We start from the raw sequence: 230,686 nt of genomic DNA on the forward strand, positions 1-230,686 counted from the left end.
ACTCTTCACTTGACCGCATCCGCGACGCGATTCAGCGCATCTCTGATATGAATATTCAGATTGCTTCAGCAGCTGAAGAGCAGAGTTTAGTAGCGGAAGAGATCAACAACAACACAGTTAAGATCAAAGACCTTTCAACACAGGTATCGAACGCAGCTCAAGACGCAAACACAGCAATGCAAGTTCAAACTGACAATGTTCGCCAACAAGACGAACTATTAAACAAGTTTACGGTTTAACCGCCTTAGCGTTTAGCTAACTAACACCTTGTTTAACTAACACCCTGTTTAGTAAGCAATAAACAGCTTTATATAAAAAACCCCGCTTACTGGTAATCAGTAAGCGGGGTTTTCTTTTCAAGGTTTTCTTTGCAAAATTTGCTTTCTAACTCGTAACAGGCTCGAGCTAGTTGGTCGTCAGCATCATGCACTGGTTGGATTCAACCTTAATAGTTAAGTCCTTACCAACACATTCGAACACTTCGCCAGACAACAGATCCGTCACAGCGCCTGTCCAATTTAATGAGGCCGTCTTGCTTCGTTTCGATTTATTAATCACCACAATGCCTTTGTCGCCACGAACAAACACCAACAAGTCATCATTGGCTTCAACCACCTGCATCGCTTCGCCATGAACATGGTTATGGAATTGAATCATGTTTTTCATATAAGGCGCTTGCCAGTCGTTAAGCCAACGAGGTTGGCCACTCTTGTCCAGAATACCGCTGGTGCTGAGCTCACTGTAAACAAGCGGCACACCGCCATCTCGTCCAAGAATAAAGGCGTGAGCTAATTGCTCGTCGACTTCATCCATCACATGTTCCAAAAACACCTCGTTATTTGGAATGTCATGAGTGACAGCAAAAGTGATCGCTCGCATGTTCGACAGAGCTTGACCAAAACAGTATGGGTTGATCAGAGACTTAAAACTGCCCTGCTCTTCAAAAGCTTTGAAGATGGTATTGAATAGCGGAAAATCATACGCCCCTAAACGAGTGTGTTTAAGGTAAGGCTCGAGGAACAGTTCGTACTCTTCTTTGGTTGCACCACCGTCAGTAATGATCTCGCCAAAGATATGCATTTCTTCACAGATATCATCAGTCCAAACCTTACGTAGATGTGACAGTGTCATGTGTTTCGCTGCGTCGATGCGAAACCCTTTCACACCAATCACTTTCAAGGCTTTTAGGTAAGCTCGCTGCTGTGTAACCACATTGTCGTTGTCTAACAGCGTTGGCAGGCCTGGATCGCTTGCTCCACCAGTAATACGTCCGTTTTGCACCTCCCAAGTGTCTTTCCAGTTCTTGATACCAAACGCTTCGACAAAGTCGTTCTCATCAAACAAAGGTTTAGAAAGATCACCAAACAAACGAACGGATTCGTAATACTCAGAATCTTGTTGGTAAGACGCCATGTCTTGTTGATTTGGATACGTCAAATCACCGCGAATACTCGACTCGTTAGCCATGTGGTTAAACACAACGTCCACATAGGTACGAAGCCCATGTTGCTTTAACGTGTTCACCATTGCAGTGAAGTCTTGCGTATCACCAAGCTGATTATCGATCACACGATAATCTTGGGGTTGATAGCGCTGCCACCATTGGGTACCTGTATCTCGATCACAGCCTTTAGGCCCTCGTAACGACTTCATTGCCGGCGAGACTAAAACAGATTTATAACCCAACTCTTGAATCAGAGGGGCGTTCTTCATTACGTCAGCGTAGCACCAGTCAAAAGCATGCAATATAACATCTGTCGCTGGGGTGCTTAACATAGCTGAACTCTCCATGTTGTTCTCCTACCAAACTCGTTTACAGCTTTCTAGATAAATACAAAGGCTAAAAGGCAAAGCTGCATAAATTTCCTTAAGAATGGTATTTATTATATGAGTTACTCATTAAAACCCCTCCTCCTCCCACCGATTAGTCAAGGTGGATAGTTAAGGGCGTAGCGCCAATTATCGCATAACGTCCGGGATGAACACTCAGCCATAATGTTTTTAAATGCGCCCAAAAATGACAAAAAAGGAGCGTATCTACGCTCCTTTTATTCAATCTAACACATATCAATGACTAAGTTCGGTAAAGAACCTTCACTACGTGCCAGCCAAATTTTGTTTTTACCAGATGTGGTACAAGTGTCTCGCCAGAGAAACAAATCTTATCAAACTGAGGCACCATTTGACCTTTTTTGAACTCGCCTAGGTCGCCGCCCTTTTTACCTGATGGACAGGTTGAATGCTTCTTCGCTAGCGTTTGAAATTTAGCGCCCTTTTTAAGCTGCGTCATGATGTCTTCTGCTAATTCTTTATGCTTCACCAAAATATGAAGCGCTGCTGCTGTTCTTGCCATGATAATTCTCAGTTTGTTGCTGTCAGTTGATTTGCGATGATTACGTAGAATTCATCAACGTACTGACTGTTGTAATTCTGCTTACGGCTAACGACTTGTCGACAAAAGTCCATCAAACGCCTGCGTTTAGCGTGATTTTAACCCAAGAATCGTCATTCTTCACTCTATAACCGAAAACAACCCCCTTAAAGATCTTTAAAAACCGCATAGTGACTTGCTGCGAATGCCATTTCCCTTTAAATTAATCCTTATAGATTAAGCGCGTATTAAGTAGGAGCCACTTATGGCCAAACCGATAAGTAAAGCGAGTCAGTCACAGGGAATGCTGATGTTCAAGTTATCCCTCACTCAAAGTTTTGCGATAGGCACGCTTAAGGTCAGAGAAATCGTTCCTTTCCAGCCAATGACCCAAATCCCTTACTCTCATCACCACGTGATTGGTACCGTCACTATTCGCGAACTTACGGTTCCAGTTATTGATATGTCTGCGGCTATTGGGTTTCGACCGATCACACCGACTGAATACCAAGACTGTGTGCTCATCGTGACAGATTGCTTAAGAACCGTTGTAGCATTCTTGGTTCGTTCGATTGATAAAATCATTGAATGTGACTGGAAGAGTATTGAGTCGCCACCCGCAAGTGTAGGAACCAATGTGTTTGTTACCGGCATTACACGTTTTGAAGATCGTATCGTGCAGATGCTCGACGTAGAGTTATTACTTTCTAAGATTTACCCTGCTTATGAAAACGCACATATTCCGATGCTGACTGATGTCGAAAGAGAACGCCTAAAAGCGCTGAATATTCTACTGGTTGATGACTCTTTGATCGCACGAAAACAGCTGTCTGATGCCTTAGACAGCATCAACATCCCTTACAGCATTTGTAATAACGGCTTAGATGCGATTGACCTGATGCGAGGTGAGGCTGCAAAAGGTACAGCAATTGATCTTCTCGTGAGTGATATCGAGATGCCCGGGTTAGATGGTTATGAACTTGCATTTGAAGTACAAAACGACAGCGCACTCAGTCATGCCTACTGTATTTTACATACTTCACTATCCAGTGAGATATGTGTTGACCGAGCCAATCAGGTGGGAGCACATGAAGCGCTAGAGAAATTCAATGCAGGCGAATTAATCGAAGCCATGTTGCGCGGAGCGAAAGTCCTAAACGACGCGGCTATGACTGCTTAGACACAAAAAAGCCCTCACATTAGAGGGCTCCTAAAGTAATCCGTTAAACGAGCTTACTCGTTAGACACTTTTTTGTGACCTTCTTGCAGGTGAACGAAATCCACTAAGTCGTCGCCAGATACTTGGTATGCCTGACCGAAACCTTTTACGAACAGGCCATTCTCTGCTTTAAGGTTGAATAGAGAAAAATCTTGAAGTTGGCTTAAACCATCAATGATCTCGCCGAAACGCTCTTGCATCTGGCCGATCACTTGAGTCCAAAGCTCCGTTTCACGCTCTACAACACTTGCCTGAGCATCAAACGTTAAACGCTTACGTGCATAAAGCTGCTTCGAGCTCTCTTCGTCTTCAATCATCATCAAAGAGACTTGAGGGTTTGCTTTCAAGTTACGAGCATGACGAGCAATATCAGAAATTAGAACAAAATAACCTTCTTGGTTCTGAACGAAAGGGGCGTAACTTACGTTCGGGCGACCTTCTTCATCAACCGTTGCAAGTTGAAGGGTACGGCGCTCTTGGCGAAACTCTTTGATTTCTGGACCTAGGCGACCTTGTAGGCGTTCTTGTTTTACTTGTTGTTCCATCGATAATTCCTTTCTTCACTTTCTCTTATTTATTATTTTTACCCGAGGTTGAGCGTTCATTAGTAAACTAAGTGGACCTCGAGCATTCATATTTTCTTTAAGCTAGCTGGCAATCTTATTTAAGCTTGATGTTGACTGTACTTAAGCTCGTTCTTTTAGTGCTTTGAAGCGTTCAACTTGGTCGACAATCAGCTCTCGCTTTTCATTGCGACCTAGGTAAATCTTAAAGATGTTCTCGCCTGTTTCACTGAAGAAACCGAAGTAATGACTTTCACGCCCCATGAACGCCTTGCTCACCAAACCAATATGTTTGATGTTATCCAGTTTTAAGTGGCCATGCAGCTCGCCTTCTTTACCCATCAGATTGTAGTAACCACGCGCTACTTTGCCTTTAGGGAACGGCGCCTTTACTTCGAAGATTGAGCCAAATGAATGGATAATTGTGGTCACTGGGCCCCAACCAACCAAACCTTCTAGAATATCTTGAGCACGGCTGCCATCTAACATCACCGCCATGTCTCCAGGAAAAGCAGCGACAACTTCAACCTCTGAAACACCTAGCTTCTCAGCAATCGCTGTAGGAAGCAGTTTTGATTCTTCTTCTAGAATGCGTGCGACACGTTGTTCTAAAGTTTCTGTCATTGCGAATGTTGTATCTGTCATTGAATAAGTTTCCGTATAAACGAGTGATTTACGTAAGTTATAAACTAAAAATTCGAGATTAAGCGTGCTTCAAACTTGCATGCGGGTGAGCACCCAAGCCAGAGGCAGTTGGTGCTGGGTGCAAGGTCTGATACTCAGTGTTAAGCACTTGAATCACACTCTGTGCAAGACTTACCGCCCAGAAGCTGCCAGCTATAGTCAGGCTCAGGTAATCTTCCGAAAGATCAACTAGGCCATTCTTTTCCCAATGTGAAAACAGAGGCTTCAGGTAGTCAAACGTGTCTTGCCCCATAAAACTCGGCAACGTACTTCTTCTTACAACACCAGAATCAAAACCGGCTTTCAATGAAGAGAAGATTGGCTCTAGTGAGCTTTGCTTGGTCATCATGGCTATTGGCAATTGACCTTGCTTTATAGACTCCATGTAGCTGTCTAAAGTTCGATGTTGCATCACACCATGACCACCGATGTTGCCACCAGCGCCACAACCAATGGGTAGAACTTCGGCATAAGTTTTCGCTAAGCTGTTGTAAATGCTGCGTTCGCGGTTATCACGAGTCCAGTGATTCACGCTCAGTTGCTTAACCTTGTGCTTTGCCATGAACTCAACGCCCGCCAAGTACATACTCGCCTTATCTGGCGTATTAGCAGGTGGTGGGATTTTTCCTTTCTCAACAAGATTAAGCATAGGCGCGTTGCCCGAAACAATCAGTTGGTAGAGGTCAATACCGTGTGCGCCAGTCGACATGTAGTCTTCTAAATCTTGTTGAAATACTTCCATAGACTGGTGTGGCAACCCGTATAGCAAATCAAGAACGATAGGCGCTTGTTCAGTGCGACTCAGTGAACTGATACGTTCCAACACAACTTCTCGGTCATCCAAGCGCTTAGCACTGCGTCGAACTTGAGTATTGAAACTTTGAATCCCGAATGAGAAACGATTGAAGCCACCTTCCAGCGAACGAGCAAACATCTCGTCGCCAAATCGATTAATCCGCCCTTCTAAGGTCATTTCCACATCGTTCGCTAATGGGAAGTGTTGACGAATAGCCTTACCTAACAGCTCAACTTGTAGAGGAGATAAATCGGTGGGTGTTCCACCACCAATATAGACGGCGTGAAATAGTCCAGACTGAGCCCAAGAGGTTTTGGCTTTTTGCATTAGCTCAACCATCAGTGCATCAAAATACTCATCCACTAATTTACGGCTTGCGGCATTTTGGAAGAAATTGCAGAACGTACAACGCACGCGACAAAAAGGAATATGGATATACAAACAACGTTTATCCTGTTTCTTTCCTTCACTCAGCATCAATTCATCAAAGATTTCCAATTTCTTGCTCGGGTCGACCGGGATTGAGCTTCCCCCAGCATGTGCAGATTGCTTTTTGGCAAATGCAAAACGAAGTGGGTCTGGGCTAGAAATGCCCAGAATTGATTCATCAAACTTATGTATATCAACGCTCATATAATCTCTCTAAACACTTATATAGCAAAGCCTGGAAGACTGTTTGCTAAAACTGAGAGAATCATAAATAGACGCAAATGATAATGCAATTGATAATTGATCTTATTTAGATTCTAAGCAATAATCCGATACATATTTTAGATTTGGTGAAGGATTGAATGTGAACGTACCTAGATATGTTATTGCAGGCGGTGCATCGTTAGTGATTCATGCGGCGATGTTATTTGTCGCTCAAGAATCCAAAGTCTTTGCAATGCCTGCAGGTAGCCAATCGAACACGGTATCGATCAACTTCACTCCAAAGAGCGCTCCCTCACAAGATCAGAAAAAAACCGTTACAGAGCCAGTTGAGCCTGAGCCAATCAAGGAAACGGTCTCACACCCAGAACCTAAACCTGTCGAACCGAAAGCAGTAGAGCCAAAGCAAGCTAAACCTGCACCAAAGAAAAAAGCGATCACCAATAAACCTCAGCCCAAGAAAGTAGAGAAAAAGGTTGTGGAGAAGACAGCCGAGAAAAAGCCGATTCAAAAAAAACCGGTGACTCAACCAGAAAAGCTGGCCGACAAAAAAGTCGATAAAAATATGGACGAGTCCGCCAACCAACCTCGACAAGTTAATCAAGGCGTATCTAACCAAGAGCCGGTGTTAATCACTAGGCCCTCTTTTTCAGCTCGTCCAACACCACCAAGCTACCCACGCCAAGCAAGGCGCCGAGGCGTTGAAGGTGTCGCAACTTATGAGATCTGGTTAGATGCTGAAGGAAAACAAATTAAACAGGCATTAGTCAACTCATCAGGCGCACTAATGCTCGACAACGCTGCCTTGAAAGCCATTAAGAAATGGAAGTTCTCACCTCATACTGTAAATGGTCGAGCAATTGCTCACCGTGTGCAAATACCTGTTCGTTTTAAGTTGGATTAACCATGCAACAAATCAGTTACTTACAAGATCAACTTGGCCTAATGACATGGCCTCTTCTAATCTGTTCAGCATTAACAGCAATGATCATCGCAGAGCGTATCTTCCAAGTCATGCTAAGCATTGGGGTTGGCAAACGCGCTATTCGTCATGAACTCAATCAGATTTCACCAACCAATAGCAAAGAAATCGAAGCATTAGCACAATCTATTTCTGGTAAACGACCTCTGCTGTACAAGGGCGTGTCGATGCTGCTTGCTCACCACTCTTTCTCAAAAGGTTTACGTGAAGATGCAGCAGGGATTTGGCTACAAGAGAAACGCCACCAGCTTCATGCTGGTTTAAGACTGCTTGGCTTGATCGGCGTCATCAGTCCGCTAATTGGCCTGCTTGGCACAGTACTTGGGCTTATTGAGATGTTTAAAGGCGTTGCCGCTACAACAGGCAGCATCACACCTAATGATTTGGCAGACGGCCTTGGATTAGCAATGAGAACCACTGCTGCGGGTTTGATGATTGCGCTTCCTGCGATTTCAGGAGCACAACTACTCGGGCTATGGGCCGATCGAGTGCTAGCTCAGTTAGAACACACTCTGAATTATGTGAATGTTTGGCTAGAAGGCATGTCAATTCAAACCAGTCAGTCTGGCGACACTCAAGCTACTCCTGTCAGCAAAGCCTCTATCGGTGATGTGAGCCAAGCATGATTAAAACGCCACACTCATCTCAAACACAGAGCTTAGTTCCGGATTTAACACCCTTACTGGACATTATATTTATCGTGATGGTTTTCCTTTTGCTGACAGCATCAGTGAAGTTGGAGTCATTAGAAGTGGAGCTTCCGAGTTCTGATATTAAAAACGTTTCTGAAGTTCATAAAGATTCAATTAGCGTCAATATCTTAGATCACGAACCTTACTGGGCGATCAACGGCCAAGAGTACATCGACTGGGAAAATTTTAAGATCGCACTGTTAGAAGAAACGGGCACATCGGATAAGAAGCCAATCATCATTGGCGCCGATAAAGCAGCTAACGTAGAGAACTTAGTGAAGTTGTTGTCGTTCTTACAAGAAAACGGCATTCCAGCAACCCAACTACTCACGGAGGAAGGCTAGAACGACTCTTAAATTTTCATGAGACCTAGCACCTTTTATGAGATTGGACTCTTGATTGATAAGACCAAATAACCAAAGCCAGCTCTCTATCAATTCAAACTCAACATGCGGACAGGCTGTTCACAAAGCATCTTCGCGATTACGTTCCATCAAAAGAAAGTACAAATAAATTATTATGAAAGACTTAAAAGTGCTCAATAAATTAAAGAACAACAAACATTTACTCGCAATAGCGGCGATGGGGTTGGTACTTGCTGCGCCTATCGCCAACGCTGACGACGTAAAACAACTTAGAATCATCAGTGCTGGCAGTGCCGTTACCGAATTAGTTCTTGCTCTGGGTGCTGAAGAGCAGTTGATTGCAATTGATGTGACCAGTCGCTTACCTCAATCAAAAAAGCTGCCAAAGATTGGTTATCACAGAAACCTTTCTGCAGAAGGATTGATTGCCTTATCGCCAACCACACTGATTGGCTCAGATGAGATGGGGCCAGACAATGCCATTTCTCAATTAAAATCTGTGGGTATCGATGTCGAGATCGTTAACACCGAAGCAAACGTTGAAGGGCTACTAAAGCGAATCGACCAAATAGCTAAGATAACGCATACCGAAGATCACTCACAGCAAGTGAAAGCCGAAGTGAATCAAAAAATCGCAGCACTGAAAGCGAATCAAGTACCAAACAACGAAGCGAAGAAAGTTCTGTTCCTATTACTGCATGAAGGCCGTCCTGCAAATGTTGCTGGCGGTGAAACATCACCCAACGCGATCATTGAACTGGCTGGCGGTGTTAACCCTGCGGCTCAAAGCCTAACGTCATACAAGCCATTATCGATGGAATCACTGGTAGAAATGCAACCAGATGTGATTTTAGTCAGTGGCCGTAGCTACCAGAAAATGGGCGGCGCTGATGCCATTCTTAAATCGTTACCTATGCTAGCGGCAACGCCAGCAGGCATGAACAAGCAAATCATTACCGTAAAGGGCAGCGCTCTAGTTGGAGGGCTTGGTCTTGAAAGCCTTTCTGAAGCGAAGCGATTAAACGCACTTATCTACCCGTTATAGCTTATCTACCCGCTATAGCTTATCTACCCGCTATAGCTCAACCACCCTATTTTTACTGTTGCTTGCTCAATGCTCATCACCGCCTCGCTTTTCGCAGAGTCGTGATGAGCATTGAAGCGGATGATAGACATTGAGGCCCCTTATGTTGCTACGATCCGTCCCACTGAAAACATCGATGTTAGGCCTAGGTGCAACCCTAGTCTTCGTTGCACTGTTCTCCATTACTGTAGGGCCAATGAACATTAGTTTAGCTGACAGCGCAGCCAGCCTATTCCAACCCAGCAATGACTTAGCTCCCCACATCAATTTAGTGATTCAAGAGATCCGTTTACCGAGAACCATCTTATGTATGCTAATAGGCGCGATTCTCGCATTATGTGGTGCCGTCATGCAGGGGCTGTTTCGAAACCCGCTTGCGGAACCTGGGGTCATAGGCGTCTCTGCCGGAGCTGCATTAGGCGCGGCGTTGGCTATTGTTCTTTTCTCTGAACTTTCATTGCAATACCCTGCTTTCATGAACTTTGCGGCCGTACCTGTATTTGCCTTTTTAGGTGGCGCTTTAACCACCCTGCTAGTTTATAAGCTAGGTACGGGAAAATTCGGTACCTCGGTGACCATCATGTTATTAGCGGGTGTTGCGATCAGTGCATTGTCAGGCGCAGGTATTGGCTTCTTGAATTTCATTGCTGATGACCAAATGCTGCGTGATCTTTCGTTGTGGTCGATGGGGTCTTTGGCGGGGGCTAAGTGGTCCGGCATTTTACTTGCTGCTGTCACGCTCGTTGGGTTGTTTGTTGTTTTCTACCGCCAAGCAATGTCACTGAATGCTCTATTACTGGGCGAGTCAGAAGCGCAACACCTTGGCATCCCAGTACAGAAACTCAAGCGAAAGCTCATTCTACTGACTGCCGCAGGCGTTGGTATCACGGTTAGCTTGTCTGGCATGATTGGCTTCATCGGACTGGTTATTCCTCATTTAGGCCGCATGTTAGCGGGCCCAGATCATCGAGTCCTACTCCCATTGTCTGCGGTATTAGGCGCGTTACTATTAACAGCTGCAGACATGTTCTCTCGCGTGGCACTGGCACCAGCTGAGTTGCCAGTTGGCATTGTCACTGCAATCATCGGTGCTCCATTTTTCTTGTATCTACTATTTCAACAGAAAGGGAGAATCCTTTAATGTTTCCTGCAGCGTTAAAAGCAACCGACATCGAAGTGAAGTTTGGCAACAAAGTGATTTTAGACCGCGTTTCTATTGAGATTGAAGCAGGAAAGGTAACCACACTACTTGGACCAAACGGCGCAGGAAAAAGTACGCTGCTGAAAGCTTTATGTCAGGAGATATCGAGCACTGGTGATATTCAGTATTTTGGACACACCAAAGATAAGTGGCCTTCGCAGAAGTTGGCGAAACATTTAGCGATGCTTCCTCAACACAGTACCTTGACCTTCCCCTTTCTGGCACATGAAGTTGTTGAGCTTGGTGGTATCCCGTTGCAAGAGTCCAACAAGAAGCTCACTAGCATAGCTAGCCAGAAAATGGATGTTGCCGATGTGTCTCACCTAAGTAAAAGACTCTACCCTTCTCTATCTGGCGGTGAAAAACAGCGTGTTCACTTGGCTCGAGTACTAACCCAACTTCACTATTCTGGTGACCAATGTATCTTGATGCTTGATGAACCCACATCAGCACTGGATCTTGCCCATCAGCACAACACGTTAAAGATCGCGAGAGAGTTAGCCGACAACCACAACGCAGCGGTTATCGTAGTTTTGCATGACTTAAACCTAGCCGCTCAATACTCAGATCGATTGGTAGTTTTGAAAGAGGGAAACTTAGTTTGCGATGGCAGCCCTTGGGAAGCACTTAAGCCTTCGATGATTGAAGATGTGTACGGCTACACAAGTATTGTCGAAAAGCACCCAACCATGAACTTCCCCCAGGTTCATCCCGCACAATAAGTTCGATTAAGAACAGGTTCGTTTTGAGTATTCGCTTTCTCTAACAACCACACCATTCACCGCCTCGATTTCTTCGAGGCTTTTTATTGTCTCACAGTCCCTCTCTCGCCTTAAAATCAATTTTATTAGTTACCATGGCAATACCCCTTAAAACGGCTCACCTTGAGCGTTTGAGGCTCTAGAAATAAACACCATCAGTTAATGTTAGTAAGCTTTTAGTTACTCAGAAAGATGTAGGCGAAACCCTAAACATCTAAAAAGAAAAGAAATAACTTTATTCGGCACAAAGACAGCATAACGACAACGGTGTGAAAGCTAGAGAAAAAAGGAAGAAAAGTGAAACTACAGGTACAAAAAAAGCCCCCTCAGGAGCTTTTTTATTGCGTGTTGATTATTGGCTCATATGAATCAATGATTTACCAATCAACCACTCTAATTCTTTACCACTAGCATCACCAAACTGAGTTTCAGTTAGCTTGTACAAGCGGTCGATACCGTTTGCCGCGAACTCATGTGCATTCTCAGCAGTAACGATATGATGGAAAAGTAAACGTAAGATCGCTAGGAACTCAGCATCTTCAAGTGCAGCAACCCAGCTAGCCGAAAATGCATCAAGGCCATTTTCAAAGTCAATGTGTTCCATGAACATCTTGAAAATACGACCGTCTAGAGCAGCAGTAAAATCCGTTTTCTTTGGAAAGTGATGACTTATACCTGTACGAGAAACGCCTGTTTGTTGACTCAACGTCGTGTATGACATTTTGTCGTAACCCAATCTCAATAACTGGTCTACAACGGCATCCATGATCTTCTGGATCGTGATTTCTGTATCTTCTTTACTACGCTTTGGCATATTCAGGTTCTTCTCTTTGTAAATCCATCTAACTCAACCGAATGAAGTCAGAATGAAAATCGTTATCAGCATTATGTGAGCAAGGTATTTTTTCGCAAGTATTTCCATTAAATACCCACAAATACTTTGTACGAACAATTTTACAGTGTTGCCTCTTTGGGCACTTTGTTTAATTATTCTTCGAAAATCACCTTACAATCCTAAGTCGATAAGTTTAAATAACTACTTAGAATATGAAATACCCAACGAAAAATTCATTGTATAAATAACTGTCAAGCGATAGATACTCTTATAAAATCAATCCTGGCGCAACTAAGTGAATGATATTCTGACAAATAAATAACGTACCTCTTCAGGAAAACGTGATATTAATCACATACATATTTATCGTCGCGAATATACATATTCATTAAATATCCTATCAAACAGCATAGCATACTAGTAAAAATTAGTTCAAAGATTTTGATTTTTGTAGATACAGTTCAAATTGCTCGCTAGAATAACCGCAGACTTTGTAAGAGGATTATTTATGAGCCAAGATATTGGTAACAATGATGTATGTGAGGCTTGCGGCTGCGCAGGTGAAATCGGGTTTATCATTAAAGAAGGCGACGATGTTGCCGAAGTAACGGTTTACGGTAACTCTAAAGCACTCATTGAAACTGAGTTTGCTAAGTACGTTGAGCTTGCTAAACAAGTGTCTAGCAACGTTGAGTTTGAAGCATCAGAACTGACAGAAGAAAGCACAGAATTAAATGCTCGCTTTAAGTTTGAAGTCAGCGCTGAGAAGATTATTTTCGAACTTAAGACTCGCTCTCTAGCTCGTTAATATAAGCACCAACACTCATACCAATGAAAGACGAGTTTATTTCTCGTCTTTTTTTATAATCTCAATCCAGCCTAGAGCACCATTGGTCTCAAAATCATTTTCGGCAGCACATCGAATCAACACTCCTGAAACTTCAACGACCGCACCTAGGCTATAGGCCTTATCATCATAATAACAAACTCGTTGCTGTGAACCACTCTGAGTGACGACGACTGCAGCCTTAGCGGGCGTTGATATTATTTTATTGGCATTCGCTGATACTGAACAAAATACAGAAGTTACAATCACAAAGCCTTTTAGAATTTGACGCTTTATTTCAATCACAGATTCGCCTTTCATTGTGTTCTATTCTTTTTTACCGACCAACAAATGAGTAAAACACTATGCGAGAATAATTTTTTCATTATAGTGTTAACGTCTATCGTAATAAGAAGCTTGTTATGCTCCGAATAATTGTACTTATTATTGGTTCTTTAACCATAACAAATGTGACTGCAGAACCACTCGATCAGTATCAAATATTGAACCATCTGGATAATTACGGAAACTTATATTTACGAAATAAGCCCTATACATCGCTACCGACAGGATTGGTCGTCGATGGCAATTTAAATATAGAAAACACCGCAATCACTCGCCTTCCGAAAGGGTTAGAAGTTAACGGAAGCCTTAAAGGCGGTAACAGCCTACTAGCCAGAGTTCCATCGGGCGTAAAAATAAAAGGCTACGCCGACTTGATAGGAAGTAAGATTACCCGTTGGCCAAAAGGTGTGAGAGTGGGTGGATTCATCAACCTCACAGATACCCCCCTAATACGGCTTCCCAACGGCTTTAGAGTGAAAGGAGACCTAAGCGTGATCCGTACTCCTTTAACCGAGCTGCCAAACGGGATAGTGGTTGATGGCGATTTATATATTGGCGGATCTGCAATTACTGCATTCCCCGATACCATGACGGTCAAAGGCAATATCTATCTAGGTGGTAACACGATTACCACGTGGCCAACCAATTTAGATCTTGGTGGCGCGGTTGCTCGCTAATCTTCATTTCGATTAATTGATTATTTGGTTGATTGTTTTTTTAGCTTTGGCTTTGGCTTTGGCTTTGGCTTTTAGAGAAAAACACAGGCACGCCGATACAAAAAAGGAGCCTAAGGCTCCTTTTTCAATTCAATCAACGAACTTGTTTGCTAACGCTCGTTAACCAATATTCTTCACTGGGTTCGCATAGCTATCGATCAAGTACTGGCGAGCACCTTGTGGCAAACTCGATAGTTTATCTTCAAACTCTTGCTTCACCGCAGCGGTAATCGACTCGTCTTCTTTTTCTGCAGCCAATAAGTTCACAGGAAATAGTTTGTAGTTGTCGTGGATCTGGCGGTCAATCTCTTGAGCAAGTGCTTCAGGTGTATCGAAATCTTGGTCAATAACCTGACCAAAACCAACATGAACACGCCCTTTATTACCGATGATGCCTTGAATGATACTTTCGATATCTTCAAACTCACCCTTTTCGTAACTGCCGTTTACGTCTTTTTCAAAAAGCTCTATTGCTTTCGCTGTGTCACATGGATCGTTTTCGTATGAAATAGCCACAGGAACGATCTTCAATGATTTCACGTACTCAGGAAATACGATTTTTTGCTTACGCCCTTCAACATGGAACATCTTCAGAATTGCTGGCTCTGTGAAGTCATTGCCGTCTTTTGCACGACCTTCTTTCTGAGCGATCCAAATAGAGTTACCTGTTTCTAGAGAGTGCTTAATATACGAAGACAATTGTCCAAGCGCTTTCATCATTTCACGTGGCCCTTTTAGAGAACGCTTTACGATGAAGCTTTTGTTCAGACGCATCAATTCAGTCGCACATGGCTTCTTTAGTAGGTTATCACCAATGGCAATACGGCAAGTTTGATGATTTTTCAGATGCAAAGCGTAATTAACTAACGCTGGATCCATAGCAATGTCACGATGGTTTGATACAAACAGGTACGCTTGGTTCGCATCCAGTGACTCTAAACCCGTGTATGTCACCCCTTTGGTGGTTTTAGCGAGCGTATCGCGTAAGTACTTTTTCACTTCGATCTGAATGGATTCAACGCTAGTCAGCTTGCTCCATTTCATTTTCAAGTACACTCGCAAGATCGGGCTCATTAACGCTTTGAACCAAGACGCATGGTTTGAAAAACGATAGTGCAAGATCGCACTGATAAATTCTTCATCATTAATAAGACGGTTTAGTGCCGCTGGAATTTCATCATCGCCGTAAGGACGAATATCAACATATGGATCGGTTGGAGAGGTCATTTTTTCATTCATATAATAAAAAGCTGGCTCATTCTACGCGTTGTTTTGACTTATCGCAGCTACAGAGCCCATACTTTTGACAAGGTCAGACCAGAAACATCGAAAATGCCCTGTTATTATTGGCATTCTTTAAGATTAACGGTAATCTTGACGCCCCAAGACTAAGGTACTATCTATGAACTTCGCTATTGAATATACATCGGCTTACTTTTCACACCTGGTGATTACACCACGCAAAAAAGTACTTAAGCATAGCCTTGTATCGGTTCAAAGTGGTTTGGTTTTGATTAAGCTGGGCAAACAAGAGTATGCCGTCGAGCCAGGTCAGAGCGTCTGGGTTCCATATGACTGCCTAACATCACTGACCTACTTTCCAAACACACAGGTCAATCGTGTCGACTTTTCTGTGCGCTTGACGGATTCATTCCCAAGACAAGCGGGATACGTCACGCAAACGAACCTCTCTTCTGCGTTGCTAGAAAAGCTAGAACTTACTAAGTCTCGTAGTGTAAAAACGAATAATACTGAGCAAGCGTTTAAAGATATGCTTTCTGTATTGAAGCAAGAGGTGTTGGCGTTTAAGCCACTGCTTTGTGAAAGTGCTCTGTCTCAGCGATTCAATCAATGGAATGTTGATGACTCGAACTTACCGCAAGAGCACACATTGGTGATGGTAATGCGCGAGGCGAAGAAACGCATGCAATCAGGTCAGAAACGTACTCTTGTGATTGATGACCTGTTCTCAGGTAAAGAAGAAGAGTTCGAGCAACTGTGCATGCTCGTGTTTGGTGAAGATTTATAACCTGGCGATCGGTGACATTAAAAGCAACAGACTAGATACTAAAAAGCCGCAAAAACTCAGTTTTTGCGGCTTTTTTAATTCTTAGCACTTAGACAGAAAAGAATGAACTACCTGTCTAGAATGGCAGCTCAACCTGCATCATTAAGTCTGCATCACTAGAGTCATGCCAACGGTAATCAAAACGCATACGCGGCTGCCCTTCAACTTTATCACCAAAACCGATGCTCAGCTGAAGACCATGGTTCATCAACCACTCTTCTGTCGACATATTATACTGTTCATCTTCCAGCTCTTCTGGAAACCACATACCGAGACCAACATAGTTAGACTCAAGGCTCTGAGTTAACAAAGGCGCATCTTTGCTTTGAATAACCCAATCAGACCAGTAATCAGGCTTAGTTTGAGGTTCTGGTTCGCTTAACCCACTAAGCTCCAACATACTTTGGCCGAAAGCTTCAAGGCTCGTAGAAAAGTCTAAACAGCTATTTTCGTCATCAGAAGTCAGCATTACCGAATCTAGGCTAAAAAAATCACACTCAGCATATGCAGGTAAACTGCATGCTGCAATGATCATCGTCGCTGGTATCGCGCGCTTTAGCATAGTCATCAGACCTCTTGAGTGAGTGAATCTACATTATTGTATACAGTCCACTATCTTGCAATATCTTTGTAACTGACTTTGTACTCAGTTTTGCAACATCGCTTCCACTTATCAGCGCATTGCGGATATCAGTACTACGAATTTTCACTTTTTCAGGGCAAGCCATTACAGACCACTGCTCAGTAATCTCATCTGATTTATAAAAAGATGAGAACTTAAAGAAGTTGTCAGGACCTATAACGAACGTGAGTTCCGCATCACGATGTAACTTCTGAAGTGCGCTGAGCACCGCATAAGTCGTTACGCTTTCACCTGGAGTAAATAGGCTCTTTTCGACCAAAGAAAGCTCCACTTGCTCCAATGAAAGATCGCTAATAAATGCGTTAACTAACTGACATCTCGTATCAAAGTCTAGCATCTCTTTTCCCCAAGCATGGGCAATACTTGGAACGAGCAGGATTTTGTCAAAGTGAGCCAATGAATCAATCACACTTTTATGCCCTAAACTCGGTGGATTAAACGCACTACCGAAAATGGCTATTTTTTCCATTACTTATTACTGCCTTCTCTTTCTAAGCTTGTGCAAAGAGGTTTTTAAATCGGATGATTTAGGTATGATAACACTAGATTTTTAATTTGCTTGCAGGAAAGGAATACGAATGGAACAGTTAATTCGTGACGAAATGCGCGTACTACCTTCAATTGACCCTCACTTCGAAGTGACTCGTCGTGTGGAGTTTATCAAAACGAAACTTCAACAGTCAGGATGCAAATCACTGATCCTTGGTATCAGTGGTGGTGTCGACTCAACAACCTGTGGCCGCTTGGCACAGATGACCGTTGATAGCCTAAATGAAAGCGCTGGTAGCGACGAGTACCAATTCATCGCGGTTCGTCTACCTTACGGTGAACAAAAAGATGAAGACGAAGCACAGCTTGCTCTCTCTTTCATTCAGCCTTCTCAATCTGTTTCTGTCAACATTAAAGCGGGTGTTGACGGGCTTCACGCAGCCTCTCACGTTGCTCTTGAAGGCACAGGTCTACTACCAACAGATTCAGCAAAAATCGACTTTGTGAAAGGCAACGTGAAAGCTCGTGCTCGCATGATCGCACAATACGAAATTGCTGGTTACGTTGGCGGTCTGGTGATTGGTACTGACCACTCAGCGGAAAACATCACTGGTTTCTACACTAAGCACGGTGACGGCGCATGTGATTTAGCACCACTATTTGGTTTGAACAAACGCCAAGTTCGTGAGCTTGCAGCAACGTTGGGCGCTCCAGAGCAACTTGTTAAGAAAGTACCCACTGCTGATCTAGAAGAGCTTGATCCACAGAAAGCCGATGAAGCAGCATTGAACCTTTCTTACGATCAAATCGATGATTTCCTTGAAGGTAAAACAGTACCTCAAGACGTATCCGATCGCTTAGTTGGCATCTACAAAGCAACACAGCACAAGCGTCAACCAATCCCAACGATCTACGATTAATCTTTGAATTAGCTCAGAATCAAAAAGGCCGGAAGCTCATTTACGAACTTCCGGCCTTTTCTATTTAGTGTTCTTTAATGCGTTTTTCGTAATGATCTAACGAGTCGTTAATCTACAACTTCGATATCGGTTTGAGGCACGCTACAACACGCCAAGATCTGCCCCATATTACGTTCATGATCTTGCAATGCAGGGACATCCGGTTGATGAACTTGTCCGGACTCAAGCGTCACTTTACAAGCACCGCAGAAACCCGCACGACAACTTGAAGCAATAGACACCCCCGCCGACTCCGCTTGCTCTAGCAAGGTTGATTGATTATTACCTTCGAACAGGTAGCCGTTCACACTTAACTGTAGCTGCTTCACCGCTTCCTCGGTCGATTGAGCCACACCAAACGCTTCTTGATGGTAATGCTGAGGGTTGAGCCCCATTTGAATCAGCAGTTTCTTTGCATTATCCATAAAGCCGTCAGGGCCACACACGAACGCTTGGCGCTTGTGTAACTCTTCAATTTTAGCGATATGCGACACGCTCAAACGGCCAGATAAACCATCCCACTCTTTGGTTGGTTGGCTTAATGAATAAATAACACGAAGACCCGCGTGCTCACTGGCGATCTTATCAATCTCAGCTTGGTAAGGGATGTCTTCTTCGCTGCTGCATTGATGATAGAAAACCACATCATCAATTTGGCCATGATCGGCCAAATAACGAAGCATCGACAACATTGGCGTAATGCCGCTGCCTGCAGACAAAAGCAGTAACGGGTGAGTTGGATTCGCTTCTAAGTAGAACGCACCATCTGGATTTTGAGCAACCAAAGTATCACCCACTTGAAAGTGATCATTTAACCAGTTAGAGATTTGGCCATCGTCCACTCGCTTCACTGAAATCGCTAAACGACCCGCTCGTGAAGGGCTAGAAGATAACGTGTAACGACGAGAAACCTTCTCGCCATTAATCACCATCTCAATCGGCAGATGTTGCCCAGGCTGATAACTTGGTAGTGAGTGGTTCTCTTTGGCAGGCTCTAACCAAAAGGTCGTAAAGTCACGAGCGATCTCTTCACGCTCAACACACGTTAAATGTAACGACTCAACCCAAGTGTCTTCATAGTGTTCTTTCTCTTTGGTTTCGAGTACTTCAACCACATCACCCGCTTTAACCAAACCTTCATTTTTAGCCACAAGATTCTGACCAAAGAAAACGCCACCACGCTCGTTAGCTCTGAATGTAGAGAAGGTATTAAGAGGCTCTTTTGTTGCTCTAAATTCGCCACGCTCAACATCAACTGTCGTTAGGATACAACGCTCACAAGGCTTCACCGCTTCGAACTCAACCTCACCGATACGGATACGCTTCCAACCATCTTCAGCAAAGGCTTCGGTATTCGAAACAACAAAGTTGGTGCGGAACTGATCCATCGAGTGAACTTCAGGGCTGCGGCGATTAAGCTCATCTAGAGAGGCTTGGCTGATCACTAACATTGGATAGCCGTCAGCGAAACTGACATTATGGCCAAGCTTTTCACGAACACGATTCGATTGCTCGCCAGAAAACAGTAGCTCAACGCGCACGCCCAACACATCACTGAACCAATCATCGGCTTCATCACATGTCGTGTATGCCGTGAAGCTGTCTTTCCACACCGTTGCTGGCGCTTCTTGCATCTTGAAATTTGCATACTTTAGACGCAAAGGCTCTTTGCCTTCATAAGTGAAGATCAAACCGTCAGGCTGCAAGCTTGAAGATACCTTGACCATTTTAGGGTACTTACGCGCCGTCACCATTGAGCCGTCAGCCAACGCCAACATAAAACGTCTGTCGAAGGTAAGGCCCTGTTTTTCGACCCAAGCAGAAGAGAGTGCAATCCCACCTACTGATTTAACCGGAAACACATTGATTTGAGATAAAGAGAGAGCTTGATCTAAAGGTGACTGCGACATAACGATTCCAATGTTTTGTTGTTTGTCTCAATGCTAACAAATGGTTATAAATAGATAAACTGGCAGGCATTAAACACTTGATACTAAGCTAATATCTTGAAATGTTTAAATCACTGCCTTGTATACATTAAGACAGCAATGCATTAACACTCTCTATACGTTCTATAATATGAACACGGTTATCGCATTGAACTTTCATTGAATAAAAAGGATTTATCATGAACAAACTCGTCATTATCATTTTATGTGTATTGCTTCCGCCCGTTGGTGTGTTCTTCGCTCGCGGTGCAGGTAAAGATTTGCTGATTAACATCGTCCTGACCTTCTTCTTCTGGGTTCCAGGAATGATCCATGGTCTGTGGGTAGCCACCCGCTAACCCTTATTAACAAATAGATACCGAATAAAATATCCATAAAAACAAGCTCCTAACCCTGAAGAGTTAAAAATAGGATGAAATGAAAGTGCTTTTCCACTATCATCCTGTCGCCTAAACGTAAGCGATTGCTTTCACAGATTTCGCTGAGTTTAGGCTCCAACTACATAACACTTCAAATGGTGGGAGCCTTCAATGACACAACTCATTGTTGGTTAAACCTCCCTTTCTACCGAACAGATCCCCTAGCCTTACGATTTTTACAGATACCTCTTTAATGAGCCTGTAAGCGTTCGTATAGCCGATTCCTACATTCTTGATAACTTCGATCAAGCCATTGCTTTCAAAGGCTTTAAGGGCACTCTGTACGCTTCTACGGCTACACTTGCAAAACTTCGCTATTCTATTGATGTGCTGCCAGAAATAAGGCGTATCAGGAGAGCAGAAATGATTATCAAGCCACTGTAACTGCTTGAATATCTTATCTTGAGTTGGTGTGAGTTTTAGTGTGTTCATTCTTCATCAGGCATAGAAAAGCCCGTAGATACTACTAACGCATCACTAGCCCCTTTATGGCTGTCCCTACGCCTTGCGGCTTCTGGGTTCTTCTCGTTAATAGCACCTACGGGCGCAACTATAATCAAATTGTGAGCCTGTAAACAGGCGAAAGGTTTAGGGTGTTAATAGTACGCTATACTACGTTTTAAGTCTATGTTTACCATCATTATTTTAAATAAAAACTTACCCACAGGTATATAAAATAAAAGAGAGCGAGGAACTATATTTTTGTGTTTTGAGGTTTGATCTTTAAGGGGTGCAAAACGGGTGAAGCGGGGGTGAATTAGGAGTGTAACCATCAGATCAAAACACAAGTAATACAGAGTTAATAACACACTTATCCACAGGGCGAGGTAAGTTATCTTTCTTTAGATAAAACAAAACCCGCACGTGGCGGGTTTCTAGTTACATAAAGTGCTTAACGATGTCTAACATGGTTAGTACTAACTGTAACTGTACCAGTGTAAGAACTAGCGGACTTTCCATCCGTCATTCCTTTAACTGCGTAGCCTAGTTATATATTAGATTGGCTACTTGTGATTAATGATGCTGAAGGGCGAACCTATCAAAGCACTCGAACGGTTCATTGCAGACCGAACATAACCACTCACTCTATCACTGTAAGGCATAGCCTCAATGCCACATATAGTATCACTGCGCATCAAAATACACAACATGCACACTGTACTTATAACCAATATGCATTGTAACTGGGCGTACTTCACACTAAATCATACTTTTCTAGTACCTGAATTTTGGTAAGTTATAGGCATCAAATAAACATGGTGTGAATATGAAAATACGAGATGAATTACAGGCGTTAATTGCCTTTATTAAGTGCGAACACCCTACACTGTCTGACTTTGTAGGTTATGTTTCTTCTGAGTTGGAAAACGTGACGGATGAACAACTAGAGTACTACGTTGATAATGACCTTGATTTGTGGGGAATACTGAACTTGTTGGTGATGAATTCGATTGAACTAAACATCGAGTACAACACAGCATTTTTAGAACAGGTTTTGTTTATTGCTAGGCGAGACTATCTGAAAAAGGAAAGTGAAACAGCCCACTAAGAGGCTGTTACTTTAGATAGGTATCAGTTAGTGATTGTTGATGATAGTTCTACTGCTTTGAAGTAGTCGTCACGAGTCCATAAGCCTCGATCACCAGTTTTACAATCTCTCTTGACGTCGAGCAATAGATTTTTAATGTTAGTAACTTCATCCGCAACCTGCTGTTGATCTCTTTGTCTTGAAGGGTTGTTTATATACGATCTTTCTTGCTCTTCAAGAACTCTCAAACCATCCTTTAGACAAAGAGATTTCCGTAACCCTGAACTTTTGAATTCATTGGCAAAGTCCCAACTGAATATATACTTTGATTTTATCTTATATAAATCATCTGCCTTCTCAGTAACTTCTTCTAAATTTTGCGAAAATATAGAGAAAATGAAGTCCATCAAGTTTTGAACGTTATTGGGGTATTTTTCTTTTAATTCTTTCGGAATGTTAAAGTGTAATCCTTTAGATTTCTTGCGTTCATCGTAACAAATTCGAAACTCGCCACTATCGTACTCGGCTATAAGTTGCATTAGTAAACGATGATCTAAGTAACGGTTTTCTGTGTCTAATTCATACAAAACACATGATTCAAACTTCCTAAAAACTTGTTCCATTCGTCGTAGTGAAAGGTTGTACATAACGCTAACTTGATGCAATGTATTACTAATAAAATCATCATTATCAGAATCACAACCAAAGATAGTTATCTCCACCTTACGTTCATCTAGTAATGTGTCCTTTACAAGTAACTTAGCAAATAGACCTTTGTTTGGTTCTGGTAACGCTGCACTTCTATTGAAGAATCGCGATAAGTATTCAGTACCATCAAAGTTTGAACCATAAACAGCGTTGATAGAATGACTTAGTTGGTCTGTGTCCGTTGCAACAACAAAGATGTAATTGTCCAAAGAAAAGAAGTGCTTAATTGTTTCAAGCATTTCAATAGCGTAGGTCGGGCGACACCTATCAAGTTCATCGACTAGAACAAAAACCTTTCGTTTATCTTTAGCAAAGTAATCAAGGTAATGACCTAGAACTTGCTTTGTATCTTCAATTGCACTTAGTTGGGCTTTGTAATTATCTGTAAGGTTTCGACCTATCTGTACAGCGTCCGTATCACTAAAAGTTAGTGTCTTTGCCGCTTCGACCATAGCACCGTTGTCCATCTTTCCTGATAGATACGTACCTACACCAATCGCTGACATATTCCACATTTTTTTAGAGAACTTAGCGATAACCTTGAGCATCTTCTCTTCTTTGTCAGCCGCATCAATCACATAGTTAAGACATTGGAATTGTTCGATGAACTCACTGATAAGAACAAGTAAAGGGTCATTGCTAAAATCAGACCTCCAAGCATCAATATAGATAACAGGATATTCATGCTTAAATCGTAGATCGGAATACATCTGTTTTAAGAAGTGGGTCTTACCTGTTCCCCAAGAACCATTTAGGTTCAAAACAAGCGGTTTCTTCTGACTTCTTAGATATGAAGATAGATAGTTCCCATACTCTTCATTATTTAATTCACACTCTTTGAATGAATACTTTTGTTGCCAACTATCATACCTATTTGATTTCTTAGCCACTAGACAACCTCTTGTTATAAAGTCGATTCACCCAAGAAAGAACCAAGAGGAAGCGACTTAATAAGTAATTATATTTGTTATAAAAAAAACAGCCCGTTAAGGGCTGTCTACTTCAAATCTAAGATACAACTTTAGTCAAGAATTCCATAATTGCAGTTGGTAACTGAAAGTCATCCGCAACTAAGAAGTTAATAACTGTCAATACGGACTCTATGAAATCCAACAAGCCAGTGAGTTTATGAAACATAAATAGCGTTCCTTTGTGTATATTTGGCACATTGTTTTTCGCGTAGACTTTGATATGATTCGACTTGCAACTAGTTATCATAATCGTAGCCAAAAAGTTTAAATTCTTTGTAGGAGAAGACTTTTAACTTTGCGTAAACGTGAATGGTACAGGTAAATTAGCCTACCTCGTGTAGGCTAATTTCATTTCTTCAATATCTTCATACAACCTCCTATTATCCTAGTATTCAACCACTTACGATTTGAACTCAATTTTACAAGACTTAGTATTTTCATACAAACTAGTGTCGGATGGTGCTTATTTAGGGGCTAATCATGAGGGACGCGGATTATACTCAGCCGCCTCACACTGTAAACTTTTCAGGTAATCCTAGAGCCAATTATTTGACAGCCATCACACAAAGTTTAAAGTCTCATTTCCTAGTCAATTTTTACCGATTTAAAACAGAGAAACTTTTCATCTAATTAATCCCAAAAATGAGACTGCCATCACAAAAAATACGCAAAACCATGCGTGATCGTTGATGAACACCCCCTTTACAAAAAAACAAGCAAACACAATATATAGACCTAAAGTAAACGAAGACCACCACATAGTGCGCTTAAATGTTCTCCAACACTCTTTTCGCCTTTCATTTAAAAAGATTCAGTAACTTTATGTATTGATTTGAATCAACTGGAACAAACGGTTCACTCTTAACATATCAGTTAAATTAAAAATCGCTTAAAAATAGAGATGAGATGCCTCCTTAATCATTACAGACCTTTATTGAGGCAAAAAAAAGACCGCCATAGGGCAGTCTTAAATTAAAAAAAAACAGTAAGTTAAACCGCTTGAACACCTACACGTAATGCGGTGTTGTCCAGTGGTGTTCCTGAATAACGGATTGATGAATAAAGTTGAGTAATACCCTTTATGTTTACATCGTTATCGTTAGATACAGTAGAACCCTCAAGAGGAACAAAGCGGTAAGCGTTAGACATAGAACCAACTAGAATTGCATCGATTGGAAGTTGATCGACTAGAACAACTTTATAGCCCATCCACGTTTGAGGAGTTACGTTATAGTTAATAACGTTTCCGGTTACGTCTTCAACGAAATTGAATTCATCGAACCATGTAGCGCGGTTCATATAGATAGCAAAATCATCACTCGCGTGGTAACGGCTAGGAACTGAGGCAATCAGAGAACCAAGGAATTGAACCTTAGCAGTTGTATCTGTACCCCATGAACCGCTAACACCTGACTTAGAAACACTGAAAATATCATCGTCACGTGTTGCGTCTGGAACTAGACCTTTAGCAAAGGAATTAGCACGATCAATACAGTAACTAGCGATACCGAAATCAGCATCGTTAACTAGGTTCTGTGAAATCTTGATCGCTGTCATTTTGCCGACCTGTTCAAAAGTCGAATTGATTAGATCAATCTTTGCGTCTTTTAGAACATCGTGAGTCAGTTCAACTAGTGATTCCACTTTCTTAAATGTTGGTTCTTGCGAAACCCAAACACTTTTAGAAGACGGTACAGGGTTAACACCCTGCGCACCATTCTGAACACTTACGTATTCTTTTAGAACTGGAATCTTATGCTTAGAACTTTTAGCAGGTTTCATACCAACAGAGGATAGAATTACTTCGTTTTCTACTGCTTTAGCGGTGTACTTATCAACTAGGTTTTCTTGTGTTAACTCAGTTTGTGATTGCAGTGCTTTACGGAGAATTGTCATACTTAAACCCTCCCTTATACTGCCGCCACTACAACACGTACCGCGTCGTTCTCGTGAAGCATAGAGAAGAAACGAACATCAGCGTACAAACCACGAACACCTTTTGCTGTTACTTCGTCAACGATCAGGTGCTCAGAACCTGTGATCAAACCAAATTCAATTGTCTTTTCAAGATCACCGTAGAACATAGCAACTTCGTTTCCTGTGCCTACTAGTTCGTCTAGTTGATCGACAACGATAACAGGCTTACCAAGTAGCATCATTTCTGTGTTACCTGAGCCGTCAAACGATCCAAAGTCCATCGTGATCAGTGGGCGTTGATCGGTGCCGTCTGTTGATACTTTCATTTTGCGAAGTGTTTTAAGAACTTTCTTTGAAACATACCAAACTGCATTCTGTTGGTATTCAAAGTTAATATCTTGTTGAACGTCAACTAGCAGATCAAGGATTGCTGTCTCGTCTGAACCAAGTTCACCCGCTACACCTGTTTTGATTACTTTCAGGAATTCTTGATCGCGTAGGTCGTCTTCTTTTAGTGCTTCCGTGTAAGTGTTAGCAGAATCGATACGTGAAGTTAATAGACCTCGTAGGTTGTTATCTGTACCGTCACCGAATAGCAATTGTGAGATAAAGTGAAAACCACGTTCTTCAGAGATAAGGCGTAAACAATCGCCCTCTACATCACGAACTGAGTCAAGCAGTGCTTCGTGTGTGAAAGACGGGAAAGACATAGACTTACTAAAGTTCGCTGAAGTCTCTACGTAAGACTGAGTATCTGTAAAATTGATAACGTCAGCGTTAACGTTTTCTAGTGCTTCTAGAATGTTAGGGCGGTTTTTAATCTTAGGTAAAGTGTAAGCCGATCCGTCTGGTAGTACTCCAGAGCGAACTTTTTGCAAAACAATTTGGTTCTTGATTGCTAGTTCTGACAATTCACGTGAGATTGTAGCCTCGATCACGTCACCCGCGTCTGGTGTTGCAAATGCCTTTGATGAATAGTCACCAAGAGATTGACCTTTGTTGCCTTTTAGCAGTGCGTTCTTAATAGAATCTTTTTCTACTTTCTGTTTGAACTCACCTTTAATACGGCTAGTGTTTGCTTTCGCTTTAGAATTATCATCAGCAAGTTGTGACAATTTTTCTTGTTGTTCTTGAATCTCTTGTTCTTGTGAAACAATCTTTTTGCGGTGCATTTCTAACACCTGCTTTACGCCCTCAATTGAGCATACGTCTTTTATGTTTTTATTCATTCGTACTCCGAAATATTAATCAATTGCAAAGAAAATTCTTTGCGTTCAGAGTATTTATTGAATAATTTAAAGTACTATTTTCAGGATTGATAAATACATGTGTAGTTCAGAGGGAAGTTATTCTTTTTGTTCTACGTAACACACAACAAAAAGGAAAATATATTATGAATACAAAAAATATTAATAATACTTTTTCTCGCATTGTTTTCTTCTAACTTTAATTAATAATCAATTAAACACACGTAGCGTTTGCTACATATTTAAGAAATTAATAATTTAATAATTTAATAAAGGGTTAGCCCTAGAGTTAGCAGTTATCAATATTGATTGTGTCGTTATTACCAATGAATTAACCGTTTCGGTGTTCAAAGGTATACAATTTTATACCTCCGCTAGAGGTAAACTATTTTGAAAGATAAACCAAGATACGACATGTAAAAAGTGAATTAGTATAGATTATTGGTCTTCTCTATATTTCTGAAGTGCTTAAACAGTGGGATGCTGTTTTCTTCAATCATTATTTGTCCATTACTTAATTGTTTTCTAATCATTTTCAATTGAGTTATTCTTTAAAAATCGTTCTCTCCATGACGATTTAAACCCCTGTTAGATTATTTCTAGCAGGGGTTTTTTTATGGTTCTAGGTCGTACGCTTTGCACAGTTCAGGATAATTAAAATCATCTTTACAGAACTTTCTAATATAATTCTGAATACGTTTGTAATCCGCTGTTACCTTGTCCTTTCCTTTATCCTTTCGTGCTTGTGCCTCTTTCTTTGCTTGTTCCTGTAGTTTTTCTAACTTGGTCATTATTGTTCCCCCATCTCACCGCTGACTAATCTATCAAATATCATTTTCTCTTTCTTTAATTGTATATCCTTTAATTTGTTCAACTGCTGTGAAAGTGTCGCTTGCGTTTTCTGCAAGTGAACTAATAAAGGGTTTGCCTTTGGAACTGTATTATTGTGCGTGTCCTTTTTCATTATTACTACACCATCTTTTTGTATCTCTTTCTCGAATTCTTGAACTTGACATTTAAGCGAGGCGATCAGGGTAATACATTCCACATCAATATAGTCTGGTTCTAATAGGTCGTTGTATAACTGCTTGTAAATTCGTTTGCCTTTGGTTGTCAGTGTGCTAGGTATTTTATGTTCCATTGTTCTTCCTTGAATATATATGCAGTTAATCTGCATAATCTAAAAATAAATCCTCAGATTTCAGAGTGTTGTTGTCGTGTAAACAACTTTCACGGGGCACTCACCCCAATGCGAATGGTTCTTATTAATACCCCCCCCCACAAGAAAAACACGATTAAAAAACAATTACTTACGTGCGTGTGTTATTTTATCAGGGTGTGTGCCATGTATGCGCTATTAGTGAATACAGAATACAATCATTGTATTCTTATGCATATTGGTGCTTGCTTATATAGGTGGGTGTTATTTGCGGGGTGCGTGTAGTACGCCATTAGCATCAGGTGTCTGTCCTGAACATAGGTAAGATATAGAGATCAGTAGTTCCTTGATAGCCTTTGCTCGTAGATTCTCACTTAGTGATGTGCTGTTGATTTCGTCTAGGCTATTGTCTAACTCTGCTAGTCTTGATTGAGTTCGTTTTAATTCCTTTCCCCATGTATCTAGGTCTGATTGTGTATTGGCACTTTCAATACATGCCTTAATAGTAGGTACTGGATAGAATCCCGCTTTGTCCTTTATCATTGTTTCTCCTTTGTGGTTATTAGTTAGTTATTAGTTATTAGTTACCGCCTTGAATGATGTATATCCCTTTTCGCCTTTGTTGTACTTGATACGTGTTCCATCGGGGAATTGAATAATAAAGTCGCTATAAAATACGTTGTTCTTCTTTTTTGATTCTCTCATCTTAATAAGAACACCTAATAGATAATCTCTTTCGTTCTCTTTAAGTCTATTAGTTTTTACGTCTGGTGCTGTTTTAAACACTTCTGAACTGTTCAGGTATATTACTATTTCCTGCATTCGCTTTCCTCAGTCTGAAATATAAACGCTTGCTTTGTTTCTGATTTCTCATAATTCCCCTTTGAATAAATACATGTATCAATGCATTTTTGGATCACTTGTATTGATTCCTTTTCGCCCTGCTTTTAATTAAGCGGGGTTTTTTCGTTCTAGTGGTTCACTTTTATTACACTAAATACAATTAGAATAAAAGATGTGCTAATCTAAATCTATTCCAATGTTAAGCCCTGTTTGTTTTTGAATTGCCTGTTCAAAATCAACAGGGTTTTTCTGTTCCTTGGTGTATAACCCATCGTGTAATAGTAAACAATCTTGCTTCTCATCTAGAATACTTTGCATTGCTTTTAGTGCTTGTACTTCGTACCCTTGATAAAACCACGCTGTATACTTGCCTCTGTAGTGTCCGTGTTTCTGTTTATATTCTTGAAGTGTGGTTTTCTGATGTTCATCTAGTTCGAACTTGTCTGTGATTTCCGTTCGTAACTTACCTAATTCTTTAATAAAAGCGACTGTGAACTTGTGCGCTTTTATCTTCTTTATTAGGTCATTTGGAACGTTTACTTTAGTATTGTATTTCTGGATCTTTGAAACTGTAATAGAAGAACCAAAGCCAAGTGCTGTAATGCATTCCTTTACGTGGTCAACCGTTGCGCCTGTATCGTTTGCTATCTGCTTTCTGTGTGTGGTGCGGTCTTCTGTGTACGCTTTAATTGTAGGATACTTGTCTGGGTTCTTACATAGCCCTATAAGGATGCTGTAAGCGGCTGCGTTCATATCAAAACAAGTGTATCCCTTTAATACTTGCTGTCGCATATCCTTTGTTAGTGATTGTAAGCCGTATACACCTTTCGTGTATAATCTTCCTGAACTCGCTTTGTTATAGTATTGTGTTAATGTTCCTGATTGCTTCTGTGATGCCTCGCCAATAGCCCACATATACAACTTTTCACGAATATTAAACGTGTTCAATTGTAGTGCCTCTTCTATTCCCTCTTTACTAGGTTCAACACTTGTTTTGTCGTCGTACGTTTCCGGTGGTATTACTTGAAGTACATCTGTAAATGAATAACTTCTATTGAATTGAAAGTGCTTGTCTAGATCACGCGTGAACCAATCACTAAAATCATAAGCCGCGCAATATACACCATGTAACCCTTCGTGCGTTCTAATAAGCGGCTGTGATAGCAATCCGTTATAGAAGTCGAAAGATAACAGGTTTCCGCTGTCTGTCTGTGTTCGCTTCATCATTAACTTGGTGTCTCTGCCTATTGAATACCCCTTCTTTTGAGGGTGCTTTAATTCGCCACAAATACAAGCCGCGATAATATCAGCGAATACCTTTTGTTTGTTTCGCTTCCACGCGGTCAGGTGTCGTTTTTCCAATCGCGGGGACAGGTGTTGGCTTATCTCTAATAACCCGCTCTGTTGTAGATAACAACTAATTATCTCTTTAATCATTTTAATTCCTTATTGAGAACAACAACCCTAAAGGCTTGTGTTCACAAATATCGAAATATCAGCAATACTACGTATTACCTCTATTTCTTCTATTTGGTCTTTTTAAGCACACATAATACTTTTTAATGTATTATCATATAGTGTGTCGTTTTTTATTTACGCTGCTTGTCGATTAATTTCTGCTGTTCTTCTTTGCTTAGTTTCCAAAATTCATCGGCTGTAATCATTAGTATGTCCCCTCTTTGATTTTGTAATAAACTGTTTGAGATATTTTAAAGTGTTCCATAATGGAACGTACTGTATAACCCTGATCAATAGCATCTTGAACGTCTTTGATTTTATCTCTATGTACTGGTGGTCTACCTGCTGTTTTCTTTTTTAGCATTTTGATTCCTCTTTAGTTTGTAGTTGTATTTATAATTTTACCTGTATCTGTATTTATATTATGACTCACTTATTTTGTTATATCTAAGTTATAATACAAAATACGGTATCAAGTCAAAAAACAAGGGGTATTAGCCCCTAATTATTGTACTAGTATTATGTGTATGCTATTTTTCTAAAGCGGGTGTCAGTTCAATGAACTTCCATTCATTAGAAGTGTTTTTATTCTTTATAATTTGTCTTCTTAGCCCATTCTTGAAATTAACTATAATTATATTAGTTTTATCACGCTTATATAGTTCCACACGTGAAACGATACCATTAATTAGAGTGTGTAATTCAGCCCTTAAATCTTCCTTTTCTACATCAAGTGCTGAATAGGACATCTCAACAATTTTGTTATAGTTAGATTTAATCACTGAATCACTAAAGTTGTTGATAGATAACAACTTTTCTTCTAGTTCTTTTTTTCTTTTATTCCTCTGTGCTATTCCTTTAAAGATGGAGATATCATCGTACTCACTTACCATTCCATGCATTTCTGATAGTTCACTTTCAACTACAGATAACTGAGAACGTATAGATTGTTCTTCATTACTTGATTGGTTTTGTAGTAAGTCTTGAACTTGAATTCTATCAACGATCATACCTAAGAAAGCACTTTCGAATTCGTGGTTTGTATATCCACAATCACAATCACGTTCTTTTGATGTTGCTTTATTTCTGCTTGAACACTTCATACGAACATCAATAAAACCGCTAGGTCTTTTTCGTCTGTCAGTGTGCATTCGTTCACCACACATATAACAGTAAGAGAATCCCGCGAATAGAGATTTGATAGTACCTAATCTGTTTTTAGTGGTTATCTTTCTTTTACCTGCTAATTCGACTGCCTTATGAAAAGTAGCATCGTCTACCACTGCGGGATAAAGATTAATTTCAGTATCGTGATTCTTTAATTTAATCCAACCAATTACACGCCTGTTAACCATTAAAGTGTTAACTTTGCTTAACGTCCACTTAGCACTACTTTCTAGAGATTCGCCTTTACCACCATCACTACGTTCACGGCTTGCGGTCGGTATTTTCAGTTCGTTTAACCTGTTGGCTACTTGTGTCGGTGTGAGTCCCTTGATTAGAAATTCAAATGTCTTTCTAATTACACTAGCCCACTTGTCTGATAGTTCATATCCACCATCAGGGATTTTAGTTAACCAGTAAGGACACTTACCAAAATCTAGTGCTTTACCATGATTGATAGCGGCTAAGGTCGATCTGTCTTGAGCATCACGAACACGTTTAGATAACTTCTTGCTGTAGTCGTGAGCACCATAGATTTTTAGTAACAGTAAAATATTCGAACCAATATCAGACCCGTTACCTTTCCTACTGAATAACTGATAATTACAGCCTGACGGTTCAACTACACAAATATCCACATAGCGCATCAATCGTAATAGTAGTTCTTGTCCATCATCTGGTTCTAATCTTGTTAGTCGGTCTATCTCTTCAACAACCAACAGGGGTAGAATTTTATCATTAGCAAATACTAACAATTTCTTTTCTAGTTTATGTAAGAAACCACCTAGGGCACTTTCTTCTAGAACGTGTTCGCCCTTGAATGCAGACTTACCTTGATCATCCATCGAAAGGTCTTTTCTAGGCGTTGCACCTGTTGATTTTATAAACCTCTCAAAGACATCTTGTTGTCTGTCTAAACTAGCCCCATCAGACTGTTTATCTGAACTGAATCTTGCGTACGGTATAGCCTCTCTTCCAAGTAAATCGGACACGGTTCTACCTCATTGTAATCGTTTGCTGTATCATAACATTTATACGCTTCTAGGGGGGGTAAATCGGCTGTTGCGAGCGGGTTTTCATCAACTAAACCCTCTCTATTATTTGGCTCTAACTCTGGGAGGTTTGCTTCACAATGACACAACTTACGATTACTCGTCCTGACGACTGGCACGTTCATCTACGCGATGGCGAAGTATTAAAAGATACAGTCCGCGATATCAGCCGCTACAATGGTCGAGCGTTAATCATGCCAAACACCATCCCACCGGTAACCGATACCGAAATGGCTCTAGCTTACCGTGAACGCATCATGGCAGAGCAGCCAAGTGAACAGTTCCAGCCTCTAATGGCACTTTACCTAACAGACAACACAACACCTGACGAAATTCGCAAAGCGAAAGAATCTGGCGCTGTTGTAGCGGCGAAGCTATACCCTGCTGGCGCGACGACAAACTCGGATTCAGGCGTAACTTCAGCTCAAAAGATTTACCACGTGTTAGAAGCGATGCAAGAAGTGGGTATGTTGCTGCTTGTACACGGTGAAGTAACGGCTCACGATGTTGATATCTTCGACCGTGAAAAAGAGTTCCTAGACACAGTTCTAGCGCCGATTGTTAATGACTTCCCTAACCTGAAAATCGTTCTAGAGCACATCACGACGGCAGATGCAGCGACTTTCGTTAAGAACGCTAACGAGAACGTAGCGGCAACCATCACAGCTCACCACTTGCTTTACAACCGCAACCACATGCTGGTTGGCGGCATTAAGCCACATTTCTACTGCCTACCTATCCTTAAGCGTAACACACACCAGTTAGCACTTATCGAAGCGGCAACAAGCGGTAGCAAGAAGTTCTTCTTGGGTACCGATTCTGCGCCACACGCTAAAGGTGCTAAAGAGTCAGCATGTGGTTGTGCAGGTTCTTACACAGCGCACGCTGCAGTTGAACTGTACGCTGAAGTGTTCGATTTAGAAGGCAAGATAGAGAACCTAGAAGCGTTCGCGAGCCACAATGGTCCGGATTTCTACGGCATGCCACGTAATGCAGACACCATCACTCTTGTTAAAGAAGAATGGAATGTTGCTGAAACCATGCCTTTCGGTTCAGACATTGTTGTGCCAATCCGTGGCGGCGAGACGATTGCTTGGTCTGTAAAATAAGCGCTTGGGCTGTTAAATAAACGCCCTCCATTTAACGAAAAGGGTCACCATAATAATTATGGTGACCTTTTTTTTCGATGAAAGACTGTCTTATTATAATAAATAATGAACGATTACTTACCGCGCATTTTTCCAATCGCAGTCCAAACAGCAACGACAATCAAGCCAGCTAAAATCCCAATCACACCGTTTAATAACGTCGGTACCACCGCTGTCGCAATCGTATGTCCACTAAAATCCATAATAATCGGTTCAATTAAATGATGAATCGCAGGGACGTTGTGCACCACAATACCGCCACCAACCAAGAACATCGCAGCCGTACCGACCACAGCAAGCATCTTCATCAGCTTTGGTGCAAAGGCGACTAACCCATCACCCAAACGGGTTTTAATGGTACTGCCATTCGACGTGCGCTGGAGATAGAAACCTAAATCATCCAACTTAACGATCCCTGCCACTAAGCCATAAACACCAATCGTCATCACAACGGCTATCAAACTCACGACAAGAATCTGAGTAAGGATACTTGTACCCGTTACGGTACCTAGCGCAATCACAATGATTTCCGCAGATAATATGAAGTCGGTACGAATCGCGCCTGAGACCTTTCTCTTCTCATGTTCCTCTATGGATTCGCCAGTACTCGTATCCTCTTCCTTCTCGTCATGTTGATGAGTATGAGGAAAGAGCTTCTCTAAGATTTTCTCCGCCCCTTCAAAACAAAGAAACAGGCCACCAATCACGAGTAGTGGCATGATCAACCAAGGGATGAACGCACTGATCAATAATGCCGCCGGAACCAAAATCAGCTTATTTTTAAATGAGCCTTTTGCGACCGCCCATACCACTGGAATTTCTCTTTCAGCAGAAACACCGGATACCTGCTGAGCGTTAAGGGCTAAATCGTCACCCAATACGCCTGCGGTTTTTTTAGCTGCCACCTTAGACATCAGTGCGACATCATCCAACACGGTTGCAATGTCATCTAGCAGTGTTAATAAACTTGCTCCAGCCATTTTATTGTCTCTTTATAAAAGATTGAACCATCGATGAAATGTAACATCATCAATTCACTCATCAAAGTTATGAGTCTGTAAAAAATAAAGTCACAAGTTGTGTTTTCTATTGCTGTCTCTGTTAGACAGGAATAATCTGTCTTAATCTTTCACGAACATAAAAGAAAAAGTATAGATGAAAAGTGAATCTACCTACCCAATTGGTAAGCCAGGACAAAAATGGCAACAAGCAGAACGTGAAGCATGGTTAGCTCAAAGAACGGTTAAGCGTGAATACCAACAAGAAGTTGTGCCAAAGATTAAAGCACTTGCAGACCGTTTTGACATCGAACAATACGGCGCACTGAGCTACGACGAAGCTCGCTTCCCACTTTTCGCAATTAAGAGCAAAAACAGGGACGAGTCAAAGCCGACCATTCTCGTTACAGGTGGCGTTCACGGTTACGAAACCAGTGGTGTGCATGGCGCTATCAAATTTGCAGCGACCCAAGCAGAGAAATACGCAGCGCACTTCAACATTGTAGTAGCACCTTGTGTAAGCCCTTGGGGTTACGAAGTGATCAACCGCTGGAACCCAAATGCTGTTGATCCAAACCGTTCTTTCTATGACGATACGCCAGCAGAAGAATCAGCAAACCTACGAGCTTTAGTGGCCTCTTTGCCAGAAGTATTGGTTCACGTTGACCTGCATGAGACGACAGACTCTGATGAAACTGAATTCCGCCCAGCACTTGCTGCTCGTGATGGCATTGAGTACATCGAAGGTATGATCCCAGATGGTTTCTACACGGTTGGCGATACAGAAAATCCGCAACCAGAATTCCAAGCGGCAGTAATTGCTTCAGTAGAAAAAGTAACGCACATTGCGCCTGCGGATGACGAAGGCAAGATCATTGGTTCAGACGTCACTCAACACGGTGTGATCAACTACCCAATGAAGAAGCTTGGCCTATGTGGCGGCGTGACCGACTGTAAGTACGGAACAACCACAGAGGTTTACCCAGACAGCGACAAAGTGACTGACGAAGAGTGTAATGACGCTCAAGTTGCTGCTGTAGTCGGTGCTTTGGATTACGTAATTCAACATGAATTGAACGCGTAAGCTATTAGCTAAAGCTGCTCCCTAAAACTAAAAAGAGCCACAAGTGACAATCCGCTTGTGGCTCTTTTTTTGTCTTTTCTCTTACCTTTGATTTCTTCTTGGGCATAAAAAAGCTCCCTTGCACACAGCACAAGAGAGCTTTGAAATAACGCTGAATAAGGAGTAATTAGCGAACTATATACTCCCCATACTCGATTACTTTATTTAGCGGTTTCACTAACGTTTTCTTGTCCTTTATCTACTTCAGTCAGTAGACCTTTCAACAAGCTAAAACAGCCAATCAGAAGAATGATCGTAAACGGCAGTGCAGCAATGATCGTGATCGATTGCAGAGCTTGGATAGATTGAGTACCACCAATCCACAGCATTACCATTGCGATAGCACCTGAGATAACCGCCCAAACCACTTTCTGTTTAACAGGAACTTCAAGCTTACCACCCGCTGTCATGCCATCGATAACGATAGAGCCTGAGTCTAGCGTTGTAACGAAGAACACAATGATCAGTGCGACTGCGAGAACTGACAGAATGCTACCGAACGAGTAAGCATCTAGCATGTAGAACAAGCTTAGAGATACGTCTGTAATGCCTTGGTCGAGGCCAAGTTGTCCCACATGGTTAATTACTTGCTCGATAGCCACGCCACCGAAGATCGACATCCAAGCCGACGTTACCAATGTTGGGATAATCAGTACGCAAAGTAGGAACTCACGAACCGTACGGCCCTTAGAAATGCGCGCTACGAACATACCGAAGAATGGTGCATACGCAACCCACCATGCCCAGTAGAACACAGTCCAACCATGCAGCCATGTTGTGTCTTCACGACCCGCACTTTGGCTCAAAGCTACGATGTTTTTCACATAGCCCGTTGCCGCAGTCGCCACAGAATCAAGCACTGTCGTAAAGTTCAATACAGCGATAAGACCAAGGAATACGAACGCTATAACCATGTTCAGGTTACTTAGGAACTTAACACCACCGTCCATGCCACGCATAACAGAGATGATCGCCAAACCCATAATCAAAACGATAATAGATTGCTGAAGGTAGATGTTGTTTTCCAAGCCAAACACGTGGCTAATACCACTTGCTGCTTGCGTACCACCTAGGCCCAATGAAGTCGCAAGGCCAAACAGAGTAACCAGTACCGTTAGTACGTCGATCACATCACCTGTTTTACCCCAAACTCGTTCACCCAGTATTGGGTAAAACACAGAACGCATTGATAGCGGTAAGCCTTTGTTGTAAACAAAGTACGCTAGACAAAGCGCCGTCATGCCATAGATAGCCCATGCATGAAAGCCCCAGTGGAATACGGTTGCACCAAGTGCCAGTTCACGGCCTGCTTCTGTAAAAGGTTCCGCATCTAATGGTGTTCCGAACCAGTTCGTGAAGAACGCGGTTGGCTCAGCAACACCCCAGAAAATAAGCCCGATACCCATACCGGCTGCGAATAACATCGCAATCCAAGATGACATCGAATAGTCCGCCGTCGCATCTTCGCCACCTAGACGAATCTTGCCCAACGGTGAAAATGCTAGAACAACAGCAAACGCTAGCATGATGTTAGCTCCCCACATAAACAGGAAGTCAAACTTTGATAAAACAGCACCCTTAATAGAATCAATAGCAGCTTTAGCGTCTGCTGGAGGAAGAGCAAGAAGAGTGATGATGAAGAGAAGAGATAAGCCTACTGAGGCTATGAAAACGGTGTTGTGGACATCCATGCCCCATTTACTGACGTTATCTTGACCAACTTGATAGTCAGTAGAATCGATACTGTATTTTTTTGATTTAAAACTCATAAATTATGATGTTCACATATCCGAATCAACGAATATAAGGACGCTCTCCATATCCAATTACTACTTGATTGGCTCGCCGCACCACCTAAATAGAGGCGATAAAAATCACAATGGTTGGTGATAAATGGACTTACTGGCTCAATCCCAAGGCGCGCATTATAGCACAGGTCGAAGCATTTTGACTGAGTTTTAGCTCAATAGTTACCCAGACTACCATTGATAGTGATAGTTAACCCAATAAAAGCAGAATAAAACAAACAGAAAAAAACATTAAAATACAACACGTTAAATTAAAATGACGCACCGTAAAATCTCATGCAAACTTTCTACAGATAATATTAACAATAGCCTGATTTATTTATAGCTCTAATAAAAAAGCCCCGCTATAGGGGCGGGGAAATTACCAAAGGTAAAAGAGAAATCAGTATTTAAATGTCAGTGCTATGTCTTGCTACGCTTCTCGCCACAGAACTGCACATTTCAAAGGCAGTACATTAAATCGCGAAGCAAAAGCCTAGGTTGTAATCTTCGCCATTCTTTTCAGTGAACTCTTTATCTTCACTCGAGGCGCTTGGTCGGCCGCTTTCATCACCCTTCACTAAGCTAACCCAGTGGCGAATACCAGAAGAGAGGTTCGCTTCAGTTTGGCCAAACGTGGTGCATGTCTCTAATTGAATGTCTTCGATGTTCACCAACTCTAAATTACCAGTTCCTTTGCGAGCACCTATCGTCACTTCAACATGGGTACCGCTCTCGTCTCGAAATAGAATTGACGATGGTTTAGATTTATCACCCGCATAAGCGACAAAGTGCTTCGCTCTTTTCAAGCCGGTGTGCTCGCCGTTTTTGAAGTAAACCTGAACATGTCGATAATCAATCTCGTAGCTCACTGCATCTTCGTGTGAACCCGCCTCTAAAGGGAATAGAGTATCAAGCAACTGTTTCGCCATTTTTTGTTTTTCGAGTTGCTTGTCTGCTTTCACCATTTCTACGGCAAAGACAGCTTCAGCAATAAATGTTGAATGGTTTCTGTGAAGTTCTGTTTTGTCTAGTGTCAGCATATTCATAATCTTTCCCTCTTACGGCTTTGAATTTCATGTAGGTCAAAAATCCTGATTGACCCTTTTCAAATGTGTTCTTTACTGTGTCGCTTCCATGTATTTCATACTACTTGTATTTTTTAAACAATTTCACAACAAAAATTTCACAGTGTGAATTTTACTAAATTGATTTTTTACACAAACCGGAATTTCCGCCCCCAGCCCTTTATCTAATTGGGCTGAGAGCTCATTAGACACACTTTTACGTGTTGTTTGATTTTGTGTAATAACCGACCCCAACCAATTTATTGTCGATCACTCGATAGTAGGTGTGCTTGGTTTCGACTTTGCTCGACAGGGGATTTAGCCATCGATAGGTGTAAACACCACGGCCATTTTCTTTGGCGAGATTTAACATCTCAGTGAGAATTGGCTTATCGTCAGGGCTTAGAATTTCGTTGTGTGAACGTCCAACAAGCTCAGGGGATACACCATGTGCAAGCAGCTTTCCAGAGCTCATGTCCATCACAAACACATATAAGTCTCCTTCAACAAAGCTACCCTCAGCGTCATTGAACTCAGTCAGGCTCTCTTGTTCTGACTCCACTATCGCTGTCATGGCTCTCGCCAATAGATTCTTTGCCTCAGCAGCACTTGAACGTTCTGGGTAATAACCCACCGCCACGATCACATCGCCCACTCGCTCAAAGAAGGTGGTTTTAGGCTCCCCCATGCGATCAGTTGGGTTGGTCCAGTGATACTTCACTTCACCGAAGCCGTTGTGTACCGCTTTCGTGATCATTTCTCGGAAAAATGGATTACCGTAAACGTCCTGAGTGTCTAAAACACTGTCGCCCACCAACACCATTGAAGAACCGCCACTGGCAAGGAATTGACCATCAATCCCCAAAGCGAATACATACAACTCACCATCTATGTATTCAGCATCGCTCATAAAGTCTTGAACGCTTTCATCGCCTTCTTTTTGTACATGGACAACCGCTTTAGCAAGCAGGGTTTTGGCTCTTCTTTCCGCGTCACTGACCACATGTGGCTCTGAAATATCGAGCACATTGACTGGCTCGTTTTCTTTCGCTGTTTCTGAATGTTCAGCACGCAATCCAATGCCACTGATCACTGCAAATACGGCACAACCAATAAGGATAATTCTTGATATATTCATAGTGACTTCTCCTAATAGCCCACTAAGGACGGTAGCCAAAGCGTAATTTGTGGGAAGAAAGCGATAACGAACACGCCGACTACCGATGCAAGAACAAAGGGATGGATCTTCGCGGTGATCTGCTCGACCGTGGCTCCGCCTATCCCCGAGGCGACAAAGATATTTTCACCGAGCGGCGGTGTAGCAAAACCTATCGATAACGTACACACCACCACAATACCTACGTGGGTTGGATCCGCGCCTAGCATGTACATGATTGGCAGCAGCACTGGCACGATAATCATGATCGCGGCTAACGTTTCCATGAACATACCGACGAAAAGCAATAGCACAATAGTCAGTGCCCACACCATGTACATGTTGTCAGTGAAACCTAGCAATGACTCAGCCACTACGACCGGAATTTTTTGTTCGATTAACAAGCGACCAAATACCGTTGCAGCGAATAGAATCAGCAACACACGCCCGGTAATCCATGTGGTTGTCGATAATGATTTGATGGTGCTTTTGAACGATAACTCTCGGTGAATAAACACACCCACAAACAGCGAATAGAAGATAGCCACAACCGCTGACTCTGTTGGTGTGAACATACCACTATAGATACCTCCGAGAATCAAAAATGGAGCCAGTATCGACCATATGCCACGGCGCAAAGCGTGTCTTACTTCGCCAAAGGACCAATTCTCAGACAGCCCTTTATAGCCTTCTCGCTTGGCAATGAAGTAGTTGGTGACGACGAGTGTAGATGCCATGATGAAGCCAGGAACAACGCCTGCAACAAACAATTTAGGAATAGATAAAGAAGCAAATTGCCCGTGTTGAGCGATGGCTTCAGGCGGTGCCATTAATCCCATTGCTGAGATGCCGAAAATAACTAACGGGATGGATGGCGGAATGATAATCCCCAAGCCCCCTGATGCGGCCGTTACTGCCGATGCGTAACTCTTATCATAATCTCGCTTAACCATTGCAGGCACCATTAGCATGCCTACCGCAGCTGTGGTTGCAGGGCCTGAACCTGAAATAGCACCAAAAAACAAACACGCCATGACCGTTGCAGCGCCAAGGCCACCCGTCACGGGTCCGGCTAAGCTCTCTGCAATATCCACCAGACGTTTGGAGATACCCGCCGCCTCCATTAATGCGCCAGCAAGAACAAAGGCTGGTAGTGCCATTAACGGGAAGTTACCCACCGAGGTAAACGCGATTTGTACTAAAGCGATGGGATTTTTATCGAGCAACATATAGGCCGCCATTGAAGCGCCGGCCAGTGATACTGTGATTGGTGCACCCAGAATTAACAGGGTTAAGAAGCCACCAAATAAAATTAGAGTTAAATAGGATTCCATTATTACATCTCTCTATTACGGCTATTCTCTGTGACGACTACTGTGATGACTTTTGTGCCGTCATTTTGCGCAGTTCTTTGACTTCAGGATCTTCGTTCTTAGCGCCCTTAAATAAGCGCTCGTAGTTGTTCCAGATAATGCGCAGCATCATTAGAGAAAATGCGATTGGCAAAATCATATAGAAGTATTTCATTGGGATGCCTGTCGTCTGAGACTTCCAGAACAAATTCATTTTGTTGAACACGAAATCGTAGCTGAGATAAACAAAGTAGCCGTTAAACAACAACCATAAGAAGTCAGCGATGGTTTCACAGACGGTCTGAACAATCGGGGGGAAGAACTTGAAGTGAAAACTGACTCGGTTATGCGCCGACATCTTGGCCGCAACAACAGCTCCTAGATAGGCAAACCAAACAAACATGTAAGTAGCGACTTCATCACCCCAAGGTATGGAGTAATCGAAAAGCTGACGAGTAAGGATTTGTGTGAACAGCAATAGGACAAAGCTTGCTAGCAACAAACAACATGTATATTCCTCAATGTTGTTAAGGTGCTTTTTTATTGTTTTAGCGACTGACATATAACCTCCAATGTTGATTTCCACATGACAACCAGTCGCTCGCGGTACTAAAAAGATCAGGTACTGGACAGATCAACGAGTAAAGCCATGTAAATGCCCTATCTAACCGTTCTATCGCTAGGTGATTAAGTAGCGAAGAACAGCAGATAGGGCGAATCTAATCGTTACTTTCTACCTAGTAACTCAAGAACGTCGTCTAGCTTGTCTTTGCCTCCAATGCTTGAATAGAACTTAGGCCAAACTGACTTAGTGACTTTGCTGATCCACTCTTGCTCGTTGTCTGCTGGGTCAGTGAAGACCATGCCTTTTGCTTGCAGTTCTTCACGGATCTTGTTTTCAGTATTTTCTAAGTATGCAAAGCTGTGCTCTGTCGCTTCCTGACCCGCTTCAAGAATGATCTTTTGCATTTCAGGCGTTTGTTGTTGGAAGACAGTTTCACTGACGATTAGCGGCTCAAGAGAGAAGATGTAGCGAAGGTTTGTGACGTACTTTTGTACTTCATTGAACTTCATCGCATGCACAGTGATGTATGGGTTGTCTTGACCATCAACCACGCCTTGCTGTAGGCCAGTAAATGTTTCTGACCATGCCATTGGTGTTGGGTTTACGCCCCATGCTTGGTAAGAAGCAATCATGATTTCGTTACGAGGAACACGAATCACTAGTCCTTTTAGATCCTCTGGTGAAGCCACTGACTTTTTAGAGTTAGTCAGAACTCTAAAACCAGAATAAGCCCAACCAACGATACGAACGCCTGCATCACGAATGGTGTTATCGACAAGGTCTTGACCCACTTGGCCTTGAGTTAATAGCACCGCTTCTTCTGCACTTTGAATAACATAAGGCATGGTCAATAGACCAACCGTTGGAGAGAAAGGCGTCACGTTGTTGATCGCCAATACTGAGAAGTCGAGAAGGCCGATTGCCGCGTCGTTGACGGTGTCTTGCTCGTTGCCCAATTGACCATTCGGGAACAGGTCGATTTTGACTTTACCGTCTGTTTTTTGCTCCATCAATTCAGAAAATGATGTCGCTAATTCCCACTGCGTACCACCAGCAGCATCGCCGATAGCCATTTTAAAATTTGCTGCTGCCGCGGTATGAGATAGCATCGCTGTTGCTACAATTGTGACGCCAGCAATAATTTTATTTTTAATCAATTTCATAGTCTTAACCTTTCATATCATACAGACGTCCTGCCTGTACTTTGCTCACAAGGTGACCTGGTACAACTTTCCTGGTCGTAGTTCTATTTCCCTATTTTGGAAACAATGTTCGAGTAGCTAAAGCACTTCATCCTTTAACGAATACCACTGATAAAGGAACTGTTGCCCTACTCTACGAAATGGTGCAAACATCTCAGATTCCACCACTTCCCTCACGTTGGGGAACGGAAGTTTTGATTCAAATATTGGCAAGTCAAGCTTATGACCTTCACCGGCGATCCACTGGGCAAGGCGCTTGCCTGCTTGAGCGGAGTACATCACACCATTGCCGCCATACCCTAGTGCGTAGAATATGGATTGCTTTGGATTCGGCTGATAGATTCTTGGCATCATGTCGTGGCTAACATCCACCCAACCCCACCATGAATAATCGATTTTGATCTGATCGAGAGAAGGGAATTTTCGGGTTAAATCCGCTCTCAACATATCTTCGTATTTCTTTTCAGGTGCATTCTTGCCACTGATGGCACTGCGTGTACCAATTTGCACTCGGTTATCCGGTAACAAACGGTAGTAATGACGCAGAATTCTGGTATCAGTAATCACCTGATTGGTTTTAAAGTTACACGCGGCGATTTCGTCTTGAGTTAACGGACGCGTCACCATCGAGTTAGAAAGTACGGGTAATAGGCGATTCTTAAGCTCTGAATGCAAACCTTGGCTTGTGTATCCGCCGGTACAAACACCGACAGAACGAGCCTTAACCACACCACCTGGCGTTTTCAGGTAATGCACACCGTTACGTGTTTCCCAACCCATCACAGGGCTTGCTGGGTGAACTTTTACACCGAGTGCTCTCGCCTTTCTTAGATAACCAAACGCCAATTTCCCAGCATGGATACCAATACCTTCTGGCTCATGCATTGCGCCTGCCGCTTCTTGATCACCAACGTAATCACGTTTTACGGTTTCCGCATCTAAGATCTGCGCATCGTAATCGAACGTGTCACGCAGCAACTTGGCTTCTTTCTCGAGTGTTGCCATCACTTTTGGACGGTGAGCAACGTATAAGTGGCCACCCGGCTGCGGGTCACAATCAATGTCTTTGATTAGAGATTTAAATGTGTTCATGCCATCGACGCATTCGCGGTGCATTTTTAGCGCGGTTTCGAGTCCCCAGCGTTCAATCCACTGAGAACGCTTCAAACGTCCTGACGCACACTGAGCCTGACCACCATTTCGGGTACTGCAGCCCCAACTCATACGGTTAGCTTCAATCACAGTCGCTTTAATGCCGTACATTTCAGCAAGGTGTATCGCGGTACTTAGGCCTGTGTAGCCTGAACCGATTATCGCCACATCGACATCCATATCCGATGTAATTGGGCCATCATCTTCAGGTGGTGCACCTGCGGTATCTACCCAATAAGTCGGGGCGTATTCCTTACCGTGACCGGGGCTCTTGTCTTTAAGTGGATCGTATTTTGGATCGTATTTATCTTGTGCTTGGGTGCTTTCTTTTGCTTGGGTGCTTGTCACCTTTGGCGGCACATCGGCTGCCGGTTGTTCCATTACTAAACTCATAATTCGACTCTCCTAGTCATAACACGTGAACGGGGTGCGATTTCGTGTCTAGCTCTTGGGAGTATTGCTGGGAGTCAAAAGAGGTCGTGTTTTACGGAAGGCATTTTTTACGCTGATTTTTCCCTCTTTCAGGGTAAACACATCAACCATACGAGCTTCGATGACAGTGCCATCAGGGTTAGTTGCAGAGAACGTTGATTCACTCACTGCGCGGTCACCACACACAAAGTGGACAGGGTCGCTCCAGGCTGCATCTGGAAAGTTCTGCCAAACCAATTCAAAGCTATTGCGAACGGCTTCGTACCCTTCGATAGTGTTTCCAAGTTCGCCTTCTCCTGCCACGGTGTGGAAGACACAGTCTTCGGTCATAAACGACATTAGCGCTTCAATATCATGGTTATTCCATGCATCACTAAAAGACTGTAAAAAGGCGGTGTCGACTTGGTTTTCCAGCACGAATGTCGCTGCATTGGTTTGCATATTCATATTCCAGAATCCTTTATGTTTTCGTTATTGGTTTAAATTTCAGTAGCTTTGCGCCACTTTTTTATTAGAGTGTTTAAACTAGATCTGTGAAATTTAACAACTTGATAACAAGCTTCGCCACTCTAACTTCGAGTTACTTTATAAACAATCTTTAAGCTCACAGATTTCATCTTTTTATAAATTAATTAGTGTTCTAATTTTATTTACACAGTCACTCACTAGATTTATACGAGGTCTAAATAAAATAATTATAAATATTAGACTTTAGTCGAAGTCAAAATCTTGATGGTACTTTCTGCCATACTGTTCAAGCTGGCGATCATGAGTATTAACTTGTAATTCGATATTACCCTCACCTTTATTAATTGCTTGATTGTTATCTACATGGGCTTCATTTTTCAAATCAGCCAGTTTCTCTTCAATATATTCTGTCGGTTCATTTAAAACATTCATGGAGGTTAATTCCTTTATCAGGTTTACTTTCGCTGATGGAAGAATATGAACGGACACTAGACCGTTTGAATATTCTTTCTCATCGTACAAAGGCTGAATGGCATCATTGCCACCTTCCTTAAATGGGTGAATGGAATACCACTTGTCCTTGCGTGGCTCTTGCTGATCACAATCAGCCACATTGAATATCTGAGTCTTATTGAAGTCACAGGGTGAGTTAAAAACACTAACCTTATGATAATCAATGGCTTTAATAATATTGATACAGTCTTTGCTTTGGCTATGACACACAGACCACAACGCATTTACCAGGTTATCTGTCCACTCAAGTAAACGGGTTGGAAACCCCTGTTTCTTGGCTAAACACATCAATAACCAATCGTTTATCTCGTGTGCATTCAACGAATGCCCGCCATAAATTCTCACGGTCGAGAGAAGCTCTTGTTCGACACGGCGAATATTCTTTCGATTTGAGCGACCTAAGCTTGGCATCAGGTTATTATTTTCATAATCACACACGTTATAAATTAAACCACGATGTCCACTACACTCAGCAATTAGCGAATCGATTATTTCATACAGTTCTTCTATTGAACTTATATAACGTTTATTTTTAACAACATGCATACTACGATTCACTTAATTTAAATCCGGAAAAATCCAAATATCAACAACCCTATCAATCGATGATAAAAACCAACCAATAATAACGATTGATCAATAGTCAACGAGTGTCGTTATTGTATTTTTCTAAAATGATAATAGGTATATATATTCATAAACAAGTATCAGTAATAGAACCATTCGCTAAGGCGCTATGAGTTAATGGTCGATTAATAATAGCGAGTAACAAAGTTTATATAGCTAGAACCACCTATGTACCGACGGAACATTTAATTAGTGTTCTAATGTTTAAGTAGAAATTATTGAACTAAGCGTTTACGTTCTTCACTTAAGCACTTTGCCAATACCCGTTAATATTGCCCGACCACGCTCTTTATAATGCGGTGGCCGGACAAACTTCCTATGACTTATACGTAATCTTTGTATTTATCTAGGAAACGAACCGGTGTTGATAGTGCATCTCGGCGGAACGGGTCGCCCAATTCCTGAGTACACATGATTTCAATGATGGTTGTTTTGCCTTCGTTCATCTGCATGTCGATGGCTTTTTGCAAGGTTGGACCTACATCTTCTAGCTTATCAACCGTGATACCTTCAGCACCCATTGCTCGTGCAATCTCTGCAAAGCTTTGGTTTTCAAGTTCACCGGCAACAAAGCGTCGGTTGTAGAAGTCGACTTGGTTCTTCTTCTCTGCACCCCATTGACGGTTGTGGAATACCACAGCTGTCACTGGAATGTTATGGCGAACACATGTCATGGTTTCCATCAGGCTCATGCCCCACGCACCGTCGCCTGCATATGAAATAGCGGGACGATGAGGTGCCGCAGCTTTCGCACCAATGATGGTCGGGAATGCGTAACCACAGTTACCGAAACTCATTGCAGCAAAGAAGCTGCGTGGTTTTTCAAAGCGTAAGTAGCTGTTTGCCACTGAGTTGATGTTACCGATATCCGTCGAGACCATAACGTCTTCAGGCATCGCTTTTTCTAGCTCACGCAGTACTTGGCGTGGGTGTAGGTATTCACCACCAGAGAACGGAGTCTCGTGTGAGTTTTCCTCAATCATATCTAAGCTGAACGAGTCACGTTCGTGTGTCCACTCATCAAGCTCTTTTTCCCAAAGTGCTTTTTCTGTAGCGACGGTATCTTGGCGAGCGCCTTTGTTGTCATCACACAACAGTGCACGACCTTCCAACCTTTCAGATAGAGCAACCGCTGCTGCTTTTGCATCACCACAGATACCAACCGAAATCTTCTTAACCAGACCAAGCATCTTGTTGTCTGCATCAATCTGAATGATTTTCGCGTTCTTCGGCCAGTAGTCCATGCCATGTTGAGGCAAGGTACCAAATGGACCAAGACGTGTACCCAAAGCGATAACCACATCCGCTTGAGCCATCAATTTCATTGCTGCTTTCGAACCTTGGTAGCCTAAAGGACCACACCATAATGGGTGACTCGCAGGGAAAGAGTCATTGTGTAGGTAGCTGTTCACTACAGGTGCACCTAGTCTTTCTGCTAATGCCGCACACTCTTGAACTGCCTCAGCCATTACCACACCGCCACCGGAAATGATGACTGGGAATTTCGCTTCAGCTATCAAGTCTGCTGCTTCATTCAGAGATTTCTCACCACCAGGACCACGGTCTAAACGCGCTGGTTTAGGGATTTCAGTTTGAGTTTCACCGTAGAAGTAGTCACGAGGAATATTTAGCTGAGTTGGACCCATTTCGCTCATCGCACGGTCGAAGCATCGGCCTGTGTATTCCGCCATACGATCTGGGTGCGTTACGTGTCCTTGATACTTAGTGAACTCTTGGAACATTGGAAGCTGGTTACATTCTTGGAAACCACCTAAGCCCATTGTTTTAGTGCCTGTCTCTGGCGTCACAATTACGACCGGGCTATGTGCCCAGAACGCAGCTGCAATTGCTGTTACACAGTTACTGATACCCGGGCCATTTTGCCCGATGACTACACCGTGGCGACCCGATACACGGGAGTAACCATCTGCCATGTGGGCAGCGCCTTGCTCGTGTACTACTGGGACCAATCGAATGCCAGCAGGAGCAAAGATATCCATTGCGTCCATAAATGCCGACCCCATGATGCCGAACATATCGGTAACATCATTAGCAACCATAGTTTCAACGAACGCTTCTGATGGTGTCATTGTTACTGTGCCGGAAACAACCGTACGTTTTTCTTGCTCGCTCATTCTTCCATTCTCCTTGAGTTAACCAAAATTTCATTTTTCGGAATGAATTGTCTCTTTTTCGAATTCATTTTCACCTTAGTAGTAGAATTTTTGCGCGTCAACTTTTTATATTAAATTGGAACAATTCATTCTAATTAATAAAACTGGATCACATTATTGGTAGTTTTTCGTACAAAAAGTGCTGTTAACTTAACTGGAGCTGTTAATAATCGATGACATATCGCGATAGCAGCGACAAGTGATGAGCTATATAGAGGGAAATATGATGAAAGAGGCGGAATTGGTACCAACGCAGCCGGTAAGCGTGAGAGAACGCTTTGGCATCGACAGTAACCTAACGGTGATGGCATTTGAACATCCGGGTGAATATGTGCCGAGAGTCGATCCTAATTACTGTTTTGACCCCGAAGTGACGCTGGCTATATTGGCAGGGTTCACCTCCAATCGTCGCACATTGATACAAGGCACGCACGGAACGGGCAAGTCTTCTCACATAGAGCAAATTGCCGCGAGATTGAATTGGCCGTGTTTGAGGATCAACCTAGACGGACACCTGAGTCGATTGGATTTCATAGGTAAAGACAGCATCGTCATTAAAGACGGAATGCAGGTAACAGAGTTTAAAGAAGGCATTCTTCCTCAGAGCATTCAACAACCCATCGCACTGGTGTTAGATGAGTACGACGCTGGTCGCCCTGACGTGATGTTTGTGATTCAGCAGTTATTGGAGCAAGACGGGAAATACACCTCTTTAGAACAAAACCGAGTGATCACACCTAACCCTTCTTTTCGCCTGTTTGCTACCTGCAACACGCTTGGCTTGGGTAACTTTTCAGGTTTGTATTCGGGTACTCAAGTGCTTAACCACAGTCAATTAGATAGATGGAACATCATCGCTACGCTCAACTATTTAGACCCACAACATGAAACCAAGATCGTGTTATCCAAGCTTCCAAATCTGAATAATGAAAGTGGCCGACAACTGGTTGAGAAAATGATCGCCACCGCAGGATTAACGCGTAACGGGTTTCGGGCTGGCGACCTTTCAACGGTGATGTCTCCGCGAACGGTGCTCACTTGGGCTGAAAATATCCAAATATTCGACGATGTTGCGACGGCATTTAGGCTTTCATTCTTAAATCGCTGTGAAGACGAAGAAAAAGAACTGGTTAGCGAATACTATTTCCGTTGCTTTGGTGAAGATTTAGAAACGCCTACTCAAAACTATTCCCACTCGGAGTCGTAAACCATGGCCAATGTTTCTTCCCAGCAGAAAAAGATCCTCGATCTTGGCGTGTCTGTCGCCAGAGCAATCAGTGGCGAACTCAATCTGAACTATCGGGGAGAACGTCTCTATAAAGGCAATAAGCCCTGTTATTACCAGTCCGCACATACTAACGATCTCACCTTTGTGTCTCGCCACGAGCTAAAAAGCAGCAAGCTATCGATGCAAGGTAAGATCGATTCATCGGCACTGCGACTATTGCTTTCAGACGCTGACCTCCATTATTCATTGCGCCCTCAAAACGAAATAGAACGTCTGCTTTACGACTTCTGCGAACAGGTCCGAATTGAATCTCAAGTCCCGCCTTATCTAAAAGGCGTGACCACCAGTATCCAATTCAACTTTGCGTATTGGAGCGACCAATATCATCAAAATGGCTTTACCGAATCACGAATAGGCATGTTGCTGTTTACACTGATGCAAGTCATCCACACCCGCTTAACTGGCGTTCCGGTGTCTGAGCCTATCGCTGAGACCATTGAATCGACTCGCGCAGGCATCGTGCCTACTTTCGGGTACAACCTTAAGCGCTTAAAGCAACATAGAACCGACCAACAACAGTTTGCTCACTGCGCCAATGAGCTTGCTGCCCTTGCACAAGAGCTCATCAACCAAGAGCAAGAGAGCGATAGCTCGGCTACGCCAACGGTTGAAGAAGACATAAAAATCCTTGCGCAGCTTGCCCTTATCGTTGATGGAGACATTCAAGATCAAGACGTCGATACTGACATCACGGGCAGTAGCAAGGTATTCGAGTTGTCGGGTGCGAATTATCAGGTCTTTAATTCAGAATTTGATCAAATTGTCGCCGCAGATAAACTCGTCAGGCGCGCCCTATTACTCGAACTGAGGCAGAAACTCACCGATGACATCATGGCGAGACAAGTAAACACTCGCCGTTTAGCCGCTATGCTTACTAGCTTTGTTGCCACACCACAGAGGAACCGACGTCAGGACCATTTAGAAGAAGGCATTGTTAACGCCCCCACCATCACCAAGCTCATCACGTCGCCATTGGATCGCACTGTCTTTTATCAACCTGATATCGGTGTATCTCATCAATGTGCTATCACGTTTTTGATGGACTGCTCAGGCTCAATGCAAAAGCACAGTCACAAGCTAAGTCTGCTGATGGACACCATTCTCAAATCCGTAGGATTGGCTGATATCCCATTTGAGATCATTGGCTTCACTACCAACAACTGGAACGGTGGCAAGGTTTATCGGCAGTGGCTTAAACAAGGCCAACCAAAACACCCAGGCCGCTTGAACGAAGTTCGGCACATCGTGTTTAAGGGTTTTGATACGCATTGGAGACGATCTCGCCTTGGCATTGCGAGTCTTCGTAAAGCAGACGTCTTTAAAGAGGGGATTGATGGCGAAGCGGTGCAGTTCGCTAGCCAGCGGTTGCAACAGCACACTGCTCAAAGAAAGGTTTTGATCGTGTTCTCAGACGGCTGCCCAATGGATACCGCCACCAGCACTGCCAACGATCAGTTCTATTTGGATAACCACCTCAAACAAGTCATTGAACGTGAGTCGACCAAAAACGGAATTGAGATTCATGGCGTGGGGATGGGAGTGGATTTGAGCCCGTACTACCGCAACAACATTACCTTGGACGTACAAGAGAGCTGCTTGTTCGGGCTATGTAGGAACATCTTTGAGATGCTAAAGCGCTGACGTGTCAGTGAGGAGGGTGACGTCAAGCATTAAACGAGAATCAAGCCCTCCTCCTTCAAAGATAATTTTGATAAAGAAAACGTTCTAAGCCAAAAACAACGACCATGCAGAGACCGCCATCAAGTACCCACCAATCAACATCAACACAATAAACACTAACTTTCTGAGTTGATCATTAGACAACGGCGGTGGGAAACGTCGAGCAAACATCGTGACAAGCGCCACCAAGGGAACAGCAATAGCAGATAACCACAGTATGCTCTGTTCCATGTCGCCTGCAGCGTAGACATTGACAGTACGCGACATCGACGTACAAGCGAACACCATCAGCAGTGTGCTTCGCACCAGATCGAGCGTAAAAGGCTGCCGATAAAGATGATAAACAATCGGTGGACCTGCCATCCCAAACAACCCACCCGCTAAGCCAGAACTAAAACCAGACAACAAAAACGATACAGTTGCCGAACGATCCTTTCTGGTTTTAGGTTTGAACATAAAACTCAAACCTGCGAATAGCACCATGGCACCCAATAGTCCTCGGAGAATATGCGTGGCCGATTCGCTTAACTCGTCCAGCAAGTACACCCCCATCGAAACGCCGGGAATAATACCGATGACCAACACCACCAGAATCTTGAGTTCCCCAAGCAGTGGCTTACCCATCAATGCGACCAAGCAATTGAACAAGGTCACAATACTGACCACAGCGGCTATAACGGGTAAGGAAACCAGATTAAGGCTAACCGTTAAACCAATCACGATGATACCGAGGCCAAATCCGGTGACAGTTTGAAAATAGGTACCCACCGCGATGGTGGCAAGAATAGCGAGTAAAACAGGTAACTCCATCAGCAGTCCTAGTTAGGTTGTTTTTGGGGGTTGATTTGAATGTGAGTATCAGCTTCAGGAGCTAGATTTTAGTATCTAAAATCAAATGTCGATTCATCTCTTTTTTCAGAATCAGCCGCCACGTCAGTCTTTGAATTTGCTGTTTTTCCTTGCTGTGCTTGTACCGCGGTCACCGCGATCACATTAAAGATGTCTTGTGCGTTACACCCTCTTGATAAGTCATTCGCAGGTTGATTCAACCCTTGTAATAGTGGACCAATCGCAACTGCCCCACCTAACCTTTCCGCAAGCTTATAACCAATATTACCGGCTTCTAAATTGGGAAATATCAACACGTTCGATTGACCTTTCACCTCTGAATCTGGCAGCTTTTTCGCGGCAATCTCAGTCACAATCGCGGCATCGAGTTGAACATCCTGATCGACGGCGATTCCGGGACAACGTTGTTTCACTAACTGAGCCGCGTTACGAACCTTATCGACCGATTCATGCTTGGCACTACCGTTGGTCGAAAACGATAGCATTGCGACTTTAGGTTCTTCCATCAGTAGCGTTTGAGCACTGCTTGATGCGGCCACTGCAATCGATGCTAGCTCGGTTTCATTAGGGTTAATCACCAACCCACAGTCACTGAAAATCATGCCGCCTTTAAGATTATGGAAAGGCTCACACAACATCATCAGAAAAAAACTGGACACCAATTCACTGTCTGGCGCGGGGCCGATAATCTGAAGCGCAGCTCGTACCACATCAGACGTGGTATAAACCGCACCATTAACTGTGCCATCCACCAGCCCCTCTCTGACCATCAAATTGGCAAAAACGAGTGGGTCTAGAACCAGCTCTAGCGCATCATCGTAAGTCATACCTTTCGCTTTTCTTAATGTATACAACCGCTCAGCGAGGACTTCTTTGAGTGATGACGCTTGTGGGGAAACAATGTGAATGCCTACAAGATCAATGTGATGTAATTCTGCAGCAGCGATGATCGCTGGTTCATCCCCTACTAGGGTGATGTGAGCGAGCTGTTTGTCTATCGCCATTCTTGCGGCTGCTAGTACTCGCGGGTCCTCAGCTTCACTCAAAACCACTCGCTTACGATCTAAGTGAGCCTTATCAATAATCCGTTCAATCGCCTTCATCTTAAATTCCATTTATTGAGATTAATTGTTCCATAATTTATATTTATATTATTGGAATAATAAAAAAGGTCAAATTTTATTCAGATAATTGAAGAATAATGATTTGGTATGTACACTCTTAGGCATAGACATATCGCAAGGATGGATCATTATATGCAAACAGAAACACCACCAGTTCAAGGGGATACACCGACTCTCCGACTTTTTGCACTATTAGAGGTGATAGCGCAAAAAGACGAGTTTATTTCTCTTCAAGGATTAGTCGAAGAAACTGGACTGCCAAAACCTACGCTGCACCGAATGCTTCAGCAGTTAGAAGCGGCAGGCATCATTCAAAGAGACGGCGATGAGAAGCACTACAGCTCAGGTATTCGACTCAGAAAGCTTGCCGAAAACCTATTGTTGAATAGCACCATGCACAGTGCCCGACGCACTATTCTTGAAAACCTGAGAGCAGAAGTTGGCGAAAGCTGTAACCTAACGGCGCTATCAAGTGGCGAGATCATCTATCTTGATCGTGCAGAAACTGAAGCACCCCTTCGTTTTCATCTACACCCAGGTTCTCGCGTCCCAGTACATTGCTCAGCAAGCGGAAAACTGTTTTTGGCGCACATGTCTAAGTCACAGCGCAGACGATTAATTGAAAATGTGCCACTGACTCAGTACACAGTGAACACTATTACAGACTATTCGATGTTAGAGAAAGACATCGAAGAAGCGAAAATCCAAGGCTTTGCGATTGATGACGAAGAGTTTTTGCCGGGCTTAGTCTGTATCGCGGTACTGATCCCGTCATCTACGGGTCAATCAAACCTCGGCCTAGCGATACAAGCGCCTGTAATTCGAGTCAAACCTGATGAAGCGATCAAGTACCTACCCGCTCTTCAAAAAGCAGCAAAAGCGCTCGCTAAGATAGAGTCTGATAATTGGAGTCAACAATAGGTCATTTTCTTAGACCGCTTCGAGTGGCTATCGCTTCGAAAGCAACAACTTAAGCACGGACGAACTAACGAGCTAACGAGCTAACGAGCTAACGACCACTATCTTCGACCAATCAACGGTTGGTCGAAGTCATTTGAACACTCGCCAACCCGCATATAAGCAACACGTCTAAAGTAATCACAACAAAGGAATCACGATGCTAAACATTAAGAACCAGCACTTACTCTCTTTTATGGTGACAGAAGCGAACAACGCAGTTGCAGTCACAAACCCAGCAACGGGTGAGCTTATTGGGCATGCGCCAATTTCATCCGAGGCGGAGTTAGAGAGCGCTATCGAACGTGCTCATGTTGCGCAGAAAGAGTGGGCAAAAATTCCTGCTAAATCCCGTGCTGCATTGCTAAGTGGTTGGCATCAACTGATCCTTGAAAACAAAGAAGATCTTGCTCGCCTAATGACCATTGAACAAGGTAAGCCGCTAGCAGAAGCAACAGGCGAAGTGGTTTATGGTGCAAGCTTTATTGAATGGTTCGCCGAAGAAGCGAAGCGCACTTATGGTGATTCAATTCCTAGCACCGTCGCAGACAAACGCTTGGTAACCATCAAACAACCTATCGGAGTCGCATGTGCCATTACGCCATGGAACTTTCCAATTGCGATGATCACTCGTAAGGCAGCTCCTGCCCTTGCTGCTGGCTGTAGTTTTATTGTGAAGCCCTCAGACGAGACGCCCCTTTCTGCATTTGCTGTAGTTGAACTGGCTTACCAAGCAGGTATCCCGAAAGATCTATTACAAGTGGTGCTTGGCGACAGCCCTGAGCAAGTTGGCACCCTATTCACTTCTCATCCACTGATCAAAAAAATCTCTTTCACAGGCTCGACTCGAGTGGGCAGTATCTTGATGGCTCAAGCGGCAAAAGGCATCAAGCGCACCTCAATGGAGCTCGGTGGCAACGCACCTTTTATTGTGTTTGACGATGCAGACATCGACGCGGCCGTTCAAGGCGCAATGGCGTCGAAATTCCGTAATGCGGGACAAACATGTGTCTGTGCAAACCGTTTCTATGTTCACAGTAAAGTATACGATGAGTTCGTGGCTAAATTCGATCAAGCGGTTCAGCAGCTTAAGATTGGTAACGGCTTAGATGAAAGTGTCACCATTGGTCCTGTTGTCAGTCAGAATGCGAAGAACAACATCCAAGCATTAATAGACAGAGCGGTAGAACAAGGCGCGACACCTGTGACGCCAACTCAAGAGCTTGATGGGCTTTTCCTTCAGCCTGTCATTCTTAAAAATGTGAAACACAGCATGGACATTGTTCAGCAAGAGATCTTTGGTCCTGTCGCCCCTGTGATGCAATTCGAGACAGACGAAGAGCTTATTGAGATGGCAAACGACACCATTTATGGATTAGCGTCGTACTTCTACAGTCAGAACATTCATCGAGTATGGAACATTGCAGAGGCACTTGAGTACGGTATGGTCGGTATTAATGATGGCCTCATCTCAACCGAGGTCGCGCCGTTCGGCGGTGTTAAGCAATCAGGTATTGGCCGTGAAGGCGCAAAAGAAGGCATCGATGAATACATGGACATAAAGTATCTTTGCTTTGGCGGAAAATAAGGTTGGTAGCAACTAGGTTTCGGCAGTGATTAGGGCTCAGAAATAATTAAGTCTTAGTGATCACTAACCTACCCCACTCCCCACCTTTCTCACCACAAAAATGAATCAAAAAAAGCCGCGCTATAAAAGCGCGGCACCTTGGGCTCGGTTAAAGGGGGTTTCTTTTTTTTTAGTATTTTACATTCTCTGTTTTTGTTATTGGGTTGCTTCTCTATCCCTGCGCTTTCAGTTTTAGACGCATAGCATGCAGCACTGGCTCGGTGTAACCACTAGGTTGAGCGCAGCCTTCGAATACCAACTGACACGCTGCTGAAAATGCGATGCTGTTTTCAAAGTCAGGTGCCATATTACGGTAGCTCGGGTCGCTAGCGTTTTGCTCGTCAACCACTGCCGCCATACGTTTCATGGTTTTCATTACTTGTGCTTCATCGCAAATGCCGTGGCGTAACCAGTTGGCAATATGTTGACTCGAAATACGCAATGTCGCTCGGTCTTCCATTAACCCTACATCGTTAATATCTGGCACTTTCGAACACCCGACGCCTTGGTCAATCCAACGCACTACGTAACCAAGAATACCTTGTGTGTTGTTATCCAATTCATTTTGGATATCTTTAGCAGTCAGCTTTTGGTTGCCTAGTAGCGGGATAGTAAGAATATCATCAACATTGGCTCTCACTCGCTCTCGAAGCTCTTTCTGACGGCTTGGTACACTTACCTTGTGATAGTGCAGCGCGTGCAAAGTCGCGGCGGTTGGCGAAGGAACCCAAGCAGTATTAGCGCCCGCTTGTGGGTGTCCGATTTTCGCATCCATCATCTTCGCCATGTTGTCCGGCTCTGGCCACATACCTTTACCGATTTGGGCCTTACCTTGCAGGCCACAAGCTAAGCCAAGATCAACGTTCTGGTCTTCGTATGCGCCAATCCAAGTCATGGTTTTCAGCTGTGTTTTAGGAGCAAATGGGCCCGCTTCCATACTGGTGTGAATTTCATCACCCGTTCGGTCTAAGAAACCTGTGTTGATGAACACAACACGATCTTTAGCCGCGCGGATACATTCTTTAAGATTGACTGAAGTACGACGCTCTTCGTCCATGATGCCGACTTTGATCGTGAATCGGTCTAAGCCTAATGCATCTTCAATGCGACCAAACAGTTCATTGGTAAAGGCGACTTCTTCAGGGCCATGCATCTTAGGTTTAACAATATTGATGCTGTTCGCGGTCGAGTTTTGGTACGCGCTGTTGCCTTTTAAATCATGCATCGCGATTAGTGAAGTGATCATGCCATCCATAATACCTTCAGGTACTTCATTACCGTCAGCATCAATAATGGCAGGGTTGGTCATTAGATGGCCCACATTGCGGATAAACAACATGCTGCGGCCTTTCAGCGAGATCTCGCCTCCCGTCACGCTGGTGTATTGACGATCTGGGTTGAGGTTACGAACGATGGTCTTGCCATTTTTCTCTAGTGACTCTTGTAAGTCACCTTTCATCAAGCCTAACCAGTTACGGTAAGCCAGTGCTTTGTCTTCACCATCAACCGCTGCTACCGAATCTTCGCAATCCATAATGGTAGTGAGAGCCGATTCCACCAGCACATCTTTAATACCAGCCACATCAACGCTGCCAATTGGCGCGCTCGGGTCGATTTGAATTTCAATATGTAGATTGTTGTGCTTAAGCAGAATACTTGAAGGCGCACTTGCATCACCTTGGTAACCAATGAACTGGTTGCGATCGATTAGAGTGACTTCTTCGCCATTGTCTAAGGTCGCTGTCAGTGTATTGCCAATACTGACATTGCTGATGCTGTATTTGGTGACGTCTTTATGAGATACACCGTTTAACGGTGCAGCGTCATCAAGGAAACCTCGAGCGTAGCTCACGACTTTAGCGCCACGTGCAGGGTTAAAGCTGCCACCTTTTTCTGCACCATCACTTTCACTGATGACATCGGTTCCGTAGAGCGCATCGTATAAACTTCCCCAACGCGCATTAGCCGCGTTAAGTGCAAAACGTGCATTCATAATAGGTACAACAAGCTGCGGACCCGCTTGTGTTGCAATTTCAGGCTCAACGCTGGTAGTCGTTACTTGAAAGTCATCACCCTCAGGAACTAAGTAGCCAATCTGCTGTAAGAACTGTTTGTACTCGGCCGCATCTAGCGTTTGTCCGGCACGCTCTTGGTGCCAAACGTCAATTTGATGTTGAAGATCTTCACGCTTGATAAGCAGTGCGCGGTTCTTGGGAGCCAAGTCTTCAAGGATAGTTGCAAATGATTGCCAAAAGTCTTCAGCGACAATGCCTGTTCCAGGAATGACCTGCTCATTAATTAATTGGTAGAGGGTGCTATCAATGTTCAAGCTTCCCTGTTGAATACGACTGCTCATAAAATCTCTCTCAAACTAACTGATGACTACTCATTAAATCTACGTAACTGGCTTAAATTCACGTTACTAGCTCAAATTTACTTTACTAACTTAAACTTACGCAACGGACATAAATTTAGCTAATTTATGCCAGTTATACTGGATATTCATATAAAAAATACCCTACAAACTGTGTTATTCCGTCACACCACTCTCTATTTCATTGGCGACACTTTTAATCAATCGGCGCATCCACTGATGGTCTGGATTAGTTTGTAACAATGGACTCCACGCCATCTTCACCTCAAAGGGTTCAATCGCAAATGGCGCAGGTTTGATTAACAACCGAGGGTTGTTGCGCTGCAATTGTGCTGCTTTGGTTGGAATGGTCAGGATCAGGTTCTTCTGTTGAGCGAAGAGAATCGCCGACAGGTAGTGTCGTGTGAACACCGTGATATTACGCGTTTTGCCGATGCGCATTAATGCTTCATCTATCCAACCAAGCTTTTGCGCTTCGCTTGGGTTAATCCCAACGCCGGTGCCCATACCCGTCTTACTTACCCAGATATGTTGCGCCTTTAGATAAGACAAAATATCGAAGTTGTCCGCTATCGGGTTATCACAACTAAATAGGCAAGAGAACCCGTCGTGCCAAAGGCTCATCTGATGGAACGACTGTGGAATATCGTCAAAACGGTTGATGATAATATCAACAGTGCCTTGCTCCACATCCTGATAACTCACGTCACTTGGCGTCATAATATCTAAGCGTATTTTCGGTGCTATCTCGCTCAACTTTTTTAATAGCGGCTGAATAATGGTCGACTCAGCATAGTCACTCGCCATGATACGAAACACACGTTCACTGTCTTCTGCATTAAATTCCGTGGTCGGCTGCAATGTCTTTTCTACATTCGCCAAGATGTTTCTAATCAATGGCTGCAGTTTATGTGCTCGCTCGGTCGGTATCATCCCTTCACTGGTTCTCACCAACAGCGGGTCTTCAAATAGATCACGTAATCGACGCAGGCCATTACTCATGGCTGGCTGAGTGATTCCTAACTGATTTGCTGCTCGTGTTACGTTTCTTTCACGTAGCAACATGTCTAAATACACAAGTAAATTAAGGTCTATACGAGCAATATTCATAAGAAAAATACCGAATATAATAACTATAAATTAACAAAATTATCACATGCATGGTTATTCTTTGTCCATGGTTAGATTTAATCCAAATCGAATGACCTCGCCAAATTGGCCAACATGTCCACGTGAAACTAAGGAATAGTTATGTCGCAAATTACACAAGATATCGAAAAGATTGAAGTTGCAAAAAGCGCTGCTGGTGCTCCATGGGATGCAATCAACCCTGAATCTGCAGCTCGTATGCGAGCTCAAAACAAATTCAAAACAGGTCTGGATATTGCGCAATACACGGCAGATATTATGCGTGCAGACATGGCGGCTTACGACGAAGACAGCTCTCAATACACTCAATCACTGGGTTGCTGGCATGGTTTCATCGGCCAACAAAAGCTGATTTCTATTAAGAAGCACTTTGATGGCAAGACAGACCGTCGTTACCTATACCTTTCAGGTTGGATGGTAGCAGCACTTCGCTCTGACTTCGGTCCACTTCCAGACCAATCTATGCATGAAAAAACGTCGGTTGCTGGCCTAGTAGAAGAGCTATACACCTTCCTACGCCAAGCGGATGCTCGTGAACTAGGTGGCTTGTTCCGTCAGCTAGACGCAGCACGTGAAGCGGGTGATGTGAATCTACAAGACCAAATCCAAGACAAAATCGACAACCACGTAACACACGTAGTACCAATCATTGCGGATATCGATGCAGGTTTCGGTAACGCAGAAGCGACTTACCTAATGGCTAAGCAAATGATTGAAGCGGGTGCATGTTGTCTACAAATCGAAAACCAAGTAGCCGATGAGAAGCAATGTGGTCACCAAGACGGCAAAGTAACGGTTCCTCATGCTGACTTCCACGCAAAACTTCGCGCACTTCGTTACGCTTTCCTTGAACTAGGCATCGACAACGGCATCATTGTTGCTCGTACCGATTCACAAGGTGCTGGCCTAACAAAAGAAATCGCGGTAGTGAAAGAACCTGGCGACCAAGGTGATATCTACAACTCATACCTAGATGTTGAAGAGATTGATGTTGCAGATATGGCTGAAGGTGATGTTTGCTTCAATCGTGACGGCAAGCTAGTTCGTCCTAAGCGTCTGCCTTCAGGCTTATACCAATTCCGCGAAGGTACGGGTGAAGACCGCTGTGTATTCGACTGTATTGAAGCAATCAACGCGGGTGCTGACCTTCTTTGGATTGAGACTGAGAAACCACACATCGGTCAAATCAAAGAGATGATGGACGGCGTACGTGAAGTTCACCCTAATGCGAAACTGGTTTACAACAACTCTCCATCATTCAACTGGACATTAAACTTCCGCCAACAAGCATACGATGCAATGGCAGCAGAAGGTAAAGATGTATCAGCTTACGACCGTGCAAGCCTAATGAGTGCGGAATACGATGAAACTGAACTGTCTGCAAGCGCTGACGAGAAGATTCGTACATTCCAAGCGGACGCATCTCGCGAAGCGGGTATCTTCCACCACTTGATTACTCTGCCGACTTACCACACAGCAGCACTGTCTACCGACAACCTTGCAAAAGAATACTTCGGTGACCAAGGCATGTTGGGCTACGTTGCTAATGTTCAACGTAAAGAGATTCGCCAAGGTATCGCATGTGTTAAACACCAAAACATGTCTGGTTCAGACATGGGTGATGACCACAAAGAATACTTTGCTGGTGAAAATGCACTAAAAGCAGCGGGTGAAGCGAATACGTCTAATCAATTTGATTAATCGCTAACGCTAAAGCCTCCCCCGCCCTTCTCTCTTACTTAGGTAAGATCCGGGGGAAGGCTTTGAGATAAAGCTACTACTGCCAGCTTTATCTCAAAGCCTCAGATTTGTGTTCCACACCACGGTTAACCGAACAACTTCTGTTTAAGCTAACTGTATACATATTTGTTCAGATTCCTATTTGTTGAGATTCTTATTTTTTGAGAGTGCCTATGACTTCAATACCGACACACCTACAAGATGCAAAAACACTGTTATCAGAAAATGGTTTCGCAACGGGTGATACTTGGTATCACGGCACATCTTCAGCTTTACTCGCGTCTATTCAAGGTCAAGGGCTAAAGCGCTCTGGAGACAAAGCGCTCAATGAAGCCGCTTCAAAAACCATGGCAACGATTGGCAATAATTACACAGAATCCGTTGAGCCCGTCTTCTTAACACAGAGTAAAGAACTGGCCTACTACTGGGCTCAGCAAACCGTTCGTGAGCGAGGTGTTCGCTTCGAAGGTGAAGAACAGCCTATCGTGTTAGCGGTAAACCTATCGGAAAAGCAACGTGCCAAAGTAAGGCCGGACGTGGGCGCAATGAGCCTATTGATGATGAGTGTGGGTGAGCAATTCATGTCTCACCTCACTGAAATTTATCAAACCAACAACATTGCAGGCCCCGACATCGAGCTTCGCACTGCGGATCGTATGGACTATCTGAATAAACTTGGGATGGCCTACATTGATGAAGACATCAGCCGAGCTTGTGTTCAAGAGTTATCGGAACCCGCATTGGCAAACTAATAACGTTTAAAAACGCCTCTAAGTAGAATAAAAATGGCTCCTAATTAGGAGCCATTTTTTATGTGCGAAGTTATTTACATGCTAGTTAATCAATAGACCAGTTGATCTATGGACACAGACGACCTTGCTGTGCAGGTTGCGTCATTTCAATGTCACCTTGTAGTGAGCGATACACAACGGTATTCCACACTTCACCATTATCCATTTCAAACTCAATAGCGTAATTCAAACCCGCGACAACCTGAGTTCGCACACTCAGAATCTGCTTTAGCTCAGCTGAAGTGTTCATTTGGCCAAGAACTGCATTTAAAGCTTGCTTAGCTTGTGGTGTGATAGCGCTTTGCGACCAACCACCTGTCAGGTTTTTAGTGCTACAGATCGGATTCGTATTCTCTTGTGATTGAACTGGAACCTCAGATTTCTGACTGCATCCTGCTAACACAGCGACACTAAACAAGGTTGCTACTCCAAGTAATGATGTTAATCGTACTTTCTTCATAAATTCTCTCTACCTCTGTCATTCACGAGGCGTTACCCGCAATGATGTTTCATATGCAGACAAGCTTAAACCTCGAATGTCATCACTTCATCAGAAATTATGTTGTAACTAATCTGTAAATACAGAGCACTGTCAGAAAACCAAAGCCGGACAATAAGCAGACAAGTAAGTATTTGAGAATACACTAATTTAGGGGTTCATGAATTGATTGAAAAATGGCGAAACCATGTTGTTTAGGATTAGTACAAGTAGTAAACTCCCACTTTAAATGCAGCTTGTTTTTGAGAAACTAAACGCACAAAAAGCTAGGACAACTTTATAAAGTAACTACTCTCAAACATCAGCCATAGATACATCTCTCATAAACGGGTACAAGTCACATAAAAATAATTAGATAAACTTAGGCGGTTCACTACATGGAATTAATGTCGTCTTTAGGTTCACTGTTGGCTAGCAGCCTGCCTATCGAAAAAAAACAACACGCACTGGTTGAACTCGTACTCCACACTTATCAACCACAAGAGCGCACAGCCGTTTTCAAAACCGTGACAGAATATCGTCGAAACCAATTAGAATTGCTTTTCCCTGAACATCAAGCAAAAAGCGACTCAGTAATGTTTGAAGTGATGGACTACCGCGATCTGATTCAGCGCTATCCAAATACCTTATCCACAGAGGTTGCTCTCTTAGAGGAAGCGGTTGGGCAATGTTATATACATTGGTTGGACTTTTGGTGTGAATGTGAAATTTCCGCAATCAAAGCAAAATTACCATTAAGCACCCATGCCCTTTATCCTATGGATCTACCCATTAAAGATAGTGCTTACTATGGTGTGATCATTGACCAAATAGAAAATAGTCAACTCATAGTACAAACGCCAACTCGCCCTCAAGGACTACCAATCAGCGATGCTATTGCTTTAAGCAACCTTGAGGTTTTTATTAAAGGTGAGAAGTGGTATGAGATGCTACCTTTACTCCACTTATCACAAACAGGTAAGCACTTTATTCTACTCAAACACCCAACAGATGAAGCCTTTCCAACCCTAGTCTCTTCAGCCCTAATTCAAGATTGGTCAAAATATGAAACTTGGCTAAGCTACGCCCCCCCTTTCTGTAACGACAAATGGAAGTACAGTTTATCCAGACGTGGCTATGAGGGACTGGCAGAGCTACATATTTTTACTCCGCCGGCCCTATCAAAGTGTGACTCTATTCCAGAGTTCGATAATAAGTTCCAATTACAATTAGCCGAAATGCAAGCTGTATGTGAAATTCTACGCCTAACCGTGAGTGGAAATATTCAACAAAAAGTCTACTTCCTTTATCTTGCACAAAAAGAGATGCTCAACTTGTTACATCAAGCGGGCTATAAGATTGGTTTCACCATTATAGATCAACCTTTGATACTCGATTTTTACAAGGCTATCGAACCACAAGCATACTTGCCGCTAGGGTCTTGTGACTTGAACGAAACGAACTTACTGACTTACCGCGGGTTATGGAATATTGAACTGATGTTGAAGGCATTCAATCATGTCAACTTTCGAGACTATAGACGGTGCCTCCGTGAAAATAAAAATACAGCGTGGCAAATAATATGAAGACGTTTGATCTTGGGCTAGAGGCGATATTCTATGCTAAAGCCATCACTCTGCTTGCAACGGTCGCTGTTGTTGTAATGTGGCTGTTCTACTATTGTTATCGCCTTAAACAAAAGAACGAAGCGATAGTGGGGACACACCATGTACCTTACATCGCATATTCCATCTGTATCATTACGTGGATCAGCAGTAATGCCTACTTCCACACCGGCTTGTTGCCAGGACTTGGCACCACAGCAGCCATATTTGCAGCAAAGTTGGCCAACCTCAGCTCTTTCCTTGCTTTTGCCTTTGCGTATTACTTCTCGTGTCAGCTCGCAGCCGAAAACCGCAGTGGTAAAATCCATAGGTGGCAAAAAACCATTCTCGCGAGCATAACGGGCTACTCTTTCTATATCAATTTGACCCCAGGATTAACGGTAGAAGATGTCACCATTACGGCTCCAAGCCAATTCGTGATCGAGTTTGGCCCGCATACACCCTACTTTTTCATTGGGGTTATCAGCTTGATTGCCCTTACACTGACTAATCTAGTGACCATGCGTGCCAATAGCAGCAAACTAACATTAGCCAAAACCAACTACATGATTACAGGCATCTTGGTATTCATGCTATCTACAGCAACGATTCACATTGGCGTTGCCTATTTCCTACGTGATTTCTCGCTCACTTGGCTCCCCCCAGCGTTGTCGCTCAGTGAGATGTTGTTTGTAGGCTATGCTCTGCTGACCTCTCGCTTCTACAGTTTTAAATACCTTACATACATAAGCCTTAATGTGCTGCTGGTGTGTGCAATTTTAGTGATACCTTTTTGTACGGTATTTATTCCCCTAACTGACGGTAACCAATGGCTATTAGCGATACCCATCTGCGCGATTATCGGCATTACATGGAGTCCAATCTACAAACGTGTAAGTCCTTACTCCTCATTGCTTGTCTATAGAAACAAAAAGACACCGGTACAACAGATACTCGCATTAGAAGAAGGCTTTAAGTTGTCGATTGACGATGCCATGCGTCGTTTAGGTCGCCAACTGCAAATCCCAGAAGATAAGCTTCGACTAGTTAACAATAATTACAACGAAACCTTCTACGAAGATTACCTATCTAGCAAAGAGTCCGTTCTAGTGTTCGATGAGCTTTCTGAAGAGCTAGATGATACTGCGCTCGCTAAACGGTCGCTAAAAGCACTTTATGACAAGATGAGTTCGAACAACACCGCGTTGGTAATGCCACTATTCGGACACAAAAAATCAGTCACACACTTGCTAGTATCATCGCACAAAAGCAACAATCGTATGTTCTCTAATGAAGAAATCTCTGCACTGCAAACCTTGTTAACGCGTGTACAAAGCACCATCGAAGCCGATAGACGAATTCGCCAAAGTCGTGCTCTTGCTAACTCGATCGCTCATGAGATGCGTAACCCACTCGCTCAAGTGCAACTGCATTTTGAGGTGTTAAAGCAGCACATTGATAATCAAGCACCAACTCAACAAATCTTGACTGACATTGAGAATGGCCAAGCAGCGATTCAACGCGGGCGGCAACTGATTGATATCATCTTACGAGAAGTCAGTGACAGCTCGCCTGAGCATGGACCAATCACCATGACATCTATCCACAAGGCCGTGGACCAAGCCGTCAGCCACTATGGCTTTGAGAACGAGAAGATCATTGAGCGAATTCGTTTACCACAACACGCTGATTTTGTGGCAAAACTAAATGAAACTCTATTCAACTTCGTCATTTTCAATCTGATACGCAATGCAATCTATTACTTTGATTCTTACCCAGACAGCCAAATTGAGATCAGCACCAAAACAGGATCTTACGAGAACGTTCTCACATTTCGTGATACCGGCCCCGGCATTGACGAAGCCATTGTTCATAAGGTCTTTGATGACTTTTTCTCTTTCCAAAAAAGCGGTGGTAGCGGCTTAGGACTGGGTTATTGCCAACGAGTGATGCGCTCATTTGGTGGCAGAGTGGAATGCCATTCCAAACTTGGTGAATTTACTGAGTTTCACCTGTACTTCCCTATTGTACCCAATGCTCCAAAAGCGGAGACGCTGCGTACGCCTTATTTCAACGGTTGGAAACACAACCAATCGACGGAAGATAAAGCCGAAGCTGATGTAAAACCAGAGAGCCAAACTCCAAGCGGTGATATAGAACCTGAACCGGCAAGTACGCTAACAGAAAGTAAGCAAACAGAACGCACGCAAGCAGAAAATCAACCAGCATCAAGCCATCTTGCACCGACGGTACTTATTGTTGATGACAAAGAAGTGCAACGCACGCTTGTTCAGATGTACCTGAGCCGACTTGGCGTAAATAGCTTGCAAGCTAAAAACGGGGAAAATGCTGTCGAGCTGTTCAGATCACACAAAGTTGATTTGATCTTAATGGATGTACAAATGCCGATAATGAATGGCTTTGACGCAAGCCAGATCATCAAGGCGCGCTCACCTCAAACACCAATTATTGCTTTGTCTGGTGAATCAGGACAACGAGAGCTAGACATGATCAGAAAACTGATGGACGGTCGCCTAGAGAAGCCAACCTCTTTGAACGCACTGCAACACCTACTGGACAACTGGCTAGAGAAAGGCTGGGCGCCAAACGCTTCTAAAGAAACAGAAAATGAATAGCTGACTACGGTTAAGTGAATCAATGAAAAAAAACGATTAGAACTCACTGATGGTTGGCCTCAATCATCGCTGTTTCGATCAAATCCAGTAACCACTTGTATTTGGCAGAATGTTGGTTTTTCTTATGAAGATAGGCAAATACCTCCATTTTCTCTGCATCTTCTTCTAATCCTTCAATCACAATCGAGCGCAATACTCCCTTGTGCTGTTCGATCACCGGAGGCATGCAGGGTGCGATCATGTTGGAATGCTTAATCGTTTCTATTAACCCAACAACTGACGTCGTTCGAAGCGCCATATTAATCGATTTACCTTGGCTTAAAACTTCTTCTTCCAATCGCGAGTGTTTGTTTTGATCGAAGTAAGCAAGGTCAACATGCGCAAATGGAAAGGACAACAAATCATCAATCTGTGCTACATCCTCTTTAAAAGGATGGTCGACTCTTACTGCCAATACAAATTTTAGGGTCACGAGAGGCACAGCAATGATCTCGGCGGGCAGGTTTTCAGCTTCAAAGTGAATAACAAAATCAATCTCGTCACTCTTAAGTCTTTCCAGTGAATCTTGGGAGCTAGTATGACTAATCAACCTCGAAAGTGGACTTTCATCTGAGAGTTGATGAAACAGAGAGGGTGTTAACCAAGGCAAAAGGTGCGGGTTCGCCTCTATCTTAAAATCTTCGCTTAGTTCGGCAGGAGTAAACTGTTTACCCTCTTCTATCGCCGTGACCAACCCGTCCAATAGTGGAAATACACGTCGATACAGTTCATCAGAATAAGGCGTCGGGAGAAACTGCTTATTGGACAAAACAAATAGCTCTTCACCTAATGATTCCTTAAGCTTTTTGACGCTTTGGCTTACCGCTGGTGTCGAGACAAACAGCTTTTCAGCTGCTTTGCGCAAGCTTTTTTCCTGATACACCACCACAAACACTTTCAATAAGTTCAAATCGACGTTATTCAGTTTCATATCCAAACCATAAACCAATACTTAACGAATGGTTAAGTTTATATGAATTAACTTAACGATGTCCACTTTGTATAGTTACCTCACCTTCACGCAGTACACGGATGTAGTGAGATAAATTTATGAGGCATCTATGTTATTACAACGTTCAATCCTTTCTCTAACTCCTTTGTTTCTGGCAAGTGTCGCGTTCGCGGAAGAAGCCGAAATTCAAGATATGTCAGACCCGTTAGCCGTCTATACACAAGGTGGCTTCGGTTACACAGACAAAGGCTTAAACCTGAAAATCGGGCAAACCTATGACACTGGTAGCGATACGACCATGGGTATGAATGTCTTCGAAGTCAAAGGCATCGCTGGTGAAGCCATTGGTTGGAATGACCGAGGCGCAGATGACAGTATCGATTCGATTCGTTTCAGAAACTTCGGCGTAGACTTAACCAATGGTCGAGGCACACAAGTCGATATGTCTTGGGATTTCGATAGTAATCAAGGTAGTGCGTCATACAGCTTTATACAGGCTCTTCCACAAATGGGCATGTTTAATTTCTATCCGCTTGCGGGTGTCGGTGTTGCTGCAGGTGAGGAGTTGGTTGAAGGCTCTGGAGGCAACCTCGACGCGGATCAACTTCGTGATCGCTACAACATGCACGGCACTTTCTACGTGGCGGGTATGTACGCAAAAATGCAACTTACCGACAAGATTTGGTTGAACTATAACCCTATGTATTTAGGCACGATGTCTGGTTCATCAACGTTCAAAGATTATGGATTCGAGGGCAGTGATTCTGTACTCGCACATGAGTTTGCTGCGAGCTACCAGATTAACCCAAGGGCGAACGTTCGTTATTTTGCAAATTGGACAGAAAACACCAGTATCGAAGACGGTGATCACCGCATCGAATTTAACTATCAGTTTTAAGCAGTCACTTTCTGCTTGGATGAGCTCTTTCAGTTTGAACCAATGATTTCTGTTCCACGAGCCATTCCCGTTTTGACGAATAATTTTGAGTTTTGAGGACACATTATGAATATGATATCTAAAGCCTTTGTTGGTAGTTTCACTTGCCCATTACGCTCAGCTGCCATGCTAGTTTCTGTAACAGCCTTGTTTTCAGCCACAGCGATAGCAGGCAACGGTGATGCGACAGAAACGATCCAAACGCGTGCAGGTGACTTTACTTTCGAAACCGACTTTCTTCATGGCATTCCAACACAAGAAAGCTCTGCAAAACTGTTTGAACTGATGGACTATCAACGCGCGTCACAAGCTTACATTTGGTCCGTGCCTTTGGTGTCAAACTACGCATGGAAACAAGCCTATGCCGACATGGGGGCAGAGGATGGTCAAATTACTTATGTTGAGTCTCATGAATCTAAGCTAGGAGGTTTAACTTACAATACCTCTACGCCTTACGCGATTACTTGGTTTAACGTAGAGAAAGAGCCCGTTGTTATAGAAATACCCACAAATGAACTGCGTGGCGCGGTACACACCATGTGGCAAATCGGTATTTCTCAGATGACTGAGCCGGGCGTCTACGTGGTAAAAGCGAAAGGTTCTGAAACGCCGAGTAACCTGCCAAAAGGCGCAAAAGTATTTGAGTCTGATACCAATAATGTTTTCTTGGGTGTTCGCTTAATGGCTAAGTCAGATCAGCAACGTATGAAAGACTTAGAAGCATTAAAAATTACTGACCTTAACGGCAAGCCGCTCAGTAGCAAAGGCGTGAACTTCCCTGAACGTGGTGACGATGCTAAGCACCCACGTGGTATGGCATTTTGGGAGACCTTGAATGAAGCGATCCAAGCCGAACCTGTAGCAGAGCGCGACCGCATGATGCACGACATGTTACGCCCACTAGGTATTGAAAAAGGCAAAGCATTTACTCCATCAGCTCAGCAGCGTGACATCTTAGAACAAGCTGTAATCATGGGTGAAGCTATGGTTAAAAACATCGATTTCAACAAGACTGAACGTCTACCACACGCGGCTTATGGCAAAGAAGGGAATTCGTGGGAAATCGCAACGGCTTCAACACCAAACCAAGACCGTCACTATGGTATGGACCTCGATGGACGTGCAGCTTGGTTTTATGAAGCCGTCACTAACGACATTGCAATGCATGGATTTGAGAACGGCGGTTGGGGACAGATCTACCTAGACAACTACCGTGACGACAATGGCAAAGGGCTAAATGGCAGTAACCACTATACTTTGACGCTAGATGGAGATGTAAATTTCGCCGATTTATTCTGGACCATCACTGTCTACAACGTCGAGAACCGCGCCATCATCGACAACGAAATTGAGCGTGCCGACGTGGGTTCTAACATTGAAGGGACAGTTAAAGATTCGCAAGGCAATTACACCTTCCACTTCTCGCCAACTAAGCCTGCTGGTGTAAATGAAGCGAATTGGGTGCAAACCCGAGAAGATGAAAACTGGTTTGTTTACTTCCGCGCTTACTCACCAAGTAAAGCATTTGTAGCGCAACAGCCAGAAACCTTATTGCCTAACTTTAAGCGCGTGGACTAGCCGTTAAGTCTATGTACTAACGATAAAGTTCACTGCGGCCTACGATAAAAGAGGAGCCTCAGCGCTCCTCTTTTTATTCCATCTAGCCTTCAAAGGCGCTGCGAAATAAACTCAACTAGTTGTTTTTCTGATTCTTGAAACAATTCCATGATTTAAAAGAGTAAAAGGGTTATACATAATGATGTGTTATCTAAATTACTGAAATTATCATGACGCCCAAAGAGATCCTTAAAATTCCCAATGTCCGCTACTTCTTGATGTTTCGAAGCAGCTACTTTGCGCGTTTTTACTACCCTATATTCACCCTACTTTATTTAGATTACGGGCTAACCCTATCTCAATTCGCGATGCTCAATGTAGTGTGGGCTGCCACCATTGTGCTTGCTGAAGTACCGTCTGGCGCGTTCGCCGATACCTTAGGGCGCAAAAAGCTTGTGGTGCTCTCTTCAATTGTGATGTTCATTGAGATCGCCATGATTGCTCTTGTTCCGACTGGAGATGCCAATCTAGTCTTCATTGTGTTTCTGGTTAACCGGATATTAAGCGGCTTAGCGATGGCACTGGCCAGCGGTGCTGACGAGGCATTGGCTTACGACACCTTAAAAGAACAAGGCAATGAAGAGTTGTGGCCGCGAGTGCTGCAAATTCAGCTTCGTGTCGCCTCAACGGTCGGTATCTTTGTCACACTAATTGGCGCGGCGATGTACGACGTGAACTTTATGGCGAACATCTTTCATTTCCTTGGACTATCTGAACCAGAAAGCACTAAAGATCTGATGCGTATTCCTGTGTTCGCCACCCTATTTGTAGCGATGATCGCCATCTATGCCGCGATTAATATGCGCGAAGAGAAAAAGGTAATGCCAAGCGACCAAACCAAATTGGCAACCACCATCGCCAGCCTTAAATTAACAGCTGACACAGGTAAGTGGGTACTTGCTACGCCTTACGTGCTGTTCATGTTGTTGTATTACAGCCTGTTCGAACACACCTCAAGAATGTTCCTAACCATGAACAGCCAATATTATCTCGCCATCGATATTCCTATTATCTACTTCGGTTTTATTGGCGCGGGGATCAGTTTGCTTAAAATCATATTGGCGGGGCAAAGCCGTAGGCTAGCAGAAAGCATGGAGCCTAAAACCTTCATTGTGGTTATGGGTTTAGCAAGCATGGCGACTTATTATTGGATCAGTTTAGGTTGGACGATTTACGGGGTTATTCCAGCACTAGTACTGATTTTTATTATCATGACGATGAACATTTTCATTAGCTACCACCTGAATAAAAAAACCGAATCACACAACCGAGCCACTGTCCTCAGCTTTAAAGGCCTGATGTTTAATCTCGGATATGGGCTGATCGGCATTTTGTACGCTTACTACTATAAACTGGTGTCTCAGGGCTACACCGAACAAGAAATAGAACAGAACCTCGCTTTCTTAGCTTCACTGTCTTCGTTTTTCTATTACTTCACCTTATTGTTCGTTTTGATTAGCGCGTTGCTCTATTTCAAAAACAAAAAACAGCCGATCTTTTGAGGCGGCTAGCTATATTGTGTTGAAGTTCAATGAGCTGTCCCTTCAAAGGTTAGCTCGCACAAAGTTCTGATTTCCCCAAATAGACTATCGCCTGAAAATAGACGCTCAATAAACAAACAAGCCCCTTCTTCTATTGGTTAAATTTGTTAATATAATCATAATTTTATATAACACACGGAAGCGTCATGTCATTTAGTTGGATAGCCTTTACTCTTCTCGCAGCCTTCAGCCAATCTTGGCGCAATGCCTTTCAAAGCAAGTTAAGTGGCACCATGAGTGTTGCTGGTGTGACGCTGGCGCGTTTTATCTGGGCAGGCCCAATCGCCTTAATTTATCTGTGCGCCCTCTATCAATGGAAGCCAGTATCCACACCTGATTTTTCGGGTGAGTTTGTTTTCTACATTATTGCAGCAGCCATTATGCAGATCCTCGCGACGGGCTTAATGGTGATGTTATTTAAGCTCGAAAACTATGCGATAGGAGCAGGCTTAGCCAAGTGTGAAGCCCCCGTATCTGCTGTGTTATCCGTATTGTTTTTTGGAACTGCTTTAACATTAACAGGTTGGATTGGCGTGCTTATTGGCACGTTAGGCGTACTAATCATGAGTAGTTCTTCTGGTTGGCGAAGCTTGTCTCCGAAAGTGTTCTTACTAGGTATGGCGTGTAGTACCGCTTTTGCTTTAACGTCTCTTTGGGTACGTGAAGCAAGCTTGAGCATAGGGCTGCCCTTCCCTCATAGCGCTGCTTGGGTGCTGTTTTTGGTGATAACTCTTCAGACATGCATTATCTGTACGTATCTCTTTTTCAGAGAGCGCGACACGCTGCGCCAGATATTCAAGAAATCTAAACTGGTCATCATGACAAGCTTAGCGAGTGTTATCGGTTCTCTGGGTTGGTTTAGCGCGATGTCGCTTCAAGCCGTGCCGTACGTAAAGACACTCGGGCAAGTCGAAGTGATCTTCATGGTGTTGATATCCTATTTCTGGTTAGGGCAAAGCATCGCGCGCAAAGACATTCTTGCGCTCGTTTTGCTTTCTATCGCAGCGGTATTGGTAATGTGGCAGTGAGCTAATAATGTGACTGTAAATTGAATCGTTCGACAGCCTATATATCCAGCAACTCTATGCCTTTCAGCTCTACCGCGCCTCGTTATGGAGCACTCGTTACTTGGTTGAATGGCGACTGTCTGGCATTATGCGCCCAAGAAATCTGTGGTTATTACACAGCAAAGAATGAACGAAGGTAATCAGTGGTAGAAAACAGCCAACAATTAAGTGACCGTTACGACGAACATGGTTACTTTGTTATCAGAAATTATTTCGATGAAGCTCAAATTGCATCGCTTAGAAAAGTCGTGCTGAAATTCCATGAATCATGGAAAGCAGACAACGAAGAATTCTATAAAGAAGAAGCATTTAACTCGTCTTTAATTACGGGAAGCGAATATTTGCTCGCCGACGATAGAAGCGTGCTTTTCGACTTCATCAGCTCGAAGCAAGTGATGAACGTGGTTGATGCGGTGATTCCGAACAAACCAGCATTCATGAATACACAGCTGTTCTTCAACCCGGTAAATCCGCAACAAAAAGACTTCTGGCATCGTGACTGTCAATACGACTACGACGTTGATGACCAAATGAAAGTCATCATGGAAACCCAGGTATTGCATCTGCGAGTGCCCCTTTTTGATGAGCCCGGTATGGAGCTTATCCCCGGCACGCACAAACGTTGGGATAACGAAGAAGAGTACAATGTTCGCCAAGAAGAAAACGGCAAAGTGAGCAGCGATGACATCTCTGGTGGTAAGCAGATACCATTAGCCGCCGGTGACTTATTGGTTTTTTCAGCGGATATGATCCACCGAGGCCGATATGGCTTGGATCGTTTGGCTTTGGATATTTTGATCTTTGATTCGGCGGCAGACTATGTCGACTACGTTGATGATGACTGTTTACCAACACCAGCCATGTTGAGCAATATTACCGATCCAAGATTGTTTATGAACACGCTGCATTTGAAATCGATGTTGTGCTCGTAAACGATGAAAGCAGTTACATCAAAAGTCACATGACTTGAAAATAATAACAAATATGTTCACATTTATTTCATAGCGCTCGCAATAAGATAGCTTCATATTCAATATTCGAGATAAGCAATATGAAAAAATTAATTACTAGCATGTCACTACTTACAGCACTTGTTTCGGGTGCTGCTTTAGCCGAAGTGAATGGTGAAGATTTTAACGAATTCCCTAAGCAAGATGCGGCTCACTGTTTTGGTTGGGCGGCAGGCTTAGATAAAGACCAAGATTACGCTAAGTTTATTGTCGAGCTATCGAAAGATCGCACAGTGAGTGTCAAAGAAGATCCTTATATAATGGAAGAGTTCGGCACTGCAATGGGTTATTCAGAAGCGATGTTAGAATTTGCTGGGAAAGAAGCTGCGGATGCTAAATATAAACTAGTCTGCGATCCAATCAAACAAAGCTATGGCTTTTGATCGCGGGGTTTCAACGCTACGTCAAAAACTTGATGCAAAGGCTCCACATGGAGCCTTTAAAGTGTACTGACTCAGTCAGGCATTCCGAATAGTAAAACTTATTTATGAGCCTTCGCGATTTTCATTCCATGTATCCAGAACAAATTTTAATTGAACCAGGCAACAACTCGTTCTTTCAAGCTCGCATTCTTTCTCCAAATCCAATACAAGCCTTCCTCTAGCTCTTCAACGCTCATACGACTTGGCTGATAAACCGGATGGCTACCATCGTACTTGGACCAATCTTTAGTAAGAAGTCGTCCTTCTCGCTCTAGCTGACTAAAAGACTCCGAACCGGGAAACGGAATCATGTAGTGCGGGATCACCTTATCAACCTTGATATCTTCGACGAACTTCTGCGTTTGTTTGAAGATAGAAGTGTCATGTTCATCAAAACCGAACAAAAAATCTCCCCATACTTCAATACCATGAGATCTTATCTCAGCGATGTACTCTTTCATTTTAGATGGTTTCACAAAGCCTTTTTTCTGAGCCTTTAAAGCCTCTTCAGATGGCGTTTCTATGCCTAATAATACAGCTTTGAACCCTGACTTCACCGCAGCACTAAGCAATTCGGTGTCACGAGCAATCAAGACTGTCGTTTCCCCATAGAAGCTCATGTTAAGCGGCTCAATGGCCTTAAATAGTGCCAAAGCATATTCACGGTCATGAGTGAGATTGTCGGAGTGTAACTCAACCCACTCAATACCTAATGTCTTGAGATCCGCTAACTCGCTGACGATATTTTCGATTGGCCTTTTCTGGAACTTATCAAAGAACCTTGGCACTAAACAGAAGTTACATTTAAATGGGCAACCTCTTGTCACAACTACTGACCATGTATAATTGTACGCTTCAGGATTGATGATATTTGTTGGGTATGGATTGAGCATACTGAGATCGACAGGCTCGGAGCTTTCATAAATAGGCTGTAGCGAACCAAACTCAGCGTCACGGAGTAACTGAACCCAGTAGTTCTCAACTTCTCCCATCGCCAAACAATCCGCATATACTGCCGCTTCTAAAGAGTTAAACTGAGTATGTAACCCCCCGAGTATGACTGTTTTGCCTTTTTTCTTATATTTAGAAGCTAGCTCATAAGCCCGATAAGCATCTGGAGTCGACATAAATATCACCACCAAATCAGCATCATTATAAAGGTCGGCTTTTGCACCTATGGTCTCATCAACCATATCTAACTTGTACCACTTTGGTGTCGCAGCAGCGGCGGCAAAGATGTTTTGTGGAGGTCCCCCCGTAGAGGCTTTGTATTTTGAGTAATCGCTGCCAGCAGACGCTTTAATTAAATAGATTTTCATAACGTATCCTAATTATTAAATTTTGCTTTGCTACAAAGAGCTAAAAAACTCAAAGACTCTATTGTCCATATAGAAATATACCCCTCCCATCACAAACCAACTGATGATGATTAAGGTAAACAAAACTGGATGTTCTTTTAGCTCAATACGTTCAACAAAGAAGGCTTCTTTTGCGCGAAGATTTTCCCATCCCCAAAACCAGCAAAATAACCCCCAAATCAGAAGTAGATGAAACTTAAGAGCAAACAAGGCCATGGTCAGAGCCAGCAATGTTTTCCACTTAGACATTACTTCAGGCACGTTCATCTTTCTTAACTCCCAGTTATTAAACTAGGAATCATTGTAAATAGGTGTTGGTCAACTTTTGGTTAACTAATTTCAATTTAAACAATCGATTGCCAACAACATCGATGTTAAGCAATATTAGCGACCCAAGATTGTTTATGAACACGCTACACTTAAAATCAATGCAGTACTCATAATCCATAAAGGTGCCCTAACTATGACTGACACTAAGCAAAATACCCGAATTAGCCAGTTCCGTTTCGGTCAGCCAAAAGAATCTCTCAAGTTAGAACATGTCGCTTTAGGGGCGCTAGACAAAGATAAAGTTCGCGTACAAATTGAAGCGACTAACATCAACCCTAGTGATCTGTTGTCGATTTATGGTGTGGGCCAATACAAACATAGCCACCAGCCGCCGAGAGTACCGGGATTTGAAGCGGTAGGAAGAGTTGTAGAGTCCAGTCATACTGAGTTTGCGGTAAATCAGCGAGTGCTCGTAGCAACCAGTGGAACATGGCAGACCTATGTCGATGTATCACCTGATGACCTGTTCCAAATTCCTCAGCATCTAGAAAATGGCTACGCCTGTCAGTTGTACATTAATGCGCTAACTGCATGGGTGTTGACGACAGAAGTGGCTAAGCTGACCCAAGAAGATGTGTTGATCATCAACGCGGGCAGTTCAGCCATCGGTAAGATCTTCTCCCAGTTATCAGCATCACTCGGCTTCAAAATCATTGTCGTTACATCACAGCCGACACAATACCCAATCACTTCCAGTTGGGTGTTAGATGCAAACGACGATTTAGCTTCTCAAATTAAGGCTTTAGGCTTGCCGATGCCAACCGTTGCCTTTGATGCAATTGGCGGCTCACCCGGAACCGATCTTATTCACACCCTTGGCAACAACGGGCGCTTTATCAACTATGGGACGCTGTCTCTGGATTTTTACGAACCACGCTTCTTTGAGTACGCGAAAAGCCAACACATCGATTTCAGCACCTTCTTCTTACGTTATTGGGAGGAAGCGGAAGGTAAAGATGTTCGCCGTGATACGTTCACGACCATGCTAGATCACTTCATCACAAACGACATACAGCTCGACGTCGACCGCTACCTGCCATTCGATGAAGTGCAAACCGCGATTGATCTTATTGAATCGAAAACCACACGATTAGATGGCAAGATCATATTGCTTCCTTAGTACATCGTTGATCGCGATAACTTGCGCTCGTGTTAGGTAACCCTCCTAACACTGCGTTAAACGGGGGAGTTTAAAAAGACGTAATCACTTCAAATAAATAACGTTTGTATGTTTCGGTTTGCTCAACCCAGTTTCAAGTTTTTTCGACAGCGTTTCCGCACACATAGGTTTGGCTAAGAGATAACCTTGTCCGTAGTCACAGTCCGATTGCGCTAAGAAGCTTGACTGGACAGTTGTTTCAATTCCTTCAGCAACGACCTTAATACCTAGCTGGTGAGCCATTGAAACAACTGCCGCACATAAAGCTCGGTCATTCATATCGTACTCAAGATCATTGACAAAGCTTCGGTCAATTTTCAAACCATCAATATTGAACTCTCGTAAGAACCCTAGTGAAGAGTATCCGGTGCCAAAATCATCTAACCAAACTTTGATCCCCATACTCCTAAGGTCGTCCAACGTTTTCTTTGCGCTTACCTTATCAAACATTAGGGCCGTTTCGGTTACTTCTATATGTAACCTTGTAACTTCAACTTGATGTTTTTGTGTTTGATATTGGAATGTTCGGAGTGCCTTATCGCCATAGAGCTGCTTTGGAGACAGGTTTATCGCAACATAAAATTCGGGAGGAAGGTGATGTCTTAAATCCCACTCCTGAATATCTCTGCAGGCTTGCATTACTATCCAATCACCAAGTGTATGAATAATATCCGTAGCTTCAGCAATAGGAATGAACTCAATAGGAGAAATATTGCCTTTTGTAGGATGCTGCCAACGTATCAGGGCTTCAACTCCAACGACATGCCCTGCTTTCAGGTCAAACTTTGGTTGATATAAGAGCCTAAACTGAGAGAAGTCATCGATAGCGGCTCTAAGCTCCTTTTCTATGACTCCCCTTGCTAGTATCTTCTGCTCGATTTTTTGGTTGAAGAAACAGTACCTACCTTTGCCGTTTTCTTTGGCGCTGTACATTGCCATATCTGCACTTTTAACCAAGTCTTCAGAGGCGTCTCCCGAATCAGGAAATAATGCAACACCAACACTCGCACCAACCACTACCGATTCACCTACGGAATTGAGGTAAATAGGCTGTTTTAGTGAGTACACAATATCAGAGGCAAACTTAGATACTGTCTCCTTTGTCTTAACTCCTGATAAGCGGAGTAAGAACTCATCCCCTCCAACTCTTGCGATCATGCATTGAGACTCTTCCTTTGTGGTCATTTGCCCCATTTTTTTTAATGAGTTAGTTAACGTCTTAGCCACTTCACTTAACAGCTCATCTCCAGCTTGGTGCCCAAGGTTGTCATTGACTCGTTTAAACTCGTCCAAATCGATAAAAAAAACCGCAAACACCTCTTTTGACTGTTTGCATCGATGAATACACCGTTCAAGACATTTAATAAACTGAGAGCGATTCGGTAACTTAGTCAGTGGATCGTTATAAGCTAAAAACTCAACTTCCTCATTCCGCTGCTTGAGGCTTGAATCCATACTATCAAACGCCTGAGCAAGTTCTCCGAGTTCATCACTGCGCTGAATGTTGTTTGGTACTTGGAAAATCCCTTTACTGATGCGTTTCGAATGTTGTAGGAGTTGATTAATCGGACGAATCATCGTCTTAGCTAATAACATGGAAAAGAGTAAGCTGACCAGACACATGAACATCGTCAAGGTTATGCTCAACACCGCGCTATAGCTTCGACTTGACTCAGTAATATCCTTGATAATGGTGTTATTTTTCTCGATGTCGTCTTTCACAGCCTTTAAGGAGTAGCTCATCACTATGCCACCTAACCGAGTCTTATTCATCGTGATTGGCCGCGCAACAATCAGTGCTGATGAATTGATTTCTGTGTAAGCTTCTTGCTTATTCAAGACATTTTCTTGCACCCTTGGCATATCCAAGTTGGAGCCATAACCGAGTACTACATCTTCTCCTGTATGAACTATCAGACCATTAGCATCAAAAACCTTTATGAATATGACATCTTTATTTTCAAAGGCAGGCTCTAAAATAGAGTTAATATTATCGATATCATAAAAATACATCGGATCAAAAAGTGCATCTGAGAGGTACTCAACCGTTTGTTCTGCTTGACTCTGAGCTTGGGAAGTAAAGTTCTCTGCAATATTCGTTGCCGTTTCTTCTAGAATTTCATCACTATAGTATGAAGATATCAGCCACTGAGACAAGGAAAGGCAGCCCATAGTCAAAACGACCATAAGCATGTTTCCGAGAACCAATTTACCTTTTAACTTCATGAGCAATAACTTCTCTAGTTAACGGGAGATGTATTCATCAACCAGTCGTTTTTGCGCTTCCGCCCAAGAAATGCTTTCTACAATCTCTGGTGTGATAGCATCAAACTTTTTCGTCTTCTTATAGGCTTTCAAAGCCAGTTTACCTTCCTCACTTTCATGAGCCGCAAGCAATACTAAGAGCATGTTTTGCTTAAGTTCGGAGGAGAGATCAGGGCGTATTAGTACTAGTGAGCGGGGAATCGCTTGAGAAGTATGGATTACCTGTAACTGTTGTTTTACCTGCTCGGGAATTTCTTTCTCCCAATCGAGATTACTAAATGCAGCTGACGCAACAATATTACGATGAACCCAGCTCATCATGTTAGATTCTCCTCCAGACTTTGAATATTCATCGGAGAAAAAATAACCCACCTTGTCTTTCGGTGGATATTCTCTAGGGGAGCTTAGCTCATAGAGCTTATATCCTTGCCCAAGCAGTATCGCCGCAGGGACAAGAAATGCACTAGTAGAACCGACATCCTCAAAGACAACCGTTTTGCCTCGCAGATCACCTAGGGAGTCTACCCCGTTATCGCGTTTGGAAAAGAAGATTGAATGATATTCCGCCACACCGCTTTTCCATCGTCTTGCTAAAAGTTCAGCACCCGAATATTGCATTAATTCCTGTGCTGCAAACACCGTTTCAGAAACCAGATCTACCTGACCGCTTTTTATCCAACGAGCCATTTGACGAGAGTCGCGGGCGACAACAACTTGGCCTGTTTTGATACCATAGTTAGATAGGTTTTCAGCTAAGTAATCAGCAAAAGGCTGTGCACGTTTGAATGCTTTTTTGGGGTTAGAGCTAATAACCCCTATGATTATTGTTTCTTCACGCAAGGTGCTTTTCGTGTCTGCACTAACGGATACAGTGAAAAGCGAACAAACGATTACTGCTAGCAGTATAGCGAACTGTTTACAAATGGACTGACAACTAAACATGCACGCACCAAAATGTGATATTTATCCCAATATTAAAACTATAATATTCGAAAATAATAGAATCTGCCATCTTGTATTAGCGATTAGTGGTGTAAGTACACAATCGCGAATAAATTAATCTCATTACGTTAACAACAAGTTGTTATTGCGTCTTCTTACGTGAAAATTTAGAGCAAATAGTCTTTACTCTAAGATCATAAACGTGGTCACGAACCATCTAACAACAAATTCGAAAACATCTTTGATGGCTTAAACATTCCCACCAACATCTGTATTCTCCCTCGCACTGATCTATTTCCCTCTTATCGAAGTACAAGTTAATTAATAATTCGATATAAATCGCTCTATTGTTTGAGATTATTGTCTACAGTTTTATAGAGCTTGTCGCTTCGGTAATAGCCACAAGTAACGACACCTTTTGATGGTTAGTTTTGGTTATAAGGAAAGGAAATGGAAAGCCCTATTGTCACACTCACACAGGCCAGCAAAAGCTTTGTTGATGGTAAAGACACTCATAGCGTGTTGGACAATTTCGATTTCGCTTTGGCGACAGGGGCAAGCGTGGCTTTGACAGGGGCGAGTGGCAGTGGGAAAAGTACTCTGCTGAATATCATTGCGGGGTTTGAACCTCTATCCGGTGGCGAACTATCTGGTGGAGAATTGTGGCTCGATGGCGAGAACACATCAGATTGGAAAGATCCACAGTGGAGCCGATTCCGCCATCAAAAACTAGGCGTTATCTTTCAACAGTTCAACTTATTAACGCCACTCAACGTAAAACAAAACATCGCGTTTCCTCTCCATTTAAATCAACAGAAATGGAGCGACTGGTGCGATTATTTAGTTGATGCATTGGGCATCAGTGAGCTACTCGAAAGACACGTATCCGCACTCTCTGGCGGTCAGCAACAACGAGTCGCAATAGCGCGTGCGCTAGCCCATAAACCTAAGCTATTGCTTGCCGACGAACCCACAGGCAACCTCGACCACAAGGCAGGCATTGAGGTGATGAAGTTGCTGAGTGAAATCACCACACAAGGCAACACTGCCGTACTTTTGGTTACGCACAGCCCAGAATGTGCCAGCTTTATGCAGACAAAATTGGTGTTAGATGATGGTTGTTTAAGGAACGCGGAGCTAACCCAAAGAGTAGCAACGTTGTGAGTAATCCAATGAAACAAACTGGCTTCGCACAGAACCAGCCCACCCATACCAAACTGACTCTGAATCTATTCGCGGCACACTACCGCCAGTCGCCACTGCAAGCCGCAGCGATTCTGATCGGCATTGTGCTGGCGGTCACCTTGTTTGTCGCGGTGCAAGCCATCAACCTCAATGCCAAGCGCAGTTATGCAGAATCGACCGAGCAACTTAGCGCCCAAGCGCAGAACCTTATCATTCCACCAGCAGGGCAAAACTATTTGCCGGAATCGCTCTACTTCACCTTAAGACAAAGTGGATTAAGCGCAGCGCTGCCCGTGATTGAAGGGCGAATCAGAGACGAACAAGGCCGACGCTGGTCAGTTCAAGGCAGTGAGTTGATCGCCGCCCTCACTTCAAGATCTCGTCACGCTCGTGTCGACGAACAAAGCAACACTCAAACCAAAGAGCCAAACATTTCCCTGTTCGACAAGGCCTTACCTTTGCCGCAACTCTTAGCGGGTGAACCCATTGTGATGATGAGCCAATCTCAGCACCAGAGTTTGGACGAAGTGGACACGCTCACTTTGGATGAAGTACTCACCAAGGTTGTGGTACTGCCAGATGAATGGCAGCTCGGTAGCCGAATGTTGATGGACATTGGGTTCGCTCAGCAACTGCTGAACAAGCAAGGGGAACTGAGCTATATCGCTATTTTTGACACTAAGAGCGACACTAACAGCAATACTCAGGATAAGTGGCAAAGCCTTATCGACAAACAGGGGCAATGGATTTCCAACAACCAAAGTACGGATCTCGGTTCAATTACCGATAGTTTTCACCTCAATCTTACCGCCATGAGTTTGTTGGCGTTTTTGGTTGGTTTGTTCATCGCTTACAACGGCGTAAAATACAGCTTGCTCAAGCGTAATCGGCTGTTGGTACAAATTCAACAAGCTGGAGTTGCGCCAAGCATCGTGTTTTCTGCTCTGCTAATCGAGCTCACGGTTTTAGTCACACTAGGCGCATCACTTGGTTTCATTCTCGGCATTCAACTCAGCCATTGGCTGCATCCCACCGTCGCGATAACGCTTGAGCAACTTTATGGTGCGACACTGCTTCCCGGCACATGGCAGTGGCAATGGTTAGTGCAGGCACTGCTACTCACGCTGGCCGCAACGCTTGTCGCGTGTTGGCAGCACTTTAAACAGCGAGTGCGACAACCCCTCTCTTCCCATGGCGGTTTCTATCAAGCGCCGGAAGCGTCTAACGAAAATCAGCTGTTTGTTATAGGGTCAGTATTAACCATTGTCGCGTTAGCAGGGTTATGGCTGAGCGAACATCATCGCTTCACCATGGCATGGCTCGGTGTGTTAGTGGTGTCGATTCCTTTGTATTTGCCCAAAACACTCAGCGTGCTAGCGAACTGGAGCGAAAAACGTACCCAATCGGGGTTAATACAATATCTGTTCGCTGAGCTGCGTGAACTTATCTCCCCTCTCTCCCTCGCCATGATGGCGTTGCTTCTCGCTGTCACCGCAAATGTGGGAATGAATACCTTAGTCGGCAGCTTTGAATCCACGTTGAAGCAATGGCTTGAACAGCGATTACATGCCGATATTTACGTTAGCCCTGCCCAAGGTGAAATCGCGAATGTGGAACGTGCGTTAGAGCAGTTTGAAAATGTTGAAACCGTTTATAAGCAATACTATGTCAACGATAACTTACAGGGCTTGCCGACTTTGCTCGGTACCAAAGACAGAGACACACTTGAGCAAACCATGGTATTTCAATCCCACCTTGATGATTTCTGGACGCGCTTTTACCAAGGTGAATTCGTGGCGATCAGCGAACCCACTGCGGTGAAGCTCGGGTTGTCCCTTGGAAGCCAACTCAAGCTCGACTCGATCCAAAACAAAACACTCATCGTCGGGGCGATTTTCCACGATTATGGCTCACCGAATGGTGAAGTGTTGCTTGCACCTAATTTATGGCTCGAAAGCGGGTTTACTGACTTACCCACCAGCTTGGGAATCAAAGCCTCTGGCGACCCACAAGTGGTGTACGAACAGCTACGCCAACAACTCAATTTGCACCCTAGCCAGCTTTACGATCAAGCACAGATAAAATCGATCGCTTTAGATATCTTCTCACAAACTTTTGCCATCACTCGGGCGCTTAATGGCGTCACTTTAATGGTGGCGGTGATAGGGTTGTTCTGCGCCTGTTTCATGTTGCTCGATGCACGCAAAGCCGCGATTGCAAGGTTGTATGCGCTCGGTGTTAGTCAGAAAAAATTGATGGCGATGGTGGTCGGACAAATCGTTGTTCTGGTCGCCTTCACTCTGGTTATCGCCTTACCACTCGGCGCTATGGTCGGTTATGTGTTGACGGACATCGTTACCCTGCGCGCCTTTGGTTGGAGCTTAAATTACGTATGGAATTGGAGTGACGCACTCAGCATCGCAGCCATCACCATTCTAGTGGCTGTGTTTGCGACCTTGATTCCACTGTGGCGTTTGGTCAGTAAACCCGTGGTATCCAGTTTACAGAGCGAGGTGTTGTGATGAATCGAACAATGAGAGTTTTCGTTCTCACACTTGGCATCTTGCTCCTTTTAGGGTATGAGGAGTCAACTCAACCATCAGCTCAAAATATGGGTTCGATACTTGGCGCAGAAACACAAACCGAGAATGAAACGGCAATCGATCAAGCGCAATTTTCTCCGGTAGTAAAAGGTATCGAGATCACCTTCCCTGCCGACCATCAAGCACACCCTAATTTTCGTCATGAATGGTGGTACTTAACCGCAAACTTAATTGATGAAGACGGCAATGCGTTAGGCGTGCAGTGGACACAATTCCGCTTCGCGGCTGCACCACTGGAAAGTGGCAATAGCACTAAGAAAACTACGTGGCAAAGTCAGCAAATCTACATGGCACACAGCGCAGTCACCACTAAAGATAAGCACTACGCCGATGAAAAGTGGTCACGTGACCAAGCTGAACTGGCGGGTGTCAGCACTTCCCCATTTCGTGTCTATCTTGATGACTGGCAATGGAACTCTTCAAGCGATGATCTATTCCCCGCAACCTTGGACGCTAATTCAGATCAGTTTGGCTACTCGCTTAAGTTAACCAGCAACGCGCCTTATCAAAAGCAAGGCGTACAAGGCTACAGCACTAAAAGTAGCGATGGCAAAGTGGCTTCCTACTACTACAGTCAACCATTCATTAATGTATCGGGCGAGGTAACTATTGATGGAGTAACCCATCTGGTTTCTGGCAAAGGTTGGATAGACAGAGAATGGAGCTCTCAGTTTTTACTCGACTCGCAACAAGGTTGGGATTGGTTTGCGCTAAGGCTGAGTGATGAAACCAGCTTGGTGGTATTTCAACTTCGAAACTCAACAACAGGCAAAGCCAGTTATTCCCATGCAAGGCTGATGAAACAAAATGGCTCTGGCATCGCGATTAAGCAGCAAGACATCCGCTTAACCGCTATCAAGCAAACAGAAATCGACGGACGCGATTATCCAACAGAATGGCAAGTTTCGATTCCAACTCAACAAATCGAACTGACCGTCTCGGCACTCAATCCAGAAGCAAAAATGCCACTGTCTGTACCCTATTGGGAAGGGCCAATCGTTATTGAAGGAACACACTCTGGTACGGGCTATATGGAGTTAACTGGGTACTAAGCCAAAGGCATGATACAAACCAATTTAATATGCAATCAGTTTATTTAAGAAAAATAAATGGTACAAAAAATAGCCGAACGCATTTATTCTCCTGCATTCGGCTATGACTTATTTAATCAGATGAGAGCTTAAACCCGGTAGCAAGCCTATTTAGTCAAATCGGCTTTGATCTGATCAACTTGATTCGCCAAAGAAGTATCTTGGAAATATTCACTGTGTGTTTTTCCTAAGTACAATTTCTTATTTGCTACTCGTTGATCCAACTTGTCTTTAACAATAGTGCCTTGTGCCAACTTATTGTTTAACTCAAGCGCAATTGCGGAGCTGTCTGAGACTATACTTCCTTTTGTATCGTAGTAACGAACTTGGCTGATATTCGCATCAAATGGGTCACAGTAAGCCGCTCCCAAATCACCATTTTCAATAATGCTGCTGTATTGTGCTTCGCTAATAGGCGTCTCTTTGTTTAGTACGAACTGGCTCCCTCGTACACACCAATTAATTCTTGTTCCAACACCAGGGAAGTATGCCGAAATCAAGTTAACTGCATAGTATGTATCTGGGGCTGACTGGTTTAATTTTGCATATCTATCAATCACCTTACCGCCAACAACTTGGAACTCAACTTCGCCATTGTCATAAGACTCAAAGAAATAGCTATTTCTAAACATCTTGCTGAAATTGACGTTATCAACAAAGCGCCCATTGTCGGATGTGAAGCTTTTCAGTTGCTGCTTGTGTTGAATGCTACCTGTTGTAATGTTGGTCACTAAACCAACCACTGTGTTTTTCGCAGCGTCGCTTTGCCAAGCCGTATAGTTACTTATATCTTGTTGAGGTGTGTTTGTCGTAGCATCGGCATCTACACTGTACTTGTAGCTAAGCTCGGTAATGTCTTGGCCTACTTTATTGACCTTGGCATATGACTTGTAACGACGCGCTTCACAATCTTGAAAATTTGCATCGTAGTAGAAATAACTGATCCAATCTTTAGCTTCGATAGCTTCGGTGGTGTGGGCAGAGTAATCGACAATTCCGTTTGCGCCATAAACACCATAAAAACCTTTGAGATCTTTTTGCTGCTTAGATGAAAGCTCTTCATTAAATTCATCGTCCCAACCAATACTATAAATATTAAATAGGTTTAGAGACTTGATACACTCTTTGATATCAGTACTACCTATAGCATTAGCTGTATACATGACGGGACTACTATAAGAGTTTTTTGCAACGTCATCTTTTGGATCTGCAACACTTCCTGATGCCGGGGTTATGGACATTTGAGGAACTACGGTTTTAGTCTTTTTAGGTGGTGGCGCAGCGCTATCGCTACCACCACCGCATGCAGAAAGTGTTACAGCTAATACTGATATCGTTGGGATAATAAATTTCAAATTTTTCCTCGGCATTTTGAGCAAGTGATTATATAAATGATCACTCAAATACGATCAAAAAACTAAATGCTTATATAACCAAATTCAAACCATTGACGAAACAGACGTGTACGTCCGCTATCAACACCGAATTTAATCTTTTAATAACAAAAACTTAAATATAAAAAGGGAAACATCAATTATTAATACATCGGATGAAAGAAACCAATCACAACAAACGGTTCTTATACTGTTCTGGCGTCTGGTTCGCGTAACGTTTGAACATTGTGATAAATGGGCTGGCTTGGTTATAGCCCAATGTAAGAGCCACCTCTTTGACCGATTGGCCGTTTCTTAACAAGTCCATCGAGTACAGATAGCGCACTCGCAGTCGCCACTCGGTAAAGCTCATTCCAAGCTCCGTCTGGCAGTGGCGAGAAAGGGTTCTTTCCGTAGTGTGGACACGTTCAGCCCAATCTTTCAGCGTCACTTCATCGGTTGGGTTCTCTTCAACAGAAGCTAATATAGGCGCTAGATACTTATTGTCAGTTGAAGGCAAGAAGTGGTGTTCAACCTCACGCTGCGCAAGTTGGTCAAGCAGTACCTGAACGAGCCTTTGATCTTGCTCTGTTTCCGCAACATTGATTCCACGCTCGCGAAAGTCATCGATAATAGAAGACACAATCGGCGTGATCTTTATAAGGCTGGTTTTATCTGGCAGATGTTGCGTGAGTTCTGGGGCAATATTTAGCGAGCAGTAGTCCAAAGGCTTACGGTTATAACTGCAATGCATCACCCCGGCTGGTACCCAAATCGCTAAATGTGGCGGCGCTAGAAATCGGGTGCTTTCCGCTTCCATCTCTAATATACCGCCACTGATCAATTGAACCTGTCCCCATGAGTGGCTATGAACTCGGGTTTCAGTGTTCGAAAGAAACGCTTCAAAATTCATAAATACGTTGGATGGTGCCTTATCAATTGATAAGGATGGGTGAAGGTTTCTGGAGTGTTTTTTCAAACTTGTCTTCCTATCGCGCCTGATGTCTTTCTAAAGATACTTGTAAGTATAACGACCTGTCAAACTAGCCACATCAACTCATTTGCGACGGAACTCACATGCATTATCTCTTACCATTTTTTACAGTCTGTATCTGGGGCGCCAATGCAATCGTCAACAAGCTTGCTGCAAGCACTATAGAACCTAGTGCGATGAGTTTTTACCGTTGGTTTTTTGCGATGTTAATTCTCACGCCTTTCTGTATTCGCCCAGTAATGAAACAGTGGGCTGTCATTAAACCAAACCTATCAAAATTAGCGTTCCTCGGCTTTTTGGGCATGGTGTTGAACCAATCTCTAGGTTATTACGCGGGCTTAACCACAACCGCTTCTAACATGGCACTGATCACTTCTTTGGTTCCATTGATCAGTGTGTTTTTAAGCGTCCCTCTGTTGCACAAGTCGATTTCTAGTTTGAGTATTGTTGGCGGTGTGTTGTCACTGTCAGGCTTAGCTCTGATGTTAGGTAAAGGCGACCCGTTATTCTTCATGCATCAAGAATTGACTCAAGGCGATGGCTATATGTTAATTGCGGCCTTTGTTTATGCTTCTTACTGTGTGTTATTGAAACGCTGGAAAATGCCAATCAGTAGCTGGGTGGTGATTTACATTCAGGGTCTATTTGCTGTCGCGATGCTTACGCCACTTTGGCTTACCAGCGAACAGCTTTTACCACCGCAACAAGCGATACCATTGATAGCTTACGCCGCGGTGGCCGCTTCAATTTTAGCGCCTTGGATGTGGGTGAAAGCGATTGATACCATTGGCGCGGATTCAAGCGCGATGTTTATGAATTTGATGCCAGTTATCGCGATCGTATTGGCTTCCACCTGGCTGGGTGAAAAGATTAACCAGTTCCACATTATTGGTGGTGCAATGGTGATTTCAGGCGTCATCCTCACGCAAATCAAAAGAAAACCAAGGCTTGAGGCTCCCCAACCTCAGCAAAACTAACCCCACTTAACCTGCGACAATGCCCCATTCCATTTTCCACTCAGTACCTGCCTCGTTAGCAGGTACTGTTGTTTATTGTCGATTTCTCGATTCATGCTCTCTGATTTTATTTTTCGTTCATGAAGCTTTTAAGTACGCTTAATAATGGTGTTACTATTGCAATATCTCAGCAACTTCCATTTAATGCACTAAGTACGGTTTAAGTGTTCAAAGCGTTAGAATAACTCTCCAGAAAGCAGGTAACTGTTGATCTAATCGCTCTCCTATGGTCACACGACTCATGTAACCCAGATCATTATGAGCCATTGAGAAAAGTTATAGCAACAAAAGAACCGTCTAGTTACTTTGGTTTATACAAAAGTGAATACTTTAAAATTGATGCCAATTTAGTTTTAACACCTTAATTTCCCGATAAATACAGATTATTACTGCAAAATGCATTAAAAGAGTTTTCTGGCAATAATACGAAAGGAAATATCCACGCGAAGGTTCTATACTTTTCGAACAGAAAGTGAGCTTATAAGAAAACAATCAAAACTATCGTTTTGGGATTAATTAAGATACCATCACTTTAACTAAACCAGATAAGCGACGGTTAGTTGGCTAACTCAAAAAGGTACCGATATGAGTACCACACGGCTTAGAAACACCTAGCATTCCGCTAGGTGTTTTTTTTTGCAATCGACCCTTCGGCCAACTTGCTCGATAGAGTACTCCTCTGTTGGAGCGTCACGTACACCTCCTTTAAACATCAATAGTCATCAGCTCGCCATCTGTTTGAAAAAATAGTCTTGTTAGTGAGATTATCCGCTTTAATTTATGTCATCTTAAGTATATTGTTATTAGCAAGTAACGAGCATGTTATTCAGAACGATAATAATGAAGGAAGATAGATGAGCAGTCACAATAGCCGACAAGATGGTAAACGAGACGTTACTCTGCGTTTTTTAGCTGAACCCGGGGATGTGAACTTTGGTGGTAAAGTTCATGGTGGTGCAGTAATGAAATGGGTCGATTTAGCGGCTTATGCTTGTTCTGCTGGATGGAGTGGTAAGTACTGTATTACCGCTTACGCTGGTGGTATTCGATTCGTTGCTCCTATCCATGTCGGAAACCTTGTTGAAGTAAGTGCGAAGGTCATTTATACGGGTTCATCTTCTATGCACATCGCTATCGACGTTCAAGCTAGTGACCCTAAAGAACTCAACAACCGCCTAACGACTCACTGTATCGTTATTATGGTCGCTGTTGATGAGAATGGTAACCCGACTAAGGTGCCAGAATGGGTGCCAGAAACGCCAGAAGACATTGAATTAAGAGATTCGGCTATTCGCCTAATGAACATGCGAAAGCAGATAGGTGAAGAGATGGAAGCGCACGTGAAGTATCTTAAATAGGCGCCACTAGCAGATCTAACCTACAAAACCTTATTACGATGCCAGGCAGTACTTGCTTGGCATTTTCAACTCCTTCTCTATACCCAAGTAAATCCGTTACACACCTAATGCTGACTATAAAGCGTGATACCCAGTCAAAAGTTAAAATGATCCGATACTTGTTCACGGATTTATTTTGACTGTAATAAAGTCGTCATTTTGCTCTGTTTAAATACCGCCAATCATAATGGATGTATTTAAATTTCTTGGAGCCACTTTTGAGCACGACATTTCCCACCCTTTGCGAATCTACACTGACGAACTTGAAAGCAGTTGAGTATCAATGGGTTAGAAGTTTGTACGTCGAAGGCTACGACACGAATGAAATTAACCACTATATCCAAGCTTGTTTTGGCGGTGATCAGACGTTTGCGGATCTGTTTCGTCGCGTAGCTCTTTATCAAGACAGCATCTATGTTTTACTTCAGCATTTAGGTTGCGCACCTTCTAGCAAAGAGTTTTAGTCTCACATCACCTCTTCCTTTTCTTCTTCCATCTTGGAAATATTTACCACCAAATCAATAACTACCGAGAACACCCACCACAAAACATTAACACGAGCCTGCCTTTATAGGCACTTTCTGTGTAATCGACCGATCCGTTGCATCCAAATTATTGAAGTATCACGCATGGAAATATTACTCATATATCAATAGAGCTGCGGCCCCCTATACTGAGTGTCTGATTTGTGAGACTCGTTGATGTCTTCAATTAGAGAGATGAAACCGGAAAAATTCAGGAAAGAGGTACTTCAGTATTTAATGACTGAAAGAAACCAAAAAGACTGAGATAGAGACTGAGATAGAGATAGAGATAGAGATAAAAGTAGCGGGCATAAAAAAACCCAAGTAAGTACCTGGGTTAGAGTTACAAAAACCACTAATCATTAATAGCGTAAGGAACCTGATTAGTAGCCAGCTATGCGTAACCTGAGGGTTATTTTTATTACTGATCGGCGGCCAAACCAAATGATGTAATAAAAATGCCAATATAGAGCGACCTAACGGTCGCTCTTTTGTCTTTCTTATAAGGACAGCTTATCCTTTTACACCACCCGACGTCAAACCGCCAACTAACCAACGCTGAGCCAGTAAGAACACGATAGTAATCGGAAGTGCGGAAAGTACCGCTGCTGCCGCAAAGTCGCCCCATAAGTAGTTCTGAGGATATAGGTACTGCTGCATACCTACCGCTAGCGTGTAAGAGTTCACGTCCGATAATAGGATGGAAGCAACTGGTACCTCACCAACAACACCAATGAAAGATAAAATGAATACAACCGCTAGGATGGGTACTGACAGTGGTAATAGAACCAATCTGAACGCTTGCCAAGGTGTTGCGCCATCTAATGCTGCAGCTTCTTCCAAAGAGTTATCAATCGTCTCAAAGTAGCCCTTAATCGTCCAAACGTGTAATGCAATACCGCCCAAGTACGAGAAGATCAGACCGCCATGCGTATTCAAGCCTAAGAATGGGATGTATTGCCCTAATTTGTCGAACAGTGCGTAGATAGCCACTAGAGCCAATACCGCAGGGAACATTTGAAAAATCATCATCGCTTTCAGGATAGTTTCTTTACCTTTAAAGCGCATACGAGCAAATGCGTAAGCCGATGTTGTCGACAGTGTAACAATAAGAATTGACGTAATACCCGCTACTTTTATTGAGTTCCACAGCCAAGTCAGTACTGGGAATGGAGGCGGAGTAACTGAGCCATCAGCATTCGTCACTGACATACCCAGAGCCAATTTCCAGTGTTCCAAAGATGGGTTGTCTGGAATCAAGCTACCGGTTGCAAAGTTACCTTCGCGGAATGAGATAGCAATAATCATCAGTAGTGGGAAAATAATTAGCGCTAAGAAGCACCACAGCGCAATATGCGTTGCCCATACTCGGTATTTAAGGCTCTTACCTTGTACCATAGCCATTGTCGTGCTCCTTAATCTTGAGTCAATTTAGTGAAACGAAGGTTTAGTAACGCTAGGGCACCAACCAATAGGAAGATAAGCGTTGCGATTGCACTTGCTAGACCAAAGTCTTGACCACCACCGCCTTCGAATGCAATTCGGTACGTGTAGCTTACAAGCAAGTCTGTGTAACCCGCTGGCTCAGAAGTACCAATCATGTTCGGGCCACCGTTCGTCAATAGTTGAATCATGACAAAGTTATTGAAGTTAAAGGCAAACGCTGCAATCAATAGCGGTGTTAACGGTTTTATCATCAATGGAAAAGTGATTCGCTTGAAGTTATCAAGGAAGTTAGCACCATCGATTGCTGACGCTTCGTACAAATCTTCAGGAATCGCTTTTAGTAGACCCATACATAGAATCATCATGTAAGGGAAGCCTAGCCAAGTGTTAACAATCAACACCATGGTTTTCGCTAAGATCGGGTCGGAGAACCAGTTTGGGCTTAAACCAAAGATACTCTCAAGCACCATGTTAATCTCACCAAAGCTCTGGTTGAATAGGCCCTTAAAGATAAGAATCGAGATAAATGCTGGTACGGCGTAAGGCAAAATTAGTAGAACACGATACACAGCACGGCCTTTCAGCTCTTCCCACTGCACAACGTTTGCCAGAACCAAACCAATTGCAAGTGTGAAGGCTACCGTACAAATGGAGAATACAACCGTCCAAATAAAGATACTGATAAACGGTTCTTTGATGCCGTCATCTTTCCAAACACGTTCAAAGTTGGCTGTACCAATGTCTACAACAAATCCTGGAGAAATGGTGTTACCGATAAACTCACCTTTCTCGTCAACCGGTTGGTAGAAACCCACTTCCATGTTTGGTTTCAATATTTCACCAGATTCATTGTTGTATAACGTTTCCCCGTCATCTTGAAGAGTGTAAAGCGGTGCAACGGCAGCAAATTTACGTAAGCCGCTCATGCGGATGTCATCACCATTTGGCAGATGGAAATCGACACCACTGATCACAGAGCGATTTTGGATGATCGCTTTGATCTTCTCTTTTTCACCTTGTACAGAGTCAATTGCAGATAGGTCCATCTCTGTTGATGTCATGCCTTCCAGAGAAAATACATCAGTTGCTAACAGCTGGTCGCCATCTTTCACAACGATCTGGTGACCGTTATCTGTTTTGTACAAAGTAAATGGGTAGCTTTCACCGCTTTGGAATGAACGGTCTAAAAGAACGGTTTGAGTACGCTCTAGAGAGAGCTGGTTTTTTGCGCTGTAGTTAGTAAACGCAAGCCCTACGGTATATGCCAGTGGGAAAAGAATGAATAAGATCATTCCGGCAATACCGGGGTAAATATAACGGTGGGCGTAAGTTTTCTTACTACCAAAAATGTAAAGAGCCAAAGCCGTTAAAATCACAGTAAGCAGCGCAAATGCGAGCTCACCGCGAGAATACATTAAAATTGTAGCGTAGCCATTAATTAAGCCAACACTACCAAGCAACCCCCATTTGATGAAGACGCTTTTACTGCCTGGAAGGCTTGATGGTGCCGGGATCGCATCTGAACCTTGAACTGACTGCATAGAGGAACCTGCTAACGAGATATAAAAATAGAAAAGTAAGGAGAGGTTGCCCCCTCCTTAAAAGGTAGTGCTTGGTTGTTACTTAGTCATTCGAGCTTCAGCACCTTTTAGTGCTTGCTCTACTGATTGACGGCTATCAACTACGTTGCCAATAGCTTCTTCCATGCTGTACCAGAATGTTGTGAACTGAGGGATGTTAGGCATGATTTCGCCGTTCATCGCGTTATCCATTGTTGCTGCAATACGAGTGTCGCTGTCTAGTTGACGTTGGAAAGAGTTAAGAGCAACAGCGCCTAGTGGCTTGTCGTCGTTCAAGCTCTTCATACCTTCATCAGTTAGTAGGTAGTTTTCCATAAACTCAACGGCTAGATCACGGTTTGGAGAAGCGGTGCTGATACCACCAGCCCATACACCAACGAATGGCTTAGACGCTTTACCGTTGAACTTAGGCAATGTTGCTACGCCGTAATCTACGCCAGCTTTCTCGATGTTTGCCCAGCCCCAAGGACCGTTAATTGTCATTGCAACGTTACCCGCTACGAATTCAGACTCAGCAACTGAGTAATCCATATCCGCAGAAATAACTTTGTCTTTTACCATCTTCTCAATGAAACCTAGAGACTTCTGAACACCGTCAGTCGCTACGCCTGCATCTTTAATGTCGTAACCTTCCGCTGTTTGCTTGAACGCGTAACCGCCGTCAGCTGCAAGTAGAGGCCATGTGAAGTAAGCGCCACCACGTAGAGGCCACATGATTGCTTTCTTGCCATCTTTTTGAAGCTTAGCGTTTAGTGCAGGGATCTCTTCCCAAGACTTAGGTGGATTGGGAACAAGTGCTTTGTTGTAGATAAGAGAAACTGACTCAACTGCAACTGGGTAAGCGATTGTTTTACCGTCGTAAGAAACAGCATCCCATGCGAAGTCTACGATACCTTCTTTAGTTTCCTTAGAAGGTTTGATATCAACAAGAAGACCTGCTTCTGCAAAACCACCAAAACGGTCGTGTGCGTAGAAAATCATGTCTGGGCCATCGCCAGCTGCTGCAACCTGAGAGAATTTCTCTTCTAGTTTGTCAGGGAAAGCGACGGTTACTTTAACACCAGTATCTTCTTCAAAGCGTTTACCTACTTCAGCCATTCCTTCATAAGCTTTGTCGCCACCAACCCAAATAGTTAGTTGACCTTCTTCGATAGCAGCGTTTGCACCAAAAGAACCCAGAGCAACGATTGTGCCTAGAGCTACAGCGCTTAGAGCGTTTTTCATGTCAATATCCTTTTTATATTTATACGTAGGGCGCATTCAATTAAGACGAGCCAGTTTTCGGAGGCTATGATCTGAGAAAATCAATGACAGCTCATCATCCTAGCCACTACGCCCTAGCTATTATGGCCTAATTTCGTGATCGTCATCCGGTAAGATTGGCGAGCGAAGTCACAAAGTAGATACTCATCGTGATCCACATCACCGTTATGCGGTGGATTTATTTGAACTGGATCGCCAGTTATAGATAACCCCCTTTATCTACTCCTCCCCTCCTACTCCCCCTAGTTAATTTTCTATTGGGAGGATGTACCATTACGCGAATTCACCGAAACTGCATTCATCCAAGAGTGGATAGTAAGAACCCTTTACCAGCGAATGTTATGCGTTGACGCATTCTTCATTTAGTTGGCTTCACTGCCCGCTGTTGTCTTTATTAAGCATCGAGCTAAATCTGTGATTGAATCACGGGGGAGATTTAGCTGGATGTGGGGGAAATAGGCACCAGTTTGGCTATGACGGGTGGGCTTGGTTAAAGAATCCAAGTCCCACCCACTTTTTTCTTACTCACTCAATACTTACCAATTCCTACAGTTACTGCTGACCCAAAAATTCCTTATAATGATAAGCAGTAAAACTTAAAATTTGATCGATCGAGGACAAGCTAGATGGCGAGTGTCACGTTAAAAAACGTTTATAAATCATATGGTGATGTACAGATTTCTAAGGACGTAACCTTAGACATCAACGAAGGTGAGTTCGTAGTATTCGTTGGACCATCAGGTTGTGGTAAATCGACGCTATTACGCTGTATCGCGGGTCTAGAAGATATTACGTCTGGTGATTTGTACATTGGTGATCAACGCATGAACGATGTTGAGCCATCAAAACGTGGTGTGGGTATGGTATTCCAATCTTACGCGCTCTACCCGCACCTAAATCTCTACGACAACATGTCTTTTGGTCTTAAACTGGCAAACGCCGATAAAGCTGAAATTGACAAGCGTGTAGAACATGCTGCAGAAATCCTTCAGCTTGGTCACCTTCTTGAACGTCAACCTAAAGCATTGTCTGGTGGTCAACGTCAACGTGTTGCTATCGGTCGTACTCTGGTTTCTCAACCAAACGTATTCCTACTTGATGAACCTCTATCTAACCTGGATGCAGCACTGCGTGTTCAAATGCGTTCACAAATCACGAAGCTACAGCGTCAACTGGGCTGTACCATGATTTATGTAACACACGACCAAGTTGAAGCGATGACAATGGCGGATAAAATCGTTGTGCTTGATGGTGGTTTTGTTTCTCAAGTGGGTAAACCTCTTGATCTTTACCACTATCCTCAAAACCGTTTCGTTGCTGGCTTTATTGGCTCACCAAAAATGAACTTTATGTCGGTTCACATCGAACAAGCTGAAGCAGAACGCGTATTGGTACAACTTTCAAACGGTATGACTTTCTGGATCCCAGTTGATGGCACGACTGTCAACGCTGGTGACCGTATGTCTCTAGGAGTTCGTCCTGAGCACTTGTTGTCTGCTGAAACAGGTGATGCGACGATTGAAGCTGATGTGTTGATGGTCGAGAAGCTCGGTAACGAAACACAAGTTTACCTAAACCTCGACAGTGCCGATGCTGACGTTATCTATCGCCAGCCAGACACGTTGACGATTGAGTCTGGTGACAAGCTAGCGATTGGTATTCCTGCACACCGTTGTCACTTGTTCCATAGCGATGGTAGAGCATGTCGTCGCTTGTACAAAGAGTACGGCACCGACTAATCAATTCGTCGTTTTAGGATATAACTTGCCCGTATCGAATCCCTCTTACCTTGTAAGGGGGATTTCTCATTTTCTGACAACGAGTTTTACTTTCATTAAATAGATCGCGCTTTGTCTGTTGTCTGTTGTCTGTTGTCTGTTGTCTGTTGTCTGTTGTCTGTTGTCTGTTCAGTATAAAAACAAAAAAGGCCTAGCGAATGCTAGACCTTTATCTGTTTGAGCTAAAAGCCATCCTATCTAAACGATAAAGATATAGGCTTGCTCAACTTTAATACCAATCGTAGTAAATAACTTAGTGAATTGGCGTATCACTTGTTTTATTGAACTGGCCAAAATGCTGTTCTAACACTTCAGGTGTCAGTTTGCCTTCCGCTTCTAGTCGCTTAAATTCAGCAACGATCGCTTTTTGCTCTTCAAGTGATGGAAGTTTCACTTCAGGCTCATCGCCCATCTCTTGAGTCATCTGCTCTAGTTCTTTTTCAAAATCGCTCATGATACTTACCTAAATATTAAACCTAGCGAGATTTTACTCATTTACGCTCTATGATGCTAGGGCGATTAGGTGCAAAGCCCGAAACCAGATCAAGTGAACATCAGCTTAAATGCAGAACTGCGGTCTGAATGGCGACGTTCAACGTAAAAAGCTATACCAAACGTAACAATTAGCATCAGACGTAAAAGCCACACCAAACATAAACTGCCTAGCAAACGTAAAGTGCCGTATCAAACGTAAAGTGCCGTATCAAACGAACAAGCATATCAGACGTAAAAAAGCCGGGGTCACGTGAAATGAATCCGGCTCCAATGTAAGTGTTGCAAGTTTATCCGCTATTAAAGCTTAAACGAGCCAACCATCTTATCTAGACGAGAAGAAAGCTGTTGAAGTTCTTGGCTCGCTTCAGCAAGCTGCTCTGCGGTTCCAGTCGTCACTTCGTTAATCGCGTTGATTTCTTCAATATTCTGGTTGATGGTATGAACTACGGTTGATTGCTCTTCCGTTGCCGTTGCCACTTGAGTGTTACGATCAGTGATATCAACGATACGGTCTGAAATACCACCCAGTACGTCCACCGCTTCATCCGACGCCGATACGCCTTCAAGTGTAATCACTTTGCCTGCACTCATCGCCGTTACGGCATCTTTAGCATCACTTTGCAGTTGGTTGATCATCTTCTGAATCTCTTCAGTAGAATCTGCGGTACGGCTTGCTAGGTTACGAACCTCATCGGCTACAACGGCAAAGCCGCGACCTTGTTCACCCGCACGCGCAGCTTCAATAGCAGCGTTCAGAGCTAGTAGGTTGGTTTGTTCAGAGATGTCACGAATTACACCCAAAATAGAGCCAATGTCTTGAGTCGTTGAAGCTAACTGCTCTACCACTTGACCTGTACTTTCGATGTCTTGCGCTAAACGGCTGATCGCGTCTTTTGCTTTGTTTACCACAGATCGGCCTACTTCAGTATTGCCTGAAGCCTGTGTTGCCGTTTCCGCAGCCGTTGCCGCATTCGATGCAATCTCGCTGATTGTCATGCCCATCTGGTTAATGGCTGCAACTACCTGAAGAGTTTGATCTCGTTGTTCTTGGCTATTGTCGTGGGTGATGTGCGCTTTGTTAGAAACACTCTCAGCGGCGACTTGAAGTGCTTGGCTTGTAGAAAACACCTCTTTCATCGACTCGTGAATCTTTTCGATGAATCCATTAAAGCCCTTTGAAAGCTGTGCAATTTCATCGTTGCCTTTCACTTCGATACGCTGAGCAAGGTCACCGTCACCTTCGCCAAGGTCACCGAATCGCTTAGCCAAAAGTTTAATCGGTTGAGTAATACTGTTTGCTAGCACCACGCCCATCAGAATAAAGATTAACGCTACAACAGCGGTCATGATCAGCATCTGTTTAGCCGTTGCATCAAGCTCAGCAAAAACTTCGCTCGTCGGAACTTCACCAACAACGAACCAATCCATTGACGGCACATACAAACTCGCGACAAACAACTCTTGTCCTTTATGTTCCGTTGTAATCAGGTTAAATCCTGACTTGCTTAACAACTGACTAGATTGAGGACCGTAAAGTTGTTGAAGTGATGAATCACTAAGCGAACGTTCGCGATGAATTTGAACATCACCTTGGCTATTCGTTAAGAAAACAAAACCGGTATCTTCGATCTTAAAACTATTGAGTAGACTTACCATGTCACCCATCGATTTCGATAAGCCAGACATCGCTAAACCAGAAGGTTGTTGGTAGTTAGCGAACATTTTCACTTCACCTGTCGCTTCTTGGAACATACTGACCATTGTCTGCTGGCCAGATTGCGTAAAGCCAAAGAACCAACCATCTTGCTGTTGATTGAGTTGACGCAAGAAGCCATCTTGGTTCCAGTAGTAGGCCGTTTGACGGTTCGCTACTGAGGCATCATTTAGCTGGTATTGGTTACGAACATTGTTCAATTGCTTTACTAGCTTGTTCTCTAAGACGGCATCACGATCGGTCGATTCGATAGCGTCAGAAATGAATTCATTCGAAGCAATTTGTTCTGCAGCTAACAATAGCTGAGAGACTTCACGGTCAATTTCACCATTAATTCGCTCTAACATTCCCGGAAGCTCAATATCGACTAATCGATGACTCAAAACATCTCTTGCTTGCTTTTGTGCCATCGCACCGACAATCACCGTTGATGCAAGAACTGCGAAGGTAATTCCAAGTACAACTTTTTGTTTAATACTCAGAGAGTTAGTTTTCAACATATTTGGACCTTTAAAAAGAATCGCTCGTTATTTATACATCCTGAACAGGATTTTTTTTGGTGCACTTAAACCAGTAGTGCACTCTCTCCACCATATATCGGCTAACCCCCATCAAACTAGAGAGGTATTTCGCAAAAATTTGTAAGCATGGTGAAACAAAGCAACCATTCTTCTATAGAGAAAACCATCAGCAAGACTAATGCAGTGAGACGTAACCATTCATTTTAATTATCTGGACAATGAGATTCCCCGAAGCTCACTGAACGACAGGCCTCTGAAGCTTTGATATATAAAAAGCGATTGATATGGTACAAACCATGGCTTAGTGGTTTTTTCTCGTTAACCGCTTGTAAATAATTCCAATTTTGAAAAAATAAATTCCACAAACGTACTGGAACTTTTTCCTAGTAATCAGTGACCAATACTCAAAATAAAAATCAAATGGATACCCAGAGAGTCCAAAATGCACAAAACAAATTTCGAAGTCCTTCAAAACTATTTAGAGTCTCAAATCATTGGTCAAAAAGAGCTTGTTAAGCAGCTGATGATAGCCCTTTTGGCCGATGGTCATATCCTCGTTGAAGGGCCTCCCGGGCTAGCAAAAACTCGCGCAGTAAAATCATTGGCTGACTGTGTCGAGGGAGACTTCCACCGCATTCAATTCACGCCAGATTTGTTACCTGCTGATTTAACGGGTACCGATATATTTCGTCCAGAAACGGGAGAATTCACCTTCCAATCGGGCCCGATTTTCAACTCGCTTATTCTGGCGGATGAGATCAACCGTGCTCCGGCGAAAGTGCAAGCCGCAATGCTAGAAGCGATGGCTGAGAAGCAGGTGACGGCGGGACGAAAAACCTATGCCTTACCCGATTTGTTTTTGGTAATGGCAACGCAAAACCCAATTGAGCAAGAAGGCACTTACCCGCTACCAGAAGCTCAATTAGACCGTTTCTTGCTGCATTTAGAAGTGGCTTATCCAGACATGGAAAGTGAGCTGGAGATTTTGCGCCTAAACAGAGGCGAAGCTCAAGGCAACGAATCTGTTCAGCCACAAGAGATATCTCAGCAAACGATCTTTGAAGCCCGCCAAGAAGTACTCAACATTCATATGGCAGACACCATTGAGCAGTACATCATCAGACTGGTAATGGCGACGCGCCAACCTAAGCAATACAGCGACCAGCTTGATCAATGGTTAGACATGGGTGTTAGCCCGCGTGCAACCATCGCGTTAGACCGTTGTGCCCGCGCTCACGCTTGGCTTGCTGGCCGCGACTATGTTACTCCACAAGATGTTCAAGCGATGGCATTCCCTGTACTGCGTCACCGCCTGCTTCGTAGCTACCACGCACAAGCCGAAGGGGTCACTGCAAACCAAGTGATCGCACACCTTCTCTCGTTGGTTGGTAGCGCATAGGGATACGCGCATGAAGAATCAATTACCCAACCATAGTGACGGTGTCACGTTAAGCCTGGACGAACTGCTGCAATACAAAGCGCAGTCTGTTCGCTGGTTGCCTCCAGCCAAGAGCCTGTGGTCGCAACTTAACGGCCAGCACGAAAGCAATCGTAAAGGTCGCGGGATGAATTTCTCTGAGGTTCGTCAATATCAGGCGGGCGACGATATCCGCAGCATTGATTGGCGCGTCACGGCGAGAACAGGCAAGGCGCACACCAAACTGTTTTCTGAAGAAAGAGAACAGCCTGTGATTTTGTTCTTAGATCTGTCGAGCAGTATGATTTTCGGCTCAACCTTGTTGCTTAAATCGGTTCAACTCGCACACTTTGCCAGCCAACTTTGCTGGTTAACCGTCGCTCAAAAAGACCGTATTGGTGCAGTGATCGATACTGGCCAAGAGATCATTGAGATTAAACCCAGTGCTAGCAACCACGCTCCGCTGCGTATTTTACAAAAAGTCATAGAAATCAATAACGCAGCGCTGACTAACCCAAACAATCACAGCAACACAACCTTAGAGCATGGGCTGAAGTCTCTTCATCAGCTTTGCCCGAAAGGCAGCGATATCATTATGCTCAGTGATTTTGTTCGTTATAGCGAAAGTAATTACTCACTTATCAATCAAATACGTCGACATAATCGGGTTCGCTTGGTGCATTTTTACGATCCATTAGAGCAAGGTGTCACTGCTTTCAAAGGTTCAAAACAGATCACCGACGGCAATAAAACGCAATGGTTTAACTTTTCATCAAGCAAGGAAAAGGAAAAGCTCAGTCACGCATTTGATCAGAAGCAACAACAGCTTATGCAAATGAGCCTTTCTTTGGCGATCCCATACAGTTCATTGTCTTGTGCGCAATCGTTAATGAGCCAAGTATCAGGAGTTCAGTCATGAATCAACCTCTCGACTTGAGCCCTATTATTACGCCAAGCGCACCGTCATGGTGGCCTTTGGCATGGGGTTGGTGGTTAATCATTATCACGGCCATTGTTCTGATCGCCTTAGTATTTTTCATTGTAAACAAAAGACAAAAGAACCAATACGCGAAGAACGAAGCACTTGCTTGCTTTCGTGATAGTCAGCCTTCAAATACCTTGTCTCCGAGTGCAGCTCAAGACATCGTTCGTCAGGCAGCACTAAGCTATTTCCCACGCGAAAAAGTGGCAGGCTTATCTGGTGATGATTGGTTGACGTTCTTAGATGCGCAATTGGCAAAACCTTTGTTCGCCGCAAAACAATCGCAATGGCAACAAGCGCTCTACCAAGATGCAACCTTAATGACCGACGAACAGAAAAAGGCTCAACAGCAATTGGTTAACGACTGCGAAATCTGGCTTCGTAAAGCCCTTCCTCCAAAGCGAGGTCGTTATGAATGATTTTCTAAATATGGGTTTACTCGATGTGGAGTTTGTTTGGTGGTGGATGTTTATCCTAGTACCACTGCCGCTCCTTATTTACCTATTCTCACCAAAATCAGAATCAAGCAGCGCTCTAAGGCTTCCGTTTTTGCCCGAGGACAGCAATACCAAAACACCGAGCAGTCGCTTACCCAAGGCGTTATCGGTCATCATCTGGCTTTTATTGGTAACGGCCATGGCACGCCCTGTTTGGTACGGTGAACCGGTTGAGTTTCAGCCGAAACACCGTGATTTGATGTTGGTTGTCGACCTCTCCTACTCAATGAGCCAAGAAGACATGCAGTTTAATGGCGAATACATTGACCGCTTATCTGCGGTGAAACATGTATTGAGTGACTTTATTGAGCGACGAAAAGGCGACCGAGTTGGATTGGTGCTATTTGCTGATCACGCCTACTTGCAGACGCCACTGACGTTAGATAGAGACACGCTTTCACAACAGCTCAATCAAGCAGTGCTAAAGCTGATTGGTACTCAAACTGCGATCGGTGATGGTATCGGCCTTGCCACCAAAACCTTTGTCGACAGCGACGCTCCTCAGCGTGTAATGATTCTACTCAGTGACGGCAGTAATACCGCGGGCGTATTAGATCCACTTGAAGCGGCGGATATTGCAAAGAAATACAACGCCACAATTTACACCGTGGGTGTCGGTGCGGGTGAAATGATGGTCAAAGAGTTCTTCATGACTCGTAAGGTCAATACTGCTCAAGACTTGGATGAACGTACTCTAATGGAAATCGCCAAACGTACTGGCGGTCAGTACTTCCGAGCGCGAGACAGCAAAGAGCTGGCAACGATTTACGACACCATCAACCAGTTAGAGCCCGTGACGAATGCCACTAAGATCTGGCGACCACAACAAGAGTGGTTTGTCTGGCCTCTGTCTGCGGCCATGTTCTTTGCATTTATGCTGTTAGCCATTAGGAGAAACAATGTCTAACTTTACTTTTATCTACCCATATTGGTTCTTGGCTCTTGCCGTGCTGCCCGCAATTTGGTGGCTTAGCAAGAGACAATCCAAGCAAGGGTTATTAGCGTCACACATCGCCCGTTATTTGGCTCCTGAATCGAACAAACCCTCGAAAAACCGCAGCACTTATTTCGGTGTTTGGTGGTTGGTCGGTGTCATCGCATTGGCCGGTCCAAGCTTTGAAAAAAATGAACAACCAAGCTTTGAAAAAACACAGGCGCGAGTTGTGATCATGGATATGTCGATGTCTATGTATGCCACTGATATTAAGCCGAACCGTTTAACACAGGCGCGATACAAGGCTTTGGATCTACTATCACTCTGGAAAGAAGGCCTAACGGGAATGGTGGCATACGCCGGAGATGCTTACACCATCAGTCCGCTAACGTCTGACATCAACACCATCAAGAACCTCGTACCCAACCTATCACCAGATATCATGCCCTTCCAAGGCGGCAATGCAGCATCGGCAGTTAAGCTTGCGATTGAGATGATGACTCATGCTCATATCTACCAAGGCGATCTAGTACTGATTGCTGATGATATTGATGGTCAAGAGAAGAAAGATATCGACTCGCTACTCTCTGGTAGTAATTGGACGTTATCAGTCTTGGCTGTAGGTACGGAAAGCGGCGCGCCGATCTCGTTACCTACCGGTTCGATGTTACAGACCGACTCAGGACAAACCGTGGTTGCGAAAACCAACGTAGACAATATGCGCGACCTGACTCGTCGCTCTGGCGGCACATTCACTGAATTGCAATTGGATAACTCAGACGTTGAACACATCGCAAGTTACCTCGACCGAGTTGCGACAACATCAGAAGTGACTAAAACCAATAACTCACTCAACACCAGAGTGAACAACGGTTTCTGGTTATTGCCGTTTCTGTTACTTCCTGCACTTGGGCTATTTCGAAAAGGGGTCATTTGGTGTGGTCTAGCTGTATTTGTCTCGTTCAGCCAACCGAATACTGCGTTTGCAAATCCTTGGAAAACCGATGACCAAGTGGGTTATCAGTTGTATCAAGATGAGGACTTTCAACAAGCCGCAGAACAGTTCGAACAACAAGAATGGAAAGGCATCGCGCAATACAAAGCCGGTGATTTCGAAGCGGCCGAACAGACGCTACAAGGTCTTTCTGGCGAAGATGCTCGCTACAACCTCGCCAATGCACAAGCAAAGCAAGGTAAGTACGACCAAGCGATAAAAGAGTATCAACGTATTCTCGAAAGTAACCCAGAACATGCTTACGCGAAGAAGAATCTAGAGATTGTCGAACAGGCTCGGAAGCAACAGCAACAGCAACAGCAACAGCAACAGCAACAGCAACAGCAACAGCAACAGCAACAGCAAGACGATTCTAAGTCCAAAGACCAAAACGAACAAGACCAGCAAGGTCAGCAAGGTCAGCAAGGTCAGCAAGGTCAGCAAGGTCAGCAAGACGATTCTTCGCAAAGCTCGCAGGATCAACAACAAAGCTCAGCTGACAATGGGAAGTCGCAAAGTCAAAGTGGTAGCCAAGATCAAAGCAACAAACAAGATCAAAGTGAAAACCAAGATCAGAATACTGACCAAAGCCAAGCTGATGATAGCCGCTCTGATTCCAAGACGGATGAAGAAAGCGACAAGCAAGCTGTGCAACAAAACAAAGCGGATCAAGCAGATAAACACTCACAGGACAAAGGTGACTTAGCATCTCAAACTGCCCAAGCACAAGAGGCTGCTAAGGAAGACAGTGATAACAACACTCAACCAGCTGCAGCACAAGCATCAGGTCAACCTATGTCGAGCGATCCGGATATGCGAAAGCTTGAGCAAGTAGAAAGCGCCCGTGACCCGAGCCAACTGCTTAAAGCGCAAATGATTCTACAAGCACGCCAAAAAAGTACTCCTAACAACCAAAACAAAAAGTGGTAACCATGCGATCTTTAAACAAGCCATTTTTATCAATGCTACTGACACTGCTAATCGGTGTTTTCTCGTCACACTCTGTATTCGCAGCGACCGCTGTGGCGAGTGTTTCGCAAAACAGTGTTACCAAAGATGAAGTCTTCCTACTTAGAGTGGCGACCGATGAAAAAGTATCGTCCGGTGCTTTAGATCTAACCTTCCTTCAGAAGAATTTCTACGTCGGCACCCCAAGCTTTGGGTCATCAATGCGAATCATCAATGGTAGCCGCACTGTGTCTAGCGAGTGGAATATTACCCTTGCCCCACTTCGATTAGGCCGATTAGAGATTCCTAGCTTTGATATTGAAGGCGCTAAAACTAAGCCGATCACCATCAACGTTTCGGTTAATAAAGCAGCTCCAAAGCAGAGTGATATGGCCGAGTTTCAACTTAATCTGAGTAAAGACTCGCTATACCCTCAAGAGGTCGCGGAACTTGATGTAAAACTCATCATCAAAGCGGATCCAAGAAGATTACAAGATCCCCAAATCTCTCTACCAAACTCATCAAATTTGGACGTGGAACCCATCGGTGAGTCGAAACAGTTCCAAGATGTTATCAACGGACAAGAAGTCACCGTTGTTCAGCAATCTTTCCATATATCCTCACAACAAGCAGGACAATTTCAGCTTCAAGGGCCAAAGTTAACCGGTGCTGTTGTTTACTCAACCAACAACTCAAGCACAACGCGCCTTTTCCAACTCGACACGCCCGTTGAAACCTTAGATGTCACAGTGAATCCTGTACCAAAAGGCTATCAAGGTGAGTGGTTACCAACATCGAACTTCAAGTTGATTCAGAAATGGTCAGATAGCCAAGGCAACGAGCTGACAGGTAGCAATGCTTTAGGTGGCGACAAGCAGAATATTGAAATGGAAGCCGGCGATTCGTTAACTCGTACCATCACAATGACAGCCAGCAACTTGACCCAACACCAGTTACCAAAACTGAACATCACCTACCCTAAATCGGTGCGCGTGTATGAAGAGAAACCGCAATTTGGCACAACCCAGTCTGGTGATGCTGTGGTCGTTTATAAGCAAATATTGATTCCGAAAGAGGCCGGAAATATCTCGCTTCCTGATGTGTCTCAAGCTTGGTTCAACACCGATACGCAATCGGAACAAACCACTAAAGCGCTTGGCTTAAAATTGTCGGTACAAGCTAGTGAGCGAGCAACATCAAGTATGCCTCCTCCAGCGATTGAAGCACCGGCACAACAAGCCAGCCCGACGATTGTTACCGTTGAAAACCCAGGAATGTGGCCTTATCTAACAGCGCTGTTTGCAGCATTATGGTTAATCAGCTCGGCGTTTGCTTTCTACTTCTGGTCACGCCGCGCTACAGCAGTAAGATCAAAGCAAAAAGATGAACGTCAATCCGATACGGCAGAAGCGCTGATTGCAGCTCTGAAAATGAAAGACGGTGTGAAGACGAGAACCTTGTTCGAACAGTGGAAAACAGAAAACCCAGACTTGAGTGATGAGACGTTAGAAACAATCGAAGCTGAGCTCACCAAGCTAAATCAGAGCCTCTATGCTGAAGATGACTCACTAAGTCAGCCATGGGAGCCTACTGAGGCAATCAAAGCGGTTAAGAAACCAAAACGCATCTCGAACAAAGCACACAAGAGCACATTAGAAAGGCTTTAATTAACCGGTGTTCTAAGTAAGCAGAAAGCTAATTAGGCAGAAAATCTAAGTAAAAAAAAGAACGAAGCCGTGATGACCACATTGTGAACATCATGGCTTCAGTCGTTTTTGAGAACGGGAAAAACAGATACCGCACTAAGTCAGTGTAGCCGCAACCTTTCTTCGCTTTAGAGCGGAGACAATTCTATTTCGCCCTGAATCTTTCGCCTTATACAAAGCCTTATCTGCCTTGCCATACAACAAATCAAAATCGAACTGGCGCTGATCCGAAGTTATCGATGCATAACCCACAGACGCGGTTAAATATTGGCTAGTGCTACTTTTACAATGGAGAATTTTTGCATCTTCAATACTTTGTCGAATCGACTCTGCACGATGCTTTGTTGTTGTGTGATTGGTGCCGATCATCAACAACATAAACTCCTCACCGCCGATACGGCAGAAGGTTTCTTGATCACCGTAAACATGAGTGCTCAGTATCTTGCCAATGGCACGTAAAGCGACATCCCCCTCAGTATGGCCATAGACACTGTTGTACAAACCAAAATGGTCAAGATCGACAAGAATTAACCCAAAGGTGACCTCATTCTGCGTAGCAAATGCACCTTGTTCTTCACAATTCAGATCATCTAAAACTTGTGACAGCATACGGCGGTTACCAAGACGAGTCAGCGGGTCGAGTTTAGAAATCACATCGAGCTGTTCATTGGCATTTTCAAGCTCTTGAGTTCGCTTGCTAACCTCTTGTTCTAGGGTTTCATTGAGCTTTTTGATCTCCTCTTGCGCCATGGTTCTTTGCAATACTTCAGCAAGGCTAGAGGCGAAGATACGTATAACTTCACGCAGTTGTGAAGTTAAAGGGCTTCGTGTTAGCAAATTATCCGCAGCGATAAACGCAATCGGAACGCCTGTATTTGTGGTGAGCATTGTCATTGCCGTCCAGCCAACCCCGACAATATTGTAATCATGATAAATAGGGACCGATTCTTCAAAAGCGACTTGGTTAGGGTAAGTACGAGCTGCAGACACAATGTCACGCTCTACCAGCTCGGAGCGATAATAAGACTCATCGACAATATCGCCTTTTATATCGGTACCCCAAGTACCTTGCATGTAACTGCAATTTTTATCGGTAAGGAAAACGGCTAATCGATCAATGCCTAAATGCTGAATAGCAAAACTGACGGCAGACTTACATACAGCACTGACGCTATCGCAGCGAGACAACTCAACCATACTCGAATGCAGCATTCGGATGTTCAGTTCTTGGCGTTTACGAATGTATATCTGAGACAGCAGAGAGCCGAACGATTCAAGCATCTGCTTTTGGTAATTGGTAATTGGCGAGCGGTGAATGTAGTTGTCCATAGCAATCCAACCTACGGGTTTATCCCCTTCACGCAAGATAAGCATGCCATTCCACCCTTGCCCTACAACCTTACCTTCAGTGTAGAGTGGAGCATGTTCAATAACGACCAAGTTAGTGTGGTTGTCAGACAATGCCTCGATATATTCCGATTCAAGCTGATGCAGGTCATATTGAGTGTGATGTTCGCTGTTGGTTTTTCCTAGTTCATCGGTGCCGTAGGTGCCACTAAAGCAACGCTTTTTCATATCAAGCAACATAAATATGGCGCGATCAAAACCAAGTCTATCGCGTACCGCCTCTACCGATGCTTTGTAGAGTGCATCCAATGATTCAGGGTTCGAGAGCTCTAACGCCACCTGATGAACCAATTTCATATTCTCGACAAACAACTCTCGAAGCTTAATTTCATCAAGATATTGCGCTTCACGTGTATCCCTATGCTTAATCTCGATAGCTGCATTTTTTTCTGCGCGAATACACTGCCAGCGAGCCGCCGCTAATTGAAGGCCATCCAGCCCTTGGTCAAAGGTTTGATTAACTTTTTCTGCGATGCAATTTTGAATAATTAAATAAGTTCTACAGGCTGGGGCGTTGTCGAGCATCATGATGAACGACTCTCCACCAAGCGTTTTACTGTGATCCCACTTGCACGTATTGAGCGACATCGGTAACACACCGTCTGCAGTGTCGAACTGTGAAACCCATGGCCAAAATGTTGAAGGGTAATGATCAAGAGAGGTTAATTCACCGTAGGAAAACAACGGTAACGAGTCGCTTTCTGGTATTGGCTCTGAAAATATTCCGATCCCTTGGGGACCAAGCATTTTAATCAGGTAGTCAAACAGAGACTCAGCCAATAAACGGTGGTCACGCGTAGCAGATATCTGTTTTGCAAAGGCTTTAACATGCACGGCGTTGATCCATTGGCTAATAAGAATAACGCAAAAATACAGAAGCCTTGATATGCAATCAATGTAACTAAAAATGAGATGTTAAGTGGGTCGCAATTTGACCTTTTGCATTATCACAAGCATGAGAAGGACTACAAAAATGGGATTTCCTGCCCAAAATTTCGTCGACATGTGATGCTTTTTAACAGCATAAAAAAGCCCCACCTAAAGTGGGGCAAAACTTCCATCGCTTATAGTTATAGTGATAATTTTGTAAATCGTATCGATTATCTAACCTGCGTTTCAGTTAGTGGTATTGACCACGTTATCGATTAAGCAATTAACCAAAGTCACCGTTTACATAACCTTTAGTGCGATCATCTTTTGGTTCGCTGAAGATAACGCTGGTTTCGTTGTGCTCTACAAGCTCCCCCATTAGGAAGAAAGCCGTACGGTCGGAGATACGACGAGCTTGCTGCATTGAGTGCGTTACGATAACGATAGTGAAGTTTTTCTTCAGATCTTCCATCAACTCTTCTATTTTATGAGTCGCAATTGGATCAAGTGCTGAAGTAGGTTCATCCATCAAAATTACGTCAGGTTGCATTGCGATGGTGCGAGCAATACACAGGCGCTGCTGCTGACCACCAGACAAACCGAATGCGTGTGCTTTCAAACGATCTTTCACTTCATCCCAAAGCGCCGCGCCGCGAAGTGAACTTTCAACCACTTCATCAATGTGCTTTTTGTCTTTGATCCCTTGAGCACGTAGTCCGTATGCCACGTTTTCATAGATGCTCATTGGGAATGGGTTTGGCTTTTGAAAAACCATGCCGACTTTAATACGTAGATCAGCCACATCGATATTGCCGTAGATGTTATCGCCATCCATCTCAAGAAGGCCGGTGATTTTTACACCTTCAATAAGATCGTTCATTCGGTTCAAGCAACGTAATAGCGTTGATTTACCACAACCCGACGGGCCAATCAAAGCGGTCACTTGGCGCTCTGGCACGGGTAGGTTGATTGATTTAAGCGCTTGGTTTTCGCCGTAAAAAAGGTCTAGGTCTTTAATATTAAATTTGTTCATATTCGTAATCTCGTAATTCGTCAAAGTCTGTACTGTTTTTGTTTTAGGAGCTCATTTGGCTCTAGAAAACCCTGCTTAGTAAGTTGCAGTATTAAAACGTCTTGCGATCAACTTCGTGAGTGTGTTGATCAGCAGTACAAGAACAATCAGTACTGTTGCTGTGCCGTATGCTTGATTCCATTCTTCAATGGTAAATAGCTCAGTCGTTAACTTATATAAGTGAACGGTTAATGTACGGCCAGAATCCAATAGTGAATCTGGGATACGAGCAACCATACCTGCGGTCAAGAATACTGGCGCTGATTCACCAATAACACGACCAATACTCAGAATAACTGAAGTGATAATACCCGGCATTGCACTTGGTAGAATCAAACGCCAGATTGTGTAGATTTTAGAAGCACCTAAACCATACGATCCTTCGCGATAAGTTTGAGATACCGCCATCAATGCTTCTTCAGTAGTACGTATAATCACTGGAAGAATCAAGATACTCAGTGTCAACGCGCCCGATAGGATAGAGAAACCTAAACCTAAAATAGCCACGAAAAATGTCATACCAAACAAACCGAAGATGATTGACGGAATACCTGCTAATGACTCGGTACAAAATCGAATGATCTTAACTAAGCGACTGCCTACTTTTGCGTATTCAGTCAGGTAGATTGCCGTCATGATACCCAATGGCGCCGCAACCGCAATCGAAGCAATAACCATGTAGATGGTCGAGATGATCATCGGAAAAATGCCGTGCTCATCGCCCGTTCGCGTGTAGTCATCCGTGATGAAATTCCAATCAACGTGCTGTAAGCCGTTTGAGAGGATGTACCACATAATCCAGAACAAGAAGCCCACCGTTAACGCGGCAGCAGCCCATATAAAACCACTCAGAACGGCGTCTTTACGTGCGCGGGCTTTCTTTAACGCGATTTTATTCATCGTCTTACCTTGCGAATTCGTAGGGTTAGCTTGAGGTGCTACGTTATTTTCTAAAGACATTATGTTACCTCGCCTTCTCACGGTTCAAGTAAAGGAGAATTGCATTCAGAGACATGATGAAAACAAGGAGAACAACACCCGTCGCATAGAGCGCACTTGCGTGAATACCACTCGCGTAAGACATTTCAATCGCAATGTTCGCGGTTAGTGTACGCGCTGAATCTAGAATACCTTCAGGCATTGCTGGCGCATTACCCATCACCATAATGATTGCCATCGTTTCACCAAGAGCACGGCCAATACCCAAAATTACGCCCGTCATGATGCCTGAGCGAGCAGCCGGAACGAGCAACTTAAAGATGGTAAAGATCTTTGAAGCACCTAACGCTAAAGAGCCTTCTTTGTACGTTCTTGGTACAGCACGGATTGAGGTTTCAGAAACCGTAATTACCGTCGGAAGGATCATCACACCCAGAACAATAATACCCGCCAAAATCGTGTTACCTGCAGGCACTTGAAATACGTTTTGAATCAGGGGAACGATAATAACGAGTCCGAAGAAGCCGTAAACTACCGAAGGTATACCCGCTAGCAATTCGACAGCAGGACGAATGATGTCCGCCAGACGCTTTGGCGCGATTTCAGCAATAAAGATTGCCGTTAACACACCAATCGGCACACCGACCACTACTGCACCTAATGTCGATACGACAGATGCCACAATCATGGTAGCAACACCGTAAAGTGCTGGTGGTAGCCAGTTCTGTCCTAGCACGATGCCCGATAGGCCCGCTTCCTGGAACGCAGGGATACTTTCTCTAACGATGAAAAAAGCAATAACAGCAAGGGATACGATGCCGATGATTGCGCTAGTAAGAAATAAGCCGTGAAAAATACGCTCTTTCCAATCTACACGCTTCTTTTTACGTAAGCCGCGTTTCAGTTGAGTCGCTTCGCTATTCATAAGCTGTTCACTATTCGTTGCGATGGTCATAACAAGTCTCACATATCGAAATCCTTAACACGCTGTATAAGCGTACGGATTAACTCGAAGTGGGATAGAAAAGGCTCAGCCTGAAAAGGTAGGCTGAGCAATATTTAATTAATTGAGATATAGATTAGTTAACTGAGATGTAGCCTTTGTTCTCAACAAGAGATTGAGCTTCGTCAGTTAGCATCCAATCTAGGAACTTTTGAGTTTCAGAAGAAGGCTTACCTTCTTTGTAAAGTACTAGGAAAGGACGAGCTACTTTGTAAGAACCGTTCTTAACGTTGTCTACAGATGCTTCAGTACCGTCAATTGCAAGCGCGTTTACTGAGTTATCTACTGTACCTAAAGAGATATAGCCGATTGCGTAAGGGTTAGATGCAACCATTGTTTTTAGTGCACCGTTACCGTTAGCAACTTGAGCACGTTGAGAGATTGCTGATACTTTCGTGCCAGAAATCTTCATTTTAAGAGACATGATGTCTTCGAATGCACCGCGAGTACCAGATGCTGTATCACGAGTGATTGCTACGATTGGCTTGTCCGCACCACCAACGTCTTTCCAGTTTGTTACTTCACCTTTGTAGATAGCCGTTACTTGCTCAGCCGTTAGACCGTCAAGACCATTCTTAGGGTTAACCACGACTGCGATGCCGTCACGAGCAACCACTTCTTCAACTAGTGTTGTTTCTTTCTCGCTATCTTTAAGGTTACGAGAAGACATACCTAAATCTGCACTGCCGTTCTTCGCCGCTTTAACACCAGCAGACGAACCAGGGCCTTGTACTTCGATAAATACGTTTGAATTCGTTTTCATGTATGTTTCAGAGAAAACTTCCATCAGTGGCGTCACGCTGCTTGAACCAACTGCTGAAATAGTTTCTTTAGCTGAAGCTGGAGTCACTGTTAGTGCACCTAAAAGAGCGATTGCACCGATAACTGTCTTTTTCATCACAAATTTCCTTAAGTGGCGTTATTGCCGTTGTGTTTAACTTGAACGGTGCCCACTTTAGAATCTGAATGTGACAGTTGTGTTTCATTAAATTGAAGCCTATATGACAGCTGACATTTATTTTCGTCTTTTTTCGTGTCAAATAACCTTGAAGCAATAAGTTTAAATAACTCATAAACGTTAAACATTTATTTCAATCTATTTAACCCAAATCGTTCAACATTCCACCAACTCCGAATATTACCAATTACCGCACAGCCACCCGAAACGGGTAAACCATAGAGAAATAAAGAAAAACGCTCATTTTGCACAATAAATGACCGTAATTTATCAATTACCTATCGCATATATCTAAATCGAATGTATTACTGATTGAATTGTCATTCTCAGTAGTTAGAATCACGGGATAATTATAATAAAAGCAATTGCATCGGCTCATTTACTTATTTATAGAGGGACAATTCATGCGCCAACTTCTCAGTGGCTTATCAATTAAAATACAAATTCTTATTCCAGTACTCTTTTCCGTCGTATTACTTTTGACGGGTGTCATCATCGGTGGTGACAAGCTGGAAAACGCATTTAAAGATGTATCAACAGCAACAGATCAACTCATTCTACATAAAGAAGAACTCAGCGAAATCGTCGACAATAGTTACGGCATGCGCATCAAAGCAATCTATAGCTTGTTCAACCCTGATGATGTAAACACACTCGTTGAAACGCTTAATCAAAAACGCGATCAAAACTCACGCCTACTGAGCTCATTAGACACAGTGCCAGGTATGCAAGATGAAGTCGCAGCAATGAGCAAAGCGATGGACCACTACGTTAACTTTTCACGCAATACCATGCTTCCCCTGTTAAAGGCAAAACACGGTAATTCAGTGCTAACTTCTGACTTTGATACTCGTTACCAAACGGCAATTGACCAATACCGCCATGCTGGTAATGAAATGGTAAAAGCAATCGACAGTCTTTCTAAAAAGCTAAACTTGCTTGCGACTCAACAAGTCCATACCAATGGTCAGCAACACACTAGCACCCTAAATACTGCAACTATTGGGCTTCTAGTGATTCTATCTATTGCTCTTGTTATTAGCTGGACACTGGCTGGCATCATTGTTAAACCAATCAACAATATTCAGGCAACCATGCGCGAAGTAGCAAAAGGTAACCTGCTAGTAAAAGCCGAAGAACATGGAGACAATGAGATCTCACGTCTTGCGCAAGACGTAAACAAATCCGTTGAGCAATTGCGTGACACGGTAAGTTCACTGTCTCGAATCAGCATAGAAGTTGCGTCAGCGTCGACTGAACTAGCTGCTGTAATGACACAATCAAGTGCGAACTCAGACCAAGAGAAGCAAGAAGTGGAACAAGTTGCTTCTGCCGTGAATCAACTTGAGAGCACAGCAGCAAACGTCAACGAAAATGCAGTACAAGCCGACTCCGCGTCTAAGCAAGCTGACGAAATGGCGACACACAGCATGAGCTTGTTTAATGAAAGTAACCAAGCAAACGAGCAAATGGCGATTCAGCTTAGCGAAGCTGCGAACGTTGTTGGCACGCTAAAAGAGCACTCAGAGAAGATTGGTAATGTCATTGAGGTTATTCAAAGCATCTCAGAGCAAACTAACCTTCTTGCGCTTAACGCTGCCATTGAAGCCGCTCGTGCAGGTGAAAGCGGACGTGGTTTTGCGGTTGTAGCTGATGAAGTGAGAATGCTAGCAGCACGTACACAAGATTCGACCAAAGAAATCCAAACCATCATTGAAGGCTTGCAGGTTCAATCTGGAAACGCGAATGAGAGTATGAGCAGTTCGCTGTCTATGTTGGAACATAACCAGACGCTTTCGGGTGAGGTAAGCTCTGCACTTTCAGGCATTGCGAACTCAGTAACGGATATCACGGAGATCAACACTCAGGTCGCCGCTGCTGCAGAAGAGCAAAGCCAAGTGACTTCAGACATTAACCGTAATATCTCAAATATCTACAGCTTAGTAAGCCAAAATGTAACAGGCATTACCCAAGCTGCAGCAGCAAGCCACGAGCTATCAAACCTCGCTGAACAACAAAAGCAGCAGTTGGGCTTCTTTAAGGTTTAAGGGTTAAGGGCGAATAAGCTTTAAGGTTCAGCTGTAACGGCTTATGGTATAGGCTCTAGGATACAAAATTTAAGCCTTAAACTGTAAGCACTTACTTACCATGTATAGATTGCAGTAACCGACCTTCATTATTAAGCCAACTATTGAGTCATCAGTAGTTGGCTTTTTTAATTGCTGGAGATTACTGACCGCTCTCAGCGGATCTGATTCTTTCAATCGCTTCGACTCTTCGACGTTGTTCTGGCTGAAAATGCGTAGTCCGAAGTTGTGCGATAGTCTCTTGTTGCTCAATTTCAGAGAGTTCGGAGTCATTCAAAATGTCATTTCGTTCAACAAAGTAAATTTCTAAAGCTCCATCAAAGTCCGCCCTTTGTTGATCAAGCGCTTCGAGCCTCTGTGTCGCTTCTTCTCCGACCAGTTCGCTTCTTTTCAAGTATTTACCTTGTTCGTCTAGACCTTCTGAACTGGATAGCTGTGGGAGTAATACCTGATTCTGATGGCTCGTTTGAACGTAATCTGGCTGTTCAGATAGATAAGACTCAAGCCTTTGCTGATATTCTAACTCGTCTAGCCCTTCTTGTTTCAGAAGTAACTTTTCTAAAGCGATTTCCCTCATTCTGTTGTCATGGGTAAACAAAATACTTATCTCACTCTCACTGAAAAACTGCGCTTGAAGATCGAGGAGAGCTTGATTCAGTGCGCGTAGGTCCTCTGCGGATATTGAGTTGGTATCAAATTGGACATCTAATGATGTCAGTGCCGACTTGTACTCAAGATAATTGGCAAACAGTGCCTCATCAACGATCGCGACCTGTGATTGCTCATGATGTTTTGCCACGTTGTCACGAATATCTTCGAGGGTTAATTCTGTATTGCCTGACACGAAATATTCCATCATGTCTTTGGCTGATGCGTTATCGATTTCAGTATCTTGTTGAGAAGCGACCTTCAATAAAAAAGCGCTTTGTTTGCCGTCACGGTGTGAATTTGGGTCTTCCTTTTGTAAATACAAAAAGACCGCCGCTGTGCTCATCAGGGCTATCGTGGTTATCGACAAAATGGCGGTCTTTTTCATCATACTTTCCTTGTTCTCTTTATGAATGGGCAGTGCAACCTAAAGGCCAGCCAACTTCAATCGATTGGCATGCTGACGATATAAGGTCACTGGATCGGTCTCAAAAAGATGGTGGATACCCAATAGTCCATTGATCTCGTCTAGGTGATTCATTTTGTAATCATCACCAATCACTTTGCCCAAATGCGCGCTACATGCTCCCACTAACCCGTCATTAGGTTCATTAAAAGCTAAACCAAGGATTGTCATCGCTCCGTCGGTAGGATCAAGAAGGTTGGTAAAAGTGGAAGAGCCTGTCCATGAATAGTAATAGACACCGTTGTTTGCTTGCCATTCACCATCACCACACTCAGACGTTGGCACGCCTTCAGGGTAAAACTGATTGAATGCAAGCGAACCTTTAGTGGTCAACGCTTCAAGAGACGCAAGGCCATCTTGGTCAAGATCCGTTCCACCAGATAACAGGTTGATCAGCGCCGTCAATCCACCAGCCAATTTAACCGCGATACCTTCTGAAACTGACCCTTCAGATACCGTCCCGCGAACAAGGTCTGCCACTTTAGATCCTTTATGAACACCACCAATACTTGTCACTGAGGCTACCAGATCAGGACGAACTGATGCCACATAGCGCGCTGTTGGTCCGCCGTGGCTGTGACCGACAAGGTTCACCTTACTCGCCCCTGTCGCGGCTAACAGCGTCTCAACTTGAGCGAGTAACTGTTCACCACGAACTTCGGAACTGTTGGTAGCAGAAACCTGAGCAACGTATACGCTCGCACCATCTTTAGTTAGAGACTCCGGTACGCCATAGAAGTAATCCACGCCTGCTAATGTATCGAAACCAAACAAGCCGTGCACCAGCATAATAGGGTATTTCGTTGCAGTGTATCCGCTGGTTTCTAATGCTGATGCGCTTGTTCCGGCATAGACGCCAAAACTGGATAGGCACGCTATCGTCCAAATTAATATCTTTTTCAATGCTCTTTCCTTAAACAGATTAGACCTCTGACGAGTAAAGAAACCGTAGATGATGATTTTATAAAACAAAAAGTGAAAACTTGATATTTGTGATATTGAACTTGAATTAAACAATTGTGATGAACATTAGAATTGCAACTTCGCTTGACATTACCAACGGGTAAGCTATTGATTAAATTATAATTTACCTCACACCCTTCTGATCACGTTTTCATTTAAGCATTCAATAGACAAATCATCCCGTGCCGGTCAATGACGACGTGTTGCCTGCGATAGTTCGTTAAAATCAAATGTTAGATATTAGCCATTTCACTTCGAAACCATTGTTTTTCAATCAAAAAGTGGTTGAAACTTTGACACTGATGCCAGTTATAAGCCGCTAACAAACTGAATGTATTGACGAGAGCTATTGATCTTGGATATAGGTCATACCAGTTATTTGCAATTTAGTTATTAAAACAGTCACAAGCAACAACGTTTTGTTTGGCTCACTAAATATAAAAGAGAATACAGTGATGAAAAATACGGCTTTTATACTCGCGTTAACCCTGCCTTTTGGCGCTTATGCTGCTGAAGATTCAATACCGACACCTGAATCCATTACATCCGCACAAGTATTTAGTACACAAGGTTCAGAAACCTATTCTTATGTTCGATGCTGGTATCGAACCGATGCCTCACATGACTCTCCAGCTACCGACTGGAAATGGGCAAAAAAGGAAAATGGTGATTACTACACGATCAATGGATACTGGTGGTCTTCTGTATCCTTCAAGAACATGTTCTACAGTGACGCTCCTCAATCTGAAATCAAGCAGCGTTGTGAACAGACGCTCGACATCCAACATGACGCCGCAGACATCACTTACTTTGCAGCAGACAATCGCTTCTCTTATAACCACTCGATTTGGACAAATGACAACGTTGTCCAAGCGAACACCATCAACCGTATCGTCACCTTCGGTGATAGTCTTTCTGACACCGGTAACCTATTTAACGGTTCTCAATGGGTTTTCCCGAACGCAAACTCATGGTTTTTAGGGCACTTTTCAAACGGTTTAGTCTGGACAGAGTATTTAGCCAAGGCGAAAGATGTGCCTCTTTATAACTGGGCAGTAGGTGGGGCTGCTGGCACCAATCAATACGTCGCATTAACCGGAGTATATGACCAAGTCACCTCTTACTTAACCTATATGAAAGTCGCCAAAAACTACCGCCCAGAAAACTCGTTGTTTACTTTAGAGTTTGGCCTTAATGACTTTATGAACTACAACCGCGAAGTGGCCGATGTAAAGGCCGATTTCAGCAGCGCTTTGATCCGCTTAACGGAATCTGGTGCAAACAATATCCTGCTGTTCACCTTGCCCGATGCAACCAAAGCACCTCAATTCAAATACTCAACTGAACAAGAGATTGTTAAAGTTCGTGGCAAGATTTTAGAGTTCAACCAATTCATCAAGACGCAGGCCGAGTATTACCAAAGTATGGGTAAAAACGTGGTGTTGTTTGATGCGAGTGCGTTGTTCGCCAGCATTACCGATAATCCAGAGCAACATGGCTTTCGAAACGCGAGTGATGCTTGCCTTAATATCAATAGAAGCTCAGCAGCCGACTACCTAAAAAGTCACAGCTTAACCAATGATTGCGCAGCGTACGGATCAGACAGTTATGTCTTCTGGGGGGTGACACACCCAACCACCGCCACTCACAAATACATTGCCGACCATATTTTGGCGTATTCATTCTCAACCTTTGATTTCTAATGCTTTTCGAATGACTCTGTAACCTGAGACAACACCTTTCAGGAGCAGAAACCAGATACAAAAAAACCGCCCTTCATAGGCGGTTTTTATTTACGCTAGCTTGTATAAAGATCTGTATTTATAAACATAATCTTTTAGCTCACGCGAGTTGATTACTCGTCGTCAGTTTTTGGCGCAACTTTCTTCTTAGGGATAAATACTGTATCACCCACTGCCACATTCTTGTGGAAGCTCTTATCGCGCTTAACCGGTTTTTTCGGCGTTTTCTTAGCTTGAGTGTTGGTTTTCTTCTTCGCAGGACCGCCTTTAGCAAAAGCAGGTTTACGCGGCTTAATACCTTTGAATTTACCTTTTAGACCTTCAAGTACAGAGAAAGTAAGATCTTGTTGAAGGTAAAGCTCAACACGCTTAAAGCTATCCCAGTCTTTTGGACCAACCAAAGAGATTGCATCACCTTTGTTACCCGCACGACCAGTACGACCGACGCGGTGCACGTACTCTTCTGTATGCTTAGGCATATCAAAGTTGATAACGTGGCTTACGTTTGGAATATCGATACCACGTGAAGCAACGTCTGTTGTTACCAAGATCTTGTAAACCGCACGCTCGAACTGGCTCATGATTGCATTACGTTGCGTTTGGTTTAGGTTACCGCTCAATGCCACCGCTTTAAGCTTCTTCTCGTTTAACTTCTCGGTTAGGCGATCAGTATCAGCACGAGTTGCCGTGAAGATCATCACCTGACGGTATTCAGCTTCTTCAATAACACGATCCAGAATTGCTTCTTTATGATCTAGATGGTCACACAGGTAAAACTTCTGAGTGATATCAAGGTGCTGTTCGTTAGAAACACCCACTGAGATGCGTTTAGGCGAATCTAGCATTTCATTTGCAATGTCGTTCACTTCCGCGTGATCAAGTGTCGCAGAGAACATCAACGTTTGACGGCGACGGTGTTTAGCTGCATTCGCGATACGACGCAATTCAGGTGCGAAACCTAAATCTAGCATCCGGTCAGCTTCATCAAGGATCAGCGTTTCAACACCATCTAAAAACAGTGAGCGGTGCTCAAGGTGATCCGCAAGACGGCCTGGAGTCGCAACAATAAAGCGAGGGTACTTACGCAGAGCCTTAACTTGGTCGTTAAAGTTTTCACCACCCAAAATAAGTGTCGCTTCGTAAGACAGACCACCAAGCATGCTACGCAGCTCGCCATAAACTTGTTTTGCTAGCTCACGAGTAGGAGCCAAAATTACACCACGAGGATCTTTAGCAGAAAACGCTTTTGTTTTTAATGCTTTATGAATCATTGGCAACACAAACGCCAATGTTTTTCCTGATCCCGTTTTTGATGAAGCCAATAGATCCTTACCAGCAATAGCAACAGGGATCGCTTTTGATTGGATCTCTGTCGCCTTCTTGAAGTCGTAATGTTTTAAGTTCTTCAGTAAGCGGTTATCTAAGCCTAAATCTTTAAAGTGCAAAGGACTCTCCAGTCATGATGGTATTGAATAAAATTAATTTAACGTGACATGATACCGCGAAAGTACTTTATAAGGATAGAGATCACAGAAAATTTATCCCTTTATCTCTCGTTTGCTAGAACATTGTATGCATTGCTCGCAAAGAAATAACTCTCCAAAACACATCAAAACCGGCTCTCACCCCTCCATCTCATAAACGAGACATAACGTGACGCTCAGCTAATTACCTCAAAAATTTAGTAATTTCTCTAGTTATTGTTTTTGCAGTTAAAAAATTAGTCGCTACAATCATTAATGAAGCGACTATATGATAAAGAATGTATAGCGCATCTTTTGATGATAAATAAGCAAGGAGTTCTTATGAATAAGACGTTAATCGCAGCTGCAGCCTCAGTTTTCATTTTAGCTGGTTGTTCTTCTGAGCCAGAAGAAGCTGCAATGTCACAAATGGATCAATTGACTAACCAAGTTGCTGAGCTAACCAGTGAAGTTGAAGCACTTAAAGGCGATAAAGCGGCAGCTGAAATGAAAGCTCAAGAAGCAGCTGCAGCCGCTATGGCAGCAAAAGAAGAAGCGGATCGTGCTAACGACCGTATCGACAACATCGCAGAGTCTTACACTAAATAGTGTGAGAGCTCAGTGCGATTAAGCTGTAGATTAAATCAGTCGCAAAATGCAGTAAATAGACAGCACCACCTCTTAACGGATGTGGTGCTTTTTTTGGGCGTTACTAATTCGAATAGAAGGCATTAATTCGAGTAGAAGGTATCAATTCAAGTAGACAAAAATAAACGCCCCTTGTTACAGAAGAGGCAATCAAATTAGAACTCAATCACAGGTGGTGCTATCTCAACAGGCACGCCATTTTGAGCAAATATCACCGCTTTCGCTTTTGAATTTGGTAGATCTGCATCTTCAAGCCACCATTTTAATTCAACGGGGATTTGCAATAATTTCTTAGAGCCGTCGCTTCGCGTCAATGGTTCGTGAGCTTCAACAAACACGCTCCTATCTGGCTCTAAAGATACTTTGATAGGCTCATCGATTATTGTGACTTGCTCACCACGACTAACCTGTTCAAAAAGCCACTCAATATCTTTAGGTTCCATGCGGATACAGCCGGAGCTGACTCGCAAGCCTATCCCAAAGTCTTTATTGGTGCCGTGTATCAGATAATCACCTGCACCATAAGCAAGTCGTAATGCATACTCGCCAAGAGGGTTTTCCGGCCCAGCAGGAACCACTTTTGGTAGCTCAATCCCTTTCTCTAGATACTCTTTACGAATTGAGTTTGGAGGCGTCCAAGTCGGATTGGGTCTTTTTTGGCTTATCTTAGTGATCATCTCTGGGGTATCTCGCCCCACTCGACCGATGCCAACAGGAAATACGTGCACCTGATTTTTCTCAGGTTCAAAGAAGTACAACCTTAACTCGGCAAGGTTAATCACAATGCCTTTTCTCGGCGTATCCGGCAGAATCAAACGGCTAGGGATACTTAACACATAACCTTCAGCAGGAAGAAAAGGATCAACGCCTTTGTTTGCCGCCATTAAAGAGAGAAAACCAATATCGTATTGCTTAGCAATGATAGCCAACGTTTCGCCAGCAGCCACTTCGTGTTGCTGTATTCTGCCGACGATACGGCTTTCAGCCGGAGGCAGTACAAAGGTCGCCGCAGACACACACGACGAAGCCATCGCTGCCACAAGCATGGTGACCCTCACTAGAGGTAAAGCTACCTTACGTATCTGTGTTCTCATTGAGTGCAAAGGCGTCGAGTTAGCGCAGTACGACATACAATTCCTTGGTTGGTCTTTCTATCAAAGTTTAGATTATCGCTGATCAAACGTCGCGACAACGTATTGTTGCTCCAAGCTGATATGCAACAGGCCTTTATTTGTCGTTTTTCTTCTGGACATAGCGTAATTTAACCACACAAAATCGATTGCCTCTAAACTTTCAACATATTTGGTTATCTATATGAATAATACTTTAAAGGTAGAGCAAATTTGTGACAAACATCTCACGGAGCCTCGCTTTAACTCGCTAATATTGCCTCAACAAAACGAATTCAATTCAACAGAATCGGTAATTAATAAAACCCTGTTCCTATAATTACCGTTAAAACTTTGGAGAACGACCATGGCTACACCTCATATTAATGCTCAAGCTGGTGATTTCGCAGAAACTGTACTTATGCCAGGCGACCCGCTTCGCGCAAAATACATTGCAGAAACATTCCTTGATGACGTGAAGCAAGTTTGTGACGTTCGCAACATGTTTGGTTACACAGGCACTTACAAAGGTAAGAAAGTTTCTGTAATGGGCCACGGTATGGGTATTCCATCGTGCTGCATCTATGTACATGAGCTAATTGCTGAGTACGGCGTAAAGAACGTTATTCGCGTAGGTAGCTGTGGTGCGGTACGTGATGACGTTAAACTAATGGACGTTGTTATCGGTATGGGTGCATCGACTGACTCAAAAGTAAACCGCATTCGTTTCAACAACCATGACTTCGCGGCAATCGCTGATTTCGGTCTTCTAGAAGAAGCCGTAAACCAAGCACGTGCACAAGAAGTTCCAGTTAAAGTTGGTAACGTATTCTCTGCAGACCTTTTCTACACTCCAGAAGCTGACCTTTTCGAAAAAATGGAAAAGCTAGGCATCCTTGGTGTTGATATGGAAGCAGCTGGTATCTACGGTGTTGCTGCGGATCTTGGTGCTAAAGCTCTAACTATCCTAACAGTATCTGACCACATCATCCGTGGTGAGAAACTAAGCTCTGAAGATCGTCAAAAATCTTTCAACGACATGATGAAAGTTGCTCTAGAGACTGCAATCAACATCTAACGAATTGATAAGATACATTGAAAAGCGTTACCCCGCAGCCAAGCTCACTTGGCTGCTCAAATAATCCCGAGGGGGAGATCGTGTCTAACGACAAGCTGCCAAAAGATGCGGATGGTTTGCAACTCAACTTTTGTAAAACATTGGCGTGTGACAACTTTGGCTTGAGCGATGCAAAACGGTATGTTTTGCAACACGCAAACCCTAAGCGTCCAGCGATGGTTTGTCGTGAATGTGGAGCTTTCCCCCCCTTACTTAACAATCGTGAAGTGTTAAGCGAACTTCATCGCCTAAGACAACTTCACAGCGACGGGCTCCCTGCTTGTCGTAATGATGATTGCGATAACTTTGGTTTATCGGTTCATACCCACAAACATCTTTATCATGCCTTCGGCTACAGTGGCGATAGGCAGCGTTACAGATGCAAAGACTGCCAATCAACCTTCGTTGATAAGTGGTCAGGATCCAACAAAAAACTTCAGTTTCAAGAGAACCTCATGGGCTTATTGTTCATGGGGTATTCAGTACGTGAAATTTGTAGAAAGTTAGAGATCAATCCAAAGACTTTCTATGATCATGTTGACCATATCGCCAGTCGCTGTCGTCGCAAGTTAGCGATGATCGATGCTCGTTGGGTCAACCATGCTAAAGATTACGAATTCGCTTCTCACTACCAACGCCTGCAACCGAAAAGCAACAATGGTGTGGTATGGATAGCGACTGGCGAGGCACACTCTGGCTACATCCTTTGCCAACACGTCAATTACTCTCAAAATGAAGAACCATCTGGAAGTGCTGATCACAACCCTTATGATGACGTTGCACGCTTTGTGTCTAAAGAGCACTCTTCAGAAGCGAATCTCGAACTTCCTCAGCCGTCTGACAAACTGAAAGAGCGCATTGAACAGCAATATCAAGTAATTCTTGCGAGAGGTAATGTAGAGGACCCAATGGGGAACCTTACGACATTCAGTTACCCTTCGAAGGGCGCGCTAATTCGACCGCCTTATACTTCCTATGCTCACTTCCTACACGTGCTTGATATGTGTGATGAGAATAAGCATGTCACGATCTATATGCCACAAGATCCATTACTAAGATCTGCCGCTCTAAGCGTTTGCTTGCCGCGTATTCAGAGTCAAAATGTTGACCTTATGTATGTAGAGGAAGACTCAGGTTGGCAAGATGACCAAAATTTTGAAAAGATCGACATCGTTCATATGAGTTGGTGGCGCGATCGTTGGGCTATCGCGAGTCAAGGTGACAGTCAAAAAGGTATCTGCTACCTAACGGGTAATAATCCAGAACCAAAACAGTGGCTTAATACAGCTTCAATTCAGCAAACAAAGTTCTATCAACAACGTTTTCAGTTGTTATTTGATAGCTTCATCAATGAGCCAAGACGTAAACTTCGTCCTGGGGGCATTCTTCCATTACTCGACATATTTAGATCTTGGCACAATCTGTGCTACCAAGATAAGCAAGGGTTGACGGCAGCACAACGCTTAGGTGTGACAGAGCAGCCATTAACTCTTAAGCAATTGCTTTCATAGAAATTTACCATCTAGACAAGCGCTCTAGAACTCATTGATTTCAAAGCAAAAGCATGAGATAACACCCAAAATTGGAAAAGATACGTGTCCCCTTTATGCTCAGCGAGAGATAATTGATGCTTATCATCAATCACACTCCTATAATGATTGTGTTATCAATATGTTCGATAATTATGGATCTAAGCCTTGGACAAAAATCAGTACCTTCTTGAAACCGAACTAGAACAACTCAAAACTCGCGTTGATTCTGAGCCATTGGTGATCCTAGAGATTGCACAACAATGCCTAGTCAGATCAGAGCAAGTTCTGTTTGAAGAGGGCGCTATCCAGTCATTCATGTTAATGGCGAGATGTTGTTGGAACCTTATGGATTACCAGAAAGGTTTAAAATACATCAAGGAAGCCTACAAACGCCAAAGCCGATTAGATACCGATCATTTTCTCCCTGAAATTCTCCACTTACACGCTCTCCAATTCTGGGGACAAGCCAAGTATTACTCCGCCCAACAGTTCTGGATCAATGCATTAGAACAATCTGCACTGGTTGATGAAGTGGAGATTCAAATTGAATGCCTCATTGGCCTTGGCAACATTTGGCGAATGACTCACGAATATAAACTTGCACGCTCTACCCACCAGCTCGCTGTAAAAGTAGCGAATAACAGCCGCATTGGTTGGTTAGAAGGCAAAGCAAGAATACTTCTCGCATGGGATTACTACCTGCTCAACAACTATGTTGAAATGCTATCGGTGCTCGACGGTGCAGAAGAAGCACTAAAAGAATATAAAGATAATACTTGGCACGCTGAAGTATGGGATTTTCGAGGCCTTGCCCTACTTGGCCTTGAACGTTTGGATGATGCAGAACGAGCCACAGCCAAAGCGCACAAGCTAGCAGTAGAGCACAACCTTGTATGGATGAAAGCGCATTCCTACATCAGTCGAGCTAGACTGGAGCTCTTAAGAAAGAGGCCAGAACAAGCCGCCGAGTTGCTAAGGCTGGCAGAAGAGTCAGCAAACGAATTCGATAATGGCGAACTGCTTAGCCAAATTTGTTATCAACAGTCTTTAGTCGCAGAAGAAAATCAAGATTTTGAAGCCGCATTGATCGCTTTTAAGAAGTATCGTCAATATTCTACCGGCATGCTTAAAGAACAAACAAATCGTGTCGGTTTAGACAAAGCGCGCAGTTCAAAACGCCAGCTTGAACAGAGAGCTCGTAAGCTAATTAACCGCATTCGAGGTCAACACGAACACGACCCGGAAAAGCACCTCTCTTATGTCGTTTCCGAAACCTTCTGGTGGGAAAAACTGGTACTATTTAAGACGGAGCTTAAACGCTCTAATCACTGCATCATCATGTTCCATCACATCGATACCGATTACTTAGATGTCTGTACCGAGATAGCACATACCTTGTGTAATCAGAACGACTTCATTGCAAGGCTAAGTTCGGAACGTGTGGCTCTTATGCTTTCCGAAAAAGACGAAGCTGCTGACCAGATCTTCAAAACTCTGACCACCATGCTAGATATCTATCCATGGCACAGAAAAGGATTAAAAGGTTCGAGACCGACCGTCAGCCTCAACGATATTTTGACGTTCCCGTTCACTCTTGAACAACTAGAAGAAGACGATGCTGAGGTAACAGAATGATGGAAACCCTATTAAGCAAGATTACAGATGCAGGTCTAGATCCTTCATCGGTATCGGGTGAAGAGGCGATCATATTCTGGAATCATATTCGCCAACACGTTTCGACTACACAAACAGAACAAGCACACTGTTACATCATCAGCTCTGAGTACCGCGCCGAGTTACGACAAAATCAAACCAGTATTGATGAGTTAAAACTGGCACTCGACCTACTCCACCTTCCTACAGATATAGAAGATATTCTTACTGTAAAGACCAGCTTAAGTAATCGCTTGGTTGAAATTGGTGATTACACGTCGGCACTGAATGAATTCGTCAGCTCATCGACAATCGCCGTTGAGCACGGACATATCGATGAATATGTAATGGCTATCTTAGGTATGGGGAACCTGTGTGACGCTTACGGAGACCACAGCAGAGCTCTTCGCTACTACCAAAAAATCAATAGCATAGATCACGCGATAAGCAGTCGATCACTTCGTCTGAAATTCAAGCTTTATATGGTAGCAAGTCTGCTACTGCTCAACCGAATAACGGCGGCCAGCGACTTACTGAACGAATGCGAAGAACTGAGCATTTTAGTGAGTGATAAGCTACTCACAGCTCAGATACTGTTGTATCAAGCAAAAGTGCTCCGTGCTAAGAAAAAGCACCATGAAGCGCTTCGTTGTCTGTCAAAAATTCAATATCCAGCCAACAGTACTCAAGCAAGTTGGCTCGCGACCATGACTCGTCTAGAGTTAGCACATTGCTTGAGTGCGACCGGAAAGCAAGACTATGCAAGTATGATCTTGTCGAGCACCCACAAACGTGTGAAGCCCGGCTCGTCGCCTGTGCTTGCGAAGCACTTCTATGATTCTCTAAGTGATGTATGTTTGAATCAAGGTCGTTTTGAAGAAGCGCTGAGCTACGAGAAGAAAGGCTACCGAATTGAAACGGATCTGATGAAGCAGATCCCGATCAGCGAACTTGGTGCAAGCCAACTGCGCCGTCTATCACGGTTTGAATTACAACTTAAACTCATTCTCTCCGAACAAGAGAACAAAGAGCTAAAAGAGACAACAGAGCAACATAAAAATACAGTTGCTCAGCTACAACAAGATGTTTTCACCGATCCACTGACCGGGTTACACAACCGTCGCTGGTTAGATGTGAAACTGAAAGATCTACTGCTACACGAAACGCCTTTCGCATTAATGGTTATCGATATCGACCACTTTAAGTCAATCAATGATGAACTGAGCCACTTAGTGGGTGATAAAGCGATCGTCAGCGTTTCTCAAGAACTGCGTTCATACTTTAAGTTTAGAGGCGCGTCATGTGTCAGGTTTGGCGGAGAAGAGTTCCTTGTCATCCTTGAGAATACTGACCTTGCGAAAGCAGAAATGCACTCTGAAAATTATCGAGAGCGTATCTTCCAATTTGGGTGGCATGAAATACTCGGCGAGCGCGGTTTAACCGTTAGTATCGGTATCACTTTGCATCGCGATGGAGAAAATACTCAGCGTACCTTCTATCGTGCAGACAAAGCCCTATACCGAGCTAAAGCCAACGGCCGTAATCAAGTGTGTACAGAGTAGTAACACGTCTGTCTGTGGGTCTTTAGTTCTGTAGGTCTGTAGCTTTGTAGCTAAGCCCGCCTCTTATTGATAAAAGAACAAAGAGATTCCACCTAATGCGGCAAGTGTCCCGATGATACTTTGCTTTGACACCTTCTCTCCTCTAATCGCATAAATCACCAAAATAAAGACCGGGCTGGTCGCTATTAATGTTTGAGCAATCGCAGGGTTAGCATTTTTCAGCGCCACTTGCTGAAGCCATAGAGCGAGAAACGTCCCGACAAAGATTGCCCCTAATAACCAAAGTTTATCGAGCTTGGTCATTGCCCATAAATCTCTTTTTATCGACGAGTACGGCTTCTTTTCAACGAAAGGGATAATCAGCATTACGGCAAACACGCCAATCGTCAGGCGAATCAAAGCACCTAACAATGGTGGAATGTCACCCGCCACCAATGCGTAGTGGGAAATCACCACACCCGACGCCTGACAAACACTTGCCATAAGCCCATATCCAATGCCACCCCACAGTGCTTTGTCATTAGAAATATCATTACCGTTCGCTGATTTCGACGGCTGAAAGACCACAAAGGTCACCGCTAAGGTTGTTATCACAACACCGAGCCAACTTTGCAAAGTGAGTGCCGCGCCAAGAAACATTAATGCCAAAACACCAGAAAGAGGTGGAGCCAGAGATTCCAGCAACAAGGTCTTATTGGCACCAATTCTTTTTAATGCCGCAAAATAAGCACTGTCACCAACTGCGATACCAATGACTCCCGAGATCGCCAAGATCCCAAAATGGTTAGCACTCAGTTCGAATTCAGGCATTGGTATTAACGGCATGACCAACAGCATCATGCCAGAGGCTACAACCCCCTTAACAATGTTCAACTGCATCGCAGAGAAGCGATGTCCAAATTGCCCATAGATCCATGTCGCACATGCCCACACCATCGCAGCGCCAATGGCCGCTAATTCACCTATATACATCCGCATTTATCCTTTATTTATTGTTGTTATGATTATGGCTATGCGCATCGTTTGAATCAGAACTGTCATCTTGTCAGCAAGAAATCCGAAATAACCTATTCAAGTTCAATTGGGTTTTATAAGATCCATCAGTGATTTTATTCTCATTATTAGCAGCAACATATTATTTTCAGATTGGTAAATCATTTTTATAACAATTACTTGGATGATAGCGTAGTATATTTGTAACTAACATCTAACATTACAAGGATCTGTTATGTTTTTAGACTACTTTGCACTCGGTCTACTGATTTTCGTAGCATTAGTTATCTTTTACGGCATCATCGTTATTCACGATATTCCCTATGAAATTGCGAAAGAACGCAATCACCCTCATCAAGATGCTATTCATGTCTCAGGCTGGGTTAGCCTATTCACTTTACACACTATTTGGCCGTTCCTTTGGATTTGGGCTACGTTGTGGCGCAAAGATCGTGGCTGGGGCTTCGCTAAGCTTGAAGAAGAACAACATGATATTCATCACCGAGTCGACACTCTCATCGACCAAGTGAGTGCACTTCAGAACGAAATCGCACAGCTAAAGCAAGCGGGCACTGAGCAAAACAGCACAGAGAAACAGACAAACAACGTTCAAGATCAGGAGGCTAAGTAATGGATTTACTGCTGATAATGACCTACGCGGCGCTTTGTATTACGATTTTCAAAGTATTCAAAATCCCACTAAACAAATGGACTGTCCCAACAGCCGTACTGGGTGGTGTTGTCCTCATCGGTACTTTGATTCTATTAATGAACTACAACCACCCTTTCACACAAATCGGTAATCAAGTTTACTCAACGACACCGATTGTTTCAGGGGTTCGAGGCAAAGTCATCGAGGTTCCGGTTGAAGCAAATAAGCCTCTCAAGCAAGGGGATATCCTTTTCAAAATAGACCCGATTCCTTTTGAAGCTGAAGTTGCTAAGCTGCAAGCCAAAGTAAAAGAAGCGAGTCAAGGAGCCTTAGGTCTAGAGTCGCAAGTTGGAGAAGCTGAAGCTGCCAAAATAAAAGCCATTGCAGAAAGAGATAAAGCACAACGTGAATTCTCTCGATACAAGCGAGGCTTCGAAAGTGGCGCATTTACAGAGCAACAGCTCGATACTCGTCGACAGGCATACAAAGCCACAGAAGCAGCTGTGAAAGTAGCCGAAGCAAACCAACAACAAGCTCAGATCGCACTTAACTCTGAGATTGGCGGTGAGAATACAGCGGTTGCAGGCTTACTTGCTGATTTACGTAAAGCTGAATTCAATCTTGACCAAACGGTAGTAAGAGCACCAACCGATGGCTACGTAACTCAACTCGCTCTTCGTCCTGGTGTAATGGCTGTACCACTACCATTAGCGCCGGTGATGACCTTTGTTCACACTGAGGCGCAATTCTATACCGCAGCCTTTAGACAAAACTCACTACAACGACTGCAACCTGGCTACGAAGCTGAGTTTCTATTTAGAGCACTACCAGGAAAAGTGTTTAAAGGACGCATTGATGAAGTGATCCCAGCCATTGGTGAAAGCCAATTTCAAGCTCGAGGCACACTTCTAGGTACTGACGCACTGCGCACTAGCGGCCGTGTATTTGTTAAGCTGACCATCACTGATGATCTGTCTGAGTACCATTTGCCTATGGGTACTGCCGTCGAAGTGGCCGTTTATTCTGACAGCTTCACTCACGTATCTATCATGCGTAAAGTGCTTATTCGCATGAAGAGTTGGCAAAACTATCTATATCTAGACCACTAAACGGTCGTAGATATACGACAACCACGCTTAACACATTGTTAATATGAATCAAAAAGCCAGACTCGTTCTGGCTTTTTTGTTGCTTGATTAACCATAAAATTGCGCTTATTACGTGATATTAATGCGTCTAGATGGAATTTTAGACATCTAGACACTTACCTTCCCTTATGGAAGGGTTCTACTGTATAATGCGCGCCTTATTTTTTATATTTGCCCAAAAAACGTTCTCATTGAGACGCATATTAATAATGGCGAATATTATGCTTTATTTTCAGTATTCGAGGTTATCTATGAACTTTTCAGCTAAAACAGTCGTCGTTATTGCTATTGGCGCGGCACTGTACGGCATTGGTGGTTTACCTATGTTTGGTGTCCCAGTGTTTGCTAACACGACATTGAAACCAGCAATGGCAGTCCTAGCACTGTTTTCTGTTTTGTTTGGCCCTATTGTTGGCTTCTTGGTTGGCTTTATCGGTCACTGGGTAACGGATTTGTTCGCAGGTTGGGGGGTATGGTTAACTTGGGTATTAGGCTCAGGTATTGTCGGTATGGTTATCGGCTTATTCCCAATGATGACTAAGAATCGCCTTCAACAAGGCGAACTGCCAATGAAAGATTTTGCACTGTTCGTGGTACTTGCCCTTGCGGGTAACGTTGTGGGTTATGGTAGCTCTGCGTTCCTAGATACCATCCTATACGCAGAACCCTTTACTAAAGTCTTCACTCAACTGTCTATCATCGCTGCGGGCAACACTATTCTTATCGCAGTGGTAGGCTTCCTGATCCTAAAATCAGTCGCTAAACGTAACAAACAAAGCCGTAACCTGACCGAGGCATAAACGCTAATGACTATAGCATTTTCGAACTTCTCTTTTAGATATGAGTCGCTGGATAAACCGACGCTAAAACATATCAATCTAAGGATAGAGAAAGGAGAGAAAATCGTCATTATTGGACCAAGTGGTAGTGGTAAATCTACGCTAGGTCAGTGTCTCAATGGTCTGATACCTCATGCAATTAAAGGTGAGGTATCTGGTTCTTTAGAGATCAACGGCAAGAATGTCTCTGAGTTTTCAATGCACGACTATACCGAGCAAGTCGGCACAGTATTACAAGATACTGACAGCCAATTTGTGGGGTTAAGTATCGGTGAAGATATCGCGTTCGCATTAGAAAACCAGTTGATGTCGAACATTGATATGTACCCGTTAGTTAAATCGACTGCAAAAATGGTCGACCTAGCGGATATGCTTGAGCGCTCTCCTCATGACCTTTCGGGTGGTCAAAAGCAACGAGTATCGTTAGCGGGTATTTTAGTCGATGATGTCGATATCTTGCTGTTCGATGAGCCTCTAGCAAGCCTTGACCCTAAAACGGGTAAAGCAACGATTGAGATCATCGACCAACTTCATAAAGAAACCAACAAGACTATCGTGATTATCGAGCATCGCCTTGAGGATGTTCTGCATCGCGATATCGATCGTGTGATCTTAATGGAGCGCGGTGAAATAGTCGCGGATATGACTCCGGATGACCTCTTAGCGTCCAAGTTACTTGATACGCACGGTATTCGTGAACCTCTCTACTTATCTGCACTTAAAGCAGCGAAAGCCCCTCTGACTAACGAAGATAAACTTTCAAACCTCAAAGCTTTGGATTACAAAAGATTCCGCCCAGCAGTTCAAGCTTGGTTTGCTGAGCGCCCGGCACCGGTAGCAGAGAAACAGTACCAGCCTTTGCTCGAAGTTCATGGCTTAACTTATTCTTACGACGGCGAAAAAAATGCACTCGAAGATGTGAGTTTCAAAATTGGTAAGGGTGAGTTTGTCTCGATTTTGGGCAAGAACGGTTCGGGTAAATCCACTATCACCAAACTCATCATGGGTGTGATAGATGCTGATTCAGGTTCTTCCTATCTAAATGGTCAAGACTTATCTGAACTTTCCATCTTTGAAAGAAGCCAGAAAGTCGGTGTGGTGATGCAAAACCCGAATCATATGATCTCACATCATATGATTTTTGATGAGATTGCTTTTGGTCTTCGTAACCGCGGTATGGCAGAACAGCTGGTCACAGAAAAAGTCGAGAACGTTCTTGAGCTTTGCGGGTTAAGTAAGTTCCGCCACTGGCCCATTGAAGCTCTGAGCTATGGTCAGAAAAAGCGTGTAACGATCGCGTCTATCTTAGTGTTGGAGCCTGAACTCCTCATTTTAGATGAGCCAACAGCAGGCCAAGACTACCGTAACTACACATCGATGCTGGCATTCATCCAAAAGCTTAACCGAGATTTGGGCATTACTGTTGTGATCATCTCACACGACATGCACTTGGTTCTAGAATACACCACACGTTCGATCGTAATCGCAGACAGTAAGTTAATTGCTAATGCAGCCATGACGGAAGTGTTTAGTCAGCCATCGCTTTTAGAACGTGCGAACCTTTGCACCACCAGCATTTATGAACTTGCGACTATGATGAAAATCGACGACACCAACGCTTTTATGCAGTACTTCATCGACGACGAGAGAAGCTCGCTATGAATGCATCAAAAGTAAAATTTGGCATCAATTACATTGATACTAAATCACCGTTACACGCACTGAACGGCATCACTAAATTTGTACTTTTTCTCGCTTGGGTCACTGTGGTTTTAACTACGTTCGACCTGAGATTGATTGCGTTGCTTATTGTGACTGGTTTATTTCTTCTAAAGCTCACCAATGTGCCTGTGCGCATTTATAAGCCTTTGTTATTGGGAACGGTGAGTGTATTAAGCCTAAATGCTTTGTTCATGTATCTGCTTGCTCCACAGCAAGGTACAGAGCTCATCGGCAGCGAGACCCTATTGCTGACACTGCCGGGTAACTACTCGTTGAGCCAAGAGACTCTGTTTTATTTAATCACTGTCACGCTCAAATACATGAGTATGTTCCCGATAGCGTTAATATTCGTCTTTACCACGCACCCGACCGAGTTTGCAGCAAGCCTCAACCGTATTGGCGTTCCATACAAAATCGCCTACGCGGTCAGCTTAACACTGCGTTATTTACCTGAAGTTAAAAAAGACTTCATCAATATCATGCACGCGCAACAGGCTCGTGGCGTTGAACTATCGAAAAAAGCACCTTTACTCACTCGTATCAAAAACGTAGCTAAGGTTCTAGGTCCGCTCATTTTTTCTAGTTTGGACCGTGCAGACGAGATTTCAAACGCAATGACGTTACGAGGTTTTGGCAGACATAAGTCACGGACTTGGTATAGCTATGCGCCTTTGAAACGTATCGATTACGTTTGGCTAATGGTTATCGCCTTTATCGTTGTGTTAGCGATCGTAAAACGTGTTTTAGAACCACAATTATTCTGGTATCCATTTTAGGTTTCTCATTGAAAGCGACGCTTAAAGAACGTGCTGCTTGATGTTCTACTTAACGAAATTCAAGCCGTTTTAGAGTGAAAATCGAAACAAAAAAAGGGAGCCTCAGGGCTCCCTTTGTCGTCTTTGTGATCACTGACTTACTGTGATTGTTATTAGTTTAATTTGTAAAACACCGTTGAAAGTGGTGGTAAACGAAGCTCAATCGACGTCTCCAAACCTTCGCTTGCTACTGATTCAACCTGAGCAACCTGCTTCACTTCAAAACCGCTGCCTGCGTAATCAGCCGAGTCAGTATTCAGCAATAGCGAGTACTGGCCTTGGGCTGGAACACCTAAACGGAAGCGCTCATGAGGAACAGGCGTAAAGTTAGAAACAACCAATACTCGTTCACCTGACTCACTAATACGTTCATGAGCTAAGATACTTGCTTCAGCAGAATCTTGTAGACGCCATTCAAAACCTTTCGGGTCGAAATCAAGATCGTGCATTGCCGCCTCAGAGCGGTATAGATTGTTCAAATCTTTCGTTAAGCGTTGAACACCTTGGTGGCGTTCATATTCCAACAAGAACCACTGCAGCTGATCATCATGATTCCATTCAGCCGTTTGACCGAATTCAGCGCCCATGAAGTTCAGCTTTTTACCCGGTTGTGCATACATGTACCCCATGTAAGCACGTAGGTTAGCCGTTTGCTGCCACTCATCACCCGGCATCTTGTTGTGGATAGAGCCTTTACCGTAAACCACCTCATCATGAGACAGAGACAATACGTAGTTTTCGCTGTGAGCATAAACCAACGGGAAGGTAATCGTATCGTGGTGATATTTACGGTTGATTGGATCTTCTTGAATGTAAGACAAGCTATCGTGCATCCAACCCATGTTCCACTTAAAACCGAAACCTAAACCGCCCATAAAGGTTGGTGCTGAAACACCCGGGAAAGCCGTCGATTCTTCAGCAATTGTCATCGCGTTAGGGAAGTGTTTATAAACTTCTTCGTTCATCCACTTAAGGGTCGCGATGGCGTCGTAATTTTCATTGCCGCCGTCTACATTCGGAATCCATTGATCATGGCTACGCGAGTAATCGAGGTACAACATCGAAGCAACCGCATCAACACGAATGCCATCGATATGGAATTGTTCGAACCAGTACAATGCATTTGCTACTAAGAAGCGACGAACATGCTCTTTACCTAAGTCGTAAATGTACGAGTTCCAATCTTGGTGCCAACCACGGCGTGGATCTGGATCATGGAACAAAGGCGTTCCATCAAAGTTAGCTAAACCGTGATCATCACTTGGAAAGTGTGCAGGAACCCAGTCCAGAACAACGCCTAAACCGGCTTGGTGACATTGGTCGACGAAGAATTTGAAATCATCTGGAGACCCAAAACGACTTGTTGGCGCAAACAAGCCTATTGGCTGATAACCCCAAGAGCCGTAAAACGGGTGCTCTGAAACCGGCATCAACTCTACGTGTGTGTAACCGAGATCCGTTAGATATGGGATTAGCTCTGCCGCTAGCTCACGGTAGTTTAGGAATTCACCTTCAGCATTGCGCTTCCAAGAGCCGGCATGCAATTCATAGAATGAAAGGGCTTCTTTGCGCTTTTGCGTGACCGGGCGATTCTGCCATTGAGAATCTTGCCACTGGTAGCGAGCGTGATCGTAAGTCACAGATGAAAAAGATGGGTACTGCTCAGAGTAGAAACCCCATGGGTCAGCTTTATGTGGCAAGCCTTCGCCATCGGGTCCTTTTAATTCAAACTTGTATTGTGCGCCTTCTTCCAGATCAGGAATAAATAAGCCCCACATACCATAATCTAGACGCTGCATTGGGTGGCGACGACCATCCCAAGCGTTGAAGTTACCCACCAAGCTAGCCGCTGTTGCATGCGGTGCGTACACCAAGAAACGCGTGCCTGAAATCGTCTGTCCATCACGCTCTAGCGTAATAAACTGAGCTCCCATGTGATGATACATATCTTTAGGTGTATGAAGATCCTCATAACTCGCGTACAGATCATGGTATTGGTATGGATCATCGATGATCTGCTCTACTCCATTCCAATCAACCGCAAGCTTGTAGTGAGTAAAACGTAAGTCTCTTTCTTGCTTAAGAATGAAACCACTTTCACCCTCTCGCGCTAACTTAATACGAGGTTCCTTTCCAACAATCAACTCGACTTTATCTGCCCCAGGAATCCACACTCGTAATGAACCTTGTTCAGAAGGTAAGTATGGCCCTAAAAACGCAAATGGGTCTGTGAAGCAAGCCTGTGATAGTTGGGTATATATTTGTTTTTGCTTTGAAATCGAACTTAGTTCCAAAACGCTTCTCCCTAACCAAACATCCAAAAAACATAATACAAAAATGCCCGCTATTAGTGCGGGCAATATAACGACGGTTTATTCTACCAGATGAGCATTCAATATTGAGTGACCGAGGTTGTAGTTTCGTACGGCGTAAGCAAAAAACCACCTCTTTTCAAGCCACTCGATTCCATTATTTAGCTGCTTTTTCTCGTACGTCAGTTAGCTTAGAGGCGATACGATTCACGCCTTCATGAGCGAAGATTTCGTCCAAGTTCATTGATAGTTTACGACGCCAGTTAGGGTACTCATCGACCGTACCAGGGATGTTAACGGGCTTATCCATCTCTAGCCAATCTTCCAACTGAACACTCAGGAGTGTTGAGCCACCAGCCGCAACGTGCAACTGAAGCGCTTCAGCAAGATAAGAATCCATCGGTACTTGACTTGCATCACGCCCAACACCTTCTGGTAGGAAGCCGTGCCATGCCACTGAGTCTAAGATACCTTGCTTGCACTCCAAGCGGTTATCGAACAAAGTTTCTAGCTGTTGTGCGTCTGGGTATAAACCAATCTCTTGACCCATTTTCAAGTCATCACAGTGCCAGAAGCCGCGAAGCGTTGGCATATCGTGAGTACACAGTGCTGCCATCGATTGTGACGCGTAGTGCTTCGGAGAAATAAAACCACCGTCATTTTCTGATGTTTCGAAGAAGAATACTTTGTAAGAATGCACGCCAGCATCAGCAAGGATGTCTACGATTTCATCCGGTACCGTCCCTAAGTCTTCACCGATAACGCTGCATTGGTAACGATGAGATTCAAGCGCCAGAATCGACAGCATGTCTTGTACTGGGTAGTAGATGTACGCGCCCTTGGTTGCGTTTTCACCTTTTGGAATCCACCATAAGCGCAGTAGACCTAAAACATGATCAATACGCAATGCACCACAGTGCTTCATGTTGGCACGAAGCAATTTGATGTAAGCGTCGTAGCTGGTTTCTTGAAGCACTTCTGGGTTAAGTGGCGGTAAGCCCCAGTTTTGGCCTAGAGGACCAAGAATATCCGGTGGAGCACCAATGCTCGCATCCATCACTAGGTTGCCTTCATCAGCCCATGTCTCGCTGCCAGAATCTGCAACGCCTACCGCTAAGTCACGGTACAGTCCAACCGCCATGCCTTTCTCTTCAGCCAGAGACTGTGCATCGTTGATTTGGCAATCGGCTAACCATTGCAGGTACATGTAGAGATGCACTTGATCTAGGTTATCTTTGATGTATTTCTGGGTCGCAGGGCTTTCAAATGTACGGAATTTCTCTGGGAATACAGGCCAGCCCCACATACCTGAATCTTCAGCATGCAGTTCACCGTGCAGCGCATCAAACGCGGCTTGATGCATCAGGCTTTCACCACCCTCTTCAACGAACGCTAAGAACGCTTGTGCGCGGTCGCTGTTTTTGTCTAGATGACGAGTCTTAAATTCTGCAAATAGCAGAGGTAAGATGCTCATCTTCAGCTCAGATACTTCAGTGTAATTCACCCAGTGCGCTTCACGAGCTTTCTGTAGGCGCTGCTGGAACTCGGCGCTGCCTACCGTTTGTTGCGCTTCCGCGCTTAATGCGAACTCAGGAACTGAACTCACATCAATGTATAAGACGTTCAACCAACGACGTGAAGACGGGCTGTATGGGCTCGCACCTTCCGGGTTCGCAGGGAACAGTGAGTGAATTGGGTTTAGACCAACAAAGTCACCACCGCGAGACGCGATATCCGAAACAAGCTGTTTTAGGTCACCGAAATCACCAATACCCCAGTTGTGCTGAGTTCTTAGCGTGTACAGTTGAACACTTGGTCCCCAAAGCTTTTTGCCTTGCTCAATGGGTGACTGCTTGAAGCACGCTTTTGGCGTAATAATCAACGTCATCTCGTAAGGTTTCTTACGGCGCTTACGACTCACAATGAGCTTGTGATAACCCCATGCCAAATCACTTGGCAATGCAAACACTAAAGGGCCACCCTCGGCACGCTCGTCACGAACGACTTGAGATTGAAGATAGCCTTCAAGTACCTCTCCTTGCTCGGTTTCTAAGCGCCAGCTGAACTCACTTTCACGAGCACTCACACCCAGATTGAGTGTCACTTCTACTGGCTCACCGTCACGCAAGACAAGAACCGGGTCTAGTACATCTTTTCTGTGCTTTCTTTCTGCAGATTTAAGCAGTGCATCATCGCTGCTTGTATCGTAGCCCAATGAAGCCAATAGAGACGTAATCGTCTCTTCTGATACTTGTGCTTCATCGCCCCACGCACTAACGTAACTATCGGCAATATTTGCCATTTCTGCGACTTGTTTTAATACGGTCTGTTCTTTCATCGCTCTCTCCGAAAACGTTCTGACGCTTTCAATTTTTGTAGGGTTGTCTATTTAATTTTTACTAATCAATTAGCTTGTGACAATCAGTTTGTAAGCATTGCTATCTGAATAAGCCGTCTATTTGCTCACAAGCTAATTGAGCCAAGGCAGAAACTGCCTTGGCTACTTTGCAACTATTAACGGTTAACCGCTTCAAGTTTCCAAATATTGTTCACGTAGTCGCGAATAGAGCGGTCTGATGTGAACTTACCAACCAATGCTGTGTTAAGAATTGCTTTCTTAGCCCAGCCTGCTTGGTCTTTGTATTGCGTACCCATGTCTTCGTGCGCTTTCACATAAGATGCGAAGTCAGCAAGACATAGGTAAGGGTCACCACCGTCTAGTAGGCTATCAAACGTTGCACGTAGAAGACCTGGTTGACCTGGAGTGAACTCATCGCCAGTCAGTAGATCTAGAGATGCTTTCAATAGTGGGTCTGCATTGTAGTAATCGTATGGGTTGTAACCCTGAGCTTTCAGTGCAACAACACCGTCAACTTCTAGGCCGAAGATGTATATGTTTTCATCACCAACTTCTTCACGAATCTCAACGTTTGCACCATCCATAGTACCGATAGTTAGAGCGCCGTTTAGAGCCATCTTCATGTTGCCCGTACCTGAAGCTTCTTTACCAGCTAATGAGATTTGCTGAGAAACGTCTGCCGCAGGGATGATGATTTCAGCCATGCTTACACGGTAGTCAGGAATGAATACCACTTTCAGCTTGTTACCGATGCGCGGATCGTTGTTGATCTTCTCTGCAATCTTGTTAACCGCGAAGATGATTTCTTTTGCTAGGTGGTAACCCGGTGCTGCTTTCGCTGCGAAGAAACATACGCGTGGCTCACACTCGAAACCAGGTTCGTTAAGAATACGGTGGTACAGAGACAGAATGTGTAGCAAATCTAGGTGCTGACGCTTGTATTCGTGCAGACGCTTAATTTGAACGTCGAAGATAGCGTTAGTATCTAGCTCGATACCCATATTCTCTTGAACCCAATCCGCAAGACGCTGTTTGTTTTCTTTCTTAACAGCCATAAATTCTTTTTGGAATTTCGCGTCTGTTGCAAACTTAGCGATGCCTTCTAGCTGCTCAAGTTTTGCTGGCCACTCAGAGCCAATCTTACCTGTGATTAGATTAGATAGACCTGGGTTACAGAACTTCAACCAACGACGTGGCGTGATGCCGTTCGTTACGTTAGTCAGTTTACCTGGGAAGATTTCGTTGAACTCTGGGAACAAGTCTTTCTTAACAAGTTGAGAGTGAAGTGCAGCTACACCATTTACTTTGTAAGAACCAATCACACATAGGTTTGCCATGCGAACCATGCGGTGGAAACCTTCTTGGATGATAGAAAGCTTCGCTTGTTTCTCACCGTCACCAGGCCACATCTTGCGAACTTCTTGCATGAAGCGGTGGTTGATTTCAAAAATGATTTCCATGTGACGTGGAAGAAGACGGTTGATCAGCGATTCAGACCAAGTCTCTAGCGCTTCTGGAAGTAGTGTGTGGTTCGTGTAAGCGAACGTATGTGCACTGATTTCCCATGCTTGATCCCAAGATAGACCTTTCTCGTCGATTAGGATGCGCATTAGCTCAGGAATCGCAATCGTTGGGTGCGTATCGTTCAGCTGAATCGTTTCTTGCTTAGGCAGATCTTCTAGAGAGAAACCTGCGGCTTCGTGGCGGCGTAGAATATCGCGAACTGACGCTGCTGAGTGGAAGTACTGCTGCATTAGACGCAGTGTCTTACCTTTTTCGTGGTTGTCGTTCGGGTAAAGTACTTTAGTGATGTTACCTGCATCGATTAGCGAGTGTTGCGCTTCGAAGTAATCACCGTTGTTAAAGCTTGCTAGTGAGAATGGTGCAATTGCCTGACATTCCCAAAGACGCAATGGGTAAACCGTGTTTGACTCGTAACCTACGATTGGTAGATCCCAAGGCATTGCTTTTACTTCCATACCTGGAACCCAAGTACGAACTTCTTTACCGTCGATGAATTCAACTTCTACATGACCGTAAAAACCAATGTGTTGTGCTAGCTCTGGACGAGCGACTTCCCATGGGTAACCTTCAACACCACGCCATGCGTCTGGTGCTTCTTGTTGACGACCATCTTGGAAAGACTGTTTGAATAGGCCGTATTCGTAGTGAAGACCGTAGCCTACTGTTGGGTACTCTTGTGCAGCACAAGAATCCATAAAACAAGCAGCAAGACGACCAAGACCACCATTACCTAGCGATGGGTCGCGTTCTTCTTCTAGAAGGTCAGTTAGGTTTTGGCCTAGCTCTTCCATTGCATGAGTAATCTGTTCGTACAGACCCATGCTGATCAGGTTGTTACCTGTTAGACGACCAATCAAAAACTCTAATGAAAGGTAGTTAACGCTCTTCGCGTTTTTGATTTTTTCATCATTTTCAGTTTCTAGCAGATCAAATGTTGTCAATTCTGCTAGCGCACGCCCCATTGCTAGGTACCATGCGCGGCTATCTGCGTTTTCAATCGTTGTTGCGTAAGTTGCAGATAAATGCTTTTTAACGCTTTCTTGGAACGACACTTTATCGAAAGTTTTTTGCTGAGTTGGTTTCATTTCAGAAATCTCGCTTTTAATAGTTCTAATTCATCTGTGACATATCGTGCATGGTCACCATTAACTAAACATCCTCCCGTTAATACGACTAACTAGGAGTAGATGAGAGGGCGTAGGGGGCGTACCGATGTAAGGTTAGTGATCTGACTCTCATGTTCTAACTTCGAACAAAAAGTTGGAGTGACTAAGATCACAAGCTCCCGTTCGATAACTTAACGTTAATTGATGTGAGTTTTATTTAACCGGAATAAACTGATTAGCAAATCTGAGTTTGAGATCACGAAATTATTTTCCATATCTCATCTTTTGCATAAATCTCAGTGTAAGACCGAACAAAGTCACATTCACAAACCACCACGCAACGTGAGCAAAGTCCCAAATTAAGGGCGTAGAAAGCCAAAAACATGCAAGACCGCAAGGTTTCTGAGGAGAATCATAGTCGGTGCCATTTTTCTTCACGTAACATAAGCACAGACTTAAGTAATTAGGCAGATGTGATTGGGCAACTCTTTTACGGTTTTAGAATCCCCAAAACATACGCCACGGAATAGGTGAAAAACTTCGACATGTGGATCCCTTCGAAACTGACTCGTCCCGGCCGCTTACATAATGCAATCCTACGACCTAGGGTTCTCGATCTGCTCCAGAACGCAGATTGCTATAAGCTTGTATTGTTCCGTTCTCCTGCGGGCTATGGCAAGACCACCATGGCTGCACAGTGGCTGTTAGATAAGCCGAATGTGGGTTGGTACAGCATCGATGATAGTGACAACGATGCCTTCCGTTTTATCAACTACCTACTCCAATCACTCAATAAAGCGACTCAAAATTCCTGTCCCAATGCCCAAAAACTGGCAGAGAAACGACAGTTTTCATCGCTGCATTCTTTATTGAGCGAAGTATTCGCCGAGATGTCGGACTATCATCATGAATGTTTTCTTGTTTTAGACGACTACCATTTAGTCAACAATGATGACATTCAAGAAGCAATGCGCTTTTTCCTCAAACACATGCCCGACAATCTCACGCTAGTTGTAACCAGTCGGGGTACACCCCCCCTAGGTACGGCAAACCTTCGCGTTCGAGACTTAATGATCGAATTAGGTAATGACTCGCTGGCTTTTGATACCGAAGAGACGACGCGCTTTTTTAATCAGCGTGTTGCCGATGGTATTGATGACACAACGGCAGACAGTATTTGTACCTATGTAGAGGGTTGGCCTTCTGCACTTCAACTTATTGCGCTGCAAGCCCAACATCAAAAACGCACGCTGGCGCAGTCTGCTGAGTCCTTCTCCCACTTTAATCAAGCCCATCTTTGGGACTACTTGGTTGAAGAGGTTTTCGACCTGTTAGACAAAGAAACTCGACAGTTCTTGATGCAGTGTTCAGTGCTTGACCACTTCAACGACGAACTGGTTTGTGCGCTAACACAACGTGAAGACGCACTGGGTATGATCGAATCATTAAATCGATTCGGTTTATTCATCTACCCGCTTGAAGGCGAAAAGAACTGGTATCGTTTCCATAACCTCTTTGCTGAATTTTTGGCACATGAGCGTCAAGCTCGAATCCCTCAACAAGAAGCAGAGTTGCACCGAAGTGCCGCGAAGGCGTGGATTAAACAAGACACCCCACACCAAGCACTACGCCATGCACAGCGCGCTGAAGACCCAGAGCTGATCATTCAAATACTGACAGACCACGGCTGGCCGATGTTCAACCAAGGCGAACTTTCCTCGTTAGAGATGGCGATCAAGCAACTGACTACGGATCAACTTTACAGCGACCCTAAACTGTCCATGTTACGAGCTTGGCTAGCACAAAGTCAGCACCGCTACGAACAAGTAGGGACATTATTGGAAGAGGCTGAAACACAATATCAAGCTCGAAATATTGAACTCGACACTCAACAGCAAGGGCAATACAACGCCCTACGCGCGCAAGTTGCGATCAACAGTAATGAACCTGAAAAAGCCTTGGAATTGGCAGAGCTTTCGCTAAGTCAGCTGAACACCACCGTTTATCGTAGCCGAATTGTCGCCACGTCTGTTGTTGGTGAAGTCAATCACGTAATGGGCAACTTGAGCCGTGCACTGCCAATGATGCAGCAAACAGAAAAACTTGCACGCCAGTACCAAGTTTACCACCAAGCGCTTTGGGCGATTCTACAACAGAGCGAGATCTTAATTGCACAGGGTTACGTTCAAGCGGCATTCGAGCTGCAAGACAGTGCGTTCAAATTGATCGAAGAACACCAGCTAAAATACGTGCCTCTGCATGAATTCTTACTGCGTGTTAGAGCTCAAATATTCTGGTGTTGGAACCGATTAGATGAAGCGGAAGAGTGCTGTTACAAAGGCTTGGATATCCTTGGTCACCATTCGCCAAGTAAGCACCTTCACAGTTATTCAATGTTGGCTCGTATTTCACTGAGTCGCGGTGAAATTGATAAAGCATCTAAGTTTATCGACCAAATTCAGCACCTTTTGCGTCAATCGACTTACCACGTGGACTGGACGGCGAACGCTTCTCTTTCTTTGATTCTTTTTTGGCAAGTAAAAGGCAATAAAGAGGCGATACGTGATTGGTTGAATGTGGCTGTTCGACCTGAATCGGCAAGCAACCACTTCTGCCAACTGCAATGGAGAAACATCGTTCGCGCTCACATCATTCTTGAGCAGTATGAAGAAGCGGAAGAAGCACTGACGTTCCTTAAGAGTGAAGCCCAGCGTTCACACCTGATTACAGACACCAACCGAAACTTGATCGTTGAAGCCGTGTTACGTACACAAATTAACGATGAAGACAGCGCACGCGTGCTACTTGAAGAAGCGCTTCATATGACTAACCAAACCGGTATGGTCGGCAACTTCTTAGTAGACGGCGGGACTATCGGACATATCTTGGATAAGTTGAGCAACAAGCCTGGCTTAGGTGACTTAGAACGCCATCGCGCTCAACAGATCATGAAAGATATCTCGACCACCCAACGCAGCCGCTCGGTTCACTTTGATGAAGACTTTGTTGAAAACTTAGTCAATCACCCAAACATTCCTGAACTTGTGCGCACAAGCCCACTCACCCAGCGTGAATGGCAAGTACTTGGTTTGATTTATTCAGGGTTCAGTAACGAGCAGATAGCTCAAGAACTCGATGTAGCAGGTACCACCATCAAGACTCACATCCGTAACCTTTACCAAAAGCTAAACATTGCTAACCGCAAAGAAGCGATCAGCACAGCGGAGAATTTACTGCAGTTGATGGGGTACTAAACGATTCGAGATTAATTCGAGAAAAGCTTAAGCTAGTTACCTATGGTGACTGGCTTTTTTTTCGTTTGGAGCATGGGGTTAATAGCAGATAGCTGATCATAAAGAGCCAAACGACAGACAAAAAAATAGCCAACCGCAATAATCGCGATTGGCTCTATATATTTGTGAACAAATCATAAGTTCACTAACAACGTCAGTTGGCTAGGTGACCCTCGGCTTAAGAAGGGTCAATGTATATAATGCAGTTAGCGTGCCAACTTTAATTCAGCCGTTTTATAAGCCCTACATCGCATAAAAACCTCTAATTCATGATGCGAATTGCAAAGTGCATTTGCATAATGCAACCAAGATGCAATATCGATAGAAAACAGGTTTCACTGCCGCCGATAATAATAAGACACCAAGCAGTTGTATTTTAAATGTAAGGCAGATGTTCACATCAACGTATTGCCTTACAATTAAAGAGGTAATAAAAGCACCTCGCCAAAGGCATATTCATACTTTTTTGACACTAAAGTTTGTATACTGCACAAAATCACCCTCAACTCTATGAAGCAATGAACTACTTAAGTACTTTTTTCAAAGGCATGGCAATGGGCGCAGCCGACGTTGTCCCTGGCGTGTCGGGCGGAACCATCGCATTCATCACTGGTATCTACGATACGCTACTAGAAAGCATTCGAAGAATTAACCCTAGCGTACTTGGACTATGGAAGCGTGAAGGTTTCAAAGCCGCGTTTAGCCACATCAATGGTTTTTTCCTAATTTCTCTGTTCGCTGGCGTATTCACGAGCATTGCGACATTTGCAAAACTGATTTCTTGGTTATTAGTCACCCACCCGGTTCCACTATGGTCTTTCTTCTTTGGCCTTATCTTGGTGTCGGTTTTCCATATTCTTAAACAAGTAGAAAAGCGCGATATGATTCGATTCGTATTTTTGCTGCTTGGTGTCGCCTTCGCTTACAGCATTACCGTGCTTAAGCCGCTGCAAATGGAACCTACCAGTATCAATATTCTCATTGCAGGTGCGATTGCGATCTGTGCGATGATTTTGCCAGGTATCTCAGGGAGCTTCATTCTGCTATTAATTGGAATGTACGGCCCGGTACTTGGTGCCGTTAAAGAATTTCAGGTTGATGTACTTGCCCTATTCCTTGGTGGCTGTGTGGTTGGCCTGCTGACTTTCTCTCACGTACTTTCTTGGTTATTGCGCTCATTCCGCGACTTCACATTAGTATTCTTGACTGGTTTGATGATCGGTACACTGCCGAAGATTTGGCCGTGGAAAGAAACGATCAGCTGGCGTACAAACTCTAAAGGCGAGCAAGTTCCTCTGATTCAAGAAAACTTGTCACCGTTTGATTTTGAAGCCATCACTTCTCAACCTTCACAGCTAGTAATGGCAATTGTGATGATGCTTGTAGCGATTGCTCTGGTCCTTGGGTTAGAGAAATTTGCAGAGCGCAACGCTGACTAATCATTCAGCCAACTTCTGGAAAGCGTTTAGAACGGATAATGCTTAGAAAGACTAAGCTCACGCCCCTATGACACAGACAAAAGCGAAGCCAATGGCTTCGCTTTTTTAGTTCTACCATACGCACAAAATTACTTTTTGATACAAGCACATATTGAGGGATATGATAACATCGCCGCTCTTATAAAATTAGATGAGAACACGACATGCACTCTGCATTAAAGGTTGCTGCTCTTGGGATCGCTCTCGTGGCAGGCTTTTATGGGCCGCAAGCAATTCAGCAATTTGAATCAGCGATGGAGCGAGCCTCTGCTGAGGTTAACTTAGATGATTACTGCATGCTTTCCACCACATCGTGTGAGCAAAATACAGTTACGATGACACTTGATCGCGAGACAGCTCAACCTCTGGCTCCCACCAAAATCAAAGTAGTGTGGGAAGGCGCAGCCTCTGACACATTAATGCTGTCGCTTACAGGTTTAGAGATGGAAATGGGCTCGGCACGTTTTCAATTAAAAAACATTGGCAATAATACCTATGAAGGTGATGTAATTTTACCTGTATGTACTTTAGACAAGATGACATGGATCGGTGAGCTCACTGATGGTGTCGATACTGTAAATCCGGCAATAAGGATGGCAAGATGAGTAGAAATTGGTCGTTAGCATTGGTTGTCGCTTTTGTCCTTGGCTTTGGCGTTAAAAGTTATCTTGATGGGCAAAACGAAGCTCAAAAACAACACGCGGCAAAACAACAATTCTCCGCGACAACCCTTTTCGGCAAAGATAACCAGCCAACGGAAATCTTTGACCAAACCGATGACAGAGTTCGTATCGTTTACTTTGGTTTCACACGTTGCCCAGATGTGTGCCCTACTTCTCTAGCAATGTTAGCCGGAGCACTTAACCAGATTTCTGATGAAGCAAAAGCCAAGATTCGCCCGATGTTTGTTTCTCTCGATCCAGAACGTGATGCCGCTGAAGCCTCATACGAATACGCACAATACTTCCACCCAATGATGGAAGGATTAAGTGGCCCGTTAGATGTGACAACAACGCTTGCACACAACTACGGTGTTATTTTTAGAAAGACCGAGCTTGAAGGTTCAGAGTTGGAATACACCCTAGACCACAGCTCATATTTCTATTTTTTAAAACCCGATGGCACGCTGATTACCAAAGTGCCGCATACGTTAACGCCAGCGCCAATTGTTGAAGCTATTAACACATTAACGCGCTAACGTACCAAGTCATCAGCGACGAGAAACAACGTGTACAAAAATAAAGAACTTAACGAATAAAGTTCGAACAAAAAGTCAGGTCCCAGACCAAAACAAAAAATTAAGGACAACAACATGAAGTTAAAAGCACTTGCTCTAGCAGGCTTATTGCTCACTCCTCTTGCTCAAGCGAATAACGACATTATGGTTCATGACGCGTACGCGCGCGCAACCCCGCCTTCAGCAGTGAACAGCGCGGTATTCACGACTCTGATGAACCATAGCGATAAAGATCGCGCTATTGTTTCAGCAACAACACCAGCAGCAGGAAAGGTTGAACTTCATGATGTTATCGTTGATGGCGACGTAATGAAGATGCGTCAAGTTCAAGCGATCACCATCCCTGCAAATGGTAAAGCGGTACTTAAACCAGGTAGCTTACACATCATGTTGTTTGACTTAAAAAGTAGCCTAAAAGAAGGTGAACAAATCAAAATGACACTGACCTTCGCAAACGGTGAAACACAGACCTTTGATGCGCCAGTGAAGAAAGTGATGAGCGGCATGAAAAAGATGAATCACGATCATCATTAATCAAATTCACAATCGATGAAATAATTTAAGCCACCATGACTTCTCGCCATCGTGGCTTTTTGCTAAACTGAGCTCGCTTTTTATTCAAAGCCCGACCACATTTATAACCAAGGAGAATAGAAGATGATTGTAATGAAGACACTAAGACTGGCAGTAAAAGTAGCGCGTTAATTTGTTTGGTTAATCCAACTTAAATACCGATCCACCAACACATCGTCACCCGTGACGACCGCACACTTTTACCCGGTTTACTGTTGATCGTAAGTGATCAATATCTGCATGCCTGTAGCGCATGGCTCAATCCGGGGTCCTATCTATTTGAATTCGACCCAAACTAAAAACATTTTTGACGCTCGACGCTTTTAATCTCAGCAACTCTTTTTGGTCTCATTAACTCTTTTGATCTCATCAACAATAAGAGAGCTCACAAGAAGTTAATGCTCTCACAAGAAAAGAAAGCTCGCACGTCTGGGTAAATAGACATGAATTCACAAAACGCATTTTCTCATCCAATGTCACTTCAACAACTTGGATGGCAACCTGTATTCCAACAACAACTGACACTCGAAGACTATGACCAATCCGTCATTGCTCGTATTACCGCGCACCATCGCAGCGGCTATACACTAGCGTCAGAACAAGGCGAAATCGTTCTCCCTATCCATCAAAACCAACCCGCAATGACGGTTGGCGACTGGGTAATCTTGAACTCTGAACTGCAATTCGGCCGTTTATTAGACCGTCAATCACTCTTCAGCCGTAAAGCTGCAGGTAGCCGTGTCGCCGAACAATATATCTCAGCTAATATCGACACGGTTTTTATCGTGGTTTCGTTAAATAACGACTTTAATCTAAGCCGTATTGAACGCTACCTAGCGCTCGCCAATGAAGCACAGGTTGAAGCCGTTATCGTACTCACCAAGAAAGACTTGTGTGATGACTACGAAGACAAAGTACAACAAGTGCAAAGCTTAGATTCTATGCTGATGATCGAAGCGGTGAATAGCCTAGACCAAGACTCAACTCAAGTTTTGTCGCCTTGGTGTAAAACGGGCAAGACTGTGGCTTTAATGGGTTCATCCGGTGTGGGTAAATCCACCTTAGTCAACTCATTACTTGGTGAGGCTGAACAAGCCACAGGTGGCATTCGTGAAGACGATAGCAAAGGCCGACACACAACCACATCACGATCGCTCCACTTGCTAACATCGGGCGGCTTACTGCTCGATACTCCAGGAATGCGAGAGCTACAACTTGCTGACTGCGCTGAAGGCGTGAGTGAAACCTTTTCTGATGTGGAAGAGTTAGCCATGCATTGCCGATTCTCTGATTGTCATCATGAATCAGAACCGGGTTGCAAGATACGCAAGGCGATTGAAAGTGGAGAATTGTCTGAGCGACGATTTGCTAACTATCGAAAGTTATTGCGAGAACAAGCCCGAAATGGCGCCTCGTTAGCGGAACAACGCGCCAGCAATAAGCAGCTTTCCAAGATGTACAAAACCGTACAATCAGAAGGCCGCAATCTTAAAAAAGCGTCTGACTAAGGTTTAAGGTTAACGGCTATAAGCTGTATTTAAGATAACCTAACTTAAGATAACTTTAATTTAAGACAATGAGCCCCATCGTGTTAATCACGTGGGGCTTTTGTTTCAATTTGATAATGGTGTGGTTATTTATGCACACAATGTTCTTTCCTATAGCCGTTTACATTTCTACATTTGCAGTGTTTTGAATCTATCAAATGAGAATCAGCAGATTTATAGCTCAATCAAAATACATTTATTTAACATTTAGCTCTAAAAACACCACATAGCGCAAACAATAACCCTAAAAGTAAACTATCCCTAGACACCCTCTTAGATCCCGCTAATATGACCGCCAATTCCGCTAGTGTATAGTTGGATTTGGTACAACTTCATAAAAAGATACATCACTATAATAAATTAACAATTGCAGGTATTTTATGCAAAATCACAACATGCTCGCCCGCATCGCTCGTGGAAATCTCGTTCTACAGATCCTTGCTGGTATTGTTTTCGGTGTCGTTCTCGCCATGGTTTCTCCTTCAGCAGCTCAAGATGCAGGCCTATTAGGTAGCCTGTTTGTTGGTGCTCTGAAAGCTGTTGCCCCAATTTTAGTATTCATTCTTGTTGCAGCTTCTATCGCAAACCAAAAGAAAGGTCAGCATACCCATATGCGTCCAATCATTGTGCTTTACCTGATTGGTACGTTCTCTGCTGCACTGACTGCTGTAGTACTGAGCTTCATGTTCCCAACCACTTTGACACTGGTTGCTGGCGCTGAAGGTGCTAACCCTCCTCAAGGTATTGCAGAAGTTCTTCATACGCTTCTATTCAAGCTTGTAGACAACCCAGTTAGCGCACTAATGAACGCGAACTACATCGGTATTCTTGCTTGGGCAATCGGTCTTGGTCTTGCTCTGCACCACGCATCTGCAACAACCAAAGCGGTTTTCGAAGACCTAAGCCACAGTGTTTCACACATTGTTCGCTTCATTATTCGTCTTGCGCCATTCGGTATCTTCGGTCTTGTTTCTGCTACATTCGCAACAACAGGCTTCGATGCACTGGCAAGCTACGGTCAACTTCTAGCAGTACTACTAAGCTCAATGCTGATCATCGCACTTGTAGTTAACCCACTGCTTGTATTTATTAAAACAAAACAAAACCCATACCCACTCGTACTGCAATGTATTCGTGAATCTGGTGTAACGGCATTCTTCACTCGTTCAAGCGCTGCAAACATCCCAGTGAACATGAACCTTTGTAAGAAGCTAAAACTAGACGAAGATACTTACTCTGTATCGATTCCTCTAGGCGCAACGATCAACATGGCAGGCGCTGCAATCACCATCACTGTGTTAACGCTTGCTGCTGTACACACTATGGGTATTGAGATTGATATCTTCACTGCGATTCTACTAAGCCTTGTTGCTGCTGTATCAGCATGTGGCGCATCGGGTGTTGCTGGCGGTTCGCTACTACTTATCCCTCTAGCGTGTGGCCTATTCGGTATTTCGAACGATGTAGCAATGCAGGTTGTAGCGGTTGGTTTCATTATCGGTGTGATTCAAGATTCAGCTGAAACAGCGCTTAACAGCTCAACAGACGTAGTGTTCACTGCTGCTGTATGTAAAGCCGAGCAAAACAAAGAGCAATAAGCCTTTAGCTGCTCTGAACCTAAACAGTTCTGAGCTCTAAGCCTAAGCTCTAAGCTCTAAGCTCTAAGCTCTAAGCTCTAAGCTCTAAAAAGCAAATCGTACATAAACAAAAAGGGAAGCAGATGCTTCCCTTTTTTTTTGTTTGAGTGCTTTACCCGCCGCAGTCAATAATACCTACCGTATGACTTAACGGCTTAATACAGTCAGTTATAACATCTACACTCATATAACATCGTTGGATTTTTTAAATTGTAGAACTACTCGTTTCAGTCATGTTCAGAATACAGGTAATAACTCATAAACACGGTTTATTAATTGCTCTTCCAGTTAGACTCGACTGCCGGTTGGCTAAAGTCCAAAGAACCGCTATTAGAGTTAGCTTGCTTATCTTGTGATGCTCGATTCGCGCTTGCCTTGTCACCATCATGGTTTTCAGCCGCCTGTTGGTGATTGTTGCCATTTAAACCTTGAGCACTTGAAGCTTGAGCATTTGAGGCTTCAGTATCCAAATCCGCCTTATCGACACCTAACTCATCACCCTCTTCGTCAGAGGCTTCTTTCACTTTCTTATGTACTGGGATATCGCGTTTGTAGAGCTTGTTGAGCGCTTTAACGATAGAGTGCTTGGTGATTGCTTCTTGCGTCAACTTGGTCATTATTGGCTTAGTCAGAGCCTGTAACCCCACAACGGCATCAACACCAAGATCCCCACCAACTTTATCTCTCAAATACCTCGCATCCGCATAGCCAAAATGAGCCGATAAGAATAACCAGATATACGCGATAGCATTGCCGTGCTCACCATGGTCAATCCACGCCTCACCGGCTTTAAACATCGCTTCTGCACAGTTTTTTTCAGCTGCCGTTTCAAACCAGTAAACCGCTTCACGATGATTAGCGACAACACCAACACCGTTCAAATAGCTCATACCCAATTTGATTTTTCCGTCTAGGCTATTCTTTTCAGCCGCTTTTCTGTACCACATGAAAGAGCTTTCTGGAGAATAATCTGGGTTCTCTCTATCTAAGCACCAATCCCCCATAAAAAGCATCGCTTCAGTGTTACCACTAGCTGCAGACTCTTCAATATAGGCGCTGCCTTTCGGAAGGTTTTTCTCAACTCCGCGACCAAACACGAGTGCTTTACCCACCTCGAATTTTGCAAGCGGATCATTATCCAGTGCTGATATCGCTAACTGCCAAAAATTGGCCTTTTCTCTTAAAATTAGGTCTTCTTTGCACTTCATACTCAGACGCACAATGCCGTACATGCCGTTGACATTGTCTAAATGGGCAGCTTTGTCGTACCAATATAGAGCTTCCTTAAGATTGACTCGTTCGGCTTCTTTCGCCAAATACAGAATCGACGGTACATGCCCAGTTTCAGCCTTAAATTGACGATCTTTTTGCTCTTGGATACGTGCTTTTTCAATCGCTTTTCGGTAAGCGACGGCGCGAGCTTTACGTTCTTGTTCCAAGCGCTTTTTTCTTAGCGACAAAGAGACCAACCAAACAGCAATAAGTATTAACGAAAGAGCGGTCGCACCAATTGCGATTCCCATTGTACTCATAAAATATTTTATCCTAACTCGGCTAATAGCACCCTACACAGGAAAGCAATCAACCTATAGCGAGCAGTATGTTTGAATGACAGGGAAAAGCGCAGTTATTAAAACGTTCCGCCCTAAAATGAATTTTGTTCAGTATCTCAGGAATACATAATGATAAAAAGCCTACGAGTATCTATCCGTCAGCACTCCATTAATGCTGTGATCCCGCTCGCTTTTTATCTATAAGTCTTGGGGCGTTACTTATTCTATCTTATCTATCTTATCTATCTTATCTATCTTATCTATCAGCTTATGGTCTAGCGACATAATTAACCTTGCTGCATCTTTTCCCAAATGGTCGGAGAGCCAATATAGTCTTGAACCGTAGTAATGAACTCTTTGACCAATTTGGTCTGCTTACGATGCGGATACACAGCATAAATAGCCGTATCAACCGTCGAGATTGCATAATCAGGAAGTAACGTAACCAAGCCCAGTTCTTTCATTGAGGCATACAAGTTTGATTGGTCAAGGAAGCCATAACCTAAGCCATCTTTCACGCAAGACACCATGGTGCGAACATCACTCACCTTATAGTTACCGCGAATCGTTAGGCTTTGGAAAGTGTTGCCATGCGGCTCTTCACTGATCCGCAGGTGATCAACCGTCATATCGCCATTGGTATAAATCACCGCAGGTAAATAGAGCAAATCTTGTGGCGTCTTTGGCTCACCGTGCTCTTTCACAAAGTCGTTCGATGCAACCAGCATGAAGTTACTGTCGGCAATCTTCTTGGCAATCAAATTGGATTCAACAAGCTTACTGAAGCGAAACGCGATATCAAACTGCCCTGCAATAATATTCGCGATCTTGTCGTCTAGTGACAGCACAATCTGAACATCCGGATACTTTCTCATGAACTGAGTAATAATAGGTTGTAAGTATTGCTGACCAAAATAGATCGGCGACGTAATTCGTAACACACCTTTGGGTTCAGATTGGTACGAGTCGGCAATGCCTTGAATCTGATTAATAGTATCTTTCAGTACATAGGTTTGCGCGAGAATATCTTCCCCTGCCGACGTCAACGAGAACGAACGCGTAGAACGGTTGAGTAACTGAACACCTAAATCTTGCTCCAGCTTTTTGATCTGTTTAGAGAGCGATGAGTTGTCCATATCGTGTAAGGTTGCCGCTTTGGTAAACGACCCTTGTTGAACCACATCTAAGAACAATAACAACTGATTAGTATTTGGCACTGCGCCTCTCCTGAAATAAAACTCGACTAACGTTCATCTTTGGGGGTGTCCATCACAACCATAGTCGTAATCGATTGCACCTGAGCACATTCCCCAAGCACATCGGCATGAAACTTCTTATAGCCCGGTAGATCTTTGGTTTCTACCCTTAGCAAGTACTCGTTGGCACCAGTAATGTTGTGGCACTCCACCACCTCTTTTTCCATACTGACGTGCTGTTCAAATTCTAGCTGAGCCGCTTTGCTGTGGCTCGACAAGCCAATCGAAACATAAGCTATAAAGCCAACGCCCATCAGGCCATTATCCAGAACCGCACGGTAACCTTGAATGATCCCTTTACGCTCGAGGTCCTGTACTCGCCTTAAGGTCGCTGAAGCCGACAATCCTATACGTTCTGAAAGCTCAATGTTGGAGATTCTGCCGTCCAATTTAAGCTCTTGCAATATCCTTTCGTCAAATCTATCCATAAGTACTTATTATTGTGCATTAAGTGATAATTGAGGAAATAAAAGCACATAATTGCCTCACTTTCCACCTACTATGCTTCTGAACACGTGAAAGTCATGACCGGTCAGTCACTTCGTTCATTTTACTGCTGGAGAATCACAATGCCTTTAGAACAACTTAGCGCACTTGCCTTGTTTGCGTTTGTCTCGACCTTCACACCAGGTCCAAATAACATCATGCTCATGACATCAGGAGCCAATGTTGGCTTTGCTCGTACCATTCCGCACATGCTTGGCATTGCTCTGGGGTTTGCAGCCATGTTGCTATTGGTTGGCTTCGGCTTAATGGGGATTTTTAACGCCTATCCGGTCTCTCACCAAATCTTGAAATACCTGAGTCTTGCTTACCTTGTGTACCTTGCGATTAAGATAGCATTGAGTGGCAAAGCCAAAAGTACTAAGGCTTTTAAACCCATGACCTTCATTGGCGCAGCCAGTTTTCAGTGGGTGAACCCGAAAGGTTGGTCAATGGCGCTGACGGCTATTTCAGTGTATAGCAGTGGCAGTTCATGGTGGGAGCTCGCGATCATCGCCAGTATCTTCACACTAGCCAACTTGCCTTCTGTGACATTCTGGACAGCGGCAGGCAAACAACTGCAACACTGGTTAACAACACCAGTACGCATCAAGAGCTTCAACTACGGTATGGCAGGCTTACTTCTAGCCTCAACGATTCCGATGATCTAATCGACTTACTTTATCTATTGATGGTTAGTACACCGGTGCTAACCATCCGTTTCTTTAAAAGAGCTTAATAATCTCGCTTAGCCATTGACCAAATGTCGCCTGCCCACTCGGCGTTAACGTCCAGACAAAAGCCACAATATTAAGTGACACCGTCACGAAAAATGCAAATCTAAATGGTTGCTTCTGCGTTTTATGACGCAGTTTATCTTGAGCAATTAACGCCCCTAACCAACCACCAGCAACAGAAAAAATATGCAGAGTTTTCTCTGGTACACGCCAATTACCATTGATTGCCGCTCTCTTGTCCTTCGCGTACACAAAAAACGTCACTATTCCGATAACTAAATACCACACCAAGAGCGCTTTTGAACTTTCTGAAAACAACGCAGATACCGCTACCAATACCAGATAAGTAATAGCGATTTGAATAGATGAAGACAACATCAACTCCTTTGGATAATGAACAACATAGCGTCACCATTCCACATTAAAGACTCACTAAGGCTATTTGAGGCGAATGAGTACAAACTTTTTTTGATAGGAAAAACAACCTACGAGTGAAGTGCCACTAAGCTCACATAAATAAGGCGTAGTTATCACCCCTAGCGACTACTCCTATCTTCTACGCCTATGGCTAACCAACTGTATTTTATGAGCTATTGAACCAATAAAAAAGCGCGTTAACCACCACAATCCGTGATATCGACACTAGGTTTCCTATTTTTACGGATTAAAAATAACTTAATACATAAGCGTCACAAATAGTGGAGCATCGTTAAGCCTAGGATATTCATCTTCGTAAAAAATATGGATATCAAAACGTGAACGAAATAAATACCAATAAACACGAGATTCTACAAAGTACCTTGAAGATTGCAAAAACAAAGAGCTTCAATATTGCGCAAACAAACAACTTCAAACGTTCAGCTTTAGCCAAGGCGATATTGCCTCTCGTCACCGCGACCTTGGTAGCAGGCTGTGGAAGCGACACTAGCAAAACAAACTCTGACAGCAATAGTCTATATAAAGCCGCTGAAAACGAAGTTGTTATTTATTACAAACGAGATGTTGCAGCGGCTCGCGCTTCTGGCTCGACCTACGACGGCTGGGGGCTTCACCTTTGGAATGGTGAAGGTTGTACGAGCACTGACTTAGTCGGCATGGGATTAGGTAACAATGGGACTGACTGGGATGTACCTTATGAATTCAAGGGCATCAATGATACCTATGGCGCCTACTACGTGTTGAACGTCGACCCAGATGCATCCGACCCTCATAAGTGCATGAACTTCATCTTGCATAATGGCGGCGATAAGGCGTTTGGCAGCGCCAACTCGAAAATTGATCTCACCAAACTGAGTCAATCTCAATCTGTATTCGGTTTCCATGGCAGCAGCGCGCTGTACTACGAACCGATTTCAGAACGCCCAGTTAAGATTGATGGCCAGAAGGCACATTGGTTGGACTCAAACACAATCGCTTGGGAAGCTGCAGACGGTGCCGATTCTCTCAAGTTGTTTTACGCACTCGATAACAGCATCACGATAAACGATGATAAGGCGATCGTCGGTGGGCAGGCCGTTGAACTCAAAAAAGATGGCAAGCTATCCTCTGCATTAAAAGAACGCTTCCGTCATCTAGCAAGCCTACCCGCTTTATCAATTGATGTTGACGACAGCACGCTGCGCACCATCTTGAAATCTCAGATCATTGTTGTTGCGTATAATGCGAATGGCGACGTTATCTCTTCAACTGAAGTTCAAAAGCCCGGCGTACTTGATGCTGTATTTGCCAACGAAGAGGCCGGTAACGCAATCGGAGAAACACTGGGGGCGATTGTGGAAGGCAGCACGACGACCTTCAAGCTTTGGGCCCCTACTGCGCAAGATGTTGAACTCGTCCTCTACAGCGAAGACCGACAAAGTTCTAAAGTGCTCCCAATGACAGAAAGCTTGGAAACAGGCATTTGGGCAACGGATTCAATTTCTAACGCCGTGAATAGTTATTACCGTTACCAAGTGAAGGTTTATCACCCAACCACTGGTAATATCGAAACTCGCCTTGTGACCGACCCATACTCACTCGGCTTGTCGAAGAATTCAGCATACTCTCAAGTGATTGACCTTGATGAAGCAGCACTGATGCCACAAGGTTGGGCTGGATATAAGCGCCCAACGGTTAAGAAAGACGAAGACCACGTACTGTACGAATCACACCTTCGTGACTTTAGCTTCAGTGATAAGTTAGGTACAGCAAGCTTAAACGGCAAGTACCTAGCGCTAACAGAAGCCGATCGTGAGTCAGTAAAACACTTGAAAGCTCTGAAAGATGCCGGTTTAACTACGCTTCATATCTTACCTGCATTCGATATCGCTACCATCAATGAAGATGATGCGAACCGCGTGGATATCACCGACACCGTTAGCAAACTCTGTAACGTAAAACCAACAGCGACTTTATGCGGCACCGAAGATGAAAACAAAACCATCGAAGCCGTACTCAACAGCTATAACTCTTCAACAGGCGATGCCCAAGCTCTAATGAACGATCTGCGTATGTTAGATAGTTTCAACTGGGGCTACGACCCATTCCATTACACCGTTCCAGAGGGAAGTTACGCGACAGATCCTAACGGTTCAAAACGTATTCTAGAATTCCGTCAAATGGTTAAAGCTGCGCACGACATGGATCTTAAACTGATCATGGACGTGGTTTATAACCATACCAATGCGTCTGGCGTGAACGATAAGTCCGTACTGGATAAGATCGTCCCTGGGTATTATCACCGCCTGAATGTGAACACTGGTGGCGTGGAAAGCTCAACGTGTTGTGATAACACCGCAACTGAAAACCTAATGATGGGTAAGTTGATGGTCGACTCACTCAAGGTATGGGCTGACGACTATAAGGTTGATGGTTTTCGTTTTGACTTAATGGGCCACCAGCCAAAAAGCGTAATGGTTGAAGCATTGAAAGAAGTGCGCAAGATCGACCCAAATACCCTGTTCTATGGCGAAGGTTGGGACTTTGGCGAAGTAGCAAACAACGCTCGCTTCGAACAAGCCAACCAGATCAATATGGCAGGCACCGAAATTGGCACCTTCTCTGACCGTTTGCGTGATGCAGTACGCGGCGGTAGCCCATTTGATGGTGGTGTCGATTCTGAAGGTAAGCACCCACTTCGATTTAACCAAGGCTTCGGTAACGCCGCGTTTGCCAACGAAGAAACCAAAGTTGATCAAGATTCAGTCAACGGTCGTTTACACAACCAAGATCTTGTGCGTTTAGGCATGGCCGGTAACTTAGCCGAATACGTATTACTGGATTACAAAGGCGATACCAAACTGGGCAAAAACGTCGACTACAACGGCGCACCTGCCGGCTACACCAAAATGCCGTCAGAGAACATCTCTTACGTTTCCAAGCACGATAACCAAACTCTTTGGGATAACAACGCTTACAAAATCGCCGAAGGTACAAGCTCTGCAGAACGTGCTCGTATGCAGTCGGTATCGCTCTCGACCGTCATGTTGGGTCAAGGCATCCCGTTCATACACATGGGTTCTGAACTGTTACGTTCTAAATCGATGCAGCGTGATTCTTACGACTCTGGCGATTGGTACAACCGTGTGATGTTTGATGGTACTGGCAATAACTGGAATGTTGGCTTACCTCGTGAAGACAAAGATGGTGCCAACTGGGAACTCATCAAAACCATCATTGCCGACAGCACAGCTAAACCAGTAAAAGAAGACATTGACCTCACCAAGCAGCAATTCCTAGAGCTGTTAAAAATCCGCAGCTCAAGTGAACTGTTCCGCTTAGACACAGCAGAAGAAGTCATGAAGCGTGTCGACTTCCGCAATGTGGGCAAAGATCAAATCGAAGGCCTGATCGTGATGTCTATTGATGACGGAATCTCCACAGGCAAAGACCTAGATCCAACCGCTGATGCCATTGTGGTTGTCATAAACTCAACGAGTAAATCTCAATCATTCAAGATCACGGGAGCGACGGGCTTTACACTCCATACCATTCAGCAGAACTCTGCCGATGACATCGTGAAAGGCGCCACCTTTTCCGCTGAGACCTTCACCGTTCCGCCATTGACCACCGCGGTATTTGTGCAAACTCAAGGCGCATCACAAGGTGCTGGGTTATCGGTTGATAACTCACAAAAGGACGTATCTAAGATTCCGCCATATGGCAAAACGACCGTCTATGTACGTGGTGCAATGAACGGATGGAACCCGACGGACGCTTGGGCGATGAGCTTCGTTGGTAACGGCGTTTACTCTGTCAGTGGCGCTTTGGCTGTGGGTGAATATGGCTTCAAGTTTGGCGGTTCTACTTGGGGTATCTTGGATATTGGCTGTCACTCCGTCGACTTAGCTAAAGGCTCGATCAACATTGGCAGCGAAGGCGACTGTAAGTTGAATGTAACCGAAGCCGGCAACTACACATTCACACTGAATGCGATTCATCAACTCAATGACAGCGCAGAAAAAGCCGTGGTATCTGTGACGAAACAATAAGCTTCACATTCACATAATCATCACAGACGAGCCTGTTTTTTTGGGGAAGAGCGAGGGGAGGTATTAACCTCCCCTTTTTTTGAGCAGCCGCTCACATACCACAGCAACTACGCCCCGATTTTCTTACCCAAGGAGGATAAAGCCGCATTCTGATTAAGCTAGCCTCCTAACGATAACTTCTATATCAAATATAACGTCTATATCAAACATAACGTCTAGCACAGTTTCAACGACAAAGCCCTACAGCTCCACTTCTCGAGATGGAATATAAGTATGTACAACAAGAAACATTCAATCTATCAAGTTTTTACCCGTTTGTTCGGCAATCAGAATACACGGAACACACCTTGGGGAACCATTGAACAAAATGGCGTGGGCAAGTTCAGTGACTTCACCAATAAAGCGCTGACAGAAATTAGAGAACTCGGCATCACTCATATTTGGTACACCGGAGTACCACATCATGCTGTGATCAACGACTACAAGCACATCGGCATCTCAGACGATCATCCAAGCGTTGTAAAAGGACGGGCTGGCTCACCTTATGCCGTCAAAGATTACTACTCCGTAAACCCAGATCTTGCTGACAACCCAGCGCAGCGTTTACAGGAATTCGAAGCCTTGATCAAAAGAAGCCATGAAAATGGTTTGAACGTCATCATTGATATCGTCCCTAACCACATTGCCCGTAATTACCAAGGCTTGAATAACCCAGAAGGCGTACGTGACTTTGGCGATCAAGATGACACGACGGTTGAGTATCATCGCAACAATAACTTCTATTACATTCCTGACAGCGCATTTGAACTGCCCGAGATCGAACCTGCGTTCATTCCTCTTGGTGGCGAACAACACCCGAATTTAGCCTCACCGTTTCTTGAATCCCCAGCCAAATGGACAGGCAACGGATCGCGCTTGAGCAAACCTAACTTCGACGATTGGTATGAAACCGTAAAAATTAACTATGGCGTGCGACCAGACGGTTCGAAAGACTTCCCTGAACTACCGGATGATTACGCGATGCGTGATCACCTCGCCCACTACCATTTCTGGCAGCAAGTTGATGTGCCGGATTCATGGATTAAGTTTCGAGACATCGCCTTATATTGGTTAGAAAAAGGCGTCGATGGATTTCGCTACGATATGGCAGAAATGGTACCGGTCGAATTCTGGAGCTATCTCAATTCATCAATCAAAGTAAAGAATCAAGACGCCTTTTTGATGGCGGAAGTGTATCAACCGGATCTTTATCGTGATTACATTCGCTTGGGTAAAATGGACTACCTGTATGACAAAGTCGATCTTTACGACGGCCTAAAAGCAATCATGCAAGGTAAGGCTTCAACGGCAATCATCCCTGAGATCCAGCATCAAATGATGGACATCGAACACCACATGATGCACTTCTTAGACAACCACGATGAGCAGCGTGTCGCGTCTCCTGAGTTTGTTGGTAACCCACACATAGCCAAACCAGCCATGTTAGTCAGTGCGCTATTAAGTAGCTCTCCCACCATGATTTACTTCGGGCAAGAAGTCGGCGAACCGGGTGCGGAGAATGCAGGTTTTGGACAACCTTCTCGCACGTCTATATTTGACTACATCGGTGTTCCTCAACATCAAAAATGGATGAACGGAGGAAAGTTCGATGGCGGGCAGCTCAACGATGACGAAAAGCAGCTCAGACTCTTCTACCAACAAGTGATGACGTTTTCATTGAACCATTCATCGATGACCGGAGCGTACCAAGACTTACACCAATCCAATCAGCTAAGTGATTCTGTTTATGCTTTCTTGCGTTTTGATAACCAAGAACTGGTTATCGCCGCGGCTAACTTCAGCCAAAGAAAAACAGACCACATTCAGTTGAAGGTGACGGCAGAGGTTATTCAAAAACTAGGCATCGCTGACGGAAGCTATACGCTCCAAGAACATATTGAAGGCGTCCAACAACAGACGCTGTATGTGGAAAATGGTGTCGGTTACTTCAGTGCAGAATTCCCCCCCCTAGCCGCTTTCGCTTGGGTGTTACCCCTTTAATCAATCGTTCTAAAAGTAACTGGTGATGACGGCGTTAAATCAGAGGAAACGGTACTTAACGTCGTCTTCGGATAAGTAAAATTCAGACGGTCGTTGGTTTTCAAAGCACGTTCTAAGCAGCTATGGCGGGTAGCTGTAACTTGTTTTTGCCCCAAAGCTTGTTGGCCCTTTTCAATAAGAAAACTGCGAGCTTGATTTATCCCTATCTAAGCTAATGATTCTCTAGAGTTGCTTATCCTGTTTCATACCTGCTTATGGTTTTACACAACCTTTTGATATAGGAGATGGTGATATGTTGAATGTTTCAACATATCACACAGAACTAACAAAAAAATCCCCGTATATTCAATTGATTATACGGATGTGCTTTGGATATAGTTGATGTAATAAGCAGCCAACATCAATATGTAAAGCTGTTAGCCCTTTTCCCTAAATTGTAAGAGGATCAATAATAAATGGTGGGAGGTACTTCAAATGGTACAGTTTATGCTCATGCTTGGTTTGCTGCATCAGCAAAAAGAGCCCTAGAAGCTGAAAATTTTGGTGATACTTGTGCGGGAATTACAGTAGTAACGTTAACTGCATTCATGGTTGAAAGTTATTTTAACTACATTTGCTCAAGATTATTAAACAAGAGCGAGTTAATTGAAGCTGTGCTTGATTCCGACTTATCACTAGATGTTGTAGCGAAACTTGATGATTGCGGAAAGAAATTAGGCTTCGAAGAAAGAGTTGCAAAAGCATATGGTATTGATGAGCGGTATGAGTTACTCGCTAATAATCTGATCAAATTTTCACATGGGCAAAAATCTAAACAATTAGCAAAGTGCTTCGAAGAGAGCGGAAAGGATGGCGCTGATTTTACAGAAATAGATAACAAATTCAGAATTCCACCTATTGTAAAATGTAAGGCAATCTTAGATACGGTATCCCGTGACGAGCGAAAAAATAATGAATTTGTAAATATAGTTGTTCGCTTGTTCTCGGCGAGAAATTCACTTGCTCATGGTAAAACTGAAAGTGTAAGCAATACCTTTACCATAGATGATGAAGAAGTATCGCCAGAAAGTTGTCCTTCAGTCATAGCTTCTTGGCAGGAGTCGTGTTCTTTGGAAAAAGCACAGAGTTACTATGGAACTTGTACTGAATTAGTGAACTATATTGGTAAGTTAGCATTAGATGAAGAGCACCCATTGTTAACATTGTCATCTCAGGTGTCAGGATTACAGGGCCATACAAAGCATTTAAGAGAAGCTTAGATGAAGAAAATTTTCAAATTAAAGCAATGGTTAAGCATCGATGATGTTGCTAGAAGATTATCTTATATCTGTGAAGAAGATGTATCAGATAAAGATATAGTTCAACTATGCATTGATGGAGAACTTGATATCTGTTGGCTTGTGAGACATGGCTGGGCTCGAGAAGCTGCAATGTATACAAGTCTTATTGGAGGATGGTTTTTAGAAAATATAACCCAAGATGTGACACATAAATCAATATTGGATTACACACTTGATGAATTAATGACCAATTACGTTTGTGGACCAAAGGCCATTAGCCTTTCTATTGGTTCATTATCAGATCCTTTCCGCATTGAAGGCCCTCTCAAGATACAGTTGAATACTGGCATTTTTAAAGATCATTTATTGTCCTTTATTACAGGGACAGATTCGGAGTTAGTTAACCTTGAAGGGTGCTTATTATTAGATTCAGAAGGACGGTATGTTCAGCCTGTCGACTTTTTAACTACTAATGATGGGGAGGCAGTATTCGATCGACTCGCTGAAAGAGCTTATCCCACGGATGATTTACCGGAATTTAATGAGTTAGTTGTACTACGTAAGGACTTGGAAGTCCTTGAGCAAAAGATAACAGAGCCAGAAAAAAGACTATTGAGAACACCTGAAGATACTTTAGTTTCTAGTTTAGGTTTAATGGCGTTAATGCTAAGTGAACAATCTTCAAAGTATAAAAAAGGAACAACGGCAAACTGTAGTCAAATTGCTCAAGATATCAGTAAATTGGCAGCTAGGCATGGTGTGGAGCTAGACATGGTGTGGAGCTAGACAAGGCATCAAACCTAAACAGAGATATTTCAGCTGCATTAAAATCACTTAAAAAATGGCAGCCATAAATAATTTCGGCTAACCACCAAAAAGCCACATGAGTTCTGCACTATTGGGTTACTTAGCAAGAAGGAGTAACCTAATGAAAGTAAACTGGAAATCGACACTCATCTACATTCTTATATCAGTAGAACTTTATGTAGAAATTCGTTTTGATGACATGATTTTTATATTTGGTACGAGTATTACGAAATAATTCAGTTATCAAAGCAATCAAAGTGATGCATTACACTCGGCGGTTTTGGTACGGGGTTCAGTGTGCTTTGCTAGTACGGTGGGGCACACCTTATTACAGGCGTTACCTTCCATACCAAACCTAATCAATAACATTCTAATTTAGTAATATAACTGACTCACTTTTGTCCAAAACCGTTCCAGCACGATCTCAGTTACCTCATCCATTTCTAAGATAAACCGCTCCCGATTACATTCCACTGGTTTACTATTTTTCCATTCGCTTTTTATGGTTAAAATGCCTTATGGTACAAACAATCGAATTATAGATACTTGCGGGCTTTGCCGCAGGTATTCCTCATTTACACGAAAAGACTGATTATGAATTTTGATATCAATGCACTGAAACACCACCAACTGGTCGAAGATGGTCAACTAGAAGGGTGTTACCTTCATCAACCAGCACAGGGCAGCCAGCAAGACGATGACGCTGTTTTAGCAGAGCGCCAAGCGCTAGAAAAATTGGGGTATAAGGTAGTACAGGTACAAGCCAAAGGTGGGGCAACAACCTTTGCTGAAGCGATGCAAAAGTTTGCGAAGAAAACAGGTCACCAGACCAAAGAGTAAGCGAATGGGTGTAGAGGGGCTTTCTATTACGGCTGATAACCTTTGGATTTTAAAGCGAACACATCATAAAGCTTTTTAACAACAGCCGCTTAACTCGAATTAAAACACACCCCGTAAGTCACTAAACGGGGTTATAAGTACATGAGCTAAATCTCTGCTATAACTTTATTTATGTATGATGCAATAATCAACGAGAGCCATTGATATGTCTTGTTTTTGCCTTAATAAGACTAGGCCTGTAACCGTGCCATTATTCACCTCATAAAACAGCCTAAAACCCGATTTTTTGAACTCTCTGATACTAGTGACCCCCAACCCTACAAGCTCAGAACATCTAGAGTACATGTTAGGGTTATGGCTCACATTTTCTTCAAAGGCATCTAAAAGACTCTCAATCCCTTCAATGACTGATTTTTCATCATTCCATTGAGTTAGGTGATCAATCGAATCATTTAGCGAATTTTCAAATGTTTCCGTGTATTGAATTTCTACTTTATGAGTCATATTTACCTTTGTTACTTACGGGCAGCTAATCGACTTCTTAAATCTCTAGACGAAGTTACACGATCTTGAACAACATCATTTTTTGCAAAGCTAACCAGTTTCATTAGCGCAATGGCATCTTGACGTTTTTTATGGTCTTCATACGACTCAACTACATACGTAGGTTTTCCATTTTGCGTGATCGTTAGTGGTTCACTTAAAGGCAAGTTAGCCGCATTTTTTTTTAAGAAACTGACGGTTTCTACATTTGCTGTGTCCATAATCACTCACCCTGTTTGTATTTGTTGCTTTAGTTAGTTGAATGTCATCACTCATTCAATAGCTATATTGTACTACCCGATCACTACTAGTTCAAATTTAGACTTTATTTAAACTGCTCTGCACAACCAAGATTGGACGCTTACCCAAACGAGTTTCGTATTTCATGCAATGCTTAATCAAAGTTGGCTTTTTGTAAGATCTCAATGAACGTCTTGATCTTGAGGTCTTCCGCTCCCTGTTTCGCGTAGAGGCCAACGTTTCCTAGCTTAGAGTCATCAATCAGTAAGGTTTCGAAGCCTTTGTCTTTCATCCAATCGCACATTTTATGACTGTATGGCATGACAGCATCAGACATTCTTAACATATCTAAGCTCGCAAAAAGAGAGTCAACGTCATAGACATCTCGCCCAACCACCTCGGTATCACGCCCACCAGGCTGTGAATTTACGTGGTCAGACAGTACAGAGTTATGTCGAGAATGATCGGGGGTCACTTGGAGTATTGGAAACGCTAATGTCTCACGCCTTAACAAACTCGGATCTAAGTGTTTCTTCGTTAGCAACGGATGGTTGGCTCGAACAAACACCGCTTCTTTGTCTTGAAAGAGTGGGTAAAACGTTACTTTGCATCGCTCATGCAGCCCATAGATTTCATGGCCAACAAACAAGTCGATATCGCCTTGAACCAAGTGGTGCATCAAAGACAAGTTGTTACCGAACTCTAAATGTAGCGAGCCCATTTTTTCTTGTTGCTTGTATTCCTCAACCGCCTTGCAAACAAATTGTTCCCACCAAGCTTCCCCGGTGCCGAGTTTCAATTTACCGGATTGGCGCTGCTGCATGTCGGTAAAGCGGTGCATCAAAGACAGATGCTTTTCTTGCTGTTCTTGTGCAAACTCCCGAAACAACACCCCGTACTCAGTAAGCTCAACGCCTTTTGACTTACGAGTAAAAATAGCCACACCAACATCACTCTCTAATTTCTTGATCGCAGCGGTCAAGGAGGGTTGGCTAATATTCAGCTTTTCTGCGGCACCTTTAATACTGCCAGTATGCGCAACCATCAGAAAGTATCGGTATAGCTTGTTCATAGGATTCTCTTAGTTTGCATTCGATCACAAAATGCGAGGTTAGAAATTCAACAAATTAAACCACTGAACACAGTGCGCAGCGGATAAAGCTCATGATATAGGATTTTTCTATAGAGAGCATTAGTAATGCTATTTCCCAGTGTAAGATGAAATCACTATAGTAAGGTCAATTAACTTATTAAGTGGACATTGAGATGGAACAGAAATGGTGGCATGACGCAGTGGTCTACCAAATTTACCCGCGTAGCTTTTTAGACTCGAATAATGACGGTATCGGTGACCTAAATGGAATCATCAGCAAACTCGATTACCTCAAAGAACTAGGCATTAATGTCATTTGGCTCTCCCCTGTTTATCAATCTCCAATGGACGATAACGGCTACGACATCTCCGACTACCAAGCGATTGCTGAAGAGTTTGGCACGATGGAAGAGATGAAACGACTGATGGATGAAGCGAAGGAACGTGACATTAAGATTGTTATGGATTTAGTGGTAAACCATACGTCAGATGAGCACCGTTGGTTCGAGCAAGCACGCTCTTCAAAAGACAATCCGTATCGAGACTATTACATTTGGCGCGATGCAAAACAGGATGGCAGCGCACCGGATGACCAAGGTTCGATCTTTGGCGGAAGTGCTTGGCAGTGGGATGAACTCACACAACAATATTACTTCCATCTATTCTCGAAACGTCAGCCAGATTTGAACTGGGAAAACCCGAAGGTTCAAGAAGAAGTTCATACTATGATGAACTGGTGGATTGACCTTGGCATCGGCGGCTTCCGCTTAGATGTGATTGATCTTATTGGTAAAGAGATCGATAAAGGAATCACTGGTAACGGACCAAGGCTGCACAAGCTATTACAACAAATGAATCAGGCGACCTTTGGTAACAAGGATTTGTTAACCGTTGGAGAAACTTGGGGCGCGACTCCAGAAATAGCCAAGCTATACAGCGGACAAGATAGAAATGAACTTTCTATGGTGTTCCAATTTGAGCACATTACCCTGACATGGGAGAACGGTGACAAATGGAACCCTATTCCGCTTGATCTTCGAGAGTTCAAAAATGTGCTGACCAAGTGGCAGCTAGAGCTGGCCGATGGTGGTTGGAATTCCCTTTTTTGGAACAACCACGATTTGCCACGTTTGGTTTCAAAATACGGTGATGACAAACATTTCCGAGTTGAGTCAGCAAAAATGCTGGCGACGTGTTTGCACTTCTTGAAAGGCACACCTTACATCTATCAAGGTGAAGAGATTGGCATGACCAATGTCGCTTTTGACAATCTAGACCAATATAAAGATATTGAAACGCACAATTTCTATAAAGTAAAAACGGAATCGGGTGTCACTCATGAACACATGATGGACGCCATTCACGAGAACAGCCGTGACAACGCTAGAACACCCATGCATTGGAACAACCAACCAAATGCAGGCTTCTCTGACGGAACACCTTGGATTGAGCTGAATCCAAACTACCCAGAGATCAACGTCGAAAGTGCGTTGGCTGATCCAAGTTCCATATTTTATCACTACAAGACATTGATAGAGTTACGAAAAGTTCACCCAGCGATTGTCTACGGTTCATTCATCCCTGTTTTTGAAGAACACGACAAGGTTTTCGCCTACGTACGTGAGTTGGATGGTGAAATGCTGTTTGTAGTTTGTAACTTCTCAAACGACAACCTGACACTGGATATGCCTGAACAATACCAAACTCAGACGCTTGATTGTCTGATCAATAACTATCAAACGGTCACTGAGTTGTCAGCCAAGCTTGAACTGGCACCGTATGAATCATTTGCTGTAAAACTGTAATCATACGTTAAATGCAACACACCAAAGGCAAGGTTCTCCTTGCCTTTTTTATTGCCCAAAGCCATCGATTCTCTCCAACATTTCACATCTTAACCTAAGCAACCTAGCGCTTAGTTTTGGATGGCTTTCATCACCCAAAAATAGTTTGAGCCCGCCTTCACATTTCTCCATACGCGCCACTTCACAAAACTATGGCGATCGCCTGTAAAACAGCACTGTATCGGCATTGCTATAGCTTTTTACTATATCAAAGGTGCGTTTACCTATTTCTCAAAGGCTAAATTAGTCGATATTATTTTCAGCAGATAATAAGAACTGATAGAAGTGATTATCGTTATGGATAACCTTCTGAATATGGAATGAAACTATGAAACCTCTATTGAAAACACTGTCTATTTGTACCCTTGCTGCTCTTTTCAATGCACCGGCTTTTGCTATGGAAGAAGGTGAAATCACAATCTGGATCAATGGCGATAAAAGTTATGCCGGTCTTGCTGAAATTGGTAAACAATTCGAAGAAGATACTGGTGTAAAAATTAACGTTCAGTACCCAGACTCACTGGAAGCTAAATTCCAACAACACGCAGCAACAGGCGGCGGCCCTGACATCATTTTCTGGGCACACGACCGTTTTGGTGGCTACGCAGAATCAGGGCTACTTCACGAACTTAATCCAAGTAAAGAATTCAAAGAAAAGCTTGTCGACTTCAGTTGGGATGCGGTGACAGTCAACGGTAAAGTTGTGGGCTACCCTCTAGCAATCGAAGCACCTTCTCTAATCTACAACAAAGACCTACTTCCAAACCCACCAAAAACATGGGAAGAGCTTGCTGACATTCAGAAAGAGATGGCTAAGCAAAACAAAAAAGCCATCATGTGGGATGTGAAAAATGCGTACTTCACGTGGCCGATGATCTCTGCTGGTGGTGCCTTTGCGTTTGAAAAAACAGCAACAGGCTATGACGCTAAAAGCACAGGTGTTAACAATGCAGCGGGTGTTCGCGGCCTTCAATTCTTAGTTGACATGGTAAACCAAGGGGTAGTTAACCCGAATATGGATTACTCAGTCGCAGAAGCAGAGTTCACCAACGGCAATGTGGCAATGACCATTAATGGCCCTTGGTCTTGGGGTAACTTAGACAAGCTTGGTGTTAATTATGGCGTTGCGGAGCTGCCGACATTAAATGGCGGTAAAGGTAACCCATTTGTTGGAATCCTAAGTGCGGGTATCAATGCTGCGAGTCCAAATACTGATCTTGCTGTCGAGTTCTTAGAGAACTACCTATTCCAAGACGACGCTCTGAAAACCATGAATGATGACAAGCCTCTTGGCGCGGTGACACTAAAATCATTCCAAAAAATTCTTGAGAGCGATGATCGCATCAAATCAACCATGACGAATGCTGAAAACGGCGAAATTATGCCAAACATCCCGCAAATGACGGCTTACTGGTTCGCTGAAGGTGCGGCTATCGATAACGCAATGCAGGGCAAGCAAACCGTTAGAGAAGCACTAGACACAGCAGCGAAACAAATCACCAAATAACCTTTCTTTTTATTAATATCCTATTGTCCTTTGGCACAGCGCATGCTGTGCCTTTTTTGTTTTGGAAATCAACTCGCTATGCAAATCCCTACTCTTTACCTAAAAGGTACGTTCAATGGCTGGGGGTTAGACACCCCATTGTTCAAAGAGCAAGACGGCTCTTACAGAGCAAACTTATGCTTATCTACCGACCTTTATCGCTTCAAAATTTCGGATTCAGATGGCACCAAGCAATGGACGCTTTCAGGGCATGAAAGTGAAGCCACACTCTGCGAATTAGAACAAGCGATGCCTCTTATCAACACACAAGGTATTGGCAATGATCTGCTGCTCTCTCCCGCTGTCGCTGGTCAATACTCCTTGAAGGTGCAATTTGGATCTTCGACGCCAACGATCACCGTAACCAAGGGGGTATACAATGATCTATCAACACCTCAACGTGAGCCTATTGATACTCACCTGATTGAGGCTGATATTGAGGTTGAGGAGTCGCAGCCTCACTGGCAACACCCTGATTTTGCGATTCCACATGACCAACTATTCCAGCAGCTCACCATCTCAGAGACACAGTCATTTCCGTTTGTGTTCGGGGATAATGTCGATGGTTACTATCATGGAGCAACCTATAGCTATGTAAACGGTGGCAAATATCGTCACCACCAAGGTTGGATACTGGGAACCTTCGCTAGCTATATCGACGGCAAGTTCAATAATAAGTTAGAAGCTGAACGTGCCAGCCTGACGCCTTATGGTATTGAACATCATTATGATCATAGCCGAGAGTCGTTGAGCCTGGTTCAAGGTTCCAGACTTGTATCACTCACTGTGTCGTCAAACAAACCGAGTGCTTTAAGCCTAATTCCAGAACTCAACATACCGACCACTCACTCTAAAGTTCATACTTCAGACTCAAATATCGTCATAGAACTCAGCCCTCAAGTTTGCCCAGACGGCTGCCCAAGGTTTGTCGCCATCGCAAGCAATCATGCTGTACATGCACGAGAGATCTCGCTAGACGCTCACCCTGAACTTCGCGACCTAGTTCAGCTCTCAGAGAGCAACGCAAAACTCATGCTCACGACGTCAGATAACCAAACTGAACTCATCGTCTACCTCGGCTTTGCTGAAACCCTTAAAGCCGCTAGTTCATTGGTGAATCAAGCGGTCAAAAATAACGAACACGTTCTTCACCAACAGCGGATTTATGAGTTCTTAACCAATAATTATTTGTGGACCAACGACCTTGAATACAACCAAGCGGTTATGTGGTCGCGCCTTGCAAGCCGAACCTTTGTTAGCCATGAATTTGGCACGGGCATTTGGGCTGGATTACCTTGGTTCAAGGACTGTTGGGGCCGTGACACCTTTATCGCTTTGTCGGGCACAAGCTTGGTTAATGGGCTGTTTAGTGAAGCAAAAGAGATCATTGAAAACTTTGCGTCCATGCAGATGCTCGACGAAAATTCCACAAATTACGGCCGAATCCCGAATCGAGTGACGAGTAAAACGAACATCATTTATAACACCACCGATGGTACTCCTTGGATGATTCGTGAAGCCCTTGAGTACATCAACTACTCTGGCGATGTGGCGTTCGCTAAGGCCATTTATCCCACTCTCAAGCGTTTCATCACGGGTGTCGAAAAACATTACTTGAATAAAGATAGCTTGAGTAAAGATGGCTTGAATGAAGATTATTCGAATAAAGACAGTCTGATGGCACATCGCCACCCTGATACGTGGATGGATGCAAAAATTGATGGGATGACACCTTGGTCTCCTCGCGGGCCTAAAGCCAATGACATCCAAGCTTTGTGGTTTGAAAGCTTAAACTGCGCTATTCAACTCGCTATTCTGGTGGGCGACTCTGAATCAGAAAAGAGCTGGACAATCCAAGCAGGAAAAGTGAAAGAGAGTTTCGCCACTAAATTTTGGGATGATAAAAACCATCGCCTAGCCGACCATTTATCGCAAGGTGATGTGCCTGATTATAGCGTGCGTCCGAATCAGTTGATGACGATTTCAATTCCTCAGAAAAGTCCGCTGAATCAGAATGAAAGAGAGCAATACATCGTCAAGAACGCGGTAGAAACGCTATTGTTCCCATGGGGGATCTGCTCCTTACAACAAGAGCATGTCGATTTTCATCCTTATCACGACAATCAAGCTATGTACCACAAGGACGCGGCTTATCACAACGGGACGATCTGGGGGTGGAATGCGGGCTTTACTATTACGGCGCTCAACAAGTTTAAGCAGCAAGATCTCAGTTACCAGCTATCCAAAAACTTGGCAAAACAGATCCTTACACAAGGCTGTAGAGGGACAATGAGTGAAAATTTGGATGCTTTCCAAGAAAGTGACCGCGACCTTGTAGAATCAGGAACGTTTGCTCAAGCCTGGTCTGTTTCAGAATACGCTCGTAACGCGCAACAGGACTATTTGGGATATTGCCCACGCTTATTGGACAATCAGATACACCTAACACCAAATTTCCCAAGTTGTTGGAGCGAATTAGTGGCTTCGTTGCCTTTTGGTCAAGGAAACCAGCTACGACTGTCATTTGAATCTAAAAATGGGATTTCTCATTACAAGATTCAGTCAAATCTAGAAGATACGGTAAGTCCCGAAATCACATTGGTGCTTACGCTAGACATAAACCATGAGTCTGTTGCCGTAATCTCGACACCATTAACACAATCGTTGGAGATCATGATCGACAGTCACCAACAACAGGTCACGGTCAACGACAAACAAGCGCAGTTTGAGATTCAACCAAAGCCAAATAACGCCATCTTATGCGACTTACAATTTGCCAAGCCCGACTTTGCAAGGCAACACAACAGTTTGATGAGCAAGGACTACTTGTTGAACAAGCGCAATAAGCAAAAATTGTCAGCAGCCAAGGACTAGCTTTGCTGATACTAAGCCTATCGCTTTATAGACGTATAAAGTGATACGGTTATAAAGCGATAAAAAAGCAGGCCTAATACACCGTTTACGAAGACAAAACGGAGTTAGGCCTTCTTTTATTGTCTAAAAATAAAGTCGATAAAATTCGGGAATCGCAACGACCAAGCCAGTTCATTGTGTTGATGACCTTGTCCTTCTTGATAAAACAGCGTCACGTTCGGCTTTTGAGTGAGTAACGTGTTCATTGCCCTTGAACCACTCAGATAAACGTCAGCAAAATCTACGCTTGCCTCTTCACGAGCTTCATTCGTTCCCATATCCATATATATTTTCATTGGAGACAGAAAGTTAAACTCTTTCATATACTCGAAGTATGAGGATTTATTGAACCAAAACGCTGGAGAGAAGACCCCAAGCACGCCAAAAGTATTCTGGTACAGTGAGCCACCATATAAGCTAATTAGCCCGCCCATTGAACTGCCAGCAAGGTACGTAAACTCTCGGTTCGGCTTTGTTCTGTATGTTTGGTCGATATAAGGCTTCAATGTATGACAGATAAACGCTATATACTCGTCCCCTTCACCACCAAATTTAAGTAGCTCATCACCAACTCCCAACTCTTTTATCTCTTGGTTAGCGCGCCAAGGCGAATACTCATTGTAACGCTCCATGCCATCAAGCTCATGACTGCTGTCGATAGCGACAACAATTAACCCGGATAACTTACCGAGCCTTTGCATCTCATCGAGTGTCGTTTGTGCATCCCAACACATCCCATACGTCGCTGTAGACTTCTCAAAGACATTCTGCCCATCATGCATGTATAAGACAGGATAAGCGTGCTCTGCTTGGTGATACCCCGCAGGAAGGTAAATGCGGAGCGTTCGAGTTCGATTCAACTGTGGAATAAAGAACTCATCGATAATAATCAATTCAGATTGCATAACGACCTCTAAACTTGAAGTGTCTATAAATTCAGATATAAAAAACGCCCCTTTAAAGGAGCGTTCTATCTCTATTTCTATCTCTAAGCGACTAAGATACTGGGCTGCTAAGCCATTAAGCCTACTAATCTATTAAGTTATTAAGTTATTAAGCTAACTAATAAGCTAATAAGCTATTTTGCGTTGACGGCTCGCACAAAAGCTTCTTGTGCACCTTCAACATTAAGCGCCTTCGCTTCATCTAACAAACCTAAAGCTTTCGGTACATCACCTGACTTCACCGCATTTTGTATAGCAGACAAATAGAAGTCTTTTGTCTCTTGCTGCACACGTATCTGCGTGTCTGCTTTCTTCGGTACAACAGCTGTTGCAGTCGCTGCCATAGCGGCAGGGGCAGCAACGACTGGCGCTACGGCAGGTTTAGCACGGTAAGGGCGAAGTTTTAAAGTTTTAATTTCTAACTCTAAACGACCACCTAATTGATTGGTGTATACCGGATCGGTGACCATAGGCATCACCTCACCAAATTCTTTTGCTCGCACCTTTGCTGGGTGATCAACTTTCACCTTATTGCCAAGCTCATCAGCAGGCGTGTAGATAACAATATAAGGTGTCTTACTCGCATCAATACGCAAGCGCTCAATGTAACTCGTGCGAGTAAAAGCGTCGGATGCCTGAACCTTAAAGTCTTCAAACTTCAATGTTTGCACTGGCTTAAAGTTTTCATCTAGAAGCATGGCTTCTGGAGCAAAAACTGAATCATCGATCATTAAGCTCGATAGCTTAACGACCATCTCCCCTGAGCGCTCGCTGAACTTGAACGCTGCAAAGTGGCTATTACCTGTTGTAAATGTACCGACAGGTGATCCCAAGTCGATATCAAACTTTAAATCTTCATTATCATTCAATTGTGCGTATGGGTACTGCGAAAAATCGCTGCAGCATACTTCTGCATTAGTGGGTGCATCGAGTTTAGTTTGAACCTGAGCATCGGAAGCACAACCGCTTAGCAAGGCACCTAGTACCACGGCTAACATAGAGCTTTTATTTGTCATTGTAATCTCTCTCACTATTGGTTGTTGTTGGGGGAAACGGAAAAAGGCAGCCAATGGCTGCCTTATACTTTAAACGGTTTAGAACCAAATTTCAGTGTGTACACCGAATACAAATTCGTCTTTACCGTTATCGATACCAATTTGTTTAGCACTTGCTTCATCATCAGCTTTAATGTAGCTAATGTAAGGCTTAACTTGTGGACGACCGAAGTAGTCAGAGTTCGCTGTAAATGCAGTTGCAATTTCTAGGTTAAGAATATCGCTCTCTACAGCATCACCAGTACGATTCCAGTAACCTTCATCACCTTCTTCATGTGCATAAGAAGCCGTAGCTTCTAAGCGAATGTTGTCGTTCAGTTTGTAAGAAGGACGAGCAGCAACCATGTAACGAGTCAAACCGTCAGCACCAAACAATTGGTCAAGAGCTGTAAAGTACACTGCTTCCGTACCTAACTGCCATTTTTCAGAGATGTTAAGCACACCGTAAGAAGTCAAGAATAGTGATTCTTCTTTATCACCGCCACCAGACCAACCACCGAAGTTAACACCACGGTTTTTCATTACGCCAGAGCCGTAAGCAATTACGTTTTGAGTCCAACCGTCTAGGCCATAGTAACTTGTATTAAGCGTTACAGCTGCACCGATACCGTCTTCGTTCTCACCGCCATTAATGTTTTGCTGACCATATTTAAAGTCAAAGTCTAGGCTGCCGATACCCGCATCCACGCCGTAGTAGTACAAGTCAATAGAAGAGAGTGTCTGTCTTTCTTTTGCACCATCTTTCTTCACTTTACATTCATTCGGGTTTGTCGATGTAGTACCATCTTTTTGCTTACAGTCTATCGCGTAAGAATCTGCAGAACCTGCATCAGGATCAGCCATCACATAAGCGATACCAGCAGTATGTCCTGCAAGCTTAGTTTGAATACCTGCACCAATACCAGATGATTGTTTCCAAAACTCACCAGATAAAAGGCCAGCTGCACGGTTTAGGTAACGTTGACCACCCCAAATAGAAGTGTCTTCACCTAAAATGCCGCCGAGCTCAACAAAAGCTTCTTTTACTTCGAACTGAGAATCATCATTCTTCTTTTGTCCGCCTTCAGAAGAATAAGCGTATGAGTTACCGTTACCATATTCAGTACGAAGAACGTAGTCGGCCCACACACCATTTTGGTACTCAGAGTGCTTCTTAATTACAAATTCAACTTGGTTAGTACTCTTACCGTGAGTACCCGCTGTTTTGTAATCTGGCTTACCGAATTCAGTGTCTACTGTTTTACCATCTACAACACGAACGTTAGAAGACATGTAACCGTGAACTTCCCAGCCGTCAGTGATAACGTCAGTAGGGTTTTTCACCTCTACTTCCATTGAAGAGTCACCACTTGTTACATCAAGTGCAACGTCATTTTCTGCGAACGCTGAACCAGCGACAAGTGCAGAAGCCACTGCAGCAGCAATCAAACTTACTTTTTTCATTCTTAACTCCATTAAGGACGATTTATTTTAGGTTTTATATTTTTGCTCTCTTGCGACAACCAAAGGCAGTAATGGCGGGCGTAAGATAGAGAGGTTTAGGGTTTCCCCTGATTCGTTTCAACGGAGCCAATATTAAGAGGGGATGACAAGTTTGACTTCCTCCACCCCGAACTAAATTAAGGGGGATGAGAAGGGAGTAGAGTTTATACAGAATGGTATTTTAAAGGGTTGGATCACTTAATCTAGGAGGAGTAGACAGCACACAGATCTAATTATTCAGCATAAGTGAGATCTACTTCAAATATATAATTTGAACTTCATCGATGAATTATTTTTCAACAAAATTTATTCTATGAAGTTGCTTGACCTTAATGGGACAAAGCCTTTTACTAATAGTTCACTGATGTTGATAAACGAACAAGAAATCAAGCAATGACTAGAACGCTCGCTCGCCCTTATCCACTAGGCGCAACGCTAGGTAACACTGGCTGTAACTTCTCAATTTATTCCCCTGACTGTAAATCCCTTTCTCTCGCTCTTTTTGACGAGAACGATGAGTTCACCACTTATAAATTGGAAAATGAATACGCTGATATCAGATATGTATTTGTTGATGGTATTAAAGCGGGACAAAAATACGGTTTCATTGCTGAAACTGATAATGGCCCGATCTTACTTTCCGACCCTTACGCTAAAGCAATAAGCGAACCGCTCGATTACGCAACGCCATATACCAATGAAAAAAGCTTTTCGATGGCGAAGTGTCTCGTAGTTGATGACACGTTCGATTGGCAAGATGTCGAAAAGCCGCGTATTAGCCGCGAAGAGACCGTTCTTTTCGAAACCCATGTTAAAGGCCTATCTCAACTTCACCCAGAAGTCGCGACCAATACAAAAGGCCGTTATTTGGGGTTAGTTAGTCCCGAAATGCTTGCATTCTATAAACAGCAAAACATCAATTCTCTACAACTTTTACCCATTGCTGCATGTATGCATGAACCCCACCTATTGGATATGGGGAAAGTGAATTACTGGGGTTACAATCCATATTTGTTTATGGTGCCAGACCCACGCTACGCAGAGAAAGACGCCGTAAGTGAACTCAAAACCGCGATTCGAGAACTGCACCGCAACGGTATCGAAGTCATTCTTGATGTCGTCTACAACCACACTGCAGAAGGCGGTGAAGGTGGTACAACCTTCAACCTAAAAGCACTGGATAGCCGCTACTACATTAAGCATGGCTGTCATTACGCGAACTTCACCGGTTGTGGCAATACGGTCGACCTCACCCACCAACCAGCACTGAACTTAGTCATGGATACACTGCGCTACTGGGTTAGTGAGTTCCAAGTCGACGGCTTCCGTTTTGATTTGGCAGCAACACTGGGGCGCGAAGGCGATAACTACAATCCTGAGGCTGCTTTCTTCAAAGCCGTTGCCCAAGATCCGGTATTGAAAGAAACCAAGTTAATAGCAGAACCATGGGACATCGGGCCAAATGGCTACCAAGTTGGCAATTTTCCGTTGGGGTGGAATGAGTGTAACGATAAGCTGCGAGATATCACTCGTAGCTTCTGGCGTGGCGACCAAGGCTACTTGAAAGAGTTTGCGACTCGCTTAATGGGCTCTCGTGACATCTACAGTGCCGCACACTGGCCGTACAAATTAACCGTCAACTACATCACTTATCATGATGGTTTCACCATGCAAGATCTTGTTTCTTATAAACATAAGCACAATGAAGAAAATGGTGAGAGCAACCGCGATGGACACGGTGATAATCGCTCTGAAAACTATGGTGTTGAAGGCAACACAGAAAACCTTTTAGTTATCGCAACACGTGAAAAGCAAAAACGTAACTTCATGGCAAGCCTGTTATTTGCATTCGGTATTCCGCATATTTTGACGGCCGATGTGTTATCTCATACTCAAAAGGGTAACAACAACGCGTACTGCCAAGACGGGGTCACCAGCTGGCTCAACTGGGAAGATTCCGAGCGTAAGACTTACTTCAAGGCTTGGTTATCTGAGATGATCTCCGCACGTCAGCAATACATGGTGCCGTTTATCAAAGCGTTCAGTGGCGATAAACGTAACTCTAACCGTATATTCTGGAGCCGTGTTGATGGCACAATCATGGAACATGATGATTGGAACCGTTTAAGCTCCGTAGCCTTGCATTTAGGCATCGGCAAAGATGGCGACGAGTTGATTTATCTGATCAACCAAACCAACGCTCCTGCTCGATTTTCTTTACCGAGTGACCGTCAGCAAGACTGGGTCACCATCTGTGATACCAACTTGCGAAACGTGAAACCGGGTCATGCCGAAGGTGAAATGCTGTTATCTCCCGTTTCAATGGCAATTTTGCACTATTCGCCAAACAAGACTGATTCGGTTTAGGTTTAGGTTTAGGTTAAAAGCCAGACCAGCTTAATAGAACGCGCGAAGCCATAGAAGCCAGTTATATTTATGACTGGCTTTTTTATTAGCTGAACGTCACAAACTCAATTTTTTATATGGAACATTTTGCATTGATGTGATTACGAAAACTGTTTAGTATGGCCGTACTATAAAAATGAATCTATAACGTCTTTGGATATCATGGCTTTACCTAAAACATTAATTCGGCTTTTTAAACCATGCATTATTTTATTAACTGGAGGGATGCTCTATCTTGCTGCAGCTCAACTTGAAAAAGTAGAAACGACAGCAAAAGAACAATCACTATCAAATATTCGTATCGCAAGTTCCATCATCAATTCCAACATCGAAGCCACATTCGGCAAACTCTATTTTTTGGAAACCAGTTTAAGCTTATCTACATCAGGCCCCGTCGGTGAACAAAAATTCAGGGACATCAGTGACAATATTCTTAAGAGAACACCTAACTTCTCCGATATTGTTCAATACCAGCCTCAATCCCAACAATATATTTCAACTCGTGGCCTGCCTCTTTCTAATGAGCAGATCAATGCCATCCAGTGGAATCCAATTGATAGTGTTGTAGAAGGTTTTTACATCTCTTCTATCTATCAAAAACCCGATGGTCGTTGGGTTTTCGCGATCAAACACACGACGGAAAAGTTGAACAAAGAAATATGGATTGAGTTTGACCTTTTGCATACCACACAAGGCCTGAGAGACTTAAAGACATTAGACCGTGGCTATGTATTTGTGGTTGATAGAGCAACCGAACGACTGGTTTTCCATCCTGACCCGAAACGCATTGGCTCCAAATCCATCAGCTATCATGCCGGCATCAGCCACCAACTCTCTCAAGGTGAGACCGTCGGCCAACACGAATACTACTATCAAGATAATTTCAAAATAACGGTATTTGATGCTGACAACAGCTTAAACTGGGTATTCGTCTCGGGCACTGATCGTCACGACATACTCACCAGCTCACACCAATTTACGCTAACTGGCGTGGTACTCGGGTCACTGCTTCTATTATGGATTGGCGCACACTACCTAGCTCACCGCTTGAACATGTCGTTATCTCAACTGAATAAAGTTGATGATCTCGCCAGCTTTAAACGAGAGTTAAAAGCCATATTCAATAGCTTTACCTATCAAAAAGGCATTCAATTCTGCCTTTATCAAGCAGAGAGCCATTCATTCAGTACCATCGATTATCATGGAAACAAATCAACGCTACATACTGACAAAGCCCTTGCTGAGCGATTTGCTCCCGAGACCATGGCTTATCGAAGCAGCAAATACGCAGATCCATTGGCACGTAAACTCAAAATACTCCAACGCCACTACTGTATCCCTTTGCACTCTCGTAACCAGCTAATCGCGGTGATTTACGTCAATGCGCCCTTGCCGATCAGTCAAAGTATTTTACGCATGATCAAAGATTACACGGAAGTCTCGTTGTCTAACTTACTGCTCCACCATCAATTGAGCAGTAAAGATCTCATGACTCAGTTAGACAACAAAAGTAGTTTTAACATCGCGATCGACAACTACGCATGCGAACCCGATACCTATGTAGCTCTGCTCGATATCGATAACTTTGACCACGTAAATCGAGCTTACGGTGAAGCGATTGGCGACAAGATGATAAAGCTTGCCGGAGAAGCGATGCGTTCTTACTTTCCTAAGCCAAAAGGGCTTTGCCTTGCTCGAGTCGGGGACAAGGAGTTCGCCGTTTTATTCAAAGCGAATGATGCGAAGGATGCCAAGCACCAATTGGAACAATGTCGAGTCAGCATCGCCGAGAAAACCATAGTCACTCCGGATATCACATTGTCACTCAGTATCAGCGTCGGGTTTTCGCAAATAGACGGCGAAACAGACTCTGCTTTAGCCCTTGCGGAACAAGCAAAGCTTATCGCACTACAACTTGGAAAGAATCGAGTAGAAGGTCACATTAGAGGCGTAGCCAAAGCGTCGTAGACATTAGCTAACACGCTCGTATCACACCGATTGGTACGATACCGATAACAAAAAAGCACCTAGGATTAATCCCCTAGGTGCTTTTGTTTTTATGGAAAGTCTTTACAATGCGCGTTCGATACAACAATACCCTTTTTTAACGATACGAGCCTTATGAAGCTAAGTAACCGACTGCAAACTCTCCACTCCCTTGTCAGTAATGACTACCAACATATTTGGGACTGTTGTTGTGATCACGGCTTCTTGGGTGTTCAGCTATTATCTGACCACAAAGCACCGCAGATTCATTTTGTCGATATTGTCCCTTCTCTGATGAATGAACTGGAGGGCAAGCTAACGCGTTACTTTCCCCAAGATAATTCAGACCAACAAGCGATGACCAGCCAATGGCAAGTCTACTGCTTGGATGTCGCAGCGATTCCATTGGAAAAGCACACAGGCAGACATCTGGTCATTATTGCGGGTGTGGGAGGCGATCTAACACAAAAGCTCGTCGACGATATTCATTGCAAGCATCCAGACAAAGCGATCGATTTTTTACTTTGCCCGGTTCATCAGCAGTTCGAGCTAAGAAATCATTTAAAGGCGCTCAATTTCGGCCTAATTGATGAAGTGTTAATTGAAGAGAACCGTCGTTACTACGAGATTTTATTGGTCAGCAATAACCAAGGTGAAAGCGACAAAAATCTAGATGAAAGTGGCAATAACCGAACGGTAACTGAGATATCAAGCGTCGGCGACAAGATCTGGACTCCGAACTGTGAACAACAGAAGCAAGTATCACAGCAATACAAAGCCAAAACATTGCAGCACTACTTGCGCATCCATCAAGGACAAGAGAAGCAAGGCAAAACCAGTGAGGTTAAGCACATCATTGAGGCTTACCAAGCGATTTAACTTCCTCACTCTTTGACCATCCTTGTTTTAGCGCTTTAAAACATAGTGAGCGCTGACTGCACTGTTTGAGTAGACAAAGTCCAATCAATAAAAAAGCCGACAGTTCAATGAACTATCGGCTTTTTTGATGCTATCGATTTGGTATGAGCTTACTGTTCTTGTTTCTTATAAGCCACATCAGATTCATCAGTCGTTTCAACCTCACAGGGCGTATCAACCCCATAAACCGTATCAAGATAGTCGTCTTTCTCTTTCCACGTATTATTCAACCAACTGTGGAAACGACGTTTAAACGCTTTATCTTCAAAATAATTACCGTTCACGTTCTCATCCATTGGGTGCAGTTTAATACGCACCACCACCTTGGTCATTTTACCCTTCAGCATGTCTTCAAATGGAGAAGCCTGATTTTCTGGATAAGCCAGAGTGACATCCACAATACCATCCAAGATTGGGCCCATTGCCGATAGAGCGAACGCCACACCGCCGGTTTTTGGCTTGAGTAGATGTCGATAAGGTGTTTTCGCTGTCGCCAGTTTCTCGTGGTTTGCACGAGTCCCTTCCACAAAATTCACCAAGGTTGTCGGTGCCCATTTGAACTTAGTACATGCCTTATTAATTGCCTCGAAATCATCATTGCGACGCTCAGGGTTACGAATCAAAAACTCACGTGAGTGACGTCTCATGAAAGGCATATCCAAGCCCCAACAAGCCAAACCAACAAAAGGAACGTACAGCAATTCATGCTTAAGGAAGAACTTAGTCATTGGCATCTTGTCTTTCAAGATCGAAGACAAGATCACGATATCCGCCCAACTGAGGTGATTCGACATCATCAAGTACCATTGCTTAGTCGAGATGTCTTCCCCGCCCTCAACTTGCCACTCGATATCGTTATTCACATTCAACATCCAAAGGTTAAGCGAAGCCCAACACCAAAATGTGAAATTCGCTAAGCGAGTACATGACTTTTGAACAATAGAGATTGGAAGAATCAGTTTGATGAGGCCAAAAAAGCTCACGGTAAACGCAGTCATTGCGGTATTGATGGTCACGAACAACACGTTCAAGGCCATACGAAGATTATCAAGCATAAAACACGGCTATATTGAGATCGAAAGCCGCCATTATACTCATCTATAAAATATTCTCTTTAGTTATTGGTGAATACATTAAGGGTCAAACCACGGAACTAATTTTGGTCTGTGCCCATAGAGCAACTCATCGTTCTTAATCACAAGGAATCACATCAAAAAACAACAAAGATGTCATTTAGACACAGCAGTACGAAGTCTATTTGACATCATTCAAGTTAATTTTTACCGAACAACTAGTATTGATAAGCATTCTCACTAATGGCATGGTACATGCAACTCCAAAGTGTAAATAGTTGAGTATCCTTAATGAGATAACTTCTCTAAATAAAGGTGATGATATGACAGATATTCCTCATGGCTTAGTAACCGGAAAAGTCGTACACAAGACCGAATGGACAGAGCAACTGTTCTCGCTGCAAGTCAGTGCGCCAGTCTCGCCCTACCAAGCGGGGCAGTTCACTAAGCTGGGGCTACGTAACAGTGAAGGCGAGTTTGTCAGACGTGCTTATTCCATGGTGAATGCGCCAGAGCACGAACAAGGTCATCAACATCTGGAATTTTTGATTATTAAGGATCAGAACGGGCAGCTTTCACCTCAACTTCATGAGTTGAAGGTAGGCGATGACATATTTGTCGGCAAAGACCCAAGTGGGTTCATGACATTAGAGGAGATCCCAGAGATCGCCGACGATCTATGGATGCTTTCAACCGGAACCGCCGTTGGGCCTTTTATCTCAATGCTCGAAAGCATGCAGATACAGCAGCATAACGGCTCTGAATCTGAAAAAGTCACCTCGTTCAAAAACCTTGTACTGGTTCATGCCGTAAGAACAGAGCAAGACCTCACGTATCAAGATCGAATCAATCAACTCGTTAATCACTTCCAAGGGAAACTACAATATGTGCCAATTATTTCTAGAGAATCAGTCACCGGAACTTTGCGCGGACGAATCCCAAGCTTGTTACTTGGAGGCGACCTTGAGCAAACCACGTCTGTCGCTTTCAATCAAACCCGCAGTTTTTTCTACCTTTGTGGCAATCCGCAAATGGTTCGCGACACAAGTGAAGCACTAACCAGCTTCGGTTTCGAGAAGCACTTACGCCGAAAACCCGGCCAATTCAGCAGTGAAAACTACTGGTAATCACAGTCACCAATTCCATCAAAGCTAAAGCTTGTATTCAAAATACAGACAGATAAGAGGTTTTATATGAGTCATTTACGTATTCCGTCACACTGGAAAATTCAACGTTCAACGCCATTTTTCACCAAAGACAACATACCGGCTGCATTGCTTAATCACCATAACACCGCAGAAGGCGTATTCGGCCAGATCTGCGTAATGGAAGGCACCGTCACCTTCTACGGTTTTGCCGATGCAGAAGCGACAGAACCAGAAAGTGTAATCACAATCGAAGCTGGGCAATTTGCCACAAGCCCGCCTCAATATTGGCATCGAGTAGAGCTTAGCGACGACGCACAATTCAACATTAACTTCTGGTCTGAGAAAGAGACCAAGAAGATGTTCAACACCCGAAAGTAAGATCCATTCAATATTGATGAACTTATAAGCAAGCTACTTCGTAGTGTGATTTCCGATGTTCAAAAAGTGATGATAGAAGATCAAATAACCATAGTAATTACAGTGACTAATGGTGATAGACAAGACAAAAAAACTCTAGCACACTGGACAAAGTTATTAGTTTTAATCCCGTTTCAGAGAATGAATCAGTGGGTTATTTATATTTTAGGTAAGAGAGGAAGCCATGCTCAACATTGCTTTTTTTAGCTCAAAATCATACGACGAAAAATCATTTGAACTTGCAAAAGGCGAACTCAGCGCCGAGTTCCATTTTCACGATTTTCGACTCACTACAACAACAGCAAAAATGGCACACGACAACGAAGTGGTTTGTGCGTTTGTAAACGATGACCTATCGCGAGACGTGTTAGAGATTCTTGCTCAAGGCGGCACCAAGCTGATCGCGATGCGCTGCGCGGGCTTTGATAAAGTCGACTTAGACGCAGCCAAAGAGTTTGGTCTGCAAGTGGTTCGCGTTCCTGCTTATTCACCAGAATCGGTAGCAGAACACACGGTCGGCATGATGATGTGTTTGAACCGTAAACTACACAAGGCATACCAACGTACTCGTGATGCGAACTTCTCTCTTGAGGGACTAGTTGGCTTCAACTTCCACGGTAAAACCGTTGGTGTAATTGGTTCAGGAAAGATTGGCTTAGCGACGATGCGTATTCTGAAAGGTTTAGGCATGAACATCTTGTGCTACGACCCGTACCCAAACCCATTGGCAAAAGAACTGGGTGCTAAATACGTAGAACTCGACGAGCTTTACCAAGAATCTGACGTGATTTCTTTGCATTGCCCAATGAGTAAAGAGAACTACCACCTGTTGGATGCAACGGCATTTGGCAAAATGAAAGATGGCGTGATGATCGTCAACACCAGTCGTGGTGAACTGCTGGATTCAACTGCTGCAATTGAAGCACTCAAACAAAACAAAATCGGCGCGCTTGGTCTTGATGTTTACGACAATGAGAAAGAGTTGTTCTTCCAAGACAAATCTAACGACGTGATTGTCGATGACGTATTCCGTCGCCTATCCGCTTGTCACAACGTATTGTTCACTGGTCACCAAGCCTTCTTGACTAAAGATGCTTTGTTCAACATCGCCAATACAACGCTCACCAGTGTTGATGCCTTCTTTACTGGGAACACCAGCGGCAACGAACTCGTTTAATAGCAGATTGAGTTAATCGCAGACTGAGTTAAAAACAAACTAGCTCTACAAATACAAAGCCACGCTATTCTGAAGTGAACAGCGTGGCTTTTTCGTTTATCTAGTATTCTAAAAACGTTCCTAGACGCAGAAATGACAATCCTCGGTATCCAAACCATAAACGCCTTTGCGAATGGCCAGATGCTCTGCACCTGCCTTCACGCCCATATGATAACCTGCGTCCAGAACAGTTTGATCCATGGTTAATCGCTTAACCGCGAACGCTTCTGGCGGCGCAATCACCTTGATGGTCGCATCTTTTGGAGGGTTACGAATGAACTCCAAAGATTGGTTATAGTTTTCGGCACGCACCGCCATCGACTCTGCAATATTAGGAAATTTCTTTAGCAGCTTTTTCAGCATCCACTGATACTTCTGCGGCTTCATTCGGTAACTCAAAGGATGAGAAAGAATCACGGTAATGTCTCGTGCGCCGCGACGATAGGCTTCACGAACCGGAATTGAATCGGCTACACCACCATCGGTATAACAACCACCAGAGAAGCACGGCGTTTCACGATAAGCGATAGGTAAAGCGGTTGTCGCTTCCACCACGTTAGAGAGGTTTTCTGGCTTGATATGGTAGTAGTCTGCACTGCCTGTATCGACGTTTGTTACAGCTGCAATGAGTGGGATACTTGAAAACAGCTCACCACAATCGAGTGGGTAACGTTGGTTAGACTCATCCCACAACCACTTCACGTCCACCAAGTTACCGCCTTTAGCAAAGCGAGTTGGATTAAAGAAGGTTTTGTCGGTCGCCATGGTAGTAATCACGTTATAACTGCGCTTTGGCGCTTGAGATAAGTAACCAACGAGGTTCGACACACCTGCAGATACGCCGATGGCAAAGTCATAAGGACGGAAATCGTCTTGCATAAAGGCGTCCAACACTCCGGCAGCGAAGATGCCTCTCATTGCCCCACCTTCAACAATTAATGCGCTTTTACTCATCTCAAACTCTATTACTTTATAAACTGATAGCCGTAGGATAATCCCGTCCATCTTATAAAGATAATGGGATATATTTATCAATTCGATAGGTAAAAACTATCAGTAGAAATGGTACTGAACTTCAGGGAATTCGCACTACTCACATGGATCGCGAATAGAGGCCAACTAATACTCGCATGATCAATAAAGGCCGCTGAGTGATTAACTCAGCGGCCTTCTGACTATTTAAACGAGTTTATTGATTACGACTTGAATTCGCTCACATCGATTTCAAGCAATTTACCAATGCCTTCACCGTAAGCTGGATCGGCTTTGTAACAGTGTCTTAGGTGACGCAATTGAATCTCTTTTGGTACGCCGCCTAGGTTACGAGCAGTGTTATCAAACAGAATCGCTTGCTTCTCTGGTGTCATTAGGCGGAACAAGTCACCCGGTTGCGAGAAGTAATCTTCATCTTCACGGTGATCCCAGTGTGCCGCTGCGCCATCTAGATTCAATGCTGGTTCAGCGAAATCAGGTTGCTCTGCCCATTGACCTTCGTTGTTTGGCTCATAACCCAATGTGCTACCAAAGTTACCATCAACACGCATCGCACCATCACGGTGGTAGCTGTGTACAGGGCAACGAGGTGCGTTCACTGGGATATGCTGATGGTTAACACCCAAACGGTAACGCTGCGCATCACCATAAGCAAACAAACGACCTTGCAGCATCTTGTCTGGTGAGAAGCTGATACCCGGAACCACGTTGGCAGGGTTGAATGCCGACTGTTCAACTTCAGCGAAGAAGTTTTGCGGGTTACGGTTCAATTCAAACTCACCCACCTCAATTAACGGGTAATCCGCGTGTGGCCAAATCTTAGTAAGATCGAACGGGTTGTATGGCACTGTCGCTGCATCCGCTTCTGGCATCACTTGCACTTTCAACGTCCATTTAGGGAAGTCTTGGTTGTCGATACTGTCTAACAAGTCGCGTTGGTGGCTTTCGCGATCATTACCGATTAATTGTCCGGCTTCTGCATCAGAAAGGTTCTTAATGCCTTGCTGAGATTTGAAGTGGAATTTAACCCAGAAACGTTCGTTGTCTGCATTAATAAAGCTGAATGTATGGCTACCAAAACCATGCATATGACGGTAAGTCGCAGGAATACCACGGTCACTCATTACGATGGTGATTTGGTGAAGCGCTTCAGGTAGAGAGGTCCAGAAATCCCAGTTGTTTTTCGCACTGCGCATGTTGGTGCGCGGGTCACGCTTAACCGCATGGTTTAGATCTGGGAACTTGAGAGGATCACGAAGGAAGAATACTGGCGTGTTGTTACCCACCATGTCCCAGTTGCCTTCTTCAGTATAAAACTTCAATGCAAAGCCACGGATATCACGCTCAGCATCGGCAGCGCCACGCTCACCCGCCACCGTTGTAAAACGTGCAAACAGGTCGGTCTTTTTGCCTATTTCAGAAAACAGTTTTGCCTTGGTGTATTTGGTAATGTCATGCGTAACAGTAAATGTACCGTAAGCGCCTGAACCTTTCGCGTGCATACGACGCTCTGGAATGACTTCGCGGTCAAAATGCGCCATCTTTTCTAAAAACCAAACATCTTGAAGAAGTTGAGGACCGCGCTTACCCGCAGTTTGAACATTCTGGTTATGAGCAACAGGACAACCCGCAGCTGTAGTTAGTTTTTTACTCATGATCTATTCCTTAAGGTCCAAAGGTGCAGCAATAGTGAGTGCACCTTGATATTTATACTGGCTTCCTTTCAAAAGCCCCTAAAATATTATGGATATAGAATAGACCTCTAATGGTATAAAATATAATCGTTTCTATTTATCGTTGCTATCTATAAAACCTATCGAACCATGATGTTAAGTAACCAATTGTCAAACCTCACTTTATTTCAAGATCGCATGGCCTACTTTCAGAGTCGCAGCGATATTTCTCGCCGTTCTGGTAAGGTTTAGTTCGGCTTCTAGCAGAACTTGGTCAAGTGACTGAGGAGAACGAACCGTACCAAACAAGCTGTTCATTTCACCATAAAGTGCTTCTACTTCTGTTCCCAGTGAGCCAGCAATGCCTATGATCGGAATGCCTTGTAAGCTCGCTCGTTTAGCAATGCCATAAGGCGTTTTCCCTTGCAGAGTTTGGTTGTCCATCTGCCCTTCGCCAGTAATCACCAAGTCGGCACCTTTCAATAGATCATCAACTTGCAAAACATCGAGCACCATCTCAATGCCGGGTTTAATTTGGATATTGAATAACAAACCAAGCCCCATCGGCGTGCCACCAGCTGCGCCATAACCCACGCGCTTGTAAACAGGCTCATCGCCACCGGCATAACCTTGCGTTTCTGCAACTTGAGCAAAATTCTCAAGCGCCTTATCAAGCATTAAGACTTGTTCAGGTGTCGCTCCTTTTTGCGGACCAAATATATAGCTGGCACCGTTATCACCACACAATGGATTATCCACATCGCACGCCACAATCAACTCAATATCGGAGCAACGAGAATCGACGCCTGTAAGATCAATTGAAGCCAAATCCGCTAGCGCAGCGCCACCTCGGCTGAGCTCTTGCCCTGCACGATCAAGCAATTTACCACCTAACGCTTGTACAATGCCTGCACCACCATCATTGGTCGCACTGCCACCCAAGCCAAGAATAATCGTTTGAGCGCCCTGCTCTATCGCTTCCAAAATCAGCTGCCCTGTTCCAAAAGACGAAGCAATCAAAGGATCACGCTGTTCTGGTTTCAATAAATCCAAGCCAGATGCTGCAGCTATTTCAATCAATGCCGTTTTGTTCTGGTTATGCTCCGATGGTTCAAGCATCGCCCATTCAGCATTAACCAATTTTCCCAATGGCCCTTCAACTTGATGTGTTCGCTTTTGCCCTGCCAAGCCTTGCAGCAAAACATCTACCGTTCCTTCACCTCCGTCAGCTAAAGGTAAGGTCACGAATTCAGCGTCAGGAAAGATTTCACGAAAGCCCTTTTCAATACACGCCGCCACCGATACCGCCGATAAAGATTCTTTAAACGAGTCTGGTGCAATAACAATTTTCATAGAGGTTGATCCGTAAGTGTTACCAATGAGCCTAAAAAAGAGAAATCACATCAAATAGTATAAAAGTTCCCTAATTAGAGCGCCCCAAAGTTGCCATTTGTTGTGACGCCCCTTTTAGTTTTGACGACGGTAAAAGCAAGATCCGTAAAGTTACTGTTCCTTAATATCCCCACATTTTGCAAAGTTAGGACGAAACAACAATCAATTGACCACAGATATTTGATTGAAATCCAATATAGATCACATCATTTATTCCACATTGCGGAATTGGTAAGTCTTTTTGTTTCACTTTTTAACCAGTTAACAGTTATTAGAGAAAAACTTAATAAGGAAATATTTCGTAACTTTGCTCACAGAATATTTTCGGAATAAAAACAATAATTGATTCCGTATTATGGAATTCAACTTATCGGAGAACACAGATGCCTTTAGTATCAACAGAAAAACTACAACAAGAATACGAACGAATCCTTTTAGCTCGCGACATGAAGCCAGAGATGGCAACCAAGCTTGCGGCTGGTTTTGTTGAGATGGCAAACGAAGGCACTTACTCACATGGCATCAACCGTTTTCCAGTATTCATTGACCAAGTAGATAAAGGTCAAATCAAACTCAATGCGGAACCAGAATGCGTTAACAGCATGGGTGCACTCGAGCAATGGGATTGTAACTACGGCCCAGGCGTTCTTAACGGTCTTATCTGTGCAGAACGTGCCATGGAATTGGCTCGTGACTACGGCATTGGCATGGTCGGTATGCGTAATTCTAACCACTGGATGCGTGGCGGTGCTTACGTATTGAAAATGGCTCGCGAAGGTTTTGCAGGAATTGCATCAACCAACTCAATCGCAGTGATGCCAGCATGGGGTGGTAAAGATCACCGTGTTGGTTCAAACCCTCTCATCATGGCGGTTGCGGGCGATCCACCGGTGGTTGTTGACTGTTCAATGAGCCAATTTTCTTACGGCCAACTACAAAACTTCGTGCTTGCTGACAAAGAACTCCCTGTTGTTGGTGGCTTTGACAACGAAGGTGAACTCACTAAAGACCCGCATGTACTGTGGGAAAACAAACGCCTACTTCCAATGGGTTTCTGGAAAGGTTCATCAATGGCAATCGTACTAGACATGATGCTAACGGCAATCACTGGCGGCCACTCAGTACCTGCACTGACTGAAGATATGGGTGGCGAGTTTGGTGTATCTCAGTTCCTTATCGCTATCGACTTAAGCAAGACAATGGATCAAAGCACTTATGCACAAGAGATGAAGCGCATCCGTGATTATGTACTTGAGTCAGAGCCTGCAGAAACGGGTTCAGTGATGATTGCTGGTTCTGAAATTGAAAACTTCATTAAGAAACATGAAGCAGCTGGCGGCATTGAAATTAACGATGGAATTTGGGAACAAATTACGTCTCTGTAATTAGCCAAAGGTAGGGAAAGCGTTATGCAAAGTGTATTAAAGAGTATTTGGAAAAGTATCGATGTCATCATGGCGGTCATTCTGACCTGTATGGTTACGCTCGTATTTACTAACGTAGTTTTACGTTATGGCTTTTCTTCTGGTCTTCGTCCCTCTGTAGAACTATCTCGCCTTGGTCTTGTATGGGTTGTCATGCTCGGTGCCGCCGTTGTGCTGCGCCGAGGTGAACACCTCGCTGTTGCAGAGTTTTCTGAACGACTCTTCCCAAAAGCAGTACCCGTACTAAGACGTATCTGCTGGGTAATAGTACTGATTTCTGTCGGCATGCTTTACGTCGGTTCATACCGTCAAATGATGTCTAACTGGTCAGATATTTCTCAGCTTACAGGGCTTCCTTCAGCATTATTTTACTTAGCCGGTGTGGTGTCAGGTTTGTTAATGGGCGTGATTGCCTTTATGCGAATCTTCAAGCCCGACTGGCAGCTAGATAGCTTAGATGAGGAGAAAGAATAATGACGTTAGCCATTTTCTTATCGGTATTGATTGTCTCAATCTTACTTGGTCTTCCTGTTGCGTTTGCACTGTTATTGTCTTCAATGGCGCTGATGCTTCACATGGACTTCTTTAGTGCAGACATTCTTGCGCAGTCTTTAATTAATGGTGTCGACAGCTTCACTCTGCTTGCCATTCCATTCTTCCTCATTGCGGGTGAAGTAATGGCATCGGGTGGTTTGTCGCAGCGTATTGTTCGCCTAGCAACCACTTACGTGGGACACCGTCAAGGTGGCTTAGGTTACGTTGCAATCATGACTTCGGTACTGCTTGCTGGCCTTTCTGGTTCAGCTGTAGCAGATGCTGCAGCCTTGGTCAGTATTCTTTACCCAATGATGAAAGCAGCGAAATACCCAGAAGCACCTTCAATGGGCTTACTTGCTTCAGGCGGTATCATCGCACCCGTTATTCCACCTTCAATCCCTCTGATCCTTGTAGGTGTTGCTGGCGGTATCTCGATCAAAAACCTATTCCTAGGCGGCATCGTTCCTGGCCTGTTAATGGGTATGACATTGATGTTTGTGTGGCGCTGGACGGTTCGTAAAGAAAACTTAGAAACGTCTGAACGTGCAACAAAGGCTGAAAAACGCGCTGCACTTAAAGATGGCGTATGGGCATTGATGTTACCAGTCATCATCATTGTCGGTATTCGCTTTGGTATTTTTACACCGACAGAAGCCGCTGTAGTCGCCGCCACTTACGCTATTTTCATCTCAACGTTTGTTTATAAAGAACTCACTATTAAGAAGTTCTACCACATCGTACTCAACGCTGGTCGCTCGACCGCAATGGTTATGTTCTTGGTGGGTTGTGCAATGGTCGCTGCGTGGTTAATTACTGTTGCTCAGCTTCCTCAACAACTCGCAGAAATGTTAGGTCCACTGGTGGATAGCCCACGCCTATTAATGGCAGTAATTATGTTGCTCGTACTTTGTGTCGGCATGGTTATGGACTTGAGCCCAACGATTCTAATCCTTGTACCCCTTTTAATGCCTGTCATCAAGATGGCTGGGATTGACCCAACGTACTTCGGCCTACTGTTCGTTATCAACTGTTCAATTGGCTTGATTACGCCTCCTGTAGGCACCGTACTAAACGTAGTGTGTGGTGTAGCGAGAGTACCAATGTCGACTGCAGTGAAAGGTGTATTGCCCTTCATCGCGGCTTACATGGCTCTGCTCACACTGTTTGTCATCTTCCCAAGCATTATCACTGTGCCAATGTCGTTTGTCATTGGTTAATCCTCGACGGAGAAAATAATAATGAAAACCCTACTAAAACTTACTCTACTCGCTTCGACTATCGCAATGAGCTCTAGCGCTTTTGCCGCTACGACTCTAAAACTGGCGCACGCTGCACCAGAGTCGGATTTGCAACAAGACCTATCTTTGTTCTTTAAGAAAGAAGTAGAAGCTCGTTCAAACGGCGAAATCAAAGTAAACATCTACCCACAAGGTCAATTGGGCAGTGATAAGCAAATGATCGATGGTTCACGTGCTGGCATCGTCGATTTAGCGATGGTTGGCTTGAACAACTACAACGGCCTAATGCCTGAATCAGCGGCCTTCACTCTGCCGTTCATGTTCCCAGATCGTCAAACAGCATACAAAGTACTGGACGGCGAGCCGGGTAAAGAAGTGTTAGCGAACTTTGAAAAATTCGGTCTTAAAGGTCTTGGTTTCCCTGAAAATGGTTACCGCAACATGACCAACAACGAAAAACCTATTCGTGTTCCTTCAGATGTTGAAGGCCTACAAATGCGTGTGAATGGCTCGAAAGCGCTAAACGACATGTTCAATGAGCTCGGTGCTAACCCGCAGCAGCTTCCAGTATCTGAACTTTATACTGCACTTGAAACAGGCGTTGTTGACTCTCAAGACCACCCAATTTCTGTAACGCTATCTTTCAAGTTTGACGAAGTACAAAAATACCTAAGCCTTACACAACACGCTTACTCACCACTAGTTTTAACAATGAACCTACGTAAGTTCGACAAGCTAACGGAAGACGAGCAAAAAATCATTGAAGAAGTCTCTGCTGAAGCGGTTGCAATGCAACGTAAGCTAAGCATTGAAAAAGAAGACAAGATGATTGCTCAACTAGAAGCGAACGGAATGCAAGTAAACCGTGATGTTGATGGTGCAGCTTTCCAACAAGCTATTCAGCCAGTATGGAGCGCATACATCGAGAAAAATGGCGATGTGATGATCAACAAGATCAAGCTAGCAGCGAAGTAACGCGATTGAGTGCGATTGCCTAGTCTTCTTTTAATTAGGGAATTTAGCTAGGCAATCCGCTCGTCATTCACTCAATACAACATGGGCAAACACAATGTCTCAAGAACAAAAAAAATACCAAGAATTAAAAGAACGCGTGTTCGCAGCAAACTTGCAACTTCCTAAATATGGCTTAGTGACTTTCACTTGGGGCAATGTATCTGAAATCGATCGTGAACGTGGCGTGATTGCAATCAAACCGTCAGGTGTTGAATACGATGTAATGACGGCAGATGACATCGTTGTTCTCGATTTAGAAGGCAACCACGTTGAAGGTAACCTAAACCCTTCAAGCGACACAGCAACGCACGTTGAGCTTTATAAAGCCTTCCCAACCATTGGCGGTATTGTTCACACACACTCTCGCAATGCAACAATCTGGGCGCAAGCCGGCCGAGACATTCCAGCGCTTGGAACCACACACGCCGATTACTTCTACGGTGATGTGCCTTGTACTCGCCTACTAACGAAATCTGAAATCGAATCTGATTACGAGAAAAATACTGGCTTAGTGATTATCGAAGAATTCAACCAACGCGATATCGATCCACAGGCAATGCCAGGTGTCATCATCGCAGGCCACGCACCATTTACATGGGGCAAGGATGGTTCAGACGCAGTGCACAATGCAGTCGTAATGGAAGAGATTGCAGCCATGGCAACAGCTACTCGTGCCATCAGTCCAGAAGCAGCAATTCAACCAGAGCTACTCGACAAGCATTACAACCGCAAACACGGTAAGAATTCATACTACGGACAGAAGTAAGGCCTCGCACATGCATAAGTCATCACCGCATAAGTCCTATAAACATAAATTGGATAAGCACAAGCTATTGGCGTTAGATCTCGATGGTACCGTTCTCAGTTCGCAGCACACGATTAGTCAAGAGTTAGTCGAAGCCATCAAGCAAGTCGCTCAACACACTCATGTGGTTATCGTTACGGGTCGCCATCATGTCGCTGCAAAACCTTATTACGATCAGCTTGGTTTATCGACTCCAATAATTTGTTGCAATGGCACTTACATCTTTGATTACCAGAACGATACGGTCATTCAAGAAAACGCAATCGACAAAGAAATTGCGGCTGAGTTTATCACCCTATCTCAAGCTCATGATCTGAAAATGGTGATGTATGTGCGTGATGCAATGCTCTACTCGAGAGCACGCCCTATTGAATACATGGAAGCGCTACTGACGTGGTCTCAAACCTTTCCAGAAAGCCAGCGACCAAACATTCAAAAGGTCGACGACTTCCAACATGAAGCACAAATTTCAGAGTATGTGTGGAAGTTTGTCGTTGAAGGTGAAGTAAACACATTCGCAGAGATTCCTTTTGTGAAAGAGAACTTCAACGGCGAACGATCTTGGATTGATCGTGTCGATTTCGCAGCAACAGGTAATAGCAAAGGTAATGCATTGACTCGCTACATTGAGCCGCTCGGTATCAGCCTAGAGCAGTGTGTCGCGATTGGTGATAACCACAATGACATTTCGATGCTTAAAGCAGCAGGACTTGGCATCGCAATGCAAAACGCAGATGACACCGTAAAAAGCTCAGCCAACCTAATCACGCCCAAAAACAATGATGATAAGACAGGGTTAGCGACGCTTTTACAAGACCTATTTAGTGCCCATTAATTTAAAGCATTGGCTTAATTAAGCTGTTTATATTTAAAGAGAATTTTTATGTTAGTCGGAAATACTCAACCTACGCAGATCAGCAAGTCGTACCCTGTCGTTATTCAAAACGTGCTTGAGTACTTGAACAGTCTCGACCAAGAAAAACTCGCATTAGGTCGCCATGAACTCCCTGGTTTTGATTCAAAACAAGCATGGTTTGTTGTATTGGAATATGACAAAGAGCCTCTAGGAAACTTCCAACCTGAAGTCCATAAATACCATTCTGACTTGCAGATCATTCTCGAAGGTTCTGAAGTGATGGCATGGGCTATAGACACTGGCGAACACAGCAACGCACAACCTTATAACCAAGAACGTGACCTTCAGTTTTACGAATACCCAGGGATTGAACTCAGCTTCATTCATGCAAAACGCAATCAATTTTATTTATTCACGCCAAATATCGTGCATATCACCAATATTGAAAATGATGACAGCCAACCGGTAAGAAAACTGGTGGTGAAGATTCACAACGATTTACTGGAAGCCAAATAATGAATTACTACATTGGAATTGATTCTGGCGGCACTTTTATGAAAGCCGCGTTGTTTAACGCAAAAGGTGAACAACAAGGTCTTACCCGCGTATCGGCGAGCGTCATCAACGAAAAACAAGGTTGGGTAGAACGCGACCTAAACGCACTATGGGGTAACGCTGTCGATGTCATTAAGCAGCTTTTAGAGACCACAAAAGTAGAACCGACCTCTATCAAAGGCTTGAGCATTTCAGCCCAAGGCAAAGGCGTTTACCTTCTTGATAAAGAGGGACAAAACCTCGGCCACGGTATTATGTCTTCTGACTCGCGTTCACTGCCTATCGTTAAAGAGTGGCTAGAACAGGGTAAAGCAAAAGAGATCTATCCAACCACACTGCAAACACTGTGGACAGGTCACCCTGTATCGATTATTCGCTGGATCAAAGAAAACGATGCCGAACGATACAACAACATTGGCGCAGTGATGATGTCTCACGACTACCTTCGATATCGCTTAACGGGCGAAGTCGCAGCAGAACTGACCAATATTTCAGAAAGTAATTTTTTCAACTCCATCACTGGTGAGTATGACAAAGCACTTTTGGAAACCTTTGGCATCGAAGAAATTTGGGATGCGCTACCACCCGTTGTAAAACCTCAACAGCAAGCAGGGAAAATCACTGCGGCCATTGCTAATGAAACCGGACTAGCAATAGGTACGCCGGTGTTCGGCGGTTTGTTTGATGTTGTGTCTACCGCGATCTGTTCTGGAATCAACTCTTCAGAAGATACCCTGAATTACGTGATGGGCACATGGGCGGTCACGTCTGGTATCTCAAAACAAGTGACTCAAGAATCATACAATTTTGTTTACGGCCATTACGCCGTCGATAACGAATACATCATTCACGAAGCGAGCCCGACTTCTGCTGGCAATTATGAATGGTTCGCCGACTACCTTGGTGAAAATGGCCAGATTAACCACCAGCAAAATCAAGCGTTAGTCGAAGCATTAGATCCGGCATCAAGCAGTATCTACTTTGTGCCATTCCTTTACGGTTCAAACCAAGGGCTTGGCCTAAAGTCAGGCTTCTATGGTCTGCAATCGCACCATACTAAAGGGCACCTAATTCAAGCCATTTGGGAAGGCATTTTATTCTGTCACAACATTCACCTAGAACGTATGCGTCAGCGTTTTCCAAAAGCCAACAGACTAAAAGTGACAGGCGGCCCTGCATCTAGCCCTGTATGGATGCAAATGCTGGCTGACCTTACCGGCATGACCGTTGAAATATCAGACGTGGATGAAACCGGCTCATTAGGTGCCGCAATGATGGCAATGGTCGGCGCAGGTGAGTTCGCTTCATTAGAAGAATGTACTCAAGCCATCACTAATTCTACGTCACGTGTCGAGCCGAACCCTGAACACTACGACATATACCAAAAGAAATATAAGCACTATCAAAGACTGGTGCAGTTGTTTAAACAATTTGAGGATGAAATAGATGCCTAAGCCCTTGTTACAAATGGCTCTTGATGCCACAGATATCGACACGGCATTAGCCTCAATAGAGCATGTTGCAGATAAGTTAGATGTGATTGAAATCGGGACGATTTTAGCCTTCGCCCACGGCGTAGATAGCGTAAGAATCCTACGAGAAAAATACCCAAATCACGTCATTGTCTGTGACATGAAAATCACCGATGCCAGCGCCATTTTAACGCGTCTAGCGATGGGTGCCGGCGCTAACTGGGTAACAGTAAGTGCAGCAGCACACATCGAAACTATTCGTTCAGCGAAGAAAGTAACGGATGGATTCGACGGCGAAGTGCAAATTGAGCTGTATGGACACTGGACAATGGAAGATGCGCAAGCTTGGGTCGACATGGGCATTAAACAAGCAATTTATCACCGTTCTCGTGATGCGGAACTTGCTGGTGTGAGCTGGACCGAAGAAGATTTGATAAAAATGCAGAAATTATCGGATATTGGAATTGAACTATCCATTACTGGTGGTATTGTTCCTGACGATCTGCATTTGTTTAAGAATCTGTCTGCGAAATCGTTTATTGCTGGCCGAGCGTTAGCTGGTAGCAATGGACGTGACATCGCAGAAAACTTCCATACTGAAATAGGTAAACACTGGTAGCACATATATGAGTGAGCAAATTAAATCGTTGTCTAAAGCACTGACCGTATTGGAATTCCTTGGGAATTATCCTAATGGCGTTTCGTTACAAAAAGTGTCTGAAGGGACTGGCTTCAACAAGTCATCAGTCCACCGTATTTTAGCAACATTTGAAGACTCTGGTTATGTTGCTCAAATGTGTTCAGGTAAAGAATATCGCTTAACAATGAAGTTGGTTCAGCTTGGACACGCTGCTATCAACTCTGATGTCACTGGCACCGTTAAGCCATACCTATCTGAGCTACTCGACGATGTGAATGAAACGGTTAACTTCCTCTCTTTTGATGCTGACAACATCATTTTTAAAGACAAGTTTGAACCCGTTAATTCTTCCTTTAGAACTCGAACCTACGTAGGGCTGCATTCTCCAATGTATTGCTCAGCGGCAGGAAAATGTTACTTAGCATTTAGCTCTGACAGCGTTCGAGAAACCTATTGGAAACGCAATGTCAGCACAATGAAGCCGTTAACTGAAAACACGATTCTCGACAAGTCTCAATTTTTTGGTGTTCTCGATAAAATTAAGAGCCGTGGTTATGCGCTCGATGATGAAGAGAACGAAGCAGGTATTTCTTGTGTTGCTGTCCCTATTTTTGACAAGAACAATTCTCCTGTATACGCGGTTAGCGTCTCTTCGCTTACGCCAAAAATGAAAGCTCTCGGCTACGAAGAAATTGCTAGCAGAATTCAAGACATAACAACGCGTATAGAACAACAACTCTTTTAAGGAAAAAGAATGTTTGATTCTAAAAACAAATTCAGATTAGGTATTTACGAAAAAGCGATGCCAACCACCCTTACATGGGTAGAGCGTTTGGTTCACGCCAAAGAAGCTGGCTTCGACTTTGTAGAAATTTCAGTCGATGAGACCGACGAGCGACGTGCTCGTTTAGATTGGTCAGACGAAGAGATTTATGAACTTCGCCGCCTATGTGAAAAGCATCAAATGCCATTCCAATCGATGTGTTTGAGCGCGCACCGTAAGTTCCCATTTGGCTCAATGGATGACGGTATCCGCACTGAATCGCTGATCATCATGGAAAAAGCGATTTCATTGGCTTACAAGCTTGGCATTCGCTGTATTCAAATGGCGGGCTACGATGTGTATTACGAACCGCAATCGGCTGAAACTCACGCTCGCTTCATTGAAGGCATGCAACAAGCCACCAAAATGGCAGAACGTGCAGGCATCATGTTAGGTGTAGAGATCATGGATACTCCGTACCTCAATTCATTAAGTAAGTTTGAAGTGCTTAAGCGCGAGATCCCATCACCTTACTTCATGGCTTACCCAGATGTCGGTAATATTTCTGGTTGGAACTACGACGTGTGTACCGAACTAAAGCTAAGCCGTGATCACCTAGTACAAGTCCACCTTAAAGACACGCTACGAGTTTCAGAGACCTGTAAAGGTCAGTTCAGAGATCTGGTGATTGGTGAAGGCCAAGTCGACTTCCCAGCTATTTTCAAAACACTCGCTGAAATTGATTACAGCGCGCCATTAGTGATTGAAATGTGGGCTCAAAATGACAACTGGTTCGAAGATATCAAACAAGCAAAAGCAACGTTGAAATCTATCGCTAACCAATCTGGCTTTGAACTGTAAGGAAACGACCATGACAATTTTTCGCACCGCTTTTTTTGAAGCCGATTTAACTGAAGAACAAAAGCAAGACTTCTACCAATACATGGAAAACGAAGTCGCGCCTATTATTCGCACATTCCCGAACAACCAAGGGTTAACGCTGAATAAGCCTGAAGCGATTGAAGCTGAAAGCCATAAAAACCTACTGCTGATGATGCAGCACAGTTACGAGAACGAGTCAGCAATGGCTGCTGCTTTAGATTCTGAGCAACGAATCAAAAGTATGCATGCGACCAAAGTGATTATTGAGAAATACAACATTCATGTTCATCACATCAATTTCGTTCGTGATTAACAGCTTAATAGGCAATACACCGTAAAGTCTCAATCGAAAAGCAGAAGATCATCTTCTGCTTTTTTTATCGCTATCAATAAGGAATCACTATGAGAGTATTCCCGTTAAAAGATGCCCCACTGGTCTTACTGTCTCTGATATTTTTTATCTGGGGTTTAATTACCGTTTCAAGTAACTCGCTAATTCCACATTACAAAGAAGCTTTCTCTCTCGACTATAAAATGGCGATGCTATTTCCCATGGCCTTCTTTATCACCCGAATTACGGTGTCGCTTCCAACGTCATTTGTCATGGCAAAAATTGGCTATAGAACTACGCTGAAGTTCTGCTTGATATGGTGCCTTCTGGGCTGTCTAGCCATGGCATATTTAGTGCGAGGAGAAGAGCTTGTTCCAACACTCATTGGGATCTTATTGATGGCCTCAGGTGTGTCAGCAATTCAAGTAGTGAGTTCACCTTACGTATCACTTCTCTCGACACCCGATAAGAGTGTTATACGTCAAAGTGTGGCAACAGCATCTAACTCCGTTGGCACTGTGCTTGGTCCGCTAGTGCTTACCGCTGTCATTCTCGTGGCTACAAGTTTTAACGTCGACAACACCGCCCATCAAGTTTCGTATCTGTTCTTATTCATCGCCCTGTTCTTTTTCGGCTTACTGGTATTTTTTAGCAAAATGACGCTTCCAGATATCAAACCAAAACAGATGACTGGCTTTTGGCGAGGGTTAAGGCTTCTAATTAAAAATCAGCAGTTTATGAAATTAGCGTTGGTACTGTTGCTGTACATCGGTGTAGAGGTCAGTTTTGGTACTTTTACTATTGTGTATCTTGCCGACCAGCAATATGGCGACCTTGGTTTGGTCTTCGCAACACAGATCATCGCTCTTTATTGGGTATTAATGTTTGTTGGAAGAGTGTTATTCGCCAAGTTTGGAAACACTGTAAACAAGCACTATCTCTTCTCACTGTCTTGCGTTATTGCAGCTTTGATTAGTGCCGTTGCGGTCTATCAAAATTATGTTTGGATTGGCTATTTGATGCTTGTCGTAGGGTTATGTAATTCAGCACTCTACCCTATCATTTACGCACAAGCGCTACATGCATCAGGTAAGCAAAACTCACAAGGGGCAGCAATTCTCATTATGTGTTCAATTGGAGGGGTTGTTTTACCATTCGTACAGGCGAGTTTGATTGATGAGCTTTCGCTGAGTACGAGTTATATTGCGCCCGCATTAGCGTATGTATTAATGATGGTTTTGTACTGGTCTAGTTTAAAGCATCGTGTTTAAACTGTTGGTTTAGATAGGTAACTTGGTTTAGTCAATCACTTGATTCAGTAACTAAGTCGATGACTAGAAAGTCGGCCTGATTGGCCTAAAAGTCAGGGTGGAGAAAGGGAAGGTGGAATGGGGAAGGTAAATAAATTTAGTGCTTCTGACGTTAGTTTGAATCAGTGAGTGGCTAATCACCACCACTGATCACACTTAACGCGGGTTATTTAAGAAATTAAACCCAAGCAGAAGCAACAAGTAGGATAATTGCACCCATGATAACGGTAGACTTAGCAAAAAATAGAACTTCATTCATTACTGAAGGTTTTGCTAGTGATGCGTTGTTTTCATTTGTGATTACTGTAGCGTTCATACTGTGTTCTCATCGTTGTGTGATCTAAGGTAAATTTTGCGCCGTTATGTGACCAAAGTCAATAATAACTGTAGTTTTATTACACAATGAAAAATCTATAACTGAAGAGAACTCCAACAACGCAACCTCCCCTGACTCCACGTAGTTTTCCATTAAATCAACATCTATTAGATACAAAAAAGCCCGAAGCCTGATCTACAGAATACTTCGAGCCTTTATACAGCAGTCGATACTCGACTTAATTCAATTGAGCTAACTCCGCTCGCATTGAATCGATAGCTTGTTGATAATCTTCACTATCAAAAATAGCAGAGCCCGCAACGAACATATCGGCACCCGCTTCAGCAATCTCTTTTATGTTGTTAACTTTCACACCACCGTCGACTTCTAAACGAATATTTCGGCCTGATTCATTAATGCGCGATCTGATTGAACGCAGCTTAGTTTCAGAGCTCAGGTCCGCTACCCACTTCCAAACCATTCGCTGGAACAAATTTAGTTATCTGCCCGTTTTCAACCATGTAGCAATCCATGCCTGCCGATGTCGCTGCGTGCTGGCCTATAATCGTATCTTCAAACACCACACAATCGCTCGGTTCAAGCTCTAACTGGCTAGCGACTTTCAGAAAAGTATCCGGGTTAGGTTTGTGATTTTCTACGTCATCTGAAGTCACAATCGTACGTATCATTGATGGGATATCGGTCGTCTTTAAAATCGCCCTTGCATGCTTGGCTTGAGCACCAGTGCCGATGCCTATCTTTTTCAACTGATACTGTTGCTGTAAGAGTGCATAGGTTTCTGGAATAACATCCCCTTTGTGCTCAATGGCTTCAAAGTTGGCAATTTTGTCCGAAGTAATTTGTTGAGCATCAAGAGTTAGATCGTAACGCTTAAGGATCTCTTGAGTCACTTTTCGCGATGGCATCCCACCAAGTTGATCGAGCCACTCTTTGTCGTAGGGAATACCAAACTTCTGACAAGTTTGTTCCCATGCATGAGCGTGTGCAACCATAGAATTGACCAGAGTCCCATCGAGATCAAAAATAATTCCTTTATATTTATCTAACTTTGGCATAGTCAATCTCTCATATTGTTTTGAGACTCATACTACTAATCACCATACATAAAACCTATTCATGATCGTCTTAATATGATCTTATTCAACAATCCGACAATTAAACGAATTGATGCAATAAAAGCCGTTGTTTTACTATTGAAATCATATTTTGAACACATCTCACCCATTTTTACTTAAACCAAGTAGAGTTGCATAAATTGAAGATGATATAGTCCACGAAAATCAAATACCTTGGACACGACCATGCATTCTAGCGACATCATCAAATTGGCAAATTTAGGCGTTAATATCGAAATTTCAAAAGACTCTTCATTACATCCTTCTGATGCGTTGGAAGTGGTAAAGATTGTTGCTGAAATCGGTAGCCAAATCGTCATCAAGAAGAAATACCACACGGACTACCTGATTCAGATGGCTGAAGTGGGCCGTGATCATGTGACGATCGCTGTTTAAGAACCGCCACTATTTCGAAATTGACATAACCTCAGCTTCAGCAGTTTAGAGCGACATGTTGATATAAAAATGCAGCATATTGGGGGCAATATGCTGCATTTTCTCTTTTCGTTATGAGCATCGAGAACGCAAAGAGAAACTGGTTAATTATTCTAGGTAGAGTTAGTGGTCAAACAATCTCGGAACACCCGTTTGAACACAAACTTCATTCAAACGTTTTTGTGCCGTCAGTATATTCTCTTTCCAGCGTTCATCTTGAGCCCACATCTCGATCACGAGTGGTACAACGCACTCAGTCTCTTTCAACGTTTCAAAAATAGCATTGAAGTCAACTTCGCCATCACCAATCACTAAGTCTCGAAACTGCCCTTTGTACTCGTCAGTCACTTTATAAGTGTCTTTGAGGTGGATCTGAGTGATATGAGGCTTACTCAGTTTTAGCTCCGTCACTATGTCGTAATTCCAACCAGAGATATTGCCCACATCAGGATACGCCGTGAAATACGGTGAATTAACTTCGCGACTCAGCACTTCGAACTTACTCAAAGAGTTCAAGTAATCGGTGTCCATTATTTCCACAGCAAGCATTACGCCCGCTCTTTCCGCCAACTGCGCCGAAAGCTTCATGCCTTCAATGAACCTATGGTTAGTCACTTTATCAGCAGGTTCGTAGTAAACGTCATAGCCAGCCAGTTGGATGGTACGAATACCCAACTTATAAGCCAACGAGATCGCTTTCTCCATATGGATAACCGCTTGTTCACGAACCGCCGGATCTGCTGAACCGAATGGGAACTTACGATGCGCGCTTAAACACATGGATTGCAGCGGTACGCCGTGCTTTTCACAAAGACGACGCAAGGCATACACTTCTTCGTCATTCCAATCTAGTCGACTGCGACGCTCGTCTGATTCGTCTACCGATATCTCAAGAAAATCAAAGCCGAGTTCTTTGGTTTGCTTAAGTTTATCTTCCCAGCTGAGTTCGTTAGGTAGGGCCTTTTCATAAAGCCCTACACGGTGGCGTAACAAGTTTTGATACATAACGCCTCCTAGTTCCAGTAGCGATCGATCTGAGCTTTTAGTGCTTCTGCTGTTTCTTTACCTTTGTCACCCGCAAGTGCGCGACCCGCGATAAAGGTTTTCGCCTTAATGCCTTCAAATAGGTATAGGTCTTCAGGCACGATGCCACCTGTGATAGAAAGCTCGATACCCATTTCAGACAATGCACGCATCTTCACGAGATCTTCTTCAGTCCAGCCCACACCAGCTAATTCAGCGTCACGAGAACGGTGATAGATAGCTTGAGAGATACCTAGGTCGACCCAAGATTGAGCATCGTCCATTGTCCAGTTACCATAAATTTCGATTTGGATTTCACCGTTAAATTCATCAGCGACTTTCTTACATGCACCAATGGTTGCGATGTGTGCAGCAGCAGAAACGGTAATCCAATCAGCGCCCGCTTCGAATGCCATACGAGCCAAAATAGCACCGCCATCGGTGGTTTTCATATCGCATACAAGGATATGGTCTGGGTGGTTTTTACGAAGCGTAGAAACCGCCGTCATGCCTTCTGCGAAAGCCAAAATAGTGCCCACTTCAATCACATCAACGAAGCTTTCAACGTTGTTTGCCACTTCAATTGCTGCAGGAAGATTTGTTTGGTCTAGGGCGATCTGAATCATTGGTTTAGTCATGTTGTTATCCTTTAATTTGTTCACGTATTAGACGGGCTAAGCCATCATGGTTGTTATCTGTTGAGCACACGCATTGAACGTGTGACTTGACGATGTCATCAGCATTGAGCATCGCTACGCCTAACCCGGCGTACTTGAGCATGGAAATGTCATTGTGGTTATCACCGACGGCAATGACGTCATCGGCTTGATAACCGAGTTCTGCGATGTATTCAGCAAGGCGTAGGCCCTTACTGTTACCTTTCGCAGCAAAGTCGATTCGGTTTGACCAAGAGCGCTCACCGTTGAAGTTCTCTTCTATCCATGGGTGTTGCATTAAACGGTCTACTGAGTCTTGGCTACCTTCCACCACAAACTTCCAAACGTGTTCGGCTTGCTGAGCCGTTTCAATGAATGATTCCACTTGGTAAATTTGAGGGCGATGTTGCTCTGGTGCCGTTTCTGCCCAACTTTCCAATGCCAACATGTAGGCAAATGGGTTGTAGTGTGAGTACGTCATGGCATGCGTGATGTACATGACCATTTTGAGCTGAAACTCTTCTGCCATATCGATGAAGGTCAGTGCTTTGTCTTTATCTATCGCGTTTTGAGTCAGTACCGTTTCAGTTTGATAGTCGTAAACATAAGTGCCGTTACAGCAGATGATTGGCGTATCTAACCCCAATTCGTAGTAATAAGGTCGTGCTGCTGTGTGGTGTCGACCAGTCACAATCACGACATGACAACTTTGTTTGGCTTCTTGGATCGCCTTTTTCAGTTCTGGATGAATCGTGTGATCATCCTTTAACACGGTTCCATCGAGATCTAACGCCAGCACTTTATACATAGAGTCCTCTCACTTATTCCCTGAAGTCGGGCCTAATCAATATTGAAACTACTTAGAGTCGAAGCTCGTTAAACGGCTTACTTAAACGAACAACCGATTTACTGTTGGCCGTAATAAGCATTTTCACCGTGCTTACGTAAGTAGTGTTTGTCGGATAGTTCTGGCTGAATTTTGATACCGCTATTCAAGGTGCGGGTTGCCAAGGCCATTGCAGAAACTTCTTCTAATACCACCGCGTTGTGAACCGCATCGTTGGCATCTTTGCCCCAAGAGAAAGGTGCATGTCCTGCAACAATCACGCTGGGAACGGCCATTGGATCGATTCGACGCTGCTTGAACTCTTCAATGATCACCAAGCCGGTATTTTTCTCGTACTCTTTAGCAATTTCAGAGTGAGACAATCGACGAGTACATGGGATGTCACCGTAGAAATAGTCAGCATGAGTAGTACCCAAGGCCGGAATATCGATACCAGCTTGTGCCCAAATTGTGGCACTGCGTGAATGCGTGTGAACAATGCCACTCACTTCCGGGAAAGCTTTATAAAGCTCTAAATGAGTTGCGGTATCACTTGAAGGATTAAGTTTCCCTTCAACAATGTTGCCTTCTAGATCGACGACCACCATATCTTCAGCTGTCATATCGCAGTATTCGACACCTGATGGCTTAATCGCTATCACGCCATTAGTACGGTCAAACTCAGAGACATTGCCCCAAGTGAATGTCACCAAACGATACTTCGGAAGCTGCAAATTGGCTTCTAAGACGCGTTGTTTCAGTTGGCTATATATAGACATAGTTGTCTCCTTACGCTGCTTCCGCTTGCAGTAACGCAGCATCAATTAAACGCGCCACTTCTTCTGGGCTTTTGCATGCGCGAAGTTTTGAGAAATCTTCATCGAACTCAATCAAGTTCGCCACTTGCATGGTACCGTCGATGTGTTCTTCTGAATCTTTACCCGCTAGCGTGATCAGTACATCAACTGGCTCATCAACACCTTCAAACGTAATGGGCGTTTCAAGCACGGTTAACGCAAACCCGGTACGAATCACACCATCTTCAGGCCGGCAATGAGGCAGAGCGAACGCATCGTGAATACAGATATAAGGGCCTTCTTCACCAATCGCTTTGGTAATCGCGTCGTAGTAACGCTCTTCAGCAACACCGGCTTTAACCAATGCGTCAGTACCTAGCTTGATCGCCGCTTTCCAGTCAGTTGCTTTTGCGTTCAGTAGGATAGAGTTATTCTTGATAAGAGATTCTTTTAAGTTCATGTTATTGCTCACTTATATAATTGTTTTTATTGGCTCAGCAGTGCGATACCACTGAGCCGTTTATCATTATTTGTGGAAGTTGTTCTCGATGATGGAAACAAGCTCGTCGCCGAAAGTTTTCACCATAATCATGTTCTTAACCGCTAACTGTTGCTTACCTTCCGGCAGACCCGTAATCTTCGCTGCAAGCGCAACCGAAGTAACGATGATGTCGAATGAACCAAGGTGCGATTTGTAATCAGTGATAGCGCTGTTAAAGGTCGAACTAGGAATGCCTTTCTTGTCCAAGTACTCTTTGATTTTCTTAGAGCACATCATTGAAGAACCTTGCCCTGAACCACAGCACACTAAGACACGAACCGGTTTCTGGTCAGCTGCTGGTGAGACTCGATTTTCGGATGTTGTAGAAGCTGCCGTTGCAGAAGCTGAAGGAGCTTGAGCAGTTGCTGTTGATTGTTGTGGTACTGCGACTTCAACCTCAATGCCCTCAGGTGTTACTGCGGTCATTGTTTCAGCGGCAGCTTCTGCGTCTTCTTCAGCTCGTAGTTGTTTAGAAGCGAAGTACATGTAGACACCAGCTAAAGCCAAAATCCCGAAGAAGAACATGTTAGAGCTCGAAATACCTTGCATGATAGGTGGGAAGACGAGAGCCCAGTCAGCCATACCCATCCAGCCATTAAACTCTGCTCCCGATTGAGCAAAGATATGAATTGCCCAAGCAGAACCAACCACCTCGATGATGCCCATCACGAAACAGATCTTCATTACCGCTTTCCAACCACCGAAGTGGTTCGCAAACACACCAATCGTCGCGTTCGAGAAGAACATTGGGATAAAGCCAGGAATGATCATGATAGGAGAATCAAAGGCTAACATTGCAAGAACGGCTGTGAATTGACCAACAGCGCCCCACATGAAACCGAACACCATTGCATTTGGAGAGTATGCGTAGATAGCCGCACAATCGATTGCTAACACAGCGTTAGGAATAAGGCGTTGAGAAATACCATTAAATGCCTCAGACAATTCCGCTACGAACATACGGACGCCGGTGACGATAACTTGAATAGCCACTGCGAATTTCAACCCAGTTTCGAAAATATAGATAAACCAGTGTGTTTTTCCTGCCATGTCTTGAAGGTTATCAAGACCAAATGAAAGAAGAATAATGCCGAAGAAAGCAGTCATGACTAGCGTTGTCGCTGCGATACTGTCGTGGAAAATGTGTAACCATTTAGGCAGTTTGATGTGGTCAACGCTGTCATTTTTGTCGCCAAGCTTAGGAGCAACCTTTGTCGCTACCCATGACGCAAACTGTTGTTGGTGACCAATAGAGAAACCCGCCCCGCCAGTAACCTCTTGGGTAGGCTTGAACATGATGTTAGACGAGATACCCCAGTACAACGCCATCAATATTGCTGAATAGATGATGGTTTCCCACATACCTGCACCAAGCACGAAGTAGAAAACAGCAATGAGGCCAGCTTGTTGGAACATGATATGTCCCGTAAGCATGATGGTTCTGATGCCCGTGATGCGGCGGAAGGCAACAAGAAGAATATTGAGACCAAGTGCCAGTAATACGGCATATCCAACCCAAGAATAATTGTCTCCCATGGTCTCCATGGTAGACATCATGGTTGTGTACGGATCTATCACTGACCCCGTCAATCCATGAATCTCACTCATTTTCAGAATCACTGGTTTGAAACCCGCTACCAATGTTCCTGCACCTACCTGCACTATCATGAAACCAACGATGGTTTTGATAGAGCCGGAGATAATAGTTGTTGCGTCACGCTTGAGTAGAATGTAACCCAGACAAGTAACAAGACCGAGTAGCAAAGGTGCTTTGGTCATTACCTGACTGTAAAAAATATAGAAAATATCGTATAAGAATTCCATATCTTTACCCCTGATTAATTTTAATTTTAATGGTATGTAGGATGTGATGATGTCTATTTTTGCTCACGAATTAGACTTTACCAATCAAAAGTAATCATTCAATGCTCACTTGTGATTACTTTGATTTATATCAATTAACCACACCCAGAATGTGCCTAATTGAGCTTCGGATCACACCAAAAAACAACAAATCAAATAAAATCAATAACTTATAAATCATTGTGATTAAGATCTAGTTTTTATAGCAATGTAGTTTGACAATCATGATGGTGATTATTAGAATCAAAACAAATCAAAAGTAATCATCAAATTGTCACAACGACATAAAGAGTGATAAATATGAATGAAGTACAAAGACATAACGGCATCGTGTCGCTATTAGAAGATATGCAGACAATAAACGTCTCACATATTATTGATAAATTTAGTGTTTCACCTGCTACTGCAAGACGTGACATCGCTAAATTAGATGAAGTTGGCCGACTTAGAAAAGTTCGAAATGGCGCTGAGCGAGTAGAGAATCAGAAGAGAAAGTGGTCACCACTCAATATCAACAGCACTGAGTTCTATGAAGAGAAAGCAGAGATTGCGCAAGCAGCAGCAGGACTTTGCGAGGCTGGAGATACAGTTGTGATCAACTGTGGTTCTACTGCGTTCCTACTTGGACAACAGTTATGTGGGGAAGATGTACAGATCGTAACGAACTACTTCCCACTCGCAAGCTACTTGATCAACGAAGATCATGACGATGTCATCATCATTGGCGGTCAATACAACAAAGCGCAGAACATCTTTTTAAATCCCGCGCCCAATTCACTGGGAGGCTATGCTGGAAACTGGATGTTTACCTCTGGTAAAGGCTTAACCGATGCTGGCCTCTACAAAGCCGACATGTTAACTGCTGTAGCAGAGCAGCAAATGCTTGAACAGGTCGATAAACTCGTTGTTGTTGTCGACAGTTCAAAGGTTGGACAACGTACCGGAATGCTCTTTTGCAGCACCAAGCAAATAGACATCGTCATCACTGGTAAAGATGCCAACCCCGAAGTCGTCAAGCGGATTGAAGCTCAAGGGACGCAAGTCATCCTAGTTTAAATCGAAGGGCTAACTAGCCCACCAATAATAATAAATTTAGCTCAGTGCCTTAATCAAAATTAAGGCGCTCGGCTCCCTACATCCAAAATTAATCAAATTATTGAAATAAAAGGTATTATCATGAGCAACGTAAACGAAATCACTCGCGAGTCTTGGATCCTAAATACATTCCCTGAGTGGGGCACATGGTTAAATGAAGAGATCGAGCAAACCGTCGTGCAACCGAATACATTTTCTATGTGGTGGCTTGGCTGTACAGGTATTTGGCTAAAATCAGAAGGTGGTGCAAACCTATCAATGGACTTCTGGTGTGGTACTGGTAAAAAAACACAAGCTGTTCAAAAAATGAAAAACCAGCACCAAATGATGCGTATGGGCGGTGTTGAAGCACTTCAGCCAAACCTACGTACTGCAATCTTCCCATTGGACCCTTTCGCTATTAAAGAGATCGATGCGGTTATGGCATCTCATGATCACGGCGACCACATTGACATCAACGTTGCTGCAGCCGTTCTACAAAACTGTGGCGAGCACGTTAAATTCATTGGTCCTAAAGCGTGTGTTGATTTATGGATGAAATGGGGTGTGCCAGAAGATCGTTGTGTTATCGCGAAAGTTGGCGACGAGATTAAGATCAAAGACGTCAATATTAAGGTTCTTGATGCATTCGACCGTACTGCTCTAGTGACACTTCCTGAAGGCACTTCTTCTTTAGACACTGATATCTTAGGTGGCATGGACGATCGTGCAGTGAACTACCTAGTAGAAACGACAGGCGGTTCAGTTTACCACTCTGGTGATTCTCACTACTCAAACTACTACGCTAAGCACGGTAATGACCACAAGATCGACGTTGCACTGCTTTCTTACGGTGAAAACCCACGTGGCGTAACTGACAAAATGACGTCTTCAGACATTTTACGTGCCGCTGAATCTTTGGATTGTGAAGTCGTTGTTCCTTTCCACCACGATATCTGGGCTAACTTCCAAAATGACCCACGTGAAATTGAAATGCTGTGGAACATGAAGAAAGAACGTCTGCAATACGGCTTCGCACCTTTCTTCTGGCAAGTCGGTGGCCGATACACTTACCCTACAGATAAAAGTCGCATGCACTACCAACACTTCCGTGGTTTTGCAGATATCTTTAAAAATGACCCAGAACTGCCATACCGCGCATTCTTGTAATCATTAGTACCAACATTAACTAGGGAGCGATTCGCTCCCTTTTTTAATCATCGAATAAGGATATTGATATGGTATTACGCGAATTTAAGGAGCATTTCAAACGTGGCGATTTAGAATCAGCAATTGCCGTAAACTCTCCAAACAATGATGGCTATTACTTGATGGTTCTAAGCAGCAAGTGGGGAATAAATAGTTTCTTAGAGTCCGACCGAAAGCTGAAACCAAGGGTATTCAAGACCCAACAAGCTCTACTAAATGCGGCAAAATCAATTGGCTTCAGTCATCAATCAGTCGATATGCAAAATTTCTAGAGCCTTCTGCCTTCTGCCTCCTGCTCTATCAAATGCTCCCCTTCGTCTATCTAAATAATTCTAATAAAGCAAGAACAGCCCTTCATAACCGCCAATATGAATTTCAGTCACATACTCTCCGATGTTGCCGTTTTCATCGACAGGCTTCATCGGCACGTCCAATACAATCATCAGCTTCTCTGCCTCATAAAAGCTCGAATTCTTACCGTGGAAATCCGTGCGGTACAACACACGACCATTGCTGAACTCTCTCGCTAACACCATATCTTCAGGGCCACCCGCGGCCACCTGATTTTTAGATTGATACATAAAGTACGTGAACGTAGGTAGAACGTGAGTCATACCATTAGGCAGATCAGCATGCACCACTTCACTCATCGATGAATCACCAACGATGGTGTAGTCTGCGGGTTGAGGTGTCGTTGTCGACAACATCAAAGGAATTGGCTCAAATCCCTGTAGGGCCTGATGACTCGCCTCTCCCAAATCAACGGCTAATAACGAACTTGGTTGATAAGCGATATTTTTAGGGACACCACTTTGCCAGAAAGTGTCTGCAGTCGTGTTATCACTCCCATAGACGTAACTATTGTTCCACTGATTAAAATAGCTGTGTTGAGCATGTCGATTGAGGTGGTAAATCGCTAGGGTCGAGTATTGGTCTTTCTTCCAATTCTCTTCACTATTTCCTAGATATTGGACTCGCCCGTAACGCGTTGTCGCCTGAAAAATAACTCTTTGTCCATTGTAGGCGAGCGCAGAATTATCCCAGAACTTAGAGATCCCCGAGTAACCACTAAATCCAGTAGACGGAAAAATGTAATGCTCTCTCAGATACAAAGACCCGGCTTCGCTAAGATGAGACTGCCCATTTCGACCCAGCAAGTTCGCCATACCAATGTTCAACCCAATAGACGCATCACTTTCTAAAACAGATAGATTTTGGAGAAACGCTGAAAATTGTTGCTTGTAGAGATCATCCGCTTGATTTGAACCCGCAACAGATCCTAACTCTTGAACATGTCCGCCAGAATGGACATAGAACTGGTTCGAGCCAATGAGTTTATTTGTGTCGTCGTTGTATGCACCATTCAAACCTTGGCTTGCCCAGCTTTGCTTGTAGTAGCGATGAATGGCCAATAAATAATCCGCGTTTGCGACGTTCGTTAACGACCAAGATGAATTCGTGCTCCACATTCGACCAAATGGCACCACTCTTGATTCCCAACGAAAACGCGCTGTCGCATTCTTATTGGTTCGATTTCGATACTCGCTTGGCGACAAGTAGTTATCGCCATTCAGGTCTGCAGACACGTCAAAGCCACGAATTTTTCGCCATTGGCTGATAGCATTGCCATCCGGAGTTGTGGTCGGAGCGTCGGTTAACTTAACGGTTGGAAAGCTATTTTTGAGTTTTACTTCTTTTAACCGCGGCCTGTCGTCTGCGTTCTCACTTTGCCAACGAACTCTCACAACGTATAAACGGCCACCCTCTCTCAAAAAGGTTGAACCAAAATACTGGCCGCCACCATAACTCACCCCACTGCCATCATGAGTTGTGGCTCTTACCCAGTTACCCGGAAGGTTCCAAATCACCGATTGGTTTCTGGTCATATTGAGCGTTTTGTCTTTCTTTACATCGAGCCTTTCCCACTGTGAAACCCTTCCGTGAGAGTCAATAGCTGTTGGGTATTCAATCCAGAATTCGCCGCTGACAGCAAACTGTGAGAACTTAAAGGTCAGACGTTCGAACTGTTCAGCATGATAGACATACAAAGCCCCGCCCTGTTCGAAATTCTCAAACACATCAGCATCCCAAGGAGGCTCTTGATACAGCCAAAAGCCCGCATGATCTTCACTGGCTGTATAGCCCAAGGTCATAGGCTTTCCACTTAAGAGAGTATTTTCACCGTGGGTGTTATCAACTTCTGCAAGCACTGTATCTTCAGAAAAATGGAGAAAGAAGTCTTCAAAATCAACGCCATGTAATTCTGCGTTATTACGAAGGTCATTCTCCAACCAACCAGAATTGAGCTCCATTTTTTGGTTATACATATACCCAATTGTCGTAGCTCGCTTATTGTCGGTTTTATCTGCATAAGAGCCAAATACGAGGTCACTGTTCGCAATTTCCCAATCAATGACAGCATTCGCAGACATTGGGGAGCCCGAAAGATCAGCGCCGGATTCATGTTGCCCTGGCAGTACAATCGCTGTACCAACAGCAAAAGAATAGCCGGTAATTAAATATGAAAGAATGAGTGTGAGCAGCCCAGAAATGTAAGTTTTCATGATTCAAACTTCCTAATCGATACTATTGCCAATCAAAATACCTCATTCAAAATCAACATATTACGCGTCAAATTAGGGAGCAATGTAAGAAAAAAGTATCGTCTAGAAAAGTTCATAGTTCAAGCGTTAAGCCCCCCGGTTCGACGAGCATTTAAGTGTGCCATCGAATGCCCGAATGAAGACAATCTGAAACTACCGCCAGCTTAAAAGGGAAATGACAGCTTCACCTCTAAGGTCATTTGAGTTCGGGATGAAATGATTATGTTGGTCGTTATAAAAACCAAATGAGAGGGGGATTAGGCTTGCTGTGTCAGTATCAATCGATGAAAACCACCTACGGATGTAAGTGGTTTTTGCCGGAATAAATAGAAGGGATATATTTAGGTGCTTGAGTCGCTTTAACTAGATTTTGTCTACCTTAACAACCTCATCGTTAAATTTAATGTATTCCACATTGGAAATCTTGTCCGTTCCAATCGATTTACCAGAAATTTTTGTCACACCACCAGCCAGCTTTTCAATCGAATAATCGTTTTTGTTACCATTAATCTTCAATACATCGGTACCATCAGATCCATCGAAAGTGTTGTTAGCAGAATTCCCCTCAAAATAATTATCCTGAGGATTTCCAAGTATATCTAAAGCCTCAGAACCTACGATTTTCAAATTTTTAATATATTGAGATTTAAAGGTGTACTTTTCTTTATCATCAGAAGAAATTTGGATCTTAAATGTATTATTTAAAGACGGATTCGCTTTCAAATACGTATCGACCTTTGCACTATCAATCCTTGCCGTATATTGATGATATTCAGGCAAGAATTCTTTGACGATAGCAAAACCAGTACTATCACTAGGCAAAGTTTCTCGGGTAACGTAACGGTAGTTATCCATTCCTCCAAACTCTGAATTAAACCCACCATACATTCCGTAATACGTGTCTGCTAGTGCGGCAAAATACTCGTGAGAAAAGGTTTGCCCCATCTTATACTGCTCAGGCATTCCTAGGTCTTTACCTATATCGTCACCGCCCCAATCGCCATCCCATTGTTCTTCACGTTTTTCATCAAGAGTTGCGCCTGCTGCTTGTGGACTCCAAATGGAACTTTTAGCCACATAATCTTTGCTAGTGTCTTTATCCTCGTAAACATATAAGCCTGTTGTGCTGTCATACCGATAATCTTTGAAAATACTCAAGCTATGGGCAGTAATTCTTTTTTGCAATCCGCCTTTGCTACCATCACCGGTCAAAGGGGCAATTCCTTGAGCTTGAGTTATATGAAGAATTTCTTCTATTGAAGCATCTCTTTTACCTACATTGGTAACGGAATTATAACCAGTGAAATACTCTGTCTCACCAACGTATGTCGTTTCGTTATAACCAAGCGCTTGGCTATGAACAAACCAACCATATTTTTTGAATAGATCATTATCTGAAGCTATCAGCTGCAGGTAGTTATCAGCTGTAGCTGAGGCAAGTTTAGGCTCACGCGCTTTCAACAACCTCAGTAGCTCTTGCTGAAGATTACCAATATCACCTTCTGACGATGCCATAAGAAGCGTACCCTGACGCTGACTTATCGATTTAAAGACATCAAGCTTACTCAGTTCTGTATTCGCTCCATTTTCGGACAGAAGAGAAGTCCACACACCAATGGCTTGACGCAGATCCTCATCACTACCTTTTGTCGCAAGAATGGTAATACTAATACTTGAATCTGAGCGTAACGGTATTTTAATAAAGTAATCAAAACCTGCATCTTTCGCTATCTGGTAGTTACTTGGGAATACCGTATTAAAAGCACTGTCGACATTGTAATTGGTGATCAAACTCGATTCGCTTGGCAAGGTATATCCGGGAGGAGGGGTAGGCTTAGGAGTGGTGGCGGCGGTACTCTTACTATCGCTACCACATGCTGAAAGCAAAGGTAAAATTGCGAGTGTTGTTAGGGTAATTTTATTTTTGTTCATTTAAACACCATTGAAATTTAAGCGCACCTAGACTCATATATCAGTAACTAGCTGTATTTATTACCTATTAATCATAAAAATACGTCAACTTCAATTAGCGATACTTATATACGTGACACCCATTCACCTCAATTATATTTACTCAAAAATAGAGTTAACTCATGCGCTTAAAAAGACAAGTATTGTTAATATTAGGTTGACCGAAATTTAATAATTCCCGGTTCTTTCCCCATTGATTAAAATAAACTAAATAGCCCCCCAGCCATTACATTACCTAAGCACTCAGGTCACTGATCCCCCAAACCTATTTACAACCTCTTGTCCCACTTCCCTTGATGGTCGCGATCGCAATTTTCTTGTGTATCGTAACTGACGTGCTTATCGATGCTCTTCAATGTAATCCCAACCTGACTAAACGCCTTTTGGATAGCAACAGAGACCTCCTGCTGACCTCCCACCTCTAAGAAGTTCGTTCTATCCTGATTGGTATCGAATACGCAGACGATTTTCAAACTTTGCGGGAATGAAGAGAAATTGACCGTATGAGTCACCCACAGAAAACCATCGAAGCCTTTTAACGTGTCTTCACACACGTCCGTTAACACGTCTCTGATTTGATTTTCGATCTTCTTATCTGATTTACGCATGAAATAAGCATCCTATTTAACACCTTAAAAAATAAGGTTTTTCGGTCAATGTTGTCTTAACCGACATTGGACACTGTGGCTGTTTCAAATGCAAAGTATTTATTGGGAAGAGTCTACTGGAAGATATAGAGGAAACGCCTCATGCTTGATCACTGACGAAGCAATCAAGCATGAGGCGAATATAGGATTTACGAAGATGTTAGCTCGCCGCTTGTTCCCAATCAGTCAGTAACTTCATGATCACGCGAGAGTCTTGATGCGTCGCCATCGGCGCAGCAAGTTGTGTGTCACCTTGCTCAACTGCTTGGCGGATATTACGCACTTGATAATGGAAGCCATCGCCTTGCGCTTCGACTTTCACTTCACGTTTCGACGTTTCATAGATCTCTACCGTAAACGTATTTTCTTCGGTCGGTAGCCATGGGTTGGTGTCGAGTGTGATACAGCCTTTGCTGCCTAGAATCGTAAAACCATGCTTTAAGCCGTGATCTTCAGCAGTATGGATTTGCGCGGTAAAACTGCCGTTGAAACGCATCATCGCCGACGATTCACAGATATTGCCATCTTGGCCACGTCGGCCGATTGCCGAGATCTGCACATCATCGAACACACTCTCGCCAAATTGCTGCTGCGCAACAGAGTGAATCAGCGACATTGGGTAGCAGCCAAGGTTGTATAGCGCGCCTTTGCTCGCAGGGTTAACGAACTGATCAATCGCCGAAACGTAGGAACCTTGAATTGAGCGCACTTCGCCAATCTCACCTGTCGCTAATTCTTGATGAAGCTTGGCGAACAATGGATGATTCAAGTACATCAAACCTTCTGCGAAGAACACGCTAGATGCTTTCACCGCTTGCAGAGCTTGCTCGGTTTTTTCCATATCAACCGACAGCGATTTTTCACACAGGATCGCTTTGCCTTTTTGAGCCGCTTTAATCACGTATTCGTGGTGAACGTGATTTGGTAGAGCGATGTAGATAATGTCGACTGACTCATCTTCAATCAGGGCTCCATAGCTGTTGAAGGTTAGTGTTGGTTGATATTGGGCTGCAAACTCGTTAAGTGTTTTTTCAGTACGACCAGCGACGGCATACAGCTCGCTTTGAGCATCGCCTTTAATCGCATCCGCCATTACACCTGAGATAAAGCTGGTTCCTAGGATTCCCCATTTCATGGCTTAGATCTCCTGCTCTTGTGTTTTGATAGGTCCACGTTGCGTTTCAAATGCTTGTACTAATTCCGTTATATCACGCTCAATAAACGCTTGCGTATGAGGCATCACAAAGTGCTGATTGATCGCCTCGCGGTTTGCGTATTGCTCAAGCAAGACAACGCGATCGCTTTGGTTTTGATCATAGCTTGCAATTGCTTGTAGGCAGCCCGGATCACTTTGCATGTCTCGGCAAAATTGCTCGATAGCTTCAATCGCAGCCTCACGATCAATGTTGGTTTTAATCTTAATTTCTGCAGTAACAAAGATGGTTTCATTCGTCTGAGGCATTTCACGCTCTTATTTTAGTTAATTATCGGTTTGCCATTAATATAATTAACCCCTAATAATTGATAAACTCACGTTTTGTTTATTGTTTATCAACCGAGAGTGTTTAATGGATAAGTTAACTAGCATGAAGGTCTTCGTTTACGTGGTCGAGCAAGGCAGCTTTCGTAGCGCCGCCAACCACTTCAACTTGTCGGCGACCATGATCAGTAAACATGTCCACCACCTTGAATCGAGCCTCAACTCTCAACTGATCCACCGCACCACGCGTAAGCAATCGTTAACCGATTCAGGTCAGCTTTATTATCGAGAATGTAAGCGAATTCTCGAAGACATCAGCAATGCAGAGAACCTGATTCAAACCTTGGAAAACCAGCCTCAAGGCACGGTAAAGATAAACTGCCCGGTCACCTACGGAAACAAGGTGCTTGCCCCGATTGTGGCTAAGTTCCTCGCGCATCACCCAACGATTAATGTCGAACTGGTGCTGAACAACGACCTTGTCGATCCTTATTCATCCGATATTGATTTGATTGTGCGAATCGGTGACCTGTCTGACTCCAGTTTAGTCGCCAGATACTTAGGGGATTATGAGATGTGTTACTGCGCGGCTCCTGAGTACCTTAACCAACATGCTGAGATTCGTGTGTTGGAAGACCTTGCACAACACCCATCGCTTGGATTCAGCTATAGCAGTCGTCGTGATATTATTGGACGTGATACTCACATCCGTCATATCCAAAATAGTGAACCTCAATCCCGAGATCCTCAGAGTCACCAAGCAACTCACACTGCGGGGAACAAAGGACAAGTACGTTTGATGTCGAACAATGGGGATGTATTGCGATATGCTGCCCTTCAAGGCGTAGGCGTGTTGTTACAGCCGACTATCTTAGTCGCAGAAGAAATTGAGCGTGGAATGCTATTGGAGATCTTGCCCGGCATGGCACCGTTACCTAAACCGATTCACTTGCTCTACAAAACCAAGCAACTGTCGTTGAAGAACCGAACCTTTGTCGAATTCTTGTTAGCCACTCTTTCTGAGTAACTAAGCGCTGACGAATTAGCAAAGAGGCTTCTAAGTAACGAAGAGTTTTTTTAACAACAAAACCGCTAGACTGTTTGCCAATGGCTCATCAAGCGCTTACCAAGATCAGAGGGTGTGGTGTTATGGACGATCATCTCATCACATTGGTTGAACACCATGAAGTGTTTTAGTTCATCGCATAAAGCATGAACCAAAGACTCATGGTTTTTAATTCGCTCTTCCACAACCAAGTTACGGATATTGAGCAAACCACTCTTCCTGTCGACCTTGCAATCCATTCGTGCCACCAGCTCACCTTGCCAGAGAATCGGTAAGCTAAAATAACCAAACTGACGCTTGGCTTCTGGAACATAACACTCAAGAAGGTAATCAAAATTGAACAGTGATTGCATTCGCTTACGTTGAATCAACAGATTATCGAACGGAGACAGTATCTTTAACTTAGTTCGAGATAGAGGCTGATTCAGCAGTTCAAACGCATTAGGCAACACATAATAATCAGCACCTTGAACATCCACCTTCACGACTTGTTTATCTTCAAGCATCTGCTGGAGTGTTGTCTGAATCAGAGGTTTTGTGTTCTTGAGTAGATAGCTCATTTCCGACGCTATTCCCACACCATTAGCTTCTAAATAACGCGTAATTAGATGCTCGATGTACTCTTGTTCCGTTGGTTCTGAGGTATCAATAGCACTCGGCAAAACTCGTTCGGTTAGGTCATACACCTTATGGAAGTTCACTCGGCTCGGCACCATTAAGTCACCTTGCATAAACAAAGTCTCTAGTGCCTGTTTGGCAGGTTTACCGCCCCATCCGCCGGGGTTTGGTCTATCCCCTTCAAAGTCTTTCGCCATTAATGGCCCTTCGCTCTCAATGCGTTTGAGAACATGCGCCATCAGTGCATCATCCTTTTTATACCAATGCTTAAGCTTACCGGTCGCAAACCCGTTCTTTCGATGCAGGCTGAAGCGGTAGTCGCGCATAGGCAGATAAGCAGCAGCGTACGACCAATACTCAAACACTTCTCGACGCTCTAGCAGCTTGTCGAGATGATCAAGCTTGTAGTCTTGATTACGATTCCACAGCGTATGGTGGTGAGCTCGCTGAATCACAGAGATGGTATCAATTTGAACATACCCAAGGTTTTCAATCGCAGACAGCGTGTTCGCCAAAGTGCCCCCATTGCGTTGCTTTTTAGGTGGTAACTTCTTAGGCGGCAGCTTTTGCGAAAGCAATACCAGTTTTTGCGCTTGAGCGAGTGACAGTGATTCCATGTAATTCAGACTCTAATTGATACCAATAATCGGCTTATGATTCAGCAATAAGTTCTTGAAGAATTTGCTTGTACGTTTCGACCGTCTGCGCACCAGTGACCGCACTCTTGCGGTTGAATACCACGGTAGGAACCGCTGAGATTCCCATGTGTTGCCATTCAAACTCTTGCGCTTCAATTTGCTTCAAGTTATCGATGTTCTTTAGGCGCTTCAGTGCCTTCGTTGAGTCTAAGCCAACTGCTTCAAGTTCTTGCGCGATAACCTCAAGATCAGCAAGATTTTTCTGCTCTGAAAAATGAGCAGTAAAGAAGCGTAGCTTTAACTCAGTCTGTTTGCCATGCGCCAACGCGAAATCGAGCAGCACATGCAGGTGACGTGAATTCACCATTCTCATGCTGTCATAGAAATTGAAATCGAACCCTACCGCTTTGCCACGCGCCGCAAGCTGTTCGCGTGAACTTTGACTCTCTTCTGCGCTAGAGCCGTATTTTCTCATGATGTGGTCACGCAGGTTTTCGCCTTCTTGCGGCATATCAGGGTTAAGCTCAAACGGCTGCCATTCAAGTTCAATTTGCTCTGCTAAGCCAAGTTCTGAAACTGCTTGCTCTAAGTTTTTGTAGCCGACCACGCACCATGGGCACATTACGTCAGAAATAATATCAAGTTGAAGTTTCTTGCTCATCGTCATTCCAAATGCTCATTGATAAGGCATGTCTGCAGTAAAAGCAGGCATCCAATTTATCTTCAGACTACAACAACCTGAACAATCGTTAAAATTTAACTAAATTCAACATTAACGAACAAAAAAGCCAACTTATGTTCACGAGTTGGCTTTGACAAAAATCGGGTCGAGCTTAAGAGCGTTACGCTAGCAACTTCTCAAGTACTTGGAACACACCCGCGTCAACGTTACTTGGCGCAGCAAAACGTGCGATCTCTTTTAACTTTGGATGTGCGTTTTCCATCGCGTAAGAGTGGTAGCTCTCTTTTAGCATTTCCAAATCATTGAGGTAGTCACCAAAGCTCATGGTCTGCTCGTAAGTGAAACCTAATGTGTTCTGTAGATGTTTAATCGCCGCACCTTTTGACGCTTCAGCGTTCATCACATCCAACCAAATTTTTGCACTGACAACCACTTGGTAGTTCTCACCGAATTTGGCATCAATAGTTGGGTTCACTTTCTCTTGTGAACCGTCGAAGTGACAGATAGCCACCTTGATGAAATCGTCTTCTACCGCCAGTAAGTCTTCTACTTGCTCTCGGCGATGGTAGTACTTAGAGATCTCCGCTAAAGCACGCTCATCTTTGGTTTCAATGTATGCAGACTTTTTACCACAAAGTACAACGTGTGCACCTTCAATCGCACGCGCTTCTTTGATGATGTCTTTGATGGCATCAGTATCAAGTAAGCAGCTGTAGAGCTCTTGCCCTTTGTGCATCACTAATGTGCCGTTTTCAGCAACGAACATCATGCGATCTTTTAGCGGAGCAAAGGTTTCCATCAAGCTGTAATACTGACGACCCGATGCCGCAGAAAAAATGATGTCTTGAGCTTCTAGTCGCTCATAAAGATTGAAGAATTCTGGGTCTAACTTTCCGTGTTCATTAAGAAGAGTGCCGTCCATATCAGCAGCGATAAATTTGATGTTCTGTTGTGGCATTTCAGGGCTTACCTATGAGTAAAGATTAAAGTGCAAATTATGATTTTTCGTTATCTTGTGTAACGGTTCTGCGTTCAATTATATCGCTAGAGTAGCCAGTGAATGCAATGCTTTTCGGTCGATTTCTCTGTTTAAATCTAAGATCTTGTTTATGCGCAATAAGAAGGTAAAAACAGATAAAAATCGAATATCAAGCTTAACTAAAACCATTGTTCTGAGATGCCAATTTAAGCCGACTTATAAATTTCGCATTGACCAATAAAAGAAATAGGCCTACCATTAATCGTCTTTTAACGATTATGGAAAGCGAAACATCAATATGAACGAAATTTGCCCTACAACTGGTGGCTGTGCTCTACCAATCGGACATGGTGATACCGAAGCTGAAACGCAAATGGCAGCTCTGGCCAAAGCGCTCGCTCACCCGGCAAGAGTTCGTATATTGAGTATCCTTTCAACGCTAGAAAAATCGGGCGGCTGTTTGAACAGTGACTTGGTTAGTGAATTAGGTTTGGCGCAATCGACAGTATCAGAGCACCTAAGAATCTTGAAAACCTCTGGTTTCATCACTGCTGAATCGATACCACCGAAGATGTGCTACCGCATTAATCGAGATAATATTCAGCAATTTGAGACGCTAATCGACACTATTTTGAAATAGATTTATCGCGCTTAGTTTGTCGAATACGGAATAAATTAAGCGTATTTTTTTGCTTCCCAATATCGCTTTTCGACGATTGACGATATCAACCAAAGAGAAAATATCATGAAGCCAAAATTAGGTTTTCTAGATCGCTACTTAACGCTGTGGATCTTTATTGCCATGGGTCTTGGTGTACTGCTTGGCATCCTATTCCCACAGATCGAGCAGTGGAACGAATCTATGTCGGTTGGTACCACCAACATTCCACTTGCGATTGGCCTTATCTTAATGATGTACCCGCCTCTGGCTAAGGTTAACTACAACCTATTAGGCACTGTGGTCAAAGATAAGAAAGCGATCAAACTATCTTTGATCATGAACTGGCTTGTTGGCCCAATTCTGATGTTTGTGTTGGCACTGACTTTCTTGGGTGACCACCCAGGTTACATGGTCGGCGTGATTCTGATTGGTCTAGCTCGTTGTGTGGCGATGGTGCTAGTTTGGAACGACATCGGCGGCGGTAACAAAGAATACGGCGCGGCATTGGTTGCTCTAAACAGTGCATTCCAAGTGGTGAGCTACAGCTTTATGGCGTGGTTGTTCATCAGCGTTCTTCCACCAGTATTTGGTTACGAAGGCATGATGGTTGATATCTCGATGATCGACATTGCACACAGTGTACTTATTTACCTAGGTATCCCATTCTTAGCGGGCTTCCTAAGCCGCAAGATCCTTGTGTCGATGAAAGGCGAGCAGTGGTACAACGAAGTGTTTATTCCACGTATCTCTCCAATCACACTGATTGCACTACTGGCTACTATCGTTCTGATGTTCAGCCTAAAAGGCGAGATGATTGTAGAACTGCCAATGGACGTATTGTTGATTGCGGTTCCACTGACTATCTACTTCACAGCAATGTTCTTCATCAGCTTCTTCATTGGTAAGAAGATGGGCATTGAATACGACAAGAACGCATCAATTGCATTCACAGCAACAGGCAACAACTTCGAGCTAGCGATTGCCGTTGCTATCTCAGTATTCGGTATCAACTCAGACCAAGCGTTTGCCGGTGTTATCGGTCCACTGATTGAAGTACCTGTGTTGATTTACCTAGTGAACGTGGCGCTTAAGATGAAAGACAAGTACTACAACGGTCAGACGGTGAAACCTAGCGTATAGCATCTACGTCTACACCTAGAACTAGAACTAGAACTAACAAAAAGCAGTATCACTTTGAACAGAAAGGCTCACACGTTAAACGGTGAGCCTTTTCTTTATTCAGTTTCGTCTAATAGGCCTTTCAATGCTTGTTCAAGCCAAAGTAATGCAGGACCTTTTGAGCGTGTTTTAGACAGAACAAGATCAACGGGCGGTGACCATGTTTTGTGATCGAATGAGACATTAATCTCCACTAAACGCTGCTTATTCAGCTCCTCTTCGACGAGGTGCCTAGGTAAGTATGCCCAGCCAATATCACTGCCAAGTACCATCTCTTTGATCACAATAAAGCTGTTTGACCACCATACCTTTCCGGCAATCAGCGGAAACTGATCCATCACCTTCCCCTTGTCTCCCCTCAACATTAACTGACGATACGGGAGTAAATCAGAGAGTTTCGCCACACCTTTTTTTGCGAGCGCATGACTTGGATGACACACAGCAATAAACGGTAAGTGACCGATAAAGCATGGCTCAGAACCGACATCAAAAGCCAAGTTGGTAAACATCAATCCAATGTCGGCTCTCTCTTCGATAATTAACGGATTGACCTCTGTTGTGGTACACGCAACCAGTTCAACTTCAGTAGCAGGGAATTGTTGACTGAACTGACTAAGGATCTTAGATAAGTTCGGAACCAGTAATGAATCATCTAATGCAATTTTGATGAGCCCCTCTTCGCCGCTACCCATCGCGTTAACCGTCACATTCAGATCTTCAACCTGAAGCACGATCGCTTTCACCTGTTTAAATAACTGCTCGCCCGCTTTGGTTAGTGAAGGCTTTCGAGTCGAACGATCAAAAAGCTCAACATTAAAATCTATTTCAAGATTACTGATGCCTTGGCTCACCGCCGACTGCACCTTACCCAAATGACGAGCACTGGCAGAAAATGACCCTAATTCAACGGCATACACAAACATTTTCAGCTGTTCAATGTTGTACATTTGGTTTCTCCCAAAACTTACTATCACTATATATGATGCTAACTATCTTTATATTATCACTTAACTAGATATTATCTAGCAAGTCATTAGCCCATCGGCGGCTATTTAATCGGAAAGAGAGTTAGAAAAATGTCACATAAAGAACGCATGTTGCACATGGTGCTATTTGAATTAGCAGCTTTGATTTTGATGGCAGGGCTTGCAACCTATATTACAGGAAACGGCGCAGGCGAAATGGCAGGCTTAGCGCTCGCAATATCATTGATAGCGATGGCTTGGAACTACGTTTATAACTATGGCTACGACAAAATTTACGGAGCAGACCGAAGCAAAAGAACCACGAAAACACGTATCCTGCACGGATTAGGTTTTGAGCTTGGCTTAATGACAGTGACTCTACCTGTCTTGATGTGGGTTCTACAACTCGACTTCCTAACCGTACTGATCATGGACATCGGCCTAGTTATTTTCTTCGTACTTTACGCGATTGCGTTCAATTGGGCGTATGACTCAATCCGAGCTCAATTGGTTTCGAAAGGAAAAGTTGCAGCTCTGGTTTAGAGCGGTAAGTTCGTCTCGTATAACAAGAACATACACCCAAATGAAAACTGCCAAACTACAACATAGTTGGCAGTTTATTCATTTATGCATATAAGCTCATTTGTTAACGCCCTTGTTACATAGCAAAAACATCACACAGCCCTCCCTAATTAAGTCTAATAATCCGCCACTCACGAAGTAGCGTCACAAATCCAAACATAAACTCCTCGTACCAGTTGCGCATTCATTTACATATAGGTAGTTTGAGCGGCTTCGCAACCTATCAATTCGAGCAATGACGTTCATGCGAGCATCTTTTTCGAGCAAAAGTGTTCGGATTAACATTTTAAGTGACTTTAATTAACAATTTTATGCTCAAACGCTCACTTTTGATGTTCGTTTATTTTCGAGTTCGCAAATATATGCACAATACACGTGCTAGATAAGCAAAACTAAAAAGGACTCGAACATGACAACAAACAAACACCCTTCTTTATTTGGGCAATGCTTGGCTGAATTTATCGGTACAGGATTACTCATATTCTTTGGCGTTGGCTGTGTGGCCGCTCTGGTATTAACTGGTGCGACATTCGGACAATGGGAAATCAGCATCATCTGGGGCTTCGGTGTTGCGATTGCAATTTACTGTACTGCCGGCGTTTCAGGCGCACACATCAACCCAGCCGTAACGATTGCACTGGCCATGTTCCATGGCTTTGATAAAGCGAAAGTGGTGCCTTACATCATTTCGCAACTGCTTGGCGCTTTCTGCTCTGCAGCATTGGTTTACAGCCTGTACAGCAACCTATTTACTGACTACGAAATCGCACATAACTTCGTTCGTAGCAGCCAAGACGCACTATCAACTGCTGGTATCTTCTCGACTTACCCACATGCTTCACTTTCTTTCTTCGGCGCTTTTGCTGTGGAATTCGTGATTACTGCAGTGTTGATGTTTGCCATTTTAGCGTTAGGTGATGAGAACAACGGCGCATCTCGCGGTGCAATGAACCCTCTACTGATCGGTATTCTTATCGCGGTTATCGGTGGTTCTTTAGGTCCACTGACGGGCTTTGCAATGAACCCTGCTCGTGACTTCGGACCAAAACTGTTCGCTTACTTTGCAGGTTGGGATTTCGCACTAAGCGGTGCTCGTGATATTCCTTACTTCATCGTTCCAATTCTTGCTCCAATTGCTGGTGCGTGTTTTGGTGGTTGGTTGTACCCACGTGTTATCGGTGCTTACCTACCAGTAGAAGGCCAAGGCTGCACAATTCCAAACCAATGTGAAACAGAAGAAGAAGCTGAACAAGCTCAAGCTTAATCCCTAAGCGACCTTACATTTACTAAAATATAAATAACGAAAGAAAAAGGATTCTTACCATGACCGAGCAAAAATACATTGTTGCCCTAGACCAAGGCACCACAAGTTCTCGCGCTGTAATCCTCGATCACGATGCAAACATCGTTAGTTCTTCTCAACGAGAATTCACTCAGATTTACCCGAAAGCGGGTTGGGTTGAGCATGATCCAATGGAAATCTGGGCGACTCAAAGCTCTACATTGGTTGAAGCTCTTGCTAAAGCAGGCATCCGCAGCGATGAGCTAGCGGGCATTGGTATCACGAACCAACGTGAAACCACCATTGTTTGGAACAAAGAAACTGGCAAACCGGTTTACAACGCAATCGTATGGCAGTGTCGTCGTACTGCAGACATCTGTGAAGACCTTAAAGCACGTGGCCTAGAAGACTACGTACGTGACAATACCGGCTTAGTCCTTGACCCGTATTTCTCAGGTACCAAAGTAAAATGGATTCTAGACAACGTTGAAGGCGCTCGTGAAGACGCTGAAGCAGGCAAACTGTTGTTCGGTACGGTTGATACTTGGTTAGTTTGGAAAATGACTCAAGGACGTGTACACGTTACGGATTACACTAACGCGTCACGTACTATGTTGTTCAACATCAATGACCTATGTTGGGACCAGAAGCTACTTGATGAGATGGGTATTCCGTCAATCATGATGCCTGAAGTAAAACGCTCTTCTGAGGTTTACGGTCAAACGAACCTTGGTGGTAAAGGCGGTACTCGTATCCCAATCGCGGGTATTGCAGGTGACCAACAAGCTGCACTTTACGGTCAAATGTGTGTAGAAGCAGGCCAAGCTAAGAACACTTACGGCACAGGTTGTTTCCTTCTAATGAACACAGGCCAAGAGAAAGTAACATCAAAGAACGGCCTACTAACAACGCTAGCATGTGGTCCTAAAGGTGAGCCTGCATACGCACTTGAAGGTGCAGTATTCATGGGCGGCGCATCAATCCAATGGCTACGTGATGAAATGAAGCTACTGGCTGGTGCAGAAGACTCTGAGTACTTCGCAACCAAAGTAGACTCTTCAAACGGCGTTTACGTGGTTCCTGCATTTACTGGCCTAGGCGCACCCTACTGGGATGCTTATGCTCGCGGTACGATTGTTGGCCTAACTCGTGGTGTTAACTCTAACCACATCATCCGTGCAACGCTGGAAGGTATTGCTTACCAAACTCGTGACGTGCTAGATGCGATGCAAGCTGACTCAGGCATCAAGCTAGCGAAACTACGTGTTGATGGCGGTGCAGTAGCGAATAACTTCCTAATGCAGTTCCAATCAGACGTGCTGGATACTGAAGTTCACCGCCCTGAAGTAACGGAAGTAACCGCTCTGGGTGCCGCTTACCTTGCTGGCCTAGCGGTTGGTTTCTGGGACAGCATTGATGAGCTTCAAGACAAAGCCGTTCTTGACCGCACCTTCATGCCACACCACGACGAAGAGAAGCGTAACCGCCGTTACAAAGGTTGGAAGCGTGCTATCAAGTGTGCACAGGTTTGGTCTGAACTGCACGATGACGACGAAGAGTAATCTAAGCGTGAGTTAACAGAGGAGTACGAATAATCCCTTATTAATCGATTAGATTGTTCGAACCTCAGCAAACGAAACTAAAAAGAGCACTATTTTGTGCTCTTTTTTGCGTTTCAGGCTCAAATTCCATGTTTTGACCAGCGTTTTTGCGGTTTAGACATGATTCCTTACCATCATTACTTCTCTCTTTTCATCAATTCGAGCACAATAGCGTGAGTTTATATTTTCGATTTTGACGCGCTAGAGCCCTTTGCGCGCAGGGAGTGGTAAGTTAAGTGAAGCAGATACCAAGACACCAGCAGATTGTAGATCTGGTAAAAACACAAGGATATGTGAGTACCGAAGAGCTCGTTGAAAAGTTCGATGTCAGCCCACAAACCATCAGACGAGACCTCAATGAACTAGCCGATGGCAATAAAATTCGTCGCTATCACGGTGGTGCAACCATTCCTTTAAGCTCAGAAAACACCTCTTATAACACGCGTAAAGCGCTTAACTTCAACGAAAAAGACGTGATCGCCGACGAGCTGGTTAAACATATCCCAGATGGCGCAACCTTGTTCGTTGATATCGGCACCACACCTGAATCGGTTGCTCGCGCACTCAACAAGAATCATAAGCAGCTACGAGTTGTGACCAACAACATTAACGTTGCAAGCATCCTTCTACCGAACCCAGAGATCAAGGTTATCTTGGCGGGCGGTGAAGTACGTAACCGCGATGGTGGCATCGTCGGTGAAGCGACACTCGATTTCGTAAAGCAGTTCCGCCTCGATTTCGGTATCTTGGGCATCAGTGGCATCGACTTTGACGGCTCGTTACTCGATTTTGACTACCACGAAGTTCGAGTGAAACAAGCCATCATCGAAAACAGTCGCAGCATCTTCTTAGCCGTCGACCACACTAAGTTTGGCCGTAACGCGATGGTTAAGCTCGGTAATATCTCTCAAGCCCACATGGTGTTTACTAATAAGCAGCCACCAGAAGAGATTCTCAACATCCTTAAAGATTCCGCAATACCATTAGAAGTGATCGATACCGCTCGTCCTATGAGCGAATAACTAAACATAAGAGCTCAGTGACGCCACTTTCTTAAATGATTCACGATTCTTTATAGAAAAGTTAATAAAGTAAAACTTGCTCGCTGTCACTGTCGCTTCTATGCTCGAATTAGACTTATTTGAACCTCTGCCTTCATAAGCAGAGGTTTTTTTATGCCCAAATCACATAAAACGCGCATAAACGAAAATAATAAATGACCGCAAACGAAAGTTCATATAGGATTCAATTATGTTCTAAAATGCTCGTTCGCTCAGAAAGAGGTCAAAACCATGAGTGCTCAACAAAATAATTCAAACAACAGTACACCTTCCACTTTAGACTTGATCGTGATTGGCGGCGGCATCAACGGTGCAGGCATCGCGGCAGACGCATCAGGTCGTGGTCTAAACGTTGGCTTATACGAAGCAAATGATTTCGCATCTGCAACGTCTTCTGCCAGCTCAAAGCTTATCCACGGTGGCCTACGCTACCTTGAACATTACGAGTTTCGTTTGGTTTCGGAAGCACTCGCGGAACGTGAAGTCTTGTTAAGAAAAGCACCTCATGTTGCTCAACCAATGCGTTTCCGTTTACCACATCGACCATTTTTACGCCCGGCTTGGATGATTCGCTGTGGCCTATTCCTTTACGATAACTTGGGTAAGCGCACCACTCTTCCTGGAAGTAAGACCGTCAACTTAGCGAAATCAGGCCTACTGAAACCAGAAATGAAGACAGGCTTCGAATACTCAGATTGCTGGGTTGATGATGCGCGTATGGTGTTGCTCAACGTATTAGCAGCAAAAGAAAACAACGCAGAAGTTCGTAACTACTGCCGAGTTGAAAAAGCGCACCGTGAAGGCGGCATCTGGCATGTGACGATCCTTGATGTCATGACCAACCAACGCTTTGAACGTAAAGCGAAAGCACTGGTCAACGCAGCTGGTCCTTGGGTTAAACAGTTCTTTGATGATGGATTAGAGCAGGCTTCGCCTCGTAATATTCGTCTGATCAAAGGCTCACACATTGTTGTGCCACGCATTCACGACGAACCACAAGCATACATTCTGCAAAACAAAGACAATCGCATTGTGTTCATGATCCCTTACCTAGATAAGTTCTCGATCATCGGCACCACCGACCTTGAATACAAAGGCGACCCACGTAACGTCGCAATTGATGATGTCGAAGTGGATTACTTGATTGATATTGTTAACCAACACTTTGTTAAACAACTTGGCCGTGAAGATGTGGTTTGGACATACAGTGGCGTAAGACCGCTTTGTGATGACGAATCTGATTCACCGCAAGCGATCACTCGTGACTACACGCTCGAATTAGACGCAGAGCTTGATCAAGCACCACTGCTTTCGATCTTCGGTG

At 43.8% G+C, this 230,686-nt stretch carries 197 protein-coding genes and 2 pseudogenes (2 of these 199 running past the window's edge); 104 read left to right on the forward strand and 95 right to left on the reverse strand.

What is annotated here, in order from left to right; translation table 11 throughout:
• Positions 1-239, forward strand: partial view of a methyl-accepting chemotaxis protein gene (locus MED222_RS17630; RefSeq protein WP_009845726.1) — the 3' portion only. 1,633 nt of this gene lie to the left of the window's left edge; the window shows 239 of its 1,872 coding nt (coding positions 1,634-1,872); the start codon falls outside the window, past its left edge; it ends in the stop codon at positions 237-239.
• Positions 240-405: 166 nt separating this feature from the next.
• Here the strand turns inward: MED222_RS17630 and MED222_RS17625 are convergent, their stop codons facing one another.
• Positions 406-1,791 carry an alpha-amylase family glycosyl hydrolase gene (locus MED222_RS17625; RefSeq protein ID WP_009845727.1) on the reverse strand — a complete coding sequence of 462 codons (1,386 nt, stop codon included), beginning with the start codon at positions 1,789-1,791 and terminating at the stop codon, positions 406-408.
• A 283-nt stretch (positions 1,792-2,074) separates the two neighbouring features.
• Complete coding sequence (gene ppiC, locus MED222_RS17620; RefSeq protein WP_269667539.1) at positions 2,075-2,404, reverse strand: peptidylprolyl isomerase PpiC; 330 nt, start codon at positions 2,402-2,404, stop codon at positions 2,075-2,077.
• Between the two features lie 232 nt (positions 2,405-2,636).
• Between ppiC and MED222_RS17615 the strand changes: the two genes are divergently transcribed.
• Entirely contained in the window at positions 2,637-3,551 is a 915-nt protein-coding gene (locus MED222_RS17615) for a chemotaxis protein (protein ID WP_009845729.1), read from the forward strand.
• A 53-nt stretch (positions 3,552-3,604) separates the two neighbouring features.
• On the opposite strand, the gene hutZ is transcribed toward MED222_RS17615, so the two are convergent.
• The 3 genes from hutZ to hutW all read right to left on the reverse strand — a co-directional run bounded on the left by hutZ (position 3,605) and on the right by hutW (position 6,266).
• A complete protein-coding gene (hutZ, locus tag MED222_RS17610; protein WP_004731858.1) occupies positions 3,605-4,135 on the reverse strand; it encodes a heme utilization protein HutZ in 531 nt (176 codons plus the stop codon).
• A gap of 141 nt (positions 4,136-4,276) precedes the next feature.
• Complete coding sequence (hutX, locus tag MED222_RS17605; protein ID WP_009845730.1) at positions 4,277-4,798, reverse strand: heme utilization cystosolic carrier protein HutX; 522 nt, start codon at positions 4,796-4,798, stop codon at positions 4,277-4,279.
• A 58-nt stretch (positions 4,799-4,856) separates the two neighbouring features.
• Positions 4,857-6,266: a heme anaerobic degradation radical SAM methyltransferase ChuW/HutW gene (gene hutW, locus MED222_RS17600; RefSeq protein WP_009845731.1), complete on the reverse strand. Its 1,410-nt coding sequence runs from the start codon at positions 6,264-6,266 to the stop codon at positions 4,857-4,859.
• Positions 6,267-6,426: 160 nt separating this feature from the next.
• Between hutW and MED222_RS17595 the strand changes: the two genes are divergently transcribed.
• The 6 genes from MED222_RS17595 (at position 6,427) to MED222_RS17570 (ending at position 11,330) form a co-directional block, all read left to right on the forward strand.
• Positions 6,427-7,188, forward strand: coding sequence for an energy transducer TonB (locus MED222_RS17595; RefSeq protein WP_009845732.1), 762 nt, complete (start codon positions 6,427-6,429; stop codon positions 7,186-7,188).
• Between the two features lie 2 nt (positions 7,189-7,190).
• On the forward strand, positions 7,191-7,892 hold the full coding sequence (locus tag MED222_RS17590) for a MotA/TolQ/ExbB proton channel family protein (protein WP_009845733.1): 702 nt from the start codon (positions 7,191-7,193) through the stop codon (positions 7,890-7,892).
• The gene (locus MED222_RS17585) at positions 7,889-8,302 is read left to right on the forward strand and encodes an ExbD/TolR family protein (RefSeq protein WP_009845734.1); all 414 of its coding nucleotides are present in this window, start codon (positions 7,889-7,891) and stop codon (positions 8,300-8,302) included. Before MED222_RS17590 ends, MED222_RS17585 begins: the two co-directional genes overlap by 4 nt.
• A gap of 175 nt (positions 8,303-8,477) precedes the next feature.
• Positions 8,478-9,368 carry a heme/hemin ABC transporter substrate-binding protein gene (locus tag MED222_RS17580; RefSeq protein WP_009845735.1) on the forward strand — a complete coding sequence of 297 codons (891 nt, stop codon included), beginning with the start codon at positions 8,478-8,480 and terminating at the stop codon, positions 9,366-9,368.
• Between the two features lie 142 nt (positions 9,369-9,510).
• A complete protein-coding gene (locus tag MED222_RS17575; RefSeq protein ID WP_032555081.1) occupies positions 9,511-10,548 on the forward strand; it encodes a FecCD family ABC transporter permease in 1,038 nt (345 codons plus the stop codon).
• Complete coding sequence (locus tag MED222_RS17570) at positions 10,548-11,330, forward strand: heme ABC transporter ATP-binding protein (RefSeq protein WP_009845737.1); 783 nt, start codon at positions 10,548-10,550, stop codon at positions 11,328-11,330. The genes MED222_RS17575 and MED222_RS17570 overlap by 1 nt, the downstream gene beginning before the upstream one ends.
• 391 nt (positions 11,331-11,721) lie before the next feature.
• Here the strand turns inward: MED222_RS17570 and MED222_RS17565 are convergent, their stop codons facing one another.
• Complete coding sequence (locus tag MED222_RS17565; protein ID WP_009845738.1) at positions 11,722-12,183, reverse strand: TetR/AcrR family transcriptional regulator; 462 nt, start codon at positions 12,181-12,183, stop codon at positions 11,722-11,724.
• A gap of 529 nt (positions 12,184-12,712) precedes the next feature.
• Here MED222_RS17565 and MED222_RS17560 point away from each other — a divergent pair.
• Positions 12,713-13,012 (forward strand): YfcZ/YiiS family protein, encoded by a 300-nt coding sequence (locus tag MED222_RS17560; protein WP_009845739.1) that lies wholly within the window; start codon positions 12,713-12,715, stop codon positions 13,010-13,012.
• Between the two features lie 36 nt (positions 13,013-13,048).
• On the opposite strand, the gene MED222_RS17555 is transcribed toward MED222_RS17560, so the two are convergent.
• Positions 13,049-13,351: a YnjH family protein gene (locus MED222_RS17555; protein ID WP_009845740.1), complete on the reverse strand. Its 303-nt coding sequence runs from the start codon at positions 13,349-13,351 to the stop codon at positions 13,049-13,051.
• Between the two features lie 101 nt (positions 13,352-13,452).
• Here MED222_RS17555 and MED222_RS17550 point away from each other — a divergent pair, with 101 nt between their 5' ends.
• Entirely contained in the window at positions 13,453-14,052 is a 600-nt protein-coding gene (locus tag MED222_RS17550) for a hypothetical protein (protein ID WP_009845741.1), read from the forward strand.
• 159 nt (positions 14,053-14,211) lie between these two features.
• Here MED222_RS17550 and MED222_RS17545 read toward each other — a convergent pair whose 3' ends face one another.
• On the reverse strand, positions 14,212-15,318 hold the full coding sequence (locus MED222_RS17545) for a 1-acyl-sn-glycerol-3-phosphate acyltransferase (protein ID WP_029223825.1): 1,107 nt from the start codon (positions 15,316-15,318) through the stop codon (positions 14,212-14,214).
• 175 nt (positions 15,319-15,493) lie between these two features.
• On the opposite strand from MED222_RS17545, the gene MED222_RS17540 reads away from it, so the two are divergent.
• The gene (locus MED222_RS17540) at positions 15,494-16,120 is read left to right on the forward strand and encodes a hypothetical protein (RefSeq protein WP_009845743.1); all 627 of its coding nucleotides are present in this window, start codon (positions 15,494-15,496) and stop codon (positions 16,118-16,120) included.
• 115 nt (positions 16,121-16,235) lie between these two features.
• Here MED222_RS17540 and MED222_RS17535 read toward each other — a convergent pair whose 3' ends face one another.
• Entirely contained in the window at positions 16,236-16,727 is a 492-nt protein-coding gene (locus tag MED222_RS17535; protein ID WP_009845744.1) for a hypothetical protein, read from the reverse strand.
• A gap of 22 nt (positions 16,728-16,749) precedes the next feature.
• Positions 16,750-17,271: a nicotinate-nicotinamide nucleotide adenylyltransferase gene (locus MED222_RS17530; RefSeq protein WP_009845745.1), complete on the reverse strand. Its 522-nt coding sequence runs from the start codon at positions 17,269-17,271 to the stop codon at positions 16,750-16,752.
• A 109-nt stretch (positions 17,272-17,380) separates the two neighbouring features.
• On the opposite strand from MED222_RS17530, the gene nadE reads away from it, so the two are divergent.
• On the forward strand, positions 17,381-18,211 hold the full coding sequence (gene nadE / locus MED222_RS17525) for an ammonia-dependent NAD(+) synthetase (protein WP_009845746.1): 831 nt from the start codon (positions 17,381-17,383) through the stop codon (positions 18,209-18,211).
• Between the two features lie 107 nt (positions 18,212-18,318).
• Here nadE and MED222_RS17520 read toward each other — a convergent pair whose 3' ends face one another.
• On the reverse strand, positions 18,319-20,160 hold the full coding sequence (locus MED222_RS17520; protein WP_009845747.1) for a hybrid-cluster NAD(P)-dependent oxidoreductase: 1,842 nt from the start codon (positions 20,158-20,160) through the stop codon (positions 18,319-18,321).
• 218 nt (positions 20,161-20,378) lie between these two features.
• Here MED222_RS17520 and MED222_RS21785 point away from each other — a divergent pair, with 218 nt between their 5' ends.
• Together MED222_RS21785 and MED222_RS17505 are read left to right on the forward strand one after the other, a co-directional pair.
• Positions 20,379-20,537: a YqaE/Pmp3 family membrane protein gene (locus MED222_RS21785; RefSeq protein WP_008215717.1), complete on the forward strand. Its 159-nt coding sequence runs from the start codon at positions 20,379-20,381 to the stop codon at positions 20,535-20,537.
• A 1,348-nt stretch (positions 20,538-21,885) separates the two neighbouring features.
• Positions 21,886-22,167, forward strand: coding sequence for a hypothetical protein (locus MED222_RS17505; protein ID WP_009845749.1), 282 nt, complete (start codon positions 21,886-21,888; stop codon positions 22,165-22,167).
• Positions 22,168-22,190: 23 nt separating this feature from the next.
• Here MED222_RS17505 and MED222_RS17500 read toward each other — a convergent pair whose 3' ends face one another.
• The 11 genes from MED222_RS17500 to MED222_RS17465 form a co-directional block, all read right to left on the reverse strand.
• Positions 22,191-23,744, reverse strand: coding sequence for a KAP family P-loop NTPase fold protein (locus MED222_RS17500; RefSeq protein WP_009845750.1), 1,554 nt, complete (start codon positions 23,742-23,744; stop codon positions 22,191-22,193).
• 118 nt (positions 23,745-23,862) lie between these two features.
• A complete protein-coding gene (locus MED222_RS22720; protein WP_009845751.1) occupies positions 23,863-23,991 on the reverse strand; it encodes a hypothetical protein in 129 nt (42 codons plus the stop codon).
• A gap of 824 nt (positions 23,992-24,815) precedes the next feature.
• Positions 24,816-25,721 carry a phage major capsid protein gene (locus MED222_RS17495; RefSeq protein WP_009845752.1) on the reverse strand — a complete coding sequence of 302 codons (906 nt, stop codon included), beginning with the start codon at positions 25,719-25,721 and terminating at the stop codon, positions 24,816-24,818.
• Between the two features lie 14 nt (positions 25,722-25,735).
• Positions 25,736-26,971, reverse strand: coding sequence for a phage major capsid protein (locus MED222_RS17490; protein WP_032555082.1), 1,236 nt, complete (start codon positions 26,969-26,971; stop codon positions 25,736-25,738).
• A 632-nt stretch (positions 26,972-27,603) separates the two neighbouring features.
• On the reverse strand, positions 27,604-27,780 hold the full coding sequence (locus tag MED222_RS22275; protein ID WP_009845754.1) for a hypothetical protein: 177 nt from the start codon (positions 27,778-27,780) through the stop codon (positions 27,604-27,606).
• A complete protein-coding gene (locus MED222_RS17485) occupies positions 27,780-28,130 on the reverse strand; it encodes a P27 family phage terminase small subunit (protein WP_009845755.1) in 351 nt (116 codons plus the stop codon). The genes MED222_RS22275 and MED222_RS17485 overlap by 1 nt, the downstream gene beginning before the upstream one ends.
• Before the next feature lie 282 nt (positions 28,131-28,412).
• Positions 28,413-28,691, reverse strand: a complete 279-nt coding sequence (locus MED222_RS17480) for a hypothetical protein (protein WP_009845756.1) — start codon at positions 28,689-28,691, stop codon at positions 28,413-28,415.
• Positions 28,692-28,721: 30 nt separating this feature from the next.
• Positions 28,722-28,970 (reverse strand): hypothetical protein, encoded by a 249-nt coding sequence (locus tag MED222_RS17475; RefSeq protein WP_009845757.1) that lies wholly within the window; start codon positions 28,968-28,970, stop codon positions 28,722-28,724.
• A gap of 198 nt (positions 28,971-29,168) precedes the next feature.
• Positions 29,169-30,428, reverse strand: coding sequence for a hypothetical protein (locus MED222_RS17470; RefSeq protein ID WP_009845758.1), 1,260 nt, complete (start codon positions 30,426-30,428; stop codon positions 29,169-29,171).
• A 226-nt stretch (positions 30,429-30,654) separates the two neighbouring features.
• A complete protein-coding gene (locus tag MED222_RS22420) occupies positions 30,655-30,813 on the reverse strand; it encodes a hypothetical protein (protein WP_009845760.1) in 159 nt (52 codons plus the stop codon).
• A 166-nt stretch (positions 30,814-30,979) separates the two neighbouring features.
• Positions 30,980-32,605 carry a recombinase family protein gene (locus tag MED222_RS17465; protein WP_083784009.1) on the reverse strand — a complete coding sequence of 542 codons (1,626 nt, stop codon included), beginning with the start codon at positions 32,603-32,605 and terminating at the stop codon, positions 30,980-30,982.
• Positions 32,606-32,745: 140 nt separating this feature from the next.
• Between MED222_RS17465 and pyrC the strand changes: the two genes are divergently transcribed.
• Positions 32,746-33,774: a dihydroorotase gene (gene pyrC / locus MED222_RS17460; protein ID WP_009845762.1), complete on the forward strand. Its 1,029-nt coding sequence runs from the start codon at positions 32,746-32,748 to the stop codon at positions 33,772-33,774.
• A 113-nt stretch (positions 33,775-33,887) separates the two neighbouring features.
• On the opposite strand, the gene MED222_RS17455 is transcribed toward pyrC, so the two are convergent.
• On the reverse strand, positions 33,888-34,793 hold the full coding sequence (locus tag MED222_RS17455) for a DUF808 domain-containing protein (RefSeq protein ID WP_009845763.1): 906 nt from the start codon (positions 34,791-34,793) through the stop codon (positions 33,888-33,890).
• 175 nt (positions 34,794-34,968) lie between these two features.
• Here MED222_RS17455 and MED222_RS17450 point away from each other — a divergent pair, with 175 nt between their 5' ends.
• A complete protein-coding gene (locus MED222_RS17450) occupies positions 34,969-35,895 on the forward strand; it encodes a M14 family metallopeptidase (protein WP_009845764.1) in 927 nt (308 codons plus the stop codon).
• A 200-nt stretch (positions 35,896-36,095) separates the two neighbouring features.
• On the opposite strand, the gene MED222_RS17445 is transcribed toward MED222_RS17450, so the two are convergent.
• The 10 genes from MED222_RS17445 to xsc all read right to left on the reverse strand — a co-directional run bounded on the left by MED222_RS17445 (position 36,096) and on the right by xsc (position 48,390).
• On the reverse strand, positions 36,096-37,703 hold the full coding sequence (locus tag MED222_RS17445; RefSeq protein ID WP_009845765.1) for a BCCT family transporter: 1,608 nt from the start codon (positions 37,701-37,703) through the stop codon (positions 36,096-36,098).
• A gap of 494 nt (positions 37,704-38,197) precedes the next feature.
• Positions 38,198-38,770: a malate synthase gene (locus MED222_RS17440; RefSeq protein WP_009845766.1), complete on the reverse strand. Its 573-nt coding sequence runs from the start codon at positions 38,768-38,770 to the stop codon at positions 38,198-38,200.
• Positions 38,771-39,005: 235 nt separating this feature from the next.
• Positions 39,006-39,926, reverse strand: a complete 921-nt coding sequence (locus tag MED222_RS17435; RefSeq protein ID WP_009845767.1) for a cache domain-containing protein — start codon at positions 39,924-39,926, stop codon at positions 39,006-39,008.
• 11 nt (positions 39,927-39,937) lie between these two features.
• Positions 39,938-41,278, reverse strand: coding sequence for a TRAP transporter large permease (locus tag MED222_RS17430; RefSeq protein ID WP_009845768.1), 1,341 nt, complete (start codon positions 41,276-41,278; stop codon positions 39,938-39,940).
• A gap of 37 nt (positions 41,279-41,315) precedes the next feature.
• On the reverse strand, positions 41,316-41,858 hold the full coding sequence (locus MED222_RS17425) for a TRAP transporter small permease (protein WP_009845769.1): 543 nt from the start codon (positions 41,856-41,858) through the stop codon (positions 41,316-41,318).
• Between the two features lie 164 nt (positions 41,859-42,022).
• Entirely contained in the window at positions 42,023-43,024 is a 1,002-nt protein-coding gene (locus MED222_RS17420) for a TRAP transporter substrate-binding protein (protein WP_009845770.1), read from the reverse strand.
• A 117-nt stretch (positions 43,025-43,141) separates the two neighbouring features.
• Positions 43,142-44,608, reverse strand: a complete 1,467-nt coding sequence (locus tag MED222_RS17415; protein WP_009845771.1) for an NAD(P)/FAD-dependent oxidoreductase — start codon at positions 44,606-44,608, stop codon at positions 43,142-43,144.
• 48 nt (positions 44,609-44,656) lie between these two features.
• Positions 44,657-45,094, reverse strand: a complete 438-nt coding sequence (locus MED222_RS17410; RefSeq protein ID WP_009845772.1) for a nuclear transport factor 2 family protein — start codon at positions 45,092-45,094, stop codon at positions 44,657-44,659.
• A 264-nt stretch (positions 45,095-45,358) separates the two neighbouring features.
• Positions 45,359-46,174 carry an FRG domain-containing protein gene (locus MED222_RS17405; RefSeq protein ID WP_009845773.1) on the reverse strand — a complete coding sequence of 272 codons (816 nt, stop codon included), beginning with the start codon at positions 46,172-46,174 and terminating at the stop codon, positions 45,359-45,361.
• A 404-nt stretch (positions 46,175-46,578) separates the two neighbouring features.
• Entirely contained in the window at positions 46,579-48,390 is a 1,812-nt protein-coding gene (xsc, locus tag MED222_RS17400; RefSeq protein WP_009845774.1) for a sulfoacetaldehyde acetyltransferase, read from the reverse strand.
• Between the two features lie 262 nt (positions 48,391-48,652).
• On the opposite strand from xsc, the gene MED222_RS17395 reads away from it, so the two are divergent.
• Positions 48,653-49,636, forward strand: a complete 984-nt coding sequence (locus tag MED222_RS17395) for an AAA family ATPase (RefSeq protein WP_009845775.1) — start codon at positions 48,653-48,655, stop codon at positions 49,634-49,636.
• A 3-nt stretch (positions 49,637-49,639) separates the two neighbouring features.
• The gene (locus tag MED222_RS17390; protein WP_032555084.1) at positions 49,640-51,358 is read left to right on the forward strand and encodes a cobaltochelatase CobT-related protein; all 1,719 of its coding nucleotides are present in this window, start codon (positions 49,640-49,642) and stop codon (positions 51,356-51,358) included.
• 84 nt (positions 51,359-51,442) lie between these two features.
• On the opposite strand, the gene MED222_RS17385 is transcribed toward MED222_RS17390, so the two are convergent.
• Complete coding sequence (locus MED222_RS17385) at positions 51,443-52,207, reverse strand: TSUP family transporter (RefSeq protein ID WP_009845777.1); 765 nt, start codon at positions 52,205-52,207, stop codon at positions 51,443-51,445.
• 68 nt (positions 52,208-52,275) lie between these two features.
• Positions 52,276-53,349: a phosphate acetyltransferase gene (gene pta, locus MED222_RS17380; RefSeq protein ID WP_009845778.1), complete on the reverse strand. Its 1,074-nt coding sequence runs from the start codon at positions 53,347-53,349 to the stop codon at positions 52,276-52,278.
• 153 nt (positions 53,350-53,502) lie between these two features.
• Between pta and MED222_RS17375 the strand changes: the two genes are divergently transcribed.
• Together MED222_RS17375 and MED222_RS17370 are read left to right on the forward strand one after the other, a co-directional pair.
• Positions 53,503-54,291, forward strand: coding sequence for an IclR family transcriptional regulator (locus tag MED222_RS17375; protein ID WP_004731927.1), 789 nt, complete (start codon positions 53,503-53,505; stop codon positions 54,289-54,291).
• A 196-nt stretch (positions 54,292-54,487) separates the two neighbouring features.
• Positions 54,488-55,915 (forward strand): NAD-dependent succinate-semialdehyde dehydrogenase, encoded by a 1,428-nt coding sequence (locus MED222_RS17370; protein WP_009845779.1) that lies wholly within the window; start codon positions 54,488-54,490, stop codon positions 55,913-55,915.
• Positions 55,916-56,126: 211 nt separating this feature from the next.
• On the opposite strand, the gene MED222_RS17365 is transcribed toward MED222_RS17370, so the two are convergent.
• The gene (locus MED222_RS17365; RefSeq protein ID WP_009845780.1) at positions 56,127-58,310 is read right to left on the reverse strand and encodes a malate synthase G; all 2,184 of its coding nucleotides are present in this window, start codon (positions 58,308-58,310) and stop codon (positions 56,127-56,129) included.
• Between the two features lie 174 nt (positions 58,311-58,484).
• Positions 58,485-59,438: a LysR family transcriptional regulator gene (locus MED222_RS17360; protein WP_009845781.1), complete on the reverse strand. Its 954-nt coding sequence runs from the start codon at positions 59,436-59,438 to the stop codon at positions 58,485-58,487.
• A gap of 141 nt (positions 59,439-59,579) precedes the next feature.
• Between MED222_RS17360 and MED222_RS17355 the strand changes: the two genes are divergently transcribed.
• On the forward strand, positions 59,580-61,178 hold the full coding sequence (locus tag MED222_RS17355) for an isocitrate lyase (RefSeq protein ID WP_009845782.1): 1,599 nt from the start codon (positions 59,580-59,582) through the stop codon (positions 61,176-61,178).
• 212 nt (positions 61,179-61,390) lie between these two features.
• The gene (locus MED222_RS17350; RefSeq protein ID WP_009845783.1) at positions 61,391-61,969 is read left to right on the forward strand and encodes a hypothetical protein; all 579 of its coding nucleotides are present in this window, start codon (positions 61,391-61,393) and stop codon (positions 61,967-61,969) included.
• A 106-nt stretch (positions 61,970-62,075) separates the two neighbouring features.
• Here the strand turns inward: MED222_RS17350 and MED222_RS17345 are convergent, their stop codons facing one another.
• Complete coding sequence (locus tag MED222_RS17345) at positions 62,076-62,468, reverse strand: cystatin domain-containing protein (protein WP_009845784.1); 393 nt, start codon at positions 62,466-62,468, stop codon at positions 62,076-62,078.
• Between the two features lie 416 nt (positions 62,469-62,884).
• Here MED222_RS17345 and luxM point away from each other — a divergent pair, with 416 nt between their 5' ends.
• The gene (gene luxM, locus MED222_RS17340) at positions 62,885-64,072 is read left to right on the forward strand and encodes an acyl-homoserine-lactone synthase LuxM (RefSeq protein WP_009845785.1); all 1,188 of its coding nucleotides are present in this window, start codon (positions 62,885-62,887) and stop codon (positions 64,070-64,072) included.
• Positions 64,069-66,726, forward strand: coding sequence for a quorum-sensing autoinducer 1 sensor kinase/phosphatase LuxN (gene luxN / locus MED222_RS17335; RefSeq protein ID WP_009845786.1), 2,658 nt, complete (start codon positions 64,069-64,071; stop codon positions 66,724-66,726). The genes luxM and luxN overlap by 4 nt, the downstream gene beginning before the upstream one ends.
• A gap of 43 nt (positions 66,727-66,769) precedes the next feature.
• On the opposite strand, the gene MED222_RS17330 is transcribed toward luxN, so the two are convergent.
• Entirely contained in the window at positions 66,770-67,696 is a 927-nt protein-coding gene (locus MED222_RS17330; RefSeq protein ID WP_009845787.1) for a LysR family transcriptional regulator, read from the reverse strand.
• Positions 67,697-67,826: 130 nt separating this feature from the next.
• Here MED222_RS17330 and MED222_RS17325 point away from each other — a divergent pair, with 130 nt between their 5' ends.
• The 6 genes from MED222_RS17325 to MED222_RS17300 all read left to right on the forward strand — a co-directional run bounded on the left by MED222_RS17325 (position 67,827) and on the right by MED222_RS17300 (position 74,272).
• Positions 67,827-68,615 (forward strand): hypothetical protein, encoded by a 789-nt coding sequence (locus MED222_RS17325; RefSeq protein WP_009845788.1) that lies wholly within the window; start codon positions 67,827-67,829, stop codon positions 68,613-68,615.
• A 105-nt stretch (positions 68,616-68,720) separates the two neighbouring features.
• Positions 68,721-70,232, forward strand: a complete 1,512-nt coding sequence (locus MED222_RS17320; RefSeq protein WP_009845789.1) for a DUF1214 domain-containing protein — start codon at positions 68,721-68,723, stop codon at positions 70,230-70,232.
• A 209-nt stretch (positions 70,233-70,441) separates the two neighbouring features.
• Positions 70,442-71,773 carry an MFS transporter gene (locus tag MED222_RS17315; RefSeq protein ID WP_032555086.1) on the forward strand — a complete coding sequence of 444 codons (1,332 nt, stop codon included), beginning with the start codon at positions 70,442-70,444 and terminating at the stop codon, positions 71,771-71,773.
• Positions 71,774-71,958: 185 nt separating this feature from the next.
• Positions 71,959-72,840 carry a DMT family transporter gene (locus MED222_RS17310; RefSeq protein ID WP_009845791.1) on the forward strand — a complete coding sequence of 294 codons (882 nt, stop codon included), beginning with the start codon at positions 71,959-71,961 and terminating at the stop codon, positions 72,838-72,840.
• Positions 72,841-73,022: 182 nt separating this feature from the next.
• Positions 73,023-73,811, forward strand: a complete 789-nt coding sequence (locus MED222_RS17305; RefSeq protein ID WP_009845792.1) for a phytanoyl-CoA dioxygenase family protein — start codon at positions 73,023-73,025, stop codon at positions 73,809-73,811.
• A 119-nt stretch (positions 73,812-73,930) separates the two neighbouring features.
• Entirely contained in the window at positions 73,931-74,272 is a 342-nt protein-coding gene (locus tag MED222_RS17300) for a hypothetical protein (protein ID WP_017081414.1), read from the forward strand.
• Between the two features lie 146 nt (positions 74,273-74,418).
• On the opposite strand, the gene MED222_RS17295 is transcribed toward MED222_RS17300, so the two are convergent.
• Together MED222_RS17295 and MED222_RS17290 are read right to left on the reverse strand one after the other, a co-directional pair.
• Positions 74,419-75,630 carry a B12-binding domain-containing radical SAM protein gene (locus MED222_RS17295; RefSeq protein WP_009845794.1) on the reverse strand — a complete coding sequence of 404 codons (1,212 nt, stop codon included), beginning with the start codon at positions 75,628-75,630 and terminating at the stop codon, positions 74,419-74,421.
• A gap of 30 nt (positions 75,631-75,660) precedes the next feature.
• Positions 75,661-75,936, reverse strand: coding sequence for a hypothetical protein (locus MED222_RS17290; RefSeq protein ID WP_009845795.1), 276 nt, complete (start codon positions 75,934-75,936; stop codon positions 75,661-75,663).
• 89 nt (positions 75,937-76,025) lie between these two features.
• Between MED222_RS17290 and MED222_RS22810 the strand changes: the two are divergent.
• Positions 76,026-76,112: pseudogene (locus MED222_RS22810) on the forward strand (phytanoyl-CoA dioxygenase family protein); the annotation flags it as partial.
• 20 nt (positions 76,113-76,132) lie between these two features.
• Positions 76,133-77,119, forward strand: a complete 987-nt coding sequence (locus MED222_RS17285; protein WP_009845796.1) for a zinc-dependent alcohol dehydrogenase family protein — start codon at positions 76,133-76,135, stop codon at positions 77,117-77,119.
• An 84-nt stretch (positions 77,120-77,203) separates the two neighbouring features.
• Here MED222_RS17285 and MED222_RS17280 read toward each other — a convergent pair whose 3' ends face one another.
• Together MED222_RS17280 and MED222_RS17275 are read right to left on the reverse strand one after the other, a co-directional pair.
• Positions 77,204-79,384, reverse strand: a complete 2,181-nt coding sequence (locus tag MED222_RS17280) for a bifunctional diguanylate cyclase/phosphodiesterase (RefSeq protein WP_009845797.1) — start codon at positions 79,382-79,384, stop codon at positions 77,204-77,206.
• A gap of 18 nt (positions 79,385-79,402) precedes the next feature.
• Positions 79,403-80,263, reverse strand: coding sequence for a phosphate/phosphite/phosphonate ABC transporter substrate-binding protein (locus tag MED222_RS17275; RefSeq protein ID WP_232281795.1), 861 nt, complete (start codon positions 80,261-80,263; stop codon positions 79,403-79,405).
• A 552-nt stretch (positions 80,264-80,815) separates the two neighbouring features.
• Here MED222_RS17275 and MED222_RS17270 point away from each other — a divergent pair.
• Genes MED222_RS17270 through MED222_RS17260 form a run of 3 tightly spaced genes read left to right on the forward strand, consistent with a single transcriptional unit; the run spans position 80,816 to position 85,205 of the window.
• Complete coding sequence (locus MED222_RS17270) at positions 80,816-81,529, forward strand: ABC transporter ATP-binding protein (protein WP_009845799.1); 714 nt, start codon at positions 80,816-80,818, stop codon at positions 81,527-81,529.
• Between the two features lie 8 nt (positions 81,530-81,537).
• A complete protein-coding gene (locus tag MED222_RS17265) occupies positions 81,538-84,072 on the forward strand; it encodes an ABC transporter permease (RefSeq protein WP_009845800.1) in 2,535 nt (844 codons plus the stop codon).
• Entirely contained in the window at positions 84,072-85,205 is a 1,134-nt protein-coding gene (locus tag MED222_RS17260) for a lipocalin-like domain-containing protein (RefSeq protein ID WP_009845801.1), read from the forward strand. The genes MED222_RS17265 and MED222_RS17260 overlap by 1 nt, the downstream gene beginning before the upstream one ends.
• Before the next feature lie 146 nt (positions 85,206-85,351).
• Here MED222_RS17260 and MED222_RS17255 read toward each other — a convergent pair whose 3' ends face one another.
• Complete coding sequence (locus tag MED222_RS17255) at positions 85,352-86,647, reverse strand: hypothetical protein (protein WP_232281796.1); 1,296 nt, start codon at positions 86,645-86,647, stop codon at positions 85,352-85,354.
• Positions 86,648-86,807: 160 nt separating this feature from the next.
• A complete protein-coding gene (locus MED222_RS17250) occupies positions 86,808-87,596 on the reverse strand; it encodes an AraC family transcriptional regulator (protein ID WP_017101015.1) in 789 nt (262 codons plus the stop codon).
• A gap of 98 nt (positions 87,597-87,694) precedes the next feature.
• Between MED222_RS17250 and MED222_RS17245 the strand changes: the two genes are divergently transcribed.
• The 3 genes from MED222_RS17245 to MED222_RS17235 all read left to right on the forward strand — a co-directional run bounded on the left by MED222_RS17245 (position 87,695) and on the right by MED222_RS17235 (position 90,488).
• Complete coding sequence (locus MED222_RS17245) at positions 87,695-88,588, forward strand: DMT family transporter (protein WP_009845803.1); 894 nt, start codon at positions 87,695-87,697, stop codon at positions 88,586-88,588.
• Between the two features lie 893 nt (positions 88,589-89,481).
• The gene (locus MED222_RS17240) at positions 89,482-89,985 is read left to right on the forward strand and encodes an acyl-CoA thioesterase (protein ID WP_009845804.1); all 504 of its coding nucleotides are present in this window, start codon (positions 89,482-89,484) and stop codon (positions 89,983-89,985) included.
• 230 nt (positions 89,986-90,215) lie between these two features.
• On the forward strand, positions 90,216-90,488 hold the full coding sequence (locus tag MED222_RS17235) for a hypothetical protein (protein ID WP_012600205.1): 273 nt from the start codon (positions 90,216-90,218) through the stop codon (positions 90,486-90,488).
• Positions 90,489-91,061: 573 nt separating this feature from the next.
• Here the strand turns inward: MED222_RS17235 and malG are convergent.
• From malG to malE (MED222_RS17220), 3 genes are all read right to left on the reverse strand, one after another.
• Positions 91,062-91,952, reverse strand: coding sequence for a maltose ABC transporter permease MalG (malG, locus tag MED222_RS17230; protein ID WP_009845806.1), 891 nt, complete (start codon positions 91,950-91,952; stop codon positions 91,062-91,064).
• Positions 91,953-91,963: 11 nt separating this feature from the next.
• Positions 91,964-93,535: a maltose ABC transporter permease MalF gene (gene malF / locus MED222_RS17225; protein ID WP_009845807.1), complete on the reverse strand. Its 1,572-nt coding sequence runs from the start codon at positions 93,533-93,535 to the stop codon at positions 91,964-91,966.
• Between the two features lie 78 nt (positions 93,536-93,613).
• Positions 93,614-94,798 (reverse strand): maltose/maltodextrin ABC transporter substrate-binding protein MalE, encoded by a 1,185-nt coding sequence (malE, locus tag MED222_RS17220; protein ID WP_009845808.1) that lies wholly within the window; start codon positions 94,796-94,798, stop codon positions 93,614-93,616.
• A gap of 665 nt (positions 94,799-95,463) precedes the next feature.
• Here malE (MED222_RS17220) and malK point away from each other — a divergent pair.
• Complete coding sequence (gene malK / locus MED222_RS17215; protein WP_009845809.1) at positions 95,464-96,576, forward strand: maltose/maltodextrin ABC transporter ATP-binding protein MalK; 1,113 nt, start codon at positions 95,464-95,466, stop codon at positions 96,574-96,576.
• Between the two features lie 292 nt (positions 96,577-96,868).
• On the opposite strand, the gene MED222_RS17210 is transcribed toward malK, so the two are convergent.
• Positions 96,869-97,069 carry a chromosome segregation ATPase gene (locus MED222_RS17210; RefSeq protein ID WP_009845810.1) on the reverse strand — a complete coding sequence of 67 codons (201 nt, stop codon included), beginning with the start codon at positions 97,067-97,069 and terminating at the stop codon, positions 96,869-96,871.
• Positions 97,070-97,407: 338 nt separating this feature from the next.
• The gene (locus MED222_RS17205; protein ID WP_009845811.1) at positions 97,408-99,324 is read right to left on the reverse strand and encodes a methyl-accepting chemotaxis protein; all 1,917 of its coding nucleotides are present in this window, start codon (positions 99,322-99,324) and stop codon (positions 97,408-97,410) included.
• A 463-nt stretch (positions 99,325-99,787) separates the two neighbouring features.
• Between MED222_RS17205 and MED222_RS17200 the strand changes: the two genes are divergently transcribed.
• The 6 genes from MED222_RS17200 to MED222_RS17175 are packed head-to-tail and all read left to right on the forward strand — an operon-like array spanning position 99,788 to position 106,784.
• A complete protein-coding gene (locus MED222_RS17200) occupies positions 99,788-100,744 on the forward strand; it encodes an AAA family ATPase (RefSeq protein ID WP_009845812.1) in 957 nt (318 codons plus the stop codon).
• 10 nt (positions 100,745-100,754) lie between these two features.
• Positions 100,755-101,681 carry a DUF58 domain-containing protein gene (locus MED222_RS17195; protein WP_009845813.1) on the forward strand — a complete coding sequence of 309 codons (927 nt, stop codon included), beginning with the start codon at positions 100,755-100,757 and terminating at the stop codon, positions 101,679-101,681.
• The gene (locus tag MED222_RS17190; protein ID WP_009845814.1) at positions 101,678-102,163 is read left to right on the forward strand and encodes a DUF4381 domain-containing protein; all 486 of its coding nucleotides are present in this window, start codon (positions 101,678-101,680) and stop codon (positions 102,161-102,163) included. Before MED222_RS17195 ends, MED222_RS17190 begins: the two co-directional genes overlap by 4 nt.
• Entirely contained in the window at positions 102,156-103,148 is a 993-nt protein-coding gene (locus tag MED222_RS17185; protein WP_009845815.1) for a vWA domain-containing protein, read from the forward strand. The genes MED222_RS17190 and MED222_RS17185 overlap by 8 nt, the downstream gene beginning before the upstream one ends.
• Positions 103,141-105,099, forward strand: a complete 1,959-nt coding sequence (locus MED222_RS17180) for a VWA domain-containing protein (RefSeq protein WP_009845816.1) — start codon at positions 103,141-103,143, stop codon at positions 105,097-105,099. Before MED222_RS17185 ends, MED222_RS17180 begins: the two co-directional genes overlap by 8 nt.
• A 2-nt stretch (positions 105,100-105,101) precedes the next feature.
• Complete coding sequence (locus MED222_RS17175) at positions 105,102-106,784, forward strand: BatD family protein (RefSeq protein WP_009845817.1); 1,683 nt, start codon at positions 105,102-105,104, stop codon at positions 106,782-106,784.
• Positions 106,785-106,919: 135 nt separating this feature from the next.
• On the opposite strand, the gene MED222_RS17170 is transcribed toward MED222_RS17175, so the two are convergent.
• The 5 genes from MED222_RS17170 to MED222_RS17150 form a co-directional block, all read right to left on the reverse strand.
• Positions 106,920-109,064: a sensor domain-containing diguanylate cyclase gene (locus MED222_RS17170; RefSeq protein ID WP_009845818.1), complete on the reverse strand. Its 2,145-nt coding sequence runs from the start codon at positions 109,062-109,064 to the stop codon at positions 106,920-106,922.
• A gap of 319 nt (positions 109,065-109,383) precedes the next feature.
• Entirely contained in the window at positions 109,384-110,133 is a 750-nt protein-coding gene (gene pstB, locus MED222_RS17165) for a phosphate ABC transporter ATP-binding protein PstB (RefSeq protein ID WP_009845819.1), read from the reverse strand.
• Positions 110,134-110,208: 75 nt separating this feature from the next.
• Positions 110,209-111,072, reverse strand: a complete 864-nt coding sequence (gene pstA / locus MED222_RS17160) for a phosphate ABC transporter permease PstA (protein WP_012600195.1) — start codon at positions 111,070-111,072, stop codon at positions 110,209-110,211.
• A 64-nt stretch (positions 111,073-111,136) separates the two neighbouring features.
• A complete protein-coding gene (gene pstC / locus MED222_RS17155; RefSeq protein WP_009845821.1) occupies positions 111,137-112,066 on the reverse strand; it encodes a phosphate ABC transporter permease subunit PstC in 930 nt (309 codons plus the stop codon).
• A gap of 124 nt (positions 112,067-112,190) precedes the next feature.
• Positions 112,191-113,012: a phosphate ABC transporter substrate-binding protein gene (locus MED222_RS17150; RefSeq protein ID WP_009845822.1), complete on the reverse strand. Its 822-nt coding sequence runs from the start codon at positions 113,010-113,012 to the stop codon at positions 112,191-112,193.
• Positions 113,013-113,476: 464 nt separating this feature from the next.
• Between MED222_RS17150 and MED222_RS17145 the strand changes: the two genes are divergently transcribed.
• Complete coding sequence (locus MED222_RS17145; protein ID WP_009845824.1) at positions 113,477-115,120, forward strand: methyl-accepting chemotaxis protein; 1,644 nt, start codon at positions 113,477-113,479, stop codon at positions 115,118-115,120.
• 181 nt (positions 115,121-115,301) lie between these two features.
• Here the strand turns inward: MED222_RS17145 and MED222_RS17140 are convergent, their stop codons facing one another.
• Both MED222_RS17140 and MED222_RS17135 read right to left on the reverse strand, forming a co-directional pair.
• Positions 115,302-116,195, reverse strand: a complete 894-nt coding sequence (locus tag MED222_RS17140) for a lipase secretion chaperone (protein WP_009845825.1) — start codon at positions 116,193-116,195, stop codon at positions 115,302-115,304.
• Positions 116,196-116,234: 39 nt separating this feature from the next.
• Entirely contained in the window at positions 116,235-117,176 is a 942-nt protein-coding gene (locus MED222_RS17135) for a lipase family alpha/beta hydrolase (protein WP_050395118.1), read from the reverse strand.
• Positions 117,177-117,691: 515 nt separating this feature from the next.
• On the opposite strand from MED222_RS17135, the gene MED222_RS17130 reads away from it, so the two are divergent.
• Positions 117,692-118,939, forward strand: a complete 1,248-nt coding sequence (locus MED222_RS17130) for an SGNH/GDSL hydrolase family protein (RefSeq protein ID WP_009845827.1) — start codon at positions 117,692-117,694, stop codon at positions 118,937-118,939.
• Between the two features lie 152 nt (positions 118,940-119,091).
• Here MED222_RS17130 and MED222_RS17125 read toward each other — a convergent pair whose 3' ends face one another.
• Positions 119,092-120,423, reverse strand: a complete 1,332-nt coding sequence (locus MED222_RS17125; RefSeq protein WP_009845828.1) for a DEAD/DEAH box helicase — start codon at positions 120,421-120,423, stop codon at positions 119,092-119,094.
• 360 nt (positions 120,424-120,783) lie between these two features.
• Here MED222_RS17125 and MED222_RS17120 point away from each other — a divergent pair, with 360 nt between their 5' ends.
• Positions 120,784-121,050: an Lpp/OprI family alanine-zipper lipoprotein gene (locus MED222_RS17120; RefSeq protein ID WP_009845829.1), complete on the forward strand. Its 267-nt coding sequence runs from the start codon at positions 120,784-120,786 to the stop codon at positions 121,048-121,050.
• 194 nt (positions 121,051-121,244) lie between these two features.
• Here the strand turns inward: MED222_RS17120 and MED222_RS17115 are convergent, their stop codons facing one another.
• Positions 121,245-122,219, reverse strand: a complete 975-nt coding sequence (locus tag MED222_RS17115) for a L,D-transpeptidase family protein (RefSeq protein ID WP_032555087.1) — start codon at positions 122,217-122,219, stop codon at positions 121,245-121,247.
• 346 nt (positions 122,220-122,565) lie between these two features.
• On the opposite strand from MED222_RS17115, the gene deoD reads away from it, so the two are divergent.
• The 4 genes from deoD (at position 122,566) to MED222_RS17095 (ending at position 128,062) form a co-directional block, all read left to right on the forward strand.
• Entirely contained in the window at positions 122,566-123,276 is a 711-nt protein-coding gene (deoD, locus tag MED222_RS17110) for a purine-nucleoside phosphorylase (protein WP_004732072.1), read from the forward strand.
• An 80-nt stretch (positions 123,277-123,356) separates the two neighbouring features.
• On the forward strand, positions 123,357-124,826 hold the full coding sequence (locus MED222_RS17105; protein WP_009845831.1) for a transposase: 1,470 nt from the start codon (positions 123,357-123,359) through the stop codon (positions 124,824-124,826).
• A gap of 186 nt (positions 124,827-125,012) precedes the next feature.
• Positions 125,013-126,482, forward strand: coding sequence for a hypothetical protein (locus tag MED222_RS17100; protein ID WP_009845832.1), 1,470 nt, complete (start codon positions 125,013-125,015; stop codon positions 126,480-126,482).
• Positions 126,482-128,062 (forward strand): GGDEF domain-containing protein, encoded by a 1,581-nt coding sequence (locus tag MED222_RS17095; RefSeq protein ID WP_009845833.1) that lies wholly within the window; start codon positions 126,482-126,484, stop codon positions 128,060-128,062. Before MED222_RS17100 ends, MED222_RS17095 begins: the two co-directional genes overlap by 1 nt.
• 63 nt (positions 128,063-128,125) lie before the next feature.
• Here the strand turns inward: MED222_RS17095 and MED222_RS17090 are convergent, their stop codons facing one another.
• Positions 128,126-129,034 carry a DMT family transporter gene (locus MED222_RS17090; protein ID WP_009845834.1) on the reverse strand — a complete coding sequence of 303 codons (909 nt, stop codon included), beginning with the start codon at positions 129,032-129,034 and terminating at the stop codon, positions 128,126-128,128.
• A 256-nt stretch (positions 129,035-129,290) separates the two neighbouring features.
• On the opposite strand from MED222_RS17090, the gene MED222_RS17085 reads away from it, so the two are divergent.
• The 5 genes from MED222_RS17085 to MED222_RS17065 all read left to right on the forward strand — a co-directional run bounded on the left by MED222_RS17085 (position 129,291) and on the right by MED222_RS17065 (position 134,192).
• Positions 129,291-129,686: a DUF3302 domain-containing protein gene (locus MED222_RS17085; RefSeq protein WP_009845835.1), complete on the forward strand. Its 396-nt coding sequence runs from the start codon at positions 129,291-129,293 to the stop codon at positions 129,684-129,686.
• Positions 129,686-130,816 (forward strand): HlyD family secretion protein, encoded by a 1,131-nt coding sequence (locus MED222_RS17080; protein ID WP_009845836.1) that lies wholly within the window; start codon positions 129,686-129,688, stop codon positions 130,814-130,816. The genes MED222_RS17085 and MED222_RS17080 overlap by 1 nt, the downstream gene beginning before the upstream one ends.
• 290 nt (positions 130,817-131,106) lie before the next feature.
• Positions 131,107-131,655, forward strand: coding sequence for an ECF-type riboflavin transporter substrate-binding protein (locus MED222_RS17075; RefSeq protein WP_009845837.1), 549 nt, complete (start codon positions 131,107-131,109; stop codon positions 131,653-131,655).
• 6 nt (positions 131,656-131,661) lie between these two features.
• Positions 131,662-133,356, forward strand: coding sequence for an ABC transporter ATP-binding protein (locus tag MED222_RS17070; RefSeq protein WP_009845838.1), 1,695 nt, complete (start codon positions 131,662-131,664; stop codon positions 133,354-133,356).
• On the forward strand, positions 133,353-134,192 hold the full coding sequence (locus MED222_RS17065) for an energy-coupling factor transporter transmembrane component T family protein (RefSeq protein ID WP_009845839.1): 840 nt from the start codon (positions 133,353-133,355) through the stop codon (positions 134,190-134,192). Before MED222_RS17070 ends, MED222_RS17065 begins: the two co-directional genes overlap by 4 nt.
• A 152-nt stretch (positions 134,193-134,344) precedes the next feature.
• On the opposite strand, the gene glgB is transcribed toward MED222_RS17065, so the two are convergent.
• The 3 genes from glgB to MED222_RS17050 all read right to left on the reverse strand — a co-directional run bounded on the left by glgB (position 134,345) and on the right by MED222_RS17050 (position 141,511).
• Complete coding sequence (glgB, locus tag MED222_RS17060; RefSeq protein ID WP_009845840.1) at positions 134,345-136,525, reverse strand: 1,4-alpha-glucan branching protein GlgB; 2,181 nt, start codon at positions 136,523-136,525, stop codon at positions 134,345-134,347.
• A gap of 175 nt (positions 136,526-136,700) precedes the next feature.
• Positions 136,701-138,881: a 4-alpha-glucanotransferase gene (gene malQ / locus MED222_RS17055; RefSeq protein WP_009845841.1), complete on the reverse strand. Its 2,181-nt coding sequence runs from the start codon at positions 138,879-138,881 to the stop codon at positions 136,701-136,703.
• Positions 138,882-139,057: 176 nt separating this feature from the next.
• Entirely contained in the window at positions 139,058-141,511 is a 2,454-nt protein-coding gene (locus MED222_RS17050; RefSeq protein ID WP_009845842.1) for a glycogen/starch/alpha-glucan phosphorylase, read from the reverse strand.
• A 566-nt stretch (positions 141,512-142,077) separates the two neighbouring features.
• On the opposite strand from MED222_RS17050, the gene malT reads away from it, so the two are divergent.
• From malT to sstT, 7 genes are all read left to right on the forward strand, one after another.
• The gene (gene malT / locus MED222_RS17045; protein ID WP_009845843.1) at positions 142,078-144,786 is read left to right on the forward strand and encodes an HTH-type transcriptional regulator MalT; all 2,709 of its coding nucleotides are present in this window, start codon (positions 142,078-142,080) and stop codon (positions 144,784-144,786) included.
• A gap of 557 nt (positions 144,787-145,343) precedes the next feature.
• Positions 145,344-146,264 (forward strand): DUF368 domain-containing protein, encoded by a 921-nt coding sequence (locus tag MED222_RS17040; protein ID WP_032555152.1) that lies wholly within the window; start codon positions 145,344-145,346, stop codon positions 146,262-146,264.
• Positions 146,265-146,467: 203 nt separating this feature from the next.
• Positions 146,468-146,908, forward strand: coding sequence for a hypothetical protein (locus tag MED222_RS17035; protein ID WP_009845845.1), 441 nt, complete (start codon positions 146,468-146,470; stop codon positions 146,906-146,908).
• Positions 146,905-147,501 carry an SCO family protein gene (locus MED222_RS17030; protein WP_009845846.1) on the forward strand — a complete coding sequence of 199 codons (597 nt, stop codon included), beginning with the start codon at positions 146,905-146,907 and terminating at the stop codon, positions 147,499-147,501. The genes MED222_RS17035 and MED222_RS17030 overlap by 4 nt, the downstream gene beginning before the upstream one ends.
• A 114-nt stretch (positions 147,502-147,615) precedes the next feature.
• Positions 147,616-148,074: a copper chaperone PCu(A)C gene (locus MED222_RS17025; RefSeq protein WP_009845847.1), complete on the forward strand. Its 459-nt coding sequence runs from the start codon at positions 147,616-147,618 to the stop codon at positions 148,072-148,074.
• Between the two features lie 482 nt (positions 148,075-148,556).
• Entirely contained in the window at positions 148,557-149,621 is a 1,065-nt protein-coding gene (gene rsgA, locus MED222_RS17020) for a ribosome small subunit-dependent GTPase A (protein WP_009845848.1), read from the forward strand.
• Between the two features lie 419 nt (positions 149,622-150,040).
• The gene (gene sstT / locus MED222_RS17015) at positions 150,041-151,258 is read left to right on the forward strand and encodes a serine/threonine transporter SstT (RefSeq protein WP_009845849.1); all 1,218 of its coding nucleotides are present in this window, start codon (positions 150,041-150,043) and stop codon (positions 151,256-151,258) included.
• Positions 151,259-151,569: 311 nt separating this feature from the next.
• Here sstT and MED222_RS17010 read toward each other — a convergent pair whose 3' ends face one another.
• From MED222_RS17010 to MED222_RS17000, 3 genes are all read right to left on the reverse strand, one after another.
• The gene (locus MED222_RS17010) at positions 151,570-152,820 is read right to left on the reverse strand and encodes a tetratricopeptide repeat protein (RefSeq protein WP_032555088.1); all 1,251 of its coding nucleotides are present in this window, start codon (positions 152,818-152,820) and stop codon (positions 151,570-151,572) included.
• 317 nt (positions 152,821-153,137) lie between these two features.
• Entirely contained in the window at positions 153,138-154,067 is a 930-nt protein-coding gene (locus MED222_RS17005) for a LysR family transcriptional regulator (RefSeq protein WP_009845851.1), read from the reverse strand.
• A 26-nt stretch (positions 154,068-154,093) separates the two neighbouring features.
• The gene (locus MED222_RS17000; RefSeq protein WP_009845852.1) at positions 154,094-154,534 is read right to left on the reverse strand and encodes an Lrp/AsnC family transcriptional regulator; all 441 of its coding nucleotides are present in this window, start codon (positions 154,532-154,534) and stop codon (positions 154,094-154,096) included.
• A gap of 141 nt (positions 154,535-154,675) precedes the next feature.
• Here MED222_RS17000 and MED222_RS16995 point away from each other — a divergent pair, with 141 nt between their 5' ends.
• On the forward strand, positions 154,676-155,260 hold the full coding sequence (locus tag MED222_RS16995) for a LysE family translocator (RefSeq protein WP_009845853.1): 585 nt from the start codon (positions 154,676-154,678) through the stop codon (positions 155,258-155,260).
• Positions 155,261-155,314: 54 nt separating this feature from the next.
• Here the strand turns inward: MED222_RS16995 and MED222_RS16990 are convergent, their stop codons facing one another.
• A complete protein-coding gene (locus tag MED222_RS16990) occupies positions 155,315-155,704 on the reverse strand; it encodes a DUF1294 domain-containing protein (RefSeq protein WP_009845854.1) in 390 nt (129 codons plus the stop codon).
• Between the two features lie 377 nt (positions 155,705-156,081).
• Here MED222_RS16990 and pulA point away from each other — a divergent pair, with 377 nt between their 5' ends.
• From pulA to MED222_RS16965, 5 genes are all read left to right on the forward strand, one after another.
• Positions 156,082-159,795, forward strand: coding sequence for a pullulanase-type alpha-1,6-glucosidase (gene pulA / locus MED222_RS16985; RefSeq protein WP_009845855.1), 3,714 nt, complete (start codon positions 156,082-156,084; stop codon positions 159,793-159,795).
• Positions 159,796-160,068: 273 nt separating this feature from the next.
• A complete protein-coding gene (locus MED222_RS16980; protein WP_009845856.1) occupies positions 160,069-161,835 on the forward strand; it encodes an alpha-amylase family protein in 1,767 nt (588 codons plus the stop codon).
• A 455-nt stretch (positions 161,836-162,290) separates the two neighbouring features.
• Complete coding sequence (locus tag MED222_RS16975) at positions 162,291-163,094, forward strand: hypothetical protein (RefSeq protein ID WP_009845857.1); 804 nt, start codon at positions 162,291-162,293, stop codon at positions 163,092-163,094.
• On the forward strand, positions 163,095-163,901 hold the full coding sequence (locus MED222_RS16970; RefSeq protein WP_009845858.1) for a hypothetical protein: 807 nt from the start codon (positions 163,095-163,097) through the stop codon (positions 163,899-163,901). It begins immediately after the preceding gene.
• Between the two features lie 615 nt (positions 163,902-164,516).
• Positions 164,517-164,762, forward strand: coding sequence for a hypothetical protein (locus MED222_RS16965; protein WP_009845860.1), 246 nt, complete (start codon positions 164,517-164,519; stop codon positions 164,760-164,762).
• A gap of 165 nt (positions 164,763-164,927) precedes the next feature.
• Here MED222_RS16965 and MED222_RS16960 read toward each other — a convergent pair whose 3' ends face one another.
• From MED222_RS16960 to MED222_RS16950, 3 genes are all read right to left on the reverse strand, one after another.
• Entirely contained in the window at positions 164,928-165,266 is a 339-nt protein-coding gene (locus MED222_RS16960; RefSeq protein WP_009845861.1) for a type II toxin-antitoxin system RelE/ParE family toxin, read from the reverse strand.
• 11 nt (positions 165,267-165,277) lie between these two features.
• A complete protein-coding gene (locus tag MED222_RS16955; protein ID WP_009845862.1) occupies positions 165,278-165,526 on the reverse strand; it encodes a prevent-host-death protein in 249 nt (82 codons plus the stop codon).
• 173 nt (positions 165,527-165,699) lie between these two features.
• The gene (locus MED222_RS16950) at positions 165,700-166,617 is read right to left on the reverse strand and encodes a LysR family transcriptional regulator (RefSeq protein WP_009845863.1); all 918 of its coding nucleotides are present in this window, start codon (positions 166,615-166,617) and stop codon (positions 165,700-165,702) included.
• 194 nt (positions 166,618-166,811) lie between these two features.
• Between MED222_RS16950 and MED222_RS16945 the strand changes: the two genes are divergently transcribed.
• From MED222_RS16945 to MED222_RS16935, 3 genes are all read left to right on the forward strand, one after another.
• Entirely contained in the window at positions 166,812-168,443 is a 1,632-nt protein-coding gene (locus tag MED222_RS16945) for a glycoside hydrolase family 13 protein (protein WP_009845864.1), read from the forward strand.
• A gap of 367 nt (positions 168,444-168,810) precedes the next feature.
• Complete coding sequence (malE, locus tag MED222_RS16940; RefSeq protein WP_009845865.1) at positions 168,811-169,989, forward strand: maltose/maltodextrin ABC transporter substrate-binding protein MalE; 1,179 nt, start codon at positions 168,811-168,813, stop codon at positions 169,987-169,989.
• Positions 169,990-170,019: 30 nt separating this feature from the next.
• Entirely contained in the window at positions 170,020-172,902 is a 2,883-nt protein-coding gene (locus MED222_RS16935; RefSeq protein WP_032555089.1) for an amylo-alpha-1,6-glucosidase, read from the forward strand.
• Positions 172,903-173,018: 116 nt separating this feature from the next.
• Here the strand turns inward: MED222_RS16935 and MED222_RS16930 are convergent, their stop codons facing one another.
• The 3 genes from MED222_RS16930 to MED222_RS16920 form a co-directional block, all read right to left on the reverse strand.
• Positions 173,019-173,846, reverse strand: coding sequence for an alpha/beta hydrolase (locus MED222_RS16930; protein WP_009845867.1), 828 nt, complete (start codon positions 173,844-173,846; stop codon positions 173,019-173,021).
• Positions 173,847-174,019: 173 nt separating this feature from the next.
• Complete coding sequence (locus MED222_RS16925) at positions 174,020-174,901, reverse strand: MalM family protein (RefSeq protein ID WP_009845868.1); 882 nt, start codon at positions 174,899-174,901, stop codon at positions 174,020-174,022.
• A 78-nt stretch (positions 174,902-174,979) separates the two neighbouring features.
• Positions 174,980-176,383, reverse strand: coding sequence for a carbohydrate porin (locus MED222_RS16920; RefSeq protein WP_009845869.1), 1,404 nt, complete (start codon positions 176,381-176,383; stop codon positions 174,980-174,982).
• Between the two features lie 432 nt (positions 176,384-176,815).
• On the opposite strand from MED222_RS16920, the gene glgX reads away from it, so the two are divergent.
• The 3 genes from glgX (at position 176,816) to MED222_RS16905 (ending at position 181,693) form a co-directional block, all read left to right on the forward strand.
• The gene (gene glgX / locus MED222_RS16915; protein WP_009845870.1) at positions 176,816-178,789 is read left to right on the forward strand and encodes a glycogen debranching protein GlgX; all 1,974 of its coding nucleotides are present in this window, start codon (positions 176,816-176,818) and stop codon (positions 178,787-178,789) included.
• 264 nt (positions 178,790-179,053) lie between these two features.
• Complete coding sequence (locus MED222_RS16910) at positions 179,054-180,796, forward strand: sensor domain-containing diguanylate cyclase (RefSeq protein WP_009845871.1); 1,743 nt, start codon at positions 179,054-179,056, stop codon at positions 180,794-180,796.
• Between the two features lie 153 nt (positions 180,797-180,949).
• The gene (locus tag MED222_RS16905; protein ID WP_009845872.1) at positions 180,950-181,693 is read left to right on the forward strand and encodes a tRNA (adenine(22)-N(1))-methyltransferase; all 744 of its coding nucleotides are present in this window, start codon (positions 180,950-180,952) and stop codon (positions 181,691-181,693) included.
• Positions 181,694-181,842: 149 nt separating this feature from the next.
• On the opposite strand, the gene MED222_RS16900 is transcribed toward MED222_RS16905, so the two are convergent.
• Positions 181,843-182,787, reverse strand: a complete 945-nt coding sequence (locus tag MED222_RS16900; RefSeq protein ID WP_009845873.1) for an acyltransferase — start codon at positions 182,785-182,787, stop codon at positions 181,843-181,845.
• Between the two features lie 341 nt (positions 182,788-183,128).
• On the opposite strand from MED222_RS16900, the gene MED222_RS16895 reads away from it, so the two are divergent.
• From MED222_RS16895 to MED222_RS16885, 3 genes are all read left to right on the forward strand, one after another.
• Entirely contained in the window at positions 183,129-183,932 is an 804-nt protein-coding gene (locus MED222_RS16895) for a ferredoxin--NADP reductase (protein WP_032555091.1), read from the forward strand.
• 66 nt (positions 183,933-183,998) lie between these two features.
• Positions 183,999-184,331: a DUF1971 domain-containing protein gene (locus MED222_RS16890; RefSeq protein ID WP_009845875.1), complete on the forward strand. Its 333-nt coding sequence runs from the start codon at positions 183,999-184,001 to the stop codon at positions 184,329-184,331.
• A gap of 223 nt (positions 184,332-184,554) precedes the next feature.
• Positions 184,555-185,547, forward strand: a complete 993-nt coding sequence (locus MED222_RS16885) for a 2-hydroxyacid dehydrogenase (protein ID WP_009845876.1) — start codon at positions 184,555-184,557, stop codon at positions 185,545-185,547.
• 120 nt (positions 185,548-185,667) lie between these two features.
• Here MED222_RS16885 and MED222_RS16880 read toward each other — a convergent pair whose 3' ends face one another.
• From MED222_RS16880 to MED222_RS16870, 3 genes are all read right to left on the reverse strand, one after another.
• The gene (locus MED222_RS16880; RefSeq protein ID WP_009845877.1) at positions 185,668-186,540 is read right to left on the reverse strand and encodes a patatin-like phospholipase family protein; all 873 of its coding nucleotides are present in this window, start codon (positions 186,538-186,540) and stop codon (positions 185,668-185,670) included.
• A 242-nt stretch (positions 186,541-186,782) separates the two neighbouring features.
• Positions 186,783-188,234 (reverse strand): catalase, encoded by a 1,452-nt coding sequence (locus MED222_RS16875; protein WP_004732174.1) that lies wholly within the window; start codon positions 188,232-188,234, stop codon positions 186,783-186,785.
• Positions 188,235-188,435: 201 nt separating this feature from the next.
• Complete coding sequence (locus tag MED222_RS16870; protein WP_009845878.1) at positions 188,436-189,605, reverse strand: glycerate kinase; 1,170 nt, start codon at positions 189,603-189,605, stop codon at positions 188,436-188,438.
• A 422-nt stretch (positions 189,606-190,027) separates the two neighbouring features.
• Here MED222_RS16870 and yiaK point away from each other — a divergent pair, with 422 nt between their 5' ends.
• From yiaK to MED222_RS16805, 13 genes are all read left to right on the forward strand, one after another.
• Entirely contained in the window at positions 190,028-191,029 is a 1,002-nt protein-coding gene (yiaK, locus tag MED222_RS16865) for a 3-dehydro-L-gulonate 2-dehydrogenase (protein WP_009845879.1), read from the forward strand.
• Positions 191,030-191,053: 24 nt separating this feature from the next.
• A complete protein-coding gene (locus MED222_RS16860; RefSeq protein WP_009845880.1) occupies positions 191,054-191,542 on the forward strand; it encodes a TRAP transporter small permease in 489 nt (162 codons plus the stop codon).
• On the forward strand, positions 191,542-192,822 hold the full coding sequence (locus MED222_RS16855; RefSeq protein ID WP_009845881.1) for a TRAP transporter large permease subunit: 1,281 nt from the start codon (positions 191,542-191,544) through the stop codon (positions 192,820-192,822). The genes MED222_RS16860 and MED222_RS16855 overlap by 1 nt, the downstream gene beginning before the upstream one ends.
• Before the next feature lie 21 nt (positions 192,823-192,843).
• Positions 192,844-193,818 carry a DctP family TRAP transporter solute-binding subunit gene (locus MED222_RS16850; protein ID WP_009845882.1) on the forward strand — a complete coding sequence of 325 codons (975 nt, stop codon included), beginning with the start codon at positions 192,844-192,846 and terminating at the stop codon, positions 193,816-193,818.
• A gap of 94 nt (positions 193,819-193,912) precedes the next feature.
• Positions 193,913-194,623 carry an L-ribulose-5-phosphate 4-epimerase gene (locus MED222_RS16845; RefSeq protein ID WP_009845883.1) on the forward strand — a complete coding sequence of 237 codons (711 nt, stop codon included), beginning with the start codon at positions 193,913-193,915 and terminating at the stop codon, positions 194,621-194,623.
• Positions 194,624-194,633: 10 nt separating this feature from the next.
• Positions 194,634-195,497 (forward strand): Cof-type HAD-IIB family hydrolase, encoded by an 864-nt coding sequence (locus MED222_RS16840; protein WP_009845884.1) that lies wholly within the window; start codon positions 194,634-194,636, stop codon positions 195,495-195,497.
• A 48-nt stretch (positions 195,498-195,545) separates the two neighbouring features.
• The gene (locus MED222_RS16835) at positions 195,546-196,034 is read left to right on the forward strand and encodes a YhcH/YjgK/YiaL family protein (RefSeq protein ID WP_009845885.1); all 489 of its coding nucleotides are present in this window, start codon (positions 195,546-195,548) and stop codon (positions 196,032-196,034) included.
• On the forward strand, positions 196,034-197,527 hold the full coding sequence (locus tag MED222_RS16830) for an FGGY-family carbohydrate kinase (RefSeq protein ID WP_009845886.1): 1,494 nt from the start codon (positions 196,034-196,036) through the stop codon (positions 197,525-197,527). The genes MED222_RS16835 and MED222_RS16830 overlap by 1 nt, the downstream gene beginning before the upstream one ends.
• Positions 197,520-198,164, forward strand: coding sequence for a 3-keto-L-gulonate-6-phosphate decarboxylase UlaD (locus MED222_RS16825; RefSeq protein WP_009845887.1), 645 nt, complete (start codon positions 197,520-197,522; stop codon positions 198,162-198,164). The genes MED222_RS16830 and MED222_RS16825 overlap by 8 nt, the downstream gene beginning before the upstream one ends.
• 7 nt (positions 198,165-198,171) lie before the next feature.
• A complete protein-coding gene (locus tag MED222_RS16820) occupies positions 198,172-198,930 on the forward strand; it encodes an IclR family transcriptional regulator (RefSeq protein WP_009845888.1) in 759 nt (252 codons plus the stop codon).
• Positions 198,931-198,939: 9 nt separating this feature from the next.
• The gene (locus MED222_RS16815) at positions 198,940-199,809 is read left to right on the forward strand and encodes an L-ribulose-5-phosphate 3-epimerase (protein ID WP_009845889.1); all 870 of its coding nucleotides are present in this window, start codon (positions 198,940-198,942) and stop codon (positions 199,807-199,809) included.
• Positions 199,810-199,819: 10 nt separating this feature from the next.
• Complete coding sequence (locus MED222_RS16810) at positions 199,820-200,143, forward strand: hypothetical protein (protein ID WP_009845890.1); 324 nt, start codon at positions 199,820-199,822, stop codon at positions 200,141-200,143.
• An 89-nt stretch (positions 200,144-200,232) separates the two neighbouring features.
• Positions 200,233-201,432: an MFS transporter gene (locus MED222_RS16805; RefSeq protein ID WP_009845891.1), complete on the forward strand. Its 1,200-nt coding sequence runs from the start codon at positions 200,233-200,235 to the stop codon at positions 201,430-201,432.
• A 217-nt stretch (positions 201,433-201,649) separates the two neighbouring features.
• Here the strand turns inward: MED222_RS16805 and MED222_RS22425 are convergent, their stop codons facing one another.
• The 3 genes and pseudogenes from MED222_RS22425 to MED222_RS16795 form a co-directional block, all read right to left on the reverse strand.
• Positions 201,650-201,787: a hypothetical protein gene (locus MED222_RS22425; RefSeq protein ID WP_009845892.1), complete on the reverse strand. Its 138-nt coding sequence runs from the start codon at positions 201,785-201,787 to the stop codon at positions 201,650-201,652.
• Between the two features lie 238 nt (positions 201,788-202,025).
• Positions 202,026-202,229 (reverse strand): annotated as a pseudogene (locus MED222_RS16800) (ribulose phosphate epimerase); the annotation flags it as partial.
• A gap of 4 nt (positions 202,230-202,233) precedes the next feature.
• Positions 202,234-202,863, reverse strand: coding sequence for an HAD family hydrolase (locus MED222_RS16795; RefSeq protein WP_009845894.1), 630 nt, complete (start codon positions 202,861-202,863; stop codon positions 202,234-202,236).
• 246 nt (positions 202,864-203,109) lie between these two features.
• Here MED222_RS16795 and MED222_RS16790 point away from each other — a divergent pair, with 246 nt between their 5' ends.
• On the forward strand, positions 203,110-203,319 hold the full coding sequence (locus MED222_RS16790; protein WP_009845895.1) for a hypothetical protein: 210 nt from the start codon (positions 203,110-203,112) through the stop codon (positions 203,317-203,319).
• A 162-nt stretch (positions 203,320-203,481) separates the two neighbouring features.
• Here MED222_RS16790 and MED222_RS16785 read toward each other — a convergent pair whose 3' ends face one another.
• The 6 genes from MED222_RS16785 to MED222_RS16760 all read right to left on the reverse strand — a co-directional run bounded on the left by MED222_RS16785 (position 203,482) and on the right by MED222_RS16760 (position 209,025).
• A complete protein-coding gene (locus MED222_RS16785; protein ID WP_009845896.1) occupies positions 203,482-204,363 on the reverse strand; it encodes an L-ribulose-5-phosphate 3-epimerase in 882 nt (293 codons plus the stop codon).
• Positions 204,364-204,371: 8 nt separating this feature from the next.
• Positions 204,372-205,019, reverse strand: a complete 648-nt coding sequence (locus MED222_RS16780; RefSeq protein ID WP_009845897.1) for a 3-keto-L-gulonate-6-phosphate decarboxylase UlaD — start codon at positions 205,017-205,019, stop codon at positions 204,372-204,374.
• Positions 205,020-205,023: 4 nt separating this feature from the next.
• Positions 205,024-205,845, reverse strand: a complete 822-nt coding sequence (locus tag MED222_RS16775) for a pyridoxal phosphatase (RefSeq protein WP_009845898.1) — start codon at positions 205,843-205,845, stop codon at positions 205,024-205,026.
• A gap of 98 nt (positions 205,846-205,943) precedes the next feature.
• The gene (locus tag MED222_RS16770; RefSeq protein WP_032555158.1) at positions 205,944-206,636 is read right to left on the reverse strand and encodes an L-ribulose-5-phosphate 4-epimerase; all 693 of its coding nucleotides are present in this window, start codon (positions 206,634-206,636) and stop codon (positions 205,944-205,946) included.
• 16 nt (positions 206,637-206,652) lie between these two features.
• Positions 206,653-207,120, reverse strand: a complete 468-nt coding sequence (locus MED222_RS16765; protein ID WP_009845900.1) for a PTS sugar transporter subunit IIA — start codon at positions 207,118-207,120, stop codon at positions 206,653-206,655.
• 66 nt (positions 207,121-207,186) lie between these two features.
• A complete protein-coding gene (locus MED222_RS16760) occupies positions 207,187-209,025 on the reverse strand; it encodes a PTS ascorbate-specific subunit IIBC (protein WP_009845901.1) in 1,839 nt (612 codons plus the stop codon).
• Positions 209,026-209,364: 339 nt separating this feature from the next.
• On the opposite strand from MED222_RS16760, the gene ulaR reads away from it, so the two are divergent.
• From ulaR to MED222_RS16745, 3 genes are all read left to right on the forward strand, one after another.
• On the forward strand, positions 209,365-210,120 hold the full coding sequence (gene ulaR / locus MED222_RS16755) for an HTH-type transcriptional regulator UlaR (protein ID WP_009845902.1): 756 nt from the start codon (positions 209,365-209,367) through the stop codon (positions 210,118-210,120).
• 120 nt (positions 210,121-210,240) lie between these two features.
• Positions 210,241-211,308 carry an L-ascorbate 6-phosphate lactonase gene (gene ulaG, locus MED222_RS16750; protein ID WP_009845903.1) on the forward strand — a complete coding sequence of 356 codons (1,068 nt, stop codon included), beginning with the start codon at positions 210,241-210,243 and terminating at the stop codon, positions 211,306-211,308.
• Between the two features lie 68 nt (positions 211,309-211,376).
• Positions 211,377-211,619 carry a hypothetical protein gene (locus tag MED222_RS16745; protein WP_009845904.1) on the forward strand — a complete coding sequence of 81 codons (243 nt, stop codon included), beginning with the start codon at positions 211,377-211,379 and terminating at the stop codon, positions 211,617-211,619.
• A 60-nt stretch (positions 211,620-211,679) separates the two neighbouring features.
• On the opposite strand, the gene MED222_RS16740 is transcribed toward MED222_RS16745, so the two are convergent.
• From MED222_RS16740 to MED222_RS16720, 5 genes are all read right to left on the reverse strand, one after another.
• On the reverse strand, positions 211,680-213,911 hold the full coding sequence (locus tag MED222_RS16740) for a hypothetical protein (protein WP_009845905.1): 2,232 nt from the start codon (positions 213,909-213,911) through the stop codon (positions 211,680-211,682).
• A gap of 402 nt (positions 213,912-214,313) precedes the next feature.
• Positions 214,314-215,882: a hypothetical protein gene (locus tag MED222_RS16735; protein ID WP_009845906.1), complete on the reverse strand. Its 1,569-nt coding sequence runs from the start codon at positions 215,880-215,882 to the stop codon at positions 214,314-214,316.
• Between the two features lie 308 nt (positions 215,883-216,190).
• Positions 216,191-216,529, reverse strand: coding sequence for a hypothetical protein (locus MED222_RS16730; protein ID WP_009845907.1), 339 nt, complete (start codon positions 216,527-216,529; stop codon positions 216,191-216,193).
• A gap of 199 nt (positions 216,530-216,728) precedes the next feature.
• Positions 216,729-217,703 carry a Gfo/Idh/MocA family protein gene (locus MED222_RS16725; protein ID WP_009845908.1) on the reverse strand — a complete coding sequence of 325 codons (975 nt, stop codon included), beginning with the start codon at positions 217,701-217,703 and terminating at the stop codon, positions 216,729-216,731.
• A 3-nt stretch (positions 217,704-217,706) separates the two neighbouring features.
• The gene (locus MED222_RS16720; RefSeq protein ID WP_009845909.1) at positions 217,707-218,030 is read right to left on the reverse strand and encodes a putative quinol monooxygenase; all 324 of its coding nucleotides are present in this window, start codon (positions 218,028-218,030) and stop codon (positions 217,707-217,709) included.
• Between the two features lie 106 nt (positions 218,031-218,136).
• On the opposite strand from MED222_RS16720, the gene MED222_RS16715 reads away from it, so the two are divergent.
• On the forward strand, positions 218,137-219,075 hold the full coding sequence (locus MED222_RS16715) for a LysR substrate-binding domain-containing protein (protein WP_009845910.1): 939 nt from the start codon (positions 218,137-218,139) through the stop codon (positions 219,073-219,075).
• Between the two features lie 65 nt (positions 219,076-219,140).
• Here the strand turns inward: MED222_RS16715 and MED222_RS16710 are convergent, their stop codons facing one another.
• The 3 genes from MED222_RS16710 to MED222_RS16700 all read right to left on the reverse strand — a co-directional run bounded on the left by MED222_RS16710 (position 219,141) and on the right by MED222_RS16700 (position 222,010).
• A complete protein-coding gene (locus MED222_RS16710) occupies positions 219,141-220,349 on the reverse strand; it encodes a winged helix-turn-helix domain-containing protein (protein ID WP_009845911.1) in 1,209 nt (402 codons plus the stop codon).
• A 34-nt stretch (positions 220,350-220,383) separates the two neighbouring features.
• Entirely contained in the window at positions 220,384-221,031 is a 648-nt protein-coding gene (locus MED222_RS16705; RefSeq protein WP_032555160.1) for a DsbA family oxidoreductase, read from the reverse strand.
• 181 nt (positions 221,032-221,212) lie between these two features.
• Complete coding sequence (locus MED222_RS16700; RefSeq protein WP_009845913.1) at positions 221,213-222,010, reverse strand: Cof-type HAD-IIB family hydrolase; 798 nt, start codon at positions 222,008-222,010, stop codon at positions 221,213-221,215.
• Between the two features lie 319 nt (positions 222,011-222,329).
• Here MED222_RS16700 and MED222_RS16695 point away from each other — a divergent pair, with 319 nt between their 5' ends.
• Together MED222_RS16695 and arsB are read left to right on the forward strand one after the other, a co-directional pair.
• Positions 222,330-222,671: an ArsR/SmtB family transcription factor gene (locus MED222_RS16695; protein WP_009845914.1), complete on the forward strand. Its 342-nt coding sequence runs from the start codon at positions 222,330-222,332 to the stop codon at positions 222,669-222,671.
• Between the two features lie 105 nt (positions 222,672-222,776).
• A complete protein-coding gene (gene arsB / locus MED222_RS16690; RefSeq protein WP_009845915.1) occupies positions 222,777-223,832 on the forward strand; it encodes an ACR3 family arsenite efflux transporter in 1,056 nt (351 codons plus the stop codon).
• Between the two features lie 95 nt (positions 223,833-223,927).
• Here the strand turns inward: arsB and MED222_RS16685 are convergent, their stop codons facing one another.
• Positions 223,928-224,818 carry a LysR family transcriptional regulator gene (locus tag MED222_RS16685; RefSeq protein ID WP_009845916.1) on the reverse strand — a complete coding sequence of 297 codons (891 nt, stop codon included), beginning with the start codon at positions 224,816-224,818 and terminating at the stop codon, positions 223,928-223,930.
• A 129-nt stretch (positions 224,819-224,947) separates the two neighbouring features.
• Here MED222_RS16685 and MED222_RS16680 point away from each other — a divergent pair, with 129 nt between their 5' ends.
• The 5 genes from MED222_RS16680 to glpD form a co-directional block, all read left to right on the forward strand.
• Positions 224,948-225,379: a PACE efflux transporter gene (locus MED222_RS16680; protein WP_009845917.1), complete on the forward strand. Its 432-nt coding sequence runs from the start codon at positions 224,948-224,950 to the stop codon at positions 225,377-225,379.
• A gap of 448 nt (positions 225,380-225,827) precedes the next feature.
• Entirely contained in the window at positions 225,828-226,682 is an 855-nt protein-coding gene (locus tag MED222_RS16675; RefSeq protein WP_004732234.1) for an MIP/aquaporin family protein, read from the forward strand.
• A 59-nt stretch (positions 226,683-226,741) separates the two neighbouring features.
• Positions 226,742-228,262, forward strand: coding sequence for a glycerol kinase GlpK (glpK, locus tag MED222_RS16670; protein WP_009845918.1), 1,521 nt, complete (start codon positions 226,742-226,744; stop codon positions 228,260-228,262).
• Between the two features lie 275 nt (positions 228,263-228,537).
• Positions 228,538-229,323 (forward strand): DeoR/GlpR family transcriptional regulator, encoded by a 786-nt coding sequence (locus MED222_RS16665; protein WP_009845919.1) that lies wholly within the window; start codon positions 228,538-228,540, stop codon positions 229,321-229,323.
• A gap of 270 nt (positions 229,324-229,593) precedes the next feature.
• On the forward strand, positions 229,594-230,686 hold the 5' portion of the coding sequence (glpD, locus tag MED222_RS16660; RefSeq protein WP_009845920.1) for a glycerol-3-phosphate dehydrogenase. The gene runs 467 nt beyond the window's last position; only the first 1,093 of its 1,560 coding nucleotides appear in the window; its start codon is at positions 229,594-229,596; the stop codon falls past the right edge of the window.

Origin of the sequence: Vibrio sp. MED222 (genome assembly GCF_000153005.1) — a bacterium.
GTDB lineage: Bacteria > Pseudomonadota > Gammaproteobacteria > Enterobacterales > Vibrionaceae > Vibrio > Vibrio tasmaniensis_A.

What these genes read in the sequence shown, in the direction of transcription:
- MED222_RS17625 (WP_009845727.1), bottom strand. Translation starts at nt 1,791, where the DNA reads ATGGAGAGTTCAGCTATGTTAAGCACCCCAGCGACAGATGTTATATTG.
- MED222_RS17615 (WP_009845729.1), top strand. Translation starts at nt 2,637, where the DNA reads ATGGCCAAACCGATAAGTAAAGCGAGTCAGTCACAGGGAATGCTGATG.
- hutZ (WP_004731858.1), bottom strand. Translation starts at nt 4,135, where the DNA reads ATGGAACAACAAGTAAAACAAGAACGCCTACAAGGTCGCCTAGGTCCA.
- hutX (WP_009845730.1), bottom strand. Translation starts at nt 4,798, where the DNA reads ATGACAGATACAACATTCGCAATGACAGAAACTTTAGAACAACGTGTC.
- hutW (WP_009845731.1), bottom strand. Translation starts at nt 6,266, where the DNA reads ATGAGCGTTGATATACATAAGTTTGATGAATCAATTCTGGGCATTTCT.
- MED222_RS17590 (WP_009845733.1), top strand. Translation starts at nt 7,191, where the DNA reads ATGCAACAAATCAGTTACTTACAAGATCAACTTGGCCTAATGACATGG.
- MED222_RS17585 (WP_009845734.1), top strand. Translation starts at nt 7,889, where the DNA reads ATGATTAAAACGCCACACTCATCTCAAACACAGAGCTTAGTTCCGGAT.
- MED222_RS17580 (WP_009845735.1), top strand. Translation starts at nt 8,478, where the DNA reads ATGAAAGACTTAAAAGTGCTCAATAAATTAAAGAACAACAAACATTTA.
- MED222_RS17575 (WP_032555081.1), top strand. Translation starts at nt 9,511, where the DNA reads ATGTTGCTACGATCCGTCCCACTGAAAACATCGATGTTAGGCCTAGGT.
- MED222_RS17570 (WP_009845737.1), top strand. Translation starts at nt 10,548, where the DNA reads ATGTTTCCTGCAGCGTTAAAAGCAACCGACATCGAAGTGAAGTTTGGC.
- MED222_RS17565 (WP_009845738.1), bottom strand. Translation starts at nt 12,183, where the DNA reads ATGCCAAAGCGTAGTAAAGAAGATACAGAAATCACGATCCAGAAGATC.
- MED222_RS17560 (WP_009845739.1), top strand. Translation starts at nt 12,713, where the DNA reads ATGAGCCAAGATATTGGTAACAATGATGTATGTGAGGCTTGCGGCTGC.
- MED222_RS17555 (WP_009845740.1), bottom strand. Translation starts at nt 13,351, where the DNA reads ATGAAAGGCGAATCTGTGATTGAAATAAAGCGTCAAATTCTAAAAGGC.
- MED222_RS17550 (WP_009845741.1), top strand. Translation starts at nt 13,453, where the DNA reads ATGCTCCGAATAATTGTACTTATTATTGGTTCTTTAACCATAACAAAT.
- MED222_RS17545 (WP_029223825.1), bottom strand. Translation starts at nt 15,318, where the DNA reads ATGACCTCTCCAACCGATCCATATGTTGATATTCGTCCTTACGGCGAT.
- MED222_RS17540 (WP_009845743.1), top strand. Translation starts at nt 15,494, where the DNA reads ATGAACTTCGCTATTGAATATACATCGGCTTACTTTTCACACCTGGTG.
- MED222_RS17535 (WP_009845744.1), bottom strand. Translation starts at nt 16,727, where the DNA reads ATGACTATGCTAAAGCGCGCGATACCAGCGACGATGATCATTGCAGCA.
- MED222_RS17530 (WP_009845745.1), bottom strand. Translation starts at nt 17,271, where the DNA reads ATGGAAAAAATAGCCATTTTCGGTAGTGCGTTTAATCCACCGAGTTTA.
- nadE (WP_009845746.1), top strand. Translation starts at nt 17,381, where the DNA reads ATGGAACAGTTAATTCGTGACGAAATGCGCGTACTACCTTCAATTGAC.
- MED222_RS17520 (WP_009845747.1), bottom strand. Translation starts at nt 20,160, where the DNA reads ATGTCGCAGTCACCTTTAGATCAAGCTCTCTCTTTATCTCAAATCAAT.
- MED222_RS21785 (WP_008215717.1), top strand. Translation starts at nt 20,379, where the DNA reads ATGAACAAACTCGTCATTATCATTTTATGTGTATTGCTTCCGCCCGTT.
- MED222_RS17505 (WP_009845749.1), top strand. Translation starts at nt 21,886, where the DNA reads ATGAAAATACGAGATGAATTACAGGCGTTAATTGCCTTTATTAAGTGC.
- MED222_RS22720 (WP_009845751.1), bottom strand. Translation starts at nt 23,991, where the DNA reads ATGTTTCATAAACTCACTGGCTTGTTGGATTTCATAGAGTCCGTATTG.
- MED222_RS17495 (WP_009845752.1), bottom strand. Translation starts at nt 25,721, where the DNA reads ATGACAATTCTCCGTAAAGCACTGCAATCACAAACTGAGTTAACACAA.
- MED222_RS17490 (WP_032555082.1), bottom strand. Translation starts at nt 26,971, where the DNA reads ATGAATAAAAACATAAAAGACGTATGCTCAATTGAGGGCGTAAAGCAG.
- MED222_RS22275 (WP_009845754.1), bottom strand. Translation starts at nt 27,780, where the DNA reads ATGACCAAGTTAGAAAAACTACAGGAACAAGCAAAGAAAGAGGCACAA.
- MED222_RS17485 (WP_009845755.1), bottom strand. Translation starts at nt 28,130, where the DNA reads ATGGAACATAAAATACCTAGCACACTGACAACCAAAGGCAAACGAATT.
- MED222_RS17480 (WP_009845756.1), bottom strand. Translation starts at nt 28,691, where the DNA reads ATGATAAAGGACAAAGCGGGATTCTATCCAGTACCTACTATTAAGGCA.
- MED222_RS17475 (WP_009845757.1), bottom strand. Translation starts at nt 28,970, where the DNA reads ATGCAGGAAATAGTAATATACCTGAACAGTTCAGAAGTGTTTAAAACA.
- MED222_RS17470 (WP_009845758.1), bottom strand. Translation starts at nt 30,428, where the DNA reads ATGATTAAAGAGATAATTAGTTGTTATCTACAACAGAGCGGGTTATTA.
- MED222_RS22420 (WP_009845760.1), bottom strand. Translation starts at nt 30,813, where the DNA reads ATGCTAAAAAAGAAAACAGCAGGTAGACCACCAGTACATAGAGATAAA.
- pyrC (WP_009845762.1), top strand. Translation starts at nt 32,746, where the DNA reads ATGACACAACTTACGATTACTCGTCCTGACGACTGGCACGTTCATCTA.
- MED222_RS17455 (WP_009845763.1), bottom strand. Translation starts at nt 34,793, where the DNA reads ATGGCTGGAGCAAGTTTATTAACACTGCTAGATGACATTGCAACCGTG.
- MED222_RS17450 (WP_009845764.1), top strand. Translation starts at nt 34,969, where the DNA reads ATGAAAAGTGAATCTACCTACCCAATTGGTAAGCCAGGACAAAAATGG.
- MED222_RS17445 (WP_009845765.1), bottom strand. Translation starts at nt 37,703, where the DNA reads ATGAGTTTTAAATCAAAAAAATACAGTATCGATTCTACTGACTATCAA.
- MED222_RS17440 (WP_009845766.1), bottom strand. Translation starts at nt 38,770, where the DNA reads ATGAATATGCTGACACTAGACAAAACAGAACTTCACAGAAACCATTCA.
- MED222_RS17435 (WP_009845767.1), bottom strand. Translation starts at nt 39,926, where the DNA reads ATGAATATATCAAGAATTATCCTTATTGGTTGTGCCGTATTTGCAGTG.
- MED222_RS17430 (WP_009845768.1), bottom strand. Translation starts at nt 41,278, where the DNA reads ATGGAATCCTATTTAACTCTAATTTTATTTGGTGGCTTCTTAACCCTG.
- MED222_RS17425 (WP_009845769.1), bottom strand. Translation starts at nt 41,858, where the DNA reads ATGTCAGTCGCTAAAACAATAAAAAAGCACCTTAACAACATTGAGGAA.
- MED222_RS17420 (WP_009845770.1), bottom strand. Translation starts at nt 43,024, where the DNA reads ATGAAATTGATTAAAAATAAAATTATTGCTGGCGTCACAATTGTAGCA.
- MED222_RS17415 (WP_009845771.1), bottom strand. Translation starts at nt 44,608, where the DNA reads ATGAGTTTAGTAATGGAACAACCGGCAGCCGATGTGCCGCCAAAGGTG.
- MED222_RS17410 (WP_009845772.1), bottom strand. Translation starts at nt 45,094, where the DNA reads ATGAATATGCAAACCAATGCAGCGACATTCGTGCTGGAAAACCAAGTC.
- MED222_RS17405 (WP_009845773.1), bottom strand. Translation starts at nt 46,174, where the DNA reads ATGCATGTTGTTAAAAATAAACGTTATATAAGTTCAATAGAAGAACTG.
- xsc (WP_009845774.1), bottom strand. Translation starts at nt 48,390, where the DNA reads ATGAGCGAGCAAGAAAAACGTACGGTTGTTTCCGGCACAGTAACAATG.
- MED222_RS17395 (WP_009845775.1), top strand. Translation starts at nt 48,653, where the DNA reads ATGATGAAAGAGGCGGAATTGGTACCAACGCAGCCGGTAAGCGTGAGA.
- MED222_RS17390 (WP_032555084.1), top strand. Translation starts at nt 49,640, where the DNA reads ATGGCCAATGTTTCTTCCCAGCAGAAAAAGATCCTCGATCTTGGCGTG.
- MED222_RS17385 (WP_009845777.1), bottom strand. Translation starts at nt 52,207, where the DNA reads ATGGAGTTACCTGTTTTACTCGCTATTCTTGCCACCATCGCGGTGGGT.
- pta (WP_009845778.1), bottom strand. Translation starts at nt 53,349, where the DNA reads ATGAAGGCGATTGAACGGATTATTGATAAGGCTCACTTAGATCGTAAG.
- MED222_RS17375 (WP_004731927.1), top strand. Translation starts at nt 53,503, where the DNA reads ATGCAAACAGAAACACCACCAGTTCAAGGGGATACACCGACTCTCCGA.
- MED222_RS17370 (WP_009845779.1), top strand. Translation starts at nt 54,488, where the DNA reads ATGCTAAACATTAAGAACCAGCACTTACTCTCTTTTATGGTGACAGAA.
- MED222_RS17365 (WP_009845780.1), bottom strand. Translation starts at nt 58,310, where the DNA reads ATGAGCAGTCGTATTCAACAGGGAAGCTTGAACATTGATAGCACCCTC.
- MED222_RS17360 (WP_009845781.1), bottom strand. Translation starts at nt 59,438, where the DNA reads ATGAATATTGCTCGTATAGACCTTAATTTACTTGTGTATTTAGACATG.
- MED222_RS17355 (WP_009845782.1), top strand. Translation starts at nt 59,580, where the DNA reads ATGTCGCAAATTACACAAGATATCGAAAAGATTGAAGTTGCAAAAAGC.
- MED222_RS17350 (WP_009845783.1), top strand. Translation starts at nt 61,391, where the DNA reads ATGACTTCAATACCGACACACCTACAAGATGCAAAAACACTGTTATCA.
- MED222_RS17345 (WP_009845784.1), bottom strand. Translation starts at nt 62,468, where the DNA reads ATGAAGAAAGTACGATTAACATCATTACTTGGAGTAGCAACCTTGTTT.
- luxM (WP_009845785.1), top strand. Translation starts at nt 62,885, where the DNA reads ATGGAATTAATGTCGTCTTTAGGTTCACTGTTGGCTAGCAGCCTGCCT.
- luxN (WP_009845786.1), top strand. Translation starts at nt 64,069, where the DNA reads ATGAAGACGTTTGATCTTGGGCTAGAGGCGATATTCTATGCTAAAGCC.
- MED222_RS17330 (WP_009845787.1), bottom strand. Translation starts at nt 67,696, where the DNA reads ATGAAACTGAATAACGTCGATTTGAACTTATTGAAAGTGTTTGTGGTG.
- MED222_RS17325 (WP_009845788.1), top strand. Translation starts at nt 67,827, where the DNA reads ATGTTATTACAACGTTCAATCCTTTCTCTAACTCCTTTGTTTCTGGCA.
- MED222_RS17320 (WP_009845789.1), top strand. Translation starts at nt 68,721, where the DNA reads ATGAATATGATATCTAAAGCCTTTGTTGGTAGTTTCACTTGCCCATTA.
- MED222_RS17315 (WP_032555086.1), top strand. Translation starts at nt 70,442, where the DNA reads ATGACGCCCAAAGAGATCCTTAAAATTCCCAATGTCCGCTACTTCTTG.
- MED222_RS17310 (WP_009845791.1), top strand. Translation starts at nt 71,959, where the DNA reads ATGTCATTTAGTTGGATAGCCTTTACTCTTCTCGCAGCCTTCAGCCAA.
- MED222_RS17300 (WP_017081414.1), top strand. Translation starts at nt 73,931, where the DNA reads ATGAAAAAATTAATTACTAGCATGTCACTACTTACAGCACTTGTTTCG.
- MED222_RS17295 (WP_009845794.1), bottom strand. Translation starts at nt 75,630, where the DNA reads ATGAAAATCTATTTAATTAAAGCGTCTGCTGGCAGCGATTACTCAAAA.
- MED222_RS17290 (WP_009845795.1), bottom strand. Translation starts at nt 75,936, where the DNA reads ATGAACGTGCCTGAAGTAATGTCTAAGTGGAAAACATTGCTGGCTCTG.
- MED222_RS17285 (WP_009845796.1), top strand. Translation starts at nt 76,133, where the DNA reads ATGACTGACACTAAGCAAAATACCCGAATTAGCCAGTTCCGTTTCGGT.
- MED222_RS17280 (WP_009845797.1), bottom strand. Translation starts at nt 79,384, where the DNA reads ATGAAGTTAAAAGGTAAATTGGTTCTCGGAAACATGCTTATGGTCGTT.
- MED222_RS17270 (WP_009845799.1), top strand. Translation starts at nt 80,816, where the DNA reads ATGGAAAGCCCTATTGTCACACTCACACAGGCCAGCAAAAGCTTTGTT.
- MED222_RS17265 (WP_009845800.1), top strand. Translation starts at nt 81,538, where the DNA reads ATGAAACAAACTGGCTTCGCACAGAACCAGCCCACCCATACCAAACTG.
- MED222_RS17260 (WP_009845801.1), top strand. Translation starts at nt 84,072, where the DNA reads ATGAATCGAACAATGAGAGTTTTCGTTCTCACACTTGGCATCTTGCTC.
- MED222_RS17245 (WP_009845803.1), top strand. Translation starts at nt 87,695, where the DNA reads ATGCATTATCTCTTACCATTTTTTACAGTCTGTATCTGGGGCGCCAAT.
- MED222_RS17240 (WP_009845804.1), top strand. Translation starts at nt 89,482, where the DNA reads ATGAGCAGTCACAATAGCCGACAAGATGGTAAACGAGACGTTACTCTG.
- MED222_RS17235 (WP_012600205.1), top strand. Translation starts at nt 90,216, where the DNA reads ATGTATTTAAATTTCTTGGAGCCACTTTTGAGCACGACATTTCCCACC.
- malG (WP_009845806.1), bottom strand. Translation starts at nt 91,952, where the DNA reads ATGGCTATGGTACAAGGTAAGAGCCTTAAATACCGAGTATGGGCAACG.
- malF (WP_009845807.1), bottom strand. Translation starts at nt 93,535, where the DNA reads ATGCAGTCAGTTCAAGGTTCAGATGCGATCCCGGCACCATCAAGCCTT.
- malE (WP_009845808.1), bottom strand. Translation starts at nt 94,798, where the DNA reads ATGAAAAACGCTCTAAGCGCTGTAGCTCTAGGCACAATCGTTGCTCTG.
- malK (WP_009845809.1), top strand. Translation starts at nt 95,464, where the DNA reads ATGGCGAGTGTCACGTTAAAAAACGTTTATAAATCATATGGTGATGTA.
- MED222_RS17210 (WP_009845810.1), bottom strand. Translation starts at nt 97,069, where the DNA reads ATGAGCGATTTTGAAAAAGAACTAGAGCAGATGACTCAAGAGATGGGC.
- MED222_RS17205 (WP_009845811.1), bottom strand. Translation starts at nt 99,324, where the DNA reads ATGTTGAAAACTAACTCTCTGAGTATTAAACAAAAAGTTGTACTTGGA.
- MED222_RS17200 (WP_009845812.1), top strand. Translation starts at nt 99,788, where the DNA reads ATGCACAAAACAAATTTCGAAGTCCTTCAAAACTATTTAGAGTCTCAA.
- MED222_RS17195 (WP_009845813.1), top strand. Translation starts at nt 100,755, where the DNA reads ATGAAGAATCAATTACCCAACCATAGTGACGGTGTCACGTTAAGCCTG.
- MED222_RS17190 (WP_009845814.1), top strand. Translation starts at nt 101,678, where the DNA reads ATGAATCAACCTCTCGACTTGAGCCCTATTATTACGCCAAGCGCACCG.
- MED222_RS17185 (WP_009845815.1), top strand. Translation starts at nt 102,156, where the DNA reads ATGAATGATTTTCTAAATATGGGTTTACTCGATGTGGAGTTTGTTTGG.
- MED222_RS17180 (WP_009845816.1), top strand. Translation starts at nt 103,141, where the DNA reads ATGTCTAACTTTACTTTTATCTACCCATATTGGTTCTTGGCTCTTGCC.
- MED222_RS17175 (WP_009845817.1), top strand. Translation starts at nt 105,102, where the DNA reads ATGCGATCTTTAAACAAGCCATTTTTATCAATGCTACTGACACTGCTA.
- pstB (WP_009845819.1), bottom strand. Translation starts at nt 110,133, where the DNA reads ATGAACAAATTTAATATTAAAGACCTAGACCTTTTTTACGGCGAAAAC.
- pstA (WP_012600195.1), bottom strand. Translation starts at nt 111,072, where the DNA reads ATGAATAAAATCGCGTTAAAGAAAGCCCGCGCACGTAAAGACGCCGTT.
- pstC (WP_009845821.1), bottom strand. Translation starts at nt 112,066, where the DNA reads ATGACCATCGCAACGAATAGTGAACAGCTTATGAATAGCGAAGCGACT.
- MED222_RS17150 (WP_009845822.1), bottom strand. Translation starts at nt 113,012, where the DNA reads ATGAAAAAGACAGTTATCGGTGCAATCGCTCTTTTAGGTGCACTAACA.
- MED222_RS17145 (WP_009845824.1), top strand. Translation starts at nt 113,477, where the DNA reads ATGCGCCAACTTCTCAGTGGCTTATCAATTAAAATACAAATTCTTATT.
- MED222_RS17140 (WP_009845825.1), bottom strand. Translation starts at nt 116,195, where the DNA reads ATGAAAAAGACCGCCATTTTGTCGATAACCACGATAGCCCTGATGAGC.
- MED222_RS17130 (WP_009845827.1), top strand. Translation starts at nt 117,692, where the DNA reads ATGAAAAATACGGCTTTTATACTCGCGTTAACCCTGCCTTTTGGCGCT.
- MED222_RS17120 (WP_009845829.1), top strand. Translation starts at nt 120,784, where the DNA reads ATGAATAAGACGTTAATCGCAGCTGCAGCCTCAGTTTTCATTTTAGCT.
- MED222_RS17115 (WP_032555087.1), bottom strand. Translation starts at nt 122,219, where the DNA reads ATGTCGTACTGCGCTAACTCGACGCCTTTGCACTCAATGAGAACACAG.
- deoD (WP_004732072.1), top strand. Translation starts at nt 122,566, where the DNA reads ATGGCTACACCTCATATTAATGCTCAAGCTGGTGATTTCGCAGAAACT.
- MED222_RS17095 (WP_009845833.1), top strand. Translation starts at nt 126,482, where the DNA reads ATGGAAACCCTATTAAGCAAGATTACAGATGCAGGTCTAGATCCTTCA.
- MED222_RS17090 (WP_009845834.1), bottom strand. Translation starts at nt 129,034, where the DNA reads ATGTATATAGGTGAATTAGCGGCCATTGGCGCTGCGATGGTGTGGGCA.
- MED222_RS17085 (WP_009845835.1), top strand. Translation starts at nt 129,291, where the DNA reads ATGTTTTTAGACTACTTTGCACTCGGTCTACTGATTTTCGTAGCATTA.
- MED222_RS17080 (WP_009845836.1), top strand. Translation starts at nt 129,686, where the DNA reads ATGGATTTACTGCTGATAATGACCTACGCGGCGCTTTGTATTACGATT.
- MED222_RS17075 (WP_009845837.1), top strand. Translation starts at nt 131,107, where the DNA reads ATGAACTTTTCAGCTAAAACAGTCGTCGTTATTGCTATTGGCGCGGCA.
- MED222_RS17070 (WP_009845838.1), top strand. Translation starts at nt 131,662, where the DNA reads ATGACTATAGCATTTTCGAACTTCTCTTTTAGATATGAGTCGCTGGAT.
- MED222_RS17065 (WP_009845839.1), top strand. Translation starts at nt 133,353, where the DNA reads ATGAATGCATCAAAAGTAAAATTTGGCATCAATTACATTGATACTAAA.
- malQ (WP_009845841.1), bottom strand. Translation starts at nt 138,881, where the DNA reads ATGAAAGAACAGACCGTATTAAAACAAGTCGCAGAAATGGCAAATATT.
- MED222_RS17050 (WP_009845842.1), bottom strand. Translation starts at nt 141,511, where the DNA reads ATGAAACCAACTCAGCAAAAAACTTTCGATAAAGTGTCGTTCCAAGAA.
- malT (WP_009845843.1), top strand. Translation starts at nt 142,078, where the DNA reads ATGTGGATCCCTTCGAAACTGACTCGTCCCGGCCGCTTACATAATGCA.
- MED222_RS17040 (WP_032555152.1), top strand. Translation starts at nt 145,344, where the DNA reads ATGAACTACTTAAGTACTTTTTTCAAAGGCATGGCAATGGGCGCAGCC.
- MED222_RS17035 (WP_009845845.1), top strand. Translation starts at nt 146,468, where the DNA reads ATGCACTCTGCATTAAAGGTTGCTGCTCTTGGGATCGCTCTCGTGGCA.
- MED222_RS17030 (WP_009845846.1), top strand. Translation starts at nt 146,905, where the DNA reads ATGAGTAGAAATTGGTCGTTAGCATTGGTTGTCGCTTTTGTCCTTGGC.
- MED222_RS17025 (WP_009845847.1), top strand. Translation starts at nt 147,616, where the DNA reads ATGAAGTTAAAAGCACTTGCTCTAGCAGGCTTATTGCTCACTCCTCTT.
- rsgA (WP_009845848.1), top strand. Translation starts at nt 148,557, where the DNA reads ATGAATTCACAAAACGCATTTTCTCATCCAATGTCACTTCAACAACTT.
- sstT (WP_009845849.1), top strand. Translation starts at nt 150,041, where the DNA reads ATGCAAAATCACAACATGCTCGCCCGCATCGCTCGTGGAAATCTCGTT.
- MED222_RS17010 (WP_032555088.1), bottom strand. Translation starts at nt 152,820, where the DNA reads ATGGGAATCGCAATTGGTGCGACCGCTCTTTCGTTAATACTTATTGCT.
- MED222_RS17000 (WP_009845852.1), bottom strand. Translation starts at nt 154,534, where the DNA reads ATGGATAGATTTGACGAAAGGATATTGCAAGAGCTTAAATTGGACGGC.
- MED222_RS16995 (WP_009845853.1), top strand. Translation starts at nt 154,676, where the DNA reads ATGCCTTTAGAACAACTTAGCGCACTTGCCTTGTTTGCGTTTGTCTCG.
- MED222_RS16990 (WP_009845854.1), bottom strand. Translation starts at nt 155,704, where the DNA reads ATGTTGTCTTCATCTATTCAAATCGCTATTACTTATCTGGTATTGGTA.
- MED222_RS16980 (WP_009845856.1), top strand. Translation starts at nt 160,069, where the DNA reads ATGTACAACAAGAAACATTCAATCTATCAAGTTTTTACCCGTTTGTTC.
- MED222_RS16975 (WP_009845857.1), top strand. Translation starts at nt 162,291, where the DNA reads ATGGTGGGAGGTACTTCAAATGGTACAGTTTATGCTCATGCTTGGTTT.
- MED222_RS16970 (WP_009845858.1), top strand. Translation starts at nt 163,095, where the DNA reads ATGAAGAAAATTTTCAAATTAAAGCAATGGTTAAGCATCGATGATGTT.
- MED222_RS16965 (WP_009845860.1), top strand. Translation starts at nt 164,517, where the DNA reads ATGAATTTTGATATCAATGCACTGAAACACCACCAACTGGTCGAAGAT.
- MED222_RS16960 (WP_009845861.1), bottom strand. Translation starts at nt 165,266, where the DNA reads ATGACTCATAAAGTAGAAATTCAATACACGGAAACATTTGAAAATTCG.
- MED222_RS16955 (WP_009845862.1), bottom strand. Translation starts at nt 165,526, where the DNA reads ATGGACACAGCAAATGTAGAAACCGTCAGTTTCTTAAAAAAAAATGCG.
- MED222_RS16950 (WP_009845863.1), bottom strand. Translation starts at nt 166,617, where the DNA reads ATGAACAAGCTATACCGATACTTTCTGATGGTTGCGCATACTGGCAGT.
- MED222_RS16945 (WP_009845864.1), top strand. Translation starts at nt 166,812, where the DNA reads ATGGAACAGAAATGGTGGCATGACGCAGTGGTCTACCAAATTTACCCG.
- malE (WP_009845865.1), top strand. Translation starts at nt 168,811, where the DNA reads ATGAAACCTCTATTGAAAACACTGTCTATTTGTACCCTTGCTGCTCTT.
- MED222_RS16930 (WP_009845867.1), bottom strand. Translation starts at nt 173,846, where the DNA reads ATGCAATCTGAATTGATTATTATCGATGAGTTCTTTATTCCACAGTTG.
- MED222_RS16925 (WP_009845868.1), bottom strand. Translation starts at nt 174,901, where the DNA reads ATGACAAATAAAAGCTCTATGTTAGCCGTGGTACTAGGTGCCTTGCTA.
- MED222_RS16920 (WP_009845869.1), bottom strand. Translation starts at nt 176,383, where the DNA reads ATGAAAAAAGTAAGTTTGATTGCTGCTGCAGTGGCTTCTGCACTTGTC.
- glgX (WP_009845870.1), top strand. Translation starts at nt 176,816, where the DNA reads ATGACTAGAACGCTCGCTCGCCCTTATCCACTAGGCGCAACGCTAGGT.
- MED222_RS16910 (WP_009845871.1), top strand. Translation starts at nt 179,054, where the DNA reads ATGCTCTATCTTGCTGCAGCTCAACTTGAAAAAGTAGAAACGACAGCA.
- MED222_RS16905 (WP_009845872.1), top strand. Translation starts at nt 180,950, where the DNA reads ATGAAGCTAAGTAACCGACTGCAAACTCTCCACTCCCTTGTCAGTAAT.
- MED222_RS16900 (WP_009845873.1), bottom strand. Translation starts at nt 182,787, where the DNA reads ATGCTTGATAATCTTCGTATGGCCTTGAACGTGTTGTTCGTGACCATC.
- MED222_RS16895 (WP_032555091.1), top strand. Translation starts at nt 183,129, where the DNA reads ATGACAGATATTCCTCATGGCTTAGTAACCGGAAAAGTCGTACACAAG.
- MED222_RS16890 (WP_009845875.1), top strand. Translation starts at nt 183,999, where the DNA reads ATGAGTCATTTACGTATTCCGTCACACTGGAAAATTCAACGTTCAACG.
- MED222_RS16885 (WP_009845876.1), top strand. Translation starts at nt 184,555, where the DNA reads ATGCTCAACATTGCTTTTTTTAGCTCAAAATCATACGACGAAAAATCA.
- MED222_RS16880 (WP_009845877.1), bottom strand. Translation starts at nt 186,540, where the DNA reads ATGAGTAAAAGCGCATTAATTGTTGAAGGTGGGGCAATGAGAGGCATC.
- MED222_RS16875 (WP_004732174.1), bottom strand. Translation starts at nt 188,234, where the DNA reads ATGAGTAAAAAACTAACTACAGCTGCGGGTTGTCCTGTTGCTCATAAC.
- MED222_RS16870 (WP_009845878.1), bottom strand. Translation starts at nt 189,605, where the DNA reads ATGAAAATTGTTATTGCACCAGACTCGTTTAAAGAATCTTTATCGGCG.
- yiaK (WP_009845879.1), top strand. Translation starts at nt 190,028, where the DNA reads ATGCCTTTAGTATCAACAGAAAAACTACAACAAGAATACGAACGAATC.
- MED222_RS16860 (WP_009845880.1), top strand. Translation starts at nt 191,054, where the DNA reads ATGCAAAGTGTATTAAAGAGTATTTGGAAAAGTATCGATGTCATCATG.
- MED222_RS16855 (WP_009845881.1), top strand. Translation starts at nt 191,542, where the DNA reads ATGACGTTAGCCATTTTCTTATCGGTATTGATTGTCTCAATCTTACTT.
- MED222_RS16850 (WP_009845882.1), top strand. Translation starts at nt 192,844, where the DNA reads ATGAAAACCCTACTAAAACTTACTCTACTCGCTTCGACTATCGCAATG.
- MED222_RS16845 (WP_009845883.1), top strand. Translation starts at nt 193,913, where the DNA reads ATGTCTCAAGAACAAAAAAAATACCAAGAATTAAAAGAACGCGTGTTC.
- MED222_RS16840 (WP_009845884.1), top strand. Translation starts at nt 194,634, where the DNA reads ATGCATAAGTCATCACCGCATAAGTCCTATAAACATAAATTGGATAAG.
- MED222_RS16835 (WP_009845885.1), top strand. Translation starts at nt 195,546, where the DNA reads ATGTTAGTCGGAAATACTCAACCTACGCAGATCAGCAAGTCGTACCCT.
- MED222_RS16830 (WP_009845886.1), top strand. Translation starts at nt 196,034, where the DNA reads ATGAATTACTACATTGGAATTGATTCTGGCGGCACTTTTATGAAAGCC.
- MED222_RS16825 (WP_009845887.1), top strand. Translation starts at nt 197,520, where the DNA reads ATGCCTAAGCCCTTGTTACAAATGGCTCTTGATGCCACAGATATCGAC.
- MED222_RS16820 (WP_009845888.1), top strand. Translation starts at nt 198,172, where the DNA reads ATGAGTGAGCAAATTAAATCGTTGTCTAAAGCACTGACCGTATTGGAA.
- MED222_RS16815 (WP_009845889.1), top strand. Translation starts at nt 198,940, where the DNA reads ATGTTTGATTCTAAAAACAAATTCAGATTAGGTATTTACGAAAAAGCG.
- MED222_RS16810 (WP_009845890.1), top strand. Translation starts at nt 199,820, where the DNA reads ATGACAATTTTTCGCACCGCTTTTTTTGAAGCCGATTTAACTGAAGAA.
- MED222_RS16805 (WP_009845891.1), top strand. Translation starts at nt 200,233, where the DNA reads ATGAGAGTATTCCCGTTAAAAGATGCCCCACTGGTCTTACTGTCTCTG.
- MED222_RS22425 (WP_009845892.1), bottom strand. Translation starts at nt 201,787, where the DNA reads ATGAACGCTACAGTAATCACAAATGAAAACAACGCATCACTAGCAAAA.
- MED222_RS16795 (WP_009845894.1), bottom strand. Translation starts at nt 202,863, where the DNA reads ATGCCAAAGTTAGATAAATATAAAGGAATTATTTTTGATCTCGATGGG.
- MED222_RS16790 (WP_009845895.1), top strand. Translation starts at nt 203,110, where the DNA reads ATGCATTCTAGCGACATCATCAAATTGGCAAATTTAGGCGTTAATATC.
- MED222_RS16785 (WP_009845896.1), bottom strand. Translation starts at nt 204,363, where the DNA reads ATGTATCAAAACTTGTTACGCCACCGTGTAGGGCTTTATGAAAAGGCC.
- MED222_RS16780 (WP_009845897.1), bottom strand. Translation starts at nt 205,019, where the DNA reads ATGACTAAACCAATGATTCAGATCGCCCTAGACCAAACAAATCTTCCT.
- MED222_RS16775 (WP_009845898.1), bottom strand. Translation starts at nt 205,845, where the DNA reads ATGTATAAAGTGCTGGCGTTAGATCTCGATGGAACCGTGTTAAAGGAT.
- MED222_RS16765 (WP_009845900.1), bottom strand. Translation starts at nt 207,120, where the DNA reads ATGAACTTAAAAGAATCTCTTATCAAGAATAACTCTATCCTACTGAAC.
- MED222_RS16760 (WP_009845901.1), bottom strand. Translation starts at nt 209,025, where the DNA reads ATGGAATTCTTATACGATATTTTCTATATTTTTTACAGTCAGGTAATG.
- ulaR (WP_009845902.1), top strand. Translation starts at nt 209,365, where the DNA reads ATGAATGAAGTACAAAGACATAACGGCATCGTGTCGCTATTAGAAGAT.
- ulaG (WP_009845903.1), top strand. Translation starts at nt 210,241, where the DNA reads ATGAGCAACGTAAACGAAATCACTCGCGAGTCTTGGATCCTAAATACA.
- MED222_RS16745 (WP_009845904.1), top strand. Translation starts at nt 211,377, where the DNA reads ATGGTATTACGCGAATTTAAGGAGCATTTCAAACGTGGCGATTTAGAA.
- MED222_RS16740 (WP_009845905.1), bottom strand. Translation starts at nt 213,911, where the DNA reads ATGAAAACTTACATTTCTGGGCTGCTCACACTCATTCTTTCATATTTA.
- MED222_RS16735 (WP_009845906.1), bottom strand. Translation starts at nt 215,882, where the DNA reads ATGAACAAAAATAAAATTACCCTAACAACACTCGCAATTTTACCTTTG.
- MED222_RS16730 (WP_009845907.1), bottom strand. Translation starts at nt 216,529, where the DNA reads ATGCGTAAATCAGATAAGAAGATCGAAAATCAAATCAGAGACGTGTTA.
- MED222_RS16725 (WP_009845908.1), bottom strand. Translation starts at nt 217,703, where the DNA reads ATGAAATGGGGAATCCTAGGAACCAGCTTTATCTCAGGTGTAATGGCG.
- MED222_RS16720 (WP_009845909.1), bottom strand. Translation starts at nt 218,030, where the DNA reads ATGCCTCAGACGAATGAAACCATCTTTGTTACTGCAGAAATTAAGATT.
- MED222_RS16715 (WP_009845910.1), top strand. Translation starts at nt 218,137, where the DNA reads ATGGATAAGTTAACTAGCATGAAGGTCTTCGTTTACGTGGTCGAGCAA.
- MED222_RS16710 (WP_009845911.1), bottom strand. Translation starts at nt 220,349, where the DNA reads ATGGAATCACTGTCACTCGCTCAAGCGCAAAAACTGGTATTGCTTTCG.
- MED222_RS16705 (WP_032555160.1), bottom strand. Translation starts at nt 221,031, where the DNA reads ATGAGCAAGAAACTTCAACTTGATATTATTTCTGACGTAATGTGCCCA.
- MED222_RS16700 (WP_009845913.1), bottom strand. Translation starts at nt 222,010, where the DNA reads ATGCCACAACAGAACATCAAATTTATCGCTGCTGATATGGACGGCACT.
- MED222_RS16695 (WP_009845914.1), top strand. Translation starts at nt 222,330, where the DNA reads ATGAACGAAATTTGCCCTACAACTGGTGGCTGTGCTCTACCAATCGGA.
- arsB (WP_009845915.1), top strand. Translation starts at nt 222,777, where the DNA reads ATGAAGCCAAAATTAGGTTTTCTAGATCGCTACTTAACGCTGTGGATC.
- MED222_RS16685 (WP_009845916.1), bottom strand. Translation starts at nt 224,818, where the DNA reads ATGTACAACATTGAACAGCTGAAAATGTTTGTGTATGCCGTTGAATTA.
- MED222_RS16680 (WP_009845917.1), top strand. Translation starts at nt 224,948, where the DNA reads ATGTCACATAAAGAACGCATGTTGCACATGGTGCTATTTGAATTAGCA.
- MED222_RS16675 (WP_004732234.1), top strand. Translation starts at nt 225,828, where the DNA reads ATGACAACAAACAAACACCCTTCTTTATTTGGGCAATGCTTGGCTGAA.
- glpK (WP_009845918.1), top strand. Translation starts at nt 226,742, where the DNA reads ATGACCGAGCAAAAATACATTGTTGCCCTAGACCAAGGCACCACAAGT.